This is a genomic window from Xanthobacter sp. AM11 (assembly GCF_047444035.1).
Classification (GTDB): Bacteria; Pseudomonadota; Alphaproteobacteria; order Rhizobiales; family Xanthobacteraceae; genus Xanthobacter.
Genome location: NZ_JBLAOA010000001.1, coordinates 2169817 through 2394607 on the forward strand (window position 1 = coordinate 2169817; position 224791 = coordinate 2394607).

General features: G+C 67.0%; 209 protein-coding genes, 1 tRNA gene, 1 other RNA gene, 5 pseudogenes and 1 riboswitch (2 of these 217 running past the window's edge). Of the genes and pseudogenes, 108 read left to right on the forward strand and 108 right to left on the reverse strand.

The genetic code is table 11. The features are described 5' to 3' along the window. Positions 1 to 333, forward strand: the 3' portion of a protein-coding gene (locus ACI7BZ_RS10005) for a peroxiredoxin (RefSeq protein WP_414117013.1). It extends 153 nt beyond the left edge of the window; only the last 333 of its 486 coding nucleotides appear in the window; its start codon lies off the left edge, out of view; its stop codon occupies positions 331 to 333. Between the two features lie 106 nt (positions 334 to 439). Here the strand turns inward: ACI7BZ_RS10005 and ACI7BZ_RS10010 are convergent, their stop codons facing one another. Beyond that, a complete protein-coding gene (locus ACI7BZ_RS10010) occupies positions 440 to 646 on the reverse strand; it encodes a YdcH family protein (protein ID WP_414117014.1) in 207 nt (68 codons plus the stop codon). 181 nt (positions 647 to 827) lie between these two features. Here ACI7BZ_RS10010 and ACI7BZ_RS10015 point away from each other — a divergent pair, with 181 nt between their 5' ends. The 8 genes and pseudogenes from ACI7BZ_RS10015 (at position 828) to ACI7BZ_RS10050 (ending at position 9308) form a co-directional block, all read left to right on the forward strand. Further along, a complete protein-coding gene (locus tag ACI7BZ_RS10015) occupies positions 828 to 1007 on the forward strand; it encodes a YdcH family protein (protein WP_414117015.1) in 180 nt (59 codons plus the stop codon). A 191-nt stretch (positions 1008 to 1198) separates the two neighbouring features. Further along, on the forward strand, positions 1199 to 3019 hold the full coding sequence (locus ACI7BZ_RS10020) for an ABC-F family ATP-binding cassette domain-containing protein (RefSeq protein WP_414117016.1): 1821 nt from the start codon (positions 1199 to 1201) through the stop codon (positions 3017 to 3019). A gap of 333 nt (positions 3020 to 3352) precedes the next feature. Next, positions 3353 to 4376: pseudogene (locus tag ACI7BZ_RS10025) on the forward strand (sulfate ABC transporter substrate-binding protein). A gap of 171 nt (positions 4377 to 4547) precedes the next feature. Further along, on the forward strand, positions 4548 to 4901 hold the full coding sequence (locus ACI7BZ_RS10030; RefSeq protein WP_414117017.1) for a (2Fe-2S) ferredoxin domain-containing protein: 354 nt from the start codon (positions 4548 to 4550) through the stop codon (positions 4899 to 4901). Between the two features lie 466 nt (positions 4902 to 5367). Further along, positions 5368 to 6768 (forward strand): glutamine synthetase family protein, encoded by a 1401-nt coding sequence (locus ACI7BZ_RS10035; RefSeq protein WP_414117018.1) that lies wholly within the window; start codon positions 5368 to 5370, stop codon positions 6766 to 6768. A 99-nt stretch (positions 6769 to 6867) separates the two neighbouring features. Then, positions 6868 to 7974, forward strand: a complete 1107-nt coding sequence (locus ACI7BZ_RS10040) for a polyamine ABC transporter substrate-binding protein (RefSeq protein WP_414117019.1) — start codon at positions 6868 to 6870, stop codon at positions 7972 to 7974. Positions 7975 to 8150: 176 nt separating this feature from the next. Further along, a complete protein-coding gene (locus tag ACI7BZ_RS10045; protein ID WP_414117020.1) occupies positions 8151 to 8717 on the forward strand; it encodes a PH domain-containing protein in 567 nt (188 codons plus the stop codon). Positions 8718 to 8741: 24 nt separating this feature from the next. Further along, positions 8742 to 9308, forward strand: coding sequence for a PH domain-containing protein (locus ACI7BZ_RS10050; RefSeq protein ID WP_414117021.1), 567 nt, complete (start codon positions 8742 to 8744; stop codon positions 9306 to 9308). 29 nt (positions 9309 to 9337) lie between these two features. On the opposite strand, the gene rnhA is transcribed toward ACI7BZ_RS10050, so the two are convergent. From rnhA to ispH, 3 genes are read right to left on the reverse strand one after another with little or no spacing between them, the layout of a single operon-like run. Further along, positions 9338 to 9799 (reverse strand): ribonuclease HI, encoded by a 462-nt coding sequence (gene rnhA, locus ACI7BZ_RS10055; protein WP_414117022.1) that lies wholly within the window; start codon positions 9797 to 9799, stop codon positions 9338 to 9340. Beyond that, the gene (thrB, locus tag ACI7BZ_RS10060; protein ID WP_414117023.1) at positions 9796 to 10761 is read right to left on the reverse strand and encodes a homoserine kinase; all 966 of its coding nucleotides are present in this window, start codon (positions 10759 to 10761) and stop codon (positions 9796 to 9798) included. Before thrB ends, rnhA begins: the two co-directional genes overlap by 4 nt. A 3-nt stretch (positions 10762 to 10764) precedes the next feature. Next, positions 10765 to 11730: a 4-hydroxy-3-methylbut-2-enyl diphosphate reductase gene (ispH, locus tag ACI7BZ_RS10065; protein WP_414119135.1), complete on the reverse strand. Its 966-nt coding sequence runs from the start codon at positions 11728 to 11730 to the stop codon at positions 10765 to 10767. Between the two features lie 252 nt (positions 11731 to 11982). Between ispH and ACI7BZ_RS10070 the strand changes: the two genes are divergently transcribed. Next, positions 11983 to 12687: a DUF1013 domain-containing protein gene (locus tag ACI7BZ_RS10070; protein WP_414117024.1), complete on the forward strand. Its 705-nt coding sequence runs from the start codon at positions 11983 to 11985 to the stop codon at positions 12685 to 12687. 254 nt (positions 12688 to 12941) lie between these two features. Here the strand turns inward: ACI7BZ_RS10070 and ACI7BZ_RS10075 are convergent, their stop codons facing one another. Then, positions 12942 to 13772, reverse strand: a complete 831-nt coding sequence (locus ACI7BZ_RS10075) for a universal stress protein (RefSeq protein ID WP_414117025.1) — start codon at positions 13770 to 13772, stop codon at positions 12942 to 12944. A gap of 500 nt (positions 13773 to 14272) precedes the next feature. Between ACI7BZ_RS10075 and ACI7BZ_RS10080 the strand changes: the two genes are divergently transcribed. Together ACI7BZ_RS10080 and ACI7BZ_RS10085 are read left to right on the forward strand one after the other, a co-directional pair. Then, on the forward strand, positions 14273 to 15313 hold the full coding sequence (locus ACI7BZ_RS10080; RefSeq protein WP_414117026.1) for a glycosyltransferase family 2 protein: 1041 nt from the start codon (positions 14273 to 14275) through the stop codon (positions 15311 to 15313). Then, positions 15310 to 16152: a ChbG/HpnK family deacetylase gene (locus ACI7BZ_RS10085; RefSeq protein ID WP_414117027.1), complete on the forward strand. Its 843-nt coding sequence runs from the start codon at positions 15310 to 15312 to the stop codon at positions 16150 to 16152. Before ACI7BZ_RS10080 ends, ACI7BZ_RS10085 begins: the two co-directional genes overlap by 4 nt. Before the next feature lie 69 nt (positions 16153 to 16221). Here ACI7BZ_RS10085 and ACI7BZ_RS10090 read toward each other — a convergent pair whose 3' ends face one another. From ACI7BZ_RS10090 to uvrC, 7 genes are all read right to left on the reverse strand, one after another. After that, entirely contained in the window at positions 16222 to 16866 is a 645-nt protein-coding gene (locus ACI7BZ_RS10090; protein ID WP_414117028.1) for a CoA transferase subunit B, read from the reverse strand. Next, the gene (locus ACI7BZ_RS10095) at positions 16866 to 17579 is read right to left on the reverse strand and encodes a CoA transferase subunit A (protein ID WP_414117029.1); all 714 of its coding nucleotides are present in this window, start codon (positions 17577 to 17579) and stop codon (positions 16866 to 16868) included. The genes ACI7BZ_RS10090 and ACI7BZ_RS10095 overlap by 1 nt, the downstream gene beginning before the upstream one ends. A gap of 201 nt (positions 17580 to 17780) precedes the next feature. After that, positions 17781 to 18548, reverse strand: coding sequence for an SDR family NAD(P)-dependent oxidoreductase (locus ACI7BZ_RS10100; RefSeq protein ID WP_414117030.1), 768 nt, complete (start codon positions 18546 to 18548; stop codon positions 17781 to 17783). A 153-nt stretch (positions 18549 to 18701) separates the two neighbouring features. Next, positions 18702 to 19166, reverse strand: coding sequence for a molybdenum cofactor biosynthesis protein MoaE (locus ACI7BZ_RS10105; protein WP_414117031.1), 465 nt, complete (start codon positions 19164 to 19166; stop codon positions 18702 to 18704). 4 nt (positions 19167 to 19170) lie between these two features. After that, positions 19171 to 19422, reverse strand: coding sequence for a molybdopterin converting factor subunit 1 (moaD, locus tag ACI7BZ_RS10110; protein ID WP_414117032.1), 252 nt, complete (start codon positions 19420 to 19422; stop codon positions 19171 to 19173). Next, positions 19419 to 20066 (reverse strand): CDP-diacylglycerol--glycerol-3-phosphate 3-phosphatidyltransferase, encoded by a 648-nt coding sequence (gene pgsA, locus ACI7BZ_RS10115; RefSeq protein ID WP_414117033.1) that lies wholly within the window; start codon positions 20064 to 20066, stop codon positions 19419 to 19421. Before pgsA ends, moaD begins: the two co-directional genes overlap by 4 nt. A gap of 100 nt (positions 20067 to 20166) precedes the next feature. Further along, positions 20167 to 22272, reverse strand: a complete 2106-nt coding sequence (gene uvrC, locus ACI7BZ_RS10120; protein ID WP_414117034.1) for an excinuclease ABC subunit UvrC — start codon at positions 22270 to 22272, stop codon at positions 20167 to 20169. Between the two features lie 273 nt (positions 22273 to 22545). On the opposite strand from uvrC, the gene ACI7BZ_RS10125 reads away from it, so the two are divergent. The 3 genes from ACI7BZ_RS10125 to ACI7BZ_RS10135 all read left to right on the forward strand — a co-directional run bounded on the left by ACI7BZ_RS10125 (position 22546) and on the right by ACI7BZ_RS10135 (position 24965). After that, the gene (locus ACI7BZ_RS10125) at positions 22546 to 23163 is read left to right on the forward strand and encodes an outer membrane protein (RefSeq protein WP_414117035.1); all 618 of its coding nucleotides are present in this window, start codon (positions 22546 to 22548) and stop codon (positions 23161 to 23163) included. A gap of 247 nt (positions 23164 to 23410) precedes the next feature. Beyond that, complete coding sequence (locus tag ACI7BZ_RS10130) at positions 23411 to 24106, forward strand: outer membrane protein (RefSeq protein WP_414117036.1); 696 nt, start codon at positions 23411 to 23413, stop codon at positions 24104 to 24106. 220 nt (positions 24107 to 24326) lie between these two features. After that, positions 24327 to 24965, forward strand: a complete 639-nt coding sequence (locus ACI7BZ_RS10135; RefSeq protein ID WP_414117037.1) for an outer membrane protein — start codon at positions 24327 to 24329, stop codon at positions 24963 to 24965. Here the strand turns inward: ACI7BZ_RS10135 and panD are convergent. Continuing rightward, a complete protein-coding gene (gene panD / locus ACI7BZ_RS10140; RefSeq protein WP_414117039.1) occupies positions 24949 to 25398 on the reverse strand; it encodes an aspartate 1-decarboxylase in 450 nt (149 codons plus the stop codon). The genes ACI7BZ_RS10135 and panD overlap by 17 nt on opposite strands. Positions 25399 to 25736: 338 nt before the next feature. Here panD and ACI7BZ_RS10145 point away from each other — a divergent pair, with 338 nt between their 5' ends. The 19 genes and pseudogenes from ACI7BZ_RS10145 (at position 25737) to ACI7BZ_RS10235 (ending at position 49882) form a co-directional block, all read left to right on the forward strand. Beyond that, complete coding sequence (locus ACI7BZ_RS10145) at positions 25737 to 26750, forward strand: Gfo/Idh/MocA family oxidoreductase (protein ID WP_414117040.1); 1014 nt, start codon at positions 25737 to 25739, stop codon at positions 26748 to 26750. 325 nt (positions 26751 to 27075) lie between these two features. Continuing rightward, entirely contained in the window at positions 27076 to 28230 is a 1155-nt protein-coding gene (locus ACI7BZ_RS10150; RefSeq protein ID WP_414117041.1) for a DegT/DnrJ/EryC1/StrS family aminotransferase, read from the forward strand. A 224-nt stretch (positions 28231 to 28454) separates the two neighbouring features. Further along, positions 28455 to 30005 (forward strand): murein biosynthesis integral membrane protein MurJ, encoded by a 1551-nt coding sequence (gene murJ / locus ACI7BZ_RS10155; protein WP_414117042.1) that lies wholly within the window; start codon positions 28455 to 28457, stop codon positions 30003 to 30005. Between the two features lie 169 nt (positions 30006 to 30174). Then, positions 30175 to 31383 carry an efflux RND transporter periplasmic adaptor subunit gene (locus tag ACI7BZ_RS10160; protein WP_414117043.1) on the forward strand — a complete coding sequence of 403 codons (1209 nt, stop codon included), beginning with the start codon at positions 30175 to 30177 and terminating at the stop codon, positions 31381 to 31383. A 10-nt stretch (positions 31384 to 31393) separates the two neighbouring features. Next, entirely contained in the window at positions 31394 to 34573 is a 3180-nt protein-coding gene (locus ACI7BZ_RS10165) for an efflux RND transporter permease subunit (protein WP_414117044.1), read from the forward strand. A gap of 516 nt (positions 34574 to 35089) precedes the next feature. Beyond that, the gene (locus ACI7BZ_RS10170) at positions 35090 to 35713 is read left to right on the forward strand and encodes a TetR/AcrR family transcriptional regulator (protein ID WP_414117045.1); all 624 of its coding nucleotides are present in this window, start codon (positions 35090 to 35092) and stop codon (positions 35711 to 35713) included. Further along, the gene (locus ACI7BZ_RS10175) at positions 35710 to 36657 is read left to right on the forward strand and encodes an HlyD family secretion protein (RefSeq protein WP_414117046.1); all 948 of its coding nucleotides are present in this window, start codon (positions 35710 to 35712) and stop codon (positions 36655 to 36657) included. The genes ACI7BZ_RS10170 and ACI7BZ_RS10175 overlap by 4 nt, the downstream gene beginning before the upstream one ends. After that, positions 36654 to 37640 carry an ABC transporter ATP-binding protein gene (locus ACI7BZ_RS10180; protein ID WP_414117047.1) on the forward strand — a complete coding sequence of 329 codons (987 nt, stop codon included), beginning with the start codon at positions 36654 to 36656 and terminating at the stop codon, positions 37638 to 37640. The genes ACI7BZ_RS10175 and ACI7BZ_RS10180 overlap by 4 nt, the downstream gene beginning before the upstream one ends. Next, positions 37637 to 38773: an ABC transporter permease gene (locus ACI7BZ_RS10185; RefSeq protein ID WP_414117048.1), complete on the forward strand. Its 1137-nt coding sequence runs from the start codon at positions 37637 to 37639 to the stop codon at positions 38771 to 38773. The genes ACI7BZ_RS10180 and ACI7BZ_RS10185 overlap by 4 nt, the downstream gene beginning before the upstream one ends. A gap of 313 nt (positions 38774 to 39086) precedes the next feature. Next, complete coding sequence (gene ccoN, locus ACI7BZ_RS10190; RefSeq protein WP_414117049.1) at positions 39087 to 40751, forward strand: cytochrome-c oxidase, cbb3-type subunit I; 1665 nt, start codon at positions 39087 to 39089, stop codon at positions 40749 to 40751. Between the two features lie 11 nt (positions 40752 to 40762). Further along, positions 40763 to 41509 (forward strand): cytochrome-c oxidase, cbb3-type subunit II, encoded by a 747-nt coding sequence (gene ccoO / locus ACI7BZ_RS10195; protein ID WP_414117050.1) that lies wholly within the window; start codon positions 40763 to 40765, stop codon positions 41507 to 41509. Between the two features lie 4 nt (positions 41510 to 41513). Further along, the gene (locus tag ACI7BZ_RS10200) at positions 41514 to 41675 is read left to right on the forward strand and encodes a cbb3-type cytochrome c oxidase subunit 3 (protein WP_414117051.1); all 162 of its coding nucleotides are present in this window, start codon (positions 41514 to 41516) and stop codon (positions 41673 to 41675) included. Positions 41676 to 41679: 4 nt separating this feature from the next. Further along, a pseudogene (gene ccoP, locus ACI7BZ_RS10205) lies at positions 41680 to 42565 on the forward strand (cytochrome-c oxidase, cbb3-type subunit III). Positions 42566 to 43181: 616 nt separating this feature from the next. Next, positions 43182 to 44651 (forward strand): cytochrome c oxidase accessory protein CcoG, encoded by a 1470-nt coding sequence (ccoG, locus tag ACI7BZ_RS10210; RefSeq protein ID WP_414117052.1) that lies wholly within the window; start codon positions 43182 to 43184, stop codon positions 44649 to 44651. Positions 44652 to 44685: 34 nt separating this feature from the next. Then, positions 44686 to 45189 carry a FixH family protein gene (locus ACI7BZ_RS10215; protein WP_414117053.1) on the forward strand — a complete coding sequence of 168 codons (504 nt, stop codon included), beginning with the start codon at positions 44686 to 44688 and terminating at the stop codon, positions 45187 to 45189. A 207-nt stretch (positions 45190 to 45396) separates the two neighbouring features. Further along, on the forward strand, positions 45397 to 47616 hold the full coding sequence (locus tag ACI7BZ_RS10220; RefSeq protein ID WP_414117054.1) for a heavy metal translocating P-type ATPase: 2220 nt from the start codon (positions 45397 to 45399) through the stop codon (positions 47614 to 47616). Beyond that, the gene (gene ccoS / locus ACI7BZ_RS10225) at positions 47613 to 47846 is read left to right on the forward strand and encodes a cbb3-type cytochrome oxidase assembly protein CcoS (protein ID WP_414117056.1); all 234 of its coding nucleotides are present in this window, start codon (positions 47613 to 47615) and stop codon (positions 47844 to 47846) included. Before ACI7BZ_RS10220 ends, ccoS begins: the two co-directional genes overlap by 4 nt. Next, on the forward strand, positions 47843 to 48967 hold the full coding sequence (locus tag ACI7BZ_RS10230) for an MFS transporter (protein WP_414117057.1): 1125 nt from the start codon (positions 47843 to 47845) through the stop codon (positions 48965 to 48967). The genes ccoS and ACI7BZ_RS10230 overlap by 4 nt, the downstream gene beginning before the upstream one ends. 159 nt (positions 48968 to 49126) lie before the next feature. After that, positions 49127 to 49882 (forward strand): SDR family oxidoreductase, encoded by a 756-nt coding sequence (locus ACI7BZ_RS10235; RefSeq protein WP_414117058.1) that lies wholly within the window; start codon positions 49127 to 49129, stop codon positions 49880 to 49882. A gap of 15 nt (positions 49883 to 49897) precedes the next feature. Here ACI7BZ_RS10235 and ACI7BZ_RS10240 read toward each other — a convergent pair whose 3' ends face one another. The 3 genes from ACI7BZ_RS10240 to ACI7BZ_RS10250 form a co-directional block, all read right to left on the reverse strand. Continuing rightward, entirely contained in the window at positions 49898 to 51394 is a 1497-nt protein-coding gene (locus ACI7BZ_RS10240) for a TrkH family potassium uptake protein (protein WP_414117060.1), read from the reverse strand. A gap of 31 nt (positions 51395 to 51425) precedes the next feature. Further along, positions 51426 to 51818: a Co2+/Mg2+ efflux facilitator ApaG/CorD gene (apaG, locus tag ACI7BZ_RS10245; RefSeq protein ID WP_414117061.1), complete on the reverse strand. Its 393-nt coding sequence runs from the start codon at positions 51816 to 51818 to the stop codon at positions 51426 to 51428. Positions 51819 to 51929: 111 nt separating this feature from the next. Further along, positions 51930 to 53150, reverse strand: coding sequence for an O-succinylhomoserine sulfhydrylase (locus ACI7BZ_RS10250; protein WP_414117062.1), 1221 nt, complete (start codon positions 53148 to 53150; stop codon positions 51930 to 51932). An 82-nt stretch (positions 53151 to 53232) separates the two neighbouring features. After that, positions 53233 to 53313, reverse strand: a riboswitch (SAM riboswitch). Positions 53314 to 53388: 75 nt separating this feature from the next. Between ACI7BZ_RS10250 and ACI7BZ_RS10255 the strand changes: the two genes are divergently transcribed. Then, the gene (locus tag ACI7BZ_RS10255; RefSeq protein ID WP_414117063.1) at positions 53389 to 54516 is read left to right on the forward strand and encodes a 2'-deoxycytidine 5'-triphosphate deaminase; all 1128 of its coding nucleotides are present in this window, start codon (positions 53389 to 53391) and stop codon (positions 54514 to 54516) included. A gap of 1 nt (position 54517) precedes the next feature. Here the strand turns inward: ACI7BZ_RS10255 and ACI7BZ_RS10260 are convergent, their stop codons facing one another. After that, positions 54518 to 56752 carry an FUSC family protein gene (locus tag ACI7BZ_RS10260; protein ID WP_414117064.1) on the reverse strand — a complete coding sequence of 745 codons (2235 nt, stop codon included), beginning with the start codon at positions 56750 to 56752 and terminating at the stop codon, positions 54518 to 54520. A gap of 247 nt (positions 56753 to 56999) precedes the next feature. Between ACI7BZ_RS10260 and zapE the strand changes: the two genes are divergently transcribed. After that, positions 57000 to 58187, forward strand: coding sequence for a cell division protein ZapE (zapE, locus tag ACI7BZ_RS10265; RefSeq protein WP_414117065.1), 1188 nt, complete (start codon positions 57000 to 57002; stop codon positions 58185 to 58187). An 83-nt stretch (positions 58188 to 58270) separates the two neighbouring features. On the opposite strand, the gene ACI7BZ_RS10270 is transcribed toward zapE, so the two are convergent. Together ACI7BZ_RS10270 and gltB are read right to left on the reverse strand one after the other, a co-directional pair. After that, positions 58271 to 59692, reverse strand: a complete 1422-nt coding sequence (locus ACI7BZ_RS10270; RefSeq protein WP_414117066.1) for a glutamate synthase subunit beta — start codon at positions 59690 to 59692, stop codon at positions 58271 to 58273. A 270-nt stretch (positions 59693 to 59962) separates the two neighbouring features. Continuing rightward, on the reverse strand, positions 59963 to 64666 hold the full coding sequence (gene gltB / locus ACI7BZ_RS10275; protein ID WP_414117067.1) for a glutamate synthase large subunit: 4704 nt from the start codon (positions 64664 to 64666) through the stop codon (positions 59963 to 59965). A gap of 514 nt (positions 64667 to 65180) precedes the next feature. Here gltB and ACI7BZ_RS10280 point away from each other — a divergent pair. Beyond that, positions 65181 to 66056: a hypothetical protein gene (locus ACI7BZ_RS10280; RefSeq protein ID WP_414117068.1), complete on the forward strand. Its 876-nt coding sequence runs from the start codon at positions 65181 to 65183 to the stop codon at positions 66054 to 66056. Between the two features lie 118 nt (positions 66057 to 66174). Here ACI7BZ_RS10280 and ACI7BZ_RS10285 read toward each other — a convergent pair whose 3' ends face one another. Then, positions 66175 to 66756: a YqaA family protein gene (locus ACI7BZ_RS10285; protein ID WP_414117069.1), complete on the reverse strand. Its 582-nt coding sequence runs from the start codon at positions 66754 to 66756 to the stop codon at positions 66175 to 66177. Positions 66757 to 67179: 423 nt separating this feature from the next. On the opposite strand from ACI7BZ_RS10285, the gene ACI7BZ_RS10290 reads away from it, so the two are divergent. Next, positions 67180 to 67302, forward strand: coding sequence for a hypothetical protein (locus ACI7BZ_RS10290; protein WP_414117070.1), 123 nt, complete (start codon positions 67180 to 67182; stop codon positions 67300 to 67302). 342 nt (positions 67303 to 67644) lie between these two features. On the opposite strand, the gene ACI7BZ_RS10295 is transcribed toward ACI7BZ_RS10290, so the two are convergent. Further along, positions 67645 to 68685 (reverse strand): 2-dehydropantoate 2-reductase, encoded by a 1041-nt coding sequence (locus ACI7BZ_RS10295; protein ID WP_414117071.1) that lies wholly within the window; start codon positions 68683 to 68685, stop codon positions 67645 to 67647. 200 nt (positions 68686 to 68885) lie between these two features. On the opposite strand from ACI7BZ_RS10295, the gene ACI7BZ_RS10300 reads away from it, so the two are divergent. From ACI7BZ_RS10300 to ACI7BZ_RS10360, 13 genes are all read left to right on the forward strand, one after another. Then, the gene (locus tag ACI7BZ_RS10300; protein WP_414117072.1) at positions 68886 to 69740 is read left to right on the forward strand and encodes an IclR family transcriptional regulator; all 855 of its coding nucleotides are present in this window, start codon (positions 68886 to 68888) and stop codon (positions 69738 to 69740) included. A 216-nt stretch (positions 69741 to 69956) separates the two neighbouring features. Next, complete coding sequence (locus ACI7BZ_RS10305) at positions 69957 to 70982, forward strand: Bug family tripartite tricarboxylate transporter substrate binding protein (protein WP_414117073.1); 1026 nt, start codon at positions 69957 to 69959, stop codon at positions 70980 to 70982. 81 nt (positions 70983 to 71063) lie between these two features. Further along, positions 71064 to 71576, forward strand: coding sequence for a tripartite tricarboxylate transporter TctB family protein (locus ACI7BZ_RS10310; protein WP_414117074.1), 513 nt, complete (start codon positions 71064 to 71066; stop codon positions 71574 to 71576). Between the two features lie 370 nt (positions 71577 to 71946). Further along, positions 71947 to 73413 carry a tripartite tricarboxylate transporter permease gene (locus ACI7BZ_RS10315; RefSeq protein ID WP_414119136.1) on the forward strand — a complete coding sequence of 489 codons (1467 nt, stop codon included), beginning with the start codon at positions 71947 to 71949 and terminating at the stop codon, positions 73411 to 73413. 232 nt (positions 73414 to 73645) lie between these two features. Next, the gene (locus ACI7BZ_RS10320; RefSeq protein WP_414119137.1) at positions 73646 to 74347 is read left to right on the forward strand and encodes a GntR family transcriptional regulator; all 702 of its coding nucleotides are present in this window, start codon (positions 73646 to 73648) and stop codon (positions 74345 to 74347) included. A gap of 46 nt (positions 74348 to 74393) precedes the next feature. After that, on the forward strand, positions 74394 to 76166 hold the full coding sequence (gene oxc, locus ACI7BZ_RS10325; RefSeq protein ID WP_414117075.1) for an oxalyl-CoA decarboxylase: 1773 nt from the start codon (positions 74394 to 74396) through the stop codon (positions 76164 to 76166). 98 nt (positions 76167 to 76264) lie between these two features. Beyond that, a complete protein-coding gene (gene frc, locus ACI7BZ_RS10330; RefSeq protein WP_414117076.1) occupies positions 76265 to 77542 on the forward strand; it encodes a formyl-CoA transferase in 1278 nt (425 codons plus the stop codon). 89 nt (positions 77543 to 77631) lie between these two features. Beyond that, positions 77632 to 78078: a PAS domain-containing protein gene (locus ACI7BZ_RS10335; protein WP_414117077.1), complete on the forward strand. Its 447-nt coding sequence runs from the start codon at positions 77632 to 77634 to the stop codon at positions 78076 to 78078. 130 nt (positions 78079 to 78208) lie between these two features. Then, the gene (frc, locus tag ACI7BZ_RS10340) at positions 78209 to 79459 is read left to right on the forward strand and encodes a formyl-CoA transferase (protein WP_414117079.1); all 1251 of its coding nucleotides are present in this window, start codon (positions 78209 to 78211) and stop codon (positions 79457 to 79459) included. Positions 79460 to 79837: 378 nt separating this feature from the next. Beyond that, positions 79838 to 81040, forward strand: a complete 1203-nt coding sequence (gene sucC / locus ACI7BZ_RS10345) for an ADP-forming succinate--CoA ligase subunit beta (RefSeq protein ID WP_414117080.1) — start codon at positions 79838 to 79840, stop codon at positions 81038 to 81040. Then, entirely contained in the window at positions 81040 to 81924 is an 885-nt protein-coding gene (gene sucD, locus ACI7BZ_RS10350) for a succinate--CoA ligase subunit alpha (RefSeq protein ID WP_414115508.1), read from the forward strand. Before sucC ends, sucD begins: the two co-directional genes overlap by 1 nt. Before the next feature lie 84 nt (positions 81925 to 82008). Then, positions 82009 to 82215, forward strand: a complete 207-nt coding sequence (locus ACI7BZ_RS10355) for a YqaE/Pmp3 family membrane protein (RefSeq protein ID WP_414117081.1) — start codon at positions 82009 to 82011, stop codon at positions 82213 to 82215. 43 nt (positions 82216 to 82258) lie between these two features. Further along, the gene (locus ACI7BZ_RS10360; protein WP_414117082.1) at positions 82259 to 83032 is read left to right on the forward strand and encodes a fumarylacetoacetate hydrolase family protein; all 774 of its coding nucleotides are present in this window, start codon (positions 82259 to 82261) and stop codon (positions 83030 to 83032) included. Between the two features lie 156 nt (positions 83033 to 83188). On the opposite strand, the gene ppdK is transcribed toward ACI7BZ_RS10360, so the two are convergent. After that, positions 83189 to 85846 (reverse strand): pyruvate, phosphate dikinase, encoded by a 2658-nt coding sequence (gene ppdK / locus ACI7BZ_RS10365; RefSeq protein WP_414117083.1) that lies wholly within the window; start codon positions 85844 to 85846, stop codon positions 83189 to 83191. Positions 85847 to 85963: 117 nt separating this feature from the next. Further along, entirely contained in the window at positions 85964 to 86104 is a 141-nt protein-coding gene (locus tag ACI7BZ_RS10370; protein ID WP_414117084.1) for a DUF3096 domain-containing protein, read from the reverse strand. Between the two features lie 214 nt (positions 86105 to 86318). Here ACI7BZ_RS10370 and ACI7BZ_RS10375 point away from each other — a divergent pair, with 214 nt between their 5' ends. After that, positions 86319 to 87167 carry an MBL fold metallo-hydrolase gene (locus tag ACI7BZ_RS10375; protein WP_414117085.1) on the forward strand — a complete coding sequence of 283 codons (849 nt, stop codon included), beginning with the start codon at positions 86319 to 86321 and terminating at the stop codon, positions 87165 to 87167. 13 nt (positions 87168 to 87180) lie between these two features. On the opposite strand, the gene ACI7BZ_RS10380 is transcribed toward ACI7BZ_RS10375, so the two are convergent. From ACI7BZ_RS10380 to ACI7BZ_RS10400, 5 genes are all read right to left on the reverse strand, one after another. Next, on the reverse strand, positions 87181 to 87684 hold the full coding sequence (locus ACI7BZ_RS10380) for a TIGR00645 family protein (protein ID WP_414117086.1): 504 nt from the start codon (positions 87682 to 87684) through the stop codon (positions 87181 to 87183). Between the two features lie 149 nt (positions 87685 to 87833). Beyond that, complete coding sequence (locus ACI7BZ_RS10385; RefSeq protein ID WP_414117087.1) at positions 87834 to 88721, reverse strand: carbohydrate ABC transporter permease; 888 nt, start codon at positions 88719 to 88721, stop codon at positions 87834 to 87836. Positions 88722 to 88906: 185 nt separating this feature from the next. Further along, positions 88907 to 89758, reverse strand: coding sequence for a carbohydrate ABC transporter permease (locus ACI7BZ_RS10390; protein ID WP_414119138.1), 852 nt, complete (start codon positions 89756 to 89758; stop codon positions 88907 to 88909). 346 nt (positions 89759 to 90104) lie between these two features. After that, positions 90105 to 91418, reverse strand: a complete 1314-nt coding sequence (locus ACI7BZ_RS10395; RefSeq protein WP_414117088.1) for an ABC transporter substrate-binding protein — start codon at positions 91416 to 91418, stop codon at positions 90105 to 90107. A gap of 77 nt (positions 91419 to 91495) precedes the next feature. Continuing rightward, a complete protein-coding gene (locus ACI7BZ_RS10400) occupies positions 91496 to 92569 on the reverse strand; it encodes an ABC transporter ATP-binding protein (RefSeq protein ID WP_414117089.1) in 1074 nt (357 codons plus the stop codon). Between the two features lie 335 nt (positions 92570 to 92904). On the opposite strand from ACI7BZ_RS10400, the gene ACI7BZ_RS10405 reads away from it, so the two are divergent. The 3 genes from ACI7BZ_RS10405 (at position 92905) to ACI7BZ_RS10415 (ending at position 95973) form a co-directional block, all read left to right on the forward strand. Then, the gene (locus tag ACI7BZ_RS10405; RefSeq protein ID WP_414117090.1) at positions 92905 to 93861 is read left to right on the forward strand and encodes a 2-hydroxyacid dehydrogenase; all 957 of its coding nucleotides are present in this window, start codon (positions 92905 to 92907) and stop codon (positions 93859 to 93861) included. A gap of 147 nt (positions 93862 to 94008) precedes the next feature. Beyond that, positions 94009 to 94770, forward strand: coding sequence for a protease inhibitor Inh/omp19 family protein (locus ACI7BZ_RS10410; RefSeq protein WP_414117091.1), 762 nt, complete (start codon positions 94009 to 94011; stop codon positions 94768 to 94770). Between the two features lie 300 nt (positions 94771 to 95070). After that, positions 95071 to 95973, forward strand: a complete 903-nt coding sequence (locus ACI7BZ_RS10415) for a TorF family putative porin (protein WP_414117092.1) — start codon at positions 95071 to 95073, stop codon at positions 95971 to 95973. Between the two features lie 167 nt (positions 95974 to 96140). Here ACI7BZ_RS10415 and ACI7BZ_RS10420 read toward each other — a convergent pair. Next, positions 96141 to 96311, reverse strand: a pseudogene (locus ACI7BZ_RS10420) (JAB domain-containing protein); the annotation flags it as partial. A gap of 98 nt (positions 96312 to 96409) precedes the next feature. Continuing rightward, the gene (locus ACI7BZ_RS10425) at positions 96410 to 96640 is read right to left on the reverse strand and encodes a helix-turn-helix transcriptional regulator (RefSeq protein WP_414117093.1); all 231 of its coding nucleotides are present in this window, start codon (positions 96638 to 96640) and stop codon (positions 96410 to 96412) included. 513 nt (positions 96641 to 97153) lie between these two features. Here ACI7BZ_RS10425 and ACI7BZ_RS10430 point away from each other — a divergent pair. Both ACI7BZ_RS10430 and ACI7BZ_RS10435 read left to right on the forward strand, forming a co-directional pair. Beyond that, positions 97154 to 97465 (forward strand): ArsR/SmtB family transcription factor, encoded by a 312-nt coding sequence (locus tag ACI7BZ_RS10430; RefSeq protein WP_414117094.1) that lies wholly within the window; start codon positions 97154 to 97156, stop codon positions 97463 to 97465. Then, on the forward strand, positions 97462 to 97860 hold the full coding sequence (locus ACI7BZ_RS10435) for an SRPBCC family protein (RefSeq protein ID WP_414117095.1): 399 nt from the start codon (positions 97462 to 97464) through the stop codon (positions 97858 to 97860). Before ACI7BZ_RS10430 ends, ACI7BZ_RS10435 begins: the two co-directional genes overlap by 4 nt. 142 nt (positions 97861 to 98002) lie before the next feature. On the opposite strand, the gene ACI7BZ_RS10440 is transcribed toward ACI7BZ_RS10435, so the two are convergent. The 3 genes from ACI7BZ_RS10440 to ACI7BZ_RS10450 all read right to left on the reverse strand — a co-directional run bounded on the left by ACI7BZ_RS10440 (position 98003) and on the right by ACI7BZ_RS10450 (position 100361). Next, positions 98003 to 98971, reverse strand: coding sequence for a hypothetical protein (locus ACI7BZ_RS10440; RefSeq protein ID WP_414117096.1), 969 nt, complete (start codon positions 98969 to 98971; stop codon positions 98003 to 98005). Positions 98972 to 99228: 257 nt separating this feature from the next. Further along, the gene (locus ACI7BZ_RS10445; protein WP_414117097.1) at positions 99229 to 99744 is read right to left on the reverse strand and encodes a GNAT family N-acetyltransferase; all 516 of its coding nucleotides are present in this window, start codon (positions 99742 to 99744) and stop codon (positions 99229 to 99231) included. A gap of 8 nt (positions 99745 to 99752) precedes the next feature. Continuing rightward, positions 99753 to 100361, reverse strand: coding sequence for a CGNR zinc finger domain-containing protein (locus tag ACI7BZ_RS10450; protein ID WP_414117098.1), 609 nt, complete (start codon positions 100359 to 100361; stop codon positions 99753 to 99755). Positions 100362 to 100710: 349 nt separating this feature from the next. Here ACI7BZ_RS10450 and ACI7BZ_RS10455 point away from each other — a divergent pair, with 349 nt between their 5' ends. Further along, entirely contained in the window at positions 100711 to 101016 is a 306-nt protein-coding gene (locus ACI7BZ_RS10455; RefSeq protein WP_414119139.1) for an arginase family protein, read from the forward strand. Here the strand turns inward: ACI7BZ_RS10455 and ACI7BZ_RS10460 are convergent, their stop codons facing one another. Together ACI7BZ_RS10460 and ACI7BZ_RS10465 are read right to left on the reverse strand one after the other, a co-directional pair. After that, entirely contained in the window at positions 101017 to 101601 is a 585-nt protein-coding gene (locus tag ACI7BZ_RS10460) for a class I SAM-dependent methyltransferase (RefSeq protein WP_414117099.1), read from the reverse strand. 243 nt (positions 101602 to 101844) lie between these two features. Then, positions 101845 to 102441, reverse strand: coding sequence for a hypothetical protein (locus tag ACI7BZ_RS10465; protein ID WP_414117100.1), 597 nt, complete (start codon positions 102439 to 102441; stop codon positions 101845 to 101847). Positions 102442 to 102715: 274 nt separating this feature from the next. On the opposite strand from ACI7BZ_RS10465, the gene ACI7BZ_RS10470 reads away from it, so the two are divergent. The 5 genes from ACI7BZ_RS10470 (at position 102716) to ACI7BZ_RS10490 (ending at position 105368) form a co-directional block, all read left to right on the forward strand. Next, entirely contained in the window at positions 102716 to 103633 is a 918-nt protein-coding gene (locus ACI7BZ_RS10470; RefSeq protein WP_414117101.1) for an arginase family protein, read from the forward strand. 87 nt (positions 103634 to 103720) lie between these two features. After that, positions 103721 to 104269 (forward strand): hypothetical protein, encoded by a 549-nt coding sequence (locus tag ACI7BZ_RS10475; protein WP_414117102.1) that lies wholly within the window; start codon positions 103721 to 103723, stop codon positions 104267 to 104269. Positions 104270 to 104377: 108 nt separating this feature from the next. Then, complete coding sequence (locus ACI7BZ_RS10480; protein ID WP_414117103.1) at positions 104378 to 104728, forward strand: transposase; 351 nt, start codon at positions 104378 to 104380, stop codon at positions 104726 to 104728. Then, positions 104728 to 104880, forward strand: coding sequence for a hypothetical protein (locus ACI7BZ_RS10485; protein ID WP_414117104.1), 153 nt, complete (start codon positions 104728 to 104730; stop codon positions 104878 to 104880). The genes ACI7BZ_RS10480 and ACI7BZ_RS10485 overlap by 1 nt, the downstream gene beginning before the upstream one ends. After that, the gene (locus ACI7BZ_RS10490; protein ID WP_414117105.1) at positions 104877 to 105368 is read left to right on the forward strand and encodes an IS3 family transposase; all 492 of its coding nucleotides are present in this window, start codon (positions 104877 to 104879) and stop codon (positions 105366 to 105368) included. Before ACI7BZ_RS10485 ends, ACI7BZ_RS10490 begins: the two co-directional genes overlap by 4 nt. A gap of 194 nt (positions 105369 to 105562) precedes the next feature. On the opposite strand, the gene ACI7BZ_RS10495 is transcribed toward ACI7BZ_RS10490, so the two are convergent. From ACI7BZ_RS10495 to ACI7BZ_RS10525, 7 genes are all read right to left on the reverse strand, one after another. Continuing rightward, positions 105563 to 105952, reverse strand: a complete 390-nt coding sequence (locus ACI7BZ_RS10495; RefSeq protein WP_414117106.1) for a YybH family protein — start codon at positions 105950 to 105952, stop codon at positions 105563 to 105565. Positions 105953 to 106015: 63 nt separating this feature from the next. Then, positions 106016 to 106945 (reverse strand): EamA family transporter, encoded by a 930-nt coding sequence (locus ACI7BZ_RS10500; RefSeq protein WP_414117107.1) that lies wholly within the window; start codon positions 106943 to 106945, stop codon positions 106016 to 106018. Further along, positions 106942 to 107577 (reverse strand): nitroreductase family protein, encoded by a 636-nt coding sequence (locus ACI7BZ_RS10505; protein WP_414117108.1) that lies wholly within the window; start codon positions 107575 to 107577, stop codon positions 106942 to 106944. Before ACI7BZ_RS10505 ends, ACI7BZ_RS10500 begins: the two co-directional genes overlap by 4 nt. Positions 107578 to 107645: 68 nt before the next feature. After that, the gene (locus ACI7BZ_RS10510) at positions 107646 to 107873 is read right to left on the reverse strand and encodes a SelT/SelW/SelH family protein (protein WP_414117109.1); all 228 of its coding nucleotides are present in this window, start codon (positions 107871 to 107873) and stop codon (positions 107646 to 107648) included. 75 nt (positions 107874 to 107948) lie between these two features. After that, a complete protein-coding gene (locus ACI7BZ_RS10515; protein ID WP_414117110.1) occupies positions 107949 to 108401 on the reverse strand; it encodes a GNAT family N-acetyltransferase in 453 nt (150 codons plus the stop codon). After that, on the reverse strand, positions 108376 to 109080 hold the full coding sequence (locus ACI7BZ_RS10520) for a glutathione S-transferase N-terminal domain-containing protein (RefSeq protein ID WP_414117111.1): 705 nt from the start codon (positions 109078 to 109080) through the stop codon (positions 108376 to 108378). The genes ACI7BZ_RS10515 and ACI7BZ_RS10520 overlap by 26 nt, the downstream gene beginning before the upstream one ends. A 124-nt stretch (positions 109081 to 109204) precedes the next feature. Then, positions 109205 to 110095: a haloalkane dehalogenase gene (locus ACI7BZ_RS10525; protein ID WP_414117112.1), complete on the reverse strand. Its 891-nt coding sequence runs from the start codon at positions 110093 to 110095 to the stop codon at positions 109205 to 109207. Between the two features lie 245 nt (positions 110096 to 110340). On the opposite strand from ACI7BZ_RS10525, the gene ACI7BZ_RS10530 reads away from it, so the two are divergent. Beyond that, complete coding sequence (locus ACI7BZ_RS10530) at positions 110341 to 111153, forward strand: hypothetical protein (RefSeq protein WP_414117113.1); 813 nt, start codon at positions 110341 to 110343, stop codon at positions 111151 to 111153. 67 nt (positions 111154 to 111220) lie between these two features. Here the strand turns inward: ACI7BZ_RS10530 and ACI7BZ_RS10535 are convergent. Next, positions 111221 to 111812 (reverse strand): annotated as a pseudogene (locus ACI7BZ_RS10535) (TetR/AcrR family transcriptional regulator). Between the two features lie 278 nt (positions 111813 to 112090). On the opposite strand from ACI7BZ_RS10535, the gene ACI7BZ_RS10540 reads away from it, so the two are divergent. Further along, positions 112091 to 113005, forward strand: coding sequence for a LysR family transcriptional regulator (locus tag ACI7BZ_RS10540; protein ID WP_414117114.1), 915 nt, complete (start codon positions 112091 to 112093; stop codon positions 113003 to 113005). A gap of 7 nt (positions 113006 to 113012) precedes the next feature. Here the strand turns inward: ACI7BZ_RS10540 and ACI7BZ_RS10545 are convergent, their stop codons facing one another. Genes ACI7BZ_RS10545 through trbB form a run of 11 tightly spaced genes read right to left on the reverse strand, consistent with a single transcriptional unit; the run spans position 113013 to position 122742 of the window. Beyond that, positions 113013 to 113249: a DUF2274 domain-containing protein gene (locus tag ACI7BZ_RS10545; RefSeq protein ID WP_414117115.1), complete on the reverse strand. Its 237-nt coding sequence runs from the start codon at positions 113247 to 113249 to the stop codon at positions 113013 to 113015. 1 nt (position 113250) lies between these two features. Then, entirely contained in the window at positions 113251 to 114465 is a 1215-nt protein-coding gene (locus tag ACI7BZ_RS10550; protein WP_414117116.1) for a TraB/TrbI/VirB10 family type IV secretion system protein, read from the reverse strand. Further along, positions 114462 to 115487, reverse strand: coding sequence for a P-type conjugative transfer protein TrbG (gene trbG, locus ACI7BZ_RS10555; RefSeq protein ID WP_414117117.1), 1026 nt, complete (start codon positions 115485 to 115487; stop codon positions 114462 to 114464). The genes ACI7BZ_RS10550 and trbG overlap by 4 nt, the downstream gene beginning before the upstream one ends. Beyond that, entirely contained in the window at positions 115484 to 116173 is a 690-nt protein-coding gene (gene trbF, locus ACI7BZ_RS10560; protein WP_414117118.1) for a conjugal transfer protein TrbF, read from the reverse strand. The genes trbG and trbF overlap by 4 nt, the downstream gene beginning before the upstream one ends. 2 nt (positions 116174 to 116175) lie before the next feature. Then, positions 116176 to 117522, reverse strand: coding sequence for a P-type conjugative transfer protein TrbL (gene trbL / locus ACI7BZ_RS10565; RefSeq protein ID WP_414117120.1), 1347 nt, complete (start codon positions 117520 to 117522; stop codon positions 116176 to 116178). Between the two features lies 1 nt (position 117523). Next, positions 117524 to 117922, reverse strand: coding sequence for a putative entry exclusion protein TrbK-alt (trbK-alt, locus tag ACI7BZ_RS10570; protein WP_414117121.1), 399 nt, complete (start codon positions 117920 to 117922; stop codon positions 117524 to 117526). 16 nt (positions 117923 to 117938) lie between these two features. Then, the gene (trbJ, locus tag ACI7BZ_RS10575; protein WP_414117122.1) at positions 117939 to 118697 is read right to left on the reverse strand and encodes a P-type conjugative transfer protein TrbJ; all 759 of its coding nucleotides are present in this window, start codon (positions 118695 to 118697) and stop codon (positions 117939 to 117941) included. A gap of 1 nt (position 118698) precedes the next feature. Then, positions 118699 to 121131 (reverse strand): conjugal transfer protein TrbE, encoded by a 2433-nt coding sequence (gene trbE / locus ACI7BZ_RS10580; protein ID WP_414117123.1) that lies wholly within the window; start codon positions 121129 to 121131, stop codon positions 118699 to 118701. 14 nt (positions 121132 to 121145) lie between these two features. Then, on the reverse strand, positions 121146 to 121427 hold the full coding sequence (locus tag ACI7BZ_RS10585) for a VirB3 family type IV secretion system protein (protein WP_414117124.1): 282 nt from the start codon (positions 121425 to 121427) through the stop codon (positions 121146 to 121148). Next, on the reverse strand, positions 121427 to 121759 hold the full coding sequence (locus ACI7BZ_RS10590; RefSeq protein ID WP_414117125.1) for a TrbC/VirB2 family type IV secretion system protein: 333 nt from the start codon (positions 121757 to 121759) through the stop codon (positions 121427 to 121429). Before ACI7BZ_RS10590 ends, ACI7BZ_RS10585 begins: the two co-directional genes overlap by 1 nt. After that, on the reverse strand, positions 121756 to 122742 hold the full coding sequence (gene trbB, locus ACI7BZ_RS10595) for a P-type conjugative transfer ATPase TrbB (RefSeq protein WP_414117126.1): 987 nt from the start codon (positions 122740 to 122742) through the stop codon (positions 121756 to 121758). The genes ACI7BZ_RS10590 and trbB overlap by 4 nt, the downstream gene beginning before the upstream one ends. Positions 122743 to 122944: 202 nt before the next feature. Between trbB and ACI7BZ_RS10600 the strand changes: the two genes are divergently transcribed. Next, positions 122945 to 124207, forward strand: coding sequence for a DUF6035 family protein (locus tag ACI7BZ_RS10600; RefSeq protein ID WP_414117127.1), 1263 nt, complete (start codon positions 122945 to 122947; stop codon positions 124205 to 124207). On the opposite strand, the gene ACI7BZ_RS10605 is transcribed toward ACI7BZ_RS10600, so the two are convergent. The 9 genes from ACI7BZ_RS10605 to parA form a co-directional block, all read right to left on the reverse strand. Continuing rightward, entirely contained in the window at positions 124204 to 124638 is a 435-nt protein-coding gene (locus ACI7BZ_RS10605) for a CopG family transcriptional regulator (RefSeq protein WP_414117128.1), read from the reverse strand. The genes ACI7BZ_RS10600 and ACI7BZ_RS10605 overlap by 4 nt on opposite strands. 7 nt (positions 124639 to 124645) lie before the next feature. Continuing rightward, a complete protein-coding gene (locus ACI7BZ_RS10610) occupies positions 124646 to 126634 on the reverse strand; it encodes a conjugal transfer protein TraG (protein ID WP_414117129.1) in 1989 nt (662 codons plus the stop codon). 24 nt (positions 126635 to 126658) lie between these two features. Continuing rightward, complete coding sequence (locus ACI7BZ_RS10615) at positions 126659 to 128398, reverse strand: relaxase/mobilization nuclease domain-containing protein (protein ID WP_414117130.1); 1740 nt, start codon at positions 128396 to 128398, stop codon at positions 126659 to 126661. A 244-nt stretch (positions 128399 to 128642) separates the two neighbouring features. Further along, positions 128643 to 129416 (reverse strand): lytic transglycosylase domain-containing protein, encoded by a 774-nt coding sequence (locus tag ACI7BZ_RS10620; protein WP_414117131.1) that lies wholly within the window; start codon positions 129414 to 129416, stop codon positions 128643 to 128645. Positions 129417 to 129419: 3 nt separating this feature from the next. After that, on the reverse strand, positions 129420 to 129767 hold the full coding sequence (locus ACI7BZ_RS10625; protein ID WP_414119140.1) for a DUF736 domain-containing protein: 348 nt from the start codon (positions 129765 to 129767) through the stop codon (positions 129420 to 129422). A 68-nt stretch (positions 129768 to 129835) separates the two neighbouring features. Then, on the reverse strand, positions 129836 to 130381 hold the full coding sequence (locus ACI7BZ_RS10630; protein ID WP_414117132.1) for a S26 family signal peptidase: 546 nt from the start codon (positions 130379 to 130381) through the stop codon (positions 129836 to 129838). Beyond that, positions 130378 to 130899, reverse strand: coding sequence for a DUF2840 domain-containing protein (locus ACI7BZ_RS10635; protein ID WP_414117133.1), 522 nt, complete (start codon positions 130897 to 130899; stop codon positions 130378 to 130380). Before ACI7BZ_RS10635 ends, ACI7BZ_RS10630 begins: the two co-directional genes overlap by 4 nt. Further along, a complete protein-coding gene (locus tag ACI7BZ_RS10640) occupies positions 130896 to 131150 on the reverse strand; it encodes a hypothetical protein (protein ID WP_414117134.1) in 255 nt (84 codons plus the stop codon). The genes ACI7BZ_RS10635 and ACI7BZ_RS10640 overlap by 4 nt, the downstream gene beginning before the upstream one ends. Then, positions 131147 to 131785 (reverse strand): ParA family partition ATPase, encoded by a 639-nt coding sequence (gene parA / locus ACI7BZ_RS10645; protein ID WP_414117135.1) that lies wholly within the window; start codon positions 131783 to 131785, stop codon positions 131147 to 131149. The genes ACI7BZ_RS10640 and parA overlap by 4 nt, the downstream gene beginning before the upstream one ends. Before the next feature lie 305 nt (positions 131786 to 132090). Between parA and ACI7BZ_RS10650 the strand changes: the two genes are divergently transcribed. After that, on the forward strand, positions 132091 to 133137 hold the full coding sequence (locus ACI7BZ_RS10650; RefSeq protein ID WP_414119107.1) for an IS110 family RNA-guided transposase: 1047 nt from the start codon (positions 132091 to 132093) through the stop codon (positions 133135 to 133137). A 247-nt stretch (positions 133138 to 133384) separates the two neighbouring features. On the opposite strand, the gene ACI7BZ_RS10655 is transcribed toward ACI7BZ_RS10650, so the two are convergent. From ACI7BZ_RS10655 to ACI7BZ_RS10695, 9 genes are all read right to left on the reverse strand, one after another. Then, positions 133385 to 134548: a replication initiator protein A gene (locus ACI7BZ_RS10655; RefSeq protein WP_414117136.1), complete on the reverse strand. Its 1164-nt coding sequence runs from the start codon at positions 134546 to 134548 to the stop codon at positions 133385 to 133387. 12 nt (positions 134549 to 134560) lie between these two features. Further along, complete coding sequence (locus tag ACI7BZ_RS10660; RefSeq protein WP_414117137.1) at positions 134561 to 134842, reverse strand: helix-turn-helix transcriptional regulator; 282 nt, start codon at positions 134840 to 134842, stop codon at positions 134561 to 134563. A gap of 140 nt (positions 134843 to 134982) precedes the next feature. Next, a complete protein-coding gene (locus ACI7BZ_RS10665; protein WP_414117138.1) occupies positions 134983 to 135525 on the reverse strand; it encodes a DUF2285 domain-containing protein in 543 nt (180 codons plus the stop codon). After that, positions 135449 to 135757, reverse strand: coding sequence for a transcriptional regulator domain-containing protein (locus ACI7BZ_RS10670; protein WP_414117139.1), 309 nt, complete (start codon positions 135755 to 135757; stop codon positions 135449 to 135451). The genes ACI7BZ_RS10665 and ACI7BZ_RS10670 overlap by 77 nt, the downstream gene beginning before the upstream one ends. A 111-nt stretch (positions 135758 to 135868) precedes the next feature. Then, positions 135869 to 136123, reverse strand: coding sequence for a DNA -binding domain-containing protein (locus ACI7BZ_RS10675; protein ID WP_414117140.1), 255 nt, complete (start codon positions 136121 to 136123; stop codon positions 135869 to 135871). 111 nt (positions 136124 to 136234) lie between these two features. Continuing rightward, positions 136235 to 136489, reverse strand: coding sequence for a helix-turn-helix domain-containing protein (locus tag ACI7BZ_RS10680; protein ID WP_414117141.1), 255 nt, complete (start codon positions 136487 to 136489; stop codon positions 136235 to 136237). 182 nt (positions 136490 to 136671) lie between these two features. Further along, a complete protein-coding gene (locus ACI7BZ_RS10685; protein WP_414117142.1) occupies positions 136672 to 136998 on the reverse strand; it encodes a DUF736 domain-containing protein in 327 nt (108 codons plus the stop codon). Positions 136999 to 137581: 583 nt separating this feature from the next. Next, positions 137582 to 138022 (reverse strand): hypothetical protein, encoded by a 441-nt coding sequence (locus ACI7BZ_RS10690; RefSeq protein ID WP_414117143.1) that lies wholly within the window; start codon positions 138020 to 138022, stop codon positions 137582 to 137584. A gap of 142 nt (positions 138023 to 138164) precedes the next feature. Then, positions 138165 to 138332: a hypothetical protein gene (locus ACI7BZ_RS10695; protein WP_414117144.1), complete on the reverse strand. Its 168-nt coding sequence runs from the start codon at positions 138330 to 138332 to the stop codon at positions 138165 to 138167. Between the two features lie 309 nt (positions 138333 to 138641). On the opposite strand from ACI7BZ_RS10695, the gene ACI7BZ_RS10700 reads away from it, so the two are divergent. Together ACI7BZ_RS10700 and ACI7BZ_RS10705 are read left to right on the forward strand one after the other, a co-directional pair. Beyond that, positions 138642 to 140000: a hypothetical protein gene (locus tag ACI7BZ_RS10700; protein WP_414117145.1), complete on the forward strand. Its 1359-nt coding sequence runs from the start codon at positions 138642 to 138644 to the stop codon at positions 139998 to 140000. A 44-nt stretch (positions 140001 to 140044) separates the two neighbouring features. Further along, the gene (locus ACI7BZ_RS10705; RefSeq protein ID WP_414117146.1) at positions 140045 to 140749 is read left to right on the forward strand and encodes a hypothetical protein; all 705 of its coding nucleotides are present in this window, start codon (positions 140045 to 140047) and stop codon (positions 140747 to 140749) included. Positions 140750 to 140794: 45 nt separating this feature from the next. On the opposite strand, the gene ACI7BZ_RS10710 is transcribed toward ACI7BZ_RS10705, so the two are convergent. From ACI7BZ_RS10710 to ACI7BZ_RS10755, 10 genes are all read right to left on the reverse strand, one after another. Further along, entirely contained in the window at positions 140795 to 141718 is a 924-nt protein-coding gene (locus ACI7BZ_RS10710) for a DUF2493 domain-containing protein (protein ID WP_414117147.1), read from the reverse strand. A gap of 309 nt (positions 141719 to 142027) precedes the next feature. Then, the gene (locus ACI7BZ_RS10715; RefSeq protein ID WP_414117148.1) at positions 142028 to 143068 is read right to left on the reverse strand and encodes a DUF7146 domain-containing protein; all 1041 of its coding nucleotides are present in this window, start codon (positions 143066 to 143068) and stop codon (positions 142028 to 142030) included. After that, positions 143068 to 147399: a strawberry notch-like NTP hydrolase domain-containing protein gene (locus tag ACI7BZ_RS10720; RefSeq protein ID WP_414117149.1), complete on the reverse strand. Its 4332-nt coding sequence runs from the start codon at positions 147397 to 147399 to the stop codon at positions 143068 to 143070. Before ACI7BZ_RS10720 ends, ACI7BZ_RS10715 begins: the two co-directional genes overlap by 1 nt. A 147-nt stretch (positions 147400 to 147546) precedes the next feature. Next, a complete protein-coding gene (locus ACI7BZ_RS10725; RefSeq protein ID WP_414117150.1) occupies positions 147547 to 147963 on the reverse strand; it encodes a hypothetical protein in 417 nt (138 codons plus the stop codon). Between the two features lie 69 nt (positions 147964 to 148032). Continuing rightward, positions 148033 to 148254, reverse strand: coding sequence for a hypothetical protein (locus ACI7BZ_RS10730; RefSeq protein WP_414117151.1), 222 nt, complete (start codon positions 148252 to 148254; stop codon positions 148033 to 148035). A gap of 56 nt (positions 148255 to 148310) precedes the next feature. Beyond that, the gene (locus tag ACI7BZ_RS10735; protein WP_414117152.1) at positions 148311 to 150458 is read right to left on the reverse strand and encodes a ParB/RepB/Spo0J family partition protein; all 2148 of its coding nucleotides are present in this window, start codon (positions 150456 to 150458) and stop codon (positions 148311 to 148313) included. Positions 150459 to 150631: 173 nt separating this feature from the next. Continuing rightward, positions 150632 to 151825, reverse strand: coding sequence for a DUF932 domain-containing protein (locus tag ACI7BZ_RS10740; RefSeq protein WP_414119141.1), 1194 nt, complete (start codon positions 151823 to 151825; stop codon positions 150632 to 150634). Positions 151826 to 152194: 369 nt separating this feature from the next. Then, positions 152195 to 155734 carry a DEAD/DEAH box helicase gene (locus ACI7BZ_RS10745; protein ID WP_414117153.1) on the reverse strand — a complete coding sequence of 1180 codons (3540 nt, stop codon included), beginning with the start codon at positions 155732 to 155734 and terminating at the stop codon, positions 152195 to 152197. Continuing rightward, positions 155718 to 156494 carry a Hachiman antiphage defense system protein HamA gene (locus ACI7BZ_RS10750; protein ID WP_414117154.1) on the reverse strand — a complete coding sequence of 259 codons (777 nt, stop codon included), beginning with the start codon at positions 156492 to 156494 and terminating at the stop codon, positions 155718 to 155720. Before ACI7BZ_RS10750 ends, ACI7BZ_RS10745 begins: the two co-directional genes overlap by 17 nt. An 18-nt stretch (positions 156495 to 156512) precedes the next feature. Continuing rightward, positions 156513 to 157067, reverse strand: a complete 555-nt coding sequence (locus tag ACI7BZ_RS10755; protein WP_414117155.1) for a hypothetical protein — start codon at positions 157065 to 157067, stop codon at positions 156513 to 156515. A 184-nt stretch (positions 157068 to 157251) separates the two neighbouring features. Here ACI7BZ_RS10755 and ACI7BZ_RS10760 point away from each other — a divergent pair, with 184 nt between their 5' ends. The 3 genes from ACI7BZ_RS10760 (at position 157252) to ACI7BZ_RS10770 (ending at position 160831) form a co-directional block, all read left to right on the forward strand. Then, positions 157252 to 158034 carry a helix-turn-helix domain-containing protein gene (locus ACI7BZ_RS10760; protein ID WP_414117156.1) on the forward strand — a complete coding sequence of 261 codons (783 nt, stop codon included), beginning with the start codon at positions 157252 to 157254 and terminating at the stop codon, positions 158032 to 158034. An 86-nt stretch (positions 158035 to 158120) separates the two neighbouring features. Then, positions 158121 to 158345 carry a hypothetical protein gene (locus ACI7BZ_RS10765; RefSeq protein ID WP_414117157.1) on the forward strand — a complete coding sequence of 75 codons (225 nt, stop codon included), beginning with the start codon at positions 158121 to 158123 and terminating at the stop codon, positions 158343 to 158345. Beyond that, on the forward strand, positions 158342 to 160831 hold the full coding sequence (locus tag ACI7BZ_RS10770; protein WP_414117158.1) for an AAA family ATPase: 2490 nt from the start codon (positions 158342 to 158344) through the stop codon (positions 160829 to 160831). Before ACI7BZ_RS10765 ends, ACI7BZ_RS10770 begins: the two co-directional genes overlap by 4 nt. Before the next feature lie 111 nt (positions 160832 to 160942). Here ACI7BZ_RS10770 and ACI7BZ_RS10775 read toward each other — a convergent pair whose 3' ends face one another. The 5 genes from ACI7BZ_RS10775 to map form a co-directional block, all read right to left on the reverse strand. Next, positions 160943 to 162139 carry a hypothetical protein gene (locus tag ACI7BZ_RS10775; protein ID WP_414117159.1) on the reverse strand — a complete coding sequence of 399 codons (1197 nt, stop codon included), beginning with the start codon at positions 162137 to 162139 and terminating at the stop codon, positions 160943 to 160945. A 55-nt stretch (positions 162140 to 162194) separates the two neighbouring features. Next, positions 162195 to 163595 (reverse strand): PDDEXK nuclease domain-containing protein, encoded by a 1401-nt coding sequence (locus ACI7BZ_RS10780; protein ID WP_414117160.1) that lies wholly within the window; start codon positions 163593 to 163595, stop codon positions 162195 to 162197. Beyond that, complete coding sequence (locus ACI7BZ_RS10785) at positions 163538 to 164779, reverse strand: tyrosine-type recombinase/integrase (RefSeq protein WP_414117161.1); 1242 nt, start codon at positions 164777 to 164779, stop codon at positions 163538 to 163540. The genes ACI7BZ_RS10780 and ACI7BZ_RS10785 overlap by 58 nt, the downstream gene beginning before the upstream one ends. A gap of 156 nt (positions 164780 to 164935) precedes the next feature. Beyond that, complete coding sequence (locus ACI7BZ_RS10790) at positions 164936 to 165538, reverse strand: JAB domain-containing protein (protein ID WP_414117162.1); 603 nt, start codon at positions 165536 to 165538, stop codon at positions 164936 to 164938. Positions 165539 to 165555: 17 nt separating this feature from the next. Then, complete coding sequence (gene map / locus ACI7BZ_RS10795) at positions 165556 to 166383, reverse strand: type I methionyl aminopeptidase (RefSeq protein WP_414117163.1); 828 nt, start codon at positions 166381 to 166383, stop codon at positions 165556 to 165558. 191 nt (positions 166384 to 166574) lie between these two features. Between map and mutL the strand changes: the two genes are divergently transcribed. Beyond that, entirely contained in the window at positions 166575 to 168419 is a 1845-nt protein-coding gene (gene mutL / locus ACI7BZ_RS10800; RefSeq protein WP_414117164.1) for a DNA mismatch repair endonuclease MutL, read from the forward strand. Positions 168420 to 168483: 64 nt separating this feature from the next. Here mutL and ACI7BZ_RS10805 read toward each other — a convergent pair whose 3' ends face one another. From ACI7BZ_RS10805 to tkt, 7 genes are all read right to left on the reverse strand, one after another. Next, entirely contained in the window at positions 168484 to 169272 is a 789-nt protein-coding gene (locus ACI7BZ_RS10805; RefSeq protein WP_414117165.1) for an inositol monophosphatase family protein, read from the reverse strand. A 152-nt stretch (positions 169273 to 169424) separates the two neighbouring features. Then, positions 169425 to 170657, reverse strand: coding sequence for a tetratricopeptide repeat protein (locus ACI7BZ_RS10810; protein ID WP_414117166.1), 1233 nt, complete (start codon positions 170655 to 170657; stop codon positions 169425 to 169427). Further along, the gene (locus ACI7BZ_RS10815) at positions 170654 to 171280 is read right to left on the reverse strand and encodes a thiamine phosphate synthase (protein ID WP_414117167.1); all 627 of its coding nucleotides are present in this window, start codon (positions 171278 to 171280) and stop codon (positions 170654 to 170656) included. The genes ACI7BZ_RS10810 and ACI7BZ_RS10815 overlap by 4 nt, the downstream gene beginning before the upstream one ends. 121 nt (positions 171281 to 171401) lie before the next feature. Beyond that, positions 171402 to 172421 (reverse strand): class I fructose-bisphosphate aldolase, encoded by a 1020-nt coding sequence (locus ACI7BZ_RS10820; protein WP_414117168.1) that lies wholly within the window; start codon positions 172419 to 172421, stop codon positions 171402 to 171404. A 190-nt stretch (positions 172422 to 172611) separates the two neighbouring features. After that, positions 172612 to 173802: a phosphoglycerate kinase gene (locus ACI7BZ_RS10825; RefSeq protein ID WP_414117169.1), complete on the reverse strand. Its 1191-nt coding sequence runs from the start codon at positions 173800 to 173802 to the stop codon at positions 172612 to 172614. Between the two features lie 20 nt (positions 173803 to 173822). Next, positions 173823 to 174830, reverse strand: coding sequence for a type I glyceraldehyde-3-phosphate dehydrogenase (gene gap / locus ACI7BZ_RS10830; RefSeq protein WP_414117170.1), 1008 nt, complete (start codon positions 174828 to 174830; stop codon positions 173823 to 173825). Positions 174831 to 174952: 122 nt separating this feature from the next. After that, positions 174953 to 176944, reverse strand: a complete 1992-nt coding sequence (tkt, locus tag ACI7BZ_RS10835; RefSeq protein ID WP_414117171.1) for a transketolase — start codon at positions 176942 to 176944, stop codon at positions 174953 to 174955. Positions 176945 to 177313: 369 nt separating this feature from the next. On the opposite strand from tkt, the gene ACI7BZ_RS10840 reads away from it, so the two are divergent. The 6 genes from ACI7BZ_RS10840 (at position 177314) to ACI7BZ_RS10865 (ending at position 180780) form a co-directional block, all read left to right on the forward strand. Further along, positions 177314 to 177619 carry a DUF4164 domain-containing protein gene (locus ACI7BZ_RS10840; protein WP_414117172.1) on the forward strand — a complete coding sequence of 102 codons (306 nt, stop codon included), beginning with the start codon at positions 177314 to 177316 and terminating at the stop codon, positions 177617 to 177619. A 4-nt stretch (positions 177620 to 177623) separates the two neighbouring features. Then, a complete protein-coding gene (locus tag ACI7BZ_RS10845; RefSeq protein ID WP_414117173.1) occupies positions 177624 to 178007 on the forward strand; it encodes a cell division protein ZapA in 384 nt (127 codons plus the stop codon). A gap of 130 nt (positions 178008 to 178137) precedes the next feature. After that, positions 178138 to 178291: non-coding RNA, 6S RNA (gene ssrS, locus ACI7BZ_RS10850), on the forward strand. Between the two features lie 101 nt (positions 178292 to 178392). After that, positions 178393 to 179001, forward strand: coding sequence for a 5-formyltetrahydrofolate cyclo-ligase (locus ACI7BZ_RS10855; protein WP_414117174.1), 609 nt, complete (start codon positions 178393 to 178395; stop codon positions 178999 to 179001). Positions 179002 to 179039: 38 nt separating this feature from the next. Further along, complete coding sequence (locus tag ACI7BZ_RS10860; protein ID WP_414117175.1) at positions 179040 to 179861, forward strand: TIGR00282 family metallophosphoesterase; 822 nt, start codon at positions 179040 to 179042, stop codon at positions 179859 to 179861. 172 nt (positions 179862 to 180033) lie between these two features. Beyond that, positions 180034 to 180780, forward strand: coding sequence for a YebC/PmpR family DNA-binding transcriptional regulator (locus tag ACI7BZ_RS10865; protein WP_414117176.1), 747 nt, complete (start codon positions 180034 to 180036; stop codon positions 180778 to 180780). A 67-nt stretch (positions 180781 to 180847) separates the two neighbouring features. Here ACI7BZ_RS10865 and ACI7BZ_RS10870 read toward each other — a convergent pair whose 3' ends face one another. Continuing rightward, positions 180848 to 181300, reverse strand: coding sequence for a MerR family transcriptional regulator (locus ACI7BZ_RS10870; protein ID WP_414117177.1), 453 nt, complete (start codon positions 181298 to 181300; stop codon positions 180848 to 180850). Positions 181301 to 181585: 285 nt separating this feature from the next. Between ACI7BZ_RS10870 and ACI7BZ_RS10875 the strand changes: the two genes are divergently transcribed. The 4 genes from ACI7BZ_RS10875 (at position 181586) to ruvA (ending at position 185834) form a co-directional block, all read left to right on the forward strand. Further along, positions 181586 to 184042 (forward strand): hypothetical protein, encoded by a 2457-nt coding sequence (locus ACI7BZ_RS10875; protein ID WP_414117179.1) that lies wholly within the window; start codon positions 181586 to 181588, stop codon positions 184040 to 184042. A gap of 58 nt (positions 184043 to 184100) precedes the next feature. Further along, complete coding sequence (ruvC, locus tag ACI7BZ_RS10880) at positions 184101 to 184622, forward strand: crossover junction endodeoxyribonuclease RuvC (protein ID WP_414117180.1); 522 nt, start codon at positions 184101 to 184103, stop codon at positions 184620 to 184622. A 146-nt stretch (positions 184623 to 184768) separates the two neighbouring features. Continuing rightward, positions 184769 to 185200, forward strand: coding sequence for an anthrone oxygenase family protein (locus ACI7BZ_RS10885; protein ID WP_414117181.1), 432 nt, complete (start codon positions 184769 to 184771; stop codon positions 185198 to 185200). Positions 185201 to 185219: 19 nt separating this feature from the next. Then, the gene (gene ruvA / locus ACI7BZ_RS10890) at positions 185220 to 185834 is read left to right on the forward strand and encodes a Holliday junction branch migration protein RuvA (RefSeq protein WP_414117182.1); all 615 of its coding nucleotides are present in this window, start codon (positions 185220 to 185222) and stop codon (positions 185832 to 185834) included. A gap of 5 nt (positions 185835 to 185839) precedes the next feature. Here the strand turns inward: ruvA and ACI7BZ_RS10895 are convergent, their stop codons facing one another. Continuing rightward, complete coding sequence (locus ACI7BZ_RS10895) at positions 185840 to 186370, reverse strand: flavin reductase family protein (protein ID WP_414117183.1); 531 nt, start codon at positions 186368 to 186370, stop codon at positions 185840 to 185842. A 195-nt stretch (positions 186371 to 186565) separates the two neighbouring features. Between ACI7BZ_RS10895 and ruvB the strand changes: the two genes are divergently transcribed. The 16 genes from ruvB (at position 186566) to ACI7BZ_RS10975 (ending at position 203026) form a co-directional block, all read left to right on the forward strand. Continuing rightward, the gene (gene ruvB, locus ACI7BZ_RS10900) at positions 186566 to 187597 is read left to right on the forward strand and encodes a Holliday junction branch migration DNA helicase RuvB (RefSeq protein WP_414117184.1); all 1032 of its coding nucleotides are present in this window, start codon (positions 186566 to 186568) and stop codon (positions 187595 to 187597) included. Between the two features lie 182 nt (positions 187598 to 187779). Next, a complete protein-coding gene (locus ACI7BZ_RS10905) occupies positions 187780 to 188415 on the forward strand; it encodes a TetR/AcrR family transcriptional regulator (protein WP_414117185.1) in 636 nt (211 codons plus the stop codon). Between the two features lie 77 nt (positions 188416 to 188492). Continuing rightward, positions 188493 to 188906 (forward strand): DUF2852 domain-containing protein, encoded by a 414-nt coding sequence (locus ACI7BZ_RS10910; RefSeq protein WP_414117186.1) that lies wholly within the window; start codon positions 188493 to 188495, stop codon positions 188904 to 188906. 212 nt (positions 188907 to 189118) lie between these two features. Continuing rightward, entirely contained in the window at positions 189119 to 189646 is a 528-nt protein-coding gene (ybgC, locus tag ACI7BZ_RS10915) for a tol-pal system-associated acyl-CoA thioesterase (protein ID WP_414117187.1), read from the forward strand. A 348-nt stretch (positions 189647 to 189994) separates the two neighbouring features. Next, a complete protein-coding gene (gene tolQ / locus ACI7BZ_RS10920; protein ID WP_414119142.1) occupies positions 189995 to 190732 on the forward strand; it encodes a protein TolQ in 738 nt (245 codons plus the stop codon). Positions 190733 to 190735: 3 nt separating this feature from the next. Then, positions 190736 to 191197 (forward strand): protein TolR, encoded by a 462-nt coding sequence (tolR, locus tag ACI7BZ_RS10925; RefSeq protein WP_414117188.1) that lies wholly within the window; start codon positions 190736 to 190738, stop codon positions 191195 to 191197. 8 nt (positions 191198 to 191205) lie between these two features. Beyond that, the gene (gene tolA / locus ACI7BZ_RS10930) at positions 191206 to 192159 is read left to right on the forward strand and encodes a cell envelope integrity protein TolA (protein ID WP_414117189.1); all 954 of its coding nucleotides are present in this window, start codon (positions 191206 to 191208) and stop codon (positions 192157 to 192159) included. 55 nt (positions 192160 to 192214) lie between these two features. Continuing rightward, entirely contained in the window at positions 192215 to 193540 is a 1326-nt protein-coding gene (gene tolB / locus ACI7BZ_RS10935) for a Tol-Pal system beta propeller repeat protein TolB (RefSeq protein ID WP_414117190.1), read from the forward strand. Between the two features lie 379 nt (positions 193541 to 193919). Further along, positions 193920 to 194411: a peptidoglycan-associated lipoprotein Pal gene (gene pal / locus ACI7BZ_RS10940; protein ID WP_414117191.1), complete on the forward strand. Its 492-nt coding sequence runs from the start codon at positions 193920 to 193922 to the stop codon at positions 194409 to 194411. A gap of 205 nt (positions 194412 to 194616) precedes the next feature. Beyond that, positions 194617 to 195516 (forward strand): tol-pal system protein YbgF, encoded by a 900-nt coding sequence (gene ybgF, locus ACI7BZ_RS10945; RefSeq protein ID WP_414117192.1) that lies wholly within the window; start codon positions 194617 to 194619, stop codon positions 195514 to 195516. Next, positions 195503 to 196594, forward strand: coding sequence for a tRNA lysidine(34) synthetase TilS (gene tilS, locus ACI7BZ_RS10950; protein ID WP_414117193.1), 1092 nt, complete (start codon positions 195503 to 195505; stop codon positions 196592 to 196594). The genes ybgF and tilS overlap by 14 nt, the downstream gene beginning before the upstream one ends. A gap of 114 nt (positions 196595 to 196708) precedes the next feature. Next, positions 196709 to 198631, forward strand: a complete 1923-nt coding sequence (ftsH, locus tag ACI7BZ_RS10955; protein ID WP_414117194.1) for an ATP-dependent zinc metalloprotease FtsH — start codon at positions 196709 to 196711, stop codon at positions 198629 to 198631. Positions 198632 to 198769: 138 nt separating this feature from the next. After that, a complete protein-coding gene (murJ, locus tag ACI7BZ_RS10960) occupies positions 198770 to 200305 on the forward strand; it encodes a murein biosynthesis integral membrane protein MurJ (protein WP_414117195.1) in 1536 nt (511 codons plus the stop codon). A 197-nt stretch (positions 200306 to 200502) separates the two neighbouring features. Next, on the forward strand, positions 200503 to 201540 hold the full coding sequence (trpS, locus tag ACI7BZ_RS10965; protein WP_414117196.1) for a tryptophan--tRNA ligase: 1038 nt from the start codon (positions 200503 to 200505) through the stop codon (positions 201538 to 201540). A 251-nt stretch (positions 201541 to 201791) separates the two neighbouring features. Continuing rightward, entirely contained in the window at positions 201792 to 202355 is a 564-nt protein-coding gene (locus ACI7BZ_RS10970) for a sigma-70 family RNA polymerase sigma factor (RefSeq protein WP_414117197.1), read from the forward strand. Beyond that, positions 202352 to 203026, forward strand: a complete 675-nt coding sequence (locus ACI7BZ_RS10975) for a ChrR family anti-sigma-E factor (protein WP_414117198.1) — start codon at positions 202352 to 202354, stop codon at positions 203024 to 203026. Before ACI7BZ_RS10970 ends, ACI7BZ_RS10975 begins: the two co-directional genes overlap by 4 nt. A gap of 173 nt (positions 203027 to 203199) precedes the next feature. Here ACI7BZ_RS10975 and ACI7BZ_RS10980 read toward each other — a convergent pair whose 3' ends face one another. Then, a complete protein-coding gene (locus ACI7BZ_RS10980; protein WP_414117199.1) occupies positions 203200 to 203739 on the reverse strand; it encodes a DUF2244 domain-containing protein in 540 nt (179 codons plus the stop codon). A 442-nt stretch (positions 203740 to 204181) separates the two neighbouring features. Between ACI7BZ_RS10980 and nth the strand changes: the two genes are divergently transcribed. After that, on the forward strand, positions 204182 to 204919 hold the full coding sequence (nth, locus tag ACI7BZ_RS10985) for an endonuclease III (RefSeq protein WP_510803974.1): 738 nt from the start codon (positions 204182 to 204184) through the stop codon (positions 204917 to 204919). Between the two features lie 96 nt (positions 204920 to 205015). Here the strand turns inward: nth and ACI7BZ_RS10990 are convergent, their stop codons facing one another. Then, complete coding sequence (locus ACI7BZ_RS10990) at positions 205016 to 205501, reverse strand: Lrp/AsnC family transcriptional regulator (RefSeq protein WP_414117201.1); 486 nt, start codon at positions 205499 to 205501, stop codon at positions 205016 to 205018. Positions 205502 to 205723: 222 nt separating this feature from the next. Between ACI7BZ_RS10990 and trxB the strand changes: the two genes are divergently transcribed. From trxB to ACI7BZ_RS11010, 4 genes are all read left to right on the forward strand, one after another. Beyond that, entirely contained in the window at positions 205724 to 206686 is a 963-nt protein-coding gene (gene trxB, locus ACI7BZ_RS10995) for a thioredoxin-disulfide reductase (RefSeq protein ID WP_414117202.1), read from the forward strand. 160 nt (positions 206687 to 206846) lie between these two features. Next, complete coding sequence (locus tag ACI7BZ_RS11000; protein WP_414117203.1) at positions 206847 to 207737, forward strand: LysR family transcriptional regulator; 891 nt, start codon at positions 206847 to 206849, stop codon at positions 207735 to 207737. 310 nt (positions 207738 to 208047) lie between these two features. Beyond that, positions 208048 to 208560, forward strand: a complete 513-nt coding sequence (locus ACI7BZ_RS11005; protein ID WP_414117204.1) for a peptidoglycan-binding domain-containing protein — start codon at positions 208048 to 208050, stop codon at positions 208558 to 208560. Between the two features lie 199 nt (positions 208561 to 208759). After that, positions 208760 to 209461, forward strand: coding sequence for a M15 family metallopeptidase (locus ACI7BZ_RS11010; protein ID WP_414117205.1), 702 nt, complete (start codon positions 208760 to 208762; stop codon positions 209459 to 209461). 70 nt (positions 209462 to 209531) lie between these two features. Here ACI7BZ_RS11010 and ACI7BZ_RS11015 read toward each other — a convergent pair whose 3' ends face one another. The 10 genes and pseudogenes from ACI7BZ_RS11015 to fdnG form a co-directional block, all read right to left on the reverse strand. Next, a complete protein-coding gene (locus tag ACI7BZ_RS11015; RefSeq protein ID WP_414117206.1) occupies positions 209532 to 209909 on the reverse strand; it encodes a hypothetical protein in 378 nt (125 codons plus the stop codon). 48 nt (positions 209910 to 209957) lie between these two features. After that, a complete protein-coding gene (locus ACI7BZ_RS11020) occupies positions 209958 to 210494 on the reverse strand; it encodes a hypothetical protein (RefSeq protein ID WP_414117207.1) in 537 nt (178 codons plus the stop codon). Positions 210495 to 210523: 29 nt separating this feature from the next. Next, positions 210524 to 210619 (reverse strand) — tRNA-Sec (locus ACI7BZ_RS11025). Positions 210620 to 210715: 96 nt separating this feature from the next. Then, positions 210716 to 212683, reverse strand: a pseudogene (gene selB, locus ACI7BZ_RS11030) (selenocysteine-specific translation elongation factor); the annotation flags it as partial. After that, positions 212610 to 213398 (reverse strand): tetratricopeptide repeat protein, encoded by a 789-nt coding sequence (locus ACI7BZ_RS11035; RefSeq protein WP_414119143.1) that lies wholly within the window; start codon positions 213396 to 213398, stop codon positions 212610 to 212612. The pseudogene selB and the gene ACI7BZ_RS11035, both read right to left, overlap by 74 nt. Positions 213399 to 213766: 368 nt before the next feature. Next, entirely contained in the window at positions 213767 to 215212 is a 1446-nt protein-coding gene (gene selA, locus ACI7BZ_RS11040) for an L-seryl-tRNA(Sec) selenium transferase (RefSeq protein WP_414117208.1), read from the reverse strand. A gap of 9 nt (positions 215213 to 215221) precedes the next feature. Beyond that, a complete protein-coding gene (gene fdhE, locus ACI7BZ_RS11045; RefSeq protein WP_414119144.1) occupies positions 215222 to 216163 on the reverse strand; it encodes a formate dehydrogenase accessory protein FdhE in 942 nt (313 codons plus the stop codon). An 82-nt stretch (positions 216164 to 216245) separates the two neighbouring features. Further along, on the reverse strand, positions 216246 to 216944 hold the full coding sequence (locus tag ACI7BZ_RS11050; RefSeq protein WP_414117209.1) for a formate dehydrogenase subunit gamma: 699 nt from the start codon (positions 216942 to 216944) through the stop codon (positions 216246 to 216248). Next, entirely contained in the window at positions 216941 to 217897 is a 957-nt protein-coding gene (gene fdxH / locus ACI7BZ_RS11055; protein WP_414117210.1) for a formate dehydrogenase subunit beta, read from the reverse strand. The genes ACI7BZ_RS11050 and fdxH overlap by 4 nt, the downstream gene beginning before the upstream one ends. Before the next feature lie 17 nt (positions 217898 to 217914). Beyond that, positions 217915 to 221001 (reverse strand): formate dehydrogenase-N subunit alpha, encoded by a 3087-nt coding sequence (gene fdnG / locus ACI7BZ_RS11060; RefSeq protein WP_414117211.1) that lies wholly within the window; start codon positions 220999 to 221001, stop codon positions 217915 to 217917. Between the two features lie 444 nt (positions 221002 to 221445). Between fdnG and ACI7BZ_RS11065 the strand changes: the two genes are divergently transcribed. The 4 genes from ACI7BZ_RS11065 to ACI7BZ_RS11080 form a co-directional block, all read left to right on the forward strand. Continuing rightward, positions 221446 to 222132, forward strand: a complete 687-nt coding sequence (locus ACI7BZ_RS11065) for a TlpA family protein disulfide reductase (protein ID WP_414117212.1) — start codon at positions 221446 to 221448, stop codon at positions 222130 to 222132. A gap of 1 nt (position 222133) precedes the next feature. Then, positions 222134 to 223246 carry a transglutaminase-like domain-containing protein gene (locus ACI7BZ_RS11070; protein ID WP_414117213.1) on the forward strand — a complete coding sequence of 371 codons (1113 nt, stop codon included), beginning with the start codon at positions 222134 to 222136 and terminating at the stop codon, positions 223244 to 223246. 56 nt (positions 223247 to 223302) lie between these two features. Further along, positions 223303 to 224352, forward strand: coding sequence for a selenide, water dikinase SelD (selD, locus tag ACI7BZ_RS11075; RefSeq protein ID WP_414117214.1), 1050 nt, complete (start codon positions 223303 to 223305; stop codon positions 224350 to 224352). A 233-nt stretch (positions 224353 to 224585) separates the two neighbouring features. Beyond that, positions 224586 to 224791: the 5' portion of a hypothetical protein gene (locus tag ACI7BZ_RS11080; protein ID WP_414117215.1), read on the forward strand. 193 nt of this gene lie beyond the right edge of the window; only the first 206 of its 399 coding nucleotides appear in the window; it begins with the start codon at positions 224586 to 224588; its stop codon lies beyond the right edge, outside the window.

A 224791-nucleotide genomic window follows, 5' to 3' on the forward strand; every position in this document is an offset into this window, starting at 1 on the left:
AACCATCTGCCCGGCTATGTGCACGAGGCCGGCGCCATCAAGGCGAAGGGCGTGGACACCATCGCCGTGGTGTCGGTGAACGACCCGTTCGTCATGGGCGCGTGGGAGAAGGCGTCCGGCGCGGACGGCAAGATCCTGTTCCTGGCGGACCCCGACGCGTCCTTCGCCGCGGCCCTCGACCTCACCTTCGACGGTTCGGCGGCCGGCCTCGGCGTGCGCTCCAAGCGCTTCTCCATGCTGGTGGAAGACGGCGTGGTGACGGCGCTGAACGTGGAGGACGTGCCCTCCAAGGCGGACGTGTCGAGCGCTGCGAGCATGCTCGCCCAGCTCTGAGCACTCGGCCCGGCAGGCAACCGCCCCTGCGGGGTGCTGTCCCTGGAACGGGCGGCTCCCGCCGGGCGCCGCCCCGATCATCGCCCGGGGGCCGGTGCGCCGGCCCTCAGGCTATGATGTCGGGAAACAGTTCGTCCTCGACCTGGCTGATGCGGTCCTTGAGCTGCAGCTTGCGCTTCTTCAGCCGCTGCACCTGCAGGATGTCGGACCCGGAGACCGCCGTCAGCGCCTCGATGGCGGCGTCCAGATCCCGGTGTTCCTGCTTCAGTCGCTCCAGAAGGACCCTGAGATCCCGTTCCTCGTCGCTCGTCATGCCCACATCCGTCACCGGCACGCGTGCGCCGGGCCGCCCGCCATTACCCGATGGATGTGACTATGGCATGGGCTTGCCGCGCTGCAAGATGGGAGGCGTGCGGAGAGGCCAGAAAGGCGATCGACTCTTTGTCGGCTCCATGACAGACTGACGTCGTGATGCAGACACGGAGTGGCTCAGAATGTCCATCCAGTCGCACCTTTTGGAGTTGAAGCGGCGTCATGCGGCCATCGAGCAGGAGCTCAGCCGCGAACTTGCCCACCCCGCTTCCGATCCTGTTCGCGTTGCCGAGCTGAAGCGCAAGAAGCTGGTTCTCAAGGACCAGATGACGCGGATCCACGGGCCTTCCACGGTACATTGACGTTCTGGTGCGGGCAGGGCCGCGGGCAGGAATGCCCAGGAGAAGGTCCGCATCGCGCCGGTTTCGGTGAACGCTGCTCCGGGCGTCCGCGCCCGGCGGCGCCGCCTGCCCATGTCCGGCAGGCGCGTGGGAAGAGCATGCCGGCCCACTGGCCCTTTGCGTTCCGGCGCGGGGGGCTTTAATCCGGCGGCATGGCTCCTCCCCTCGTTCTCCTCCAGGACATTCACCTGCGCTATGGCGCGACGCCCCTGCTCGACGGTGCGGAACTTTCCGTTTCCGCCGGCGAGCGGGTGTGCCTCGTCGGCCGCAACGGTTCCGGCAAGTCCACGCTGCTGAAGGTGGCGGCGGGCCTTGTGGCGCCGGATTCCGGCACGCGCTTCTTCCAGCCCGGCGCCACCGTGCGCTATCTGCCGCAGGAGCCCGACTTCTCCGGCCATGCCACCACCTTGTCCTATGTGGAGGCGGGGCTGGGGCCGGGGGACGAGGCCTATCGCGCCCAATATCTCTTGGAGGAGCTGGGCCTCACCGGCCAGGAGGACCCTGCCACCCTTTCCGGCGGCGAGGCGCGCAGGGCTGCGCTCGCCCGCGTCATCGCCCCGGAACCGGACGTGCTGCTGCTGGACGAGCCCACCAACCACCTCGACCTGCCGGTGATCGAGTGGCTGGAAAGCGAGCTGAAGGGCCTGCGCTCGGCCATGGTCCTCATCAGCCACGACCGGCGCTTCCTTGAAAACCTCTCGCGCGCCACCATCTGGCTCGACCGCGGCCAGACGCGCCGGCTGGACCAGGGCTTTGCCGCCTTCGAGGCCTGGCGCGACGACGTGCTGGAGCAGGAGGAGACGGAGCGCCACAAGCTCGACCGCAAGATCGTCGCCGAGCTGGACTGGCTGCGCTACGGCGTCACCGCCCGGCGCAAGCGCAACGTGCGCCGCCTCGGCCTGTTGCATTCCATGCGCAAGGACCGGCGCGAGGAACGCCGCGCCGTGGGCAATGTGAAGCTCACGGTGAGCGAGGCGGACGCCTCCGGCAAGCTGGTGATCGAGGCGAAGACCATCACCAAGGCCTATGGCGCGCGCACGGTGGTGAAGGATTTCTCCACCCGCATCCTGCGCGGCGACCGCATCGGCATCGTCGGCCCGAACGGGGCGGGCAAGACCACCCTCATCAAGCTGCTGACCGGCGAGCTGGCCCCCGATTCCGGCACGGTGAAGCTCGGCACCAACCTGGAGATCGCCAGCCTCGACCAGAAGCGCACGGCCCTCGACCCGGCCACCACCCTGAAGGCGGCGCTGACCGGCGGCGGCTCCGACACGGTGATGGTGGGCGGGCAGCCCAAGCATGTGATCGGCTATCTGAAGGACTTCCTCTTCACCCCGGAGCAGGCCAACGCCCCGCTCTGCGTGCTTTCCGGCGGCGAGCGCGGGCGGCTGATGCTGGCGCGGGCGCTGGCCACGGCCTCCAACATGCTGGTGCTGGACGAGCCCACCAACGACCTCGACCTCGAAACCCTGGATCTGCTGCAGGAGATGGTCGCCGACTATCCCGGCACCGTGATCCTGGTGAGCCACGACCGCGACTTCCTCGACCGCACGGTGTCCAGCATCATCATTGCCGAAGGCGACGGTGTGTTCCGTGAATATGCGGGCGGCTATGCCGACATGGTGGCCCAGCGCGGGCGCGGGGTGGATGCAAGGGAGAAGGCACCGCCCGCAGCGAAGGGCAAGGCCGCCCCGGCCGCATCCCGGCTTGCGGTCGCGGCGGCGCCCAAGGAGAAGCGCAAGCTGTCCTTCCAGGACCAGCACGCCCTGAAGACGCTGCCGAAAACCATGGAGCAGCAGCGCGCCAAGCTGGAAAAGCTGGCCGCCACGCTGGCCGACCCCACCCTCTATGCCCGCGACCCGGCCGCCTTCCAGAAGGCATCGGCCGCCGTGGCCGAGGCGCAGAAGGTGCTGGATGTCGCAGAGGAGGAATGGCTGCGGCTGGAAATCCTGCGCGAGGAGCTGGAAGGCTAGAGCGCGATCCGATCAAATTGAATCAATTCGATCGGTGAATCGCCCTCTAAACTCAAGATAGAGCGCCCGCCCGCCTGGGGAGCGGCGCGCCTTAACTGTAGACGGGGGCAGACCCCGCGGGTGTTCGCGCGCCGTGCGGAAGTGGTCCCGCGGCCTCTGCGCCCCTTTCATCATACGTTCGTGACCGGTGCAGGCGGCGCCCCGGCACCCTGGCGCGGCATTCGCCCGCGGGAGGGTGGCGGCGGTGGTTCACAGGCCGTATTTCACATGGTAATGACTACCAACGTGGAATTCGCATTTCACCAAATGTGAAATGTGTAATGGAGAGCCGCCATGATCACCCGCCGCGCCGTCCTTGCCACCCTCGCTGCCGTGCCGGTCTGGGCCGCGGCGCTTCTGGCCGCGCCGGCCGCGGCGCAGGGACCCAACACGCTGCTCAATGTGTCCTATGACATCGCCCGCGAACTGTTCGCGGCTGAGAATGCGCTCTTCATCCCCTTGTGGAAGCAGAAGACCGGCCAGGAGCTGCACCATCAACCAGAGCCACGCCGGCACGTCCCGCCAAGCCCGAGCCATCATCGAGGGGCTCGACGCGGACGTGGTGACCTTCAATCAGGTGATTGACGTGGAGGCCCTGGTGAAGGCCGGCCTCGTGACCAAGGACTGGCAGACCAAATTTCCCAACAACGCCTCGCCCTACTATTCCTTCCCCGCCTTCCTGGTGCGCGCGGGCAACCCCAAGAACATCAAGGACTGGTCGGACCTGGTGCGCGACGACGTGAAGGTGATCTTCCCCAATCCGAAGACCTCTGGGAATGCGCGCTACACCTATCTTGCCGCCTATGCCTTCGCGCTGGAGCAGAACAAGGGCGATACCGCCAAGGCCGACGCCTTCGCCAAGAAGCTCTTGGCCAACGTGCCGGTGTTCGACACCGGCGGACGCGCCGCCACCACCACCTTTGTGGAGCGCGACACGGGCGACGTGCTGGTGACCTTCGAGGCGGAGACCCGCACCATCGAGGGCCTCTACCCCGACCGCAAGCTGCAGACCGTGGTCCCCTCCATGAGCCTGCTGGCTGAATTCCCCGTGGCGGTGGTGGACAAGGTGGTGGACAAGCGCAGCTCCCGCCCCGCCGCCACCGCCTATCTTGAGTTCCTCTATTCGCCGGAGGGGCAGACCGTGGCCGCCAAGTCGTTCCACCGGGTGGTGGACCCCAAGGTGGTGGAGGCGTTCAAGGCCCAGTTCCCGCCGGTGCGGCTGGTGAAGGTGGAGGATGTGTTCGGTGGCTGGCAGAAGGTGCAGGCCGACCATTTCGCCTCCGGTGGCAAGCTCGACACATTGTTCGTGGGCCGCTGACGCCCCGTGTCGCATTCCCTTCGCCGCCCGGCCCGCCTGCCTGTCGCAGCCGGGCCGGGCCGGTCGGCGAGGGACGATATGGTTCGGTGATATATGGATAATTCACAAGGTGTGGCAGTGCGGCACGGATTTTGAATGGTTCCAGGCGAAGTCACCGAGCCGCGAGCTGTCATGTCTGAAGCTGCCGAAATCGAAGTCCTCGACATCCCGCAGGTCTATACGCACCACGTCTTCTGCTGCTTTACCCAGCGGCCGCCGCAGCATCCGCGCGGCTCGTGCGGGGCCAATGGCGCCCAGCCGCTCTGGGAGCGCCTGGCCAAGAAGCTGGAGGCTTCCGGCCGCCGCGACATCTGCATGACGTCTTCGGGCTGCCTCAGCTTCTGCCAGGCCGGGCCGATCATGGTCGTCTACCCGCAGGGCATCTGGTACACGCCCAAGACCCCCGAGGACATCGACGAGATCGTCACTTCCCACCTCATCGGCGGCAAGCCGGTGGAGCGCCTCATCATCGTTCCGCGCATCTGACCCGCGCGGCGCGGCACCTGGCCGTGCTCTATCAATAATTTAGAGACTGATTCACCGATCAGGTTGATTCAACCTGATCGGATCAAGCTCTAGCGGAAAGCTGAGCCGCACGCAGGTGGCGCGGGGGCGGGGATCAAGCCCGTGCTCGGCCTTGAGCTTGGACGCCATGGCGCGGACCATGCGGTTGCCGACCCCGCCCGCCCCCTGCGCCGGGGCGGCGCTTATGCCCACCCCGTCGTCGGCGACGATGAAGTCGATGCGCGCCCCCCCGCCGTTCCGGCGATCCGAGGGTATATCGCCGCCTCCCGCATCCGTGGGTCAGATCCTTTTCACAGGGCGGGTTTGCGCAGCGTCACTTTGGTGTACGCAACCCGGCCCTCCGGTGCACGAGCATCGTCATGCTTGAAGGTTCCATGGCTTCGCGCTTGGATGGGGGTCGCAGTCCGCTTTTTTGAAATGGAGTATCATGCCGGCCTCAGTCTCCGGTCGCCGCCCCGACGATGCTGCCACGGCGCAGGTCGAGGACGAGGTGGCGGCCCATATCGCAGCTTTCGGCGAACCCGAGGTGGTGGAGGTCCTGCTCCCCGACACATCCGCAGTGCTCAGGGGAAAATGGATTCCCGGCCATTCCATCCGCAAGATCTGGAAGGACGGTGTGCCCATCCCCTTGTCCATCTTCGGGCTGGACGTGTGGGGCTGCGAGGTGGAAGCCACCGAGATCCATCTGGAGACCGGCGACAAGGATGGCCTGTGCTGGCCGGTGCCCGGCACCCTGCGCCCGGTGCCCTGGGCGCCGCGCCCCACGGCGCAGGTGCTCATCACCATGCACGAGCCGGACGGCTCGGCCCGCGGCGCACCGTGGAAGCTTGATCCGCGCCAGCAGCTCGCCGCCATCGTGGACCGCTTCACCGCCCGCGGGCTCGCGCCCTGCGTGGCGTTCGAGCTGGAATTCTATCTGCTGAAGCCGGGCCAGGACCCCGGAGCGCCGCCGGAGCCGGTGTTTCCGGTCAGCGGGCAGGCACGGCAGAACATGTATTCCATGTCCGACCTCGACGCCTTCGCGCCGCTGCTGCACGACATGCGCGCCGCCTGCGCCCTGCAGGGGCTGCCCGCCGACACGGTGATATCCGAGGCGGCGCCGGGCCAGTTCGAGGTCAACCTCTACCATCGGGTGGATGCGCTGGGGGCGGCGGACGACGCCCTCCTGCTGCGCCGCCTCATCGACGGGGTGGCGCGGCGCCATGGGCTGCGGGCCAGCTTCATGGCGAAGCCGCTGGTGGATTTCGCCGGCAACGGCATGCATGTGCATGTCAGCCTGATGGAGGCCGGGGGTGGCAACCTGTTCACCCGGGCGGACGAGGTGGGCGAGCGCGCCTTGCGCCACGCCGCCGGGGGCCTGCTCGCCACCATGGCGGATGCCACCCTCATCTTCGTGCCGAGCTACAACGGCTACCGGCGCCTCGTGCCCGGCAGCTATGCGCCGGTTTCCATCAGCTGGGGCTACGACAACCGCTCGGTGGCGGTGCGGGTGCCGAACGGTCCGCCCGCCGCGCGGCGCCTGGAGCATCGCATCGCCGGGGCGGAGGCCCATCCCCACCTCGTGCTCGCCGCCATCCTGGCCGGAATGCTGGAGGGCCTGGAAGCGCAGATCGAGCCGCCGCCGCCGCTTTCGGGCAATGCCTACGAGCACGATGCGCCGCGCCTTTCCCCCTCCATGGCCGAGGCGGTGGCGCGCTTTGGCGCCTCGCCATTCATCGCCCGGGCGTTCGGCGAGGACTACCGGCGCATCTATGCGGTGATGAAGCGGGAGGAACTCGCCGCCTTCAGCCGGGTCATCCTGCCGCTGGAATACGAGACCTACCTGTAAATTCGGCGTTTCCTGTTGAGCGCGATGGCGCGACGCAATAGCGTTGGGACATGGGGGCAGGCAGCAGAACCAAGCCCCCGTGCAAGAGGAGAACGGCGGATGCGTCGTCATTTCGTTGCGGCACTTGTGTGTGCCACGTTCGGCCTGTCCGGGGCTGCCTTCGCCCAGGACAAGGTGGTGAACGTCTTCAACTGGTCGGACTATATCGACGAGGGTGTGCTGGAAGCCTTCACGAAGGAAACGGGCATCAAGGTCCGCTACGACGTCTTCGACAGCAACGAGGTGCTGGAAACCAAGCTGCTCGCCGGCCGCACCGGCTACGACGTGGTGGCGCCCACCGGCTCCTTCCTGCAGCGCCAGATCAAGGCCGGCATCTTCCAGGTTCTCGACAAGTCGAAGATCCCGAACCTGCAATATGCGTGGCCCGAGATCACCAAGCGCCTTGCCGTCTATGACCCGGACAACGCCCACGCGGTCAACTACATGTGGGGCACCACCGGCATCGGCTACAATGCCGACAAGGTGAAGGAGCGCCTTGGCGACGTTCCCATGAACACATGGGATATCGTCTTCAAGCCGGAGATCCTTTCCAAGCTGAAGGACTGCGGCGTCTACATGCTGGACGGACCGGAGGAGGTCATCCCCTCCGCCATGAAGTATCTTGGCCTTGATCCGGATTCCAAGAACCCGGAAGACATCGCCAAGGCTGGCGAGATGCTGATGAAGATCCGCCCCTTCATCAAGAAGTTTGACTCCTCCGGCTATATCAATGCCCTGGCGCGCGGCGACATCTGTCTCGCGGTGGGCTGGTCCGGCGACGTGTTCCAGGCCAAGACCCGCGCCGAGGAGGCCGCCAAGAAGACCAAGAAGAAGCCGGTGGTGGTTGAATACGTCATCCCCAAGGAAGGGGCGCTCATGTGGTTCGACAACTTCGCCATCCCCAAGGATGCGAAGAATATCGACAATGCGCTCACCTTCATCAACTACATGATGCGGCCCGAAGTTGCGGCGAAAAACACCAACTATATCTCCTACGCCAACGGCAACCTCGAATCGCAGAAGTTCATCGACAAGGCGATCCTGGAAAATCCGGCCATCTACCCGGACAAGGAAACCTTCTCCCGCCTGTTCATCGTCACCACCAACGAGCCGGCGGTCCAACGGGTGATCACCAAGACCTGGAACACCTTCAAGCGCGGCAAATGAGCCGCGCAAGGCCGTGAGCCTCGCGGGCTGCCGAGGGGTTCACCTGCTGAATGCACAAGGCGGCGGGGCCGGTGGAACGGCCCCGCCGCCTTCTTTTTTCAGCGGTGCTTGCGTATGGTGCGGCGGCGGGCTCGCGGCAGGAGCCTTCCGACGCGGGGCTGCACGTGGGATTAGAGATGGACCTCCGCCTTGCCGGGCGGCTGTTGCGGGGCGAGCGCGTGCTGTGGACCGGCCGTCCCCGGCCCGGCGGCATGGTGTTCATGCCCGAGGATTTCGTCCCGGTGCTTATTTCCATCTTCCTCGCCGCGGGGTTGGCCTTCGCCATCTTCGGCGGGCTCGCCGGCCGGCCCCGTCCCTTCGGGCGGAACTACGACCTGCTCGTCTTCGTCGGCATATGGACGCTGATTTATGGCAGCCGGTTCGTGCTCGACGCCTATCTGCGCCGCCATACTTGGTATGTCGTTACAGATCGGCGCATCCTCATCCTGCAGGAGGGCTGGCTGCCGCGCGTCCTGGCGATCGACCGGGCCCGGCTGGCCATGGTGGAGCTGGAGCAATGGCCCAACGCGGTCAACATCGTGTTCGAATACGTGCCGACCAACCCGCGCGATCCCAGGGCGCTGGTGCCGTCGCTGCACCCCAGCCCGCGCTTTCTCGCCCTTGCCGATGCACGGGCCGTGTTCGACCTCATCGAGCGCACGAAACCCGCCGTCGCGGCAGCCACACCGGCGCCGATGGCATGAGACCTGAGCGCGGGCAGCACCCGCATGGGAACGCAGGGGGGCACCATGCGGCTTGAGGCGGAACGCCGGCTTGCAGGCCGCCTGCTGCCGGGGGAGCGGGTGCTGTGGGCGGGGCAGCCGAAGCAGGGGCTGCTTCTGGTGGCCGAAAACGTGGTGCCGGTGCTGCTCACCCTGGCGGTCGGCCTCGTCTTCATCCTTGTCGCGCCGCTGGCGGGCATGGAGTGGAAGCCGTTCCACCTGCTGGCGTTGATGGTGCTGGGGCCGGCCTGGCTGCTGCTCTTCGCCGGCCAGTTCGTGCTCGATGCCGTCCTGCGCCGCCGCACCTGGTATGCGGTGACGGACCGGCGCATCCTCATCCGGCGCGATGGCCCGTGGGGCAGCTTCCACGCGCTGGACCTCGCACGGCTCCCCGCGGTGGAGCTGGAGGAGGGGCCGCGCTACGGCACCTTGCTGTTCGACCGGGTGCCGGACAATCCGCGGCGGTGGTCCCGCGGCATCCCCGCCCTTGATCCGGCGCCGCAATTCCTCGCCATCCGCGACGCGCGCGCCGTCTTCGATTTGATCCAGCAATCAACGGCGCGGGCGGCGTGAAGGCCCGGCTCCGGGGCCCCTTTTGAGCGTCAGGCGCCCTGCAGGCGCCCCTTCAGCTTGAAGGGCGCCATGCCTTCGCGCGCCAGTTCGTCGGCGCGTTCATTTTCCGGGTGGCCGGCGTGGCCCTTCACCCAGTGCCAGCGGATCTCATGGCGCTTCAGGGCCTCGTCGAGGCGCTCCCACAGGTCCTGGTTCTTCACCGGCTTCCTGTCGGCGGTGCGCCAGCCGTTGCGCTTCCAGCCGTGCATCCACTTGGTGACGCCGTTCTTCAGATATTCGCTGTCGGTGTTGAGGTCCACCACGCACGGTTCCTTCAGCGCCTCCAGCGCGCTGATGGCGCCCATCAGCTCCATGCGGTTGTTGGTGGTCAGCGCCTCGCCGCCGCTGAGCGCCTTCTCGTGCGCGCCGAAGCGCATCAGCGCACCCCAGCCGCCGGGGCCGGGATTGCCCGAGCAGGCGCCGTCGGTGAAGATCTCAACCTCTTTCTTCATGCTGCAAGGCCATAGTCCCGCGCCGTGTCCACCGCCTGGTGGAAGCGCAGCTTCTTGAGATATTCCAGGGGGTCCTTGGGCCGCACCAGCGCCCCTTCCGGCACGTTCAGCCAGTCCACCAGGCGGGTGAGCAGGAAGCGCAGGGCCGCGCCGCGGGCCAACTGCGGCAGCGCCGCCCGCTCCGCCGGCGCAAGGGGGCGCAGGGCCTCGTAGCCGGAAAGCAGGGCGCGCCCCTTGGTGATGTTGTAGGCGCCATCCGCCTCGAAGCACCAGGCGTTGAGGCACACGGCAAGGTCGTAGGCGAGGAAATCCGTGCAGGCGAAATAGAAGTCGATGATGCCGGAGAGGTGGTCGTCCAGGAAGAAGGCGTTGTCGGGGAAGAGGTCGGCGTGGATCACGCCCGACGGCAGCCCGACCGGCCAGGAGGCCTCATGGAAGGCCAGCTCGTCCGCAATGGTGGCGGAAAGGCCGACGGCCACGGTGTCCGCCGCGCCATGGGCCGCCGCGAACAGGGGGCGCCAGCCGGCCACGGACAGGGCATTGGCCCGCCGCATGGGAAAATCCGCGCCGGCGAGGTGGAGCTGGGCAAGGCCGTGGCCCAGTTGCGCGCAATGCTGCGCCGCGGGCCGCCGCACGGAGATGCCCGGCAGGAAGGTGACCATGGCTGCGGGCCGCCCGGCAATCTCCGCCAGCACCGCCCCCGAGCGCGCCACCACCGGCTGCGGGCAGGAGAGCCCGCGGGCCGCCAGATGCTGCATGAGGCCGATGAAGAAGGGCAGGTCCTCCCGCGCCACGCGCTTCTCATAGAGCGTGAGGATGTAGCTTCCGCTGGTGGTCTGCACCAGGAAGTTGGAATTTTCCACCCCCTCGGCAATGCCGTGGAAGGATGTGAGGGTGCCGATGTCGTAGCCGGAAAGGAAGGTTTCCAGCTCCGCGGGGGAAACGTCTGTATAGACTGCCACGCCTTACTCCGCCGCGTCGGGCCGCAGGGCGCGGGGCAGGGGGAAGAACACGTCTTCATGCGAGGAGGTCACGGTCTCCACCGTCACCGCATAGCGGACGGCGAAGGCGTCGATGATCTCTTCCACCAGCACCTCGGGGGCGGATGCGCCGGCGGTGATGCCGAGGCGAGAGATGTCGCCGAAGACGGTCCAGTCGAGGTCGGCGGCGCGCTGCACCAGCACCGCGCGGGCGCAGCCGGCGCGCTCCGCCGCCTCGCGCAGGCGCTGGGAATTGGAGGAATTGGGCGCGCCCACCACCACCATGGCATCCACCCGCGGGGCGACGGACTTCACCGCCTCCTGCCGGTTGGTGGTGGCGTAGCAGATGTCCTCCTTGTGCGGCTCGCTCATGGTGGGGAAGCGCGCGCGCAGGATGGCCACCATCTCGGCGGTGTCGTCCAAAGAGAGGGTGGTCTGGGTCACATAGGCAAGGTTGTCGGGCTCGCGCGGCATGAGGGTGCGCGCATCCTCGGCGCTCTCCACCAGGGTGATGGCGCCGTCCGGCAGCTGGCCCATGGTGCCCACCACCTCCGGGTGGCCGCGATGGCCGATGAGCAGGATGTGGCGGCCCCGCTTGTGGTGCACCTGCGCTTCGCGGTGCACCTTGGTGACCAGGGGGCAGGTGGCATCGATGGCGAAGAGGTTGCGCCCGGCCGCCGCGTCCGGCACGGATTTCGGCACGCCGTGGGCGGAGAAGATGACGGGGGCGGAGGTGTCCGGCACCTCGTCCAGTTCCTCCACGAAGACGGCGCCTTTGCGCTTCAGGGCATCCACCACATATTTGTTGTGCACGATCTCGTGGCGCACATAGACCGGCGCGCCATAAAGATTCAGCGCCTGCTCCACCGCATCTATGGCCCGCACCACGCCGGCGCAGAATCCGCGGGGGGCGCAAAGCAGGATTTCGAGCGGCGGCTTTTCGGCATCCATGACGAGGGTGTCCATCTCGGGCATGGCGCGAATTGGCGGTTTCGCGGCGGCCGTGTCAAGCGGCGCCCGCCCGCGCGGGCGATTTCCCATGCGCGGGATTTGCAAGTGCGGCCCGGCGCGCTTATGCTGGATCTTATCCCGGACATCGCGATTGGTTCCGCGGTCCGCCCCGATGGGAGGGGCGGCCTTGCGAACCCGCACATTCCCGACGCTCAACCGGCGTCCCAAACCAAAATGCCTCGTGAGGCCGCCATGTCGAACACGCCTTTGATGCCGAAAGCCACCGCCGTCTGGCTGGTGGACAACACGGCCCTCTCCTTCGAGCAGATCGGCGACTTCTGCAAGCTGCACCCCCTGGAAGTGAAGGGCATTGCCGACGGCGAGGTGGCGCAGGGAATCAAGGGGCTGGATCCCATCTCCACCGGCCAGCTGTCCCGCGACGAGATTTCGCTGGCCGAGCGCGACCCGAACCGCCGCCTGAAGCTGCAGGACCCCAAGGTGCGCCTGCCGGAGCAGAAGAAGCGCCGCGGCCCCCGCTACACCCCGGTCTCGCGCCGCCATGACCGGCCCAACGCCATCCTGTGGCTGCTGCGCAATCATCCCGAGCTGAAGGATGCGCAGATCATCCGCCTGGTGGGCACCACCAAGGCCACCATCCAGTCCATCAAGGACCGCACCCACTGGAATTCGCCCCAGCTTTCGCCCATGGACCCGGTGACGCTGGGCCTGTGCAGCCAGATCGACCTCGACCTTGAAGTGCAGCGCGCCGCCAAGGACCGGCCCGCCGGTGCCCCCCACGAGGATCGCGGCGCCACCTTGCTGCCGGCGGATGTCACCACCGGTGCCGAGGAGCACGAGGAGCCCGCGCGCAGCGGGCGCGAATCGCTCGACCTCGAAACTGTGTTCGCCAAGCTCGGCGGCGCCCGCAAGGGTGAAGAGGACGACGAGGAGGGGTGACGGCGGCGCCCGGAGCCCGGGCCCTGCGCGAAACCGGCGCCTGGCGGAAGCCTAGTGGATCAACCGAAACGGATGGTTCCCATCCGTTTCGAAAAGTTGATCCACCAGATCAAGGCGTTGTGGTTCGACCTGGTCGCGACGGATGGGTTCCATCTGTCGCGGTCGAACCACTGGCGGCCCCGCAAAACGAACCCGCGAAATGAAAAGACCCTCGCCCGGCCGGGCGAGGGTCTTTTCGTTTGGGGGCTGGACCCTCAGTGGGCCATCAGCACCGGCACGGTCATGGTGGCGAGGATTTCCCGTGTCACCCCGCCCAGTACCATTTCCCGCAGCCGGGAATGGCCATAGCCGCCCATCACCACCAGATCGGCGCCCTGGTCCGACACTTCGTTGAGGATGGCGGCGGCGATGGGCTCGCCCGAGCTCACCGGCAGCTTGCGCACGGTGGCGGCGAGGCCGTGGCGGGCGAGGTGGCGGGCCACTTCCGGGCCGGCCGTGTCCTCGTCTTCCATGTGGGTGACCACGCGGAAGATCTCCACCTGCTTGGTCCGGTGCAGGAGCGGCAGGGCCTCGGCCAGGGCCCGGGCCGCAGCGCGGCTGCCGTCCCACGCCACCACGGCGCGCTCGCCGGTGAAGGGCTTGGTCTGCACATAAGGCACGATGAGCACGGCGCGGCCGGAATCCATCAGCACCGTCTCGGCGATCACCTCCTCGGGGCCCGGCTGGTCCGGGTTGGGCTGGGCCACCACCGTGAGATCGAACAGGCGCGCCATTTCGGCGAAGCTGTTGGCGGCAACGCCGAGGGAGGCGGAGAAGCTGCGCACCTCGTGGGCCACGCCGGCCGCCGCCGCGCAGGCTGCGAAGCGCTCGGCCGCCTTCTGCGAGGCGGCCTGGTTTTCCAGCAACTGGGCGTCGATGAAATCGGTGGGCAGGGCGCCCATGTAGAATGGCGGAACGTCGATCTCGTAGGCCACCGCCAGACCCGTCAGGTGGGCGCCGAAGCTTGCGGCAAGGCTCGCTGCGAAATCGCAGGCGACATCCTTGTCGGTGCCTTGGGCGAGGTTGACCAAAATGTCGCGAATCATGTGCGAAGGCCCCCGTTCAGCCATTCGAGCGCATCAGTCCGGCCAGCCACCCCGCGGCGGCGCCACGAAGCTGGCCCTTTCCCGTGAACGATTTGAAGCGCGAAATGCCGGCCCCGGCGCAGGTGAACCTTCCCGGTGCCGCGGATCGCGCTCCAAAGCGTCGCAACCTTACCCTAAACTTGCCCAAAGTCTCGGGTCTTGATGTGCCGCAAACGCGCTGCCGCTGCGGGGCCAGGGTGGCCCGGCCGGAAATGCAGACGCGGCCGCCCTGGGGGAAGGCGGCCGCGCCATTGGCACGATCAAGTGGGGGGGATGATCGCGCTGCACAAAAAACGCAAGGACCGGGGCCGGGTTCCCCGCCGAGCGATTTTTTTTTCGCGCGGCGGGCGTCGCCGGGCGGAGGGGTTATTCACCGTGCGGATCGAAACAGTCCCTGTTTCCCTCGGCGCTCACCAAAGTCTAGACGATTTCGAACGGCACAGGGCCTCGGCGGCAGTATCATGACACCAGATCTCAGCATCGTCGTTCCGCTCTACAACGAGGCCGAGGGCCTCGGCAGCTTCCATGAGCGGCTGTGTGCGGCGGCCCGCGGCGAAGCGCGGGCGCGCTCCCTGCGCATCGAGCTCGTCTATGTGGATGACGGCAGCCGCGACGGCAGCGCCGCCCTTGCCGCCGGCCTGCCGGCCTTCGGGCTCGACGTGCAGGTGGTGGCGCTGTCGCGGAACTTCGGCAAGGAGGCGGCGCTGCTTGCCGGTCTCGACCATGCGCGCGGTGACGCCGTGCTATTCATGGACGGTGACGGCCAGCACCCGCCGGACATGATCCCCACCTTCATCCGCCTGTGGAAGGACGAGGGCTGGGATGTGGCCTATGCGGTGAAGGAGGATCGTTCCGACGAGGCGGCGAGCCGGCGCATGTTCGTGCGTGCCTTCTACCGGCTGTTGAATTTCGGCGCCGCCACCACCATTCCCGAGGATGCGGCGGATTTCCGCATCCTCTCGCCCCGCGCCGCCGCGGCCCTGCGGCGGATGCCGGAGCGCAACCGCTTCTTCAAGGGCCTTTCAAGCTGGATCGGCTTCCGGCAGGTGGCGGTGCCCTACCGCCCGGCGGCGCGCGTGCACGGGTCCACCTCCTTCAACTTCCTGCGGCTCCTCGGCCTGTCCATGGAGGCGCTCACCTCCTTCTCGCCGGCGCCCCTGCGGCTGGCGGCGCTGTTCGGCGCCTCGCTTGCAGGGCTGGCGCTGCTTTATGGCGGCTGGATCGTGGTGGAGCGCCTGCTGTGGGGCATCCCGCTGCCGGGCTACCCGTCCATGATCGTGGGCCTGATGGTGATCGGCGGCACGCAATTGCTGGTGATGGGGTTGATGGGCGAGTACATCGCCCGCATCCTCTCCGAGATCAAGGCGCGGCCGGTCTATTACGTGGCCGACCATGTGCTGAACCGCGCCGTCGCCGAAGCGGCGCACCCGGCCGGCGGCCACCCCATGGGCGGGCAGGTGGTGGCCTATCCGGCGACTCTGGCATCGAGGGCGGAACCGTGAAGTGCGTGGTGCTCTGCGCCGATGACTACGCCATCGCCCCGGGCGTGTCCGAGGCGATCCGCCAGCTCATTGCTGCCCGCCGCATCAACGCCACCTCGGTGATGACCGTGTTTCCCGGCCTGGAGGCGGAGGCCGAGGCCCTGGCCGCGGCGGCGGCGCAGACCGGGGCGAGCATCGGCCTGCATGTCACCCTCACCGGCACCTTCGCGCCGCTGACGGCCGGCATGGCCGGGCCCGCCGGCACCTTGCCCGCCCTGCCGCGGCTGGTTGTTTCCGCGCTGTCGCGCCGGCTGGACCGGGCGGCCGTGGCGGCCGAGGTGGAGGCCCAGTTCGCGGCTTTCGCCCGCGCCTTCGGCCGGCCACCGGACCATGTGGACGGCCACCAGCATGTCCATGTGCTGCCGGTGGTCCGGTCCGTGGTGCTGGATGCCACCCGGCGGCATGCGCCCGGGGCCTGGCTGCGGGACGTGAGCCCGGCGCCGGGCGCGCTGCGCGGGTTGGATGTGAAGGGCCGGCTCATCGGCGCCTTCGCCGCCGGCTTCGCCCGGGATGCGGCGGCGGCGGGGCTCGCCACCAATCGCGGCTTCGGTGGCGCCTACGATTTTTCCGCCGGCCATGATTTTGCGGGCCTGCTCGCGCATTTCCTCAAGGGCGTGCCGGAGGGCGGGCTGGTGATGGTCCATCCCGGCCGGGTGGATGATCCCCTGACCGCGCGCGATCCCCTCACCCACCAGCGCGAAGTGGAATATGAGGTGCTGCGCGGCCCGCAGCACCGCGACATCCTGGATGCGGCGGACGTGCGCCTGACCCTGCCGCAGGCCCTGCAACGGGCCGCCTGACCAAAGGAAAAGGGCTCCCCCGCCGCGCGGGAGAGCCCTGCTTTAACCTATTGCGGCCGGGATGGGGGCTCAGGCGAGCCCCACCTCGAACTTCGCCTCGGTCTTGGCCTTCACTTCGTCCAGGCTCACGCCCGGCGCCAGCTCCTTCAGCACCAGCGTGCCGCCGCGCTTGGTGAATTCGAACACCGCAAGGTCGGTGATGACGAAATCGGTCACGTGGGTGCCGGTGAGCGGCAAGGTGCAGCGGGTCACCAGCTTGGGCGCGCCGGACTTCTCCACATGCTCCATCAGCACGATCACTTCCTTGGCGCCGGCCACCAGGTCCATGGCGCCGCCCATGCCCTTCACCATCTTGCCGGGCACCATCCAGTTGGCGATGTCGCCATGCTCGGACACCTGCATGGAGCCGAGGATGGACAGGTCCATGTGCCCGCCGCGGATCATGGCAAACGAATCGGCGCTGGAGAAATAGGCGGTGTCCGGCACCTCCGTCACGGTCTGCTTGCCGGCATTGATGAGGTCGGGGTCCTCCTCGCCCTCATAGGGGAAGGGGCCGATGCCCAGCATGCCGTTCTCGCTCTGGAACGAGACGGTCATGCCCGGGGGCAGCGCGTTGGCCACCAGGGTGGGAATGCCGATGCCGAGGTTGACGTAGAAGCCGTCGCGGATCTGCTGGGCGGCGCGGGCCGCCATCTGGTCACGGGTCCAGGCCATCACTTCACCTCTTCGCGCTTGCGGGTGGTCACCTTCTCGATGCGCTTCTCGGCGCCCTGTTCCACCACGATGCGGTCCACATAGATGCCGGGGGTGTGGATGGTGTCGGGATCGAGCGCGCCGATCTCCACCAGTTCCTCCACCTCCACGACGGTGATCTTGCCGGCGGTGGCCATCATCGGATTGAAGTTGCGCGCCGTCTTGCGGTAGACGAGGTTGCCTTCCTTGTCCGCCTTCCAGGCCTTGATGATGGAGAGGTCGGCGACAAGGCCGGTCTCCAGCACATAATGCTGGCCGTTGAACTCGCGGGTGGGCTTGCCCTCGGCAATGATCGTGCCGTAGCCGGTCTTGGTGTAGAAGCCGGGAATGCCGGCGCCGCCGGCGCGGATGCGCTCGGCCAGGGTGCCCTGCGGGTTGAATTCCAGCTCCAGCTCGCCGGCGAGGTAGAGCTGCTCGAACAGCTTGTTCTCACCCACGTAGGACGAGATCATCTTCTTGATCTGGCCGTTGGCCAAAAGGATGCCGAGGCCGAAATCGTCCACGCCGCAATTGTTGGACACGACGGTGAGGTGCTTCGGGCCGAGGTCGCGAATGGCGGCGATGAGGTTCTCAGGGATTCCGCACAGGCCGAATCCGCCCGCCATGATCAGCATGTCGTCTGAGACGATGCCCTCCAGGGCACTTTTCGCGTCCGGATACACCTTGTGTCGCATCATGTCCTCCTCGGCGCTGGCGCCGCGATGAGCTTAGAGCGCCATCCGCTCAGAGGGAACTGCGATGCGGTTCCATTTGAGCGGTGGGGCGCCCCCTAACTGACTGAAGAGAGGCGGGTCAGCTGCCCTTCGTGAATCGCGTCCGCAATGCACCGGGGCAGGTCCGCCAGATAAAAGCGGTGTGGAACGACAACCGGCCGGTCACAGGGAGGAGACGAGGTGCCCGCCATCGGCCACCAGCGTCGTCCCGGTCACATAAGTGGAGGCGTCGGAACTGAGGAACAGGAGCGGGCCCTCCAGATCGGCCAGGGTGCCGAGCCGGCGGGTGGGAATGCGGCGGATGAGGGCCCGGCCCGCCTCGCTCTCGAAGAAATCGCGGTTGAGGTCGGTTTCCACATAGCCCGGGCACAGGGCGTTGGCGCGGATGGCGTGGCGCGCCCATTCCAGCGCCATGGACTTCGTGAGCTGCACCAGCGCCGCCTTGGAGGCCGCATAGGCCGCCACCTGTCCCGCCACCCGCAGGCCGAGGATGGAGGCCACATTGACGATGCTGCCACCCTGGCCGCCCTCGGCCATGGCGCTGGCCGCGGCCCGGCCCACGAGGAATGCGCCCTTCAGGTTGGTGTCGAGGATGCGGTCCCAGCTTTCCGCGGTCTCGTCCATCAGCGGGGTGGTGGCGGTGACGCCGGCGTTGTTCACAAGGATGTGGAGGCCACCGAAGGCCCTGCGTGTGTTCTCCACCGCCTGGCGCGCGGAGGCGTCGTCGGCCACGTCGAGGGCGAGGGCAATGGCCTGCCCGCCGCCGGCCCGGATGCGCGCGCACAGGGCCTCGCAGGCCTCCACCCGGCGGGCGGCGACGGCGACCCGGGCGCCGGACGCGGCGAGGCGCTCGGCGAAATAGGCGCCAAGGCCCCCAGACGCTCCCGTCACCAAGGCGGAGCGGCCTTCTAGGGACACGCGAAAATCCATGGGTCGTTTCTCTCACCAGCGGCTCGGCCAGCGTCCGGTTTTGGGTCCGGCTCTTATGAAGCGAGCGTACGTTTCATAGACGCGGGCGCGGTGAGCGCGCAAGAGGGGCGCTCGCGTGCGGCCGGCGCGGGCAGGGAGATGGACGGGCGCCGTTCAGGCCGGGTCCCAGCGCTCGGCCGCGATGTCGTCGGTGGCCTTGGCCTCCACCCAGTCGCCACCTCCGTCGCGCTCCTCCTTCTTCCAGAAGGGCGCGTTGGTCTTCAGCCAGTCCATGAGGAATTCGGCGGCGGCGAAGGCGGCGTCGCGATGGGACGCGGCGGTGGCCACGAACACGATGGGGTCGCCGGGAACGAGCCGCCCGTGGCGGTGCACCACGATGGCGCCGAGCAGCGGCCAGCGGCGCCGGGCCTCCTCCACATGGCGTTCGATCTCCTCTTCCGCCATGCCGGGATAATGCTCCAGCGTGAGGGCGCCCAGCGCCGCGCCGTCGCTGCCGGCATCGGCCCGGGCAAGGCCGGTGAAGGTGACGATGGCACCCACGTCGGTCCGGCCATCGGCAAGGCGGGCGCTTTCGGCCACGGCGTCGAACGGCTCCGTCTGGATGCGCACGGCGAACACGGGCTCAGCCTCCGGTCATGGGCGGGAAGAAGGCGATCTCCCGCGCCGCGCCGAGGTGCGCATCCGGCTTCACGTGGCGGCGGTCGAGGGCGGCGCGCACGATGGCGGGGTTCTCGAAGGCGTGGGCATGGGCCTCGTCCCGGCCGGCGAGCCAGCGGGCGAGATCGGCCACGGTCGTCACCTCAGGCGGCGGGGCCACGTCCTCCTCCGCCAGCCCCACCCGCTCGCGCAGCCATGCGAAATAAAGCACCTTCACTGGCCGTCCTCCACCAAGTGGCGCGCCCCGGCCCGGAAATAGTCATAGCCCGTATAAAGGGTGAGCACGGCGGACACCCACAGGAGGGTCAGCCCCACCAGGCTCACGCCCGGCAGCACCGCCTCGCCCGCCGGGCCGGCGATGAGCACGCCCACGGCGACGAGCTGCAGCGTGGTCTTCCATTTGGCGAGGCGCGAGACCGGCACCGAGACGCGCAGCTCGGCGAGGAACTCGCGCAGGCCGGACACCAGGATCTCCCGGCACAGGATGACGATGGCCGCCCACAGCGACCAGCCGCGGATGGTGCCGTCGGAGGCCATCATCAGGAGGCAGGTGGAGACCAGCAGCTTGTCGGCGATGGGGTCCAGCATCCGCCCGATGGCCGATTGCTGCGACCAGGCGCGGGCCAGATAGCCGTCGAAGAAATCGGTGACGGCCGCGGCGATGTAGATGGCGAGCGCCACCCAGCGCAGCCACATGCCACCCGCCAGGATGTCCGACCAGAACAGGCAGGCGGCCACCAGCGGCACCGCCACACAGCGCGCATAGGTGAGCAGGTTCGGCAGGGAGAAGGCATGCCCCCGCGCGCTCCGGGGCGGGGACGGGGCGGGGGAGGGGGGGGATCGGGTCGCAGCCTCGGCCATGCACGTCACTTCGCCGGTGCGGAACGGCGCCATGCCCTCCGCGGATGGGTCCTATTTAGGCCGCAGGGGCGGCGGGCGAAAGCCCGTCCGCGTCCCGGCATCAGCCGGGCGGCCGTTCATGGAAATAATCATACACGGCCTTCGCGGTCCCGGCATTGATGCCCGCCACCTGTTCGAGGTCGGAAAGCGAGGCCCGCTCGATGGCCTTCAGCGTGCCGAAATGGCGCAGCAGCGCGCGCTTTCTTGTGGGGCCGACGCCGGCAATGGCCTGGAGGCCGGCTTCCGTGATGTCCTTGCGGCGCCGCGCCCGGTGGGAGCCGATGGCGAAGCGGTGGGCCTCGTCGCGCAGGCGCTGGATGAAATAGAGTACGGGATCGCGCGGCTCCATGCGGAACGGGGTGCGGCCGGGCAGGAAGAACTGCTCGCGGCCGGCCTCGCGGTCGAGCCCCTTGGCGATGCCGACCAGGGGCACGCCGGTGATGCCCAGATCGTCCAGCACCTTGCGGGCGGCATTGAGCTGGCCGAGGCCGCCGTCGATGAGCACGAGATCGGGCCAGGGGGAATCGCCCGCCGCATCGGGGAGGGCCTCGTCCGGCTCCGCCTGCGCCGGGTCGGCGCCGTCCGCCAGCGGGGGCAGGGCGGGGGGGGGCGCACCTGCCGCGTCGTCCCGCGGCGCCTCCTTCAGCAGGCGGGCGAAGCGGCGGGTGAGAACCTCGCGCATCATGCCGAAATCATCGCCGGGCACGAGGTCGGCCGACTTGATGTTGAACTTGCGGTATTGGGATTTGCGGAAGCCTTCCGGCCCGGCCACGATCATGCCGCCCACCGCATTGGTGCCCATGATGTGGGAATTGTCGTAGACCTCGATGCGCCGCGGCGGCGCGCTCAGGCCGAAGGCGGCGGCGACCCCTTCCAGCAGCCGGGCCTGGGTGGCGCTTTCGGCCAGGGTGCGGGCCAGGGCCTCGCGGGCGTTCTGCAGGGCGTGCTCCACCAGGTCGCGCTTCTCGCCGCGCTGGGGCACGGCGATGTCGATGCGGTGCCCGGTCTTCTCGGACAGGGCCTCGGCGATGAGCGCCTGCTCCTCCACCTTGTGGGACAACAGCACCAGGCGGGGGCAGGGCTTGTCCTCGTAGAACTGGGACAGGAAGGGCCCCAGCACCTCGGCTTCCGAGAGCGCGCGGTCGGCGCGCGGATAATAGGCGCGGTTGCCCCAGTTCTGGCCGGTGCGGAAGAAGAACACCTCGATGCAGGTGGCGCCGCCCTGCTGGTGGCAGGCGAACACATCCGCCTCCTCCACCCCGCGCGGGTTGATGCCCTGGGAGCCCTGCACCGCGGACAGGGCCGCGAGGCGGTCGCGCAGCCGGGCCGCGCGCTCGAACTCCAGCGCCTCCGCCGCCCGCTCCATCTCGCCGGCCAGTTCCTCCTTGATGGCGCGGGAGCGGCCGGAGAGGAAGGCGCGGGCCTCGCGCACCAGCCCGGCATAGTCGGCGGTGGTCACCTCGCCGGTGCAGGGGCCGGCACAGCGCTTGATCTGGTAAAGGAGGCAGGGGCGCGAGCGGTTCTCGTAATAGCTGTCGGAGCACGAGCGCAGCAGGAAGGCGCGCTCCAGCGCGTTGATGGTGCGGTCCACCGCCCACACGCTGGCGAACGGGCCGTAATAATCGCCGGGCCGGTTGCGCGCGCCGCGGTGCTTGGTGATCTGCGGCGCCGCATGGTCGGCGGTGATGAGGATGTAGGGAAACGACTTGTCGTCGCGCAACAGCACGTTGAAACGCGGCTTCAGCTGCTTGATGAGGTTGGCCTCCAGCAGCAGCGCTTCCGGCTCGGTGCGGGTGGAGACGAATTCCATGCTCGCGGTGCCGGCGATCATGCGGGCGATGCGGTTGGTGTGGCCCACCGGCCGCGTGTAGCTCAGCACCCGCTTCTTGATGCTCTTGGCCTTGCCCACATAGAGCACGGCGCCATCGGCGGCGATCATGCGGTAGACCCCGGGGCCGGCGGGTGCGTGCCTGGCGGCGCGGACGATGGCATCCCGCCCGGTGGCAAGGCTCTCCAGCGCGGGCGGCGCGGCGTCCGGCTCGATCACCGGGAGAAGGTCGTCGTCCGCCTCCTCCGCCTGGGGGAGGGAGGGGTCGTCCTGCGGGGCGATATCCTCCTGCCGGGCAAGGGCGATCTCGGGCGGGTCGATGGGGCGTCTGCCGGTCATGGGCGCAACTTAATGCGCGCCGGCCCGATATCAATCGCGGCGGGGCCGTTAACCGCGCCTCAACCATCCCGCCAAGGCGCTGTGGCCGGGGCTGCGCGGCGCCGCCGCCACCGCGGGGATAGGCAAATAAAAACAATAAGTTGATGGATTCACAGAGCGTTAGGCATGTGCGCGACGGGTCCGGCCCTGGACAGAAATGGGCAAGGTTCCCCTGCGAGGGTGCGACACGAGCCGGGGCGCAGGGGTGCTGCCGGCCTTTGCGGAGGGAAATCCATGCGTTTCAGTCTGCTTGCTTCTGCCGCTGCGCTGGCGGGGCTCGGGCTCGCCGCCCCGGCCGTCGCAGCCGACATGTCCGGGCGCTACGGCGCGCCGGCGCCTTACGTGCAGCCGGTGGCCCCCTTCACCTGGACCGGCTTCTATGTGGGCGCCAATGCCGGCTACGGCTGGGGCTCCACCAGCTTCGACAGCCCCGGCGGCTTCATCGGCGGCCTGCAGGCCGGCTACAATTTCCAGTTCGGCAGCCCGTTCGTGCTCGGCATCGAGACCGATTTCGCCTTCACCGGCATGTCGGCCGGCTATTACGGCCTGGACTATCTCGGCACGGTGCGCGCGCGCCTCGGCTATTCGTTCGACCGCATCCTGGTCTACGGCACCGGCGGCTTCGCCTACGGGCAGGGCAGCGCCGACTTCTTCGGCCTGTCCTCCACCGCCAATCAGACCGGCTGGACCCTGGGTGCCGGAGCGGAAGTGGCCATCGACCGCAACTGGAGCATGCGTGCCGAGTATCTCTACGTAGACCTCGGCAGCACAACCTTTCCGACCCTTGTTGGTCCTGTTGCCACCGGGCTCGACGGAAATATTCTGCGAGCCGGCGTAAATTATCGTTTCTGAACGTGGAGGTGACGCAGCGTCATAAATTAAGGCGAAACATGGATGCGTTCTCAGCTTCGCCTTGTTTTACGCATGCTCGCGTCACAGCCGTAAAACAAGTTTACAAAACTGCCACATCTCTGCCCGGTTTGATTTTTTAGGTGTGGCGCGTTCGCTACAGACGTCTGCGGCGCTGGCCTGTAAGAAAGATGCATCCTCCGGGGAGGCGGTTCGCTCCGACCCGGATTTCACAACGAAGGTAATGATCATGTTGAAGCGTGCACTCCTTGGCGCAACCGCTCTCGCTCTTCTGGCCGGCTCGGCTTCTGCTGCCGATCTCGCCAACCGTTATCCTGTGAAGGCGGCCCCGATCCCGGTGCAGGTCTTCTCCTGGACCGGCTTCTACGTCGGCGGCAACGTGGGTTGGGGCTGGGTCAGCAACAGCTTCGACTACACCCCCTTCGCGCTGCCCACCTATTCCTACAATCTGGGCGACTCGAACGGCTTCTTCGGCGGCTTCCAGCTGGGCTACAACTACCAGTTCGCCAACAACGTGGTGCTCGGCGTCGAGGCCGACTTCGACTGGGCCGATCTCGGCACCAGCAACACCATCATCGGCGGCCCGGTGGGCGGCGCGCTGGTGTCTCAGAACGTGGACTATTTCGGCACCATCCGCGCCCGCGCCGGCTATGCCATGGACCGCTTCCTGCCCTACATCACCGGCGGCGCGGCCTGGGCCAAGACCAGCTATACCGACCCCTTCGCAGTGTCCTACGACAACACCAAGTGGGGCTGGACCGTGGGTGCGGGCCTGGAATACGCCATCACCAACAATTGGACGGTCAAGGCCGAGTATCTCTATCTCGGCTTCGACGACAGCAAGACCAATTATGTCAACGGCGACCAGCTCTCGGTCGGCACCGACATCCAGACCACCAAGATCGGCGTGAACTACAAGTTCTGATCCCGCGCCCTGTGCGTGAAGGGGCTCCCGGCCAGTGCCGGGAGCCCTTTTTCGTGCGCGCCCGCCGGTTGCCCCGCCCCGCGTTTGGGGCGCCGGGCGATGCACGCATTCGTGAAGCCGGACCGCGTGCCGCCATCTCTTCGCCGCCTGTGCGCCATGCGCACGCCGGGTCGGGCAGCCACAGTGCACCCGGGTGAAGGGGGTGTTTCGAGGTCTGGCCATGAAGCGGATTGTGGCGTGCGGAGCGGTTCTGGCGGCGATGGCGGCGACCCCCGTCCTGGCCGCGGACCTTGGTCGCGCCCCTGCGCCGGCCGTCAAGGCGCCGGCCGCGCCGGTCTTCTCCTGGACCGGCTTCTATATCGGCGGCAATGCCGGCTATGGCTGGGGTTCGGGCCAGGATGGGCTGGGCCAGACGGGCACCGGCGTCGATCCGTCCGGCTGGTTCGCCGGCGGACAGCTGGGCTACAACTACCAGTTCGCCAACAATGTGGTGGCGGGCATCGAGGCCGATCTTCAGGGCGGCGACATCACCGCCGGAACCGCCGGCCTCTCCAGCACCCTTGATGTTTTCGGCACGGTGCGCGGGCGCCTGGGCTATGCCGTCGGCCCGGTGCTGCCCTATGTCACCGGCGGCTTCGCCTGGGGCAATAATTCCATAGATTATCTCGGGCTTTCCCAGTCCAATACCCATACGGGCTGGACCGTGGGCGCGGGCATCGAATACGCGCTCACCAACCACTGGACCGTGAAGACCGAATATCTCTACACCGACCTCGGCGCCAAATCCTATGACAACATCGGCACCGATGCGGGCGTGAACGCCCATACGGCGAAGATCGGCGTCAATTACAAGTTCTGAGCGGAACGGGCTGCTCGGCCCCGCTCTCGTCATGCACGGCGAAGCGGTAGGCGCCGTCGGGTCCCCGCGTCACCTCATAGGTGAGGCGGCCGGTGATCCTGTTGTCCCGGTCGAAGGTGAGCACCCTGGGGCGCAGCCGGGTGATCTCGTCCTCCTGCACATAGATGGCGTTGCAGATGATCACCTGGTCCCCGGGCTGGCACGTGCGCGCCGCCGCCCCGTTGAGGATGCAGCAGCGCGAGCCGCGCTCGCCGAGAATCACATAGGTCTGGATGCGGGCGCCGGAATTGCGGTTCCAGATGTCCACGAATTCCAGGGGCAGGATGCCGGCCGCCTCGCAATGCTCGGGGTCGAGGGTGATGGACCCGTGGTAATTGAGGTCGGCCCCCGTCACGGTGATGCCGTGCAGCTTTCCGGCGACGATCCTGCGCATGGGTCAGCTTCCCTTCCGCGTTCAAAGTCCGCCGCTGATAAGGCTTTCGCTCCCCGGTGGGAAGGCCCGGCCCGCGCGGTTCAGCCGGGGTTGCGCCCGGCGGCTGCGGCGGCATGGCCGGCGGCACCGGTAACAACGGGATGCAATTGTTGAACGGGGCAAGCGGTGCCGGATTGACCCGGCGCCTCGCTTTTTCGGCTAATGTCGTGCTAGGAGCCCGCTTCGTTCACGTTAAGAAGAGGGCTCACATGGCTCATCCGGCAGCGTCCGCCGCGGAGCGCGCCCCAAATGGCCAGGCCGACGCCGGCAAGGCGAGCACCGCAACGGCGAGCAGCGCAATGGCGAGCACATTCACGGTAAACCAGGGTCAGTCGGACGGCCGGAAGGCGGCGACCCGCCCCGTCCGCATCGGTGTCACCGGCATCGGCATCATGGGCTCGAACCACGCCCGCGTCCTTTCCGCCCTTCCCGGCGCGGAACTGGTGGCGGTGGCGGACCCCGACCAGGCCCAGGCCCAGCGCGTGGCGAGCTTCCTCGGCTGCAAGGCGGTGGGCGACCATCGCGATCTGCTCGCCCTCGGCCTTGACGCCGTGGTGGTGGCGGCCCCCACCCATCTGCATCATCCCATCGCCCTCGACGTGATCGCCGCCGGCTGCTCGGTGCTGGTGGAAAAGCCCGTGGCCTCCACCGTGGAGGAGGGGCGCGAGATCGTCGCCGCCGCCCGGGCCAAGGGCGTGACCCTGATGGTGGGCCATGTGGAGCGCTTCAACCCGGCGGTGCGTGCGGTGAAGGAAGCGATCCGCGACGAGAACCTGCTTTCCATCGCCATCACCCGCGTGGGTCCCTTCCCGCCGCGCATGTCGAACGTGGGCGTGGTGATCGACCTCGCCGTGCACGACATCGACCTCATCCGCTGGTTCACCGGCTCGGACATTCTTGAGGTGCAGCCGCAGACCTCCGCGGCCATCGCCGAGCGCGAGGACATCGCGCTGCTGCAGTTCCGCACCGCCTCCGGCGTGCTCGCCCACATCAACACCAACTGGCTCACGCCCTTCAAGGCGCGCACCGTGCATGTGGCGACCTCCAAGAAATACGTCATCGGCGACCTTCTGACCCGCCAGGTGACGGAGCATTTCGACTATCGGCCGGACGGCTCCTATTCCACCCGGCACCTGCCGGTGGCCTATGCGGAGCCGCTGCGCGCGGAGCTTGAGGATTTCCTCGCCGCGGTGAGCACCGGCCGCAGCCCCGAGGTGACCGGCGAGGAGGGCGTGGAGAGCCTGGAGATCGCCATCTCCTGCCTGCCCGGCGCGCCGGCCGCCATGGCCACCAGGCGCCGCGTCGCCGGCTGAGTCCTTCCCCTGCGCCCCGCCGCATCGCCTGCGATGCGGCGGGGGCGGCCGTGCGCCAGATCAATGCTCTAGAGCGCGATCCGATCAAATTGGTTCAATTTGCTCGGTGAATCGCCCTCTCACTTAAGGGTGGAGAACGCGTTGTCCGACCAGCTTGCGTTGCAAACTGATCGGCGCGGGCTCTAGCGTTTTTCATCGGGTCTGAGTGAGGGTGAAACGCTCCAGGGTCCCACCTTGCGGCAGTCCCGCCGCATCCTGGGCCTTCGCCGCGGTCCGATCCGCCCGTTTCCTATCTGCCCGTACGGGCACCTGCCAGGGACCTGAGATGACCTCTCCCGCCACGGCCCAGACCGCCCCCATCCCTTTCATCGACCTTGCCGCCCAGCGCGCCCGCATCGGCCGTCGCATTGATGATGCGGTGCTGGCGGTGCTTGCCTCCTGCCGCTTCGTCAACGGGCCGGAAGTGGCCGCCTTCGAGGCGCAGCTGGCCGCCTTCGCCGGGGCGAAGCATGCCGTCTCCTGCTCCTCCGGCACCGATGCGCTGGCGCTGCTGCTGATGGCGTGGGGCGTGAAGGCGGGCGATGCGGTGTTCTGCCCCGCCTTCACCTTCTGCGCCACCGCCGAGGTGGTGCCGTGGGTGGGCGCGACCCCGGTGTTCGTGGATGTGAAGGAAGACACCTTCAACATGGACCCGGAAAGCCTGGAGCTGGCGATTGCGGTCGCCATCGAGCAGGGGCTGGAGCCGCGCGTGGTGATCCCGGTGGATCTGTTCGGCCAGCCGGCGGATTATGACGCGCTGCTGCCCATCGCCGAGAAATATGGGTTGAAGGTGCTGTGCGACACCGCCCAGGGCTTCGGCGGCACCTGGAACAACCGGCGCACCGGCTCCATCGGCGATGCCGCCGCCACCTCCTTCTTCCCGGCGAAGCCGCTGGGCTGCTATGGCGACGGTGGCGCCATCCTCACCGACGATGCGGAACTGGTGGCCGTGCTGAAGAGCCTGCGCGAGCACGGGCAGGGGGTGGACAAGTACCAGAATGTCCGCATCGGCATGACCGCGCGCCTCGACACCATCCAGGCGGCGGTGCTCATCGAGAAGCTGGCGGTGTTCGAGGCGGAGATTGCCGCGCGCGAGCGGGTGGCCCGGCGCTACAATGAACTACTGAAGGACGTGGCCACCGTGCCGGTGGTGGACCCGCGCGCCACCTCGGTGTGGGCGCAGTACACCCTGCGCCTCGCCCCCGGCGTGCGCGATGCCCTCGCCGAAAAGCTGAAGGCGGAGGGCATTCCCACCGCCGTCTATTACCGCCTGCCCATGCACCTGCAGCCGGCCTATCGGCACTATCCGTCCGCCGGCGCCATCCTGCCGGTGTGCGAGGCGCTGGCGGAGGAGGTCATCTCCCTGCCCATGCATGCCGACCTCGACGATGCGACGCAGGACCGCATCGTGGACGCCGTGAAGCGCGCCCTCGCGGCCTGAGCGGGGGCGGGGGCCCGGGGCGGGCGCGAGAGCCGCCCGGGCTTCATGTGCAGGACGGCGCGTGCTCTATCCTTAAGTGAGAGCGCGACAGATGGAACCCATCTGTCGCGGTCGAACCACAACTCCTTGATCTGGTGGATCAACTTTTCGAAACCGATGGGTACCATCCGTTTCGGTTGATCCACTAGGGTCCGCCGCAATCTTTCCGGGGGCCGGCGCAGTCCATGTTCCGCAACATCCTTTCCGTCGGTGGCCTCACCCTCCTGTCGCGCCTGGCAGGCTTCATCCGCGACGTGGTGATGGCGGCCGTGCTTGGCGCGGGGCCGGTGGCGGATGCCTTCCTGGTGGCCTTCCGCCTGCCGAACCATTTCCGCGCCATCTTCGCCGAGGGGGCCTTCAACGCGGCCTTCGTGCCCACCTATGCCCGGCTGCGGGAGCAGCAGGGCGTGGCCGGCGCGCGGGCCTTCGCCGACGAGATCCTCACCGCCATGATGCTGGTGCACGGCCTGCTGCTGGCGCTGGCGCTGGGCTTCACGCCGCAGTTCGTGGGGCTCCTGGCCCCCGGCCTTGCCGATGATCCGCAGCGCTTCGACCTGGCGGTGGCGCTGACGCGGATCACCTTCCCCTATCTGGCGCTGATTTCCGTGGTGACGCTGGTGTCCGGCGCCCTCAATGCCTCGGACCGCTTCGCCATGGCGGCGGCATCGCCCATCCTGCTCAATATCTGCATGGTGGGGATGCTCTCCTGCGCGGCCCTGTTTCCCACCGCCGGCCATGCGGCCGCCTGGGGGGTGCTGGTATCCGGCGTGGCCCAGCTGTTCGCGGTGGGGGTGGATGCGGAGCGCCACGGCATCGGGCTCCGGTTCAGCCGGCCGAAGCTCGATCCCGGCACCCGCCAGTTCCTGAAGGCCCTCGGCCCGGCGGTGATCGGCTCCGCCGGCGTGCAGATCGCCCTGTTCGCAGACACCATCATCGCCACCTTCCTGCCCACCGGCGCCCTTTCCGCCCTTTATTATGCGGACCGCATCAACCAGCTGCCCATCGGCGTGGTGGGCATCGCCGTGGGCACCGTGCTGCTGCCGGAGATGGCCCGCCGCCTCGCGGCCAAGGACGATGCGGGGGCGGCCCACGCCCAGGCCCGCGCGGTGGAACTGGCAAGCCTGCTGGCCATCCCCTTCGTCGCCGCCGCGCTGGTGGTGCCGGACCTGACCATGCGGGCCCTGTTCGCCCGCGGGGCGTTCACCGCCGCCGATGCTGCGGATGCCGCGGCGACGCTGCGGGCCTACGGGGTCGGGCTGCTGGCCTTTGTGGTGGTGCGGGCCTTCATTGCGCCGTTCCATGCGCGCGGCGACACCCGCACGCCCATGATCGCCTCGCTCAGCGCGGTGGGGCTGAACGTGGCGCTCAAGTTCGCGCTCATGGGGTCGCTGGCCCAGGTGGGGCTGGCGCTGGCCACCGCCGTGGGCGGCTGGATCAATGTGTCCCTTCTGCTGCTGTTCGCTCGGCGCCGGGGCTATCCCATCGGCGATCCGGTGCTCGGCGGGCACCTGGCGCGGCTGTGCGTGGTGCTGCTTCTGGTGGCTGCCAGCCTGTACGGCGCGCAGGCGGCGGCCCAGGGCGTGCTGCCGGCGGACATGCCAGCTCGCGAGGAAGTGATGCTCGCCCTCGTGGTGGTCGCGGGCGCCGCGGTTTACGCCGGAAGCGTCGTCGTGCTGCTCGGCCGGCGCTTCCTTGCCGGGGTCATGGGACGCACGGCACCACCGCGGCCGGTTTGACACACTGTCGCGGCAAAGCTGCTTTTTCGCGGCTCAACCGTTTTGCATGGCAGCGGGCTGTGCTATCCGGTCCGCCGATTTCCGGTTTCGGCTCATCGGTTGCGGGAGGTGCCGAACCTTCGCCTCGTTCATTCGCGGACCCACAGGGTCCGTGCAGGAGCCGGATCCGATGACGCCTGCCCCGCGCCTTTGCCTCCTCCTTGCCGTGCTCCTCCTGCCGCTCGCCGGTTGCGGCCAGCCGACCGCCCAGGGCCAGGCCGCGCCGCCGCCGCCGCAGGTCACGGTGGCGGTGCCCACCACCCGCACCGTCACCGACCGCGACGAATATGTGGGCCGCTTCGTCGCCGTGGACGTGGTGAACGTGAGCACCCGCGTTTCCGGCTTCCTGGACAAGATCCACTTCACCGACGGGCAGATGGTGAAGGAGGGCGACCTGCTCTTCACCATCGACCAGCGCCCGTTCAAGATCGCCGTGGATCAGGCCCAGGCCAACCTCACCCAGGCCCGGGCCAATCTCGACTTCACCAAGGCGGACCTGGAGCGCGCGCGCACCCTGCTGGAGGACCGCACCTCCAACGCCATCTCCAAGCAGACGTTTGACCAGCGCACCCAGGCCGAGCGCACGGCGGCGGCCATCGTGCTGTCGCAGGAAGCGCAGGTGCGCTCCGCCCAGCTCGACCTCGGCTTCACCGAGGTGAAGGCGCCGGTGACCGGTCAGATCGGCGACCGGCGGGTGTCGGTGGGCAATTATGTCACCGGTGGCGTCTCCGGCACGCCCACCTTGCTTGCGGTGATCGTCTCCACCGATCCCATCCGCTTCGAGTTCACCATCGACGAGGCCTCGCTGCTGCGCATGACGCGGCGCAAGGCGGGGGCCGACATCAAGGGCGATCCGGTCACCCTCAAGCTCATCGACGACAAGGATTTCGTGCACGAGGGCAAGCTCGACTTCCTGAACAACGTCATCGACCGGGAAACCGGCACCATCCGCGGCCGCGCCGTGTTCGACAACAAGAACGGCCTGTTCCGTCCGGGCATGTTCGCCCGCATCCGCCTGCTGGCGTCCGATCCCTACCAGGCGCTGGTGGTGCCGGATGCGGCCATCGGCACCGAGCAGGTGAAGAAGTTCGTCTATGTGGTGGGCCCCGACAACAAGGTGATGCAGCGCTTCGTCACCCTCGGCCCGCTGGTGGGCGACCAGCGGGTGATCCGCGACGGGCTGACGGCGGACGACAAGGTGGTGGTGAACGGCCTGATGCGGGTGCGCCCCGGCGTGACCGTGAATCCGCAGATGGCGGCCGCGCCCGCCGCGCCGGCCCAGGGGAGCGCATCGGCGGGCGCATCGGGGGCCGCCGCCTCGTCCGCCCCGGCGAAGTGAGGGCGGCGCCATGCGATTCTCCCACTTCTTCATCGACCGCCCCATCTTCGCCTCGGTGGTTTCGGCGGTGGTCGTCATCCTTGGCGCGGTGTCCTACCTGCGCCTGCCCGTGGCCCAGTATCCCGAGATCGCGCCGCCGGTCATCACCGTGACCGGCCAGTATCCCGGCGCATCGGCGGAGATCGTCGCCGAGACCGTGGTCGCGCCCATCGAGCAGCAGATCAATGGCGTGGAGCGCATGCTCTATCTGTCGTCGAACTCGACGGCGGACGGGCGCTTCTCCATCTCCGTCACGTTCGACATCGGCACCAACCTCGATATCGCCCAGGTGCAGGTGCAGAACCGCGTCGCCATCGCCCAGCCGCGCCTGCCCAGCGAGGTGCAGCAGGTGGGCGTGGTCACCGCCAAGTCCTCGCCCGACCTCATGATGGTGGTGTCGCTCTATTCCCCGGACGGCTCGCGGGACCCGCTCTTCATCTCGAATTTCGCCAATATCGAGATCCGGGACGTGCTCTCGCGCATCGACGGCGTGGGCTCCATCACCGTCTTCGGCTCGCGCGAATATGCGATGCAGGTCTGGCTTGATCCCGACCGCCTCTCCCAGCTCAACCTCACCACCAGCGACGTGGTGGCCGGTCTGCGGGCGCAGAACGTGCAGGTGGCGTCCGGCGTGCTGAACCAGCCGCCGGTGCCCAACCAGCGCGCCTTCCAGATCGCCGTGCGCACCCTCGGGCGCCTTGCGGACCCGCAGGCTTTCGCGGACATCGTGATCAAGCAGACCGACCAGGCGCTGGTGCGGCTGAAGGACGTGGGCCGGGTGGAAATCTCCGCCCAGGACTATGCCTCCACCTCGTTCCTGGACAAGGACATCTCCATTCAGCTGGGCGTGTTCCAGCGTCCGGGCTCGAATGCGCTCGCCACCGGCAATGCGGTGGTTGCCGAGATGAAGCGCATCGGCAACACCTTCCCGGAAGGGCTGAAGTACGCCATCTACTACAACCCCACCGAGTTCATCCAGCAGTCGGTGGATGCAGTGGTGCACACCATCGGCGAGGCCATCGTCCTGGTGGTGCTGGTGGTGATCCTGTTCCTGCAGACCTGGCGGGCGGCGATCATCCCCATCCTCGCCATCCCGATCTCGCTCATCGGCACCTTCTTCGTGATGACGCTGTTCGGCTTCTCGCTGAACAACCTGTCTTTGTTCGGCCTGGTGCTGGCCATCGGCATCGTGGTGGACGACGCCATCGTCGTGGTGGAGAACGTGGAGCGCAACATCGAGGCGGGCCTGTCCCCGCGCGATGCCGCCTACAAGACCATGGACGAGGTGGGCGGGGCGCTGGTGGCCATCTCGCTGGTGCTGTCCTCGGTGTTCGTGCCCACGGCCTTCATCACCGGCCTGTCGGGCGAGTTCTACCGCCAGTTCGCCCTCACCATCGCCGGCTCGACGCTGATCTCGCTGCTGGTGTCGCTGACGCTCTCGCCCGCCATGTGCGCGCTGCTGCTGAAGCCGCACCGGGCGGCCCATGAAAAGCCGGCCTGGTACGCCCGGCCGGTGGTGGGCTTCTTCGGCCTGTTCAACCGTGCCTTCGAGGGGCTGGGCAACGGCTATGCCTATCTGACGGCGCGGCTGGTGCGCGTGGTGGCGCTGGTGCTGATCGTCTATGTCGGCATCGTCGCCTTCGGCGGCTACCTGTTCACGGTGACGCCCCAGGGCTTCATTCCGCAGCAGGACCGCGGCTATCTCATCATCGCCGCCCAGCTTCCGCCGGGCGCCTCCATGCAGCGCACGGAAGCGGTGATGAAGCGCGCCGGCGATCTGGTGCTGGGCACGCCGGGGGTGGGGCACATCGTCAATATCGCCGGCTTCTCCGGCGCCACCTTCACCAACGCCCCCAATGCGGGCGCCATGTTCGTGATCCTCGAGCCGTTCGCCAACCGCATCGGCCACCCGGAGCAGACGGCGGCCGCCATCCAGGGGGTGCTGTTCGGCAAGATGGCGTCCATCCAGGAAGCGCAGATGATCGTGGTGCAGCCGCCGCCGGTGCAGGGCATCGGCAATGCGGGCGGCTTCCGCATGATGATCGAGGACCGCTCGGGCTCCGGCCTGCTGGCCCTGCGCAACGCCACTTATGCCATGATGGGCGCGGCGGCCCAGACGCCGGGGCTGATGCAGGTGTACTCCCTGTTCGAGACCTCGACGCCGCAGCTCTATCTCGATATCGACCGGCAGAAGGCACAGCTTTTGCGGGTGAACATCGCCGACGTATTCTCGGCGCTGCAGACCTATATCGGCTCGTCCTATGTCAACGACTTCAACATGTTCGGCCGCACCTTCCGGGTCCAGGCCCAGGCCGATGCGCCGTTCCGGCTCGATCCGAAGGACGTGCTGAGCATCCGCGTGCGTGCGGCGTCGGGGGAGACGGTGCCCCTCGGCTCCTTCACCACGGTGCAGGACGTCTCCGGCCCCTACCGGGTGCCGCGCTACAACCTCTATCCCACCGCCGAACTCGACGGCTCGCCGGCACCCGGCTACTCGCAGGGCCAGGCCATCCAGATCATGCAGGAGCTGGCGGCCAAGGTGCTGCCGCAGGGCTTCTCCTATGAATGGACCGCGCTCGCCTTCCAGCAGCAGCGGGCCGGCAACACCGCCATCTTCGCCTTCGCGCTGGGGGTGGTGTTCGTGTTCCTCGTGCTGGCGGCCCAGTATGAGAGCCTGACCCTGCCGCTGGCGGTCATCCTCATCGTGCCCATGTGCCTGGTGGCGGCGCTGGTCGGGGTGATCCTGAGGGGGCAGGACAACAACATCCTGACCCAAGTGGGCTTCATCGTGCTCATCGGCCTTGCGGCCAAGAACGCGATCCTCATCGTGGAGTTCGCCAAGCAGCTGGAAGACCAGGGCCACGGCCGGCGGGAGGCGGCGGTGGAGGCGGCGCGGCTGCGCCTGCGGCCCATCATCATGACCTCGCTGGCCTTCATCCTCGGCGTGGTGCCGCTGGTGTGGGCGGTGGGCGCCGGCGCCGAGCTGCGGCAGGCGCTGGGCACGGCGGTGTTTGCCGGCATGATCGGCGTCACCCTGTTCGGCCTCATCTTCACGCCCGTCTTCTATGTGTTCTGCCGCTGGCTCGCGGGCCTCGGCGCCAGCCGGACGCCGGCGGCCGCGCCGCCGCCCCAGTCCACTCCGGCGGAATAGGCGGCCGCCAGCCTCCCGCGCGGCCGGAATGCGGAGCCCTCCGCCTCCGGCCGCCCTGCGGCGGGGATGACCGGCGCCCGGCGGGCACGTGCCGCCCCGGCCGTTTTTGCCCTTTCGGCCGCTGCGACCCGGCCCTTGCGGTACCCGATCCGGTTTTGCCGCCCCCGGCTCCCTTGCCCTCGACCGGGGCGCGACGCCCCCTTCCCGTCGCCCCCTTCCCGCAGATCCCCGCCCGCGTGGCCCGCCCCGGACAACAGCCTGCCCCTGCGCGCCCGCAAGGCCTGCCGACAGGCTCCCCGCGCGCCCGATGCGACATGCCGGCCGTTGGCGCAATGGCCCGGTCGTGATAATGACTGACCCGTCAGTCAGTCTATAGGCCGAGCCGTCATCGTGAACCAAACCGCCAGACGCGCCCCGGGACCTTCCGCCCCTGCCCCGCAGGCTGTGCCGGCTTCCCAGGCCGGTGCTCCGCAGGGTGTCGCCCAGCGTGCGGCGCCGCCCGTACCGGCAGAGGCCGTGCGCCGCAAGCGCGCGGCGCCCAAGGACCGGGCACAGCGCCGGCGCGAGATCCTCGATGCCGCGCTCCACGTCTTCGCCCGGGATGGCTTCGCCGGCGCTCGCCTTGAAGACGTGGCCCGCCGCGCCGGCATCGCCAAGGGCACGCTCTATCTCCACTTCGCCGACAAGGACGCCTTGTTCCGTGCCCTGGTGGAGGAGAACATCACCCCCGTCCTTGCGGATGCGGACGAACTGGTCGGCCTGTTCGGGGGCACCACGCGCGAGCTTCTGGACCTTCTCCTGGAACTGCTGGCCGCCCGCATCCTCACCGCGCCGGCGCAGGCCCTGGTGCGGCTGATGATTGCCGAGGGGCCGCGCTTTCCCGATCTCGCCGCCTTCTATCACCGCACCGTGGTGTCGCGCGGGCTGGCTCTGGTCCGCCAGGTCATCCGCCGCGGCCTGGAGCGGGGAGAGATCGACAATGACGTGGCCGAGCGCTTTCCCCAGCTGGTGATCGCCCCGGCCATCGTCGCCGTCATCTGGAATGGCATGTTCTGCGCCATTGATCCGCTGGATGCCCGCCAGCTGCTCGCCGGCCACCGCGACCTCCTGTTGCGGGGCCTGGGATGGAGGAACACGTGACACGCGCGGCCGCACTGCTGCTTGCCCTGTTGCTTTCCGGCTGCGCGGCGCCCCCCGGTGACAGCTTCTCCGGCTATGTGGAGGGCGAATTGCTCTTTCTCGGCCCCACCGAGCCCGGCCGGGTGAGCGCATTGCTGGTGGATGAGGGAACCCCCGTGCAGCCGGGCCAGATCGTCGCCCGGGTGGAGGACGACCTGCAGCGCGCCGACCGCGCCGCCGCCGCCGCCCAATTGAAGGAGGCGCAGGCGCGCCTTGCCGATGCCCGCGCGCCGCTGCAGCGGCCGGAGGAACTTGCGGTGCTGGAAGCCTCCGAGCGCCGCGCCGTGACCGCCCGCGACCTCGCGCGCATCGAGCTTGACCGGCAGAAGACGCTGGTGCCGAAGGGGGCCTCCTCCCAGGCCAATCTGGACAGCGCCCAGCAGCGGTTCGACGAGAACGAGGCCGCCCTCGACGAGGCGCGCCGGCGCATCGGCGCCGCCCGCATCGCCGCCCGCAGCCACACGATCGAGGCGGCGGAGGAGGCGGTTGCCGCCGCGAAGGCCAATCTTGACGCCGCGCAGGTGCGCCTGGAGCGCCGCGCGGTGAGGGCCTCGGCCCAGGGCGCGGTGCAGACGGTGTATTTCCGCCCCGGCGAGGTGGTGCCGGAGGGTCGGCCGGTGGTGTCCATCCTGCCGCCCGGGCAGGTGAAGGTGCGCTTCTTCGTGCCCGAGGCCCGGCTGCCGGCGGTGACCCTCGGCGCGCCGGTGACGGTGACCTGCGACGGCTGCCCGCCCCTCACCGCCAAGGTGAGCTTCATTGCCGCTCAGGCCGAATATACCCCGCCCGTCATCTACAGCCGGGAGGAGCGCTCCAAGCTCGTCTATCTGGTGGAGGCGCGGCCGGACGATGCGGCGAAGGTGCGGCCGGGCCAGCCGGTGAATGTCGCGCTCGGGGCCGCGCCGTGACCGCGCCGCCGCTGGAGGAGGGCAGGCGGGCGGACGGGCCGGCCGTGGCCATCGAGGTGGAGGGCCTTTCCAAGAGCTTCGGCGGCCGGCGGGTGGTGGACAACCTGTCCATGCGCGTCATGCGCGGGCAGATCTACGGCTTCCTCGGTCCCAACGGCTCGGGAAAGACCACCACCATCCGCATGCTGTGCGGCCTGCTGACGCCCGATGCGGGGCGCGGCACCTGCCTTGGGCTGGACATCCTCACCCAGGCCCGGCGCATCCGCGCCCATGTGGGCTATATGACCCAGCGCTTTTCCCTCTACCAGGACCTTTCGGTGCGCGAGAACCTGGAGTTCGTCGCCCGCCTCTACGGGGTGCCGCAGCCGGAGCGGGCGGCCACGCAGGCGCTGCAGCGGCTGGGGCTGGAGGGGCGCGGCAGGCAACTGGCCGGCGAGCTTTCCGGCGGCTGGAAACAGCGGCTCGCCCTCGGCGCCTGCATCCTGCCCGGCCCCGACCTGCTGCTGCTGGACGAGCCCACGGCCGGCGTGGACCCCCAGGCCCGCCGCGAGTTCTGGGGCGAGATCCACGACCTCGCCGCCGAGGGGCTCACGGTGCTGGTGTCCACCCACTACATGGACGAGGCGGAGCGCTGCCACGAGATCGCCTACATCGCCTACGGCAAGCTCCTGGCCCAGGGCACGGTGGCGAACGTGATCGCCGCGGCGGGCCTCTCCACCGTGACGGTGGATGTGAAAGGCGTGGGCCACGAGGCGGGGCTGCTGGTGGCCCGGCTGGCGCGGGAGCTTTCCGGGCGGCCCGGCATCGACATGGTGGCGCCCTTCGGCACCTCCCTGCACGTCTCGGGGCGCGATCCGGCCGCGCTGGCGGCCGCCCTCGACCCCATCCGCGCCGATGGGCGCCTTGCCCTGCGCACCGATGCGCCCACGCTGGAGGATGTGTTCATCGACCTCATGCGCCGCTCCAAGGATGAGATGCGATGAGCGCGGCGACGGCCGTGGCCGGCTTCGCACGGCGCATCGGCGCCATGATCGTGAAGGAGTTCATCCAGCTGCGCCGCGACCGGGTGACGTTCGCCACCATGATCATGATCCCGCTGCTGCAGCTCATCTTGTTCGGCTACGCCATCAACACCACGCCGCGGCACCTGCCCACCGCCGTGTTCACCCACGAGAACAACGACGTGAGCCGCGCCATCCTGGCCGCGCTGCGCAATACCGCCTTCTTCTCCTTCGTGCGCGAGGCGGAGAGCGTGGAGGCGGCGGAGCACATGATCCGCGCCGGTGAGGTGCTGTTCTTCGTGGAGATTCCCGCCGGCTTCGAGCGCGCGCTCCGGCGGGGCGAGCGGCCGCAGCTTCTGGTGGCGGCGGACGCCACCGACCCGGTGGGCTCGGCCAATGCCCTCGGCGCCCTTGCCGGCGTGGTGAATTCCGCCTTGTCCCGCGTGCGCTTCGTGGACGAGGCCGGCGCCGGCGCGTTCGAGATCGTCCAGCACCGGCGGTACAATCCGGCGGGCACGAGCCAGCTCAACATCGTGCCCGGCCTCCTCGGCACCATCCTGACCATGACCATGCTGATCTTCACCGCCCTTTCGGTGACGCGGGAGATCGAGCGCGGCACCATGGAGAGCCTGCTCGCCATGCCCATCCACCCGGTGGAGATCATGCTGGGCAAGATCACGCCCTATGTGCTGGTGGGCATCCTGCAGGCGGTGCTGATTCTCGGCGCCGGCATGCTTTTGTTCGGCGTGCCGCTGGAAGGCTCGGCCGTGCTGCTGGCGGTGGCCACGCTGCTGTTCATCACCGTCAACCTGTCCATCGGCTACACCTTCTCCACCCTGGCGCAGAACCAGTTGCAGGCGGTGCAGATGTCGTTCATGTTCTTCCTGCCCTCCATCCTTCTGTCCGGCTTCATGTTTCCGTTTTCGGGCATGCCCCTGTGGGCGCAATGGCTGGGCGAGGGGCTGCCGCTCACCCATTATCTGCGCATGGTGCGCGGCATCCTGCTGAAGGGGTCGGGCTTCTCCGACCTCACCGTGGATGCGGCGGCGCTGGTGGGCCTCATGTTCGTCGCTATGGGCGTCGCGGTGGCAAGATTCCGGCAAACTCTGGATTAATTTGCGTGCGGCATGTGGCCGCGAAAATGCGCGCGGTGCCCGCATTTCGGACTGTGGAAAAGAGCCGTGGCCCGGTCTGCTTAGAGCTTGTCCAGCCAAGCCGATCCGGCGCTTGCGCCGAGCCGGCCGCGACCGAATATCCGACGCCGGATGCGGCGTGCGAACCGGCTTGCGACGGCCAGCCGCAGCGGTCAATCGGCAGTCCGCCGTCTGCATCTTTGATATGTGTCAAGGTGAAAAACGGTCCTAGGGTGATGTTCAGCCCTCAAGTTCCAGGGTGCAGTCTTTACGCTTCGGCGCGAAGGGTTTTCAGATGTCAACACTCCAAGATCCGATCCCGGCACCGGCGAAGTCCCTGCGGTTCGGCGAAGCCGGGCTGCTGGTGGTATTTGCCGCGTTCGCCTTCTTTGCCATCGTCGTCGCCGCCAAGGCGCATACGCCGGAATATGCATTCCATGCGTATGTGTTCGCGGCCGCGAGCATCGCCGCGGTGTTCGCCATCGGCAACCGCTACATGGCCCGGCCGGCGGGGCCCGTGCCGCAGTTCATCGACGGCAAGCCCAACTACAATTTCGACGTGGTGAAGTTCTGCACCATCGCGGCGGTGGTGTGGGGCATCGCCGGCTTCACGGTGGGCGTCATCGCCGCCCTCCAGCTGGCATTCCCGGTGGTGAACCTCGACCTGCCGTGGATCTCCTTCGGCCGCCTGCGCCCGCTGCACACGTCGGCGGTGATCTTCGCCTTCGGCGGCAACGTGCTCATCGGCACCTCGTTCTACGTGGTGCAGCGCACCTCGCGGGCGCGCCTCGCCGGTGATCTGGCGCCCTGGTTCGTGGTCCTGGGCTACAACCTCTTCATCGTCATCGCCGGCACGGGCTATCTGCTCGGCATCACCCAGGGCAAGGAATATGCGGAGCCGGAATGGTACTCCGACCTGTTCCTGACGGTGATATGGGTCACCTACCTGCTGGTCTTCCTCATCACCGTGCTGAAGCGGAACGAGCCCCACATCTATGTGGCGAACTGGTTCTATTTCGCCTTCATCATCACCATCGCGGTGCTGCACCTCGGCAACAACGCCACCATCCCGGTGTCGGTGTTCTCGTCGAAGTCCTACATCCTGTGGTCCGGCGTGCAGGACGCCATGTTCCAGTGGTGGTACGGGCACAATGCGGTGGGCTTCTTCCTCACCGCCGGCTTCCTCGCGCTGATGTATTACTTCATCCCGAAGCGCGCCGAGCGGCCGGTCTATTCCTACCGCCTGTCCATCGTGCACTTCTGGGCGCTGATCTTCATCTACATGTGGGCCGGTCCCCACCACCTGCACTACACCGCACTGCCGGACTGGGCGCAGACGCTGGGCATGACCTTCTCGGTGATCCTGTGGATGCCCTCCTGGGGCGGCATGATCAACGGCCTGATGACGCTCTCGGGCGCCTGGGACAAGCTGCGCACCGATCCGGTCATCCGCATGATGGTGGTGGCGGTCGCCTTCTACGGCATGTCCACCTTCGAAGGGCCGATGATGGCGGTGAAGGCGGTGAACTCGCTCAGCCACTACACCGAATGGACCGTCGGCCACGTGCATTCGGGCGCCCTCGGCTGGGTGGCCTACATCTCCTTCGGCGCCATCTACTGCCTCGTGCCGTGGCTCTGGCACAAGCGTGAGATGTATTCCATGAAGGCCGTGTCCTGGCACTTCTGGGTTTCGACCCTCGGCATCGTGCTCTACATCTCCTCCATGTGGGTTGCCGGCATCCTGCAGGGCCTCATGTGGCGGGCCTATACTCAGCTTGGCTTCCTCGAATACTCGTTCATCGAGACGGTGGAGGCGATGCACCCGCTCTATGTGATCCGGGCCCTCGGCGGCATCCTGTTCCTGTCGGGCGCGCTGATCATGGCCTGGAACATCTGGAAGACCATCACCATGCCGGAAGCTGCGGCCGAGCAGAAGCTCGCCCTTGCGCCCGCGGAATAAGGGAGGCACGCATGGCTGCACACGGCAATTCCATCTGGTCCAAGCACCAGATCTTCGAAAAGCACTCCTACTGGCTGATGCTGGGCATCCTCGTGATGATCTCCATCGGCGGCCTGGTGGAGATTGCGCCCCTCTTCTACCTGAAGAGCACCATCGAGAAGGTGGAGGGCATGCGCCCCTACAGCCCGCTCGAGCTCGCCGGACGGAGCATCTATCTGCGTGAGGGCTGCTACAATTGCCACTCGCAGATGATCCGCCCGCTGCGCGACGAGGTGGAGCGCTACGGCCATTATTCACTGGCGGCGGAAAGCATGTACGACCGCCCGTTCCAGTGGGGCTCCAAGCGCACGGGGCCTGACCTTGCGCGTGTCGGCGGCAAGTATTCGGACATCTGGCAGCTGGAGCACCTCAACAACCCGCGTGCGGTTGTGCCGGCCTCCATCATGCCGAGCTATCCGTGGCTGGCGAAGACCCGGCTCAATGCCAAGCATATCGCTGATGACATGAGGGTTCAGCAGATCCTTGGCGTGCCCTACACCGACGACATGATCGAAAAGGCGCAGGAGGACCTGAAGACCCAGGGCACCACCGATGCCGACGCCGACGGACTGCTCAAGCGCTACCCCAAGGCGCAGGTGCGCGACTTCGACGGCAACGTCGCGGAGATCACCGAGGCGGACGCGCTCATCGCCTATCTCCAGATGCTCGGTGCCCTTGTGGACTTCAAGCTCTACGACAACCAAGCGAATGTGAGGTGACTCCATGCAGGACACCTATCTCGGCCTTGCCGCTTTCGCGCAGACCTGGGGTCTCGTGATCTTCGTCGTCGCCTTCCTGCTCGTGGTTGCCTACGCCTTCTGGCCGTCCAAGAAACGCAAGAAGGACTTCGACGACGCCGCCAATATTCCGCTCAAAGAGGATTGATCCCGTGAGCACGACAAATGACACCCATCAGGTGAAGGTGGACCAGGCCACCGGCGTCTCCACCACCGGCCACGAATGGGACGGCATCTCCGAGCTGAACAACCCGCTGCCGCGCTGGTGGCTGTGGGTGTGGTATGCCACCATCTTCTGGTCCGTCATCTACTGGCTCCTGTTCCCGTCCTGGCCGCTCATCTCGTCGGCGACGCCGGGCCTTCTGGGCTGGAACTCGCGCACCGTGGTGGCCAGCCAGCTCAGCGACCTTCAGGCCCTGCGCGCCGAATCCACCGCCAAGCTCGCGAATGCTTCCCTGGAGCAGATCGAGCAGACCCCGGCGCTGCTCAGCCTCGCCCGGGCCCAGGGGCGGGTGGCCTTCGCCGACAATTGCGCGCCCTGTCACGGGGCGGGCGGCGGCGGCGCCACCGGCTTCCCGAACCTGAATGACGACGAATGGCTGTGGGGCGGCTCCCTGGAGCAGATCCAGCAGACCATCCAGTACGGCATCCGGTCCGGCGATCCCGACGCCCACCAGGGCAACATGCCCGCCTTCGGCCGCGACGGCATCCTGCAGCGGCCCGAGATTTCGGCGGTGGCGGACTATGTGCGCACCCTCTCCGGCCTCGCCAAGCCCGGCGCAGACTTCGCCAAGGGCAAGGAAGTGTTCGAGGCCAATTGCGCCGCCTGCCACGGCGAGGACGGCAAGGGCAACCAGGAAGCTCGGGGCGCCGAACCTCACCGACGGCATCTGGCTGTATGGCTCGGACAAGGCCACCATCGAATATGCCGTCGTCAATGGTCGCGGCAATGTGATGCCGGCCTGGCACACCCGGCTGGACCCGACCACCGTCAAGGCGCTCACCGTCTACGTGCACTCGCTCGGCGGCGGCCGCTGACATCCTGAGGCCCGCCCGGGGCGCATGCGCTCCGGGCGGGTCCGTTTTCCTGAAGACGATCACCGCCGCCGGGCCGATGTGGTCCGCAAGCTGGCGTGGGGTCCAGGTTGCAGGTCGATATTCATCCAGGGGCCCGGCAATGGGCCATGTGGTGGGTGAAGATGTTCCGCAGGCATGGCCCTCAAGCCGGGCGGAAGACCTGGCCCCGTTTCTTCACATTAGCTTGATGCCGCCTGGGTCTGTCGCACCGCGTGACTTTCGCTCAAGATCATGGGGCGCGTTTTTCTGAAGCCGGAATGCGGGCCGGCTTTACGCGTCAGGGCTCCAATCGCTACGGTCGGGCATCGTCTGCCGGCCGTGTCCTGAAGACGGGATGCGGTGAACATGCCCGATCGGGAGTGCGCGACAGCCGGGGGGCAAAGGGAGCCAAAAGGTCGCGCGACCAATCGTCGGCGCGACCTTTCGCCAGCGCCGGTTTCGCAACATTCTAAGGTATGAATGTGGTGGGACCGGCGGTCGAAGCAGCGGCTTTGAAATCGCGCCGGCCCCGTGGGGGCCAGCCCCAACTCCCTACCGCCGGCCGCATGCGGCCCGGTCAACGTCAAGCGAACGAAAAATGACTGCCCTGTCCACCAATTCCGAGCGCAAGGCTGCGGCGGAGACCGTTCCCGCGACAGCGGAAGACGATATCCCGCTCTACGAGGCGCGGCGGCAGATCTATCCGCAAAGTGTCCATGGCCGCTACCGCACCATCAAGTGGGTGGTGCTGGCGGTGACGCTGGGCATCTATTATCTCCTGCCGTTCGTGCGCTGGGACCGCGGTCCCGATGCGCCCGGCCAGGCGGTGCTGATCGACTTCCCGAACCGCCGCTTCTATTTCTTCTTCCTCGAAATCTGGCCGCAGGAATTCTATTACGTCGCCGGCCTGCTCATCCTCGCCGCGCTCATCTTGTTCCTCATGAATGCCGTGGCCGGCCGCGTGTGGTGCGGCTATCTGTGCCCGCAGACCGTGTGGACCGACCTGTTCATGGCGGTGGAGCGCCTGATCGAGGGCGACCGGCGCGAGCGCATGCGCGCCGATGCGGCGCCCTGGAGCCTGGACAAATTCGCCCACAAGGCGCTCACGCACTCGGTCTGGCTGCTGATCGCCTGGTGGACCGGCGGCGCCTGGGTGCTCTATTTCGCCGATGCCCCCACCCTGGTGGTGGAGCTGGCCACCTTCCAGGCGCCGGCGGTGGCCTACATGTCCATCGCCATCCTCACCTTCACCACCTATGCCCTCGCCGGCCACATGCGCGAGCAGGTGTGCACCTACATGTGCCCGTGGCCGCGCATCCAGGCCGCGCTGACCGACGAATACGCCCTCAATGTCACCTATCGCTATGATCGCGGCGAGCCGCGCGGCTCGGTGAAGAAGGCGGCCGCGCTGCGGGAGAAGGGCCAGCCGGCCGGCGACTGCATCGACTGCGACCAGTGCGTCGCCGTGTGCCCCACCGGCGTCGACATCCGCAAGGGCCTGCAGCTGCCGTGCATCCAGTGCGGCCTGTGCATCGACGCCTGCAACAATGTGATGGACAAGATCGACCGCCCGCGCAATCTCATCGCCTATGAGAGCGAGGCGAACCTTGAAGCGCGGATGGCGGGCAAGCCTTTCGTGCAGCGCATCGTGCGTCCGCGCACCATCCTTTACGCGGCGCTCATCGTGTTCGCCTGCGGGCTGATGCTGACCGCCCTCATCGGCCGTGCCACCGAGGGCGTCGCCGCCATCCACGATCGCAACCCGCTGTTCGTGAAGCTGTCGGACGGCTCCATCCGCAACGCCTACACCGTGCGCCTCACCAACAAGCTTTTGGAAAGCCGCACCTTCGCCCTCTCGGTTGAAGGGGTGCCGGACGCCAGCATGGAGGTGGTGGGCGACCAAGCGGACAGCCTTTCCATCGGCCCCGACCAGACCCGGGAAGTGCGCGTGCTGGTCACCACCCGTGATAAGCTGCCACCCTCCACCTCGCTGCCGGTGACCTTCCGCATCCGCGATACGTCCTCGGGCCTCACGGCGACGGTCCAGGATCATTTCATCGGCCCCTGACGGGCCGGTGCCGAAGGAAGAGACGCAAGATCACATGGGCAAGTCCACACCCTCGAAAGCCCCGCGCGTCCTCACCGGGCGCACGGTGCTCTTCATGCTCCTCGGCTTCTTCGGCGTGGTGATCGGGGTGAACGTCATCATGGCCCGCTATGCGGTTTCCACCTTCGCGGGCGTGGAGACGGAGAGCTCCTACAAGGCCGGCCTCGCCTTCAAGGCCGAGCACGCCGCCGCCGAGCAGCAGGCGGCGCGGCACTGGGGCGTGAGCGTCGATCTGAAGACGACGGAGGGGGACATCCGCACCGTCGCCGTCCGCGTCGTCGATGCGGCGGGCAAGCCGCTCTCGGATCTCGTGCCGGACGGCCGCCTCGCCCATCCCACCGATGCCCGGCGCGACGTGGTGCTGGAGCTTGCCCCCCTCGGCGACGGGCGCTATCGCGCATCGGCCCCCGCCGGGCCGGGGCAGTGGGATCTGGTGATTGATTTTTCGCAAGGCGCGCAGCGGATGTTCCGGTCCAGAAATCGGGTGCAGCTTCCGTAAGTCGCTTGGAACGGTCGCCGGGATAAACCGGCCTCCCGAGGCGACATCGAGACTGCCGGGCAGCACCCGTCCAGCGTTGCCCGAACCTTGAGTACGATCAGGCCGGCCACCCCAGTGCCGGCCGGCCTGTCGTACTCTTCTCTCTTTGCGCGGTGGTATATACCCGGTGCGCGGCGCGCCGGGGCCGGCAGGCCCCCGGATGGAACCATGACCGAGGCAATCGACTATTCCATTTTCGTGGCACGGGCCGAGGATGGCCTCGCGCAGATGAGCCTTGCCGTGGACGGCATCGACTGCGCCGCCTGCATCGCCGACATCGAGAATGGGGTGAAGGCGCTGCCCGGCGTGGTGCGGGCGCGCCTCAACTACTCCACCCATCGCCTCACGGTAGCCTGGGACGCGGAGGCGACGCCCGCCCTGGTGGTGGACCGCCTGGAACAGCTCGGCTACCGCGCCCACCCCTTTGCCGGGCGGGCGGAGGAGAGCGAGGCGCGCCACGCCCGCTGGCTGCTGCGCTGCCTCGGCGTGGCCGGTTTCGCCGCCATGAACATCATGCTGCTGTCGGTTTCCGTGTGGTCGGGCAACGTCACCGACATCACGCCGGAAACCCGCGACTTCTTCCACTGGATCTCCGCCCTCATCGCCCTGCCGGCCGCCGCCTATGCCGGCCAGCCCTTCTTCCAGAGCGCCCTGCGCGCCCTGCGCATGGGGGCGCTCAACATGGACGTGCCCATCACCATCGGCGTCACCCTGGCGCTGGGCATGAGCGTGCTGGAAACCGCCCTGAGCCAGCCCCACGCTTATTTCGACAGCGCCATCATGCTGCTGTTCTTCCTGCTGGCGGGCCGCTACCTGGACCATGAGGCGCGCCGGCGCACCCGCGCCACCGCCGGCAACATCGCCGCTTTGCGGGGCGAGATGGCCCACCGTCTCGGCGCCGACGGGGTGCCGGTGCTGGTGCCGGTGCAGGCTCTGCAGCCGGGCGACACCATCCTCGTGGCGCCGGGCGAGCGGGTGGCGGCTGATGGCGTGGTGGCCAGCGGCCAGTCTGCCATCGACGAGAGCCTGGTCACCGGCGAGACCCTGCCGCGCCCGCTGAAGGCCGGCGATGCGGTCTATGCAGGCAGCCTCAATGGCGATGGCGCGCTGCAGCTCACCGTCACCGCCGGCGGGGAAAACACCCTGGTGGACGATGTGCAGCGCCTGCTGGACGGCGCGCTGGCGCAGAAGGGGGCCTATGTGCGCCTCGCCGACCGGGTAGCCCGCCTCTATGCCCCCATGGTGCATCTCACGGCGCTGGTGGCGGCCCTGGGCTGGCTCGCCGTGGGCGCCTCGCTGCACGAGGCCGCCATGATCGCCGTGGCGGTGCTCATCATCACCTGCCCCTGCGCCCTGGCGCTGGCGGTGCCGGCGGTGCAGGTGACGGCCACCGGGCGGCTGTTCCGGGCCGGCCTGCTCATCAATGCCGGCGACATGCTGGAGCGCCTCGCCGCAGTGGATACCGTGGTGTTCGACAAGACCGGCACCCTGACCCTGCCGGAGCCGGCGCTCGCTTTGCCGAAGGGGGCCGACGCTGCGCTGGTGGGGCTGGCCGGGCGCCTCGCCCTGTCCAGCCGCCATCCCCTCGCGGCAGCGGTGGCGCGCCGCGCGGACGGACCGGCCCTCGATCATGTCACCGAGGTGCGTGGCGAGGGGGTGGAGGCGGTGGTGGAGGGGCGCGCGCTGCGCCTGGGCAGCCTCGCCTTCTGCAATGTGGCGGCCCCCGGCGACCTGCCGGCCGGCGCCTCCCTGATCGCGGTCCGCCATGGCGACGACACCCTCGTCATGGGGGTGGAGCAGGCCCTGCGGCCCGATGCCCGCGCCGTGGTGGACGCCCTGCGCGCCCGCAGGCTCGATGTGCGCATCCTGTCCGGCGACAGGCCGGCCGCCGTGGCGCCGGTGGCGGAAGCCCTCGGCATCGCCCATGCTGATGCCGGGCTGAAGCCCGCCGGCAAGATCGCCGCGCTCGACGCGCTGAAAGCCGAGGGGCGCCGCGTGCTGATGGTGGGCGACGGCCTCAACGATGCCCCCGCGCTGGCCGCCGCCGCGGTCTCCCTCTCCCCCGCCACCGGCGCCGCCGTCACCCAGGCCCATGCGGATGCGGTCTTCCTCGGCCGTCGCCTCGCCCCCGTGCTGGCGGCGGTGGACGGGGCGCGGGTGGCCGCCCGTCTCATGCGCCAGAACCTGGCGCTGGCGGTTCTCTACAATGTGATCGCCGTACCCCTGGCCATCGCCGGCCTGGTAACGCCGCTGGTGGCGGCGCTTGCCATGTCCGGCTCCTCCATCCTCGTGACGGTGAACGCCTTGCGCGCCGCCCGTCCCGCGGGCAAGGATGCGCCCGCCGGCCCCGGAGCCGATGCCCGCGCGCTGGAGGAGGCGATCGCGTGAACGTCCTCGTCTACCTGCTCCCCCTCGCGCTCCTGCTCGGCCTCAGCGGGCTTTTAGCCTTTCTCTGGAGCCTGAGGAGCGGCCAGTATGACGATCTGGATGGGGCGGCCGTGCGCGTCCTGTCCGACGACGACCTGCCGGGCGGCAGCGACGGGTCCGGGCGTGCGGAACCGGCGGGGCATCCCGGCCGCCGGCCGGTCGCCCCGGATCAGGGACGGCGCCAGCCATGAGGCGCGCCATTCCCGCCCCCGAGCCCCGCGCGGGCATGCTGGTCTGCGTCTGCGACCCGCAGCTCGACGCCCCCGCCAACGACAACGGGCCGCGGGCGGCTTCAACCCTCGCCCTCGCGGTGGGCTTCGCCTTCGCCGTGCTGGCGCAGACGGTGGCATCCGCCGCCCTGCCCCTGGCCGGCGCGCAGCTGGCGCCTCGCCCTGAGCTCGCCACCTGGCCGTTCGCCGCCATGCTGCTGGGGGCGGCGCTGGCCTCCTTTCCCGCCTCCTTTTTGCGCGACGCCTTCGGCCGGCGCACCGGCTTCGCCCTCGGCGCCTCCCTTGGCATTGCCGGCGGGGCGCTGCTGGTGGCGGCGCTGATGCAGCGCCAGTTCGCCTGGGCGTGCCTCGGCGCGCTCTGGCTGGGCATGGCGCAGGGCTTCTCCTTCTTCTACCGGCACGAGGCCGCGGCGGCGAGCGGCCGGCCCGCGGCGGCCACCGCCGGGGTGCTGGCGGGCGGCGTGCTGGCGGCGCTGGCGGGGCCGACCCTCGCCGGCATTGCCGAGGATTTCGCGGCGCCTTTCTTCCTCGTGGGGGCGGCGGGCCTCGCGGCTCTGGCCCACACCTGTTCCCTCGGCGTTGCCGTTTCGCTGGCGTCCGATCCGGTCACCCCGTTCCGGGTCAGGAATGCGGCGCCGCTTTCCGCCATCCTGTGGCCGACGCTGGTGGGCGGCCTCGCCTGGTTCGGCATGAATGCGGTCATGTCCGGGGCGCCGCTGGCGCTGGTGGGCTGCGGCATCGGCGGGGCGGCGGTGTTCGGCTTCATCGCCCTGCACGTGGCGGCCATGTATGCGCCGGCGGTGCCCTTGGCCTTCATCGGCGACCGGGTTCCGCCCGCGGCCATCGCGCTGACGGGTGCGCTGCTGGTGGGCGCCGGGGTGCCCCTGCAGGCCATGGGGACGCCGGAAAGCATCACCGCCGCGCTCATCTGCGTGGGGGCCGGCTGGTCGGTGGCCACCGTGGGCGCCACCGCCTGGATCTACCGGGCCGGGCCGCCCGGCCGCCTCGCGCTGGCCCTGCATGATGGCGGGCTGTTCTTCGGTGCCGTCCTCGGCGCCCTTATGGGCTACCTTCTGGCCTGATCCGGCCGGGGTGATGACGCTTGCGGCGTCCACCCCGGGCTTGGCGGCGGATGAGCCGTTCTGCTCCCCCGAAGCTGGCGGAAAACGCCCCGGCGCCAGAGCGGGGCCGGCCCAAACTCGGTAAGTTGGCCGGCGATTCCCCCGCGCCGGAGGCCGCCCGTGACCCAGCCCTTCTCCCTCGCCGGACAGACCGCCCTCGTCACCGGCTCAGCCGCCGGCCTCGGCTTCGAGATGGCGAGCGCCCTTGCCGGCGCCGGCGCGCATGTGCTGGTGAACGGCCGCGACCCGAAGCGCCTCGCCGCCGCGGCCACCGCCATCATCCGCAAGGGCGGCAAGGCGGAACCGTTCGTGCTCGATGTCTTCGACACGGCGGCGGTGACGGCGGCCATCGCCGCGGCCCCGCCCATCCACATCCTTGTCAACAATGCCGGCGCGCGCGACCGCCGCAGCTTCCTCGACATGCCGGATGCGGACTTCCGCCGCCTGGTGGAGCTGGACCTGTTCGCCCCCGCCCATCTCACGCGGGAGGTGGCGCGGGGCATGGTGGCGCGCGGCGCGGGCGGGCGCATCATCAACATCACCTCCATCGCCGGGCCGCTCTCGCGCGCGGGCGATGCCGCCTATACCACCGCGAAGGGCGCGCTGGAGGCCCTCACCCGGGCGCTGGCGGCCGATCTCGGGCCCCATGCCATCACCGTGAACGCCATCGCGCCCGGCTATTTCCTCACCGAGCCCAATGCGGAGCTGGCGCGTGACCAGGCGGTGGGGGAATGGCTCGCGCGGCGCACGTCGCTGGGGCGCTGGGGCCGGCCGGAGGAGGTGGCCGGGGCGGCGGTGTTCCTGGCTTCGCCGGCGGCCTCTTATGTCACCGGCCATGTGCTGGCGGTGGACGGCGGCTATCTGGCGCACTTCTGAGCCCGCGCGGGTGCTTCAGCGCACCCAGAAGCGCGGCAGGAACAGCACCAGCACGGTGAGGATCTCCAGCCGCCCCAGCATCATCGCCGCCGTCAGCAGCCACAGGGCCGGCTCCGGCAGGCCGCCGTAATTGCTTGCCGGCCCCACCATCGGCCCCAGGCCGGGGCCCACATTGGCAAGGCAGGCGATGGCGGCGGAGAAGGCGGAGCGCAGGTCGAGCCCCATCATGTTCAGGGCCACGCCCGTGAGCAGGAAGGTGAGGATGTAGAGGAAGACGAAGCCGAGCACCGAAGCCACCACATCGTCCGCCACCGGCGCGCCACCATAGCGCAGCGGAAACACTCCGGTGCGGAACGAGATGCGCTTGAGGTGCTGGCGGATGGCCTTGGCGGTGATGGCGATGCGCAGCGCCTTCAGTCCGCCCGAGGTGGAGCCGGTGCACCCGCCGAGAAACATCAGGATGAAGAACAGCGCGTCGGAAAAGGCGCCCCAATTGGTGTAGTCCGCAGCCATGAAGCCGGTGGTGGAGATGAGGGACGCCACCGTGAACAGCGCAAAGCGGAAGGCCGTCTCGCCCGAGGCCACCCCCTGCAGGGTTTGCTGGGCAAAGGACAGGGCGGTGAAGGCGGCGACGATGGCGAGGAACAGCCGCACCTCGGGATTGGTGAACAGCCGCCGCGGATCGCCCGCCAGCGCGCGCACGTAGAGCGGAAAGGGCAGGGCGGCCACCAGCATGAAGACGACGGCTACATAGTCCACCGCCGGATTGGCGAACACGGTGAGGGACTGGTCCGAATTGGCGAAGCCGCCGCTCGACAGGGTGGACATGGCGATGGTCACCGCATCGAAGGCGCGGAGGCCTGCGGCGAGGTAGGCGCCGGCGCACACGGCGGTGAGCAGCACGTAGGCGAACAGCAACCGCTTGGCGATGGCGCCGGCGCGCGGCAGCAGTTTTTCCGACTTGTCGGAGGATTCGGTCCGAAACAGCTGCATGCCGCCGATGGAGAGCACCGGCAGCACGGCAATGGCGATGGCGATGATGCCGATGCCGCCGAACCAGTGCAGCAGCGCCCGCCACAGGAGGATGCCGGGGGCCTGGGCATCGAGCCCCGACATGACGCTCGCGCCGGTGGTGGTGAGCCCGGACATGCTCTCGAACATGGCCGCGGTGAACGACAGCTGGGACTTGCCCCACATGAGCGGCAGGGCGGCGAACACCGACAGCACCAGCCATACCGAGGAGGTGAGCAGGAAGGCCTGGCGCAGGTCCAGCTTCGCCATGCCGGCGCCGCGCCCGGACATCCACAGCAGCACGCCGACGAAGATGGTGATGGCGGAAGCGCCCACGAATGCGCCCTGGCCGCCGGAGCGGGCGGCGAAATCCACCACCGCCGGCACCAGCATGGCGACGCCGAGGATGGAGAGGAGGATGCCCAGCGTCGCCGCCACCGGGCGCAGGCTCAGCACCGAAAGGGCCTGGGCCTCCACCGTGGGGATGCGTGCGGCGTGCATGGGTTTCCTCTTCTCCGCCCGGCAGGTTGCTTCAGTTGAGGATGCGGCGCGCGTCCGGCACGTCGAGGGAGAAGGCGGGAATTTCGATGGAGAAGGCCTCCCCGCCTTCGCTCAGCATCTCATAATGCCCGCGCATAATGCCCGTGCCGGTATTGAGCGGCACGCCGCTGGTGTATTCGAATCGGCCGCCCGGGGGCAGCAGCGGTTCCTCCCCCACCACACCGGCGCCGTGCACCTCCTCGGTATGGCCGTTGGCGTCGGTGATGATCCAGTGGCGCGCCTTGAGCTGCACGGTCTCCTGGCCCAAATTGGCCACCTCGATGGTATAGGCCCAAAAATGACGGCCCTGATCGGGCTCCGACCGCTCCGCCACATAACGCGGCGTCGCGGTCACCTGAATATTCCGAGTGATGGCGCGGTACATCCCCGCTCGAGCTCCCCTACCGCGGGAGAAAATGCTCCCGCGGCGCACAGTGAACCCGCGTTGGCGCCCGGGCGCAACACTTCCCGCCGTCGCGCCGGCACAAGCGTTGCCTCACAAGGCTTCGGCGGCCCCGGCTAGGTCGGCGAGAAGGTCGTCGGGATGCTCCAGGCCCACGGAAAGGCGCAGCAGCCCATCGCAAATACCCATCTGCGCCCGCGCCTCCGGCGTGAATCGCTGGTGCGTGGTGGTGGCCGGGTGGGTGATGAGGCTCTTGGCGTCGCCGAGATTGTTGGAGATGCGGATCAGCCGCAGGGCATTGGCGAAGCGGAAGGCGCCCTCCTTGCCGCCGGCCACCACGAAGGTCACCAGCGTGCCGCCGCCGGACATCTGGCGGCGGGCAAGGCCGGCCTGCGGATGATCGTCACGGAACGGGTAGAGCACCCTTTCCACCTTGGGCAGGCCGGCGAGGGCATCGGCGATGCGGGCGGCGCTGGCCTGCATGCGCTCCACCCGCAGGGCCAGGGTTTCCAGGCCCTTCAGCATCACCCAGGCATTGAAGGGCGAGATGGAGGGGCCGGTCTGCCGCAGGAAGGTCTGCAGGTGGTCGGTGAGGAATTGCCGGGAGCACAGGATGATGCCGCCGAGGCAGCGGCCCTGCCCATCCACATGCTTGGTGGTGGAATATACCACGATGTCCGCCCCCAGCGCGAACGGATGCTGCAGAAGCGGGGTGGCGAACACATTGTCCACCACGAGGCGGGCCCCCGCTTCATGGGCGATCTGCGCCACGGCGGCGATGTCGATCAGCTCCAGCGTGGGGTTGGTGGGGCTTTCAAGGAAGAACACCCGGGTGGTGGGACGCACCGCGGCGCGCCAGGCGGCCAGGTCGGTGCCGTCCACGAGGGTGGTCTCCACCCCGTAGCGGGGGAGAAACTCCTCCAGAATCCAGCGGCAGGAGCCGAACAGCGCCCGCGCCGCCACCACATGGTCGCCGGCGGAAAGCTGGCACAGCAGCGCAGCGTTCACCGCCGCCATGCCGGACGCGGTGGCCCGGGCCACCTCGGCCCCCTCCATGAGCGCCATGCGCTCCTCGAACATGGCGGTGGTGGGGTTGGAGTAGCGCGAATAAACGAAGCCGGGGTCCTCGCCCTTGAAGCGCGCCTCGCACGATTCCGCGTTGTCATAGACGAAGCCCTGAGTCAGGAAGAGGGCCTCGGAGGTTTCCCCGAACGGCGAGCGCGTGGTCCCGCCATGGACCAGGCGGGTTTCGGGATGGAGGGTAAGGGGGTCCTTCGGGACGAAGCGGGGGGCGGGCTTGGACGTCGCCGACATGACGGTCTCCGGGCGAGGCCGGATGAGACTTTGCAGGGACCCGTTTCGCCGCCATGGTGGCCCACGGCGCGAACGGCAATCCGCCCGCTCGTCCCCGGCCTTTTAGCAAGGTTCTTTAACGTGGCTGCAAGCCGGCCGGCTCAAATTCACCACAGGCACGCTTCAGTTAAATCCGGGCCTCCCCTTGGCGTCAAGGGTTTCGTCCGGTAAAGCGAACGAAAAGGACGGGAAATCGGATATGACGGTGCGTGCGACGGAGCATCTGAAGCCCGGCATCCTGGCCGCAGAGGCCATTTCGGAGCTGAAGGCGCGCGGCGCCGTCACCTGCAAGCGGGCGCTGGACGACGATCAGATCCAGCCTGCCAGCCTCGACCTGCGCCTGGGCCGCACCGCATGGCGCGTGCGCGCCAGCTTCCTGCCGGGGGCCGGGGTGTCGGTGAAGGAGCGCCTGGCCGACCTCGCGCTCCATCAGCTGGACCTTGCCGGCGGCGCGGTGCTGGAGACGGGCTGCGTCTATCTGGTGGAATTGTTCGAGCGGCTGAAGCTGCCGGCCGATCTGGCGGCGGCGGCCAATCCGAAAAGCTCCACCGGGCGGCTGGACGTGTTCGTGCGCGTCATCACCGACGGCGCGCGGGCGTTCGATACCATCCCCGCCGGCTATGCCGGCCCGCTCTACCTCGAAGTGTCGCCGCGCACCTTCCCGATCCTGGTGCGCACCGGCTCGCGCCTGTCGCAGGTCCGGTTCCGGCGCGGCGTCTCCCGCCTGTCCGATCTCGAACTCCTCAGCCTCCAGTCCGCCGAATGCCTGGTGGATGCGCCCCACCCGGACGTGGCGGCCGGCGGCATCGCCCTCGGGGTGGACCTCGCCGGCGATGTGCTGGGCGGCCTGCAGGGCTTCCGCGCCAAGAAGCACACCGGCGTCATCGACGTGGACGTGGCCGCAAGCCTCGACGTGGAGGATTTCTGGGAGCCCATCCGTGTGCGCGGCGGCCGCGCGCCCAGCCTGGTCCTGGACCCGGACGCCTTCTACATCCTCGCCTCGCGCGAGGCGGTGCACGTGCCGCCGGACTATGCGGCGGAGATGGTGCCCTTCGACCCGCTGGTGGGGGAATTCCGGGTGCATTATGCCGGCTTCTTCGATCCCGGCTTCGGCAATGCGGCAGCCGGCGGGCGCGGCGCGCGGGCGGTGCTGGAGGTGCGCTCCCACGAGGTGCCGTTCATCCTGGAGCATGGCCAGACGGTGGGCCGCCTCGTCTATGAACGCATGGCGGCGCGCCCCGGCATCCTCTACGGCACCGACATGCGCTCCCATTACCAGGGGCAGGGGCTGAAGCTGTCCAAGCACTTCAAGCCGGTGGTGGTTTAGCTCACGCCGGCCGGGAGGGGGAGGGCGTGGCGCCGGCGGCGATCACATCCTCCTTGCGCCACGGGGTCTGGTCCTGCATGGCCTGGCGCAATTCGCGCAGCGGCCGCAGCACGGCGTCCGAATAAGCCAGATAATCGGCCACCAGGGGCAGCATTTCCTTCACCGCCGGGTCATCGGCGAGGCCCAGCACGGTGGAGACGGCGGCATCCACCGCCGGGGTGGCGGCATCGGCGCTGCCGACGCCCGCCTCGCCCAGCACCACCTCGAAGCCGGTGAGGGTGCGCGAGCGGGCCGCCTCCACCACGGCCACCACCGCCTCCTGGGCGTGGGCCGCGGACAGGCGCAGCGCCACATCCTCCATGAGGGCAAGGTAGGTGATGAGCACGTCCAGGGTGGACACCACATTGGCCACGTCGCCGGCCGAGTGGCCGAAGACGGATTCCGCGCCCAGATTGGGCAGGCGCGCGCTCATGGCCCGCACATCGCGCACCAGCGGCGCCACGCTCATGCGCTCTGCGCCATGGGGCCACCAGGTGCCGAAGGCCTCGCGGCAGCGCCGCAAAAGGGCCCGCACCTCCGGGCGCACCTGATCGGTGAGATAGACCGGCAGCACCACATAGGAGACGAGCAAAGCGATGCCGGCGCCGATGGCGGTCTCGTAGATGCGCGCCAGCATCCCCTCGGTTCCCAGCCCGGAAATCAGGTGGAGCCCCAGCACCACCGAAAAGCCGACCGCGGCCGATGCCACGTCGTAGCGGTCCTTCTGGGTGACGAGGGCGATCATCTGCGCCGCCATGCAGAAGGCGGCCAGCAGCCAGATGTGCTCGCCCAGCAGAATGAAGAAGCCCATGCCGAGCAGCACGCCGATCAGCGTTCCCACCGTGCGGTAGCGTACCCGCAGGAAGGTTTCGCCCACGCTGTTGCCGATGACGAACATGACCGTCATGGTCGCCCAATAGGCATGGTCCAGCTGCACCACGAGATCGAGTGCCGTGGTGAGGGCGGTGGCGATCACCCCCTGGAACGCCACCTTCAGCGGCGCCGACAGCAGATGCGTGCCCCCGGGACCCGGCAGCAGCAGCGGGATGGCGCGGGGCGGCGGCGGGGCCTCCTCCCCCCCCTCCTCATGGGGCGGGGGAAAGGGCGCCATCTCGGTGGCGGCGATGCCGGTGACGACGAGGGAAAGGCGGTCAAACGCCGTCAGCGCCCGCATCAGGGTGAAGCGGGCGGTGGGCGGCAGCTCGGGCGCGAAGGCCACATGGCGCAATTGCGCCACCGCCCGCTCGAAGCGCTCTTCGGCATGCACGTCGGACACGTCCACCGCCTCCAGCCGGCGGGCGATGTGGTCGGCGGCGGCCGCGAACGGGCCGCGCCAGTCCGGCGTGTTCGGTGCGCCTTCCGGCACGCAGCCGGCGAGCAGCTGCACCGCCACCCGGAGACGGTAGAAGCGCACCCGCAGAAGCTCGAAGTCCCGGGCCGCCGCCGGGTCCTCGGCGGTGGCGTTGGCGAGGGCGCTCCACACCCGGCCGCGCAGGTTCTCCAGCGTTTCCGCCGCCTCCTCGGGAAACGGGCGGCCGTTGCGCACCGCTTCGGAAAGCTCGCGCAGGAAGCTTGCCACCGCATTCTGCAGGTCGAGGGTGGTCTGCACGAAGGCCTGCACCGCCGAGGGGCGCCAGGGCGAGAGCCGCACCGCGGCCGCCACCGCCGCGCCCTGGCAGAAGGCGGCGAGCAGGAGCGCGCCCTCGAACCGCGTCGGGCGGATGATGGTGCCCACGGTGGCCACCACGATGAGGGCGAGGCCGAGGCGCTGGCCGTCCATTCCGCCGCGCCGCAGGATGAGGGCGGTGAAGGACAGGGGGATGAGCAGCAGCTTCTGCACCACGTCGTTGGCGGGCGCCTCGCCCGGGCCGACCGCGGTGAGCACCCCGAGGAAGGCCGCCGAGACGAGGAACAGCCGCCCCATGGTGCGCGCCTCGGCCGCCACGCTCGCCGCCGGGTTGAAGCTGATCATCACCAGCGCCGCGGTGCCGGCCATGAGCGGGAAGGTGATGTCCATCCCCAGCCCGAACCCGCGCGAGACGGCGACGCCGGTGAAGATGACGATGAGGAACGACACCCCCAGGTGAAAGGCGCGGGTGGTGTCGATGCCGCCAGGATCATGATCGGCCAGCCACGCGCCGAGCCTGCGGGCGAGGGGCGCCGGTGGGCGGATCGTCCTTTGGGGGGGCGTCGTCATGGGCGGCTCGACGGTTCGGGCATGGCGGGAGCAAACATGCTTCGCCGCCTGTGTCCAGAGGGTGGCGGAGCGGCCGGCGCATTCAACTTTCCCCCCAACTGTTCTATAGCCGGCGCCTGGAGCCTGATGGATGAATCAGGCTTCGGATCATGGAGAGGGGGCGTGATCCGGCCAGATCGCGGGGCGATCGGGCCGGGGCGGGCGAAGCCGTGCCGGCAAGCCCCTTCGGGCGATCGGGGACGGGTGAATGACTGCGGAAACCGTGGCACGGGTGAGCGAACTCTATGCGGCCAGGCTCGCCGCCGGGGACATCTCGGAGGACGCGGCCCAGGCCGCGGTGGTGGCCGAGTTCGCGCGGCTCGAACTGGAACTGCGCCAGCGGGCGCTGGCCCACAAGTCCTCGGCGCTGGGCTGGCTGTTCCAGCGCCGCGCCCCCACCCTTCCCAAGGGCCTTTATGTCCATGGCAAGGTGGGCCGGGGCAAGACCATGCTCATGGACCTGTTCTTCGAGGCGCTGCCGGCACGGGGCAAGCGGCGCGCCCATTTCCACGAATTCATGGGCGACGTGCACGAGCGCATCTTCCGCGAGCGGCAGGCGCAGAAGGAAGGCGCGCGCAAGGCCGCCGACCCCATCGCCCCGGTGGCAGCCGCCCTCGCCGACGAGGCAAAGGTTCTGTGCTTCGATGAATTCCATGTGACCGACATCGCCGACGCCATGATTCTCGGCCGGCTGTTCGAGAAGCTGTTCGCCGACGGGGTGGTGGTGGCCGCCACCTCCAACGTGGCCCCCGAGGACCTCTATGCCGGTGGCCTCAACCGCGCGCTGTTTCTGCCGTTCATCGGCATGATCTCGGCCAACATGCGGGTGATGACGCTGGATTCACGCACCGACTACCGCATGGAGAAGCTGGAGGGCGTGAGCACCTGGCACACTCCTTTGGGGCCGGAGGCCGACCGGGCGGTGAACGAGGCGTGGCGCCGGCTGGCGGGGCCTGCCGGCGGCGTGCCGAGCGAGATCCTGCTGAAGGGGCGCCGGCTGATGATTCCGGCCATGGCCAACGGGGCGGCGCGCTTCTCCTTCGCCAACCTGTGCGAGGCGCCGCTTGGCCCGAACCCGGATTACCTGAGCCTTGCCCGCATGTTCCACACGGTGGTGGTGGAGCATATCCCGATCCTGGGGCCGGACCAGCGCAACGAGGCGAAGCGCTTCATCTCGCTCATCGACACCCTGTACGACGCCAATGTGAAGCTGGTGGCCTCGGCCGCGGCGGAGCCGGACGGGCTCTATCTGGGCACCGAGGGGGCGGAGGCGTTCGAGTTCGCCCGCACGGTCTCGCGCCTCCACGAGATGCGCTCCAGCGAATATCTGGCCAAGCCCCACGGCCGGCCGGACTCGGCGGCGTCGGGCGACACCACGGGCCTGGTGGAGACGTAAGGCGCTTTGCCTGCCGCCCATCATGGCCGGGTCACGCCCGGCCCTGCGCCGGGCATCACGGCGGTGAAGGCAACCGCGCCGCGTCAGCGCGGCAGCGTGGTTGCCCCCATGAGCGCCTTGTCGATGGCGTGGGCGGCCTGCCGGCCTTCGCGGATGGCCCACACCACCAGGGACTGGCCGCGCCGCATGTCGCCGGCGGCGTAGAGCTTGGGCACGGAAGTGGCGTAGCTGTCCTCGTCCGCGGCCACATTGCCGCGCCTGTCCAGCGCCGCGCCCGACTGCTCGATGAGCCCGGAATGCAGCGGGTGGGCAAAGCCGATGGCGAGGAAGACGAGGTCGGCCCGCAGCACGAATTCCGTTCCCGGAATGGGCTGGCGCTTCTCGTCCACCCGCGCGCACTTCACGCCGGTGGCGCGGCCGTTGCGGCCCTCGATGCCCAGGGTGGCGCAGGCGAACTCGCGCTCGGCCCCTTCCGCCTGGGACGAGGAGGTGCGGAACTTGGTGGGCCAGAAGGGCCACACCTTCAGCTTGTCCTCCTTCATGGGCGGCACCGGGCGGATGTCCAGCTGGGTCACCGAGAGGGCGCCCTGGCGGAAGGCGGTGCCCACGCAGTCGGAGGCGGTGTCGCCGCCGCCCACCACCACCACATGCTTGCCGCCGGCAAGGATGGGGATCTCGTTCACCGGCTCGTCGCCCTCGCGACGGTTCGACTGCACCAGATAGGGCATGGCGTAGTGCACGCCCTCGAACGCCTGGCCGGGCAGCGCGGGGTCGCGCGGGGCCTCGGAGCCGCCGGCCAGCAGCACCGCATCATGGCCGTCCAGCAATTCCTGGATCGGGCGGGTGACGCCGATGTTCTCACCGTAGTGGAACACCACGCCCTCGCCCTCCATCTGCTTCACGCGGCGGTCGATGTGGTGCTTCTCCATCTTGAAGTCGGGGATGCCGTAGCGCAGCAGGCCGCCGGCCTTGGGCTCGCGCTCATAGACATGCACCTCGTGGCCGGCGCGGGCGAGCTGCTGGGCGGCGGCAAGGCCCGCCGGGCCGGAGCCCACCACGGCCACCTTGCGGCCGGTCTTCACCGCGGCCGGCTCGGGCTTGATCCAGCCCATCTTCCACGCCTTGTCGGCGATGGCCTGTTCCACCGTCTTGATGGTGACCGGCATGTCCTCGAGATTCAGGGTGCAGGCCTCCTCGCACGGGGCGGGGCAGACGCGGCCGGTGAATTCGGGAAAATTGTTGGTGGAGTGGAGGTTGCGCGCGGCCTCCTCCCATTCCCCGCGATAGATCAGGTCGTTCCAGTCGGGGATCTGGTTGTGCACCGGGCAGCCGTTCGGCCCGTGGCAGAAGGGAATGCCGCAATCCATGCAGCGTGCCGCCTGGTTCACCACCTCCGCATCGGGCAAAGGCAAAGTGAACTCGCGGAAATGGCGAATGCGGTCGGAGGCGGGCTGATACTTCTGCTCCCGCCGGTCAATCTCCAGAAAACCCGTGACCTTGCCCATCAAAGACCTCGTCGAAGGAGCCGCTCCGCGCCGCGCGCCTGATGCTCCATTACAAGAATTGTTCCAGCTTGAGGACTCGGAATTGGCGCGCCATCAGGCGCCGGGCCACACCGCTGCCTCATGCTCCGGCGAAGCTCCCTCTCCCGCTTGCGGGCGAGGGTGGGGGAAGGCGGGCTGAGCCTTCCCGCTGGGCGCTACCGGGCGGGCACCCGCCGCCCAGCCCTCCCCCCGCGCGCGGGAAGAGGGCCTGGTTGCCGGCTCTGGCGGTGCCTATTCCGCCGCCGCGAGGCCGCGGCGCTTTTCCATGTCGCGCAGCGCGCGCCGGTATTCCACCGGCATCACCTTCACGAATTTGGAGCGGTAGTCCGCCCAATTGTCGAGAATGGCCTGCGCCCGCGCCGAGCCGGTGTGGTGCAGGTGCTTGGCGATGAGCTGGTGCAGGCGCTCCTCGTCGTGGCGGGACATGTCGCCCTGCACGTCGATGCGGCCCTTGAACTCCAGGTCGCCGCCGTGGTGGTGGAGGCGCTCCAAGAGGTCCTCCTCCTCTTCCACCGGCTCCAGGTCCACCATGGAGAGGTTGCAGCGCTTGGCGAAGGACTTGTCCTCGTCCAGCACATAGGCGACGCCGCCGGACATGCCGGCCGCGAAATTGCGGCCGGTGGGGCCGATGACCACCACGATGCCGCCGGTCATATACTCGCAGCCGTGGTCGCCGGTGCCTTCGACAACGGCGATTGCACCGGAATTGCGCACGGCGAAGCGCTCGCCGGCGACACCGCGGAAGAAGCACTCGCCCTCGGTGGCGCCATACATCACCGTATTGCCGACGATGATGGAGTGCTCCGGCACGATGGCGCTGTTCTCCGGCGGCCGCACGATGATGCGCCCGCCCGACAGGCCCTTGCCCACATAGTCGTTGGCCTCGCCGATGAGGTCGAAGGTGACGCCCGCCGCGAGGAAGGCGCCGAAGGCCTGGCCCGCGGTGCCCTTCAGGGTCACGTGGATGGTGTCGTCAGGCAGGCCGGCGCCGCCATAGGCCTTGGCCACCGCGCCCGACAGCATGGCGCCGGCAGAGCGGTCCACGGAGCGGATGGGGGTCTCGATCGTCACCTTCTCGCCGCGCGCGAGGGCCGGTTCCGCCTTGGCGATGAGGGTGCGGTCCAGCACCTTCTCGATGGGATGGTGCTGGCGCTCGGTGTGGCGGATGCCCACCTCCGCCGGCACCACCGGCTGGGCGAAGATGCGCGAGAAGTCCAGCCCCCTGGCCTTCCAGTGGTCGATGGCCGCCTTCTGGTCCAGCACGTCGGCCCGGCCCACCATCTCGTTCAGGGTGCGGAAGCCGAGGGAGGCCATGATCTCCCGCACCTCTTCCGCGACGAAGAAGAAATAGTTGATGACGTGCTCGGGCGTGCCCTTGAAGCGCTTGCGCAGCACCGGGTCCTGCGTCGCCACGCCCACCGGGCAGGTGTTCAGGTGGCACTTGCGCATCATGATGCAGCCCGCCGCGATGAGCGGGGCGGTGGAGAAGCCGAATTCGTCGGCGCCGAGCAGGGCGCCGATCACCACGTCGCGGCCGGTGCGCAGGCCGCCGTCCACCTGGAGGGCGACACGCGAGCGCAGGCGGTTGGCCACCAGCGTCTGCTGGGTCTCGGCAAGGCCCATCTCCCACGGCGAGCCGGCATGCTTGATGGAGGTGAGCGGGCTCGCGCCCGTGCCGCCCTCGAAGCCGGAGATGGTGATGTGGTCGGCGCGCGCCTTGGCGACGCCGGCCGCCACCGTGCCTACGCCCACCTCGGAGACGAGCTTCACCGACACGTCGGCGTCGGGATTCACGTTCTTGAGGTCGTAGATGAGCTGGGCCAGGTCCTCGATGGAATAGATGTCGTGGTGCGGCGGCGGGGAGATGAGGCCGACGCCGGGGGTGGAGTGGCGCACCTTGGCGATCACCGCATCCACCTTGTGGCCGGGCAATTGCCCGCCCTCGCCGGGCTTGGCGCCCTGCGCGACCTTGATCTGCATCACGTCCGAATTGACGAGATATTCCGCCGTCACGCCGAAGCGGCCGGAGGCCACCTGCTTGATGGCCGAGCGCATGCTGTCGCCATTGGGCAAAGGCTTGAAGCGCTCGGGCTCCTCGCCGCCCTCGCCGGTGTTGGACTTGCCGCCGATCCGGTTCATGGCGATGGCAAGGGTGGTGTGCGCCTCGCGCGAGATGGAGCCGAACGACATGGCGCCGGTGACGAAGCGCTTCACGATGTCGGCGGCGCTCTCCACCTCGGACAGGTCCACCGGGGCCTGGCCGATCTCGTCCGGGCCCTTGATGCGGAACAGGGAGCGCACCGTGAGCAGCCGCGCTTCATCGTCATTCACCATGGCGGCGAAGGCGCGGTACTTGTCCTTCGCATTGCCGCGCACGGCGTGCTGCAGCGTGGCCACCGAATCCGGCGACCAGGCGTGGTCCTCGCCGCGCATGCGGTAGGCATATTCGCCGCCCACATCCAGGGCCATGCGGAACACCGGCGCGTCGGAGAAGGCAAGCTGGTGCCGGCGCGCCGTCTCCTCGGCGATCTCGGAAAGGCCCACGCCCTCGATGGTGGTGGCGGTGCCGAAGAAATACTTGTTCACCAGCTCCGAGGAGAGGCCGACTGCATCGAAGATCTGCGCGCCGCAATAGGACTGGTAGGTGGAAATGCCCATCTTGGACATCACCTTCAGCAGCCCCTTGTCGATGGACTTGATGAAGCGCTTGACGATCTCCTTGTCGTCCACCTCCTCCGGGATCTCGTCCTTCATGGAGAGCAGCGTCTCGAAGGCGAGGTAGGGGTTGATGGCCTCGGCCCCGTAGCCGGCAAGGCAGGCGAAATGGTGCACCTCGCGGGCTTCGCCCGTTTCCACCACCAGGCCCACGGACGTGCGCAGGCCCTTGCGGATGAGGTGGTGATGCACGGCGGCGGTGGCCAGCAGCGCCGGGATCGGGATGCGGTCCGGCCCGATCATGCGGTCGGACAGGATGATGATGTTGTAGCCGCCGTGGACCGCCGCTTCGGCGCGCTCGCACAGCCGCTCGACGGCATCGTCCATGCCCGCCGCGCCCTTGTCGGACGGGTAGGTGATGTCCAGCGTGCGGGTGTCGAACCGCTCCTCCATGAAGCCGATGGAGCGGATCTTCTCCAGATCCTCGTTGGTGAGGATGGGCTGGCGCACCTCAAGCCGCTTGCGGCGGGCGTTGCCCTCCAGGTCGAAGATGTTCGGCCGCGGCCCGATGAAGGAGACGAGGCTCATCACCAGCTCCTCGCGGATCGGGTCGATGGGCGGGTTCGTCACCTGGGCGAAGTTCTGCTGGAAATAGGTGAAGAGCGACTTCGAGCGGTTCGACAGCACGGAGATGGGCGTGTCGGTGCCCATGGAGCCCACCGCCTCCTGGCCGGTAATGGCCATGGGCGCCATGAGGAGCTTCAGGTCTTCCTGCGTGTAGCCGAACGCCTGCTGGCGATCGAGCAGCGACACGTCGGTGCGCACCTCGCGCGCCTCCACGGGGCGCAGGTCCTCCAGCACCAGCTGGGTGTGCTTCAGCCACTCCTTGTAGGGGTTGGCGCGGGCCAGCGTGGTCTTGATCTCCTCGTCGGGGACGAGGCGGCCTTCCTCAAGGTCCACCAGCAGCATCTTGCCGGGCTGGAGGCGCCACTTGGTGACGATCTTCTCCTCGGGCAGGGTCAAGACGCCCATTTCCGAGGCAAGCACGATGGTGTCGTCGCTGGTCACCATGTAGCGGGCGGGGCGCAGGCCGTTGCGGTCGAGCGTCGCGACGATCTGGCGGCCGTCGGTGGCGACGATGGCGGCGGGGCCGTCCCACGGCTCCATGAGGGAGGCGTGATACTCGTAGAAGGCGCGGCGTTCCTCGTCCATGAGCGGGTTGCCGGCCCACGCCTCGGGCACCAGCATCATCGCGGCGTGGGGCAGCGCATAGCCGCCCTGCACCAGGAATTCGAGCGCATTGTCGAAGCAGGCGGTGTCCGACTGGCCCTCATAGCTGATGGGCCAGAGCTTGGAGATGTCGGCGCCGAACAGCTCGGAATCCACGCTGGCCTGCCGCGCCGCCATCCAGTTGACGTTGCCGCGCAGGGTGTTGATCTCGCCGTTGTGCGCCACCATCCGGTAGGGGTGGGCCAGCGGCCAGGCCGGGAAGGTGTTGGTGGAGAAGCGCTGGTGCACCAAGGCGAGCGCGCTCTCGAAGTCCGGGTCGTGCAGGTCGGGATAATAGGCGCCCAGCTGGTCCGCCAGGAACATGCCCTTGTAGACCAGCGTGCGGCAGGAGAGCGACACCGGATAATAGCCGGCGGTGCGCGGGTCCCGGGCACCGTAGACGGTGTTGGAGATCACCTTGCGCAGCACGAACAGGCGGCGCTCGAAGCCGTCCTCGTCGCCGGCGAACTCGCCGCGGCCGATGAACACCTGGGCATGCTTGGGCTCGGTGGGCAGCACGCTCCAGCCGAGGGAGGAATTGTCGGTGGGCACGTCGCGCCAGCCGAGAAGGGCAAGGCCTTCCTCCGCCACCACCCGCTCGTAGGCGGCGCGGACGATGGCCTCGCCCTCGGGATCGCGCGGCATGAAGATGTGGCCGACGGCATACTGACCGGGCTCAGGCAGCGTGAAGCCGAGGCGCGCCGCTTCCTTGGCGAAGAACTTGTGGGGAATCTGCACCAGCATGCCCGCACCGTCGCCGGCGCGCGGGTCCGCGCCCACCGCGCCGCGGTGCTCCAGGTTGAGCAGGATGTTGATGCCGTCCTGGACGATGCGGTGGCTCTTGCGTCCCTTGATGTCGGCGATGAAGCCGACGCCGCAGGCATCGCGCTCGTGAGCCGGGTCGAACAGGCCGAACGGGGCCGGGCGGCCGACGATCGCCGTGTCTTTCACGGTGGCGGTGGCCCGGGCCACACTTCCGTTCAAGCCATCCTTGCGATCCGTCGCTGCCATCGTCCCATTCCTTCTTGGCCGATGCGGTGCCGTCCTGCGAACGGCCCGCCTTGCCGGTTTTTGCCCCATGCCCCGCCCAAGCGGTGCCGTGGCCGGCGTTGCAACTTTTGCACCATCCCCGCGCTGCCGCGCAGAAAAGCACACGTTCCGGGGAACGTGCGCGGCGCACTCGACGTGAGAGCCGCTGGCTTCGTCATCGACACGGGAGATAGGGAAGTACAGCTTCCCTATCTCTGGAAACATGCCAGAAAAGAGGCAATCTCACAAGCGCCTCAATGGCGCGCCCGTGGTCAGGATGACGAAAAATTACGCTTCGGGCCGGCGGTGCGAAAGAACGGTACGGCGCAGCGGGGCGCCGCGCAACGCCATTGCAGGAATTCGCTGCGGGGCGGGCGGCTGGCGAGGTGCGGGCCCCGACGCCCTGCCGCCGCGGCACCGTCGCATCGGCGCCGTATTGGCCGGGTGTACTGGGGTCGAATCGTCCTTCTGTCCCTGTGCTGAGGAGAGGCGCGCCATGCCCAGAGCCCTCGCCCGAAAAATCCGTCGCGCCGCCGCCGCCACCCCCTTTGCCACCGCCGCCCTCGCCATCGGGGTCGCGCTGCTGCCTGCGGCGGCATCTGCCCAGGCGTTGATCTACGAACAGCCCTACGGCGCATATCGCACCTACCCCATGCCCGCCCCGCCTGCCGGCTATGCGCGGCTGGCGCCCGGCGAGGTGCGCGCCATCGTGCGCGGCATGGGCTATTGGGAGGTTTCGCGCCCGCAACTGCGGGGGCCGACCTATTTCCTGACCGCGATGGACGAGGAAGGCCTCGTGGTGCTCCGCGTCAACGCCTTCACCGGCCGGGTGGTGGCGGCAAGAACCGCTTATGGCGGGTCTCCGCTACCGCAAGTTCCGCCGACGGGCGCACCGCGGGCCACGCGGCGCGCGGCACCGGTTCCCGTGCCGGGGGAGGGGGAGGGGGCTTCTTCCGCCGCGCGCGTCGCGCCGCTGCCGCCGCCGCGTCCGCCGGAGGCCACCATGGCGGCCGTGACACCAGCGCCGGTGACCTCTGCTCCGGTGGCGCCCGCTCCGGCACCGTTGCCCCCGCCGTCTCCTGCTGCTGGCCCGGGGCCTGCTGCGAGTCCGGACGCTGCGGCAAAGCCGGTGGCCACGCCCGCGCCGGCCGCGGCGCAGGGGCCGCCGCCCGCTTCACCGCCGGCATCCGCGGCCGCCAATGCCACCCCGCCGGCCAATGCCATGCCGTCGGCCAGGGCCGGTGCGCCGCAATCGGCTTCGGCTGAACCGCCCGCATCCGCGCGCAAGACGCCGGGCGCCGGCACCGCCACCACCGGCAGCGCCGCCGCCGGCTCGGCCTCGGTGCTGTCGCGGCCGAAGGCGACGCCGTAGCGCGCGATCTGCCACTGCTCAAGAACCGGGGGGCACGCACCCAGCCGATTGAATCAATCGGCTGGGTTAACCGCACCTTGCCACGACGGCGGGCGCACGATCCGGCGGCAACGCCGGCTCAGAACAGGTAGACCGCCCCCACCAGGCCCAGCACCACCACCGCCAGCAGCCCCAGGGTGACGAGCCCGAGCCGCCGTTCGATGAACTCGCGGGCGCGGGGGCCGAAATGGTGCAGAAGCGCCGCCAGGATGAAGAAGCGGGCCCCGCGGGTGATGGCGGACAACACCACGAACCAGAACAGATTGTATTCGGCAAAGCCAGAAGTGATGGTCACCAGCTTGTAGGGGATGGGGGTGAGGCCCTTCAACAGGATCACCCAATGTCCGTAATGAGCATAAGCCTCACGGAACTGGTCCACCTTGGTGTTGTAGCCGTAAAGGTCGATGAGGAACTTGCCGACGCTTTCATAAAGCAGCGCGCCGATGGCATAGCCCACCAGACCGCCGAGCACGGAGGCGACGGTGGCGATGAGGGCGTAGCGCCACGCCTGGTCCGGCCGTGCCAGCGTCATCGGCACTTGCAGCACGTCGGGTGGGACCGGAAAGACGGAGCTTTCCGCAAACGACACCACCGCCAGCGCCCATGGCGCCGAGGGCTTGGCGGAATAGGCGATGACCCAGTCGTAGAGCTTGCGGAGCATGGGGCACTTTGTGCGTTGCGAAAGGTGACTTTCGCTTAGGCCGTGCTGCGGTGCGAGTAAAGCGCTCACGGTGGGCAAATGCCGCCATTGGCGGCAATGTGGGCGTCCTGGGCGGGGTGCCTTGCCTTATCGCCCGCCCATGTGTCCGGGGGGACACAGACAGGTGCCATGTTGCGCTGTAAGAGGGCGCAGCCAAAGCGCGAATCGTGGGGGAAAGCGCAGCGGCGGTATCGCCGTGGGCGGGTGCCGGTTTCCGGGCGCGGGACGCGATCCGGGGCGCCAGTCCGTTCAGCCTTTATGAACCGATGCTGACTAGAGCATTCAGTCTGGGTGCGGCCTCCGGAGGATAGAACCGGGCCGCTTCGGATCAATGCCGGGGCAGCCGGGTTCAACAGGCCGGGATGCAAGGTCAGGGGATTGAGGATGTTCAAGCGAATTGCGGTGTTTGCGGCTCTCGTGCTCGGATATGTGCTGACCGGAATGGCGCTGAACGCCAGCCAGTCGGATGCCGGTACCGTGCCTGTGGTTGCCTCGCCGCAAGAGTGATGCCGGCCGGCTGGTCGTTGTCAGGCCGGCCCGAGCGCGCATTGGGTGGGTGCCCGCAGGCGGGCGCACCCCGTAACCTCTCCCGAGCGGCTCACGGCCGCTTCCTATCCAGATAATACGATTCCCCCGGCAGACGCCCGCGCGGCTTTCGCGCCGTGGCGTTTCCTGCGCCCTCTCACTTAAGGATAGAGAACGCGTTATCCGACCCGCTTGCGGTGCAAGCGGATCGGCGCGGGCTCTAGAGGGCGCGTCGCCGCACCTTCCCGGCGCGCGGCGATGCCGGACGGGTTGGTGAGCCCGCCCGGGTCCGTTCCGTGCCCGCGCTTCGGCGCATCGCGCCTGTCAGTTCAGCGCCACCTTCTTGGGCCGCTCGATATCCTCGGCGGTCAGGGGCGGAACGGCGAGATGTCCGCCAAGGCCGGCGGTGGAGGCGCGCTGGCGCACCAGGGCGAGCACCACGTCCAGGGTCGGGGTCGGCAGCTCCAGCATGCGGCCCATCTCCTGCACCACGCTCACCAGCGGGTCGATCTCCATGGGGCGGTCGCGCTCCAGGTCCTGCAGCATGGAGGTCTTGTGCGCGCCCACGCTGCCGGCGCCGTTGATGCGGCGCTCCACGTCCACGCGGAACCGCACCCCCAGCTTCTCGGCAATGGCCTGGGCCTCCAGCATCATGGCGCGGGCCACGGCGCGGGTGCCCGGATCGGCTGCGATCACCTCCAGCGTGGCGTGGGTGAGGGCGCTGATGGGATTGAAGCAGAGGTTGCCCCACAGCTTCAGCCACAACTCGTCGCGGATGTTGGTCATCACCGGCGCGCGCAGCCCGGCCTTCTCCATCAGCGCGCTGAGGGCGGAGACGCGGGGGGTGATGTCGCCCGACGGCTCGCCGATGGGAAATTTGTCGCCATAGATGTGCTGGATGACGCCCGGTGCCACCACCTCGGTGGCCGGGTAGACGATGCAGCCGATGGCGCGCTCGGGGCGCAGCACCTCCCATTGCCGGCCGGCGGGATCGATGGTTTCCAGGGTGCGGTTTTCGAGCGCGCCGCCGTGCTTGTAGAAATACCAGTAGGGCACGCCGTTCACCGCGGTGACCACCGAGGTGTCGTTGCCCAGGAGCGGGCGCATCTTGTCCACCACGCCGGGCACCGAATGGGCCTTCAGGGCGATGAAGACGTAATCCTGCGGCCCGAGCTCGGCCGGATTGTCGGTGGCGCGCACGCGGGCGACGCGTTCCTCGCCATTAATGAGCAGCTTGACGCCATTGGTCTGCATGGCTTCGAGATGGCCGCCGCGGGCCACCAGGCTCACATCGGCCCCGGCACGGGCGAGTTCCACGCCGAGATAACCGCCGATGGCGCCGGCGCCATAGATGCAAACCTTCATGGCCGATCCTCCTGTGGGTCATTACGTATTTTGTATACCAGATAGCGGCTGACAACTCACCCGTCCAGACGTCTCGGCAACGATAGCAATGGAAATTAATTCCGTAACGTGGAAATTTGTCACAGGGTAGACGGACGCGATGAGCGGTCTAACTTGGCGGGGCGCGCCTGGTCTCGGGCGCCTCCCCCATGAGGAGCATCATGCCCGATACCGACGTCGCGCCGCGGCGCCGCGGACGACCCGCCTCCGGAACCGCTTCCGAGGGGGGTGCCGAGGTCCAGTCCCTTGATCGTGCCATCGCCCTGCTGCGCGTGGTGGCGGATGCCGACGGCATGGCGCTGGCGGAGATTTCCCGTCGCGCCGAGCTTCCGGTTTCCACCGTGCACCGGCTGCTGACCACCCTGGAGAAGCGCCAGCTGGTGACGCACGACCTGTCCACCGGCCTTTGGACCGTGGGCCTCGGCCTGTTCCGCATCGGCTCGGCCTATCTGCGCATCCGCAAGCTGCCGGACATCGGCCGTCCGGTGATTCGGCGCCTGCTGCACGAGACCGAGGAGACGGTGAACCTCGCCATGTTCGACGCCATGGAGCTGGTGGTGGTGGCGCAGGCGGAGGCGCATGCGCCGGTGCGGGCCTTCTTCCGCCTCGGCGCGCGGCTGCCGCTGCATGCCACGGCGGCGGGCAAGTGCGTGCTTGCGGCTGCCAGCCCCTCGTTCCGCGGGGCCTGCCTGGCCCAGGTGCGCTATGAGCCCTTCACCACCGCCACCCACCGCAGCGAGCGGTCGCTGATGGACGATGTGGCGGAGATTCCCGCCCGCGGCTTCGCCGTGGACATGGAGGAGCACGCGCCGGGCATGCGCGCGGTGGCGGCGGCCATCCTCAATGAGTGGCGCGAGCCCATCGGGGCGGTGTCCGTGTCGGCTCCGGCCGTTCGCATGAGCGAAGACCGGATCCAGCGTCTCGGCCGGCGCGTGGCCGCCGCCGCAGAGCAAATGACCCGTCTTTACTCGGGTGCCGACGAGATGCTGCCGCAGGACTACGCAGCCTACCGCTGACGGTGCATTGCATCATCATTCTGGCATACAATATCTCTGCATATGGAATACATAGTTCCAAATGCGGAATTGAAAATTCCAATTGACACCTTTGACATACAATATACTCTTTTTCAGCCGCCCTAACGTAAGCGGCAAAAACGCCAAATAAAGCAATACATTAGGTCACGATCCGCGCATCAAACAGAAAGCGGACGATCCGGGAGGAAAACGACCATGCATTTGGCAATCGCCAGAACAGTCCGCAGGAGCGCAGCAGCCGTCGCCGTGGCGGCCGCCATGTCGCCCGCATTGCTGCCGGCTGAAGCCCTCGCCTGGGAGCCGACCAAGAGCGTCGAATTCATCGTCCCCGCCGGCACCGGCGGCGGCGCCGACCAGATGGCGCGCATGATTCAGGGCATTGTTCAGAAGAACAACCTGATGAGCCAGCCGCTGGTCGTCATCAACAAGTCTGGTGGCGCGGGAGCGGAAGGCTTCCTCGATGTGAAGGGCTCGGCGAAGAACCCCCACAAGATCATCATTTCTCTTTCAAACCTCTTCACCACCCCGCTTGCCACCGGCGTCCCCTTCAAATGGGAGGACATGACCCCGGTGACCATGCTGGCCCTGGACGAATTCGTGCTGTGGGTGAACGCCAAGGCGCCCTATGACGACGTGAAGGGCTATCTCGCCGCGCTCAAGGCGGCCGCGCCCGATGCCCAGTTCAAGATGGGCGGCACGGGGTCCAAGCAGGAAGACCAGATCATCACCGCCGCCATCGAGCAGAAGACCGGCGCCAAGTTCATCTATGTGCCGTACAAGGGCGGCGGCGACGTGGCCGCGCAGCTCGTGGGCGGCCATGTGACCTCCTCGGTGAACAACCCCATCGAGGCGGTGTCGCAGTGGCGCGCGGGCGAGCTCAAGCCCCTGTGCGTGTTCGATGAAAAGCGCCTCCCCTACAAGGAGCCCGTCGCCTCCGGCAAGTCCTGGGGAGACATTCCCACCTGCAAGGAAGCCGGCCTCGACATCGAATACCTGATGCTGCGCGGCATCTTCATGCCGCCGAACGTCACCAAGGAGCAGGCCGAATACTTCGTCGATCTGTTCAAGCGGGTGCGCGCGACCCCTGAATGGCAGGAGTTCATGCAGAAGGGCGCGTTCAACACCACCGCCCTCACCGGCGCGGAATATGCCGCCTGGCTCGGCAAGGCCGCGGCCTCCCACAAGGAACTGATGGAGAAGGCGGGCTTCGTCGCCAAGTGACGCGTCGGGGCTCCGCGGCCGCCCGCCCGGAGCCCCGATCCGCCGCGACGGGCTTCCATCGCCGCAAGGGAGGAAACAGTCATGAGCAGTGAAACCGGCGCCAGCCAGAACGAGAAAACAGTCACCAACCGCACCATGGACGTGGCGGTGGCCCTCATCTTCATGGGCGTCTCGGCGCTCGTGATGTCCGACAGCTGGCGCATCGGCGCGAGCTGGGCCAGCGATGGGCCGGAAGCGGGATACTTCCCCTTCTATGTGGGCCTCATCATGTTCATCGCCAGTGCCGTCACGGTGGCGCAGAATTTCCTGACGCGTCACCCCGACCTCGGCAACTTCGTGGACCGGTCCCAGCTGGTCTCCGTCATGCAGGTACTGGTGCCGACGACGCTCTATGTGGGCCTGATCTTCATCCTGGGGATCTATCTCGCCTCCGCCGTCTTCATCGCCTTCTTCATGTGGTGGCTGGGCAAGTATTCGCCGCTGCGCATCATTCCGGTGGCCATCGGCGTGCCGCTGGCGCTCTTCATGATGTTCGAGGTCTGGTTCCTCGTGCCGCTGCCCAAGGGACCCATCGAACTGGCCCTCGGTTACTGAGCGCGCGCCCCACGGGGCGTCCGCACCACCTTCCGCCGGATCTTTCGAGAAGCGCGGAAGAAAGGGATCTTGAAAGCCAAGGCGCGCCAGCCTCCGGTGCCCCGTCTTCGGGGGCCGGCCGGAATGCCCGCCCACCCGTCCAGCACGCGCCCGCCTTTCTCTGGAAAAGGCCGGCGGGCCGGACGCCGCGACGAAGTCCGCCAGGGCGCGCAGGCTCAGCCGCGACGCATTGGGACGGCAAAACCATTGAAAACGAGCAACGCGCCCGCCAACGCAAGCCGCCGCGAGAGTCGGCACGCACGGCGCAACGGAGGACCCCGTGGAAGCGCTCACGTCACTCATCGGAGGGTTCGGCGTACTCGCTGACCCCATGAACATCGTCTACATGTTCGTCGGCATCACGCTCGGCGTTCTCATCGGGGTGTTGCCGGGGCTGGGCGGCGCGAACGGCGTCGCCATCCTGCTCCCGCTCACCTTCTCCATGACGCCGGTCTCCGCCATCATCATGCTCTCCTCCATCTATTGGGGAGCCCTGTTCGGCGGCGCCATCACCTCCATCCTGTTCAACATTCCAGGCGAGCCCTGGAGCGTGGCCACCACCTTCGACGGGCATCCCATGGCCCAGAAGGGCAAGGCCGGCGAAGCATTGACCGGAGCCTTCACCGGCTCCTTCATCGGCGCCTTCTTCGCAGTGCTGCTCATCACCTTCCTGGCTCCGGTGATCGCAAGGTTCGCGCTGCAGTTCGGCCCGGCCGAATTCTTCGCCGTCTATCTGCTCACCTTCTGCGCCTTCGTGGGCATGGGACGAGAACCGGCAGCGAAAGTCATTGCCGCCATGATGCTCGGGTTCGCCCTCGCGGCGGTGGGCATCGACACGGTGACCGGCCAGCTGCGCATGACCTTCGGATCGGTGGAGCTGCTGCGCGGCTTCGACTTCCTGGTGGCGGTCATCGGCCTGTTCGGGGTGGGTGAAATCCTGCTCACCATGGAGGAAGGACTTGCCTTCAAGGGCAAGAGCGCGGCCATCAACCCCAAGGTGGTGTGGGAGACCTGGAAGAAGCTGCCCACATACTGGGTGGGCTGCCTGCGCTCGGCCATTGTCGGCTGCTGGATGGGCGTCACCCCCGGCGGCGCCACGCCGGCCTCCTTCATGAGCTACGGCCTTGCCAAGAAGTTCTCCAAGAACGGGCGGAACTTCGGCAAGGGCGAGCTGGAGGGCGTGGTGATGCCGGAAGTGGCGGCCCATGCGGCCGGCACCTCGGCGCTGCTGCCCATGCTCACCCTGGGCATCCCCGGCTCGCCCACCGCGGCGGTGCTGCTGGGCGGCCTGCTGATCTGGGGTCTCCAGCCCGGCCCGCTGCTGTTCGTGGAGCAGAAGGACTTCGTGTGGGGCCTTATCGCCTCGATCTATCTCGGCAACATCGCCGGCCTGATCGTGGTGCTGACCACCGTCCCGATCTTCGCGGCCATCCTGCGCATCCCGTTCAGCGTCATCGCCCCGATCATCCTGGTGATCTGCGCGGTGGGTGCCTACACGGTGCACAATGCCGGCCTCGACATCGCGGTCATGCTGATCTTCGGCGTCATCGGCTACCTGTTCAAGAAGCTGCAGTATCCGCTGGCGCCGCTGGTGCTGGCCCTGGTGCTGGGCGACATGGCGGAGAAGCTTTTCCGCCAGGCCATGCTGGTCTCGCAGGGCCACCTGTCCATCTTCTGGTCCAACCCGCTGGTGGGCTCCATCGTCACCCTCGCTCTGGTGATGCTGGCCTGGCCGCTGATCTCCCTGGTTCTGGCCCGGTTCAAGTCGCAGGGCTCCAAGCCCGCCGCGGCCGAGTGACGGCGCGTCCGTGAAGCGTTCCGGGGCGGCGCCCGCCCCGGAACCGGCACCTGCCCGGCTCTGCCCGCCCGGCTTGCGCGTCCGTTATCGCTGCGGCGCGCAATGGATTTCCCGGCGGCCGGCATTGCGCAGGCGTAATGAATACAGTACACAGTATTTCACCGAAGCGGAGCGCCTCGTCAGAAGGCGCCCGTTCCAGGCAGAGGAAGCCAAGGTCGTGCATCAGACGCCAATGCATCAGGTCACCGACCCGCCGAAGCTCAATGTGGAGCCGCTGGAGGCGGCCTCCAGCCTGCGCATGCTGGCCTACGAAGCGCTGAAGCGCGCCATCACGCAGATGGACATCTATGGCAGCGCCGCCGAATTCCGCCTGGACGAGCGCCAGCTCTCCGAGACCCTGGGCGTGTCGCGCACCCCGATTCGCGAAGCCATGACGGTGCTGGAGCAGGAAGGCTTCGTGCGCTCCATGCCGCGCCGCGGCATCTTCGTGGTGCGCAAGACCAAGCGCGAGATCCTCGACCTCATCGTCGTGTGGGCCGCGCTGGAGAGCATGGCCGCACGGCTGGCGGCGGTGGGCGCCTCCGACGAGGACCTCACCGGCCTGCGCCGCCTGTTCAACGAATTCGGGGCGCAATCGCCCCAGGCGCAGCTGAACGAATATTCGGAGGCGAACATCGCCTTCCACCAGGCGATCATCCGCATGGGTGGCTGCCGGCTGATCATCGACATGACCGGCAACCTGTTCCTGCACATGCGCGCCATCCGCGCGGTGTCGGTGCGGCAGGAGAACCGGTTCGAAATCTCCATGCGGGAACACATGGCGATCATCGACGCGCTCGAGAAGCGGGACCCCGATCTCGCCGAGCGCCTGGTGCGGGAACACACCATGGGTCTTGCGGCCCATGTGGAACGGCACGGTGTCTTCCCCGAATAGGCAGCCCACAAGCCGAACCGGGACGACACAGGCAAGGAGACGCCTCATGGCAACGGCGGAAAAGACCAGGAACGACGACGCTCAGAAGGTGGTGCACCTCGACCCCGCGGCGGCGGGTGCGCCCGAGCCCGAGCTGACGGATGGCTTCCATCTCGTCATCGACGCGCTCAAGCTCAACGGCATCGAGACCATTTACGGCGTCCCGGGCATCCCGATCACCGATCTCGGCCGGATGTGCCAGGCGGAGGGCATCCGCGTCATCTCCTTCCGTCACGAGCAGAATGCGGGCAATGCGGCGGCCATCGCCGGCTTCCTCACCAAGAAGCCCGGCGTGTGCCTGACGGTTTCCGCCCCCGGCTTCCTCAACGGGCTGACCGCGCTCGCCAACGCCACCACCAACTGCTTCCCGATGATCCTCATCTCCGGCTCGTCCGAGCGCGAGATCGTGGACCTGCAGCAGGGCGACTATGAGGAGATGGACCAGCTCGCCATCGCCAAGCCCCTGTGCAAGGCGGCCTTCCGCGTGCTGCATGCGGCCGATATCGGCATCGGCGTGGCCCGCGCCATCCGCGCCGCGGTGTCCGGCCGCCCCGGCGGCGTCTATCTCGACCTGCCGGCCAAGCTGTTCGGCCAGGTGATGGACGCCGAGGCGGGCGCCCGCTCGCTGGTCCAGGTCATCGACCCGGCGCCGGCCCAGATTCCCTCGCCCGCGGCCGTGGACCGCGCCGTGGCGCTGCTGAAGAACGCCCGGCGCCCGCTCATCATCCTCGGCAAGGGCGCCGCCTATGCCCAGGCGGACGACGCCATCCGCGCCCTGGTAGAAAAGAGCGGCATTCCCTTCCTGCCCATGAGCATGGCCAAGGGCCTGCTGCCGGATACCCATCCCCAGTCCGCCGGCGCCGCCCGCTCCACCGCGCTGAAGGATGCCGACGTGGTGCTGCTCATCGGCGCCCGGCTCAACTGGCTGTTGTCCCACGGCAAGGGCAAGACCTGGGGCGATGCGCCCAAGAAATTCATCCAGGTGGACATCGAGCCCAAGGAGATGGATTCCAACGTGGAGATCGCCGCGCCGCTGGTGGGCGACATCGGTTCCGTGGTTTCGGCGCTGGTGGACCGCATCGACGGCAACTGGGCCGCGCCGCCGTCCGACTGGGTGGAGAGCATCCGCACCAAGAAGGAAGCCAACATCGCCAAGATGGCGCCGAAGCTTCTGAAGAATTCCTCCCCCATGGACTTCCACGGCGCCCTCGGCGCGCTGAAGAATGTCGTCCGGGAGCGGCCCGACGCCATCCTGGTCAATGAAGGCGCCAACACCCTCGACCTCGCCCGCGGCATCATCGACATGTACGAGCCGCGCAAGCGCCTCGATGTCGGCACCTGGGGCGTCATGGGCATCGGCATGGGCTTTGCGGTGGGCGCTGCGGTGGAGACCGGCAAGCCGGTGCTCGCGGTGGAAGGCGACAGTGCCTTCGGCTTCTCCGGCATGGAGGTGGAGACCATCTGCCGCTACGGCCTGCCGGTCACCATCGTCATCTTCAACAACAACGGCATCTATCGCGGCACCGACACCGACCCTACGGGCCGTGACCCGGGCACCACCGTGTTCGTGCCGGGCTCGCGCTACGACAAGATGATGGAGGCCTTCGGCGGCGTCGGCGTGCATGTGACGACCCCGGACGAGCTCTACCGCGCGGTGAGCGCCGCCATGGACAGCGGCAAGCCCACCCTCATCAATGCGGTGATCGACCCGGCCGCCGGCAGCGAAAGCGGCAATATCGGCAGCCTCAACCCGCAGAGCGTTGTGAAGAAGAAGAGCTGACGCTCCTGACGGGCGGGACACGTCCCGCCCGTCCAACCGGACGACCAAAAACAAAAGTAAAACCGGGAACAAGAAACAGAGTGGAATGTGAGGAAGACATGGGCAAGGCGCTAGAAGGAGTCCGTATCCTGGACTTCACCCACGTTCAGTCCGGGCCGAGCTGCACGCAGTTGCTTGCATGGTTCGGTGCGGACGTGATCAAGGTGGAACGGCCGGGCGAAGGCGATGTGACGCGCGGTCAATTGCGCGACGTGGCCGACGCGGACAGCCTTTACTTCACCATGCTCAATTCCAACAAGCGTTCCATCACCCTCGACACCAAGACGCCGGACGGCAAGACGGTGCTCGAAGACCTGGTGCGCAAATGCGATGTGCTGGTGGAGAATTTCGCCCCCGGCGCCCTCGATCGCATGGGCCTCACCTGGGAGCGCCTCTCGTCCCTCAATCCCCGCCTCATCCTCGCCTCGGTGAAGGGCTTCGGGCCCGGCCCGTTCGAGGATTGCAAGGTGTATGAGAATGTCGCCCAGTGCGCCGGCGGCGCCGCCTCCACCACCGGCTTCCGCGACGGACTGCCCATGGTGAGTGCCGCCCAGATCGGCGACTCGGGCACCGGCCTGCATCTGGCGCTGGGCATCGTCACCGCCCTGTTCCAGCGCGAGCACACCGGCCGCGGCCAGAAGGTGCTCTGCGCCATGCAGGATTCGGTGCTGAACCTGTGCCGCGTGAAGCTGCGCGACCAGCAGCGCCTGGGCCATGGCCCCCTCATGGAATACAGCCAGTATGGCGAGGGCGTGCCCTTCGGCGATACCGTGCCGCGCGCCGGCAACGATTCCGGCGGCGGGCAGCCCGGCCGCATCCTGCGCTGCAAGGGCTGGGAGCATGATCCCAACGCCTACATCTATTTCATCACGCAAGCGCCGGTCTGGGCGAAGATCTGCGACGTCATCCACGAGCCCGAGTGGAAGACCGATCCCGATTACGCGACCCCGGCCGCCCGCCTGCCGCACCTCAACGAGATCTTCACCCGCATCGAAGCGTGGACCATGGCCCACACCAAGTTCGAGGCCATGGAGATCCTCAACCGCTACGACATTCCCTGCGGCCCCATCCTCTCCATGAAGGAGATCGCCGAGGACCGCTCGCTCTATGCCACCGGCACCCTGGTGGAGGTGGAGCACCCGATCCGCGGCACCTACCTCACCGTCGGCAACCCCATCAAGCTGTCCGACAACGACGTGCCCGTGGAGCGCTCGCCGCTCTTGGGCGAGCACACCGAGGAGGTGCTGGGCGAGGTGCTCGGCTTCTCCGCCGACGACATCGCGACGCTGCGTCAGCGCGGGGCCCTGGGGGCACCGCTGCGGATGGCGGCGGAATAGCACCGGCCCGGCGGGCGGCACCCGAAGGGGCCGTCCGCATCTGCGGGGCAGATCCCGCACGGGAACGCTTCGAGAGGAAAGAGCTTTTCATGACCACGGCCCTAGACCCAGCTCAGCTTCTAGATGCCGTCGCGGATGCCCTGGTGGTCTGCGATGCAAAGGGTGACATCACCCTGTGGAACCCCGCGGCCGAGCGCATGTTCGGCTTTTCCCCGGCGGAGGCCATCGGCCAGCCGCTGGACATCATCATCCCGGAGCGGCTGCGCAAGCGGCACTGGGACGGCTATTTCGAAACCATGCGCACCGGCATCACCCGCTACGGGACCACGCTGCTGCGCGTTCCGGCCGTGCACAAGGACGGCCGCGCCCTCTCCATCGCCTTCACCGTCGCCCTTGTCGTCGCCGCCGACGGTACGGCGACCCACGTTGCATCGGTGATCCGAGACGAAACCGAGCGGTGGAAAGAAGAGCGAGCCCTTCAGAAGCGCATCGGAGAACTCGAAGCGAAGCTGAAGGCGACGTCACAAGCACAATAGCCGGGACAACCGGCAGAAGCGGCGCGGGGGCCGGTCCACGGCCCGACATCGCCGGGCACATCTTGCGGGAGATGGCCCCAAAAGGCCCCTCTCGTCCTGGCAAACTGGCAATTGACAAGGGAACGCGACAATGACGAAGCCATTGGAAGGCATCAAGATCATCGACTTCACGCACGTGCAGGCCGGCCCCGCCTGCACGCAGCTCCTCGCCTGGTTCGGCGCGGACGTGATCAAGGTGGAGCGTCCCGGTTCCGGCGACGTGACGCGCAACCAGCTGCGTGACATCTCCAACGCCGACGCGCTCTACTTCACAATGCTGAATTCCAACAAGCGCTCCCTGACCCTGGACACAAAGACTCCCGAGGGCAAGGAAGTGCTCACCAAGCTCATCAAGGAGAGCGACGTTCTGGTGGAGAATTTCGGCCCCGGCGCCCTCGACCGCATGGGCTTCTCCTGGGAGCACATCAACGAGCTCAACCCGGGCATGATCGTTGCGTCGGTGAAGGGCTTCTCCGACGGCCACCACTATGAAGACCTGAAGGTGTACGAGAACGTCGCCCAGTGCGCCGGCGGCGCGGCTTCCACCACCGGCTTCTGGGATGGACCGCCCACCGTCAGCGCGGCGGCGCTGGGCGACAGCAACACCGGCATGCACCTGGCCATCGGCATCCTCACCGCGCTGCACGCCCGCAACAAGACCGGCAAGGGCCAGAAGGTGGCCGTGTCCATGCAGGACGCGGTGATCAACCTCTGCCGCGTCAAGCTGCGCGACCAGCAGCGCCTGGACCGCGTGGGCTACCTGGAGGAATATCCCCAGTACCCCCACGGCACCTTCTCCGACGTGGTGCCGCGCGGCGGCAATGCGGGCGGCGGCGGCCAGCCGGGCTGGGTGCTGAAGTGCAAGGGCTGGGAGACCGATCCCAACGCCTACATCTACTTCACCGTGCAGGAGCAGGCCTGGGGCAAGGTGGCGGAAGCCATCGGCAAGCCGGAGTGGAAGGACGATCCGGCCTACAGCACCGCCCGTGCCCGCCAGGACAAGATCTTCGACATCTTCGCCGTGATCGAGGCGTGGCTGGCGGACAAGACCAAGTTCGAGGCGGTGGACATCCTGCGCAAGTTCGACATCCCCTGCGCTCCGGTGCTCACCATGAAGGAGATCGCCGAGGACGAGTCGCTGCGCAAGAGCGGCACCATCGTCGAGGTGGACCACAAGCAGCGCGGCAAGTACCTCACCGTCGGCAGCCCCATCAAGTTCTCCGACATGAGCGTGGAAGTCACCGGTTCCCCGCTGCTTGGCGAACACACGGACGAGGTGCTGTCCGAGCTCGGCTATTCGGCCGAGCAGATCAAGTCCATGCACGAGGGCCGCGTGGTCTGAGCGCACGGCGCTTCAGCCGGCCCGGAATGCGGAAACCTCCGCGTTCCGGGCATCCGGGCCGGCGGAACGGTGCCGGCTTTTCAACCGACGACCCGGCCGTTCCGCACGGACGGCCGGGAGGAGCCCGGCAGGGCGCCGGTGCGTGGACCTGCCGGCAGAGGCGCTGAGCGCCCGTCTCCCGGCCCTATCCGCCGCCCCTGAGGGGCCGGCATCTTCCATCCCATCCGCCGAGCGCGTCACGCCTGCGGCCCCATCGGCGTCGTGTCGCACTGGAGCGCGTGCCCGATTGCGTGCAGACTGCGACTTTCGTCGCAATGTGCAGCCTGGAAGCACGCCCGAGCCGCGGCAAACGCGGCCCTCGACGAGGGAGGACACCCTATGAACATTCACGAATACCAGGCGAAAGCCATCCTGAAGGACTTCGGCGTTCCGGTGTCCCGCGGCCTTGCCGCCTTCACGCCGCAGGAGGCGGAAGCCGCCGCCGCGAAGCTGGGCGGCATCGCCTTCGTGGTGAAGGCGCAGATCCACGCCGGCGGCCGCGGCAAGGGCCGCTTCAAGGAATTGCCGGACGGCGCCAAGGGCGGCGTGCGGGTGGTGAAGACCCCGGCCGAGGTGAAGGCAAACGCTGCGGAAATGCTGGGCCATACCCTGGTGACGGCGCAGACCGGCCCCGACGGCAAGGTGGTGGGCCGGCTCTATGTGGAGGAGGGCGCCTCCATCGAGAAGGAATTCTACCTTTCCATGCTGGTGGACCGCGCCACCTCCCGGGTGGCCTTCGTGGTTTCCACCGCGGGCGGCATGGACATTGAGGAGGTGGCGCATTCCACGCCGGAGAAGATCGTGACCTTCTCGGTGGACCCGGCCACCGGCATCCAGCCGCTGCACGGCCGCAAGGTGGCGCAGGCGCTGGGGCTTTCCGGCGACCTCGCCAGGCAGGCGGTGGCCCTGACGGAAGGCCTCTATGGCGCCTTCACCGGCAAGGACATGAGCCTTCTGGAGATCAACCCCCTGGTGGTGACCCGGGACGGCCGGCTGGTGTGCCTCGACGCCAAGGTGACCTTCGATTCCAACGCCTTGTTCCGTCATGGCGAGGTGGCCCAGCTGCGCGACGAGAGCGAGGAGGACCACAAGGAGATCGAGGCCTCCCGCCATGACCTCTCCTATATCGCCCTGGACGGCACCATCGGCTGCATGGTCAACGGCGCCGGCTTGGCCATGGCCACCATGGACATCATCAAGCTCTACGGCCTGGAGCCGGCCAATTTCCTCGATGTGGGGGGCGGCGCCACCAAGGAGAAGGTGACGGCGGCATTCAAGATCATCACCGCCGATCCGAACGTGGAGGGCATCCTGGTCAATATCTTCGGCGGCATCATGCGCTGCGACGTGATTGCGGAGGGGGTCATCGCCGCCGTGCGGCAGGTGGGGCTGAAGGTGCCCCTCGTGGTGCGCCTCGCCGGGACCAATGTGGAGCAGGGCAAGAAGATCATCCGTGAGTCCGGTCTGAACGTGATCCCGGCCGATGATCTGGATGACGCGGCGCAGAAGATCGTCGCCGCCGTGAAGAAGGAAGCTGCGTGATGTCCGTGCTCATCGATGCCAACACCCGTGTCATCACCCAGGGCTTCACCGGCAAGAACGGCACGTTCCATGCGGAACAGGCCATCATCTATGGCACCAAGATGGTCGGCGGCACCTCGCCGGGCAAGGGCGGCTCCACCCACCTCGGCCTGCCGGTGTTCGACACCGTGATCGAGGCCAAGGAGAAGACCGGGGCCGACGCCTCGGTCATCTATGTGCCGCCGCCCGGTGCGGCCGATGCCATCCTGGAGGCCATCGACGCGGAAATCCCGCTCATCGTCTGCATCACCGAAGGCATCCCGGTGCTGGACATGGTGAAGGTGAAGCGGGCGCTTTCGGGCTCGAAGTCGCGCCTCATCGGCCCCAATTGCCCCGGCATCGTCACCGCGGGGGAATCGAAGATCGGCATCATGCCGGCCAACATCTTCAAGAAGGGCTCGGTGGGCGTGGTGTCGCGCTCGGGCACGCTGACCTACGAGGCGGTGTTCCAGACCTCGCAGGAGGGGCTGGGCCAGACCTCGGCGGTGGGCATCGGCGGCGACCCGGTGAAGGGCACCGAGTTCATCGATGTGCTGGAGATGTTCTTAGGTGATCCGAAGACGCAATCGATCATCATGATCGGCGAGATCGGCGGCTCGGCGGAGGAAGAGGCGGCGCAGTTCATCGCCGACGAAGCCAAGAAGGGCCGCAAGAAGCCGATGGTGGGCTTCATCGCCGGCCGCACGGCGCCTCCCGGCCGCCGCATGGGCCATGCGGGCGCCATCATCTCCGGCGGCAAGGGCGGCGCCGAGGACAAGATCGCGGCCATGGAGGCGGCGGGCATCCGCGTGTCGCCCTCCCCGGCCCGCCTCGGCAAGACCCTGGTGGACGTGCTGAAGGGCTGATCGGCTGCATCTTAAAGATGTAAATTAACACTTAACACGCATTGGTGCATCGCGTATGAGGAGCCGTTCTCGTTGGAGGGGCTCATGATCGCGGTTGCAGTGCTTGTTCCATGGCTCGCGCTCTTCATGCGCGGGCGCGTCCTGCAGGGAATTATCTGCCTGATCCTGCAGATTTCCTTGATCGGATGGATTCCCGCGGCCGTGTGGGCGCTCATGGTGGTCAACAACGACAACCAGGAGCGTCGCCACCAGGAGCTGGTCGCTTCGTTGCGCAACAACAACTCCCGGTAGGGGCGGGTCATCTCCCGTTCCGACCGGAACGGGAGATGACATCATGGCAGTCTGGGTGCGGTTCACAGTCAAGGACAAGGTTCAGTTCGGCATCCTGGAGGGCGACGCCATCGCCGTCCACGAGGGCTGCATGTTCTCCCGCGCCACCCCCACCGGGGCGCGTCTCGCCCTTTCGGACGTCACGCTGGAAGCCCCCTGCGCGCCCACCAAGATCATCGCTTTGTGGAACAATTTCCATGAGCTGGCCGCCAAACTGAACGTGGCCGAGCCGGCCGAGCCGCTCTATCTTCTCAAGGCCACCACCACCGTCGCCGCCCCCGGCTCCGTGGTCCGCCGGCCCGCGTCCTATGCGGGCAAGACCGTGTATGAGGGCGAGCTGGGCATCGTCATCGGCAGGCGCGCCAGCGCCGTCTCAGAGGCCGAGGCGGCGGGCCATATCTTCGGCTACACGGTGGTGAACGACATCACCGCCGCCGACATCCTCAACCGCGATCCCACCTTTCCCCAGTGGGCCCGCGCCAAGGGCATCGACGGCTACGGCCCGTTCGGCCCGTGGATCGTCACCGATTTCGACCCGGCGGCGGCACGGGTGCGCACCATCCTCAACGGCGCCGAGCGACAGAACTATCCGCTCGCCGACATGATCTTCCCCCCGGCCCGGCTCGTCTCGCTGCTGTCGCAGGACATGACGCTGGAGCCCGGCGACCTCATCGCCTGCGGCACCTCGGTGGGGGTGGGCACCATGAAGGAACCGTCGAACACGATCGAGATCGAGATCGCCGGCATCGGCACCCTCGCCAACGTCTTCGTGCAGTGAGCCGGAAGGCGGGCGGTCAGCGTCTGACCGCCCGGGCCCAACGCAAGCGCGCGCAACAGAAAGCAGAAAGGCCGCCCGCAGGCGGCCTCTCGACAGGGGGCGATGCCGGTGGCGCGCCCAATGGCCCGTGGGGTTTTGTCCCCCGGGCCCCTGGCGTCACTTCTTCAGCGCCGCCTGCGCCGCCGCAAGGCGGGCGATCGGCACGCGGAAGGGCGAGCAGGACACATAGTTGAGCCCCACCTCGTGGCAGAAGGCCACCGAGGCGGGATCGCCACCATGCTCGCCGCAGATGCCGAGCTTGATGTCGGGGCGCGACTTGCGACCGCGTTCCACACCGATCTTCACCAGCTCGCCCACGCCGTCCACATCAATGGAGACGAAGGGGTCCACCTCCAGGATGCCCTTCTGCACATAGGGGCCGAGGAAGGTGCCGGCGTCGTCGCGGGAGACGCCGAAGCAGGTCTGGGTCAAATCGTTGGTGCCGAAGGAGAAGAATTCGGCACCCTTGGCGATCTCCTCGGCGCGCAAGGCGGCGCGGGGCAGCTCGATCATGGTTCCCACCTGGAAGGTGAGGGTGGCGCCGGTCTCCTTCTCCACCGCCGCGGCGGTGTCGCGGATCACCTTGTCCACGATGTCGAACTCGGCCTTGGTGGCGATCAGCGGCACCATCACTTCCGGCACCACCATTTCGCCGGTGGTCTTGGCGGCGATGACGGCCGCCTCGAAGATGGCTCTAGCCTGCATCTCCGCGATCTCGGGGAAGGCGATGGCGATGCGGCAGCCGCGGAACCCGAGCATCGGGTTCACCTCGTGCAGCTCCTTGTTGCGCCGCTCGATGCGCTCCACGTCCACGCCCAGGCTCTGCGCCACCTCGGCGGTTTCCTCCGCCGTGTGGGGCAGGAATTCGTGCAGCGGCGGGTCCAGCAGGCGGATGGTGACCGGCAGGCCCTTCATGATCTCGAACAGCTCGACGAAATCGGCGCGCTGCATGGGCAGGAGCTTGGCCAGGGCCGAGCGGCGCCCGGCCTCGTCGTCCGCCAGGATCATCTCGCGGACCGCGAGGATGCGGCCGGCATCGAAGAACATGTGCTCGGTGCGGGACAGGCCGATGCCCTCGGCGCCGAACGAGCGGGCCATGCGGGCGTCCGCCGGGGTCTCGGCATTGGCGCGCACCTTCAGCTTGCGCACCTTGTCGGCCCAACCCATCAGGGTGGCGAACTCGCCGGACAGCTCCGGCTGCAGCATGGGCACCTCGCCGGCCAGCACCTGGCCGGTGGAGCCGTCGATGGTGATGATGTCGCCCTTCTTGAAGGTCTGGCCGGCCACGGTCAGGGTCTGGGCGGCGGTGTCGATGCGCAGGGAGCCGGCGCCGGAGACGCAGGGCTTGCCCATGCCGCGGGCCACGACGGCGGCATGGGAGGTCATGCCGCCGCGGGCGGTGAGGATGCCCTGGGCGGCGTGCATGCCGTGGATGTCCTCCGGCGAGGTTTCCACCCGCACCAGGATGACCTTGAGGCCCTTCTCCTTCATGGTCTCGGCCTCGTCGGCGGAGAACACGATGGCGCCCGCCGCCGCGCCGGGCGAGGCCGGCAGGCCGGAGGCGATCACCTTGCGCTCGGCCTTGGGGTCGATGGCCGGGTGCAGCAGCTGGTCGAGGGCGGCGGGATCGACCCGGCCCACGGCCTCCTCCTCGGTGATGAGGCCGGCGGCGGCCAGCTCCACGGCGATCCGCAGGGCCGCCTTGGCGGTGCGCTTGCCGGAGCGCGTCTGGAGCATCCAGAGCTTGCCCTTCTCCACCGTGAACTCAAGGTCCTGCATGTCGCGATAATGGCCTTCAAGCGCCTGCGAGATGCGCTCGAACTCACGGAAGGCGTCGGGCAGGGCCACTTCCATGGAGGGCTTGTCGGAGCCGGCGGCCTTGCGGGCCTTCTCGGTGAGGTCCTGCGGGGTGCGGATGCCCGCCACCACGTCCTCGCCCTGGGCGTTCACCAGGAACTCGCCATAGAGCGCGTTCTCGCCGGTGGAGGGGTTGCGGGTGAAGGCGACGCCGGTGGCGGAGGTCTCGCCCATGTTGCCGAACACCATGGACTGCACGTTCACCGCCGTGCCCCAGCTCTCCGGGATGGAATGCAGACGACGGTAGGTGATGGCGCGGGCGTTCATCCAGGACGAGAACACGGCGCCGATGGCGCCCCACAGCTGTTCGTGCGGGTCCTGCGGGAAGGGCTTGCCCAGCTCGGCGAGCACCTTCTCCTTGTACTTCACCACCAGGGTCGCCCAATCGTCGGCGGAGAGGTCGGTGTCCAGGGTGTGGCCGTGCTGGAGCTTGTAATGCTCCAGGATCTCCTCGAAATGGTGGTGGTCCACGCCCAGCACCACGTCGGAATACATGGTGATGAAGCGCCGGTAGCTGTCAAAAGCGAAGCGCCGGTCGGCGAGCTTGGCCACCGCTTCCACGGTCTCGTCGTTCAGGCCGAGGTTCAGCACCGTGTCCATCATGCCGGGCATGGAGGCGCGGGCGCCCGAGCGCACCGAGACGAGCAGCGGGTTCGCGGCGTCGCCGAACGACTTGCCGGTGAGCTGCCCCACCTGGGCCAGCGCCATCTCCACATCGCCCTTCAGCTCCGCCGGGTAGGTCTGGCCGTGGGCGTAATAGTAGGTGCACACCTCGGTGGTGATGGTGAAGCCGGGAGGAACAGGCAGGCCGAGGTTCGACATCTCGGCGAGGTTCGCGCCCTTGCCGCCGAGGAGGTTCTTCATGTCGGCTTTGCCCTCGGCCTTGCCGTCGCCGAAGGTATAGACCCATTTCGTCATGTGGATGATCCATCTAGCTGGGCGCGGGGACATGGGGATGGAGCGATGCTTTAGCGTGCAGCGCACAAAGCATCAACAGCCGGCCGCCCGCGGCTTGTGACTGCTGCAAATTTTGGCTCAGTGCCCGATCAGCCCGGTCACGCCCACGAATATGAGGTAAAGCGCGACGAGCACGTTCAGAAGGCGGGGAAAGGCGAGAATAAGCAGCCCGGCGATGAGGGCCACCGCTGGCTGGATGATGACGAGATTGAAAGACATTGTGAACGCCCCCGGGTCGGCGCTCGGCGCGCCGGCGCGCACGATCCTCCATCCCGAACGAAAGTTCCATCCCCCCATGGGTGATGGCGCAGCGGAAACTCACGCCGGCGTGAGTGGCGGACACGGGCGGCCTGCCCCCACAATCGGCGTTCCTTGAACGGGCGCCCGGACCCGGCCTTCCCCGGCGGCGGGCTGCCAGACGCAGAGAGGGTTCATGCCCGCCCCGCTCCGCCCCCGGCTTGCCCTTCTGCCGGTGTTGCTGCTCGCCCTCGCCGCCTGGTGCGGGCCGTTCGCGCCGGCCGCGGCGGGGGCCGTTCCGCCGGAAAAGTGTCCCCGCATGGTGGCGCAGCGCCCGCCGGTGCGCCTCGCGGCCCTGGACCCGGGATGGGCCCGGCACGCCGAGGCCGCCGCCGACCGCATGGTGCGGCTGACGTTCGTAGGCCATGCGAGCTTTCTCATCGAGAGCCCGGAAGGCGTTACCATCGTCACCGACTACAATGACTACGTGCGCCCGAACCTGGTGCCGCAGGTGGCCACCATGAACCACGCCCACGACACCCATTATACGGACCATCCCGACCCGGAGGTGGAGCATGTGTTGCGGGGCTGGAATCCGGACGGCGGGCCGGCGCGGCATGAGCTGACCCTGCAGGATGTCTGGATTCGCAACGTGCCCACCAACATCCGGCGCGGGTCCGCAACGGAATATGGCGGTAATTCCATCTTCGTGTTCGAGGTCGCCGGCCTGTGCATCGCCCATCTGGGCCATCTCCACCACCTGCTCACCCCGGACCACCTGGAGGCGCTGGGGCGCATCGACGTGGTGCTGGCGCCGGTGGACGGCTCCTACACGCTGGATCTGGAGGGCATGGTGGAAACCCTGAAGGCGATCAACGCGCCGCTGGTCATCCCCATGCACTATTTCAGCGCCTGGGGGCTGGAGCGGTTCCTGCCCCGCCTGGGGAAGGAGTATGAGGTCCGGCGCTCCGACGGCCCCGTCGTGGTGCTGTCGCGGGAAACCCTGCCGAAGGCGCCGACCCTGCTGGTGCTGCCGGGGCGCTGAGGGGCGCCCCGGCTCAGTGCTTGTTGCTCGAAAGGCTGTCCGACCAGGCCAGCACCAGGCTCGATCCCACGAACACCACATGGATGATGACCAGCCACATGAGGGTGTTCTCGTTCATGGTCCCCTTGTCGAGGTTCATGAAGGCCTTGAGCAACTGGATGGCGGAGATGGCGACGATGGAGGCGAGCAGCTTCTGCTTCAGCCCGGTGAAGTCCACCCGCGTCATCCATTCCGGCCAGTCGGGATGGCCGGCCGGGTCGATCTTGGACACGAAATTCTCGTAGCCGGAGAAGATGACGATGACCACGAGGTTGCAGGTCAGCGTCAGGTCCACCAGGGCGAGGATGCCGAGGATGGTGTCGCTTTCCGTCGCCGACACCGAGTGCGTGACGAAGTGCATGAGTTCGTGGCCGAACTTGAACAGCAGCACCAGCATGGCGACGACGAGGCCGACATAGAACGGGGCCAGAATCCAACGGCTGCGGAACAGCACCGATTCGATCAACCGTTCCAGCATCGTCCCCCCCATCCCGCGAGGCGGCGCATGATGCACCGCAATCAGACCGGCCAAGGGGTGCCATGGCCGGGCGGCGAGGGCAAGCGGGCAAACCTTCGCAGGGGGAAGGTGGGCCCGGCGCCCGCCCGCCCGGTGGTGCTGGTGCGGGGCTACTCCTTCACCGCTCCGGTCATGGACGAGACGTAATAGTCCACGAAGAAGGAATAGAGAATCACCACCGGCAGGGAGCCGAGGAGCGCCCCGGCCATGAGCGAGCCCCATTCATACACGTCCGAGCGCACCAGCTCGGTGAGCACGCCCACCGGCACCGTCTTGTTCTCCGACGACTGGATGAAGGTGAGGGCGTAGATGAACTCGTTCCACGACAGGGTGAAGGAGAAGATGCCGGCCGAGATCAGCCCCGGCACCGAGAGCGGCAGCAGCACCTTGATGAGGATCTGCCAGCGCGAGGCGCCGTCCACCAGCGCGCATTCCTCCAGCTCGAACGGGATGGAGCGGAAATAGCCCATCAGCAGCCAGGTGGAGAAGGGCACGAGGAAGGTGGGGTAGGTGAGGATGAGCGCCAGCTTGGTGTCGTAGATGCCGAGCCCGAACACCATGATGGCCAAGGGGATGAACAGGATGGAGGGCGGCACCAGATAGGCCAGGAAGATGCCGAGCCCCACCCAGCGCGAGCCGTGGAAGCGCAGCCGCTCGATGGCGTAGGCGGCGAACACCGAGGTCACCAGCGAGATGACGGTTGCGGCCACGGAGATGTAGACCGTGTTCCACAGCCAGCTGGGATAGGAGGTTTCGAACAGGAGATACTTGATGTGCTCCAGCGTCGGCTCCACCACCCACAGGGGCGAGTAGTTGTTGTAGTCGGTGAGCTGGTAGTTCGGCTTTATGGCGGTGATCGCCATCCAGTAGAACGGAAACAGCAGCACGAACACGAAGATGATGAGCGGCAGGATGGTGGTGACAAGCCGCTTGGGCAGGCTGTCGAGATAGCTCATGCCCGAGGAGTTGTCGGTCATCTGGTCGGAAGCGTGGGTCATGGCTTAAGTCCTCGACGCATCGGCGCTCTTCTCCCTCTCCCGCTTGCGGGGGAGGGTCGGGGAGGGGGAAAGGGGCGATGGGGTCCTGAAGCAGCGCCCGGGGGCCGGGGACAGCCCCCACCCCAACCCTCCCCCGCAAGCGGGAGAGGGGGCCGGGCGCGCAAGGGACGGCAGATGCGTCCCCATCAGTCCGCCCCTCCCTGCTGCCACTTGCGGCGCTGCAGGCCGAAATAGCTGAACAGGATCGCCGCCAGCAGGAACGGGATCATGGCCACCGCGATGGCCGCACCCTCGCCCAGCGAGCCGCCGGGAATGGCGCGCTGGAAGGAGAGCGTCGCCATCAGGTGGGTGGAGTTCAGCGGCCCGCCGCGCGTCAGCACATAGATGAGCTGGAAGTCGGTGAAGGTGAACAGCACCGAGAAGGTCATCACCACCGCGATGATGGGCGAGAGCATGGGCAGGGTGATGTAGCGGAAGCGCTGCCAGGAGGATGCCCCATCCAGCGTCGCCGCCTCGTGCAGCGACGGCGAGATGGTCTGCAGCCCCGCCAGCAAAGAGATGGCGACGAAGGGAATGCCGCGCCACACATTGGCGGCGATCACCGAGGCGCGGGCGTTGGCCACGTCGCCCAGAAAGTTGATGGGCTGGGAGATGAGCCCCATCTTGATGAGCGCCCAGGAGATGATCGAATACTGGCTGTCGAAGATCCACCAGAAGGCGATGGCCGAGAGCACGGTGGGCACCACCCACGGCAGCAGCACCACCGCGCGGAAGAAGGACTTGAATGGAAGGTTCTGGTTGAGCAGCAGCGCCAGCCACAGGCCGAGGCCGAACTTCAGGATCGAGGCGGCGACCGTGTAGAGAATGGTATTGAACACCACCAGCCAGAACAGGCTGTCGCCCATGAGGGACTGGTAGTTCTCCAGGCCGATGAACACGCCCTCGCGGCCGATGCGGGTGTCGGTGAAACCGAGCCAGACGCCGAGGCCGAGGGGATAGGTGAGGAAGAACAGAAGGAAGATCGCGGCCGGCAGCATGAAGGCGATGCCGAGCACATGCCGGCCCTGGCCGATGCCGGCCCAGAAGGACCGGGAGGGGGACGGCTCAGCCGCTGCGACGTTGGCCATGGGACGTTTCTCCGGAAGATCTTGACGTCTGGCCGCCCCCTTCACGGGAGGGTGGGCGGCGGCGCGGCTTTCGGCCGGCGCCTTGGCGTTTGGGACGAAGCCCTCTCCCGCTTGCGGGGGAGGGGAGGGCGGGAGCGGGCGGGGCACGCGCTGCCACCGTGTTGCCGAGTGCCCTGCGTTCGGCGCCCCGCCTGGCCTCCCCCGCCGGCGGGGGAGGGAGGGGAGAGGGACGGCGGCGCGGGAGAAAGGCCTTGGCCTACTTGTAGATGCGCTCCGCCCGCTGCTGGGCGCGCTTGGCGGCATCTTCCGGGCTGCGCTGGCCGGTGGCGGCCTCCGCCACCATGTCCACCACGATCCAGTCCGCCATGGCGGCGGCCGACTTCGGGCCCAGCGGGCCGGCATAGCCGTTGGGGCGCAGGGTGTCGGACGCCTTGGCGTAAGCGGCGTGGATGGGCTTGGAGGTCCACACCGGATTGTTGGCGAAGGCCTTCAGCGTCTGGCAGCAATAGGCGCTCGCCCCGGTGAGCCACGCATTGTACTGCGGGGCATCGAACATGAAGGAGAGGTAGGCCTGCGCCGCCTTGGGATACTTGGTGTATTTGAAGATGCAGGCGGTGGTGGTCTGGTGCAGCTCCACCGACTTGCCCACCGGGCCGATGGGGAAATTGGTGGACCGCATGTCCGCCGCCATGTCGGCGAGCTTGGGGTCGTTGGCCGCGGCGTAATAGACCGAGACGCCGTTCGCGGTGACCGAGAGGTCGCCGGCGATGAAGGCGCGGTTGTTGTTCACGTCGAGCCAGCTCTCGGTGCCGGGGATGAAGGTCTTGTACAGCTCGGCCACATAGCGCAAGGCGGCGATGGTCTCGGGCGAGTTGATGACGACCTTGCCGGCCTCGTTCACCATCATGCCGCCGTGGCTCCACAGCACCCAGTGGCAGAAGTTGTTGCCGTCGCCCACGCCGTGGCCGAGGGTGAAGCCCATGGGGTGACCCTTGGCCTTCAGTGCCTTGCCCAGCTCAAGGAAGGCCTTGGTGTCCTTCGGGAATTCCGAGAAGCCCGCGTCCTTCACCCAGCTGTCGCGATACACCACCGCATTGCCGATGGTGGCCAGCGGCAGGCCGACGAAGCGGTCCTTCACCTTGGCGTAGACCTCGTTGCCGGGATAAAAGCCGCCATAGGTCTTGGCGAGGCCGTTGGCGAGGTCGGTCACGTCCAGCAGCTTGTCGGGATATTGCTGGGCGTCGTCGAACCACACCCACACCATGTCCGGGCCGGACCCCACATTGGCCGCCACGGCGGCCTTCGGGCGGATGTCCTCCCAGCTCTCCTTGTCGATGCGCACCTCGATGCCGGTGGCCTCGGTGAACTTCTTGGTGTTGGCGATCCAGGCGTCTTCCTCGCCCTTCACGAACGGCGCCCAGCGCAGCAGGCGCAGGGTGGCGCCGGGCTCCGGCTCGAACTTGGGCATGGACTGGGCGAAGGCGGGCATACCGCCCATGAACGGCAGGGCCATGCCGCCGGCGGCAAGGCCGGCGCCGCCCATCAGCAGGTCGCGTCTGGAAATGGTCATTTTTCTTCCTCCCGTGAAGCCTGTGCTTCGGCATGCCGCCCTGTTTTGCCCGGGCGGTCTTGCTCGCCATGATGTTCTCAGAGGCGCTTGCCCGTGGCCTCCTCGAAAAGATGTGTCAGCCCCGGCTGGGGCGCGATGTGGATGGTCTGGCCGGGAGCGAAGGACAGGCGCTCGCGGAACAGGCAGGTGACCTCCTGTCCCTGGGCTTCGGTGCCGAGGCGCGCCACCACAAGGATTTCCGAGCCGGTGGGCTCGGTGACGATCACCGTCGCCGGCACCCCGGCGGGATCAAGCCGGATATGCTCGGGGCGCAGCCCGTAGATTACCGGCATGCCGTCGCCGAGGCCGTCGGCCGCAGGCAGGGGCACGAAGATGCCGCTGTCGGTTTCCAGCTGCGGCGTCGCGCCGAGCCGCACCTTGCCCCTGACGAAATTCATGGAGGGCGAGCCGATGAAGCCCGCCACGAACTGGTTGGCCGGCCTGTCGTAGAGGTCGAGGGGGGCACCGATCTGCTCGACGATGCCGTCGTGCATCACCACGATCTTGTCGGCCATGGTCATGGCCTCGATCTGGTCGTGGGTGACATAGACGGTGGTGGTCTTCAGCCGCTGGTGCAGCTCCTTGATCTCGGTGCGCATCTGCACGCGCAGCTGGGCGTCGAGGTTGGACAGGGGCTCGTCGAACAGGAATACCTGCGGATCGCGCACGATGGCGCGGCCCATGGCCACCCGCTGGCGCTGGCCGCCGGAGAGCTGGCGGGGATAGCGGTCGAGCAGCTTGGACAGGTTGAGAATCTCCGCCGCCCGCTTCACCCGCGCGGCGATCTCCTCCTTCGGCGCCTTGCGCAGCTTGAGGGAGAATCCCATGTTGTCGGCCACGCTCATGTGCGGGTAGAGCGCGTAATTCTGGAACACCATGGCGATGTCCCGTTCCTTCGGCGGCATGTCGTTGATGACGCGGTTGCCGATGAGGATCTCGCCGCCGGTAATGTTCTCAAGGCCGGCGATCATGCGTAGCAGGGTGGACTTGCCGCAGCCCGAGGGGCCGACCAGGACCACGAACTCGCCGTCGCGAATGCTCACATCCACCCCGTGGATGACCTGCGTCGCACCATAAGCCTTCTTCACACCGCGAATGTCCACGGTCGCCATGAAGCGTCCTCTCCCCTCGTGTTTCGCCGACGCGCCGGAGGAGTTCTAGCCCCGTTCCGTGTCGCGCCTTTTTCTTCGGCCTTGTTTCTTGGGCCCGCTCGCGCGGCCGCGCGCCCCTCTTCGGACGCGGCGCGATCATGGTGCGAGGCGGCGCCCGGATCAAGGGGGAATTTAAAACGATTGAACTTTCATTGAAGAAGCGCCGGGGATCGGGCTACACATGGGGGCGCACATGGGGTGCACACACGGGGCGGCGGAGGCGCGCGGCGCGTTCCGGCCCCGATCTTCCCGACCCGGCGCCGGCTGGCGGCCCCGGGCACACAGCGAGCCTTGCGATGACGGATGATGCCCGCCCCGCCCTTCTTCTGACCGGCCCCGTGATGGAGGACGTGGTGGAGCGACAGCTCGCGCCGCGCTTCACCCTCCTGTCCCTCGACACCTTCTCAGATGCGGATGCAGGCGCCGTGCGCGCCATCGCCACCCGCGGCAAGGTGCGGGTGGACGAGGCGCTGATGGCGCGCCTGCCGGCGCTGGAGATCGTCGCCAATTTCGGCGTGGGCTACGACACGGTGGACGCCGCCGCCGCCGCCCGGCGGGGCGTGATGGTGACCAACACGCCGGACGTGCTGAACGAGGAGGTGGCGGACCTCACCCTCGGCCTGCTGCTGGCCACCGTGCGGCAGATTCCCCAGGCCGACCGGTTCGTGCGCGAGGGCAGCTGGGTGAAGGGCGCCTTTCCGCTGGGTCCCACCCTGCGCGATCGCACCGTCGGCATCATCGGCATGGGGCGGATCGGCAAGGCCATTGCCCGGCGGCTGGATGCCTTCGGGGTGCCGGTGGTCTACCACACCCGCCGGCCGCAGCCGGACGTGGCGCTGCGCCACTACCAGCGGCTGGAGGAAATGGCGCACGACGTGGACGTGCTGGTGGTCATCGTTCCCGGCGGGCCGGCGACCCGCCACCTGGTGAATGCGCCGGTGCTGGCGGCACTGGGGCCGGACGGCATTCTCATCAATGTGGCGCGCGGCACGGTGGTGGACGAACTGGCCCTGCTCGCGGCCCTCAAGGCGCGCACCATCCTTGCCGCCGGGCTGGACGTGTTCGAGGACGAGCCCAACGTCCCCGAGGCCTTCTTCGCCCTCGACAATGCGGTGCTGCTGCCGCACGTGGGCTCGGCCACCCACTATACCCGCGCGGCCATGGGCCAGCTGGTGGTGGACAACATCCTCTCCTGGTTCGACGGCAAGGGGCCGGTGACTCCCGTGGTCGAGACGCCCTGGCCGCAGGGCTGACGCGCCGCTCCGGGCGGGCGCGGCACCGCCGCCCGTCCCGGGATGCCCGCCGGGGCGAGACCTGCTACGCTGGGGGCCTTGTTCGGCCGCGAGGGCGCGATGGCTCGTCGTCACCTGCTTTTTCATCGTGCGGCTTCCGGCCGGGGAATGGCGCTTGGCTTGGTGCTGGTGCTGGGGGCGCCCGGGCTGCATGCGGCGCCACCTGCCGCCCCGCTGGAGGGCGCCCGACCGCCGGCCGCCGCCGCCCAGAAGCCGCCGGCCGCGCCGCCCCGCCTGGACCCTGCCGTTCGCGAGGCGGCGGGCCGGCTGGCCGGCCCCTTCCGGCTCACCAGCGCGGACGGCACGCGCGCGTGCCCGTTCATCCTGAAGCCCGATGCCGGCGGGGCGGGGCTTGCGGTGGAGTTCGACCGGGAGCTGTGCGCCGTCATCGCCTTCTCCGCCCAGGTCGCCGGTTGGCTGCCGGACCCTTCCGGCGCCATCCGCCTGCTCAACGGGCAGGGGCGCACGGTGGCGGAGTTCACCGAAGCCACGGGCGGCAGCTATGAGGCGCTGCGCGAAGGCGACGGGGTCTATTTCCTGGCCAGCCCCAACGCCGCCGACGCCCCCGAGCTGCGGATGGAGGAAGTGGTGGGCGCGTGGGATCTTGCCCGCACGGCCGGCACGCCGGTGTGCCGCATCACGCTTCTTGACGAGCGCCTGCCCTCCGGCGCGGGCTTCCGGCTCGCATTGGGAGCCGGCTGCGATGCCGCGCTGCTGCGCTTCGGACCGGTGGCCTGGGACGTCGAGGGCGGCAACATCCTGGTGCGGGGGGAGGGCGGCAGCGCCCTGATCCGCTTCGCCCGGCAGGAGGACGGCGGCTGGGCCCGCACGCCCGAGCGCGGGCGCCCGCTGCTGCTGACCCGGCCCTGAGCCGGGCCTTTGGCCGGCGCGGGGGGCGAATCTCCCCTCCATGTGACGCCGAAATGCCTCACCAGGAGGCGCGCACCTTCTGTGCAGCACCCGGAAACCGCCCTTGGTCGGCACAGGAGTTTCCTCTCAAGAAGTCCGGGTTCGGCCGTTTCGGCGGGGTGCGTTGCATTGCTGCAACATCAAAATCCAACATTCATGCGGGTTTGCCTAAACTGGGGGCATCTGCTGCCTCAATTTTCCCATTGGACTTGGAGAGCAGAACTGATTTTTATCTCTCTAGATCTCTGCGGGGGTAACCTTATGAAAAAGATTGCAGTCGTCGCCGCTTCCCTGTTCCTCGCTGGTGCAGCCTCGGCGGCCGATCTGAGCGTGCCGGTGAAGGCTCCGGCCCCCGAGCCGGCGGCCCCGCTGTGGGACGTGGCCTTCGGTGCCAAGCTCGCCACCGACTACGTGTTCCGCGGCATCAGCCAGACCGATGGCAACCCCGCCATCCAGGGCTATGCCGAGCTGCGCCTGTTCGACTGGATCTATGGCGGCGTGTGGATGTCCAACGTGGACTTCCCCACCAGCGCCGGCCTTACCGACGCCGCGGCGGAAGTGGATCTCTACGGCGGCCTGCGCCACACCTGGGGTGGCCTGACCCTCGACGTCGGCTATGTCTACTACTACTACCCGGGCGAGATTGCCCCGAACTCCCTGGCTCTGGGCGTTCCGGCCGCGAACCTCGACTACTGGGAAATCTACTTCAAGCCCACCTACGTCATCAACGACGTGTTCACCGTGGGTGGCAACCTCTACTACACCGACAGCTATGCGGGCTCGGGCTCCGACGGCACCTACCTGTCCGGCACCCTCAAGGTGGACTTCTCCAAGTGGAGCGTCGTGAAGGACGTGGGCGTGTATGTGTCGGGTGAGGTCGGCTACCAGTGGCTGGGCGAGACCGACTTCGGCAACATCTTCGCCGCCAATTACGAGCTGCCCTCCTACGCCACCTGGAACGTGGGCCTCGCCTTCACCTACAAGGCGGCCACCCTCGACCTGCGCTATTACGGCAGCGAGCTGTCCGGCACCCCGGCGTTCGTCCCCGGCCTCGGCGTCAATGCCACCGGCACCTGCGGCGCCATCTCCGGCCTGTCCAATGCCTGCGGCGATCGCTTCGTGGCGAGCCTCTCCTTCGACACCAGCCTGAATGCGCTGAAGTGATCTGATCCCACGTCTGTGACGTGAACGGGCGCCACGCTCCAGCGTGGCGCCCTTTTTCGTGCGTGGAGGCCGCCGCAGGCGCGGCCGCCGTGCCCGACCGCAGGCCGTCCCACGACCTGCCGCCGGGCCTTCCGGCCCGGGGGACCCGCGAGCGCAGCTTGCCGCCGTCAGATCAGCTTCAGCCCCTTCAGGCTGGCGTGGCCGTCCTTGCCGACGATGATGTGGTCATGCACCTCGATGCCCAGCGGCTTGGCCACGTCGATGATCTTGCGCGTCATGTCGATGTCGGCGCGCGACGGGGTGGGGTCGCCGGAGGGGTGGTTGTGGCTGAGTTCGAGCAAATTTCATAACTTCTTGAAATTGCGTTATTTCATCAAGTTTTTTTGGTGAGTGGTGCCGGGGAGTGGGGTATGTCCACAATGCTCGACCATGATTATCACGCCTGATCACCGACACGTGTATCGAGCCGCTTTGAAGCGCCACACTGCACTCTATTCCTTTCGTCCCACGCTTCAAGCTCCTGGATCGGATAGAGAACAGCCTTTCCGATCTTCACGAACGACGGTCCAATTTTCATGGCGCGCCAGTTTCGGAGAGTGCCTACGGAGACGCCTCCACGGTAGCGCTCGGTCACTTCTTCCGGAGTGAGGAATTTGGATTCTGACATATTGCCTCCTGCCATCGGTGCGCTTCGGCATCGCGCTGCCTATCATCGGGCGTGAGGTTCTTCCCTGAGTGAAGCCTTCACCAGTGTCACTGCTAGGCTTGCCGGTTTCCGGTTGCTCACGCTGCTGCATGGAAATGGATGCATACGGCCGCGATGATAAGGAAGCGCTATTCAATGAGCGTAGAAAGATCGGCTGGTAGAGGACAAAAATCGGCGGGTATCGCCGGCGAAGATTTCGCCATCTATTGGCGACAGTGCTTCGGTGTTGTCCCTCCGATCTGAATGATACCGGGCGGCGTCGTGGGTCCTCTGAGCGAGCAGATCACTTGGAGCCACGTCCTGTGCACTATTTCTCGAAGCCTTTACTACCGCCCGGAAATGGATGCTCCACAATCACACGGAGAGATATCCTCGTCGTCACCTTCATCATCGTACTGGGGCGCCACAGAAAGCGTCGCGGAATATGTCGGAGAATGTTGACATGTCGGAAAATTCCGACATATTGGAGTGATGATGAACGAAACCATCTTCTCCGCCCTTGCTAACCCTGTCCGTCGGCAGGTCGTGATGCTCTTGCTTTCAAAAGAAAGGAGCGCCGGATCCATAGCAGACGCTTTCGACATCAGCCGTTCGGCCGTGTCCGAGCATCTGGGCATCCTGCGCCAGGCCCAGCTTGTTCGAGAAACCAAGACCGGGCGGGAACGTATCTATTCACTCAATGCCGAACCGCTGGTCGCACTTCGCGATTGGCTTGCACCTTATGAAGATTATTGGAAAACGCGCCTTGCGGAATTGGCGAGGGATCTCGAGGAGACGAACGAATGACACGACAAACCGTGACCGTGGAACAGGTCATCAAGGCATCGCCGGCCCGTGTATGGGAACGGATTTCAACTCCGGACGGCATCGCGCGCTGGTGGCGGCCCGGAAACATGGCCCCAATCGTAGGGCATGAGTTCACTATGGACATGGAGAAATGGGGGATAATCCCGTGCCGTGTCATCGCTGTCGAGGAGGAGCGCAGATTGGCCTACACCTTCGGCGATTTCGAACTGCACTGGGAGATCGTTCCTCAGGGCGATGCTACGATCCTCAGGCTTGAGCATCGCGGTTTCGATCTTGAGAATCCCCGGCACCGTTTTGCATTCGAGAATATGGGGCCGGGTTGGCGCGACGTCGTGCTGCCGAGGCTTGCCGAAGGGCTGCTCGAAGCTGCCTGACCCAACTTTACGCGGGAGCGGGGTGGAATACTGCGCCCTGCTTCCGGATAGGGGTCTCTGTTCGCCAGATCGGACCCGGCACTTACAATGGCGACATAATCGTGATCGACTCGACCTGTGTCCGCGTTCACCAACATCGGACCTAATCCGCGTGCAAAAGAAACTGGTCACTCGCCACTCCTTCTATCGCGTCGGAAATCCGGTAGCCCGCGGCGCTGACCAGTGACTCGAGGTTGCGAAGACCGCGCGCCTTCAGCGGGAAAGGGCTTCGAGCGGCCATTGCCTGCCCGGTGGCATCGTCCCGAATAACGCTGCCGGCAATTGGGATCGCGCCAGCCTCGCGCAAAAGCGAGAGATTAGCGATTACCGCTCTGTCAGAACCGTATTCGAACAGGGCGCCTTCGGATGAGGCCAGGACATATTCTCCTCCGATCATCCGGTCGTGCAGCGCGGATGCCAAGGAAGAAGGCTGGTCCCATGAATAGGGAACGAACGTCATAGTCGCGGCAATTCCGGCGAGAGGCCCTTTCGTTTCGCATAATGCGGCGAGAACCGCTTTGCCGAGGGGTATCCCTGTATCCTCGATATCCAGCATGTCGACTGCGACATCAGAAATCGTGTTGCCGGAGTCGCCCTTGAGAATGATCAACGCATTCAACGCTTCGATTGCCGTGCCGCCTCCGATTGCAAGGAGACGTAGCGGCGCGGAAGGTGGAGCATTTCTTAGCGCTCTTGCCATGAGACGGGATAGCTGCTGCAAGCGAATCCGAAGCGCCACAGCATTCGGGGAGGAAGCTAGGCGGCGTTCGATTTCGGTATCGAACTGCGCGGGGAGATTGTCTGCGCCGATTTTGAGGAGGTAGGTCGCCAACCCGTCCAGATATTGCGCCTGCGGGGCGAACATCCGCTGCAGAAGGTCGGGCATTGGCCCGGGCGTGGCCGCACGCTCGGCAGCGGGCCGATTGACCGAAGACACAATTGACGCGCGCAGCCTATCGAGGCTAGTTGGGCTTTCGTCGATCCGGAATACGGGGTTTGTCACATCCACCACGGGCAGAGTCATTCCATCGTGTAATCGCGCTTGGATGATAGGTCCGGCATCGTTCGTCATATCGGTTCCCATTTGTTTCGTTCGGATTGGGCTGTCAGGAAGCGCGCACCCATGGCGATCCGGCACGTGTTATTGCGACCGAGAAACGTCTGACTGCTACGGCTGAGGTTGCCCGAATGCGCGCCAACGCTACTCTTGTCTGCGGCCGACATGGATCAGAACGGCAGTCTCAAGCTCGCGCTTTATGCGCGCTGTCATTCCGGTTTCTCCTGCTATCGGGCAGCAAAAGCGGGATCACCTCAATCCAGAGCGATCTCTCACCAGGAATCTTTGTGGCGTGGAACGACGTGCCGGTAGACGCCGTAGCACCTGCCGTTTATGTCGGTGTAGCGCTCGACCGAGCCTCCAAGTTTCCTCGCGACCGCCCGAGAGGCGAGGTTCTCGTCAGCGATCAGGCTAATCGCCGTCGTCCAGCCAAGTTGGCTGAATGCAAAGCCGAGGACGGCGTTCATCGCTTCGGTCGCATAGCCCCGTCCCTGGAAACCGGGGAAAACGCCCCAGCCCAATTCAGGTTCCAGCTTGTCCACCGGACGCTGCGCCCCGCAGTAGCCCGCCATTTCCCCGGTCGCACTGTCCACGACAACGAAGAAGCCGAATCCGCGCAACTGCCAATGACCGATGAAATACAACATTCTGCGCCATGCATCCTCTCGCAGGATGGGCCCACCAACGAAGGCCATGTTGCCGGCATCGGCCCAGAACTGAGCGAAGGCCTCAAAGTCCTCCTCTCGCCACTGACGCAACATCAGCCGCTCCGTTTGGAGCGTTTTCACAATAATCCTCATTCAAGATGCTTTTTATGGCGGGCATATTTTGCCGCGTTGCCGCATGTGGCCATGTCGCACCAGCGGCGACGGCCAGGCTTTGACCTGTCCAAAAAGAACCAGCCGCAATTGGCGCCGGCACAGCGCTTGAGGCGGGGCGAGGTGAAATCTTCGCCGAGACGGATAAAGGCATCGGCCAACGTCATGGAAATGACGTCGAGTCCGGTATCACCCGCTCGAATGTGGATTCCTGTTAGCGGGTCGATCGCCAATTCGCAGCGGCTGTTAAAGCTTCGCCACATCCGCTCGACCACAGCAAGGTCGTTCGCCTGAGGGGCTGTACCCTCGACCCGCGTCGTCAGGAGCCCGTGCATGGCCAGACGTAATTCCTTGGCATTCGTCAGGGCGGTCGCCGCTGCGCGCGGTGACGCCTTTGCGAGTTCCTGAAGGTGATCTGCATCTGCCTGAGCGATGATGCCGCTGATCCGGGCCCAGTCCACCAGCGCGGCGTAGTCCGGGATCCAGTCCCTCGGTCGCGCATCCCATCCAGTCACCGTGTTGACAAAATCAATGGCCGGATGATCACCGACGAAGTCGCTTTCGCGGAATTGGTGCTGTTCGATCATTGGCTGTTTTCCGGTCATGCAGATTTCGCCCCATTCGTGGTGTGAACTCCCCGCCACGAATCTGCCGGAAGGCACCCACATAATCAACCGGTAAAATTCATATTACTGGCTGACAATGCGGTGTCACCAGTTAAGTTCAAAATACCGGTTGATAGGGCGGCATTACTGGTCACGTGTAGGCGGCATATCGTGGGATTCCTCGCTGCTGCAGCGTTCCAGCGAGGAGCCATTCTGAAATGATGGGAAGGAAGGTCATCATCTGCGCCCCGAGCAATCTTGGCCTGCCCCCCGAGGACGATGGCAAGGAGCCGCGGGTGTGGGAAGCGCCGCTCGTTTTGCTGGCAAAAGGGTGCAGACCGCGATTGGGGCGACAGGCGCCGAGTGGCTGCCTTGCCCCGAGTATCGGCTCGATGCAGAGGAAAATACGCGCATCCTCAATGGTCATGCGATCCGCAACCTCAGTCTTGACCCGGCGTGTCTCGTCGGTTCGCGACTCTTCGGCGGTGAATTCCCGGTCGTCGTCGGCGGAGACTGGACCATCCTGCTCGGTCGCCTCGCTGGTGCCAGCGCTTCTGGTCGTGTCGGTCTGCTCCATATCGATGGCCATAGCGACTTCTTTCATTCTGGAGACTACGATGCAGGAAGCCCGAGATGACTACGGTCGGTCTGGTTTCCCCGCCACAACGCAAAACCCATTCTGGGCCGTCACCATGCGCACATTCTTAAAGCCGGTGGCCTCGACCTTGTCCGTCAGTCCTTCGCGCGATTGGCCGGAATGGACAGAAAAGCCGAGGGCAATGTTCCCACCCGGCTTTAAGATTCTCCATATTTCCCGCAACCCTGCTGCGGTATCCGGCCAGACCTGCATCGAGTTGACCGCCAGCGCCTTGTCGAAGCTGGCGTCGGTGAAAGGCAAGTTCTCCACGGAACCCTGTCGCAGGTCGACACGACCCCTTCGGATAGCCGTGGCGCTTCTAGCGCGTGCTTGTTTGAGCATTTCCCTCGAGACGTCGATGCCCGCGATGTGGCCTTCCGCTGCAAGCGCCGACAATCGCTGAATAACAACGCCAGGTCCGAATCCCACTTCGAGAATGGCATCGGTTGGGCCAACATCGAGGAGGCTGCTGACCCAAGCGCCGAAATTCTCGTTTGTACGCGCCATGATGGCACCGCCCAATCGCCCGAGAATTCCTTGGGGGCGGCCAAACGCGCGCATCAAGAGCGCTTGCAGGACAGTCATCTCGGCGTCTCCTTTCGCTGAGACAAGAGACGATATTGTAAGATATCGCCCAGCGGACCGGCGTCGATGGCCCAGTAGCGGCCGCCGACGCGCGGGCGCTAGATTATGGAGCTTGCGCTTGCGTCTTTCCGGAACACAACATTCGGCTCCAGCTCCTTCAATCGGTAGCACTGCAGCGGCTAAACTGTTTCTTCGGACTCGCCGTCGATGCCTCGCCTGTCGTGCTCATCAACGTATTCACGCTCAATAAGGCGGACGAGCAGAGTTTCCTCCAAGCCTGGAAGGAATGGGCTGAAGAACCGAGGTGTCAACGATCTGATCGCCGTGGTCGGCGGGCTGAAGATGAGCGCCTGACAAATGCTTGATCGCAGCGGCAAGCTGCGATGTCGATAGGGTGTCGCTGCCGCCCGTCAGGCTGTTCCAGTCTCGCTCGATCACAGCCTTGGGGGAAAATTCTCCCCGTTCGGGTTTCGTTATCCCGAGTAATTGTTCGACGCTGGACAAATTGAGTTCGCCGCCTGATCCGGCCAAATCCATTATCTGCTGTGCAGCATCAGTAGCGTCGACCTCTTCTAGTTGGAGCGGGACCTGATCGCTTGAGACCGTTACGCTCGTTCCTCCAGGTTGTTGATTCTCCGGCTGAGCATTCATCAGGGCAAGCAACATCGACACACTAAATTGAACCGGAGTTGATTTCGCCGCGAAAGTCACCTGTTCGGCAGCTATCGCCGGGCTGCTCGGAACGTTTTGCCCAGTTGCATCAGGCTGAAACGATCGCTCTGGCTGTCGTGTGTTCGCCTTTGTGAGATTATGGCTGTACATGGGTGCAGTAATATTCATGGCAAGTCCCGTATTTCGTTTGACATCGTCTCCGGCAACGTGACGAAAACGAGCTATCTCGATGCCTGTCGGTTGCCGGTGTGAATTCCCCGGCACGAATCTGCCGGAAGGCACTCACAAAATCAACCGATAAAATCCATATTACTGGTTGACAGCGCGGTGTCGCCAGTTAAGTTCAAAATACCGGTTAAGGGGCGGCATTAATGGTCACGCGCAGGCAGCACATCGTAGGATTCCTCGCTGCTAAGGCGTTCCAGCGAGGAGCCATTCTGAAATGATGGGAAGCAAGATTATCATCTGCGCTCCGAGCAACCTTGGCCTGCGCCCCGAGGAAGGCGGCAGGGAGCCCGGAGCCTGGGAAGCGCCGCTCGTCCTGCTGTCGGAGGGGTTGCAGACCGTTATTCAAGCAACAGATGTCGAATGGCTGCCTCGTCCCGCGTATCGGTCCGATGCAGAGGAGAATACGCGCATCCGCAATGGTCATGCGATCCGCAGTTACAGCCTTGACCTAGCGCATCTCGTCCAGGCGCGCCTATCCGACGGCAAATTCCCGGTCGTTATCGGCGGAGACTGCAGCATCCTGCTCGGCTGTCTTGCGGGCGCTAGGGTCCTGGACCGCGTCGGACTGCTTCATATCGATGGCCATAGCGACTATTTCCATCCTGGGAATTACGATGTGCAGAGCCGCCTCGGTACCGTGGCGGGAATGGACCTCGCGCTCGCAACAGGGCGCGGGGAGAGACTGCTCACCGAATGGCCAGGGATCGACGGACCTCTCGTTCAGGACGAGGACGTGACGCAGATGGGTGAGCGTGAGGCTCTCAGCCCAGACTACGCCCAGCACTACGGGGACATTCGCGAAACAGCGATCAATCGGATCATTGTTCAGGATATGCTTCGAGAGGGAATGCTGGCGACCGCCAAAAGGGTCGCGGCATGGGCATCCCGTGGTGACCTTTCGCGCTATTGGCTGCATCTCGACGTGGACGTCCTTGCGGAAGCCGTCATGCCCGCGGTGGATTCGCCTGGGGAGCCGGGGCTGGATTTCGAACAGGTGGCCCGGCTCGTCTCCCTCCTGATACGCCATGTTCCGGTCATCGGCGTCGACGTCACGATATACGACCCCGACAAGGATCCTGACCGGCGTTATGCCGGGGCGATCGTGGAGTGCCTCGGCAAGGCATTGGGTTGACCGGGCCGTCTGCCCGAAAATGGCTGTGCCTTCCGGCGAAGGCGGACGATCACGTGAGATCAATTTGCACAGGAAAGTGGTGAGCCAATGGACACAGCGATCAACTCAAACCCCCGCAGCTTTCTCGAAGGTCTTGCGGCCGGCGGACCTGCCGCCGAATACGCTGACCAACTTATGCTTTACGGACAGTTCGTCGGCGACTGGTTGGCGGAAACAGTTGAATTCGCAGCGGACGGCGCTGTAACCCATTCCCAATGGGATATCCGGTTCGACTGGGTGCTCGAAGGGCGTGCGATTCAGGACCTTTGGATCACACCGGTCAGGAACGATACTGAGGTCCGCTGGTCCGAACCCGGGAACCGTTATTCGACGACCCTACGGGTCTACGATCCGAAAATCGACGCCTGGCACATCATCTGGATCAACCCTCCGGGCGGATACATCACTCGGCAGCTTGCTCGCAAGGTCGGTGACGAGATCATACAGTTGGCCGATGTCGATGCCTCCGGGTCGCTGACCCGGTGGGTTTACCGAGACATAACGCCAAACAGCTTTCGCTGGTGCAATGAACGTTCTGTCGACCAAGGCAAGAGCTGGCGGCTGGTGCAGGAGATGCGGGCGAAGCGGCAACGGTGACGAGCGGCATGACGCCGTGCTGACTCTCATCTGGAGCGCGCCGCTTGAGGCGGACAGCGTGAAGACGAGAAATTGACCGGAGACCCGGGCTTTCGAAGGATGGAAGGCATGGCCCGACACTGCACCCACAGTACCGATTTCAAGCGCCAGGTGGCGCAGGACTACATGGCTGGCGAGACGCTTCACAACCTTGCCCGCCGACACGACCTGTCGCGGAATCTGATCCGGATCTGGGTTCAGAAACATGAGGCTGGCGCCTTCGACGACGCGGCCGTCGCAGCCGATACGATCGAGGCCTACGAGGCGCGGATCGCGGCCCTGGAGCGACTGGTCGGCAAGCAAGCGCTGGAGATCGAGTACCTAAAGGAGGCTCTGAAGCACGAACACCGGCCGAGAAGCGCGACTACATTCGTCGTCACCGGCCCCGCTGCAACTCCGTCGCAGAATGATGCCGGCTGATGGGGATCGCGCGTTCGACCTACTACGACAAACCGGCCATCAACATCGACGACATTGGGCTCGTCGAGACGATGGTCTCCATCTCCGACAGCTTCGAGGTGTACGGCTACCGGCGCATGCGTGCGGCTTGCACCACCGCGGGCTTGTCGTGAATCACAAGAAGATCCGGCACCTGATGCGGGACCATGATCTGCCGATCTTCCCGAATCTGGCGAAGGACATGTCCCAGGACGGGCCGAACCAGCTCTGGGTGGCCGACATCACCTATGTCGCCATCGCCACCAGCTTCGTCTACGTCGCGCTGATCCTCGACGCATGGTCGCGCAGGGTCGTCGGCTACGCCAACAGCCGCTCGATCGAAGTCCGGCTAACGCTGGCCGCCCTGCGCACAGCCATTGAAAAGCAGGGACCGCCGCCCTGCTGTATCCACCACGCGGACCGTGGCTCGCAATACGCGGCTGGACGCTACCGGCAGGCCCTCGCTGAACATGGTCTCGTCGAATCGATGGGGCGCCGCGGCAATCCCTATGATAACGCCGAAGCCGAGAGCTTCATGAAAACCCTCAAGATCGAGGCCGTCTATCTCCGATGGCCTACGAGACGTTCGACGACGTCGCTACCGACCTTCCCCGCTTCATAGATCAGGTCTACAACGCAAGCCGCCTGCACTCCGCGCTCGGCTATCTCAGCTGGCAGCAGTTCGAGGATCAACACGCCCGGCTCACGGTCAAAACTGCAGCCTGATCCTGTCTACCAGCAGGGGCGCACTCTAATCAGTGAGCGCGAAGTGCCTCAATTTGATCCCCGGCTTCCAACCATTCTGGGGCATTCGTCTTAGCTTTTCAGCGTCAAAAGGTTGGCGTCACGCGCAACTCGCCAGCGGCCATCCCCTTCCTTGCGGAACAGCGTCAGGGTGTAGCCCGCACGCTGCACCGGCTCGCCGGCCGCGGGAGTGATGCTCAAGTTGATCCGGTTGCGCGTAAACGCCCAATCTCCCTGGATCTGAAGCTCTACGACGTCATTGATTCCGTCGATCTGCAGCCCCGCTGCACCGAGCTGGCTGGCGGTCGCTTCGAAAACCTCTCGCCCGAACGGATCCTGGCCGGGGACCATGAAGACCACGTCATTAGTCATAAGCGTGAGGACCGTGGCGATATCACCGGACTGGCTTGCCCGCATCCAAGTGGCAATGACTTGCCGGATCGCCTGTTCGTCTTCCTTCATTTCTTTCTCCATCCAAGCCACAGCCCCGGATTCAACAGCAACTTCGTGACAAGGTGAGCCCACTCAGCGCAGCCGAACTTCAAATTGAGACACGACCTTCTTCTGCGAACGCTGGCCGAACCAGATACCGCCGATTATCAGTATCATTCCTGAGCACTGGGCGGGCGAGAGGGTCTGGTCGAGAAAGACCCAGCCCAGCATGACCGCCGTCAACGGGCTCAGAAAGAGCAGGAAGGACACCACGGCCGGCTCCAATCGAGCAATCCCCCGCAGCCACAAGAAATAGGTTGCTGCCGCGCCGATTAGGCCGAGCCAGGTGAAGCCAAGTGCGTTGGCCGTAGTCAGGTCGGACGGAAACGGTTCCAGAGACAGCGCCACGGGCAACAGCAGCAGCCCACCGGCTGTCAGCTGCCAGGCGGTAAAGGTGAGCGCGGATACCGGTGGCTGCCACTTCCTGCTCAGAACCGTTCCGCAGGCCATAGACAGAGCGCCGCCAAGGCCGGCCGCGATCCCGATCGGATCGAGTCTCGCCGCCGGCGTCAGAACCAGAAGCGCCACGCCCGCAATTCCAACGAGAGCCGACGCTATAGCCGCCGGTCGCACCGGGTTGCCGAGGGCGAGACGCGCAAAGCCGATCACAATGAGCGGCTGGATGGCGCCAACCGTGGCGGCGACGCCGCCCGGCAACCGGTAGGCCGAGACGAACAATAGCCACCAGAAGACCGAAAAGTTGAATGCGCCGAGCAGAATACTGCGCCACAACCAGACCCCGCGCGGCAACGTCCGAACGATCACAAGCAGCGCAATGCCTGCCGGCAGCGCTCTCAGCATGGCGACGGTGAGTGGGATACCTGTGGGCAGCAACTCGGTGGTCACGACATATGTGCTGCCCCAGATGGCCGGCGCGATTGCCGTGGACAGAATATCGAATCCACGTATCGACGGCGCCTGCGGCACTACGGGATCAGCGACAGGGGCGGGATTGCTTTTCATGCGAACTCCAGGACTTCCTGTAGCGGCCGCCGCGGCTTCTGCGGCCAGTTGCCGGGCAAGGCTTTGCCGACCGTCATGAGCAGTACAGGAACCTCGTTCAGGCCTAGGCCGAACTCCTGCACGACCTTGTCGGGATCGAAGCCGACCATCGCGCCCGTTGCGAGGTTGTGGGCCGCCGCGGCGAACATCAAGGTCGCAGCCCCGAAGGTGGCTGATCGGACGGCCTCGTCGCGTTGCATACGGGCATTGCCTGTGTAAAGCGCATCCGCCCCCTTTACCCAAAGCGCCGACGTCGCTTCCGGCATGAACCCCGCTTCGACGGAATGGCAGAGCCTTTCCGCCAGCACGGAATGATCGGGCAACTGGCCGCAAATGATGAAAGTTGCCGACGCTTCGAGGACCTTTGGCTGACGGCCAGCGGCCTCCCACAATTTTTTCTTGGCATCAGGCGTCCGGACCGCGATGAAGCGCCAGTTCTGGAAATTGAATGCGGTCGGTGCAAGCGTAGCGAGCCGAATGATTTCGGACAGATCGCTATCTGGTAATACATGAGACGAATCGAAATAATTCGCCGAAATGCGCTTTTCGATCGTGTCAACAAGCAAGCGATGGCGGTTGTTTTCAGGTTCCATGAGAATATCCGCTTATGTGTTCTCGAAATAGACCGGACCTTACAGGTCACTTTTCCTCGGCTGCCTGGCTATTTCAGCGCCGTCGAGACGGCTCCGACGATTTCGGCGGCATCCGGAAAGTGCCCCTTGATGCGCTTGGCCACGACCTCACCATCGACGCGCACCTCGAAGATGCCGCCCTTTCCGGCCACAAGATTCGCGGTGACTGACAGGTGGCGGTGAAGCGCATCAGCCGCTTCGGCTGCTCGCTTTCCATATCCGCACGGATTGCAGTAGGTGATCGTGACGTCGTTCATTGTTTCCGTCCCTTTCTTCGATGTCGGACTGAGCTACAGGGGTGAGGCGTCGCATCAGAAGCGGCACCGCATGTGCTATTCGATGATTCCGTTCTCCCGATTGCGCACGGCCGGAACAACGAAGGAGCACAACATCGCGGACCGCATCCGGTTGAACCCGCGTTTGAGATAGAACTCTTCCTTGCCATGCCGGGCGTAGGGGATGATCCGCTTGTGATGCCGCACCCCTTGCTTCAGCGCTTCGAGGATGCGGGAGCCGAGACCGTTGCCCTGGAAATCGGGATGAACCGCCATGTCGCAGATGACGGCGCAGTCGACTTCGTCGCCAAAGGCGCGTCCGACGCCGACGAGCCTGTTGTGGTACAGCGCAAAGATGCGGTACTGGCTGTTGCGGAAAGCCTCGACGACGGCGGAGGCAGGCCGATCTCCAAGCCGCGCGGCGGCGTAAAGTCCGGCGAGTTGAGCCCCGTCGTGGAAGGATGAGACGAGTGCCACGTCGGTTTCAGCGCCGCTCATGATCTTGCTCATCCGCGTTCGCGCCACAAACATGCCTCTGCGGGACTTGCAGCGGCCGGCCTGTGTAGACGTCCTTGCTGTCGCCATAAGCTCTCACAACCGCGGCACGTGCGAGGATTGCCTCGAACCAGCGAAAGAGGTTTGGATAGTCCTGCAGGCGCTGACCATGTGCAGTGTGAGGAACGATCCACGGAAAACAGGCCATGTCAGCGATGGAATAGTCGCCGACAATGTAGGGTCGCTCAGCCAGGCGTCTGTCCAATACGCCGTAGAGCCGAGCGGTCTCGCTCCTGTAGCGCTCAATCGCATAGGGTACCTTCTCGTTCGCAAAGACGTTAAAATGACCGATCTGACCGGCCATCGGCCCCAAGCCCGCCATTTGCCAGAAGAGCCACTGAAGGACCTCGAAGCGGGCGTCCGGCTCGGCGGGCAGGAACATCCCGGTTTTCTCGGCGAGGTAGAGGAGGATTGCGCCTGACTCGAACACCGACACGGACCGATTACGTCCCGCCGGAGCGTGGTCGACAATGGCGGGGATGCGCCCGTTTGGAGATATCGCGAGGAACTCTGGCCGGCGCTGCTCTCCCTTGGAGAGGTTCACCGGCACGATTCGATAGGCGAGGCCCGCCTCCTCGAGGAAGAGGCGAACCTTGTGTCCGTTTGGCGTTGCCGTGTAGTGGAGGTCGATCATGCCAGGTCCCTTGTTCGTGTCGCGCTCCCGATTGGCGGAACGCCGCAGGCGCGGGCCCCATGGACCCGCGCGTCAACTCATCGGCGCACTCTGGCGACAGTCCGCTTGAATGCGGGCAGACGCCCTAGGCCGCGTCGCGCGTCTCGTTCGCTGCAATCCACTCGGCGACAGAACGGCCGATGGTTTCCGAGTGGTCTTCCTGCAGGTAGTGCGCCCCGGGCCCGAGCTGGATGAGCTGACAATCGTGGAGCTTTGCGGCAAACGCTTCGGCGAAGGCTGGGGAAACCAGAGCGCCCGGGTTCCCGGCGAAGAGCAGCTTGGGATAGCGCGAGCTCGCGAGGGCGAGATGTGCTTGCTCCAGCATTTCATTCACGTCCGCAGGCTCGCCGGCGATGGGCAGTTCGTTCGGAAGGCGCCAGGTAGGCTTTCGTGATTCCGGCGTGGCGAACGGAGCGCGATAGACCGCCATTTCCTCCTCGCCGAGCTTCCTGACGACCGAGCCCGGAAGGATGCGTTCGACAAACGCATTTCCCTCAATGATCATCCGCTCGCCTTCGCCCGGCGTGCGGAACTTGCGGAACGTCTCACGCGCCGCCTCTACCTGATGGAAATCATCCCAGCTCGGCATCGGCCGGATGAACTCCATGAAGGCGAGGCCGCGAACAAAATCAGGCCTGCGAGCCGCCAGATGAAAGGCGAGCGCCGTTCCCCAATCCTGTGCGACGAGATATGCGGAACCGATTCCCTGGGCTTCGATGAACACATCGAGATAGCGGGCGTGATCCGCAAAGCGGTAGTCGATGTCCGGTTTGCCCGATTGGCCGAAACCGATGAGGTCGGGAGCTATGCACCGGGCTACTGACGCCACGTGCGGCAGGATGTTCCGCCAGATGTAAGACGATGTCGGGTTGCCGTGCAGGAAGAGTACAACAGGTCCCTCCTGCGAACCTGCCTCCCGATAGGCCATGTGGGAATCGAGCACTGCGCGATGAGGAAGAGAGACGTCGAATTGCATGCGTTTGACCTTTGTTGACCTGTTTCGATTGCCAAGGCGAAGCTCAAGCGTTCAGCCTTGATCATCGTTATCTCGATATAATACGACCGTACGTATTGAGTCAAGAACCTGATTGCGTTCTGGATGGGCGATCAGGATGGTCGGGCGTTTCCGGGATTGGCGAACTCGTCGCCTCTTCGTGAGTATCGAATGACCGGCGTGCGTGGACAAAATAGGCGGCTTTTTCGACCTGGATCGGGAAACAAATGGAATCGGCCGTCGACCTTTCAGCGCGGAGATGCACCGTAGGTCAGAGAATCATGATGCCACACCCGCAATGCCCGACGGAAAAGGGTGGAACGGCAATCATCCCCAAAACCGGACCGTTCGCTGGAATCGCGGTTTGTGATGACCGCCGCGCAAATGGGGTCGTGTCCAATCCCGCATTGGTACGGGTTGCCGATTCCCCATCTGCGTGGCGCTGGCTTTTCGCCCTGCGTCGTCGACTTGGCCCGCTGCCGGTGATCCCACTCGGTGGGGTTGGCTCCGGCAGACGAAATCCAACCGGCAACAAGCCCAACGATTTCATCACGCTGCTCAAGAGGATTAGCGATACGAAGGATGCCGCGATCTGGCGCAGCCCACTCGATCTTGCCCGTCGGATCGATGAAAGCGAAATCCGCACTGTCTTGGATTTTCGCACCACGGTGGAAAATCAGATCCAGCCGGTCACCGGGATTGAACCGCATTGTGACGCGGTCCTGACCTTCCCAACAATAGCTCGGGGCGTTCCACTTGACTTATTCGGTGACCGCCGGAAACGCTTCGAGGATTGTCTGGCGCAATGCCCGGATCACCCCAATACGCTTGTGCGAAAGCTGTTCAGAAATTCATCGACAGTTCTTGTTTTCGTCATGCCAATTGCCCGTCTGCAGCATTATCCTGAATGCCGAATCCGGGCGAGATTCTCGTTGAGGAAGGCCTGTCTAGCTCCTGCCGAAAACGCGTGCTGGATGACTGTTGTGCTGAAAAGACGGCGCCCACAACAGATCATTCCATCAGCAGGGCCGCTGAGCTGATCAGAAACGCCATATCCTCAAGTCCGTCAAGAAAATCCCGCTATCGACAACAGCTTCGCGACATCGTTTACCTGCATTCCTTAAAGACTGTGGCAAAAACGATCTTCTTGAACCGCTCCAGCGCCGCCTCATTGCGCTCGACCTTCATGCGCATTATCGCACCTTCCCATGAAGACAGGAGGAAATCGGCGAGGTCTTCCGGAGTAAAGGTGGAATCAATTTCACCCGTCGACTGCGCTTCCCCGATACATTCCGCAAAACGGTCGCGCCATTCCAGGAATATCTCCGACAGACGTAACCGAAGCATCTCACTGAGCGGCGCGGCCTCGAGACTGAAGTCCCCGATCAAACATCCCCGTTCGAAATCATCCGCCTCCAGGCGGCCGGTGATGATGTCGAGATATCTTTTCAGCCGCTTGCGGGGTGTCAGAACTCTCATCGTCAAGTGCCAAGGAAACTAATCCTCGCACATGCTCGAAATAGCGGTCCAAGACTTCGCCGCTAAAGGCTTCCTTCGACCGGAAATGGTTGGTGAACGAGCCCTGAGGTACGCCTGCCTCGGCTACCACATCGCGTACGCTGGAGGCCGCGTAACCCTTGCGCAACATGACGCGAAGTCCGGCATCCAAGATATCTTCTTTAAGTGACTTTCTTGCCATTCCATGATAATGCGTTCGTCCGTATTGCTTGTCAATGGAGAACAAAGCTTGGAACTCGCAGACGGGCCGACGGGACAGTTCCCTGCGCCGGTTTGGCCCGAGTTGCGGCGATCTGTTTCGGAGTCCCAGCCACTGAAAACGCCAATCGAACTCGCTATTTGCGCTCCCGTCCGTGCTGCTGTCGTACAGCAGGACGCGTGCGCCGGCAGGGAAGACCTAAAGTATAGAGCACCATTGCGTCCTCGCACCTACCTACACTTCGCGGGAGCTCCTACAGAATGAGGTGGGTATCCGGTTCAATTCCGCCCGTGGCATTCCGGCACCTTCGCTACTTTGTCACTGCGGCCGAACACGGTAGTTTCCGCAAGGCTGCCGCGGCCCTGGGAATTCAAGAGTCAGCGGTCAGCCGAAGAATTCGTGATCTGGAAGATCATCTCGGAGCATCGCTCTTTCAGCGTCATAATAGTGGCGTGCTGCTGACCGTTGCAGGACAGCAGTTCCTGCGCTACGCGCGCAAGGCGCTTCAACAGCTCGGTCGGGGAACAATGGATGTGGCCGCAATTGGCAGGTGCGAGAACGGCAGCATTAAGATCGGCATCTTTTCCTCGCTCGCCTCGGGATTCCTTTGGGCGTTGCTGCGGGCATACGACAAGAAACATCCAAGGGTGCAGATTGAATTCATCGACGGCGATCCAGCGGATCATGTCTCCGCCGTTCGCCAGCTTCGGCTCGACGTAGCATTCATCACGGGCACGTCCGGCTGGACGGACTGCGAGACCGACCAGCTCTGGTCCGAACGGGTCTTTACGGTACTGCCCGAAGATCACCCGCTTTGCAGCCGGGAAGAGCTGGATTGGCATGATCTCGCCGGTGAACGGTTCATTGTCAGCGAGGCGGCGCCCGGTCCGGAGATCTATGATTATCTTGTCCAGCGCCTGGCTGGTCTCGGGCGCCATCCTGAAATCCACGCGCAGTATGTTGGGCGGGATAATCTTCTGTCGCTCGTAGCGATCGGGCGAGGGCTGACGCTGACGAGCGAAGCAACCACGGTTGCTCAATTTCCGGGCGTGTCTTACCGGCCAGTCGTCAACGAGGTTCTGCCGTTCTGCGCAGTATGGTCGCGGCGGAACGACAATCCCGCCTGCCGTAGCCTACTGAGCCTGGCACGGTCGATGGCGCAGGGGATGTGCTGAACCGGGATCAGGCTCGTGGCTTTGCGTCTCCCATAGTGTGCCTGGCCTTCGCAAAGCCCCGATCCGTCGCGATGAACTTCACCAGCATGGGGACGATCAGGCGGACGGGATCGGCCGATCGGCCGGACTCCCGCCCCAGAATCTCCGCATAGGCTGCCAGGTCACGATGCAGGCTTGCCGGCAGCTCGATCGTCACCTTCACCGGCTTGTCGTCTGCGATCGGACCAAGTTTCAGCTTTGGCACGTCAGCCTCCGTAGGGTTCGAGGACGAGATCGCGCGTGACGATGACGCGGACTGAGAAGCCCGGCCGGATCGTCAGCGTCGGCGCGATGTTGAGTTGGCGCTGCACGATCTGCTGGCCGGTTTGGTTGATACTGTCGGATGCACCGTTGCGAAGAGCGCGTATGATGTCGCTCTCATCGCCCGAAGATCCGGTCTGCGCACCGATGCTGAGCAATGTCGACAGGGCAGCCGCCTTGAACAGCTCGCCCCAGTGATAGTCGACGCCATCCTCGAGGCCGGCATAACCTTGTGCATCCGCGCCGGGTTGGCGTTCCAGCACGATCGAGCGGCCGTTCGGGAAGATCAGCCTGTTCCAGACCAGCAGGACGCGACGCTGCCCGACGCCGACGCCGTTGTCGTACTGACCGATGATGCGCGTGCCCTGCGGAACGAGCAGGATCTTGCCGGTCGGGCTGTCATATATGTTCTCCGTTACCTGGGCCGTGATCTGGCCAGGAAGGTCGGAGCGAATGCCGGTGATAAGCGCCGCCGCGATCACCGCGCCGGCTTGCAGGACATTTGCCGACGCCGGCACGGCCACACGATCGGGAGAGACCGTGCGCTTGTCGGGCGTCTGGTTGAGGAACGCGAGCTGGCGATCCTGGGCGGTCGGCGTCGCCGGTTGCGGCGCCAGGCCGAGGTTCGTCAAATCGGGCGTGGGGGTCGCGGCGGTCGCGGCAGGCCGCGACGAGGCGCTGCGCGTCTCGGTCGACGCGAACAGACGTGCCGTCCGCGCCGATTCCAGTTCCTGCAGCCGACGCTGCTCCTCGGCGCTGATGCCAGGATTGGGCGTCGCGATCGATGGCGGCGGCACGGCGTTTTGCGCATTGAGGATCGGCCGGCCGAGATCGCCCGGCAGCGGAGGGCCGAGCACCGGCCCGGTGTAGTCGCGCGGCAGGCTGTTCAGGCCATCCGGGGTTGCCCGGTTGTCGGTCGCGTAAAGCTCCTCGTTGCCCTTGCGCCCACCCTGAATTTGCAGGGCGTAGATCAACGCGCCGCCGATCCCGACGCTGGCGACCAGGCCGAGACCGGCCAGAACCTTGCGCGAAAGCCTCGTCACGCGCGGCGGCTCGGGGCGAAGGCGCATCGGCGCGGCTGGCTCGCCGGTCAGCGGCAGGGCGCCGTCCTCTCCGGGCGGCTCCAGTCCTTTTTCCTTTTCGGCTTCGATCTCGCTCATGACGCCGGCCTTCCGTCGGTGCGCGAGATCCGCACACGCTTCTGGTGGCGATCGGCGCCGAAGCGCAGCTCGGCGGCGGCGAACAAGCGGTCCACGATCATGTAGTTGCCGCGCACCCGATAGTTCACCAGTTCCGAGATGTCGCCCTCTGGGCCGACGACGAAGAGCGGCGGCATTTCGCCCTGGCCGATGCCGTGCGGGAATTCGATGAAGACCTGCTTGCCGTCGTCGAATGCGCGCAGCGGCCGCCAGGGCGCACGGTCGCCCGTCACCTCGTAGCGAAAGTTGACCCGCGAGAGATCGATGCCGGTCGAGATCGGCTGCGTGGCCTCTGCCTGCGCGTTCTGGCGACGCAGCGCGATAAGTTGGTCCTGCGGATACTGCCAGGAGACCGACGCCATGTAGGTCGAGGACGTCGAACGCAGCTCCATATAATAGGTGCGCAGGTTGGTGTTGATGACGAGGTTCGTCATCAGATCGGGCCGCGTCGGTTTGACAAGGATATGAACCTGCTTGGTCGCACCCGTGCCGCTTTCGGTATCGCCGATGATCCAGCGCACAGTGTCTCCGGCAGCGACCGGACCGGCACCGACGAGCTGTTCGCCGGGCTGGAGCGCGATGTCCGTGATCTGCCCGACGGCGGTATAGACCTGATAGAGCGCCCCTTGGGTGAAGGGGTAAACCTGCATGGAGTTGATGAAGCCGTTGCGCACCGGCTGCACGCGCGCCTGTGCATTGGCCTGATTGACGCGGGTGGCGGGATCGGCGGCCTCGGCCGGCTGGCGCGCTCCGTCCACTGGCTTCATCTGGCCAGCGAGCGGCAAGGGCCTTGGCAGCTCGACGATCCGAACCGGCGATGGCGGATCGACCGTCCGCACTGCCGGCGCGGCGTTGTCGTAGCTGATCTCGGGCGGTGGCGTGTTGGTCGCGCAGCCGGCCAGCGCGGACGTGCCGAGCAGCAAAAGCGCAAATGAGGATTTACGGAGAGCCGGCTTTCCGGCTGTGCGGAAGGCAGGCGTCATTGTCCAAGCTCCTTCGACCAGTTGATGGCGTTGACGTAGATTCCGAGCGGATTGGCTCGAAGCTTTTCTGCGTCGCGCGGCGTCTGCACGACGATGGTGAGGATGGCAGACCAGCGCTCGGTCGCGGCGAGCGAGCCATCCTGATAGCGGCGCTCGATCCATGCCACGCGGAAGGAATCCGGCGAGGCGCGGATGACGCTCGACACCTCGACGGCGACCTGCTGCTTCCCGACCTTGGTGAACGGGTCATTCGCCCGAGCATAGTCGTTGAGGGCGAGTGCGCCGCCTTGCGTGGTGAACTCGTAGGCGCGCAACCAGTTTTGCCGCACAATGATCGCATCAGCCGGGATCGAGCGGACCTGCTCGGTGAAGCGGGCGAGATGGAACGCAATCTGCGGATCGGACGGCCGATAGTCGGCAACGGCGGGGGCGACGGCCTGCGCCTGACCGAGCTTGTCGACCTGCACCACCCAGGGAACGATGGTGCCGCTGGCCGATTGCCAGACGAGGCTGCCCGACAGGCCGGCCGAAAGGGCCAGGCAGCCGAAGGCCATGTAGCGCCAGTTGCGGGCTTGCACGCGGGCGGAGCCGATACGGTCATCCCAGACCTGTGTGGCGCGTTGATAGGGCGTTTCGGGCTGTGGGGCTTTCCCGTAGTGGGTCGATGGTCGTTTGAAGAAGTTCATAGTCAGTCGCTTTCGGAGAGATTGACGGAGGAGCCGCCGCCGTGGCTGTCGCCGGATTTGACGGCATGGGCGGCGGCCTGGACGCCGTGGGCGAGTTGCTGCGAGCGTTTCATGCGCTTGGCCCAGGCAGGCGGGCCGTCGACGGCAGGAGCCAAGACGGCTGCCGGCGCGGATTCAGTCCCTCCGCCGTCGCTGCCGCCGCCGGAGATCTCGGTCGCCGCGCGGGAGCCGGCATCGAAGCTGGATTTGAGGCTGTCGGATGCGCGGGTCATGGCGCGCTTCAGCGGCGAGGCAGCGGCTTTCGTTCCGGTGCTCGCGACATTGCCGAGACCGGACGCGACACCCGACGCGCCGGACTGACCGGCAGCCCCGAGGCTGTAGGCGGTGGAAGCGCCGCCGGCGAACGCCGCGCTGCCGCGAGCTGCGGCGGCGGCGCCACTGGCGAGGGCCGCCCCGCCGGAGGCAACGGCGCCGACAGTCGCAGCGCCGGCCGCGACCATGCCGCCGGCTGCGACGCCTGTACCAACCGCGGCGCCAGCACCGAGCTGCGGACCACCGGATACAAGGCCGTTGGCAATGCCGGGGCCGAAGATGCCGAGCCCGAGAAGCGAAAGCGCAGCGAGCACGATCGCCATGGCGTCGTCGATGGTCGGCGTCTGGCCGCCGAAGCCTTGCGTGAACTGTGAGAACAAGGTGGAGCCGATGCCGATGATGACGGCGAGCACCAACACCTTGATGCCGGAGGAGATGACGTTGCCCAGCACGCGCTCGGCCATGAATGCCGACTTTCCGAACAGGCCGAAGGGGATCAGCACGAAGCCGGCGAGTGTCGTTAGCTTGAACTCGATCAAGGTGACGAAGAGCTGGACCGCCAGGATGAAGAACGCGAGCAGGATCAGCACCCATGCGAACAGCAGGCACGCGATCTGGATGAAGTTCTCAAAGAACGCGACCCAGCCCATGAGGTTGGAGATGGATTCGAGAAGCGGCCGCCCGGCGTCGAGGCCGGTCTGCGCGACCTTTCCAGGGCGAAGGAGGTCGGTGACAGAGAAGCCCGTTCCCGAGGCTTTCAGGCCGAGACCGGCGAAGCTCTCGAAGACAATCCGGGCAAGATTGTTCCAGTTGGAGATCAGATAGGCGAAGACGCCGACGAACAGCGTCTTCTTCACGAGGCGAGCGATGATGTCGTCATCGGCGCCCCAGCTCCAGAACAGGGCGGCTAGCGTCACATCGATGACGATGAGCGTGGTGGCGATGAAGGCGACTTCCCCGCCGAGCAGGCCGAAGCCTGAATCGATGTAACGGGTGAAGACGCCCAGAAAATTGTCGATGACGCCGGTGCCGCCCATGTCAGTGCGACCCCGGACGCGCGGGCTCCGCCTGCATGACCGGAGCGGTTTCCTTGACGATTGCGTCCGGCGCCGGCGCAGGCGCGATTGTCGCGGTTGGGGTCGGCGCGGCCGGTGCGGTCGGTGCGGCCGTCTGTGGCGCCTCCGGGTTCTGCCCCAGGAAGCGGTCACGATTGGCGGCCCAGAGCTTGAGGCAGGCAGGGTCGCGGATCGCGGCCTCGCCCATATCCCTGCATCCGCGGAGCTGGCGCTGCAGGGCAGTGGCATCGATGCCCGGCCGGAGAACCAGCGTGCGGACCTCCGGCTCCTCCTCTTTCGGGGTCATCTCAATGACGGTGGCGGTGATGGCGACGCCGACAAAGACGACGGCGCCGAGCCGGGCGAACATTTTGCCGTCCATGGCGATCGCCCCCCGCTTAGTTTCGGTTGTTGAACATCTGGGCGTTGCCGGGCTGGTAGCCCGCGCCCGGCGTCAGGAAGCGACGACGCTGCTCACGCCCCTGTTCGGCGGCGGCGGTGCGCTCGGCCTCGGTCAGCATTTGGGCCCGGCCGTTCGCCGCGACGACGGCGGTCAGATCGGCGAGCTGCTGGGCCTGTAGCGCGAGGAGTTGGTTGCCCGCCTGGGCGGCCTGCAGCGCGCCGGTCGCGCCCTGGCTCTGGCCGACGAGCGCCGACATCTGCGCGCGATTGGTGTCGATGTTGCCCACGACACCGGCCTGAACCCGCATCGCGTCCTGCAAGCCGCCGACCGTGTTCTGCCAGCGCGAACGCGCGTCGGAAACGAGTTGCTGATCACTCGCCGACATCGAGACGTTCCCGTATTTCAGCTGGAACATCTGGTCGATCTTCTGGACGTCGTAGGCGATGTTCTGCGCCTGGCTGAGGAGCTGCTGCGTCTTCTGGACGGATTGCTGCAACTGCTGGAGCGCGGAGAACGGCAGGCTGGTCAGATTGCGCGCCTGGTTGATCAGCATCTGCGCTTCGTTCTGGAGCGAGGTGATCTGATTGGTGATCTGCTCCAGCGCGCGAGCGGCCTGAAGAACGTTCTGTGCGTAGTTCGTAGGGTCGTAGACGATGATCGCGTGCGCGGGCGTTGCCAGCATGGGCGCGAGCGCGATCGGGGCAGTCAGCAACGCGGCAGCAAAACGCGCTGCGCGGGAATGGCGCAGTTTCATGTCAGTTCTCCTTGGTGGTGAGGGTGGGAACGAGATCCGCCGCCCAGCCGACGTCGCGGTGGTGCAGCCAGGCGGTGAGGAAGCCGTCGCGGCCATGCTCGGCGACGATGCGGGCGATGGCCGTCTGATCCGTCTTGGCGGATGCGGCGCAGAGCGCGAGCGCAACAGCGGACAGGCCGAGTTCGAAGAGGCGATTGCCGCGCCGCGACTGGCAGTAGTAATCGCGCTTGGGCATCGCGCGAGCGATGATCTCGATCTGGCGATCGTTGAGACCGAAACGGCGATAGATCGCGGTGATCTGCGGCTCGATCGCGCGCTCATTCGGCAGCAGGAGGCGGGTCTGGCAGCTTTCGATGATGGCCGGCGCGATCGCCGAGCCGTCGATGTCAGACAGCGATTGCGTGGCGAAGATGACGCTGGCGTTCTTTTTTCTGAGCGTCTTCAGCCACTCCCTGAGCTGGCCGGCGAATCCCCCGTCGTCGAGTGCAAGCCAGCCCTCGTCGATGATGATCAGCGTCGGCGAGCCATCGAGCCGGTCATCGATGCGATGGAAGAGATACGCGAGGACCGCGGGCGCAGCGCCGGTGCCGATCAGCCCTTCGGTCTCGAACGCCTGGACGGAGGCCGAGCCGAGAAATTCATGCTCGGCGTCGAGCAGCCGACCATAGGGGCCACCGACGCAATAGGGCCGGAGCGCCTGTTTCAAGTCGTTCGACTGGAGAAGCACGGCCAGGCCCGTAAGGGTACGCTCTTCGACCGGCGCGCTGGCGAGTGAGGTCAGCGCTGTCCAGAGGTGTTCCTTCACTTCCGGCGTGATGGTCACACCTTCGCGAATGAGGATTGCGACAAGCCAGTCGGCGGCCCAGGCACGCTCCGGCACATCATGGATGCGCGAGAGTGGCTGAAGGCTGACGCTGTCGGACGAGCCGTCGCTAAGATCGCCGCCGAGATCGTGCCAATCGCCGCCCATCGCCAGCGCGGCCGCGCGGATAGAGCCGCCGAAGTCGAACGCGACGACCTGCGAGCGTGCGTAGCGGCGAAACTGAAGCGCCATCAAGGCTAGCAGCACGGACTTGCCCGCGCCGGTCGGGCCGACGATCAGCGTGTGGCCGACATCGCCAACATGAATGGAAAGCCGGAACGGGGTCGAGCCTTCGGTCTTGCCGAAGAGCAGTGGGGGCGCTGCAAAATGCTCGTCCCGTTCCGGTCCCGCCCATACCGCCGAAAGCGGGATCATGTGGGCGAGATTGAGCGTGGAGATCGGCGGCTGCCGAACATTGGCGTAGACATGGCCCGGCAGAGAGCCGAGCCAGGCGTCAACCGCGTTGACAGTCTCCACCATGGCGGTGAAGTCGCGACCCTGGATGACCTTCTCGACCAGCCGCAACCTCTCGTCGGCGGCGCGGGGATCGGCGTCCCATACCGTCACCGTCGCGGTGACATAGGCCATGCCGGCATAGTCGGCGCCGAGTTCCTGCAGCGCCATGTCCGCGTCGGCGGCCTTGTTCGCGGCGTCGGTGTCAACGAGGACGGACGCCTCGTTGGTCATCACCTCCTTGAGGATCGCGGCGATCGACTTGCGCTTGGCGAACCATTGCCGCCGGATCTTGGTCAAGAGCTTGGTCGCGTCGGTCTTGTCGAGCAGGATCGCGCGCGTCGACCAGCGATAGGGAAACGCGAGGCGATTCAGTTCGTCGAGCAGACCGGGCGTCGTCGCGGTCGGAAACCCGGTGATAGTGAGGACGCGAACATGCTGTTCGCCAAGTCGTGGTTCGAGCCCGCCGGCGAGCGGCTGATCGGCGAGCAGCGCATCGAGATAAATAGGTGTCTCGGGAACGCGGACGCGATGGCGCTTGGTCGAAACGCAGCCGTGTAGATATGTCAGGGTCGCGGCGTCATCGAGCCAGCGGCACTCCGGCATGAAGGCTTCGACCAGGCGCAGGATGCGGTCGGTGCGATCGGCAAAGCCGGTCAGCGCCTCGCGCGGGTCGATACCCGACTTCTCGCGGCCCTCGTAGAGCCAGGTTTCCGCGCGCGCGGCGTCTTCGGCCGGAGGCAGCCAGGCGAAGGTCAGGAAGTAGCTGGATTCGAAGTGCGCGCCTGCTTCCTCGAAGTCGGCCTTTCGCTCGGCATCGACAAGGGCGGAGGCAACGTCGGGAAACTTGCTGTCGGGATAGCGGTTCGAGGGGTGGCGCTGGGCCTCGACGAAGATCGCCCAGCCGGAGCCGAGCCGGCGGAAGGCGTTGTTGAGGCGACCGATGACAGCAACCAGCTCGGCGGGTACAGCCGAATCCAGATCGGGTCCGCGGAATTGTGCGGTGCGCTGAAAGCTGCCGTCCTTGTTGAGGACTATGCCAGCGCCCACTAAGGCGACCCAAGGCAGGAAGTCAGCGAGCCGGCTGTTGCGATTGCGATATTCGGCGAGGTTCATCACGGCGACGCTCTCCCTCAGACCGCGAGATGGGCGGGGGTGCGCAGGTGGCGACGCACGACGTCGACGAAGAGCGGGTCGCGCTTCGCCGCCCAGACGGCCGCAACATGGCCGATCGCCCAAATCGCGATGCCGACGAGCCAAAGGCGCAGGCCGAGGCCGACGGCGCCCGCGAGCGTGCCGTTCATGATCGCGATGGCACGCGGGGCGCCGCCGAGCAGGATCGGCTCGGTCAGCGCCCGGTGGACCGCGACCGTGAAGCCCGGCACTTCGCCGGTCTGATCCACGACACCCGCCATCAGACGAGCGCTCCGCCGCCGAACGAGAAGAACGACAGGAAGAAGCTCGACGCGGCGAACGCGATCGAGAGGCCGAAGACGATCTGGATGAGCCGGCGGAAACCGCCCGAGGTATCGCCGAAGGCCAGCGTCAGACCGGTGACGATGATGATGATCACCGCGATGATCTTCGCGACCGGACCTTCGATCGACTGGAGAATCTGCTGGAGCGGCTGTTCCCACGGCATGGAGGAGCCGGAAGCGTGGGCGGCGGGAGCCATCGCGACGCTGAGGACCATCGCCGACGCTGTCATCATAAGGCGGCGAGGCAATATGCGGGCATGCGAGATCATGCGGATTCTCCTTCGTTTGGGGTCGTGGTGATTGGGGTGACGCGGTAGTCGCCGTCAGAGCCGAGACCCTCGACACGGGCGAGTTCGGCGAGGCGGCGCGCGGAGCCGCGGCCGGACAGGACGGCGACGAGATCGATCGTCTCGGCGATCAGCGCGCGGGGGACAGTGACGACAGCTTCCTGGATGAGCTGTTCGAGGCGACGCAGCGCGCCGATGGCGCTGCCGGCGTGGATGGTGCCGACACCGCCGGGATGGCCGGTGCCCCAGGCCTTCAGCAGGTCGAGCGCTTCCGCGCCGCGCACTTCGCCGACCGGAATGCGGTCGGGGCGAAGGCGCAACGACGAGCGCACGAGATCGGAGAGTGACGCGACGCCATCCTTCGTCCGCAGGGCGACGAGGTTCGGCGCGGCGCATTGCAGCTCGCGCGTGTCCTCGATGATCACGACGCGATCGGCTGTCTTCGCGACCTCGGCGAGCAGCGCGTTTGTGAGTGTGGTCTTGCCGGTCGATGTTCCGCCGGCGACGAGGATGTTGGTCCGCGAGGCGACGCCCTGGCGGAGCGCGACGGCCTGCTCGGCCGACATGATGCCGGCCGCGACATAGTCGTCGAGCGTGAACACTGCGACGGCGGGTTTGCGAATCGCGAAGGCGGGTGCGGCGACGACGGGCGGCAACAACCCCTCGAACCGCTCTCCCGTTTCAGGCAGCTCGGCCGAGACGCGCGGTGCGCCAGCATGGACCTCGGCGCCGACGTGATGGGCGACCAGGCGAACGATGCGCTCGCCGTCCGCCGCCGACAGTCGCTCTCCCGTATCGGACAGGCCTTCGGAGAGGCGGTCGATCCAGAGCCGGCCATCGGGATTCAGCATCACCTCGACGATGCTGGCGTCGTCGAGATAACGCGCGATGGCGGGTCCAAGCGCGGTGCGCAGCATCCGCGCGCCGCGCGCGAAACCTTCCGAATTTTGGTGAGACGCCGCCATGAAACCCCGATTCAAACGGGGTTGAGACAGACCTTCCCCGGACGGGGATGATTAAAAGGACCTGATTTTGGGCCGATTCAACAAAGATTCATTGGCGTAGTATCGTAGCGTGCAAATACAGGAGATAGCGTAGATCGCGACGTTGTTATGATGTGAGCGCACCCGAAGGAGACACACCGATTCGCTGTTACCGGAGCGCTAAATGACAGCACGATTGCAACGAACATTGAAGCGCGCCGTTCGCCTCCAAGACATGAGTGTGATTTCGAGCGATGACCTGATTCGGGTCGATGCAGACGGCTACCAAGAGATCAGGCGTTCCGCCACACGAGCGCGAAATGAAGGACAGCCCGCTTTCGTCTGTGACCATTGCGGCTTTGCCGTTTATGCCCCGCGGGAGCCCAAGACGCGGTTGCCTTTCTGGCGACACCACAAGGGTGCGCCCCGCAGTTGTCCGTGGTGGACAGGCGAACCAGGCTCGACGGATGACGTGAGCGCTTCGCAGTTTCAGGGGGCGCAAGAAAGTCCTCTGCATCTGCGCGTCAAACATCTGGTTGCCGAGCTGCTGGCTGCCGATCCTCGCACGGAACCGGGATCCGTCGTGGTCGACGAATATGTCATGTGCGGAGAAAGCCGACGCCGTCCCGATGTGCGCGCGATCTACGACGGAAAGCCGATCGCCATCGAAATCCAGCTCGCAACGACACAGATACCGATCATTGTCGCGCGCGAAGATTTCTATCAGCGCGAAGAGCGGCATCTTATTTGGCTGACTTGGAACTTCGTGCCTGTTGAGCGCGCGCACCTACTGACAGCCTTCGAGGATATCTTCTACTCTCACAACAAGAATCTGTTCTCGCTTGACGACGAAGTGGTTTCAGAAAGCCGGGAAAGAGGAGCCTTTCTCGTTCGGGCATTCTGGGAACACGGCTCTGGTTGGAACTCAAAAATCACGACGCTCGCAGACCTTGAATGGCCTTCGTCCGGTTTGCCCTATGCGGTCGCTCCTCCTCCGCCATGGCATCGTGAGTTTCGCGCGCGCTGGCTGGCAGCAACGACGGCGCAAGGGACGCCGTGGCCGGCTCGAAAAGAACTGTTTTCCGAACTGGCTAAAAAGCTCGACGATGATTCGATTGATGCATCGACGCTTGAGGAAAGCGACATCGCAGCGCTTCTCAATGCAATATTGTCGTTCGTTGAAGGCAACCCTGTCGGTTCGGCGCAAAGAAATCTGACTGAGGTGATCAACACATTCTTGGCGAGCGAACGACGCTTTAGGTTTGCCCGCATCATGCGAAAAGTCATCGCGGTGACGGGGGTGCCGGAAATTCTCGACAAGCCCAGCGTCGTGGCGAAATTCTCTCGGGCGACGGAAGATGCTCAGTCCGGGCCGGACAGCCACGCCGGTAGAGTGGCTCTGCTGCTCTTTCCCGAATTGTTCGAGAAGCGCCAGTTAACCCGCTAGCGCTCGTCTTCTTGAGGACTGACATCCTCAACGATCTCCTGTCTCAGCTTTGGCCCCTTCGCGAGCCGCCGGCCGAGCGCGGTGACGAAGGCCTCGTAGCGCTCGCCGGTCTTGGCGCGCGCTGCCTGCGCGGCGGGCTCGGGCAACGCCGGCGTCGTCGCCAACCAGAACCGGATGAACACAGCCAGCGACTCGACCGCGATGCCGAGGTCGCGTTCGAGCCGGGCCATGTGGCGATCGAGCTGATCGAGCCGCCTGGTGATGGCCGCTTCCTGCCGTTCGGCCGCATCGGGCGAGAGGAAGGATTCAATCGCCGCCTCCGCGACCAGAGATCGCGAATGATCACGTCGCGCGGCATGTTCGGCGAGTCGACCCATCACACCCGGATCGAGGTAGACGGAGAGACGTTGCTTCCTGGGTGATTTCGACATCGGCGCCTCACAGTTCCATGCCGTCGTTCGGGTCGAGCGACACCTGGCGCGCCACGCCCTGCATCATCCGGATCATGCGCCTGTTGCGCGCGGCAACGTCGTCATCTTCGTCACGCTCGACATCGATTTCGAACTCGTTCTCGACAGGCGGCTTCTTTTCGACCGGCTTCACGCGGTTGAGCTCGGGCTGGTGCCGGCGTTCCGACTCGGTCGGATCTTCGTCGGCGGCTTCGCGCGCGGACCCGGATTCGAGCGGTTCGGGTCGAGCAGGACGTGGCAGGCTCGTCCAGTCGTCGGATCGACCTTTTTCTGGTGCCACAAGCGCTGGCGGCGGCAGGAGGCGTTCCTTGAAGCGCGCATCTTCGTAATAGCGAGCCTTCTTCGCGCGGATCGGTGGTGTGCCCGCCACCATGACGATCTCGTCCGCCGGCGGAAGCTGCATGATCTCCCCGGGCGTGAGCAGCGGCCTCGCCGTTTCCGAGCGCGACACCATCAGATGGCCGAGCCATGGTGAAAGCCGGTGGCCGGCATAGTTCTTCATGGCCTTCATCTCGGTGGCGGTGCCGAGCGCATCCGACACGCGTTTGGCGGTGCGCTCGTCGTTGGTGGCGAAGCTCACACGCACATGACAGTTGTCGAGGATCGAATTGTTCGCGCCGTAGGCCTTCTCGATCTGATTGAGCGACTGCGCGATGAGGAAGCTCTTCAGCCCGTAACCCGCCATGAAGGCCAGCGCGGACTCGAAGAAGTCCAGCCGCCCCAGCGCCGGAAACTCGTCGAGCATCAGCAACAGCCGGTGGCGTCCGGCCTTCGCCTGCAGATCCTCTGTCAGGCGTCGGCCGACCTGATTGAGGATCAGGCGGATGAGCGGCTTGGTGCGATTGATGTCGGAGGGCGGCACGACGAGGTAGAGCGTCGTCGGTCGCTTGTCGCCCACGATGTCGGTGATCCGCCAATCGCAGCGCCGCGTCACCTCGGCGACGACCGGGTCGCGATAAAGTCCGAGGAACGACATGGCGGTAGAGAGCACGCCCGAGCGCTCATTGTCGGATTTGTTGAGCAACTCGCGCGCCGCACTGGCAATGACCGGATGCGGACCGGCTTCGCCGAGATGGGCCGTCTTCATCATGGCGGCCAGCGTCGACTCGATCGGGCGTTTCGGATCGGAGAGGAACGCCGCGACGCCGGCGAGCGTCTTGTCGTCCTCGGCATAGAGGACGTGGAGGATGGCGCCGACCAGCAGAGCATGGCTGGTTTTTTCCCAATGGTTCCGCTTCTCCAGCGAGCCCTCGGGGTCGACCAGGATGTCGGCGATGTTCTGGACGTCGCGGACTTCCCACTCGCCGCGACGCACCTCAAGCAAGGGATTGTAGGCTGACGACTTCGCGTTGGTCGGATCGAACAGCAGCACGCGGCCGTGCCTGGCGCGGAAGCCGGCGGTGAGCTGCCAGTTCTCTCCCTTGATATCGTGGACGATGGCTGAGCCCGGCCAGGTCAAGAGCGAGGGCACGACCAGGCCGACGCCCTTACCGGAGCGGGTCGGCGCGAAGCACAGAACATGCTCCGGCCCATCGTGGCGCAGATAGGCATGATCGTAGCGCCCCAGCACAACGCCATCGGGACCGAGAAGGCCGGCGGCCTCCACCTCCTTCTTATCGGCCCAGCGCGCCGAACCATAGGTCTCGACCTTCTTGGCTTCGCGCGCCCTCCAGACCGACATACCGATCGCGACCGCGATCGAGATGAACCCGCCGGACGCGGCGATGAAGGCGCCCTCGACGAAGATCGCCGGCGCATAAGCGTCGTAGAAATACCACCACCAGTAAAAGGCGGGCGGGTAGTAAAACGGCCATCCGAGAACCGTGAACCAGGCCGGGCCGAGCTGCGCCTGAAACCCGAGCTTCCACACGACATATTCGGTGGCGCCCCAGGTGGTGGCGAGCACGATCAGGAAGACGGTGAGAATCTGGCCCCAGAGGATTTTTGTTGCCGACATGACGGCGGTCCTTTCCGAGAGAGGTTAGAGGCCGAGCCCGCGCTTGCGGCCGAAACTCCAGTCGACGCCGCCGTCGTCGCGGGCGACGCCGGAGACGTGTTTGCCGAGCTGCTTTTCGAGGGAGGGCGACCAGGGCACGAGCTGAAAGCCGAAGCCATCGTCCAGCATGGCGAAGCGGCCGGAGGCGAGCGTGAGACGCTGGCGGTACGTGCCGGCGACATATTCGCCGCTTCCCGCGCGATTAAAGGGCTGTCCGGTCTCGGCCGCGAGCTTCTCGCCAACCGACTCCAACTCGCGGCGACGCAGCGTGTCGATCAGCCCGCGATTGAAGGTGACGCGCTGCCCGCGCCGCTCGCCCAAGCCCTGTCCGACCAGATGATCGGCGCGCCGATCCATCGCCTCCCGAACCGCGGCGCCGAAGCCGCCCTCGGACAGCGCCGCCGGTTCGCGCGCGATATTCTGCCGGTCGAGCCAGGTCGCGCCCGTCGCCGTGATCTGCCGATCGATGTCGAGATCGGAGCGGACGGCGATGGCCACACGTCGCTGGCCCTGCGCGTCGTCGAATTTGCGCAGCTCGACGATCGAGCCCGCCGCGCTATCGCCGGCCGCGTCGAGGTCGGGCAGCTTGATGTGGTGTGTTCGGCCATCGACCCCGTCGACCACGGCGTAGGCGGTGCCCTTCAGTTCATCGTCGAGACCGCGGTCAACGAGACGGCCGATGATCGGCGTTTCGAGGCTTTCTGCGGCGAGGACATAGCTGGCTGAGCCGCGTTCGATGTCGCGCTCGGTCAACGCCCGGTGCATCCGCTTGATGATGTCGCCGCGCTCGCCGAGTTCGCGCAGCGTCGCCTCGGCTTTGTCGTCGATCATCCACTGGCCCGGGCCGACCTGTTCGGCGAGGCCGAGGGTTTCGAGTTTGCGCAGCCGCCCGACCTTCAGCGCGTGATATTCGTCGGGCGGTGACTTCGGATCGACCGCCATGTCGATGACGCCGGTGTCGCGACCGTCGCGAACAAGCTGGCGATCGAGCTGCGTCCAGCGTTCCGCTTCGACCTGACGTTCCAGATTGCGATGGATGTCGAGATCGGTGCGCGGGCCAAGCTCCTGCGTGACGAGATCGGCCGCGCGGGCGCGCATACCCTCCTTGATGTAGTCGCGCGCGATGACGAGGTCCTGGCCGTCATCGGTCCTTCCGCGCACGAGGATATGGACGTGCGGATTGTCGGTGTTCCAGTGATCGACGCCAGCCCAGTCGAGCTTCGTGTCGAGATCCTTCTCCAACTGCCCCATGAGATCGCGGGCGAAGGATTTGAGGTCCGCCATGTCGACGGCGTCCTCCGGCGAGACGATGAAGCGGAAGTGATGCCGATCGTCCTGGCACCGCTCGGCGAAGGCGCGGCCATCCACCTCGTCGATATCCGGTCCGAACAGCCGCGCCTTTTCCCCGTCGCGGGTCACGCCCTCGCGGCGCAGATAGGTGAGATGGGCGGCGACCGGCGCGGAGCGCGCGGTGTGACGGACGACCCGCGTCTTGATGACGACGATGCGCGAGCGCCCGGTCAGGAGGCGGTTGGCGCGAACGCTCGCCGTGCGTCCGCGCCCGAAGGTCGAGCGATTGCCGGGGCTGATCCGGCCGGAGCGGGAAACACGGGCGCCGGCCTTCTGCGCGGCCGCAAGCGCCTGTGCGATGAAGGGACGCGCCGCCTGTGCCCGCGTCGAGCGGATGCGGCCTGGCCGGACGCGGAATTCGCTGTCGCCGGTCATGGCCGATGCTTCGCACATCGCGCCAAGCGCAGGAAATTCCTGGGAAAACGGGTTTGCCGCGAGGTGCGCGAAATTCCCGCACCTCGCGAAATCGCCTCATAACCCCTTGAAAAACCACAACCGACCGGCGCCGCACCTCGCGGCTTTTTATCTCGCCATCCTCCGGTCGTGTTGCCTGCCTCCCACCTCTGCGTCCTCTCCGATACGCTGGGCTGCGATCCTTTGCGAATGCTGCCGTGCCCCGTCATCGCGGCTCTCCGACGGCAGTCCGCGCCACGAACAGTCCGTTCGACTGCGGCACGATGGCGGAAACATCGCGCACGGCGGTCGCGGCCGGGGCTTCATCCGCAGGTCGTTCGGCCGGCACGGAAGCGGCGGTCGAGGTGCGGACGGCCTGCACGATGAACAACGGCGCCCGTGTCCAGGCCGCTCGGTCGATCGCGGCGACAGCGATCGGATTCGTGCTGGCGGAACCGTCGATGAAGGGCGCGAGCAAGGCGACATAGGCGCGCGTCTCCGCCGGCAGCGGGCGGCCGGAAAGCGATTCCTCATAGCGTCCGGGTCCGGCGTTGTAGGCCGCGAGAAATCCCGGCGAGCCGTAGCGATTGTGCAGCTCGCGAAGATAGGCCGTGCCCGCGAGGATGTTGTCGCGCGGGTCGTAGGGATCGCGGCCGAGGCCGTGCCGCGCGCGCAAATCGGTCCAGGTCGCGGGCATGATCTGCATCAGGCCCATCGCACCGGCTGAGGACAGCGCGCGCGGCTCTCCGGCGCTTTCGGCGCGCATCACGGCCCTGATCCACGCGATCGGAACGCCGAAGCGCCGCGAGGCCTCCGCGATATGATCGGCATAGCGCTCGCGCGGCGACGGTCGCGCGATGGGCATGTCCTGCGCCATCGTGACCGCCGGCATGACGCTCGCGAGGGAAAGGCCGGAAAGGAGAAGGAGAGCCATGCGCCGGGCAGCGCGATACAGCCCGGACGCACGCGGTTGGCTCATGGGGCGATGACGCGCCGCCATCGCTCAGTCCTTCTCGCCGCGATCGCGGGGACGCGACCAGTGCAGCGACCAGGCGCTGCCGGCGTCATCGTCGCGGAAGAGATTGGCGCGGATCGGATGCGGGAATGTCGGATCGTCGATCAGCAGCGCGATATAGTCACCGGCTTTCTCGCCGGTGCGTTTCCATCCGGCGCCGATCTCAGCGGCGGCTTCGTTGTTCATGCCGTCGAAGACGTGGACGCGATACTGGGGAGCGTTCTCGGCATCGGACGGTTCGGCCACGATGACGATGACGTCCTGGCTCAGCAGCAGCGTCGTCAGATGTCCGATGAAGCCGCTTTCGTCGTGAGTGAATGTGCCGATCTGTGGCATGGTGATTTCCTTGGCGGTGGCGTTGAGAAAGCCATCGGCGGGCACCGCTCCCGCCGATGGCGAAGCGGTCAGCGCGTCGGCGCGCCCCATTCGAAGCGGCTGTTTCCGTCCTCATCGGTCCACAGCGGGACCGCGCGGCCGATGATCTGGTCGGTGGAGGTCAGGCCGAAGTAGCGGCCGTCGAGGCTGTCACGGACCTGCCAGTTCATCAGAAAGACTTCGCCGGTGTGGATGCGGCGACAGCCCTGCCAGACCGGCAGCTCGCGCCCGGCGCGGTCGCGCTCCAGCGCCGCACCCACCTCGAAGCCATCGACGGTGATGGTGAGATTCGAGCGGCAAACGGTCTGTCCGGAAACACCAAGGATGCGCTTCAGCAGCGGCACACCCTTCGGCAGATAGCCGCGCTCCGCGAGGTAGGTCGCGAGCGGCTCGGGCGCGTCGACCGCGACAAGATCGGTGACTTCGAACGTGCCGTCGAAGTCGATGGAATAGAAGCCGATCGGCGCGCTGGCCGACGCATTCCAGATGAGCTTGGTCGGCATCGGCGTGAGCGCCGGATAGCCGACGCCCATCGCGGCGAGCGTCGTCGCGATGAGAAGTCCGGCGCGGCTCACGGCTCCGCCCTCCGACGCAGCAGAAAGGCGCGGTGATGGTCGAGCGTGTAGCAGCGGGGCTCATGCCCTGCGGTCAATCGGTTGTGGACGTGACGCCAATGAACGGGCGAGACAGCCTCGGGGTCGATGCCGAGACGTTCGATCGCATCGATCGCCTGCAGCACGCGCTCGACCCTGGGCCAGCTCTCGACCTTCAGCAGGATGTCGCCGCCGGGCCGCACGAAAGGCAGCGTCTGGTAGGCCTCGCCGCGCGACACGGCGCGCACGATGTCGATGCGCGAGATGATCGTGCCGAAGTCGTTCGACGCCCAGCGCACGAAGGCGAAGACCGTGCCGGGACGGAACGACAGGACGCGCCGACGCCGGTCGAGGATCTGTTCGTGCGCGTGCGTGCCGAAGCGTATCCAGTTCTCGATCTTCTTCTCGACCCAGGTCAGTTCGACGTGGGTGAGGTTGTCGTGCGGGAGCGCGGCCGGCGTCGGGCCGCCGCGCATGCGGGAGGCCGCGATGCCGGTCATGGTGTGTCTCCAGGGGTTGACGGAAATTCGCGTGCGAACAGCTCGCGCAGCATGTCGGCGACGGTGACGCCGCGCTGGAACGCGATGATCTTGATGCGTCCGCGCAGGTCCGGCGTGATGTCGATCGTGAGCCGCGCGGTGAAGGCGGACGTGTCAGCCATCCGCGCTGGCTCGGCGCCAGCGGCCCTGATCCAGGCATCGGGATTGGTTGGGCGCGCCGCGAAACCGCGACGAGAGGATCGCTCGCTCATGGCGCGATCCTCTCGATCTCGCTGACGAGCGCCGCGATCTCGCGCGCGGCGGGACCGTCATCATCGATCTCGAACGCGAGCCGGCCGGACTGCGCAGCGTCGGCATAGATCACGCGCTGGCCGATCGCGGTGCGCAGCGCCTGCGGATCGTGGTCGGCGAGCGTCTCGGCCGTTTCGCGGGCGATGACGGTGCGCGAGCCGCAGCGATTGAGCACGAACCGCGCGCGCAGCTCCGGCCGGTAGATGCGCGCCTCCGAGAGCAGCGCCAGCATCGCGGCCGATGCCCAGCCATCGAGTGGCGACGGCTGCACGGGGATCAGCACGAGGTCGGCGGCGAGCAGCGCCGAGCGCATCAGCCCGGCGACACGCGGCGGCCCGTCGATCACGACATGATCGACGTCGCACGCCAGCTCGGGCGCCTCACGGTGCAGCGTATCGCGCGCGAGGCCGACGACGTTGAACAGCCGCGGAAGGGCGCCGCGGCTGCGCTGCTGCGACCAGTCGAGAGCCGAGCCCTGCGGGTCCGCGTCGAGCAGCGTAATCCGCTTACCCCTGCCGGCCCATTCGCCGGCGAGATGCAGCGCCAGCGTCGTCTTGCCGACGCCACCCTTCTGATTGAGGAGCGCAATGATCATCGCGCACCTCCCGACCGCGGCGGAAGCGGAAGCTCGGGTGCGGATTCTCGGGCGAGGCGCTCCGGCGCCGCGGCAGGCGCGGCGGCGGGTCCGATGCTCTTCCTGGCGGCTGTGCCGAGGCTGCGCGCGGTGGCGCGGATGAGCTTTTGCACATCGCGCGCGCGCTCTTCAAAGTTAGATTCTTGGTTAGCCGGGGTACTGACCAGTGCCCCTTCGCCGGCGATCTGGCGGTGGCGATGATGCCCTCCTGCGATCCAGGACTGCGGGGCGTGGTGCTCCGTCCGGATTGGCGACGGAGGCGAACCATGGACGTCTATGCGGGACTGGATGTGTCGCTGGAATCGACCAGCGTGTGCGTGGTGAATGCCGAGGGCAAGGTCATCCGGGAGGGGAAATTGCCCTCCGATCCGGATGCCATCGAGCTGTTCCTGGCCGAATGGGGTGTCCACCTGAAACGCGTCGGGCTGGAAGCCTTCTCGTTCAGCGCCTGGCTGTTCTCCGCCCTCGACGACAAGGGTCTGCCGGTGTTCTGCATCGAGACCCGCCACACCAAGGCGGCGCTGAACGCCATGCTCAACAAGACCGACAAGAACGATGCGCGCGGCATCGCCCAACTGATGCGCACCGGCTGGTTCCGGGCGGTCCACGTCAAGTCGCGCGAGGCGCAGGCGTTGCGCGTCCTGCTTGCCGGCCGCAAGGCGCTGCTCGGCAAGGTGATCGACATGGAGAACATGATCCGCGGCGTGATCCGCCCGTTCGGACTGAAGGTCGGCGAAGTGTCGACGGGCAAGTTCGAGGCGCGGGTGCGCGAACTGGTCGCCGGCCTCGGCGAGCTCGAACAGATCATCGCGCCGCTGCTCGCGGCCCGTTCGGCGATGCGGTTCGAGTTCGCCCGCATGCATCGCATGGCGCTGGCGGCGGCCCGCAACGACAAGGCGGTGCGGCGGATGATGACGGTGCCCGGCGTCGGCGCCATCGTGGCGCTGACCTTCCGCGCCACCGTCGATGATCCCACGCGGTTCAAGAAATCCACGACCGTCGGCGCCCACTTCGGGCTGACGCCACGCCGCTACCAGTCGGGCGAGACCGATTGGTCGGGCCGCATCTCCAAATGCGGCGACGAGGCGACGCGGGCGATGCTTTACGAGGCGGCGATCGCCATCCTCACGCGCATCCCCAAGAGCTTCAAGCTGCGGCTCTGGGGGCTCCGGCTGATGAAGAAGAAGGGGCTGAAGAAGGCGGCGACCGCGGTGGCGCGGGCGCTCAGCGTTCTCCTGCACAAGATCTGGGTCGACGGCTCGACCTTCCGATACGGCGCCGGCCTGAAGGGCGGCCGGCTCGCTCGCGCATGATGAGAGGCTGAGCGATCCGGCCGCCCCCACCAGCGGCGTCACCAGGTTCCGCCACGGCGGAGCGGCGTCTCCCGGGGAGACGGGGATTTGGGCGAGATCGAAACTTGACGTGCCGGCGTCCGCCTTCGGGCGAAACCGTACGGCGCTTGTTAGCCTGACCGCCTGGTCTCCAGATCCCGGAATGTGGCGGACACCATGCCGACCACGGACGTTAGCGAGTGCTCCTCGGAGAGACATGCGCCGCACCTCAGCGTGACGAAGTTGGACGGGACCGGCCGCAGCGCGGGCAGACGGCGGCGCCCGCGCGCTCCGGCGCGCGGCTGCGTGCGTCATCGCAAGTAAAAGCGGCTTTACGGATCAGTCTGTCAGTGGCAGACTGAAATGGAGAGGCATCGTCTCCACAGCTTGTTGCTGAACAACAACAAGTTAGAGTCAGTACGTTAGACTCTAAGTTAAGGGCCGGATTCCCCGTTTGGATTCCGTTGGTTAAGCCCGGTTTGGGTTCCTGATAGCACGAGCCTCGGGTTCCCGATGGCACGATAGTCCGGGTTCCCGATAGCACGAGGCTATCCACAGTCTGTCCACAGGCTGGGGCAGGCTCGAAGGCGAGCAGGACGCGACCGCCGATCTCGGTCTCGATAGAGAGCACGTAGCCGGGAAGCGGCTGGCGGCGGATGATGTCGCGCAGCTCGAACGCGAAGCGTTTGAACGGCGACAGGCTGCCGGACTTCTGATGAAGGTGGCGGAAGTCGAAGCGCCACCCGTCGCGCTGGCGACCGCCGTGCTTGCGGACCAGCCGGTAGAGCCAGCGATCGAGCCCGCCGGTGAGATCGAAATAGGCGCGATCGATTGTCAGCACGAGCGCGTCGTCGAGGACGGCGCGATAGAACCAGTCCGGCACGATCAGTTCGATCCCGGCCGGCTTGCCGTTGCGATCCGTCCGCTCCTGCCATTCATTGATCCAGGAGAAGCGATGTCGCCGGCCTTCGGCTGGCTGACGGATCGACGTGGAGACGGTGGTCGATTGGAGGCGGTCCAGGGCAGCCTTCAGGCGCTGATAGTCGCGCAAGGACGTGCCGCGCCCGACGAACATGAGGATTTCGTATGGCGTTGCCGCTATCAGCCGCGAGGTGCGAAGGCCGGCGTCACGGGCCTCTACGATCTGGCTGGCGGCCCAGATCAGGAAGTCGGCATCCCAGATGGTCGCCATGCCGTGATCGGGCACAGCCTCGACGCGGATCGACACATTGCCGGCGGCAAAATCGATCGGGGCGACGCGATGAGATTTGGAGAGGGAGAAAAACGGATAGGCCATGAGATCCTGCGCGTCTCGTGGCGCGAAGCCGCCGGGGAGCGCCCGGAACAGATCGAGCTGTCCGCGCTCTGAAAGTGGCCGTGGTCGCGCCGCCATTCGGAAATCCGGTCAGCGTGCGTAGCGGCCGGCATGGGCCGGCGGCGCGGACGTCTGGCGCTTGGCCGGAAGCACGTTGCCGCGCGGATCGGAGGTCGAGGTGACGGCACCGCGCTCGGCCCAGGCCTGGAGGTCGTCGACGGCATAGACGACGCGGCCGCCGAGTTTCCGGTAGGCCGGGCCGGTGCCGTAGGTCCGATGCTTCTCGAGCGTTCGCGCCGAAAGGCTGAGGAACTCGGCGGCTTCCTTGGTGCGCAGGTAGCGCGGCGGCAAAACGGCGAGTTCGGGTCGCATGGATAGGGCCTCCGTGGGTTCGTTGGGGCCGCTGCGGATCAGCGGATGACGAAGGCCACGATGGCGAAGCAGAACCGGCGAGATGCAGGGCGAATTTGGGGGGTATCGAATTCGCCCACCGGGCCGGGAGCGTTAGTCGGCTAGCTTGGCCTGCGATGACGAAGCAGCATGCGATAGCCGCCCGCGATCATGGCGTGGGCATCCCTGAGCAGGGATTTGATCGCGTGGCGGGCGGAGGACGCCTGCCAGTCGTCACGATCGAATGCGCCGGCACGAAGCACGACCTGCGCGATCTCCTGCTGGGTCGCGCCATCGCGATAGCCGTCGAAGCTTTGCAGCATCCGACGCAATCGCGCGCGCTGCTGCGGCGTCAGTCGCGTGTCCGGTGGAATGGCCCGTGCGTGAAGGGAGGAGAGAAGGCGGCGGATCGATTCAAGCCGGTCGAACCCCTCGATGCCGAGTGGCACGAATGCGCCGAGCGTGGCGCCGGCGGGAGCGACACCGGGGCGAACGACCTGGACACGCTGTCCGTTGCCGAGGTCATAGAGGAGAAAGGCACCACCTTCGACGTCGGTCGAGAAGGCCGTTTCGATGGTCGGATAGTCTTCAGCGCTTGCGGAAAAAACGGCTGGCGCTTCTGCAAGGACGATGGCGCTTGTATCTTCCTGCGTGAGCCAGACCACATGCGCTCGCGGAGGGGCGTCCAATGGGTTCACCGGGAAATCGCAACCCCCACCGCTGGCCGATCTTGTCGGTCAGCGGGCGCGGATCTTCCTTGGTCGCGGTCAACGCCTGGAAGTCCTTGTCGTAGGACTCGTTGCGACGCAGCCATTCCCACGCGAGGTCCGACGCGGTCATGCCATCGACATGATCGTAGCCCTTGGGCGAACGCCAGCCGGACGCATCAGGTGTCATCGCGATCCTCCCTAGTCCTTGAACTTGTGGGAGAGTCAGGATTCCCGGCTGAGTTGTTCTGTGGAAGCCAAGCGGTTGGCAAAGGGCGGTGCCGAAACGGCATCGCCGCGATCACTGCGCCGTGCGGATGAACTCGCGATAGCCGTGTTCGGTCATCCACTGCGCGCGTGCGAGATGCGTGTCATGGACCTGACGGCAACGCTGCGGCTCGCGCGTCGGGTCGAGACCGAAGAGAATCTGGACGGCTTCCTGCCAGTCGGCGCCATCGCGCGCCGAATCGAGGAGACGCAGGTAGAGCGCCATATGCTCGCGATCGTAGGTCGTGAGGGTTTGACTGATCGGTGGCTCGTCCAGAAATTGCGGCATCGCATGTCCCATCAGGCGACTATATTCGCTCGACCAGTGTTCGTTAACACGCCCAACGGTCGGCAGTATGACAAAGGGGACAGGCAGTATTCGCAGTCCGATCGAAGGAGTTCAGCGGCGCCCCGGACGATCAAGCCGATCATGGAGCAGCAGCACCCCTTCGCCCTTGTCGGTGGAAAGCAGGACGATACCGGCCGCTTCGAACGCCCTGCGAACCTGATCGCGCGTCGACTCATACACCTCTAATCCACTCTCGGATTCAAGGCGCTTGAGCGCGGTCAGCGATGTTCGGGCCTTGTCAGCGAGCGTCTCCTGTGTCCACCCCAGCAGCGCACGTGCGGCCCGTGATTGGCGGGCAGTGATCATGCATGATCACCTCCCACCGACGCGAACGCACTTGCCAGAACTACGACTATAATAGTCGTTCTATGATGCTCTGGCGAGGAGATTCGACAGTATTTCCTTGGCGCAAGCCTCGCGCGGGCGGAACTGATTCGGTCCCGCGCGGGAAAGGCCCCGGCCGAACCGGCCGGGGCCTTCCGTGGGGCTCAGTCGCCGCGCCGGCCGTTCGGGCGGGACCAGATGAGCGAGAAGGTGTCGCCTTCCTCGTCGTCGAAGAGATTGGCGTAGATCGGAGCGCTGAAGCTCGGATCGTCGAGCTTGAGGCCCAAATAGTCGCGGCCCTCGTTGGAGCGTTTGGACCAGGCGGCGCCGATCTCGGCTCGGCCGACCAGGACGCGGTGGCTGGGGGCGTTTTCGCCGGTGGCGCGCTGGTCGGGGACGATGCGCACGCCCTTGGCCTGGACGCTGAGGGTGACGATTTCGCCGGTGAACTCGTTGTTGCCGGTCTTCTTGAAGGTGCCGATGGTCGCCATGGTATTTCTCCGTTTTTGTTCCCGAGACCGCACCATGCGGCCTCGATGGCGATCGGTGGGCCGGAGGCGACCGACGCCGCATCGCTTGCGACCGAAGCAAAGCGGAGGACGGCGCGGACACGGCTTTCTTGTCTCGCGAGGAATGGCGGCGCAGCCGGCAGGGGAAGAAAGTCGAGACGCGCTGTTGCGGCATAGGCGGTCGAGGCGTCAGCCGTCCTTCGGCCAGATCAGCCCATTGAAGAGGCCGTTTGGAGCGCTCGCTGAACGGATTGGCAGCGGAGAAGCTGGAGACGAGCCACGCCTGAAAAAGCCGCAACGTGTCGGTGGCCGATCGTCCTCATTCCGGGTCTGCTTGCGCTAGTTCCGACGAACCCCGCACGTCGAATGCTCCGGACCCCACCATCACCGATGGTAGGTCGCCGTGTCGCCGTGTTCGCCGCTTGGAGCTAGAGAGTGACCGGCCGCCCGGACTTGGGCCGCTGCTCGCAGACTCAGTATCGCGCCCGGTCAGCACTGTGTCTTTCTCGATGACGAGATGGCGCTTGCGGTTCGCCTGGCCCGCCGTTCGGCGTGTCGCGCACATTCAAGCCTGCGCATGGTCCGGGCCGGATTGGTCGGAGGACGCCATCCCTGCAATCCGAACGAACGACACGATCCCAACCGCGATGGCGCCAACGATGGAGAACGCGATCTGCCACCCCTCTGACGGCATGAACTGTTTCGCGATGCCGTGGGTCGCGTGATAGCCGGCAACGGCTGCTGGCGCGACGAAGACGAGGGCGATCGCGAATTTTCCCCAGAGCGGGCGGACGGTTCCGAGCAGAAGTTGGCCGATGCCGAACGTCAGTCCCGCAGCGGCTGCGCCGACGAGGATGGCGCCGAGCCAGCCGGCGCCAGAGTTGAATGCCCACATACCGGTCGTCACGCCGACGAAGAACGGCAGCGCGAACACAGCGAGCGTGAAGAGCAACCAGCAGAGGAAGCCGATTGCGACCATGCAAAGGAGGATGCCGAGAATGATCATGGTGGTGTCTCCGAAAGGATAGCTCTGACGGATGCGCCTTCCACCACCACCGCGGCGCGATGCCGAGCATAGCAAATGAGGAACGTCTGCGGGAGCGAAAACCGTGCAGGTCTTCGCTCCCGCAGGCAGGATCTTCGCCTCGTCATGAGGCGAAGGGATCGATTTCGCCGACGATGGCGGCGTCGTCACCGTCGTATTCGTTCGCTGGCACGACCGAGAGCGTGCCGTCGCCGGCGCGGAAGATGACGATGGCGACCATCAGCGTGGTGGCGAGGCTGAAGGCGAAGGCGTGTGCGTCGGGGAAGGACATCGATCCGGCTCCTGCTGGGGCGGAGGACCATCCCCCGCTGACAGGCGCCCGATGTGTTCGGCCGATGGCCGCAATCACCGCGCTGGCAACGCCGGCGCGGCGGCACGCTATGCGTAGTCCGACCCCTTGCGGGTTGATGGCGTCAGGCCATCGGCTGGACCAAGGATCAGCGACGAAAAGCGGGGGTGGTCTATCGAGTCAGGTACCGGCGTGTCTTACGGCGGAGTAGAATTTCGCGTGGGAGACCGTAGATTTCGCGTGTCGCATACTACTCGGGGCTAGCGTCGTGAGATCTAGATCCACAGAATAGTGACGACAACGATTCGAGGTAGGAAATTGCCGTCAGTTCAAGAATTAGAGCCGTTGGTATCGGAACCTCGCGAGGATCTCGGTGCTGAATACAAAGATTGGTTGGATCTAACGAGAAATGAACATCGAGCCACATTGGCAAAGGCGGCAATCGCATTGATCAATCATGGCGGTGGCTTCATCACGCTCGGCTTTGAAGAAAGCGTGTCGGGCCTTCAGTCTCACGACAGGCCTGTGGATGTCCCCGAAATAACGCAGGATGCGGTCAATGCAGCTATCCGGCGATATGCGTCTCCCGAATTTCACTGCGAACTTTACACGATCCAACATCCGACAACAGGAGTGACTCATCCAGTCGTGGTCGTGCCTGGCACAATGACCGAACCGGTGATGAGCAAACGAGACTGCGTAGGCGTTATCTCTCAAAACAAGAGCTACATCCGAAAGCCTGGTCCGAGGAGCGAAGAGCCGCAGACGGGCGAAGAATGGCGAACCTTACTCAACCGCTGCGTTCGCGCTGGGCGTGAGGACATGTTGGAGGCAATCCGCTCGATTGTCTCAGGGCGGGTTGAGCCGGCGACAGTGGCCCCGAACGCAATTGCCGACCTTCGGTCATTCAGCGAAGCGGGCCGTGCCCGGTGGCAGGAATTGATCGCCAATGAGCCCTCGGATGCGCCGCCGCGTTTTCCGAATGGCTGTTACGAGATGGCATTTTCTCTGGTTGGCGCGATTCCCGCAAATGGCCTGGCGACCTTACAGGAGCGGCTTCGGCAAGCCAGACGGATCAAGCTTACGGGCTGGACGCCTTTTTTGGAGATGGGTACGCCCGAATGGGCGCCATATCCGCATGAGAACTTTGTCGAAGCATGGGTCGGACGCACTGCTACTGATAGGTCGCCGCGAACTGCGTCACACAGCGATTATTGGCGGGCATCACCCGTTGGCAAGCTCTATACGATCCGCGGCTATAGCGAGGACGATCTCGACAGCCGACCTCCGGGAAAAGTGTTCGACGTGACCTTGCCGGTCTGGCGAACTGGAGAAGGAATGCTTTTCGCGTCGAGATTGGCGGAGACATTTCAAGACGTCGAGGCGATAGCGATCTTGTGTCGTTATACTGGGCTGAAAGGCCGCCGATTGGTCAGCGTTACAGGGGATCGCGCCGTGTTCGGTGACGATATCAGCCAGACTGAGGAGATCACTCTGGAGCTGCAAGCCACATCTAGTCAGTTGCGAGACAATCTTGCTGAGGCGCTTCATCAACTGTTGATTCCGCTTTACGAACGCTTTTCTTTTTTCCAACTCCCAATAACCCTGGTCGAAAGCGAACTTGCCAAGATGGCAAAGGGACGATTCTGATGAACAGCTTACGGCGCCGATACGTCGTCTAGGGGAGATGCAGCATGGGAGAGCTTTATATCCCGCGTGATCAACAGAATGCGCTCGCAGCGATCGATACCAGCGAATTGGAAAGGCTCCTCGACCAAGCGATTCAGGAGGAGCGATCAAGTGCTTTGCACCGATTAGCTCTCGCGAGCTGTGGCCCCTATGTTGCCGGCAAATACCAGTCCTTCTACGAGGCGTTGGCGAAACATCGCGACGCCAAATCATCTCGGAAGCGGGAGCAAACGGGGGACACGCTTCGACGCGCCGCTCGTGATGTGTCCTTCGCCGTCCGAAGTATGAAGCAACGGATTGAAACGGAACAGAAGGAATCGGAACTCTTCGTTATCGACGACCACATCATGCAGCCTTTTCACTTCAGCAAACATATGAGTGTCAGGGTGAGCTATCGGTGGCGACGGACTGTCGATGACGACTGGAACCACGGCAGCATCACGTTTGTCCATGATGTCGACCTGCGTCCCGACTATACGACCCCGGCTCCCAAGCGAAAGCCGAGCGCGGCCAAGCGGGAGGAGGAGCTACAGTACAGGCTGTATCAAACCTGGGAGCATCTCATGAGAGGAGCGCTCTATTCGGTCAGGGATTATTTCAGGGACGGTGGTGACGGCGAGAAGGTCCCGGAGACCTTCAAGGTGACGGTCGATTCTTATTCGCGCGGCCTGAACAACTACAGCACGCAGTTCTGGCGTGAGCAGCCTTGAGCTCCTTCTTCGTTCGGGATGGTTGAAGGATGACGATCGCGGCGCCTACGCGCCGCCGAACTTCCAGACCAGGATGCCGAGCTTCTTGGCCTTGTCGGCTAGGTTGTCGTTGATGCCCGTGCCGGGGAAGTGCATCACGCCCGTCGGCACGATATTGAGCATTTCATCGTTGCGCTTGAAGGGCGCGGCGCGGCCGTGCTTCGTCCAGTCGGGCGCAAAGCCGATTTGTGGCACGTTGCGGTTCGTCGCCCAGAGCGACGCGATCTTCTCGGTGCCCTTCGGTGACTTGCCGTGAACCAGCACCATGTCGGGGTGCTTCTCATGCACCTGATCGAGCTTGGCCCAGATCAGCCGGTGATCATTGAAGTCGAGCCCGCCGGTGACGACGATCTTCGGACCCGGCGGTAGGAGCACTTGCTGCTCTGCCCGCTTCTTCGCCATGAGGAAGTCGCGGCTGTCGATCATTGCCGAGGTCAGGTTGCGGTGGTTGACCTTTGAGCCTGTGCGGGGGAGCCACGGCTTGCCGATCTGGCGTTCGTAGTGTTCGGCGGCCTGGTCGCGCATCAGCTCGAAGGCGTTCTGCCGTTCGATGAGCGTCTTGCCCTCGGCGATCTGGCGCTCGAGTTCGACCGACTTCACCTCGCTACCGTCCTGCTGCCGCTGCGAGCGCCTCTGCGCCTGCTCATTGTCGTCGAGTTCGCGGCCGATCCGCTCAGTGGCGCGGTGGAAGACATTGACGGTCGACCAGAGAAGATCGTCGAGGTCGGGTTCGAGGCGGGTGTCCTCCAAAGTCGAGATCAGGGCGTCGAAGATGTCCGCGAGCGCGCCTGCGACCTGATTGCCGTCGGGCAGGAGACGCTGGTCGGGCTCGTCGGCGAAGGGACGGTAGCCGTGAAGCTGCAATTCGTTGAGGACGTGGTCGGTGGGCGAGGATTCGTGGTGGGGCTCGTAGTCGTCGTGCTCGCGCATGGGATGCTCCTTTGGCTGGACCGCGACCGTCGCGGCCTTCATGGCGACGGAGCCCACTGGCGGAGCGGACCTGCACCCGGCGTGCGCGCCGGGCCGGAGCGAATGCGGAGGATGCCGGAGGCCGGCTATTTTGGCTCGCGATGGAAAGGCCCGTAGGGCCGCCGGAAAATAGTCGGCCGCAGGCATTGCCTGTCCGAGCCGCCTGTGGGCCGATCGCCCTCTCGAAGGCCGAGGCGTGGTCCTCTCCGAAGGGTCGTGCATCCGTGCGAGCATGACGGCGGCGACATGCCGCCAACGTCAGTCCCCGATCTATGCCGCCAGCGACATGAAGCGGGCGACGTCCTGCGGTGCGAGCTGAACCCGGATATGCGCCATCACCGCGTCCCGGCCGAATGTGCGGAGATCCTCGTTGAAATCCCCGAGCATGGGGGACAGGGCAATTGCCTCGATCCCGACCGCGTTCGCCCGTTCGATCAGCGTGTTTCGCGCACCATCCCCGGCGCGATCGTTGTCGCTGATGACATAGAGTCGGCGTAGCGCGTCGTGGAACTGGATGGCCATGAGATGAGCCGCGGAGAGTGCCGCCGCTGCCGACATGCCGGGCATGACTTCACGGGCGGAGAGCACGCTTTCGATGCCTTCGCCGGCCGCCATCACCTCGCCAGAGAGCCCGAAGCGGACCGCGTGCCCGAGAAGCTCACCCATCGCTTTCCGCTGGATGTCGATCGGCGCCTTGCCGGAGCCATCCGGGGCGAGCCAGGTCCGATGCGCGCCGGTGATCCTGTCGGAGAGGTCGGTGACGATGCCGATCATTGCCGGCCAGGTCTCGGTTGGGCTGTGCTCGTCCGGTCGATAGTAGCAACGCGGGTGGAAACGCAGGTTTCCGGTTCCATGCAAAGCCGTAATCCCGCGACCGCGCAAATACGCTTCTACGAGCGTGCCGCCGATTGGCTGACACATGGCGACCAGCCGCCGTGCGGCCTCGGCCGATCCCGATGGTGCGGGCGTGGGCGCGTGCTGTTTCGGCTGCGGCTCGGGATCGGGAGGTGGCAGGCTGAGGAATAGACGTGCCTCCTCGGCGACGTCGGCGAAGTCGATGAGACCCAGCGATTCACGGATCACGTCGAGCAGATCACCATGCTCGCCCGTCGCGGCGTCAGTCCATTTGCCAGCGGGGCCTTTGACGGTGTCCTTGAGGCGCACGAACATGGATCGGCCTGGCGTGTTGCGGACATCGCCGACCTGCCAATAGTTGCCCTGTCGGCGGCCCGCGCTGAGATAATGCCGACACACCGCCTCGGCCTGTCTGCCGAGACGGGATGCGAGATCGGAGGCATCGCGACGAGCCATTATGCTGCCTCCCGTTCGCCGATACGCGCGACCGGATAGGTGTCGAGCAGTTTGCCGATGACGGATGGTCCGGAGGCATCGACCGGCACGAAGAAGCGCAGCTTCCAGGTGATGATCTCCGCGAACAGGCCATAGGCCCGCAAGCGATCCCGCATGGCCTCGGTGAAGCCGGAGAGTTCGATGCGGTTGGCGCCCATCACGCGGACGCGACGGAGCTGGAGCCCTTCGGCCAGATCGAGGATCGTCCGCCCATCGATCAGTGCGGCATAGGCAGCATCGGCTGAAAGGCTTGCTGCACCTGTGGACGCCGCGTTCGCGGCCCAGGCCGGCGAAACGCGGCGACCGATGATGCGCTCGCCGTCATCGGTCTGGAGGCGATAGACCCGCGTCGACTCGTTCGGCAGGCGCTTCCAGACCGGCAGGAGAAGTCCGGCGACGATGTGGATGGTGCTTTCCGAGTAGGTGGGCACCTCGGCGATTTCGCGATTCCACGCGGCGACGAAGGTGGCGCGGTCGACGTTGTCCCAATGGCTGTCGGCCATCATCTTCAGCGAAGCATGATGATGCTCCATGGGGCGGATCAGCCGCACGCGGCGTTCGATCTCGCCATCGTCGAGCATCAGCGACGGAGCGGGAACCTGTATGGCGGCGCGGCCGGACTTGCCGTTGACGAGCAGCCTGCCGCCATCCCCTTCGGCATAGCCGAGCGCATCGTTCAGCGTCGTTGGCCGGTTGCGCCGCTGCTCCGCGATCGTGAGCAGGCGCGTCTGCGCGCCGGTCGCGGGATGGGTGTAGATGGAGGTGCGGTCGGTGACGACGAAGCTTTCCGCCGTCAGCGTCTCCAGCCCGATGTCGTAGACCCCGCTGGCGATGGCGCCCGTTACCTTCGCATCAAGCAACTGCTCGAAGGCCGTGAACAGAATGCCCTGCAACTCGATGGTGAGCGCGAGCAGCCGGTTCAGGAACGTGGTGATCGGCGGCAGTTCATCCTTGATGCCGTTGTCGTCCATCAGCTTCAGACCGGTGGCCGACTCGAAGCGGTCGAGCGAGCAGCCCTCGATCTTGCCGCGCACGATCAGTAGGTAGAGCTGTCGCAGCGCATCGCGGGCGTAGCAGGATTCCAGATTGTCCTCCGGCCGGAACAGGCCCTGGCCGCCGGTCTGGCGCTGCCCTCGCGTGATCGCGCCGAGCGTATCGAGCCGCCGCGCGATCGTGCTGAGGAAACGCTTTTCCGCCTTCACATCGGTCGCGATCGGGCGGAAGAGCGGCGGTTGCGCCTGGTTGGTCCGGTTGGTGCGGCCGAGCCCCTGAATGGCGGCGTCGGCCTTCCAGCCCGGCTCGAGCAGATAGTGGACACGCAACCGCTGATTTTTAGCGGACAGCTCGGCATGGTAGCTGCGGCCGGTTCCACCGGCATCGCTGAAGACGAGCACGCGCTTCAGGTCGTCCATGAAGGCGGCGGTCTCGGCGAGGTTCGCCGAAGGCGCGCGGTTCTCGACGGCCAGGCGGTCGCCCTTGCGAACGATGCGCCGCGAGCGGCCCGTGACCTCTGCCACCATGTCGGTGCTGAAGCGCTGCACGATCTGGTCGAGCGCGCCCGGCACGGGCGGAAGCGACGCGAGGCGTTCGATCAGTTCGTCGCGTCGGGCGACGGCTTCGCGGCTCTCGACGGGCTGGCCATCGCGATAGACCGGACGTGACGACAGATTGCCCTCGCCATCGGTGAACGGCTCGTAGAGCTGCACCGGGAAGGAGTGGGCAAGATAATCGAGCACATATTCGCGCGGCGTGATGTCGACGCGAACGTCGTTCCATTCCTCGGTCGGGATCTCGGCCAGGCGACGTTCCATGAGTGCTTCGCCTGTCGATACGATCTGCACCACGGCGGCATGCCCGGCCTCCAGATCGCGCTCGATCGAGCGGATCAAGGTCGGCGTCTTCATCGAGGTCAGCAGATGACAGAAGAAGCGCTGCTTCGCGGATTCGAATGCCGAGCGGGCAGCCGACTTAGCCTGCCGGTTCAACGTCCCCGTCGAGCCGGTGATGTTGGCGGCCTGCATCGCCGCGTCGAGATGATTGTGGATGATGGCGAACGCGCCGGCATAGGCATCATAGATGCAGCGCTGCTCATCGGTCAGCGCGTGCTCGACCAGCTCATATTCGACACCATCGTAGGAGAGCGACCGGGCGGTGTAGAGGCCAAGTGCACGCAGATCGCGGGCGAGCACTTCCATCGCCGTGACGCCGCCGTCCTCGATGGCTTCGACGAACTCGGCCCGCGTGGCGAACGGGAAATCCTCGCCACCCCAGAGGCCGAGCCGCTGGGTATAGGCAAGATTGTGGACGGTGGTCGCGCCGGTGGCGGAGACGTAGACGACGCGGGCGTTCGGCAGGGCATGCTGAAGCCGCAAGCCCGCGCGGCTCTGCTGCGATGGAGCGACATCGCCCCGTTCTCCCTTGCCGCCGCCGGCGTTCTGCATCGCGTGGCTCTCGTCGAAAATGATCACTCCGTCGAAGTCGGAGCCCAACCATTCGACGATCTGCCGCACGCGCGAAACCTTCTCGCCGCGGTCGTCGGAGCGCAGCGTGGCGTAGGTTGCAAATAGGACGCCTTCCGACAGGGTGATAGGCTTGCCCTGCGGGAAGCGTGAGAGCGGCGTGACCAGCAGGCGCTCCATGCCGAGCGCTGACCAGTCGCGCTGCGCGTCCTCGATCAGCTTGTCGGATTTGGAGATCCACACCGCCTTGCGGCGACCGCGCAGCCAGTTGTCGAGGATGATCGCGGCCGACTGGCGGCCTTTGCCGGCACCGGTGCCGTCGCCGAGCATGAAGCCGCGCCGGAAGCGGACGGCGTTTGTGGCGTCAGCCGGCGCGGCCTGAACAAGGTCATAAGTCGCGTCGACCGTCCATGATCCGGCGAGATATTCGCCATGGGCTTCACCGGCATAGATGACGGTTTCGAGCTGGGCGTCGGACAGAAGCTCGTGGATGTTCGCCGGCAGGATCGGGGGATAGCTCGGCTTGGGCGGCGCGACGCTCGCCATGGCGGCGGACTGCACCAGCTTGGTCGGATGGGGCTGAGCGCCGGGAATGCGGATCGACTGCAATCCGAATTCCTCATAGATCGCGTCGGTCAGGCGCGTGCCGTCGGGCGGCGTCCAGTCGACGGTCTCATAGGCAAGCTCGATCCCCTCGGGATCTGCCGCCACCGCAGCGGGCTGCGAGGTGGCCGCGCGCGCGAGATAGCCGCGCACCGTCCTCGGCGCCGCGACGGGGAGCGGAGCGGCGATCGCCGCCGGCAGTTCAACCGGCAGGCGCGGAGGGACATGGGCCTCGATCCAGGTGAGCAGCGTGGCGACGTCTGGCGCCATGCCGGGTGAAGCTGGGAACATCGCGGGGTCGTCGGCGGGTCGCTTATCGATGACGGTGAGCCGCGTCGGGAAACTCGTGCCGTGCCTGGCATACACGGCCCCGGCGATGGCGGCGGAGAAGACGATCGTGCCGCGCTCCTGCAGGCGGACGAAGGCGTCGCGCCAGTCCGCCAGGTCCGGCCCGACATTGGCGCCGGTGATCGCCACCATGCGGCCGCCCGGTGAGAGCCGGTTCAGCGCGGAGGCGATATGGCGAAACCCGGCGTCGGCGACGCGGCCGGCGACATGCGCCATCGCCGAGAATGGCGGGTTCATCAGCGCGACGGACGGGATCGCGGCGCGATCGAGATGATCATCGATCTGGGCGGCGTCCAAGCGGGTGATGGGAAGTGCCGGAAAGAGTGAGGCGAGCAGATCGGCGCGGGTCTCGGCCAGCTCGTTGAGGATGAGCGAACCGCCGGCCGTCTGGGCGAGGATCGCGAGAAGGCCGGTGCCGGCCGATGGTTCCAGCACGCGATCGGTCGGCGAGATGGCGGCGGCCGTCAGCGCGGCCAAGCCGAGCGGCAGCGGCGTCGAGAATTGCTGGAGCGCTTGCGATTCCTCTGACCGGCGCGTGTGCGTCGGCAGCAGGTCGGCGATCTTGGTCAGGACGGAAAGACGCGCAGCCGGAGAAGCGGCTTTGCGGAACAGCGCCTTTCCGTATTTGCGCAGGAACAGGACGGTCGCGACCTCGCACGCTTCATAGGCGGTTTTCCAGGTCCAGAGACCGGAGGCATCGGATGCGCCGAAGGCATTCTCCATGGCGCCGCGCAGAACCGTGGCGTCAATTCGGGCGCCGCGCTCGAAATGCGGGAGAAGGAGATTGGCGGCCGACAGGATGGCCGCGGCGGGATTGGTGGACGCCGAGGCGTGCGGCAGCGGCGCGGCCGGCGAACCGGACACGGAAGACAGGATGTTCATGGCGGGAAACCTCGAAGAGAGCGGGAACGGATGGGCCCGGGGGCGCTCTCTCTCGAACCGCCCGGACTCACCTCGTCCCGGCGGACCTCTGACTCTCAGGCATCGGACATGAAAAAAGCGCCCGACCGCGAGGTGGGCGCTTTTTCGTCAGGTATCGGGATCGCCCTCCGACAACACCGTGTCGAGCCAACCATCGGTGTAGGTCCATGCGATCGTCTCGCCGGTCGCGAGATCGAGCACATGCGCGCCGCCGCCAAAACCGTCGAGGCGTGGCCGTGAGCAGGTGTTGGCGTATTGGAATCCCCAGCGGCCGGTGAGGCCGAACGTGGCGGCGCAGCGCTTCACGAACTGGATCAGTCGCTCGGGATCGCCGGTGACATCATCGCGCATCCAGAGTTTGGTGCCGCCGTGCTCGGGCTGGATCGAGAGGAGGAATCCTTCAGAAGGCGGCTCTTCCGATGCGCCTTCCCTGGAGAGGGCATTGTAGAGATCGAGCGCGCGGGCGGCGTTTTCGGGTGTGCCGACATCGAGCGGGCACGAGAAATGGGTGAAATAGTCAGCCATCGCAGGCTCCTGAAAACGAAAAGCCCGGCGCGAGGCCGGGCTTTTGGGGAATGGGATGAAGCGGTCGGGTCAGTAGCCGAACCGCCAGGACGGCCAGGGCTGGCCGTTGTCGGCTGCGGCGACGGCCGCGGCGAGATAGTACGTATCGCCCTCGACGACGGTCGGATCGTGCACGGGCGTTTCGTCGATGACGGTGACGCAGGTCACGTGATCATCTTCGATCTCGACATGAACGGGAACGAGGAACTGGATGACGACGCGCCGACCGACGGCCTGATGATGGATGGGCATGATGATCTCCGTGGGAAGGTGCGGAGAGCGGCCGAAACCGCCCCCCGCAATGCACGTCATTCGGCGGCAGCGAGAACTTCCTCATCCTCGGCATCGGCGTCGTCGTCTTCGTCACCATCCGCGGTGAGGAAGTCCGGCAAGGCCGCGTCTTCTCCCGCAACGCCGTGTTCGGCCGCGACCTGCTGCTCGCCATCGAGCGGCGCGAGCCGCAGCGGCTCCGGCAACCAGCCTGTGTCGGCCAGGAGGCGTTCGGCTTCCTTGGCCATATCGCCCTTCTTCAGGTGGTCGATGAGCTGCGCTGCCCGCTCGCCGGCGCCTTCGCGGACGGCTTCCAGGATGCGGGGCTTGGTGACGTGGCCGAGATAGTTGCCGACCGTCGGCTTCCAGCCAGCCGCCACCATGTCGAGCCCTGTCGCGCGTGCGAGCCGATCGGCCTGCGCCAGGCGCACGTCGAGGCCATGCTGGCTGACGCCCGAGCCGGAATACGGGTTCGGACGCTCGAAGAGCGCGTTTACGCCATAGCTGATGCAGAGAGCCAGCAGGTCCATGCGCGTACCGTCATCGAGATGGGTCAGCCAGTCCCACAGCGCCTGATCGTCGGCGGGGACGTGATCCCCCCAGCGCTCATGGCGTTCGTTGACTGCCCGCGCCGAGGGGCTGTCCTTCAACTCCCCGGATTGGGCCGAGAAGAAAATATGGCGGACATTGGCCTCGAGGCAGCCGGTCGGCGCGGTATGACGGAAGGTGTCGCTGACGAGCTTGTGCAGCAACATCGTCATCGCGACTTGGGGATTTTCCGCCAACGCATTGCGCAGCGCGAGTGTGCGTTGGGCGGTCAGTTCGATGACGAGGCGTTCGGGCAGCGGCTTCCAGCCGTCATCCTCGTCCTCCTCTTCGGTCCGGACCGGCTGGCCGCCGATCGTGATGACCGCGCGCTGGATGGTCGGCGTGCGGATTTCGCCGGTATCAGGATCGACCTCTTCGTCCTGCGTGTCGCCATCCACGATCTGGGTCGGCTGCTCGTCTTCGGGGCGGACGTAGCCACGATCGATGGAAAGCGAACCGTCGGCATCGATGCTGACGAACACGCCGGCGATGGCGACCTCGTCCGGGTCGTAGCGAACGGGACGATCGTCGAGGGCTTCGATGGCCGCTTCGATCTCGCTCAGTCGGGCATCGACTTCGTCCGGAAGCTCATCCGCGTCCTCATATTCGGCGACCAGGCGGTCGAGTTCCTCCTGCAGCGCGTCGCGCGTGGTCTGCTCCTCCCCGGTGATGTCGATCGGAACGCCTTCGATCTCGCGGAGACCATGGGTGACGCCGTAGGGAATGCTGACGGCGGCTTCGACCCATTTCCAGCCGTGGCTCGCGACCTCGTCGGCGATCGCCGTCAGTTTTTCGGAGACGAGGCGGTCCAGCAGGCCGATGTCCTGAAGCCAGCCGCCATCGTCGGACTCGAACAGGTCGCGCAGAACCGTCCCGCCCGCCGCCTCATAAGCATCGACGCCGACGAAGACCGCGCGCTTGTCAGAGGCGCGGACCGTGGTTTCGGTCAGCATGCGCCGGATATGAAACGGCTCCTTCTGCCAGCTATTGCAGACGGTCTCCCAGACCTGCGCCTGACGAGCATGGTCGTGCGACACGCTGAAGGCCATGAGCTGTTCGAGCGTCATGCCGTCATCGGCATAGACGTCCAGCAGGGTCGGCGAGACCGACACGAGGCGCAAGCGCTGCTTCACCACGTTGACTCCGACGAAGAAGGCCGCGGCGATGGCCTCTTCGGTCATGCCCTTGTCGCGCATGGTCTGGAAGGCGCGGAATTGATCGAGCGGATGAAGCGGTGCGCGTTCGATGTTCTCGGCGAGCGACACCTCGTCGATGAGAATGCCGGCGTTCGCGGCCGACACGACGCAGGGGACCGGCGTGGTCTTATTGAGCCGCTTCTGTTTGGCGAGCATTTCCAGCGCGCGATAGCGGCGGCCGCCGGCGGGCACCTCGAACATGCCGGTTTCCTGACCGTCACCGTCGAGGAGCGGACGCACATGAAGGCTCTGGATCAGGCCGCGACGGGCGATCGATTCGGCCAGCTCGTCGATCGAGACGCCGGCCTTCACCCGGCGGACGTTCGACTGGCTGAGTACCAGCTTGTTGAAGGGAATGTCGCGCGAGGACGACAGGGTGATTTTCTGAACGGCAGTTGCCATGTTCCTTACTCCGCGACGGGCGCCGAGAGCCTCTCTCTCGAACCCAAACCCGTCACGAAGCGAAGCGCCGCCCTCTCACTCTTGGAGGGCGGCGCAACGGGAACCGAAGAACGGAAAGGCACGAAAGCGCAGAGCCGGAGACACGGAAAACCACATTTCCGGCTTCACGGAGATCAGGCGGCGCGGTCGAGCAACTTCTTGGCCTTGCCCTCCAGTTCGAGCCGCGCGTCCTGGTTGGTCTTTTCGCGGGCAACGGCGGTGATGCCTGCGACGAAGTCGAAGATCGACTCCGGCGGGCGGCCTTCCTCGGCCAGGACTGTCTCGATGATCTTGCCGGTCTCGGCTTTCGAGAAGCCGCGTTTGCGCAGGAATTCCGTGCGGTCCTCGTCGGACTTGGCCACGATCCGCTCGCGCGCCGCCTTGATGCCGTTGACGAAGGGCATGGGCGAGGAATTCGCGAAGTTCAGCAGCGCCGGAGCCGCTTCGTGGGCGAAGCGGGACGCCGCGTATTTGCTATGGCGGATGGTGATTTCCTCGAAATCTTCCACGCCCCACAAATTGCGATTCTGGCAGACCGCGCGGAGATAGAAGCTCGCCATGCCGAGCGTCTTCGCGCCGACTTCGGAATTCCAGCAGTAGAAGCCGCGGAAATAGAGGTCGGGCGAACCGTCGGGGAGCCGGCCGGCCTCGATGGGGTTGAGATCGTCGACGAGGAAGAGGAATACGTCGCGGTCGGACGCATAGAGCGTCGTCGTGTCCTTCGTGATGTCGACGTGGGGATTGTAGACGCCGGTCGACCAATCGAGCACGCCAGGCACCTTCCACCGCGTATCACCCGCGCCGTTGCCGGCGATGCGCTGCACGGCTTCGACCAGCTCGTGGTCGTAGATCCGGCCATAGTCGGGGCCGGTCACGGCGCGCAACTCGATGCGGCCGTTGTCGGTTTCGAGCGTTTTGATCTGCTCGGCCCGATGCGAGGTCAGACCGTATTGCAGGTTGATGCCCGCGAGCGTTGCGGGAAGCTGGCGCAGATAGGCGGCGGGAGCGCCGACCTGGCTGGCGAGTTGACCGAAGCTCCAGTGTGTCGGCACGACGGGGGTGTCCGAGCCCGGCAGGATGAGAGACAGCCGCTCCGGATCAGTCCGGCTCGCCTCGACACGGATGAGCGCGGTGTCCACCACGCGCGTCCGGCTCCGCTCCGACCGGCTCCGCACCGATTCCGCCAGATCCGAGAGGGAGAGATAGCGCTCGTCATCGGGGCGCGAGAACCACTCGGAGGAGACGCGGCCAATCCGCTCGCCGCGGCTGACGTCCACCTTGTAGCCGCCACTCAGGTCGCGGCGGGCGTCGAGAACTCGCATGTTCATGGGATCAAACTCCATGACGGGCGCCGAAAGCCTCTCTCTCGGCACTCAACCCGTCACGGAAATCCCGTCCGCGCTCTCACTCTCTGGGGGCGTTGCGGGGTCTCCCCGCAGAAGGGGTCGGCCGAGACCTTGGCTCGGCCGCAGGGGAAGGCGTTCCCCTTCCTCCATTCACACCGTCCCTAAAGCGTTAGCAGATAAGCTCTCATCCCGAGAAACATCACGGCCACCGGTCCGCCCAACATAAGGGCAATGCAGCCCAGGAGGCGCAATTTGAGCGGATTGCTAATCTGGAGGTTGCGCTTGCGTACCTCGATATTTCTTCGCGACCCCGATCTTGATCGGGGAGCATCCGCCTCGTCATACGCCCTCCTACACATTCCAAAGGTCGTCCGGGCCGAGATAGACGAGGTCGAGTTGTCCACCTTGTGCTGCGACTGTGGCCCGTAGAAGCCCGCGGCGACCTGCGTTCAATGCGTAGGGGAGGATGCCATGCGACAATCCTTCGGGTGACAGGACGAGAGGCTGGCCATTCCAGTGATACAGGGAAACCGGTGATCCTGGAGGCGGCGGCAAAGTGACCCAGTTTACATTCGCCAAATAGGTGCGCTCCGACCAAGTCTGGTTGGCGCCTGGTGCGAACTCCTGCGCGAAATCGAGCCACAGGCTTCGTGTTTCGGGCGTTGGCCAGTCCGGCTGGTCGGCAAAAGCAGCCAATTCAGGCGAGCGGAGCCAAATTCTCAAGTCGTGCCCGGTCTCGAATGTCGCCCCTGTGTCATTTACGGCTTTGATAGCGGCGAGGCGCGAGTTGAATCCAGCTTGCATCAGGATCGAGGCTGACCGGTTCATGGTGCCGGTTTCGACTGCCGACAGTGCTAGACCAAGCTCATGATCTTCTAACGCGGCAACCGCGCCGAGACCGCCAACGACATCGCCATTTGCAGCCGCTCGAACGCGTAGCGCCTCCATGGCCCATGGCAGTCGGTAGACAAGGCCATCTTCGATGAACCGCAAGCCATCACCATCGCCATTGGCGAACAAGGCCGCCAGAGGCTCTCCGCGAAGCCAAAAGCGCAGAATGTCGCGCCAGTTGCCGGGTAGCGGATCCGGCGAGAAGGGATGGAAGGGGAATACACGCTCGGCAATGCCGGTGATCGCCGCGATCGCCGCATCGCTGTCGCCAATAAGCAGAGCGCCGTTCGCCTGGACAAGCAACTGATTGGCCTCTGGTGCGACGGCATCCAGAGCTTGGCCTGCTGCCAAGCCAAGGCCCGCGAGGAAGTAGCCCTTGCGCTTTGCCGGGGTGGAGTTGGCCCAGATATGCCGACTTCGGGTCAGCAGCGTCGACTTAAAAGCGATGCGAGCTTCGTTCGAAGTTCGCAGAAGCCGTCGCTGCCATAAAGACGATTGTAGGATCGCGTCGAGCGTCGCCTCGATGTCGGCATCCGGCACGTCTTCTTCGCCAATGAGGCTGAGGATCGCGGTGTCGAGCGTCGCGAGGTGCGTTTCCCATCGCTTCCGTGCGTCATCCCGGTCTTTAGGCTTTTCGCCCGGCACCTCTGGAAAGTTCCAGGCAGCCGCGTTGTTGACGACATATTCCGTCAGATGATTGAGATCGCCGCCGACGATTTTGTGCATGCGCAGCAGAAGGGCCGTGAGCAATTGGATCAGGCCGCTTTCCATCTCGCGGGCGCCTGGGTCTCCAATCAGCTGGACCCATTCGTTGTGCTTTTTGCTCCGTCGATCCTCGAAGATCGGGAAAAGGACAAGGCCTTCGACGTCGATATAGGCTCGGCCGGCGCGCCCAATAACATTCTTGAACTCCGAGACCTTGATCATCTCACCGTTGCGATAAAGCGAGTGCATGACGACGGCGGTGGCCGACAGGTTCAGGCCCTGGGCAAGGGTCGGCGACGAGATCGTGACTTTGAGGACGCCGTCGCGAAGGAGACGTTCGACTTCCTTCCGGTAGGCCGTAGGTAAAGCACCGTGATGGAGCGCAACGCCGAGCCGGAGGCACTTCAGAATATCGCTATTCGGGCCCAGCCATTCTTCCCCCAAAGCGATGGCGGTCTGGAGCGCTGCAGGATCCACTGCCAGGAGCGACGGGAGCGCGCCGCGTTCGTGCAAATCAACGATGACCCCGGCGTATGGCTCCACGCTCCGGCGTTGCGGGCAATAGATGAGAACCGTTTGCCCTTCTTCGACCAGGCGCCAAGCCGTGGCGAGGCAAAGCTCTCGTTGGTCACAGGGGAATATCTTCGTCCGCTTCCTTTTTGGTTTGACGAAAAGCTGCGGAATGAAGCCGGCAAAGAACCGGGGCACGAACGGACGTTCGTCATCGACACGGAGGTTCAGGCGTGCATTCGGGCTGTTCCAGCCGACTTCTCCGAACCGGAGGCGGGTTGGGCGCCAATCGTTTTTGACAGGCCCGCCAGCCTGATCGCGGCGTAGCCATGCGGAGAAATCCTCCAGCTGATCTCCATCAGGGAGGATTGCAGAGAGGCACACGATCCGGCGCTGATCGGCGTCCGGTCGGCGAAGCAAGCGCTGAATCTGGACTTCGTAACGAACTTCACGTTCGCCTGGGCCAATCATATGGCCTTCATCAAAAATCAGCAGACCGACATCGTCGAGCAGTGAAGGATCATTGCGAAGCGCGAAATCGATCTTCTCCGGTGTAGCGACGACGATGTCGCGTTCTCGAATAGCGTCTTCATCGAACCCGGAGACGCCGATGCTCCCATAAAGAGCTGAAATCGTCTTTCCGAGTGGCCCAAAGGTACGTTGGAGGTTCGCTTCCGTCTGGGCTGAGAGAGCCCTTAGCGGTGTCACGAACATGACCCTCCGGCCGCCTGCAAGGCACCGGAGAATGCATAGCTCCGCAACACGGGTTTTGCCGGCGCTGGTCGGCAGTGAGACGACGAGATTATCGGACTGATCGACGGCGCGAGCCGCCGCCTCGATCTGCGACGGCCACAGATCTATTTCCGCCCTTGAGCGGCAGGCGAGCGATGCAATCAAGATCGATCGCAAACTTAGCCAGTCAGCTGCCGCACCGCCCGTGGGAGCAAGAGGGACCCTCTCATGAAAAGTGTTGGACCAGAGGTCGGACAGAAGATGAATAGCGACTCGGTGCGCCCACCATTGCGGGAGGAGGTTGAGCTCGGCACAGATGGAAAGGCTGTTCCGCAGTCGTGCGATTGCTTGCTCGACTAAGGCACGCTCACCGCGGTCGAGTGCTAAGAGGAAAATGGAGATGGCGCCGAAAAAGTTGTCGGTGAGCGCAATGTCCAGCCCTTCCCAGAGGAAGTCATGGCCGTCGCGGTCGGGAGCTGCTTCGTCAGCTGGTTGAATGGGTTCGAGCGCGAGCCGCTCTTGAAATAGGCCTGAGATTCGCGCGTCAGAGCCTTCTCCATCGAGGCGATAATTATGGACCCGTGCGCGGAGACCATTGATATCCCGGCGCATCAGCTGCGCCAAAGCGCGCTCAAGTGGCGAGAAGTTTTCTTCGTTTATAACGATCGCGAGAAGCGAATAGGCTCGGGCGGAAAGCTGCGCGAGGTGATAGCTGGCGGCCGCCATGACGAAATGGAAGTCCCGATCCGCTTCGCCGCGATCACCCTTGGCCATCACCGATTCAAGGGCGGTCGCAGCCTGCACGAAGGCGACCCGAGCCTGATCGGCATCACCAGCCATCTCAAGCATGCGAAGGCCAAGACCCAGGAGACCGTAGGCGTAGCTATGAAGATCGAAGCTGAGCTGCGGCGAGAACTGTGGCGCGTCGGGTGGTAGAACGCCGTCTCGCCATATCATGGCACGGGCCTGCCCTTGCGCGATGAGTCTACCCCGAAAGCCGGCTGCCGCTGCTTCGGTGATCGCGGCCGAGATCGTGTCAGGGTTGGTTGGCATTGGCGATCACACGATCATAGATGGCGCCGACAAAGGCTGCATGGCCATCGACGTGGAGAGCGACGCCCCACTGATGGATTTGCCCCGGGTAAGCTTGAAGTGACTGCGTCAACAATGCTTGCGGCGCGTTGCCCGAGAACGTGAACAACAGATGCTGCACACTGGCCAACGGGATACCATGACGCACTAGCGCATCGTCGATTGCGTCTGCCAGCGGTTCGTTCGCAAGTTCGAGAAGGCGCGCGGATATGAACGACAGCGCGTGCGATGAAGGGCGTCCATTGTGCTTATCAAGGCCAGCACGCGCCTCCGTGAGAGTCTGCGCGCGAAGAGAGGCCCGACTCTTTGCCTCGGTCTTGAGGAAGCGAAGTCGTTGTGTGGCTTGGTCGAGGACCATGCCGATCACGTCGTCACCGCGCATTGCCATGTTGCGATGATCTTTCCATCGCAGACGCTTGATCGGAGCGCGATAGCCGCTGTGCGCATCGATCCATTCGGTCGCGTAGATCTCCCCGAGATCCCCGGACCGGATTTGCTTTGTCTGAGGCAACAACCCTGTGACCAGATCGGCAGCCCCTGGTTTGCCGAGGCGACGCAATGCGCGTGCGACTCGCTCTTCCGCCGCATAGTGCCCAGGCACGGCCGCGGCGGACAGCTGGACGCCCGTCGGGCGGTCGGCGGCGCGAACGGTCTTGATGTGGAGGTGGTGGTTGCCGAGTGGAGTGTCGGCTCCGTCACACCAGTCGTTGAATTGCACCATGCGCTCATACCCTCTCGATTAAGCGCGGCGCAGCATTCGCGGGATGTGGACACGGTGAAAACCGTGCGTCTGCACTTGTCGGCGAAGCTTGGGTGTATCGTTGACGCCGAACGCGACGGCCGCCTTCAAGGGGCTGGCAAAGGTCGCGTAGAAGGTCCAGCGAGCGTCCTTCGGCAGAGGCGCGTTCTGCCGACGGTCGGTGATGACGACATCGCGGGGGTCTTTCGTATTGCGAAAGGCATGGAAGGTGATCCAGTCGGGCCGCCTGTAGCGTGCCGCCTTGGTGAAGGGCACCGACTGAACCTTCACGTCGCTTTGGTCGAGAACCCAATCGCGCTGTTCGAGTATCTGCCTGACCATGTGGCCGACCATCTGCTTGACGCGGTCAATCAGGACGTCTTCGCGGAACTCCTCGAGAAGCTGTTCTTCGATGCCTTCGACGGCGGGCTTTCCAAGCTCTGAGGCCGTCTCCAGGCGAGCGATAGTGGCAGGCCGCGTAAGAAACGTCCAAATGCGCTTGCCGACGTCGGACTCTGACAGCGAAGCGAATTTTTCCGGATTATAGCGAAGCATGATAAGGCCTCCTTGACCGGTCATAAATGGCCGGTCATAAATGCCTAGTCAAGGGCACCGCACGTTGAATCGCTTAGTCTGCCGGTTTGCCGCTCGTGTGCCGCTCCGATTCCGGTCGGCTGCCTCACGCTGGGTCGCTTCTCCATGTAGGCTTGGATCATCGAAAACGCGGAATGAGGTTGAGATGAAGAAGGTCGTGCCGAACGGTAAGGTCGTGAAAGCTTTGAGGGAACAGCTCGAGAGACTGTCGACCCAAAAGGAAATGGCGAATGAAATCGGCGTCAGCATTCGGATGCTTCGCATGATCGAGAATGAGAATGCGCCAATTGCAGTGTCAACGGCCGATCGGCTGGCAAAAGCGCTGCAAGTTCATCGCGAGCGCATCATCCTCGTTTCGGAAACTTTGGAGATGGCGCCGACGGGAAGCGCGCCGGATGTCTTTTCCGCGCTGATGGAGGATGACGACCGGCTCATACCCCGCAACGATTATGACATCGCCAGTGCGACGACGGATGAAGGCGCGCTTTATACGGAGGCGGCCCGCTCACACGACGTGGCCTGCATTATCGAGACGACGCTTGATGAGGAAACGGGTGCCTACGCGCAGGAGCTGTTCGATATCCTCGTCGGATTGTCCTGGTCGCAGCGAGATATTCTCGTAGACATTCCCCCTGCAACGGAGATCGCGGTTCGCCGGCGCCTGCGACAGCTCATCGTTCGTCTCAAGGGCAACGACATCTGGATCTATCACACCTCGGTCCTGAGGCGATTGCCGGAGCGCTACACGGTCGCGCCGCCGGACGAGCCTTGCTCGTATCAAAGCCGGCAGGTCGTGGCGCTTGGCCCGCCGGGTGAATATGGCGAGACTACCATGCGCGTGCCGATCGATCATGGCCAGCCGTTCATCCTTCCGGCATGGCGCAAGCTTCGCAAGAGCGACAATGAGGAGGCAGCGACAGCTTCATGATGAGACGCAATCGTTTGATCGTCGCTACATTGGGCGCACGCGCTGAAATCGAATAGAATCGCATTGGGCGGAAGTCGGGGGGGCGTATGAAGTTTAAGCTGGAAAATACTTTCGAGGACAATCTCGCCTTGTTTCAGGCTGAGGCCGAGCAGATCGATCCTGAATGCGCGAAGATCCTCTTTGACAATTTGCACCTCCTGGATTCAGGAGGTGACACCGCGCCAAGCCGGGCAACGATCGGCGAGTTTCACAAGGCGGTGCTGGCTGCACTTGATGGTCTGTCCAACCCTGCGGGCGAGGACAAGGCATGACGCGGTATTTCCTGGGCAGCCTGTCGATCGAGGGTTTTCGTGGGATCAACAATGACGGCGACCCACTCGTCCTCAAGTTCAAATCCGACGCCGTCAACTCGGTCCATGCGCCGAACGGCGTCGGTAAAAGTTCTATATTCGAAGCTGTTTGCTTCGCGATCCACGGCATCGTCCCGCGCCTGAAGGCGCTCCAAGAAGCCGAGCAGGGCGACAGCTATATCGTCAATCGCTTCCATCCCGGGCAGCAGGCGACGGTCGACCTGATATTCGCAAGCGATGACGGCTCGCCGGATGTGGCGATCAAGGTGGTGCGGGCTGCCAACGGTGCGCGCCTGGTGACTTCCCCGAGCGGTCATGCCGATCCGCAGCAGTTCCTGGCGAGTCTGCAGGAGGACTTCGTCCTCGTCGATTATAACCGGTTCGCGAAGCTCATCGACATCTCCGCCTTGGAGCGGGGGCGTTCTTTCGCATCGCTCGTGGGACTGAGCCGATACTCCCGCCTGCGTCAGGCTCTCGACGGCGCCAAGCGAACGCAAAACGTCAACAGTGATCTAGGCCTCTCTGCGCTCGATGCTGAGGTGACCACGGGCGCGCGTGCATTGAGTGCGATTGAGCGGCGGGTCATTGCCGCCCACGACGAGGTCGCCGGGGCGGGAGGCGCCGCTGTTGATAAGCTTGCCGATCTGAAGGCAGCGGTGACGGCTGCCTTGTCCGCCATCGCCTTGCTCAAGCCATTGGTCGGCGAGGGCTCGGTCATGGATTTAGATTTTGACGCCGCGGAACTCGCGATCGAGAAGGAGGAAGGCGGGGAAGCGCGAAAGAAGCTGGATGCGCTGACCAGCTCGGTCACGTCGCTGTCGGGGCTAGAGGTCACGGCGGACGAACTTGCCGATCTCGATCGGCTGCTCGAGCTGGCCGGAAGGAGAGACGACGCGGTGCGCAGCGTCGGCGCGGAATCATTGCATGCCCTTTTGCGCGATGCGCTGGCCGTGGTGTCCGGCGCCGATTGGCACGATCCGAATCAATGCCCGGTTTGCGAGGCGAAAAGTGGCGACCCGCTAAAGCCGCGGCTGGAGAGCAAGATCGCCAAATACGATGCCGCCGCCCAGCTGGGTGCCGAACTCGTCAAGGATGTCGCCACGGCACCCGGGGTCGCAAAGCTCCGTCAGCTTGAAGAGGCGGCGGCGATGGCGATCGCGACGGGCGATCGATTGCATGTCGCGTTCGACTTGGCGGCCAAGAAGGGGGATGTGACGACGTCCGACCTAGAGAGTATCAAGGCGCGTCTCGGGGTCCTCGAAACGCAGCGCGGCGAGACTCTTTCCCGGGTGCAGGGCGAGGCTGGCGCGTTGCAGGCGCGGTTGCCGCCGTCATTGGTGCAGGTGACCCGTATCCTCAGCTTTGCAAAGCAGTTCCGTGATGCCGTCCTAGAATACGAGACTGGAGCGCCGGCGCTCAAGGCGAAACAGGACAAGCTCAATCTGCTGAACCGGTGGAAGACGTTCATCACGCGCGCCGGCCAGAGCTTCGCCGATGCCGAGGCGGCGCTGGCTAACGAGCGGATTGCCGAGATTCAGACCGCCTGCCAGGATCTGTTCGCTCGCTTCGTGCGCGGCGGGCCTGATGTGAAGCCGACCCTCAGCCGGGCTCAAAACAGCGAGAACGTTGATCTGAAGCTCGCGGACTTTTTCGGCCTTCAGGATCTCAGTGCCCGGGCTCTCCTATCGGAAAGCTATCGCAACGCTGTTGCGGCCGCGATTTTCCTGGCGGCTGCGACCAAGCATAGTGGCGTTCCGCGGTTCATGGTGCTTGATGACGTGACGTCCAGCTTCGACGCTGGTCACCAGTTCGCGCTGATGGATGCTGTGCGGACGTTGCTGCGCTATGGCGCTGTGCCGGACGGGCTTCAGTTCATTTTTCTGAGCCATGACACCAGTCTGGAGAAATACTTCGACAAGCTGAACGGTACCGCGGATTGGCATCATCAGAAGTTACAAGGCATGCCGCCGAAGGGGCGGCTGATGGTATCGGCCCAGGAGGCGGATCGCCTCAAGGCGCAGGCGTTGCAGCACCTGAATGCCGGCCAGATCGATATAGGCGCACCGTTTCTGCGGCAGTATCTCGAGTACAAGCTGGGGCAGATTATCGCCAAGTTGGAGGTCCCGGTCCCACCGGACTACGCCACCCGAGGCGACAAGCGGACGCTCTCGACCTACATTGACGCGATCGGCGAGGCAGTAAAGCTGTATCACGCCGCCAATCGGTGTGTGCTTACGCCTCAGCAGATCACGGATCTCCAAAACCATCACGTACCGTCGATCGTTGGCAATTTCGTCAGTCACTACGAGACCGGGGCGGGGACGCCTTTCAACGCTTATGCCTTGTTGGGCGTGCTGCAGAGCATCGATAATCTCGCGGACTGCTTCACCTATGTCGATCCGAACAACAACCAGAAGCGTTTTTACCGCCGGTTAGACCGGCGCTAGGCCGAGTGTCGGGAAGGGCGGGATCGACGAGTCCGATCCTGCCCCTGCGAGCACAAGATCGCTGGCGAGGCTGAGGGTCTCGGTTTCGCGCTTGGTGATCCGCAAGCAGCGTCAATCGAAGTCCGGATCTGGATAGCGCTGCTCGATGACATAGCGCATGATGTTCCACCAGACGTTCTCGATCGTGTAGTCCATTGGGTTCATCTTGCGCGGGGCCCACTCGCTAAGAGTTCCTGCTATACGAACATGCCCGGGAACCTTCATCTCTGACTCTCTCTCGGGCGGCTTGCCCGATTTGACGGACAGATTGGCGACGCTGAGCGTGGTCGGTTCGTACGTGAGAGTTGCCTGCAGGAAATCGCCTTTGTCAGTAAGCGGATGAGCCGTCGTATGCGAGATGAGGGCCTTCTGCAGTTTGTCTCCCATGGCGATGTACGGTTCTAGGAGGCCGTCTGCCTGCAGGCCCAGGCGCCAACGATCGTGCGTGTCGAGTGCGCTCGGAAGGTCGCCCCAGTGGAAGTCCGCTCTCCCGCCGAAGGTGATTTTCCCGTCGCCATCAACATGCTGGCGTAGGTCATCCATCAACTCGAGGGCGCGACGCGGGTCTTTCTCGGTCAGGACGGCGTCGATGGCTCCCAATACTTCCTCCATATCGAAGACAATCTTTCTCAGCTCCTCCTTTTGGTCCACAAACATCTTCGGGATTTCGCCGACGGGGTTCGGGAGCGGAAGTGTCCAGGGAAATTCAATGTCGTCTTCACTGAAGCGTCGATATGGGATGTTGAGCTGATCCAAGAAGGCGGCCGATTGGTAGTAGGTCTGGCTCTTCAAGCTGTGCTCGATCTGATCGAGAGCGAATTTGCGCGCCTTGACGCGGAAGGTTTCCTGAAGCGCCGTGGCGCCGACAACATAGCTTTCGGGTGAATGGCTGCTGCTTATCGATAACGTATCGACTATCTGCCGTGCGGACAGCAGATACATTTCGCCGTCGTCTTCTTTCCCGACATGGAGAAGTGCGAAAAATCCTTCAAGCGGAGTTCCGCCAGCGTCAATGACGTAGCTTTTGGGGATGTGGTGCGTCGTGCGCCGGTCTTGGAAGTATTTGGCTTGGATCACGCCGACGCGGGGCGGAACTTTGTCCGTGAATCGTTGGGTCGTGGTGCGACGTTGTATGAGGAAATCGGCGCCGTCGGCGTCGACGCTCCGCTCAAGCACCCAAAATCGGTCGATTAGGAAGGAACGCGTGCGCGCTTCTCCGACAGCGCCGTTCTCCATAACCTTGAGCCACGTCGGCCAACTATCATCCACGAGGTATGTCCTGTCCTTCTAGGGTGTCGCGAAAGATGGTTTCCGCGTTAGCATTTCAGCCGTCAGTGTTTAGTGCCTTGAGTTCAGCAAGGAACACCGTCCCGATTTCCACGGCCTGTTTCGCCGTTTCAGAGTCGACGTCCACGCCGTGCGAGGCCGCGTTCATGGTTTGCAGCGCACCGAGCATCCGCTCGGTGCTGGCCGGCACTGCCCCTTGGCGGCGAAGGTCGCGCAGCATGTTCATGATGCTGGTGGGCCGATCGAAGAGGACGCCCTTCCTTTCGGCGAGCTCGCGCACCGCGCGCTCAATTTCGATGCGTAGCTTGACTACAGACATCAAAGGGAACTCTCGGGCTAACTCTGCTACCGTCGGGAGATCCTCCTCAAGCTGGGGCGGCAGCGCGGCGGAGAGCTGATACTGGGCGACGCCCATTGGCTTGCTGGAATCGCGCAGGGCGTATTCAACGATCACCTCGTTGCGCCCCTTGCACAGGATGATGCCAATGGTCGGCTTGTCGTCAGCATGGCGCAATTGCTCGTCCACGGCCGACAGGTAAAAATTCATCTTGCCGGCGAATTCGGGTTTGAAATCCTCGATCTTCAGTTCGATCACCACGAAGCAGCGAAGGCGCAGATGATAAAATAGGAGGTCGAGGTAATAATCCTGCCCGCCGACTTCGAGATGATATTGGCTGCCGACGAAGGCGAAGCCCTTGCCGAGTTCGAGGATGAGCGAGCGTAGATGCTCAATCAGGCCGCGTTCGAGATCGCGCTCCAGCATCTCGGGGCCAAGCGAGAGGAAGTCGAACGTGTAGGGATCCTTGAGGATCTGCTGGGCAAGTTCGGATTGCTCAGCGGGCAAGGTTCGCGAAAAGTTGGTGAGGGCGCTGCCTTGCCGGGCGAGAAGGTTGCTATCGATCTGGTGGACGAGAACGTTCCGGCTCCAGCCATGCTCAATCGCTTGCCGAGCGTACCAGGTGCGTTCCTCCCGTGTCTTGAGGGCGTCGAGGAGGCGGACGTTATGGCCCCAGGGCAATAGTGCAACAACCTGTTGCACGAATTCATCGTCGGGCCAGGCCTCGGCGAATGCGCGCATATATTTCAGGTTTCGAGCTGAGAGTCCCGTCATCTCCGGGAAAGCCCGGCCCAGGTCACCGGCTAGGCGGTCGATGACCTTGGCGCCCCAACCTTCACGCTCCTGCCGGCCCAGAATGTCGCGACCAATGGTCCAATAGAGGACCACCAGCTCGCGATTGATCGACAAGCCAGCCCGGTGGCGGGCGGCCGCGATCTTCTGCTTCAGGTCTCCGACGAAGGTGGCGTAGGTCAGTGCGTCGATTTCGGTAGCGGGATCGGATGTCCTTGCGCGGCGAGGGACGGGTTTCGGCGGCCGGGAAGTCATGCGGCCGCCTTCAAGCGCTTCTTCGCCAGCATGGCGCGGACGAACTTGTCCCATTTCGCCATACCGGCCCGCTTCTCCGCCATGTAGTTCCAGCGGTCGTAGTGCTTCGAGCTGACGTCCTGCAAGGCATGGTTTTGCAGGCGATCGCGGATGTCCTTCGGAACGCCAGCCTTGCCGGTCAGCGTCTTGAAGGTTCGGCGCAGGTCGCGGTTCGTCACGTAGGGGATCACGCCGCGGTCCCGCTGGCGCCACATGAACGAATAGAGTGTGCCGTGGCTGACGGGCTTCGACGGGTCCTTGGCCGAAGGGAAGAACCAGCCGTATTCGTTAACGTTGATGGATGAGATGAGCTCTGCCGCCAGCGCGGGCACCGGAACGGCATGGGGCTGCTCGTTCTTGGTTTTGGACCAGTCGATAATTTTCTCCTTGGCGTCCCATTGGTCGATGTGGAGATTCGCGATCTCCTCGACGCGCTGGCCGGTCAACATGAGGATGCGGACCGCACGGGTATACGGCGGATGGACAGGCGTGTCGGGACACTCCAGCCAGCGGTAGAGCTGAACGAATTCGTCCTCGTCGAGCCAGCGCGTGCCCTGGACCTTCGGTTCGGTCGGAATGCCTGTCGCCGGATTGAAAGGGATACGGAAGCGCCGAGCAGATTGCTGCCTGTAGTCGTTGTCGGACTTCATGCCCCAGCTAAAGGCGGCGTGGATGTAGGATCGCACATGATCCGCCATCGACTTGGCGCCGCGATCATAGATCGGGCGGATCAGTTCAATGATTTCCTCGGACTCGATCTCGCGGGCGAGGCGGTTGCGTCCGAGGGTGTCGGCAATTTTGTTCAGGCCCTTTTCGGTTTCCTTCCACGAGGGTTTGTTGGCGGCCTTGAGCGATGCTACATAGCCCTCGAAAAGATCGGCGACGGTGCCGGGGCGCGTATCGGTGGCGATCTTGATGCTTCGACCCTTCTGAATCACATCTGCATAGTCGCGCTTGAAAATCTCGCGGGCCTGGCCGAGCGTCATTGACGGGTAGGCGCCGAGCTTCTTCTTGGTTCGCTTCCCATCGCGCCACTGTTGCGCCATCCAGTCAGCTGTCACGCGCTTGGGCATGGGCTTCAGGACGAGGACGAGACGGCCTGTGCCACGCCCTTCGCCGTCGGCGAGGTTTTCTTGCTTCTGGCTCACCTCGACCCGCTTCAGCGCATGTCGGATGGCGGTGTCGGTCAGGCTTGGCATAGCGTTTCCTCCTCTTCCGCAACTGGGATCGGTCGAGGAGAAACGGGGATCGTTTGCTGGGAGCGGAAAGCCGTATTCTACCCCTTCAACCGCCCCCAATTTGCCATAACCGCCCCCTGTACGCAATCCGCAAAAATCGCGGAAACTGTTGATGTTTCAGTGGTATCGAGCGTGATCCAGCGTGATCGAAATTGGAGTAGTGGGGTGGTTATGGAACAAGATGAGGGCGGAGGCGGAAACCTCCAGCGCCCGTTTCACCACCTCCCGGGGATAGACCGGCGCATGGTCCACCGTGCCGGTCTGCAGCACCTCGTCGGCAATCAGCTGGTTGCGCTTGTCCAGGAACAGCACGCGCACCTGCTCGCGCTCGGCATAGGCCATGGCGGTGCGGCAATAGTCGATCACCGCGCTCCAGGAGGACAGGGCCGGCCGCCGTTTCACCTGGCCCTTGGCGAGGCGCTGGGCGGCCGCTTCCACCACCTTCAGCTCGGTGATGATGGCGTCGCGCATGCCCGGCACCTCGGCCAGCAGGGGCGGCGGCGCCGCCACCACCTCGGCGAACGAGCCGAAGCGGTCCACCAGCGCCTTGGCGAGGGGCTTCACGTCGCGCCGCGGAACGGCGCGGAACAGCACCAGCTCCAGCAGCTCGTAATCGGCCAGCGCCTGCGCCCCGGCCTCCCGGAACCGCGCCCGCAACCGGTCGCGATGCCCATGGAAATGGGGCGCCTCGCTCAAGCCGTCTTCCGGCGCCTCGGCCATGCGTTGCCCCGGATTTCTCAGGCGGTGAGGTAGGGCGGCTTGTGGTAGCCCTTGGGGCTGAGGGTGAAGATCTCCACCCCCGTCTCGGTCACGCCCACGGCGTGCTCGAACTGGGCGGAGAGGGAGCGGTCGCGGGTCACCGCGGTCCAGCCATCGGACAGCACCTTCACGTGCGGGCGGCCCAGGTTGATCATGGGTTCCACGGTGAAGATCATGCCCGGCATCAGCTTGGGTCCCTCGCCGCGGCGGCCCACATGCACGATGTTGGGCTCGTCGTGGAACACCTGGCCGACGCCGTGGCCACAGAAATCGCGCACCACGCTCATGTGCTGCGGCTCCACGAAATCCTGGATGGCGGCACCGATGTCGCCCACATGGCCGCCGGGGCGGATGGCGGCGATGCCGCGCATCATGGCCTCGTAGGTCACCTCCAGCAGCCGTTCCGCCCGCCGCGCCACCGGCCCCACGGGATACATGCGGCTCGAATCGCCATACCAGCCGTCCAGCACCAGGGTGATGTCCACGTTCACGATGTCGCCGTCGCGCAGCGGCCGGGCATTGGGCATGCCGTGGCACACCACGTGGTTCAGCGAGGTGCACACGGAATAGCGGTAGCCGCGATACATCAGCGTCGCGGGATAGGCGCCGTGGTCCATGGCGAAGTCGAACACCAGCTTGTCGATTTCGGCGGTGGTGACGCCGGGCTTCACCATTTCGGCCACCGCATCCAGGCAACTGGCGGTCAGGGCGCCGGCCCGGCGCATGCCCGCGAAGCCCTCGGGCCCGTAGAGCTTGATGTGGCCGGTCTTGCGCAGCGGCGCACTCGCCGCCTCAACATAGGTCATGGCACTGCTTTCAGAGGCGGGCCGGACAGGCGGGCCGCGCGCGGGATATCTCCATGAAGGAGATTTATGCGAAGCCGGCGGCAAAGCAAGCGCTGCGGGCAAAAGCGCCGGGGCGGGGCCGGTTGCGGGGGCAATTCCAACCCATGGCCGCGCGCCGTAAGATCGCCCACCCGAATCCGTCGCGAGTCGCCATGTCCATCCGCCGCCTGCCGCCCGTGCTTGTCGATCGCATCGCCGCCGGCGAGGTGGTGGAGCGGCCGGCTGCCGTGGTGAAGGAACTGGTGGAAAATGCCCTCGACGCCGGGGCCCGGGCGGTCGAAGTGGTGATCGACGGCGGCGGCCGGCGGCTGGTGCGCGTCACCGACGACGGCAGCGGCATGGGGCCGGACGACCTCGCCCTGTGCGTGGAGCGCCACGCCACCTCCAAGCTGCCGGGGGAGGACCTGCTGGCCATCGCCACCCTCGGCTTCCGGGGCGAGGCGCTGCCCTCCATCGGCGCCGTGGCGCACCTGTCCATCGCCAGCCGGCCGGCCGGCGCGGCGCATGCCTTCGAGATCCGGGTGGACGGCGGGGTGGTGACGCCGCCGCGCCCGGCCGCCCTTGTCGGCGGCACGCGGGTGGAGGTGCGCGACCTGTTCTTCGCCACGCCGGCCCGCCTCAAATTCCTGAAATCCGACCGTGCCGAGGGCGCCGCGGCGTCGGATGTGGTGCGCCGGCTGGCACTGGCGCGGCCGGATGTGGCCTTCACCCTGGTGATGGACGAGCGCGCGCCCGTCGTCTTCCCCGCCTGCCCACCCGATGCGCAGGGGCGGGCGCGACGCCTGGCCGATGTGCTGGGGGCGGAAGCGGAACGCAATGTGGTGGCCGTGCGCGGCGAACGCGGCGGCGTGGTGCTGGAGGGGCTCGCCGGGCTGCCCACCTTCTCCCGGGCCAATTCGCTCGGCCAGTTCCTGTTCGTGAACGGCCGCCCGGTGCGCGACAAGCTGCTCATGGGCGCGGTGCGCGCCGCTTATGCGGATTTGCTGCCCTCCGATCGCTTCCCGGTGCTGGCGCTGTTCTTCAGCCTCGATCCGCGGGAGGTGGATGTGAACGTGCACCCGGCCAAGACCGAGGTGCGCTTCCGCGACGGCGGCAATGTGCGGGCGCTCATCGTGCGCACCCTCACCGATGCTTTGGGGCAGCGGGCGCCTTCCACCGCCGCCACCATGGCCGATCGCCTCGCCGGTCTGGCCCGGGTGGCGGAGCTGCCCGGGCCGCGGCCGGGTGGCCTGCCGCCGGGGCGCTGGTCGCAGCCGGTTGAGGATCACGACTGGCGCAACTCCTCCTCCCGCCCGCTGGAGGGCTTCGCCGAGGAGGCGCAGGCCGCCTTTCTCACGGCGCCCTTCATGGCGCCCTTCATGGCGCCGGCGGCGGATGCGCGCGCGGACGCGGCGCCGCCCTCCGCCGCCGACCTCGACCGCCCGCTGGGCGCCGCGCGGGCGCAACTGCACGAGACCTATATCGTCGCCCAGACCCGGGACGGGCTGGTCCTCGTGGACCAGCACGCGGCCCACGAGCGCCTTGTCTACGAGAAGCTGAAGGCGGCGCTGGCGCGCGACGGGGTGGCGCGCCAGGGCCTGCTCATTCCCGCCGTGGTGGATCTCGACCCGGCCGACGCGGACCGGCTCGCCGAGCGTGCCGGCGACCTCGTCGCCCTAGGCCTGGTGCTGGAGCCGTTCGGCCCCGGGGCGGTGCTGGTGCGCGAGGTGCCGGCCATGCTGAAGGATGCGGACATATCGCGCCTCATCTGCGATCTCGCCGAGCATGCGGCCGAATGGGACGATGCCCTGCCCCTGGAGCGGCGCCTGCTGCACGTCGCGGCCACCATGGCCTGCCACGGCTCCGTGCGCGCCGGGCGTCGCCTGCGGGTGGAGGAGATGAACGCCCTGCTGCGGGAGATGGAGGAGACGCCCAATGCCGGGGAGTGCAACCACGGCCGCCCCACCTTCGTCACCCTGTCGCTGAAGGACGTGGAAAAGCTCTTCGCCCGGCGCTGAGGGGCGCTGCGCTCAGGGATGGGGCAGAGCTGGCGCGCGGCCTTCCCGCAGCCCGCGCCGCGCTTCAGGCCGCCTTCAGCAGCTTCTGCAGGTCGCGCTGGATCATCTCGTTGCCGGCCAGCACGTGGCCCTTCTCCAGCATCTTGTCGCCATTATCCATGTCGGAGACGAAGCCGCCGGCCTCGCGCACCAGGATGATGCCCGCCGCCATGTCCCAGGGCGAGAGGTTGCGCTCCCAGAAGGCGTCGAAGCGGCCGGCGGCCACCCAGGCCAGATCAATGGCGGCGGAACCCGTGCGGCGCAGGCCGGCCACCTGGGGCTGCACCTTCTCCAGCTCGCGGTTGAACTGGCCATGGTCGCCCCGGCCCATGTGCGGCAGGCCGCAGGACACCACGCTATCGGCGAGCTTCTTGCGGGCGGCGACGCGCAGGCGCCGGTCGTTGAGATAGGCCCCCTGGCCGCTCTCGGCCACATAGAGCTCGTCCATGACCGGATTGAAGATGACCCCCGCCACCGGCATGCCGTTGCGCACCAGCGCCAGCGAGATGGAGAAAATGGGGATGCCGTGCAGGAAGTTGGTGGTGCCGTCCAGCGGGTCCACCACCCAGGTATTGGCGGGGTCCGTGCCCTCCACCGCGCCACGCTCCTCCATGAGGAAGCCGTAGGCGGGGCGCGCCCGGGAGAGTTCGGCGAAAAGCGTATCCTCGGCCTTCCGGTCGGCGGCGGAGACGAAATCCGCCGGCCCCTTCATGGAAACCTGCAGCTGCTCCACCTCTCCGAAATCGCGGGCGAGCGCGCGGCCCGCCTTGCGGACGGCCTGGACCATGACGGTGATGAGCGGAGAGCGGATCATCAGGAAACCTGGGGTTGGGGCGAAGTCGCCGGGCGGGCAAGCGAGCGGTCGAAGTGGACGGATGGAAACGGGCGGCGCCCGCCGGGCAGGGACGTGTGCCCGCCTTGGCGGGAGCCGTCAAGGCGCGTTCGGCCGCAACCGGCGCCCTGCGGTCAGGCGCGGCCGCGCTCCCATCGCTCGGCCTGGGCCTCCGCTTTCTTCCGGTCGGCTTCCGGCAGCTTCGCCATCACGTCGTCCAGCATGGGATCGCCCAGCCCACGCTTCTTGGCCAGAAGGTGCCATGCCACCGCCATCGCCTTGTCCTGCGGGACCCCGCGACCGACGGCGAGCAGCCGGGCATAGCGGTTCTGGGCAATGACGTTGCCGCCGAGCGCGGCCTTGCGGAACATGACGGCGGCCGCCGCCTCGTCCTTCGGCACGCCGGTGCCGTTGAACTGCATGATGGCGAATTCCACCTGCGCGGTGATGTGGCCGAGGCGCGCGGCGGTGCCCATCAGGCGGCCCGCGGCGGCCACGTCGCGCTCCACGCCGTTGCCCTCCTTCAGCAGCACGGCCAGGGCATATTGCGCATCCTCGACGTCCTGCGCCGCGGCGATCTCGAACCAGCGCGCCGCCTCGGACGGCTCCTTGGGGATCTTGCGGCCCTGCAGGTAGAGGAGGCCCAGATTGTAGGCGGCGGCGCCATGCCCCTTTTCCGCCGCTTCACGGAACCGCTTGGCGGCGGCGACCTCATCCGCCTTCACCCCCTGACCGGCCAGGGACATGAGCCCGAGGGCGAACACCGCGGAGGTAGAGCCGGCCGCTGCGGCCTTTTGATACCATTCCAGCGCCTTGGCGCGGTCGAGGGGCACGCCGTAGCCGCTGAAATAGAGTTCGCCCAGAAGCGTCATGGCGGCCGGGTCGCTGGTTGCCCGCGCGCGCTTCAGCGCCTCGTTGAAGGCCGTAAGGTAATAGCCGCGCTGGTAGGCGCCATAGGCGGTGTCGCCGGCCTCGGCGGGATTGGCGGTGGGCGCCGCCGGGGCCGGCTTCGCGCCGGGCTTTGTCGCGGGCGCCTTGGCGTCGCCCTTGGTGTCGTCCTTGGGGTTCGGCTTGGCTGCAGGCTTGGCAGCGGGCTTGGCCTCAGGCTTGGCCTCAGGCTTCGGCTGGGGTTTCGGGTCCGGCTTGGCCACCGGCTTGGGCGCGGCAGGGGACGGCGCGGGGGTGGCGGGGGGCGGGGTCTGGGCCTGCGCGGCGGGAATGCTGCCGGCCAGAAGCGCGCCGGCCAGCAGCAGCCGGGCGGGAAGCGTGCCCGCCGGGAGCCGGCCAATCGTGACCCACCCGGCACGGCGCCCGGTCATGGCTGCCGGCGTTTGCGGTCCCTGCGCCGGCGGACGGGGGCGAATCATCTGTCGCTGCCTGCCACGGCGAGCCGGGCCTGGGCCTGCGCCACCGCGCCGGCGCCACCGGCGGCCACCAGCGCCTCGTCCAGCGCCACGAAATCGGCGCCGGCGCGGGCGAGGGCTTCCGCCTCTTCGAGGGTGGAGGCGACGCCCACGCAGGGCACCTCGAACAGTTCCGCCCACCACTGGACGAAATCGAGGGTCCGGGGAAAGGCGCCGGCAGCCGGGGAGAGGGCGCCGAACAGCACATAGTCGGCTCCGCTTTCCCCTGCGACCATGGCGTCGTGTCGGCTTTCCAGCCCTCCGGCGCCGACGATGGCGCGGGGCTTCAAGGCGCGCAGGGTCGGTTCCAGCCGCTCCGGCAGGTCCACATGCACCCCGTCGAGGCCGGCCGTGGCCACCAGGCCCTCCGGCCCCTCGACGAGGGCGGCGGCCTCATGGCGCTGGACAGCCTCCACCACGGCGGCGAGCCGGTCGGCGGCGGGGGCGCCCTGCTGGGGCACCCGCAGCACCACCGCCGCCACGTCGCCTGCGCGCACGGCTGCGTCCACCGCCTCCGGCCGGAGGTCCGCGGACAGGGTGAGGACGAGCATCAATCGGGCGGTCGGCGTGGGCTGGGGTGCGGGCATGGATGATCGGTCGGACAAGAAACCGGCAAATTGGGGGCACGCCCCTTCAGGAGGGCGGGGCGGATACGAAAAAGGGCCGGCGTGGGCCGGCCCTCTTCCCTGGGTTGCGGACGCGCGCGCCTCAGGCGGCCTTGCGCTCGACTTCCGTCGTCCACTGGCCGAGGGCGGCCAGCGAGTTCATGTGGGCGCGGTGGTCGAACGCGGCCTGGGCCGCGGCGACGTTCTCGGCCTTGCCGGACCACGCCTTCTGCGGCGCGGCCTGGAGCGCGCGGCCGTAGGAATAGGTGAGCTTCCACGGCAGGCCGCCGTGCTTCACCATGGCGTCGAGATGGGCGGTGGCCTCCTCGTCCGACTGGCCGCCGGAGAGGAAGGCGATGCCGGGAACGGCGGACGGCACGCAGGTCTTCAGCAGGCGCACGGTCTTTTCGGCGACCTCGGCCACGGAGGCCTGCTTGGGGCACTTCTTGCCGGGCACCACCATGTTGGGCTTCAGCACCATGCCTTCGTGGCGGATGCGCTGGTAGTACAGCTCTTCAAAGGTGGTCTTCAGCACCCACTCGGTCACCCGGTAGCAGGTGTCGATGTCGTGGTCGCCGTCCATCAGGACCTCGGGCTCCACGATGGGGACGATGTTGGCTTCCTGGCACAGGGCCGCATAGCGGGCCAGCGCATGGGCATTGGCGCGCACCGCCGGATAGGAGGGGATGCCGGCGCCGATGTCGATGACCGCGCGCCATTTCGCGAAGCGGGCGCCGAGGTCGTAATATTCCTTCAGGCGGCCGGCGAGGCCGTCGAGGCCCTCGGTGATGGTCTCGCCCGGGCACAGGGGCATGGGCTTGGCGCCCGCATCCACCTTGATGCCGGGAATGGCGCCGGCCTGCTGGATCAGCGCCACCAGCGGGGTGCCGTCCTTGGCCTTCTGGCGGATGGTCTCGTCGAAGAGGATGACGCCGGAGATGTACTTCTGCATGGCCTGCGAGCGGAACAGCAGCTCGCGATAGTCGCGGCGGTTGTCCTCGGTGGATTCGACACCGATGGCGTCGAACCTCTTCTTTATGGTGCTGGTGCTCTCGTCTGCCGCCAGGATGCCCTTGCCGTCGGCCACCATCTTCTGTGCGATCGCGTCGAGCTCAGCCGTCATGTGTCTTCACCCTGCCTTTGCCGCCCCTCAGGCGGGATTGGGAACTGGAGCGCGCGCCCCGGTCCGGAAATCCACCCGTTCGGCGCCGCAACGGGCCGGGCCGGGTGGCGTGCGGATTACCATAACATTGCATTGCAGCAAAAGGAGGCCCCGGGCAGGCGCTTTTCTACGCCCGCCCGGGGAAACCGCATCAGCGCCGCAGCGCCTCCACACCCGGAAGGGCCTTGCCCTCCAGCCATTCCAGGAAGGCGCCGCCGGCGGTGGAGACATAGGAGAAGTCACCCGCCGCGCCGGCATGGTTGAGCGCTGCCACCGTGTCGCCGCCGCCGGCCACCGAGAGCACCAGCCCCTTGCGGGTGAGCGTGCCCACATGGCGGGCCACCGCCACGGTGGCGGCATCGAACGGCACCATCTCGAACGCACCGAACGGGCCGTTCCAGACCACCGTCTTTGCCGCCGCCAGCTTCTGCTCCACCACGGCCACCGTCTGCGGGCCGGCATCGAGGATCATCTCGCCCTCGCCCACATCGTCCACGCCGACGGTGCGGTGGGGGGCGTTGGCCCGGAACTCGGTGGCCACCACCGCATCCACGGGCAGGACGATCTCGCAGCCGGCCGCCTTGGCCTTTTCCAGGATGTCCAGCGCCACCGGCGCAAGGTCATGCTCGCACAGCGACTTGCCTACCTTCATGCCGAGGGCGGCGAGGAAGGTGTTGGCCATGCCGCCGGCGATGACCAGGATGTCCACCTTCTTCACAAGGTTGCCCAGCAGCTCGAGCTTGGAGGACACCTTGGAGCCGCCCACGACGGCGAGCACCGGCCGTTCGGGGGCTTCCAGCGCCTTGGTGAGGGCGCTGATCTCGCTTTCCATGGAGCGGCCGGCATAGGCCGGCAGCTTGTGGGCGAGCCCTTCGGTGGAGGCATGGGCGCGGTGGGCGGTGGAGAAGGCGTCGTTCACATAGATGTCGCCGAGGCACGCGAGCGCCGCCACGAAATCCGGGGCGTTCTTCTCCTCGCCGGCATGGAAGCGCGTGTTCTCCAGGACGATGACCTCGCCGGCGGCGAGGCGGGAGACGGCATCCTGCGCCGCATCCCCGACGCAGTCGTCGGCGAACGACACCTTGTGCCCGAGCTGGGCCTCCAGCGCCTTGGCGACGGGGGCGAGGGACTGGCTCTCGTCACGGCCCTTGGGCCGCCCGAAATGCGCCAGCAGCACCGCCTTGCCACCCTTCTGCGTGATGGCGCGGATGGTGGGCAGGATGGCTTTCAGGCGCGTGTCGTCGGTCACGCGCCCGGCTTCCATGGGAACATTGAGATCGACGCGGACGAGCACCCGCTTGTCGGCGAGGTCGGCGTCGTCGAGGGTCCGGAAGGCGTTCATGTCAAAGCCCCCCTTCCGGCTCAGCCGAGCCTGCCCATGGCCACCGCGGTGTCGGCCATGCGGTTGGAGAAGCCCCATTCGTTATCGTACCAGGACAGCACGCGCACCAGCGTTCCTTCCAGGACCTTGGTCTGGTCCAGGTGGAGGGTGGAGGAGTGCGGGTCGTGGTTGAAGTCGATGGAGACGTTGGGCTGGTCGGTGGTGCCGAGGATGCCCTTCAGCGGGCCGGCCGCAGCCGCGAGTACCGCGGCGTTGATCTCGTCCTTGCTGGTGGCGCGCTTGGCGATGAACTTGAAATCCACCACCGAGACGTTGGGGGTCGGCACGCGGATGGAGGTGCCGTCCAGCTTGCCGTTCAGCTCGGGGAGCACGAGGCCCACCGCCTTGGCGGCGCCGGTGGAGGTGGGGATCATGGACATGGCCGCCGCGCGGGCGCGGTAAAGGTCCTTGTGCATGGTGTCCAGGGTCGGCTGGTCGCCCGTATAGGAATGGATGGTGGTCATGAAGCCCTTCTCGATGCCGACGGCATCGTGGAGAACCTTGGCCACCGGGGCGAGGCAGTTGGTGGTGCAGGAGGCGTTGGACACCACCAGGTGATCGGCCGAGAGCTTGTCGTGGTTCACGCCGAAGACCACGGTGAGGTCGGCGCCGTCGGCCGGGGCCGACACCAGCACGCGCTTCGCGCCGGCCGCCAGATGCGCCGCCGCCTTGTCGCGGGCGGTGAAGATGCCGGTGCACTCCAGCGCGATGTCCACGCCCAGCTCCTTGTGGGGCAGCTGGGAGGGATCGCGGACGGCAGTGACCTTGATGGGGCCGCGGCCCACGTCGATGGTATCGCCGGCGACCTTGACCTCGCCGGGGAAGCGGCCGTGCACGCTGTCGAAGCGGAAGAGGTGGGCGTTCGTCTCCACCGGGCCGAGGTCGTTGATCGCCACCACCTCGATGTCGGTGCGGCCCGATTCGATGATGGCGCGCAGAACGTTACGCCCGATACGACCGAAACCGTTGATGGCCACCTTGACGCTCATAATGGGTCCTCCATGAGCCGGCTTGAAGCTCGGCCGCTGTGAAATGCGATCCGCTGCCGCAGGCTTGCCCCGCAGCGCGGCCCTCTCGCGCCCGCCGTGCGCCTGTGATTACCTCCCGGTGATCACGCCTGCCGGAGACGGTCGAGCGCGCTGGCCGCGACCGTGTCCGGTGTAATGCCGAAATGGGCGTAGAGATCCTTTGCTGGGGCGCTGGCGCCGAACGAGGTCATTCCCACGAAGGCGGCATCCGAACCGACGATGGCGTCCCACCCCATGCGGATGGCGGCTTCCACCGCCACCTTGGCCGGAGCGTCCCCGATCACCTTGGCCCGCTCTGCGGCAGGCCTTGCGAGGAAAAGTTCGAACGAGGGGATGGAGACGACGCGGGTGGGCACACCCTGCGCCTCCAGAATCTTTGCGGCCTCAACGGCCGTGGAGACTTCCGAGCCGGTGCCGAACAGGCTCACCTGGGCCGGGCCCGAAGCGGCGCGGATCTCGTAGGCGCCGCCGGCCGAGCGGTTCTGCGCCGTGGCATCCGTGCGCAGCAGCGGCAGGTTCTGGCGCGAGAGGATGAGGGCGGAGGGCCGGTCCATCGCCTGAAGGGCGATCTGCCAGCATTCGGCCGTCTCCACCGTGTCGCAGGGGCGCAGCACCAGAAGGCCGGGAATGGCGCGCAGGGCCGCCAGGTGCTCCACCGGCTGGTGGGTGGGGCCGTCCTCGCCGAGGCCGATGGAATCGTGGGTGAGCACATGGATCACCCGCTCGCCCATCAGCGCCGCGAGGCGGATGGCGGGGCGGCAATAATCGGAGAACACCAGGAAGCCGCCGGAGAAGGGCACCAGGCCCTTGTGCAGGGCCATGCCGTTCATGGCCGCGGCCATGCCGTGCTCGCGCACGCCATAATGCACGAAGGAGCCGGAAAAGTCGTCCGGCGTGATGGACTTCGCACCCTTGGCCTTGGTGTTGTTGGAGCCGGTGAGGTCGGCCGAGCCGCCGATCATCTCCGGCACCGCCGGGGTGATGATATCCAGCACCATCTCGGACGACTTGCGGGTGGCGACCGCCCCGCCGTCCTTCACGGCCTTCTCCTTGGCGACGACGATGGCGCCTTCCAGCGCCTCGGGAAGGGTGCCGAGAATGCGGCGCTCGAACTCGGTCCGGGTCTCGGCCGGCAGGGCTTCGAGCCGGGCTTCCCAGGCGGCGCGGAGGGCGGCGCCGGCGGCACCGGCCGCGCGCCAGCCGGCGAGGACGTCGGCGGGAATCTCGAACGGGGCGGCTTCCCAGCCCAGGGCGGCGCGGGTGGCGGCGATCTCCTCGGCGCCCAGCGGCGAGCCGTGGGCCTTTTCCGAGCCCGCCTTCTTCGGCGCGCCGAAGCCGATGGTGGTGCGGCAGGCGATGAGGGTCGGCCGGTCCGACGCCTTGGCGGCCTCCAGCGCGGCGAGGATGGCCTGCGGGTCGTGGCCGTCGATGCGGGTGGTGGCCCAGCCGGAGGCGGCAAAGCGCGCCAGCTGGTCGGTGGAGCCGGAGATGGAGGTGGGGCCGTCGATGGAGATGTGGTTGTCGTCCCACATCACGATCAGCTTGTTGAGCTTCAGGTGGCCGGCAAGGTCTGCTGCCTCCTGGCTGATTCCTTCCATGAGGTCGCCGTCGGAGGCGAGCACATAGGTGCGGTGGTCCACCACGTCGGCGCCGAAGCGGGCGCAGAGCGCCCGTTCCGCCATGGCCATGCCCACGGCGGTGGCAATGCCCTGGCCCAGGGGCCCGGTGGTGGTCTCGATGCCTTCGGTGACGAAATTCTCGGGGTGGCCGGGGGTCAGCGAGCCGAGCCGGCGGAAGCGCCGGATCTCGTCCATGGTGACCTTCTCGTAGCCGGCGAGGTGGAGCACCGAATAGAGCAGCATGGAGCCGTGGCCGGCGGAGAGCACGAAGCGGTCGCGGTCCGGCCAGGCGGGGCAGGCCGGATCATACTTCAGCACCCGGGTGAACAGCACCGTGGCAAGGTCGGCGGCGCCCATGGGCAGGCCGGGATGGCCGCTGTTGGCGGCTTCCACCGCATCCATCGCGAGGAACCGGATGGCGTTGGCCATTCGGTCGTGACGCGTGCCGTTCAGCATCAATTCGGTTCTCCCGCGCGGGTCCCGTTCGCGCTGCCCGGCTGGAGGTAACTCCGTCGGCGGCAGGTCGGGCCCTTGATGGCCGCCTTGATAGCAAGGCCCATGGGGCTGTCAAACCTGCCCCGTCCTCCAAGGTCAAGCGGATGGCGGCCGGCTCGCCCGCGCCGCATCGTCGCGGCCGGGGCAAAGCCCTGTGCGGCGCAGCATCCGCGTGCCCCGGGGGCATTTCCCAGCATCGCCGGGGGGCGTCCGCCGCCGCGGGACCCCACGGCGGCCGCCCTGCATTTTCCGGTGGCGCGCCGGGCGCAATCATGTTGACAATGCTGGAAAGAGTGGCGCTGCGCCGCTCGGTTCGGCTAAACTTTCACAATGTATGCGCTGAAGCACCGCCCGCCGCTGCAGGACGCCCCCATCGAGGCGGCGACGAAGCGGCTTCATGCGGCCCTCGATGCCCTGACCGACGCCATCGACCGCCGTCGGGAGGCCGACCGCCACCAGGAGGCGCTGCTCGCGCAGCTCCACGCCCTTGGCAACGACCGGGCGCGGCTGGCCGCCGAGCTTGACGTGTCGCAGTCCCAGGCCGGGGCGGTGGAGGAGGTGGGCCGCGAGGTGATCCGCCGCCTCGACGTGGCCATGGGCACCATCCGCGACGTGCTCGCGACCCACGGCGGCTGAACGGATGCCCCATGTCTCCGTCACCATCGCCGGGCGCCAGTACAGGATGGCCTGCGACGAGGGGCAGGAGGAGCATCTCATCCGCCTGGCGCACGACATCGACGGGCGCATCTCCCAGCTGCGCGTCGCCTTCGGCGAGATCGGCGACCAGCGGCTGGTGGTGATGGCCGCCATCACCATCGCCGACGAACTGGCCGAAGCCCGCGTGCGCATCCGCGCGCTGGAAAGCGACATCGAGAGCCAGCGCGACGCCCGCGCCTCCGCCATCGCGCGCATCGAGGCGGGCGAGGAGGAGGTGGCCCGCACCATCGACGCCGTGGCCGAGCGCATCGAGCGCCTGGTGGCCGAGCTGGCCCCCAAGGAGCGTGGCACGGTGGGCATGGGGTGACCCGCTCCGCCGCCGGCCCGCGACGAAGAATTCGCACCGGCGGGAGATTTGCACAGGTACGACTTGGCGCATGATGGGCTGGCACATGATGGGGCTGGCGCCGGGCCGTCATCATCCCTACATTGGTCAGGCGGGGCTGCGGGGTGCGTTAGGAGCATTTTCCCCGGGGCCTTATCGATCCTTAAGGGAGCTGTCCCTGACCTCGCCCCTGGGCTTGGACACACGGCGCCCACCTACGTTGTAGGTTCCCGGGATCGACCTCCGACGGCCACTGTGGCTCCGCACGTCTTCTTTTCCCGCCCGCGGGCCTGCCCCGCTGCGGGATTTCGTTTGCCGGGGCACTTGCGGCGCCCGGCCCGCCTTGGCCAGCAGGTGCTTCGGCTGCATGTCGCCCGCCACCTTCCCCGCAGATCCCGCCGCCGAGAAGAAGCGCTTGCGTTCGCTTGCGCTCGGGCGCCGCGCTGCCATGGGCGAGGGTGCGCGCGCCGCCGCGAGCCGGCAGGCGGCAGGCCATGCGCTGGCCGCCATCGGCCCGGCCGCCGGCCGCACCATCGCCCTGTTCGCCCCGTTCCGCGACGAGATCGACACCGCGCCCCTCGCCGCGGCGCTGCGGGTGGCGGGGGCGGACCTGTGCCTGCCGGTGATCGAGGCCCGTGATGCGCCGCTGCTGTTCCGCCGGTGGGCGGCGGGGGCGCCGCTGGTCGCCGCCGGCGCCTTCCGCATCCCCGAGCCGCCGGCGGACGCTCCGCTCGTGTCGCCCGCGCTCCTGCTGGTGCCCCTCGCGGCCTTCGATCGCCACGGCTACCGCATCGGCTACGGCGCCGGCTTCTACGACCGCACCCTTGCCGGGCTGCGCGCGCACGGCCCCGTCTCCGCCCTCGGCTTCGCCTTCGCCTGCCAGGAAGTGGAGGGGGTGCCGCACGAGGCCCATGACGAGCCGGTGGACATGATGGTAACGGAACTTCGGGCGGCGTCCTGCGTGGCGCCGCGCTGATCACGACACAGCCGCGTGCGGCTTCACAGGTTCTGCTAATGCGTATTCTCTTCCTCGGCGACGTGGTGGGCCGCTCCGGCCGCGAATGCGTCGTCTCGCGCCTGCCGGCTCTGGTCTCGCGCTGGGCCCTCGATCTCGTGGTGGTGAACGGGGAGAATGCCGCGGGCGGGTTCGGCATCACCGAGGCCATCTATGACGAACTGCGCGCGGCCGGTGCCGACGCCATCACCCTTGGCAACCATGCCTTCGACCAGCGCGACGCCCTCGTCTTCATCGAGCGTGCGGAAGGCCTGGTGCGGCCCATGAACTATCCGGCCGGCACGCCGGGGCGCGGCGCCGCCCTCATCGAGGCGAAGAACGGCGCCCGGGTGCTGGTGGCCAACGTGATGGGCCGGGTGTTCATGGACCCGCTGGACGATCCCTTCGCCGCCCTCGACCGGACGCTGGAGGGCGCCGCCCTCGGCCGCGTGGCGGATGCGGTGGTGGTGGACGTGCATGCGGAAACCACCAGCGAGAAGCAGGCCATCGGCCATTATTGCGATGGGCGCGCCACCCTCGTGGTGGGCACCCACACCCATGTGCCCACCGCCGACGAGCGCATCCTCGCCCACGGCACCGCCTATATGACCGATGCCGGCATGTGCGGCTGCTATGATGGCGTCATCGGCATGGACAAGGAGGAGCCGCTGCGGCGCTTCACCCGCAAGCTGGCCTCCGGCCGGTTCGAGCCGGCGTCCGGCCCGGCGGCGCTGTGCGGCGTGGCGGTGGAGACGGACGACCGCACCGGCCTTGCCACCCGTGTCTCGGCGGTGCGCATGGGCGGCGGGCTTTCGGAAGTGCGGCCGGCTTTCTGGGAGTGAGCCGGGCGGAACCCGACGGCCGGGACATGCGGGCATGACATCGTGCTGCACCCGCTTCCTTGCTCTTTTCCCCGGCTCCGACCTATAAGGCCGCTCCAGTCAACGGCATTCGGCCCGGGCGGCCCCGCAGGACGCGGGGCGCGGGGCGGGATCTTCAACGGACGGTGACGGCATGGCCGGGCATTCACAATTCAAGAACATCATGCACCGCAAGGGGCGGCAGGATGCCATGCGCTCCAAGCTGTTCTCCAAGCTGGCGCGCGAGATCACGGTCTCGGCCAAGATGGGCCTGCCCGACCCGAACATGAACGCGCGCCTGCGGGCCGCCATTCTCGCCGCCCGCGCCGAGAACATGCCGAAGGACAATATCGAGCGCGCCATCAAGAAGGCGTCCGGCGCCGACGGCGAGAATTACGATGAGATCCGCTATGAGGGCTACGGTCCCGGCGGCGTTGCGGTGATCGTCGAGGCGCTGACCGACAACCGCAACCGCACCGCCTCGGAAGTGCGCTCCTATTTCACCAAGTCCGGCGGAAACCTCGGCGAGACGGGCTCCGTGTCCTTCATGTTCGACCGGGTGGGGGTGATCGAGTTCGACGCCGCCAAGGCCGATGCCGACGCCATGATGGAAGCCGCCATCGAGGCCGGCGCGGACGATGCGTCCTCGTCGCCGGATGGTCATGAAGTGGTGTGCGCCGCGGAAAATCTCTCGGAAGTGCAGCGCGCGCTGGAGGCCAGGTTCGGCGATCCGCGCAAGGCCGCCCTGGTGTGGCGACCGCAAAATACCATCGCGGTGGACGATGAGACCGGCGAGAAGCTGCTCCGCCTGGTCGAGACCCTTGAAGACAATGACGACGTGCAGAACGTGACCGCCAATTTCGAGCTGTCCGATGCGCTCATCGCCAAGATGAGCGGCTGAGGCGGCGGACGGCGGGACGGTTCATGGCAAAGGCGGCCGCGCGGGCCGCCTTTTTCGTGCGTGGCCTTCAGGCGGCGAGGGTGGATGCCATCGCCTTCAGCTCGGCAATGGCGTCGTCGATCTCGGTGCGCTGGCGCTCCAGCTGGGCCAGCTGGGCCAGGCAGCGCTCGCGGCTGAGGGAAAGGCCGGCCTCGGCGCCGTCGGCCTTGTCATGGGCCGCCACCAGGGCGCGGATCTCGGTGAGGGTGAAGCCCAGGTGCTTGCCCTTGAGAATCACCGCCAGCCGGCGCCGGTCGGCGTCCGAATAAAGGCGGGTCATGCCGTCGCGCCGGGGCGAGATGAGGCCCTTGTCCTCATAGAAGCGCAGGGCCCGCAGCGTGATGCCGAATTCCCGCGAGAGATCGCCGATGGTGAGCACGGCGCCCGCCACGCTGGGCATCTCGGCCGCGCCCTCAAGATAGGCAGGCTGACCCGGGGCAGGCACGCTGCCCATATCCTGCTCGAACGTCTTCGCGTCCATTCCCGTCTTCCCTTCGCCATCCACCGGCGCCGTTGCGGCAGGCGGAGCAGTGATTCGTCTGGCGCAGAAAATGTCTCTGCTGGTCCCTATGCCTACCGAAGGCGGCGGGGCGGGGGGAGGGCGGACGGGCTACCGTAGGGGAAAGTAACAGTTACGCGGCCTCTGGAATCAGGACTTTAACGCTGTGTTTACCAAGTTCCGAAACTCTCTGTTCAGATGAATCACCATGCGCGGCTATGGTACCTTGGCACCATATGGTAGCCTGATAGCCGCAGGGAGGCCGGAATGGAGCGGATGGAGCGCACGGCCCGGGCAGGCGCCGCGATACGTTCGTCCACGGTGCGGGCCCGTACCACAGACGAGTTTCGTGATGTTCCGGCGTGGGACGTCATCGACGTTCCCGCGTCCACCATCGACGCGCTGCGGGAAGAGGTGAGCGCCCTGCGCGAGCGCCTCGCCCAGGCGGCGCCGCGGCGCGTGATGGTGGAGATGGACAAGGCCATCTCCCTGCTGAACCGGCGGGTGGAAGATATCCGCGAGGCCGGGGCCGCCGAGAGCGACGGCCGCGAGCGCAGCTTCATCCGCGAGCTGGGGGAGCTGAAAGCGGCTCTCCAGGCGCTGAAGAACCCGGAGCGCTTCCGCGCGATGGAAGCCGGCCTGGATGCCCTCGGCCACCGCATCGATCTGCTGGGCGCACGGGCGGTGGACCCGGTGGAGGTGGCCCGGCTCCAGGGCCAGCTTGCCGAATTGAAGGATCTTGTCTCCCGCGCCGTGGCCGGGACGCAGGCGCACGGCGGCCTGCCGAAGATCGCCGAGCGCCTCGCCGCCTGTGCCGAGGACGTGTCCCGCGCCGGCGAGGATGCCGCGCGGCGCGTGGCCGATGCCACCGTGGCGTTCGAGCGCAATGCGGTGGCCCTCTTGACCCGGGTGGAGCAGATGCAGGCCCGCGCCCAGGCGGGCGATGCCTCGGTGGCCGACGATCTGCGGCGTTCGCTGCTGGCGGCGCTGGAAGGCGTGCACCGGCGCCTGGATGAGGTTTCCAGCCAGGTCAGCCAGCAGGTGGCGGCCCTTTCACCGGCCATCGGCGCGGAGCTGACGCAAAGGCTCGGCAGCCTGCATGCCCGAATCACGGCGGCGGAGGAGGCGGGCCGCTCCTCGGTTGCGCCGCTGGCCGATGTGGTGGAGCGCCACCTGCTCACCCTGACCGAGCAGTTCCGAGACACCCATGTCCGGCTCAGCCGGCTGGACGACATGGAAAGCTCCCTCAACCGCATGGTCGAGGAGATGCGTCAGGTGCGCGAGAGCACCCATACCGCGACCGCCGACGCGGTGCGCGCCGTTGCCGCCAAGGTCTCGGAAGATGCCGGCGGCCCGGCGGTGGTGGGGCTGAAGCGCGGCCTTGCCGCCCTGGAGGCGCGCCAGGACGAGATCGAGCGCCGCACCAGCGAGCTGCTGGCCGACCCGTACGACGCCGAATTCGATGATGTGGCCGTGCCCCTCGGGCGCGAGACCACCGACACCTGGGCCCCCCAGGCCCCGTCGCCCCGGGAGCCCGAGCCGGCGCCGGACATCGCCGACGTCAAGGAACCGGCCTTTGCCGATTTCGAGCCCGCTGATGCTCCCCGCGTCCACGCCGCCGGGCTGCGGGAGGAGCGGCCGCAGGCGCCGCTCGCCGATGCGCCGGCCCCGCAGGCGCAGGAATCCGCCTCGCCCCTCGCCGGCGACCTGCCGTGGCCGCGCGCCCGCAGCGCCGATCGCAGCCAGGGCGCGCCCACGGTGGATGCGGATCAGCGCCCGCGCGTCGGCAAGCGCCGCCCGCTGGGCAAGGCGGAACCAAGGGGCGAGCGCAAGCCGAAGCCGAATGCCTTCGCCCGCCGGCGCCATGTGGCCATGGTGGCCCTCATCGCCGGTGCCACGACGATTTTTGCCGGAACCGCGGTAGGCCTCGCCTGGCGCAACGGGCCCGACCTCCTCTCCAGCGTCACCTCCGCCGTCCGCCGGCTCGCCGAGCCCATGGCCGCGGTGGCGGCGCCGGCCGACCTGCCGGCGGCCATCGGCACGCCGGCCTTGCAGGCCGCCGCCCGTTCGGGTGATCCACAGGCCGCCTATGTGGTGGCGCGCCGCTATGCGGAAGGCGGCGATATCGACGCCGCCATCAAGTGGCTGGGCTTTTCCACCGCGCAGGGCTATGCCCCCGCCGCCCACCGGCTCGGCGCCATCTACGAAACCGAGAAGCGGGACCTCGGCGAGGCGCGCCGCTTCTATGAATGGGCGGCGTCGCAAGGCAATGTGCGGTCCATGCACGCCCTTGCCATGCTGCTGTCGGAAGGCCTCGGCGCCGACGCCAAGCCGGACTGGGACCAGGCGGTCCGCTGGTTCCGCACTGCCGCCGAGCTGGGGCACCGCGACAGCCAGTACAATCTGGGGGTGGTGTATGCGCGCGGCCTCGGCGTGGCCGCGGACATCGGCGCCGCCTGGAAATGGCTGAGCCTCGCTGCGGCCCAGGGTGACGAGGACAGCGCCCGCAAGCGCGACATCCTCGCCCGCGAGATCGACCCCTCCACCCTGGTGCGCGCCGTGCAGCAGGCGAGCGACTTCGTGCCCGGCACCCAGAACGCCGCAGCGAACCTCATTCCGCAGCGCCCGGACTGGGAGAGCGCACCCGGCGGCGACGGCGTGGCCAGCGCCCCCGCCGGCGGCGCCACGCAGATGGCGAGCCGCAGCACGACTGCCGGAAAGTAGCCGGTGGGGGGCGGCGGCGCCCCTTCCGTCACGGCGCAGGGAGGCGCAGGTTGCCCCCATGGATCAGAATGCGATTCGCATCCTCGGCCTCGACCCCGGCCTGAGGCGCACCGGCTGGGGCATCATCGAGGCCGCGGGCTCGCGCCTCGCCTTCGTTGCCTGCGGCACCATCCTGCCGCCGGAGAGTGCCCCCATGGGCGAGCGCCTCGCCAATCTCCACCGCCAGCTGCTGGGCGTGCTGGAACAGTTTTCTCCCCACGAGGCGGCGGTGGAGGAGACTTTCGTCAACATGAATCCCGCCTCCACCCTGAAGCTGGGGCAGGCCCGCGGCGTGGTGATGCTGGCGCCGGCCCAGATGGGGCTGAGCGTCGCGGAATATGCGCCGCTCCTGGTCAAGAAGAGCGTGGTGGGCGCCGGCCGCGCCGAGAAGGCGCAGGTGCGGATGATGATCGGCATCCTGCTGCCCCGGGCGGCGCCGCAGACCGACGACGCCGCCGACGCGCTGGCGGTTGCCGTCACCCACGCCCACCATCGCGGGGCGGCCGCGCGTGCCCGCGCCGTCCATGAGGGCCGGATCTGACCGAGCGGACCGAGAGCCGTTCCCCGGGACCGGATCGCGCTTCTAGTGGATCAAGGCGTTGTGGTTCGACCTGGTCGCGACAGATGGGTTCCATCTGTCGCGGTCGAACCACTAGGATCGTCCATCTCGACCCGCGGGGGGAGCGCATGATCGTCGGGCATCTGGCACTGGTGGCGGCGGCGCTGTTCACCGGAGCCGCCTTCTATATCAATTTCGCCGAGCAGCCGGCGCGGCTCGGCCTGCCGGATGCTGCAGCGCTGGCGCAGTGGAAGCCGGCCTACAAGCGCGGCTTCGCCATGCAGGCCTCCCTGGCGCTGGTGGGGGCGGGGCTTGCGGCTGCCGCCTTCATCCAGGATTCCGATTGGCACTGGCTGGCCGGGGGCGTGCTGATGCTGGCCAACTGGCCCTATACCCTCATCGGCATCATGCCCACGAACCGGCGCCTGCTTGCCACCAGGGAGGACGCGGCGGACGCGCAGACGCGCCGCCTCATTGCCAATTGGGGGCAGCTTCACATGGTGCGCACCGGCCTCGGCGCGCTCGCCACGGTCGTCTTCTTCTGGGCGGCGACAGCGTGACAGGAGCGCGGACAGGGCCATGATCGGAAAGCTGAAGGGTCTGGTGGACGAGGTGCACGAGGATCACGTGATCCTCGATGTGGGCGGCGTCGGCTATCTCGTCTCCTGCTCGGCCCGCACCCTTGCGGCGCTGCCGCGGGCGGGCGAACGGGCGGCTTTGTTCATCGAAACCTATGTGCGCGAGGACCAGATCCGCCTGTTCGGCTTCTCCTCCGAGGCTGAGCGGGACTGGTTCCGGCTGCTCCAGGGGGTGCAGGGCATCGGCACCAAGACCGCGCTGGCCCTGCTCTCCACCCTCACCGCGCCGGAGCTGGCCCAGGCCATCGCGCTGGGAGACAAGGCCATGGTGGCCCGTGCGCCGGGGGTCGGGCCGCGGGTGGCGACGCGCATCATCACCGAGCTGAAGGACAAGCTGCCGGGGTTCACGGCCAACGATCTCGCGCTGCCGGCGGTCGGGGCCGCCGCGGCGCCGGAGCGCGGCGGGCCGGCGGCCGATGCGGTTTCGGCCCTGGTCAATCTCGGCTATGGCGCCCCCCAGGCCCATGCCGCCATCGCCGCCGCCCTGCGCGGGGCGGGGGAGGGGGCCACCACGGAGGCGCTGATCCGGCTGGGACTGCGGGAGCTGGCGAAATAGCCGCCTCACGGCATCTTCGAGGCGATCTTCAGCATCTCCCCGTCCACCGCGAAGCGGCCGAAGCCGTGGTGATGGATGGTGCGCGGATTCTTCTGCGCCGGGTCGCGCCACGCCTTCACCACTTCCAGCACGAACAGGTTGAAGCGATTGACGAGGCGGGTGTCCACCACCCGGCATTCGAGATTGGCGAAGCACTCGGCCACCAGCGGCGGCCGCACCAGGCTTGCCGGCAGCGCCGTGAGGCCCACGGCCGCGAACTTGTCGCCCTCGCGCCCCGAGCAATTGCCCGCCGCCACCACCTTTTCCGCCAGTTCCACGGCGGGAATGGCGATCACGCATTCGCGGGTGGCGCGCAGCGCCGTGAAGCTGAAGTCGGCGCCGGAGACGATGCAGGCGATCAGCGGCGGGGTGAATTCCACCATCATGTGCCACGACATGGCCATGACATTGGCGCGGCCCGCCTGGGCGGTGGTCAGGAGCACCACCGGCCCCGGCTCGATGAGCTGATAGACTTCAGCCAGCGGCAGATCCTTCATGGGGCACATCCTTCATAGAGCGGCAGGATCATAACGCGGGCAGGGCGCGGCGCGTTGCGGCAGGTCTCACGCGGCAGGTCACGAAGCCGGGGGCGCGGCCCCGGCTGCGTGCGGCGCCGTCTATTTCCCTTCCGCGCCGGGGGATGGCGCTCTAGATTCGCGCGAGTCGCAGGCGCGGCGGCATGCAGGTCTTTCATGAACACCCGTCTCCTCTCGGGGGAAAAGCGCGGCGAGGACGCCGCAGACGCCACGCTGAGGCCCCAGCTCCTGTCGGAGTTCGTGGGCCAGGCGCAGGCGCGCGCCAATCTCGAAGTGTTCATCAAGGCCGCCCGGGCGCGCGGCGAGGCGCTGGACCATGTGCTGTTCGTCGGTCCGCCCGGCCTCGGCAAGACCACCCTGGCCCAGATCATGTCGCGGGAGATGGGGGTGGGCTTCCGCTCCACCTCGGGCCCGGTGATCGCCAAGGCGGGCGACCTTGCCGCCATCCTCACCAATCTGGAAGAGCGCGACGTTCTCTTCATCGACGAGATCCACCGCCTGTCCCCGGCGGTGGAGGAGATTCTCTATCCGGCCATGGAGGATTACGAGCTGGATCTGGTGATCGGCGAGGGGCCGGCGGCGCGCTCGGTGAAGATTTCGCTGCCCAAGTTCACCCTGGTGGGCGCCACCACGCGATCCGGCCTTCTCACCACGCCGCTGCGCGACCGCTTCGGCATTCCCGTGCGGCTGCAGTTCTACACCGTGGAGGAGCTGGAGAAGATCGTCGTGCGCGGGGCGCGGGTGCTGGGCATCGCCATTGCCCCCGACGGCGCCACGGAAATCGCCCGCCGGGCCCGGGGCACGCCGCGCATCGCCGGGCGGCTCCTGCGCCGGGTGCGCGACTTCGCTTTGGTGGCGGAGGTGGAACGCATCGACCGCCGTATCGCCGACCGGGCCCTGCTGGCGCTGGAGGTGGACGCCATGGGGCTCGATGCCATGGATCGGCGCTACCTCACCGTCATTGCCGAATTCTACAATGGCGGGCCGGTGGGGGTGGATACGCTCGCCGCAGCCCTGTCGGAGCCGCGCGACGCCATCGAGGAGATCGTGGAGCCCTTCCTGGTGCAGCAGGGTTTCATCCAGCGCACGCCGCGCGGGCGGCTGCTCACCGCCGCCGCCTTCCGCCACCTGGGCCTGCCCGAGCCGGCGGCGGCGCGGCCCATGCCCCTGTTCGACGACGGGACCTAGTGGTTCGACCGCGACAGATGGAACCCATCTGTCGCGACCAGGTCGAACCACAACGCCTTGATCTGGTGGATCAACTTTTCGAAACGGATGGGTACCATCCGTTTCGGTTGATCCACTAGGCGTGGACGGCCCGGCGCCCCGCCCATCGACGCCGCCCCGCCACCCATGTAAAGCACATTCACATGAGCTGGACCCGAAACGGCGAGACGCGCTCCTACCATCACGGCAACCTGCGTGAGGCCCTGATGCAGGCGACGCTCGCCCTCATCGCTGAAAAAGGCATTGCCGGCGTCACCTTCGCCGAGGCGGCACGGCGTGCCGGCGTGAGCGCGGCGGCGCCCTACCGGCATTTCCGCGACCGCGACGAGCTTTTGGCGGCTGTGGCAGCCGCGGGCTTCGACCGGCTGGCGGATGCGCTCACGGCCGCCTGGCAGTCGGGCAAGCCGTCCCCGGCGCGGGCTTACGAGCGGGTGGGGCGCGCCTATCTGGACTTTGCCCGGCGCCACGCCGCGGAATATGCCGCCATGTTCGAATCCGGCCTGCCCACCGAGGGGCACGAGGCGCTGCAGCAGGCCGGCAACCGGGCGTTCGGCGCCCTGCGCGAAGCAGCGGAAGTTCTGGTTTCTCACATTCCCGGTCCCGGCCGGCCGCCGGCGCTGATGGTGGCGCTGCACACCTGGTCGCTGGCCCATGGGGTCGCCTCCCTGTTCGGCCGCACCGACGGCGCCCGGCGCAAGCTGCCCATGGCGCCGGAAGAGCTGCTGGAGGCCGCCTTCCTCGTTTATCTGAAGGGCCTGGGGGCGCCTTCGGCCCCCTGACGCGGGAGCGCCATTGACACCGCGCGCGCTCGTGCCTATCTATGTAAATGTAATTAACATTAACCGGGACAGCTGCCATGGAGCTCGCCTACAAGCTCGACAGTTACGGCAAACCGGCCTGGATCGCGCTGGCGGTCTTGGGCTTTCTGGCGTGGTGGCCGCTCGGCCTCGCCCTTCTCGCCTTCATCATCGGCAGCGGTCGCCTGGGCTGCGGTGCCAAGCGTGGATTGGCGCGATGGCAGGAAGAGGGCGGCGACGCCATGCGTGGCGCCTTCCACCGCTGGGGGCGGCCCATGCCGTCCAGCGGCAACCGCGCCTTCGATGAGTATCGCGAGGAGACCCTGCGCCGCCTTGAGGATGAGCAGAAGGATTTCCGCGAGTTCCTCGATCGCCTGCGCCAGGCCAAGGACAAGGCCGAGTTCGACCAGTTCATGGCCGAGCGCCGCCGCCCCGTACCCCCGCCGCCGGCGGACGCGCCTTCGGGCAACTGACCGGCACGGGTGCCGGCCGGCGCTCCCCCGCCCCCTGGGAGCGCCGGCCGCATTTGCGCCGGATGGACCGTGGCGGCGCGGTGTCGCCACCGGGTCTGGCGCGGGCGGCAAGCCGCGCCGTTCCGCTCCGCTTGCCTTTGCGCAGCGAGGAAGGGTAGGTGTCGGTCCCGCAGCGGCAGCCCGCCGGTTGGGCGGCCGAGCGGGAAGACGGCATGAAGACGGACATTACCGGCGAGCGCGCGACCGCCCCCGGCGAACTGGAGCGACACCCCCACCTCGCCGGCCGGCTCATTCCCGGCGGGCATGCGCTGGTGCTTCGGGTCTATTACGAGGACACCGACTTCTCCGGCATCGTCTACCATGCCAATTACCTGCGCTTCATGGAACGCGGCCGCTCGGACTACATGCGCCTGCTCGGCGTGGTGCAGGGCGACCTGTTCGCGCAGGCGGCGGAGGAGGCGCCGGGCTTCCATTTCGTCGTCCGCTCCATGCAGCTCGATTTCCTCAAGCCCGCCCGCATCGACGACGTGCTGGAGGTGGTGACCCTCTCGCGCGATGTGGCCGGCGCTTCCATCACCTTGCTGCAGCAGGTGAAGCGCGGCGACGAGGTGCTGGTTTCCGCCACCGTCCGCGTCGCCTTCGTCTCGCAGGGGCGTGCCAAGCGCATTCCCGACTCGCTGCGCCAGGCGACGATGGAGGATGCGCGCGCCGCCGATGCCCTCCCGGACATGAAGCGCTGAGCGCCTTGCGCGCCCCGCGCTAACCGGCCGTTAAGCCTGTTCGTGCACAGGTTCTCCCCGTGCTGCGGCGATATCGCACCGCAGCGGGGAACCGCGCTCCCGTCAAAGTTTGGACAGACTCGCCCGCTCAAAGAGCACGCGAGCCTTGAACCTGGACTTGGCGCACGTTCCCCGTGCGGCGCGCGGCCGCGCCGGGAGCCGGATGCTTTTCGGGGAGCCGCGCCGCGGCTTCGCGACGGGCCATTGTGCGCCTCCCGCCACCGGGAGGCAGCGGAGCCGAGAATGAATGACCTGACGCGCCGATCCGGCATCGTGTCGCCCCTGACGCTGGCGCTTGCCGCCGCCGCGATGCTCGGCCTGTCCACCGCCGGGCTGGCCCAGGACATCGCCGCCGCGCCGGCCGCGGCGCCGGCCGCCGATTTCTCCTTCCTGTCGCTGTTCCTCCAGGCTCACCTGGTGGTGAAGCTGGTGATGATCGGCCTCATCGCCGCCTCGGTGTGGGTGTGGGCCGTCGTCATCGACAAATGGCTGCTGTTCGCCCGCAACAAGCGGGAGATGGACCGGTTCGAGCAGGTGTTCTGGTCCGGCCAGAGCCTGGAAGACCTCTACCGCACCCTCGCCGGGCGCTCCAACCACGGCATGGCCGAGATCTTCGTGGCCGCCATGCGGGAGTGGAAGCGCACTTACGAGGGCGGCGGGCGCTCCCTCGCCGGGCTCAACCAAAGGCTCGACAAGGTGATGAACGTGACCATCACCCGCGAGGTGGATCGGCTGGAGAAGGGCCTCATCGTGCTGGCCACCGTGGGCTCGGCGGGTCCGTTCGTGGGCCTGTTCGGCACGGTCTGGGGCATCATGACCAGCTTCCAGTCCATCGCCGCCTCGAAGAACACGTCCCTCGCCGTGGTGGCGCCGGGCATCGCCGAGGCGCTTCTTGCGACTGCGATAGGCCTCATTGCCGCCATTCCGGCGACCATTTTCTACAACAAGTTCATTTCCCAGACCGGGCGGCAGGCTCAGCGGCTGGAGGGGTTCGCGGACGAGTTCTCCGCCATCCTCTCGCGCCAGATCGACGAACAGCGGGGCTGAGCCATGGGCATGTCCGGCGGGGGAGGCGCGGGAGGGTGGCAGAGCCGGCGCTCGCGCCGCAAGATCGCGCCCGCAATGGCCGAGATCAACGTGACGCCCATGGTGGATGTCATGCTGGTGCTGCTCATCATCTTCATGGTGGCGGCGCCGCTGCTCACCGTGGGGGTGCCCATCGACCTGCCGCAGACGCAGGCGAATGCGGTGAATCAGGACAACAAGGAGCCCATCACCCTCTCGGTGAACGGCAAGGGACTGATCTTCGTCGGCGACAGCGAGATCAAGTATGAGGATCTGGTCCCGAAGTTGCAGGCGATCACCCAGGCGCGCGGCGGCTTCGACGAGCGCATCTTCGTGCGGGGTGACAAGAAAGTGGAATACGGCGCAGTCATGCGCGTGCTCGGGCGCCTCAATGGGGCGGGTTTCAGGAAGGTGGCCCTCGTCACCGAATTGGATCAGGGAGGCTGACGGGACAGATGCGCGGCGGCCTTGTGGCATCGACGGCCCTTCATGCGGGCGTCATCGTCCTCACCCTGGTGTCGTTCTCCGGGGCGAAGCCGTTCGAGCCCATGCCGGAATCCCTGCCGGTGGACGTGGTGTCGTTTTCCGAATTCACCAAGATCACCAAGGGCACCAAGAGCGCGCCCAAGGCCGATGTGCCCAAGCAGGTGGCGGAGAAGGTGGACCCCGTTCCCACCCCGCCGGACGATCCCAAGGTGAAGGTAAGCGAAAAGCCGCCGGTGGAAGCCACCGCGCCGCCGCCGCCCCCGCCGCCGCCGCCGCCCAAGGTGGATCAGCCGGCCCCGCCCAAGGCCGCCGATGCACCGCCGCCCAAGGAGCAGGCGGAAGTGGCACTGAAGAGCGAGCCGAAGAAGGAAGATCCGCCCAAGCAGGAGCCGAAGCAGGAGGCCGCCGCCATGCCGGTGCCGCCGCGCAAGCCCTCCATCCCGCGCGAGCCGGCCAAGCCGTCCGACGCGCCGGACCGTCCCAATCCGCTGGACGAGGCGGCCAAGCTCCTCGACAAGCGCACCCCGCAGCGCCAGGCGGCGGGTGGGCCGCAGGTTTCCGACACCGGCTCGCTCGGCACCCAGAGCGGCACTTCGGCGACGCTGAGCGCGAGCGTGATCGACGCGCTGAAGCGCAAGATCGATTCGTGCTGGAGCCCGCCGGCCATTCCCTTCGACCAGAACGTGAGGGTGAAGGTGAATTTCGAGCTGCGGCGCGACGGCACGCTGGTGGCGACGCCGCGCCTCATCGCCACCGATCCCGCCGGATCGGCCTATGGCCAGGCCTATGCCGAGAGCGGCATCCGGGCCATCGGTATGTGCGGCCCCTATTCCTTCCTGCCGCAGGCCCAGTACGACCTGTGGAAGAACATCAACTTCACCTTCAATTCGGATGATGCCCGCCAGTTGTCGGTTCACAGATGACACGGCGAGGCCGCCCCGGGCGGCCGTGTGCACGCGCCAACTCCAGAGAGGAAAAATGATCCCGCCCGCGATGCCCTTCAGCCCCGAGCGCCGCCGCTTCCTCGCCTCGGGCGCCGCAGTCTGCCTCGCCGGCCTCGCCTCGCCCGCCCGTGCGGCGCTGGACCTGGATCTGCGCGCCGGCGCGCCGAAGCCGATCCCCATCGCCATCACCGACCTCGTCGGCGAGACGGACATGGGGCGCAACATCTCCGGCGTCATCACGGCGGACCTCAGGCGCTCCGGCCTGTTCGCCCCCATCGACCCGAAGGCGTTCGTGGAGCAGATCTCCAACCCGGACACGCCCCGCTTCCAGGACTGGCGCGTCATCAACGCCCAGGGCCTCGTCACCGGCCGCGTCACCCGCCAGTCGGACGGGCGCTTCCAGGTGGTGTTCCGCCTGTGGGACGTGGTGGCGGGCCAGCAGCTGGCCGGCCAGCAGTTCGTGGCCCAGCCGGAGAACTGGCGGCGCATTGCCCACATCATCGCCGATGCCATCTATGAGCGGCTCACCGGCGAGAAGGGCTATTTCGACACCCGCATCGTGTTCGTGGACGAGAGCGGCGCGAAGGAGCGCCGCATCAAGCGCCTCGCCATCATGGACCAGGACGGCGCCAATGTGAGCTACCTCACCCGCGGCGATTCGCTGGTGCTGACCCCGCGCTTCTCGCCCACCAGCCAGGAAATCACCTACATGTCCTACGGGCAGGCGGACCCGAAGGTGTTCCTGCTCAATATCGAGACCGGCCAGCGCGAGGTGGTGGGCAATTTCCCCGGCATGAGCTTCTCGCCGCGCTTCGCCCCGGACGGGCAGCGGGTGATCATGAGCCTGCAGCAGGGCGGCAATTCCAACATCTTCGTCATGGACCTGCGCTCGCGCGCCATCTCGCGGCTCACCGACACCGCGGCCATCGACACCGCCCCGTGCTATTCGCCCGACGGGCGGCAGATCTGCTTCGAGAGCGACCGCGGCGGCACCTCGCAGATCTATGTGATGAATGCGGACGGCTCCGGCGCCAAGCGCATCTCCTTCGGCAACGCCCGCTATTCGACGCCGGTGTGGTCGCCGCGGGGCGACTGGATCGCCTTTACCCGTCAGGCGGAAGGCCGCTTCGCCATCGGCATCATGCGCACCGACGGTTCGGGCGAGCGGGTGCTCACCGAGGGCTATCACAACGAGGGGCCGACCTTCGCCCCCAACGGCCGCGTCATCATGTTCTTCCGCGATCCCGGCGGCGCCGCCGGCCCGTCGCTCTATACGGTGGACGTGACCGGCTACAACGAGCAGCGCCTGCCCACCCCCAGCTACGCCTCCGATCCCGCCTGGTCGCCGCTGCGCTCGTGAGGGGAGGGCGCCCGGCGGCTGTTGCCCGATTGCAACGGTTCGTTCGCCTCTCGTTCTGCCTTCCGGCTTCCATCCCCTCGCCATGATGACGCCACGGAGCGGCATCAGTGAAGACGGCACCGGATGGCGCGGCGCGCCCGCGCCTGCGGCCCCCATGAATGGCAAGGACGCTCCCGCCCTCCGGTTCGGGATTGCGGCGGCGTGCGCCAGGACGGGGCATCGGGAATAACGGCTCGGAAACCATGGCACGCGGGAGTTGGTCCGCGCCGCCGGTTTTCGGCCCTCCACCGGGGCCTGCGGCCTGTCACGGAACGTTCGCTTAACCGGACGGCTGCTAGACGAAAGCCTCCGGTCCAGCGTTGAGAAGGGAGATACCGGAATGCGTTTCCTCAAGGTTGCTCGCGGCTTCCGGTTCGCGGCGCTGTTCGGTTTCGCGCTCGCGCTCGCCGCCTGCGCCAACAACCCCAACCAGAATGCCGGTGTCGGCGGCGCGGGTGGTCCTCCCGGCTCGCCGCAGGAATTCGTGGTGGCGGTCGGCGACCGGGTGTTCTTCGAAAGCGACCAGACCGACCTCACCCCCCAGGCCCGCGCGACCCTCGATCGCCAGGCCCAGTGGCTGCAGCAGTACAACCGCTATACCTTCACCATCGAAGGCCATGCGGACGAGCGCGGCACCCGCGAATACAATATCGCCCTCGGTGCCCGCCGCGCCCAGTCGGTGCGCGACTACCTGACCGCCCGCGGCATCGACCCGGCCCGCATGCGCACCATCTCCTACGGCAAGGAGCGCCCGGTGGCGGTGTGCAACGACATCTCCTGCTGGTCGCAGAACCGGCGCGCGGTCACCGTCCTGAACGCCGGCGGCGCCTGACTGCCGCCTGCCCCGAGCTTGCGACGAAAAGGGCCGGTGCCGCCTGCGGCCACCGGCCCTTTCGCGTGAACGGGCCTTGGGCAGGCCGCGAGGTGCGCCGGCAAACCCTTGCCGAGTCACACTTTGGACGCGATCCGTGCCTTATGTTCCTCGCACCGCGCACTATGGCGCACGTCCCCCAATCTTCGAGCGGCAAGTCCAGACCATGATGATCCGTCTGCCTCTGGTGGGTTTCCTCGCCCTTGCATTGTGCGCCGCCAGCGTGCCGGCGGCCGCCCAGGCGGACGGAGGGCTGTTCGGCAACATCTTCAAGCCGCCGGCGCCGGCCCAGCAGGAGCCCGGCCGCGACGATGCGGAGATCGTGGCGCGCATGGAGCGGCTGGAATCCACCCTGCGCCAGCTCACCGGCCAGGTGGAGCAGCTGCAGTTCCGCAATCAGCAGCTTGAAGCCCAGGTGCGGCGGCTGGAGGAAGCTGGCGGCGGCGTGCGCACGCCGGCGGCTGCTCCCGGCCCGGCGCCCGGCGCCACCGTGCCGCCCGCCGGCCGGACGCCGGCGGCGCCCGCCACGCCGGGCAAGCGTTCCGATGCCTTCGACCCCAACATGGACCCCACGGCGCCGGGTGCGCCGCAAATCCTCGGCACCGCCCCGGTCGGCACCGGCGCCGTGCCGCCGCGGGCCGGCGCCGCGGGCCCGCAGGTGGCCGCGCTGCCGGGGCCGGGCGCGTCGGTGCGCGACCTTTACGACGCCGGCCAGGCGCAGATCCAGCGCCAGGACTATGCAGGCGCGGAGCAGACCTTCCGCCAGATCATCCAGGCCCATGCCGGCGACCGCATCATCCCCGACGCCACCTTCATGCTGGGCGAGAGCCTGTTCCTGCGGCAGGCCTATTCGGACGCCGCCGCCTCCTTCCTGGAGGTGTCCACCAAATATCCCAATTCCACCCGCGCCCCGGAGGCGCTGCTGCGCCTCGGCCAGTCGCTGGCCGGCATCGGCGAGCGCGAGACCGCCTGCGCCACCTTCCTCGAGGTGGACCGCAAGTATCCGCGCGCCTCCTCCTCCATCCGGCAGGCGGTGGAGCGGGAGCAGAAGCGTGTCGGCTGCTGACGGGACAGAACCCATCGCCGAAGGCGAGCTGGCCGGGCTGTTCGCCGGTTTCCTCCACCATCCGTGCATCCTGATCGCCGTGTCCGGCGGGCCTGATTCCACCGCGCTGCTGCATCTCGCCGCGCGCTGGCGCGCCCTGCGGGCCGACGGTCCGGCCCTGTTCGCCGCCACCGTGGACCATGGCCTGCGGGCCGCCTCCACCGGCGAGGCCGAGGCGGTGGGCCATGCCGCGAGCCGGCTGCGCATTCCCCACCATACCCTCGCCTGGAGCGGCGCGAAGCCGGAGCGCGGCATCCAGGAAGCGGCGCGCGACGCCCGCTATGGCCTGCTTGCCGCGGCGGCGCGGGAGACCGGCGCCACCGCCCTTGCCCTGGCGCACACCCTGGACGACCAGGCGGAGACGGTGCTGTTCCGCCTCGCCCGCGGCTCGGGCCTGTCGGGGCTTGCCGGCATGCAGGGCGCGAGCGTGCGCGACGGGCTGGTGTTGCTGCGGCCGTTCCTGGCGGTGCCGAAGGCGCGGCTGGTCGCGACGCTGCAGCGGGACGGCATCACCTTCGTGCAGGACCCCAGCAACCAGGATGCGCGCTTCGCCCGCCCCCGGCTGCGGGCGCTGGCCCCGGCGCTTGCGGTCGAGGGGCTCGACGCCGGCCGCCTGGCCCGCCTTGCCCGCCGCATGGCGCGGGCCGACGCGGCGCTGGAGGCGGCCACCGACACGGCCGCGGCACGCCTTGGCCGCGCGCCGGAGGCTTCGGGGAAGCCCGTTACGCTGGACCTTGAGGGCTTTGGCGCGCTGCCGGAGGAGATCGCCCTGCGGCTCCTGGGCCGCGCAGTTGCCGCCGTCGGCTCCGAAGGGCCGGTGGAACTGGCCAAGCTGGAAGCGCTGCTGGAGGCCCTGAAGGGCGCGGCAGGGCGTGCCCCTGCTCCATTTCGTCGCACCCTCGCGGGGGCGCTCGTGACGGTCCGAAACGGGATGCTCACCGTAGAGACTGCACCACCGCGGCGTGAAACGCGTGCATTTGCGGTAAATTCAGGCGGTCCGCAGGCCGGTGTCCTTGGCAAGGAGCGGCCTCGCTCCTAGATTAGGGGCTGGACGGTGCGGGAGTTCCTGTCGACGACAGCCGAGGGCGGAGCTATTCCTTCCCTTTGGGAAGCGTGTCGTGACGGCGTTCCGGTCTGTCCCCAAGAGGGTTCAATGAACACCAATCTACGCAATTTCGCCCTTTGGGTGATCATCGTCCTGCTGCTGCTGGCGCTGTTCTCGCTGTTCAACAGCCCGGGCCAGCGCACGAACGCCAACGAGATCTCCTTCTCGCAGCTTCTCAACGATGTGGACGCCGGCAAGGTGCGCGAGGTCGTGATCGAGGGGCCGAACATAACCGGCACCTATTCGGATCGCCCCGGCAACTTCCAGACCTATGCGCCCAACGACCCGTCGCTGGTGCAGCGGCTCTATGGCAAGAACGTGCAGATCACCGCGCGCCCGCCTTCGGACACCGTTCCGTGGTTCGTGAGCCTGCTGGTTTCCTGGCTCCCGTTCATCGCCATGATTGGCATCTATCTCTTCGTCTCACGCCAGATGCAGGGCGCCGGCGGCAAGGCCATGGGCTTCGGCAAGAGCCGCGCCAAGCTGCTCACCGAGGCGCACGGGCGCGTCACCTTCGACGACGTGGCCGGCATCGACGAGGCTAAGAGCGATCTCACCGAGATCGTGGAATTCCTGCGCGATCCGCAGAAGTTCCAGCGCCTCGGCGGGCGCATTCCCCGCGGCGTGCTGCTGGTGGGCCCGCCCGGCACCGGCAAGACGCTGCTGGCCCGCGCCATCGCCGGCGAGGCCAACGTGCCGTTCTTCACCATCTCCGGCTCCGACTTCGTGGAGATGTTCGTGGGCGTCGGCGCGAGCCGCGTGCGCGACATGTTCGAGCAGGCGAAGAAGAACGCGCCTTGCATCATCTTCATCGACGAGATCGACGCGGTGGGCCGCCACCGCGGCGCCGGCCTCGGCGGCGGCAATGACGAGCGCGAGCAGACCCTCAACCAGCTGCTGGTGGAGATGGACGGCTTCGAGGCGAACGAGGGCATCATCCTCATCGCCGCCACCAACCGTCCCGACGTGCTCGACCCAGCGCTGCTGCGTCCCGGCCGCTTCGACCGCCAGGTGGTCGTGCCCAACCCGGACGTGGTGGGCCGCGAGCAGATCCTGAAGGTGCACGCCCGCAAGATCCCGGTCGCCCCCGACGTGAACCTGAAGGTGATCGCCCGCGGCACCCCCGGCTTCTCCGGCGCGGACCTCGCCAACCTCTGCAACGAGGCGGCGCTGATGGCCGCCCGGCGCAACAAGCGCATGGTCACCATGTCCGAGTTCGAGGAAGCCAAGGACAAGGTGATGATGGGCGCCGAGCGCCGCTCGATGGTGATGACGGAGGAAGAGAAGATGCTCACCGCCTATCATGAGGCGGGACACGCGATTGTCGCACTGAGCGTACCCGGTACCGATCCTGTGCATAAAGCGACGATCATTCCGCGTGGGCGTGCGTTGGGATTGGTCATGCAGCTTCCGGTAGGGGACCGGATTTCCGTTCCTCTGGAGTGGATGACCGCCCGCCTTGCGATCGTCATGGCTGGACGAATTGCCGAAGAGTTGGTGTTTGGACCCAACAAGGTGACGTCTGGGGCTGCCTCGGACATCCAGCAGGCGACCAAGCTTGCCCGCGCAATGGTTACGCAGCTCGGGTTCTCGCCGGAGCTGGGCACCGTGGCCTATGGTGACAACCAAGACGAGGTGTTTCTTGGAATGTCCATGCAGCGGCACCAGAACGTGTCTGAAGCCACTGCGCAGACCATCGACAACGAGGTGCGCCGGCTGGTGAATGAGGGATGCGAGGAAGCGCGGCGCATCCTGACCGAAAAGCAGGATCAGCTCGAGACACTTGCCCGCGGGTTGCTCGAATATGAGACCCTCTCGGGCGACGAGATCATCGACCTGCTCGACGGAAAGGAACCGAACCGGGAGAGCGTGCTTGAGCCTGCCAACCCGCGCGGCTCTGCCATCCCCACCACCAAGCGCCCCCGCCCCGGCGGCGCGGGCGGTTCCATCGAGCCCCAGCCCCAGGCCTGAGGGGCGCGGCAAGGCAGATGAGGAAACGCCCGCGCAAGCGGGCGTTTTCTTTTTGCGCCGGCCTTCGCGCCCGCTCCCGTGGCGGGTGACGCAGCGCGGCGTATCGACAGCCGCGCCGCGCCGGGGCATAGGCAGCCCATGTCCCTTCTCGCCCGCACCTCCATCGTCTCGGCGGCAACCCTCGCCTCCCGCGTGCTCGGCTTCGTGCGCGATGCCGCCACGGCCGCGGTGCTCGGCGCCGGGCCGGTGGCGGATGCCCTGGTGGCGGCGCTCGCTTTGCCGCTGCTGGCCCGGCGGCTGCTGGCGGAGGGGGCCTTCAACCTCGCCTTCATTCCCGCCCTGGCGCGGGCGGAAGCTGCGGCGGCCGGCGCCCCTCGCCGCCTCGCCGGCGCGACCCTCCTGCTCCTGTCCGGTGCGCTCCTGTCGTTTTCGCTCGCCGGCGCGGTCTTCATGCCGCAGGTCATCGGCCTTTTGGCGCCGGGCTTCGCGCCGGACGGCCAGCGCGCGGAAGTGGCCATATGGTGCGGGCGCGTGGCCATCCTCTATCTGCCCCTCGCCGGGCTTGCCGCCATCTTCGGCGGCATCGCCAACGGGGCCCACCGGGTGCTGCTCCCGGCCCTTGCCCCGGTGGTGGCCAACATCACGGTGCTTGCGGTCATTGCCGTGCTGCTGGCACGCGGCCTGGTGGCGAGCGATGCGGCCGCCTTCGCCATCGCCGCCGCCACGGTGGCAGCTGGTGTGGCGCAGCTCGCCCTGATGATGCTTGCCGCCCGCCGGTGTGGCGCGGTGCCCCGCTTCGAGCGCGCCGGCCTGCCCTGGCGCGCGGCGGCGGGGGTGATGCGCGCGGCCGCGCCGGCGCTGCTGTTCGCCGGGCTCAGCCAGTTCCGCCTCCTCATGGTCGCCGCCGTGGTGTCGGTGAGCCCGGGCGCCGTGGCGGCGCTCAATTATGCCCAGCGGCTCATGGACCTGCCCCTGGGCCTTGTGGGGGCAAGCGCCGGTGCGATTCTGGTGCCTGCCCTGCTGAAGCGGAGCCGCGCCGGGGATGCGCCGGAGGCGGCGGGCCGCGCCGTCCTCGCGGCCCTGGCCTTCGCCTTGCCGGCGGCGGTGGGGCTGGCGGTGCTGGCGCAGCCCATTGTCGTCACCCTGTTCCAGCGCGGCAGTTTCGATGAACAGGACGCGCGGCTCACCAGCGCGCTGCTGGCCGTGCTGGCCTTGTCCCTGCCGGCGCAAGGGCTGGAACGCATCCTCTCCGCCACCGCCGCGGCGGCCGGAGAGGTGAAGGCGGCGGAGCGCATCGCATTGGCCTCGCTGGCGCTCTGCCTCGCCGCCGCGCTGCTGCTCGCCCGCACCGGCGGCGCGGCGCCGGCGGCGGTGGCGGTGGCGCTCTCCGCCATGGGCTCCATCCTCGGCCTCGGCGCGCTGCTGGCGCGGCGCGGGGCGCTGCGGCTCTCGGGCCCGGTCCTCGGCTCCGCGGCGGGGCTCCTGGTGGCCAGCCTGATGATGGGCGCGGCGGTGGCGGGGCTTTCCGCCCTGTGGCCGGTGCCGCAGGGCATGGCGGCTGCTGCGGTGCGCCTTTGCGCGCTCGTCGGGGCCGGCGTTCTCGTCTATGGCGGGGCCGCCCTGGCGCTCAAGGCGCTGCTGCCGCGGCTGGCGGGGGCGGGGGCGGGCGGCTGAGGCGGGGGCGGAGGGGCGGAGGGGCGGAGGGGCGCACTTGCGCCGCCCGGCGGGGGGTGGCAATACGCGGCCCATCGCCTTGCGCCCCGTTGGCGTGCGCTTCCTGTCCGCCTGGGTTCGATGCTGCGGCGGCACGGCGCGCCGGGGGCGGGCGGTTCATGTCTGTCGGGCGCACAGCCGCCCTTGAGGAGGTCGCCATGGCGGCGGTCGCGGAACGCGTTTTCTCCGGCGTGCAGCCCACGGGCAACCTGCACCTCGGCAATTATCTGGGCGCCATCAAGCGCTTCGTGGAGCTGCAGAACAGCCACGACTGCCTGTATTGCGTGGTGGACCTGCATGCCATCACCGTATGGCAGGACCCGGAGGAGCTGCGCCGGCACACCCGCGAGGTCACCGCCGCCTTCATCGCCTGCGGCATCGACCCCAAGGCGCACATCGTATTCAACCAGAGCCAGGTCTCCGGCCATGCGGAGCTGGCCTGGATCTTCAATTGCGTGGCCCGCATGGGCTGGCTTAACCGTATGACGCAGTTCAAGGAAAAGGCGGGGAAGGATCGCGAGAACGTCTCGGTCGGCCTGTTCGCCTATCCCAATCTCATGGCCGCCGACATCCTGCTCTACCGCGCCACCCATGTTCCGGTGGGGGAGGACCAGAAGCAGCATCTGGAGCTGACCCGGGATATCGCGCAGAAATTCAACACGGATTTCGCCCCCTCCATCGCCGCCAACGGGCATGGGGAGGGCTATTTCCCGCTCACCGAGCCGCTCATCGCCGGCCCCGCCACCCGCGTCATGAGCCTGCGCGACGGGGCGAAGAAGATGTCGAAGTCCGACGCCTCCGACTTCTCTCGCATCAACCTCACCGACGATGCGGACGCCATCGCCTCCAAGGTGCGCAAGGCCAAGACCGACCCCGAGCCGCTGCCGGGCGAGGAGGAGGGGCTGAAGCTTCGCCCCGAAGCCGACAACCTCGTGGGAATCTTCGCCGCCTTGTCGGACCGGACCAAGGCCGACGTGCTGCGCGAGTATGGCGGCGCCCAGTTTTCCGCCTTCAAGGGGGCGCTGGTGGACCTGGCGGTGGACAAGCTCGGCCCCATCGGCGGGGAGATGCAGCGGCTCATGGCCGACCCTGCCGCCATCGACGCCATCCTCATCGACGGCGCCGGGCGGGCGCGGGCCATTGCGGACGAGACCATCCGGCAGGTGAAGGATATCGTGGGCATGGTGCGGGGCTGAGCTTTCCGCTTCGCTCGGCGCGAGGCGGGGCGTGCCCCAAGGTCACGGTGACGTTTGTGGAGCCCCGCTTCGCCCTCCGCTAAGGTTGCCGGGCGCGGGGCGGCGGGGTCGATCGGCATCAGGCCGGGAAACGTCGTCATCCGGCCGCGCTCGCGTATCGTATCGAGTGCATGGATGTCGCCGAGCCCCTTGTCCTGCCCCCTTCGCCCGAAATGCCGCCCCGCCCACGTGCGCGGACGGAAAGGGGCCGCATGAGCGCGCCTGCGCCCCAAAGCGAGGACATGAGCGCCCTCATCGTCGCCATTGCCCGGCACGCGGACAGGCAGGCCTTCGCCCGCCTGTTCCGCCATTTCGCGCCGCGGGTGAAGTCCTTCCTCATCCGCGGCGGGCTGCCGGCCAATGCGGCGGAGGAGCTGGCGCAGGAAACCCTGTTCGCCGTGTGGCGCAAGGCGGCCTATTTCGATCCGTCGCGGGCGGCCGCCTCCACCTGGATCTTCACCATCGCCCGCAACCTCTCCATCGACCTCAAACGGCGCGAGCGCTATGGCGATACCGCCAGCGCCGCGGCGCAGGAGGAAGAGGTGGACGAGACTTCCGGCGAAACCATTCTCATCACTGCGGAGCGTGATGCGCGGGTGCGGGCCGCGCTCGCCAAGCTCTCGCAGGAACAGGCGATGATCGTCCGCCTCTCCTTCTTCCAGGAGAAGCCCCATTCCCAGATCGCGCAGGAGCTGGGCATTCCCCTGGGTACCGCCAAGTCGCGGGTGCGCCTGGCGCTCAGCCGGCTGCGCACGCTGCTGGAAGACCTGAAATGAACCCGGCCTTGCACCCCAGCGCCCAGACGCTGCTGCGCCATGCGGCCGGCCTGCTGCCGCCGGGGCCGAAGCTGGTGGTGGATATCCACCTTGGCGACTGCCCCCACTGCCGGGCGCTGCTGCGGCAGTTCGAGGCCGTGGGCGGGGCGCTGCTGGAGGACATGGCGCCGGCGCAGATGGACCCCGGCGCCCTGGAACAGGCGCTGGCGCGCATCGACGGATCACCCCTTCCGGCGGCGCAGGAGCCACGGCACGGACTGGCGCCGGCGCACGCCTGGCCGCCGGGCCTCGTTCTGCCCGCCGGCATCGCCCTGCCGCCGCGGCTTGCCGCCTGCCGCATCGATCCGCTGCGGCCGGTGGCGCCGGGGGTGCGGCTGGGCCGGGTGCATGTGCCCGATGACCCGCAGGCGAATGTTCTGCTGCTGCGCCTCGGCCCCGGCCGCACCATTCCCGATCACACCCACGATGGCATCGAATATACCCAGGTGATCAGCGGCGCCTTCAGCGATGCCGCCGGCCGCTACGGGCCGGGCGATCTTTCCGAGGCGGACGGGGCGGTGGAGCACGCGCCGGTGGTGGAGGCGGACGCCGAATGCGTCTGCATCGCCGCCTTCGAGGGCCGGCTGCGGTTTCGCGGCCTTCTGGGCATCGCCCTGCGGCCGTTCATCTGAGGTCAGGCGGGCAGCGGCGTTCCGCGGGGGCGCGGGCGGGGGGAGCCGGAGCGCGATCCGATCAACTGGACTCAATTTGATCGGTGAATCGCCCTCTCACTTAAGGATAGAGAACGCGTTATCCGATCAGCTTGCGGTGCAAGCTGATCGGCGCGTGCTCTAGCGTTCTCCCTTCAGAACGTCGTCCGCGTCACGCCCTTCTTCACCGCGGCCAGGGCGCGGGTGAGGTCGCTGGCCAGCACGGCCTTTTCGGCGGGGCCGAGGAAGCGGCCCACCGGCACCGTGCGCGCGCCGCTCACCAGCGCCACGTCCAGGGTGCCCAGCTCGTCGTCGTCCTCGCGCCACAGGCGGGTCCAGAACGGGTTGAGGCGGGCGGTGGAGGCCCGGCCGCGGGCCGGCTCGCGCCGCACCTCCACCAGGCTCGGGGTGACGAGAATGTGTTCGCGCGCCCGCGCCGCCCGGAAATTGGCGCGGAAGGCGATGTAGACCAGCAGCACGTCCAGCCCGAAGAAGCCGAAGATGGGCCAGGCCCCCATGGCGAGGAAGACGGCGCCGGTCACGAAGCTCACCGCGCCGATGCCCGCCATCACCAGGAAGAAGCCCCGCCGCGACAGGGAGCGGTGCGGCGCGAGCGTCACCGCATAGACGACCGGCTCCTCGGGGAAGCCGCCATCGTCTTCGGGCAGGGTGTCCGGTGCGCTGGAACGGGGCATGAGGAATAAGTATACCGGAAAAATGACGCGCCGGACCCCTCCCCCAGACACCACCCGAGCCAGCAGGACCTCCGCGGCGAAACGGGCGGCTGCGCCTGCCCCGCCCGCCGCCACCGGGCCCGAAGGCGCAGCCGGCGGCAAGGGGGGCGCCAAAGTGCCCGCCGGATCTGCCTCACCGCCGCCCCCGGCGTCCGCCGGCCTGCCGGCCGGAACCGTGGGCAAGCCGCCGGTTAAGGAGCCGCCGGTCCAGGCGCAGGCCGCACAGGCGCGACGGGCAAAGGTGGAGCCGCAGGTCGCTCCACCCCCGGCGCCCGCGCCCAAGCCCCGGGGACGCAAGGCCGGCGCCACGCCCTCGGCCGCGCCCGTCTCCGCCCCGCCCGCCGCTGCGACCAGGCCCGCCGCGCGCCAGCCGCAGGGGCCGAAAACGCCCGCCGGGCGGACGCTGCCGGAGGCCACCCCGCCGGCGGTGTCGCCGGCCCGCCGCAACAAGGCCGTGGCGAACGCCGCCGCCGCCGCCCATGGCCGCACGCTCGCCGCCGCGGCCCTGTGGAGCGCGGCGGAGATCGCCGACGCCTTCGCCCGATTCGAGGCGCAGGACCCCGAGCCCAAGGGCGAGCTGAACCACACCGATGCCTTCACCTTGCTGGTGGCGGTGGTGCTCTCCGCCCAGGCCACCGACACCGGGGTGAACAAGGCCACCAAGGGCCTGTTTGCTGCCGCCGCCACCCCCGCCGCCATGGTGGCGCTGGGCGAGGCGGGCGTGGCGCACCACATCCGCACGCTGGGGCTCTACCGGGGCAAGGCGAAGAATGTGGTGGAGCTGTCCCGCCTGCTGCTGGAGCGCCACGCCGGGGTGGTGCCGCAGGATCGCGCGGCGCTGGAGGCCCTGCCCGGGGTGGGCCGCAAGACCGCCAATGTGGTGCTGAACATTGCCTTCGGCGTGCCCACCATTGCCGTGGACACCCACCTGTTCCGCGTCGCCAACCGCACCGGCCTTGCCCCCGGGGCGACGCCGCTGGCGGTGGAACTGGGGCTGGAGGCGCGCATTCCCGACCGCTTCAAGCTGCACGCCCACCACTGGCTGATCCTGCACGGCCGCTACATCTGCAAGGCGCAGCGCCCGGAATGCGGCCGCTGCATCATCGCAGACCTGTGCCGCTGGCCGCAGAAGCAGTTCTAACGCGCGATCCGATCAAATTGAATCAATCTGCTCCGTGAGCCGCCCTCTAACAGATTGAGTGAGACGGATTGGCGATGCCCCTGGAGCGGCCCGCGGCTAGATGCCCTTGGGCAGTCCCGCTTCCAGCGGCACCACGGGGGCATCCTTGGCCTGCTTCAGGGTGAGCGCGGTCTTCACGTTGCGCACGTTGGGCGCGGCGGTGATTTCCAGCACGAATGCCTGGAACGTGCGCAGGTCTGGCGCGACGCACAGCATCAGGAAATCCACGTCGCCGGAGAGCATCCACGCGCTGCGCACCAGCGGCCAGTGGGCGATGCGCTCCTGGAAGGCGCCGAGGTCGGCTTCCGCCTGGCTGATGAGATGCACCATGGCGAAGGCCATGAGATCGTAGCCGAGCCGCTTCTCGTCCAGAAGGGCGCGATAGCCCTCGATGATGCCATCCTCCTCCAGCGCCCGCACGCGGCGCAGGCAGGGCGGCGCGGAGATGCCGACGCGGCGCGACAGCTCCACATTGGTGATACGCCCATCCCGCTGCAGCTCGTCGAGGATCTTCCAATCGACAGCATCGAGGCGAACGGTCAAGGCGGGCTCCTTCGGGCAGGCAAAGCGGCACCTTAGTGAGCGGATGCGGCAACGCAACGAAATAATCTTTCGCAGCTCTGCGGCTTGCGGCCATCTGCGGCGCCCGCCGGGGGCGGGGCGCCTTGTGGCGGTGCGGGGGAGCCCCTACATTTGGGCATAGCTCGCGCTACGGCGTGGCCCGCTGCGCAGTCCTGCGCCCGGCGTTGGTTTCTTGAGGACAGCATGACCGCCCAGAACGTCAAGGTCGTCATCGTCGGCTCCGGGCCGGCGGGCTACACCGCAGCCATCTATGCCGCCCGCGCCATGCTGGAGCCGATCCTGTTCGAGGGCATCCAGCCCGGCGGCCAGCTCACCATCACCACCGACGTGGAGAACTACCCCGGCTTTGCCGACCCCATCCAGGGGCCCTGGCTCATGGAGCAGATGCGCGCCCAGGCCGAGCATGTGGGCACGAAGATCATCGCCGACCATGTGGCGAGCCTGGACCTGTCCAGCCGCCCGTTCCGCGTCACCACCGAATCGAGCGCGGCCTATCTGGCGGAGGTGGTGATCCTCGCCACCGGCGCGCAGGCGCGCTGGCTGGGGCTGGAATCGGAGGCCGCCTATCGCGGCTTCGGCGTTTCCGCCTGTGCCACCTGCGACGGCTTCTTCTATCGCGGCAAGGAGGTAGTGGTGGTGGGCGGCGGCAACACCGCGGTGGAAGAGGCGCTGTTCCTCACCAATTTCGCGTCCAAGGTCACCGTTGTGCATCGTCGCGAGGGGTTCCGGGCGGAAAAGATCCTGCAGGAGCGCCTGTTCGCCAATCCCAAGGTGAATGTGGTGTGGCATGCGCAGGTGGCCGAGATCCGCGGCACCGACGATCCCGTCACCAAGGTCACCTGCGCGGTGCTGCGCGACGTGCGCACCGGCGCGACCTCCGAGCTACCCGCTGACGGCATATTTATCGCCATCGGCCATGCGCCTGCCACAGAGCTGGTGAAAGACCAGTTGAAGCTCAAAGAGAGCGGCTATGTGTGGACGGCCCCGGATTCGACGGCGACGTCGGTTCCGGGTGTCTTTGCGGCAGGCGACGTGGCGGACGATGTGTATCGTCAGGCGGTCACGGCGGCGGGTCGCGGATGCATGGCCGCCCTTGAGGCGGAGCGCTTCCTGGCCCACCACCACGTGGCACGGGCCGCGGAATAGACCTGCCTTTCGCCCGCGGCGTGCGGGCGGTTTCAGCGCCAGTCGTTAGGGCCGGCCCCGGCAGGAATGCGCCTGCCGCGGCATCGGAGGTCTAACCGGTTGAACGGTGCCGCAGGCTCGGCCAGTCACTGGCCGGTGCCGCTTGAGGGGCTCGGGCCTGATGGATTGGGACAAGCTTAAGGTTTTCCACGTCGCCGCCGAAGCCGGCTCCTTCACCCATGCAGGTGAAACCCTCGGCCTGTCGCAATCGGCGGTGAGCCGGCAGGTCTCGGCGCTCGAGGCCGAGCTGAAGGTTCCCCTGTTCCACCGCCATGCGCGCGGCCTCATCCTCACCGAGCAGGGCGAGCTGCTCTACCGCACCGCCCACGAGGTGTTCCTGAAACTCGAATCGGCCCGCGCCCAGCTGACCGACAGCCGGGAAAAGCCGAACGGCGACCTGCGGGTGACCACCACCATGGGCCTCGGCACCCACTGGCTCACCGCCCGGGTGGGGGAGTTCGTGGACCTGTTCCCCGACATCCGCATCCAGCTCATCCTCACCGACGAGGAGCTGGACCTGGCCATGCGCGAGGCGGACGTGGCCATCCGCATGCGCCAGCCGGTGCAGCCGGACCTGGTGCAGCGCAAGCTGTTCACCGTGCATTTCCATGCCTATGCCTCGGCCGACTATCTCAAGCGCCACGGCCACCCGCGCACCCTGGACGAGCTGGACAAGCACCGCATCCTGCTTTTGGGCGGGCCGATCCCGTCCTATTTCCAGGGCCTCAACTGGCTGGAGCATGCGGGGCGCGACGGCTCCACCCCGCGCATTCCCGCCTTCGAGGTGAACAACGTGCTGGGGCTGAAGCGGGCGGTGGAGCGGGGCGTGGGCATCGGCACGCTGCCCGATTATCTCTCCGACGATTCCACCTCCCTGGTGCAGCTGTTCACCGATCGGGAAACGCCCAAGCTGGAGGCCTATTTCACCTATGCCCAGGAAATGCGCTCGGTGGCGCGCATCCAGGTCTTCCGCGACTTCCTCATTTCCAAGGCGCAGCGCTGGAACTACTGATTTATGACCGCTTGAGGTATTCCAATCCGCATTTCGGGGCCCAGCCCGGCGCTGGGCACATGCCTGATATGCGGTCAGCCTGCGTTGCAAAATGCCTAAGCGAAGGGCATTTTGGTCATGCGCTGATTGCATCTTGTGCGGTGCATCAGCTGTTCCCCTCTGGAAGGTTCGCCGCTCTGCGGCGATACTTGCCGGGTCCCGCAACGGACCCGGCATTTTTCTTTTTGGGGGCCTGCTTCCCCTATCCATGTGTCATGGGTCCGGCCTATGACTCGGCCGTCAACTCCGACTCTGAACTGAGGGGGATGCAATGGCCATTCTGAAGCGTGGGCTCGCGGGCGAGCCGGTGAAGATCCTGCAGGCCAAGCTCGGTGTCGCCGCCGACGGCCAGTTCGGCCCGGCGACCGAGGAGGCGCTGAAGGCCTACCAGAAGGACCACGGCCTCGCGGTGGACGGCATCGCCGGCCCGGACACCTTCATGGCGCTCGGCCTGCCGGAACTCATCCTGCTCACCGTGGGCACCAAGGGCGAGGCGGTGAAGAAGCTGCAGACCGCCCTCGGCATCGCCGCCGACGGCCAGTTCGGCGCCGGCACCGCCAAGGCCGTCACCGCCTTCCAGGAGAAGAACGGGCTTGAGGCCGACGGCATGGCCGGCCCCGTCACCTTGTCCAAGATCGAGGTGTTCGCCGGCGTGTTCTCGCCCGAAGCCATCGCCACCTCGCAGTCCGGCACCGTCAGCGCCGATGCCAAGCCCGCCGAGGCCGGCGCCGCTGCCGCGCCGAAGAAGAGCATCTGGCAGACCATCACCGGCCTGTTTTCCTGACGCCGCGGGCAGCGCCGGCCCCGGCGTGAGGGCCGGCGCCGCCCGGCTGCGTGCGGAACAGCCACGGATGGCGGGCGTTCCCGAAGAAGGGAATGCCTGCACAGGCCGGCCCGCGCCGCCGGCAGCCCCCTGCATCGGCGGCAGTGCGGCGCTCGCCCGCCGGACCGGCGGGGAAGCGGGCCGGGGTGGGGACATTGCCATGCGCCGCTTTCTCATGGACACGCTCGTGAAGCCTGCCGCCCTTGCCCTCAGCCTTGCCGGCCTGCCCCTGGCGGCCGATGCCCGCACCGATCGTCCCGCTGTGTTCGTGGACGTGGCGCCCCTGGTGCCGGACGCAGTGCTGGACGTGCGATATTTCGGCACTGACAATTTCGTCGGCGCCCGGGTGGACGGCTATGGCGCGCCGCGCTGCATCCTCACCCGCCCCGCCGCCGAGGCGCTGGCCGCCGTGGCGGCCGATGCGCGCGCCCGCGGGCTGGGCCTGCGCCTGTTCGATTGCTATCGCCCGGCCCGGGCGGTGGCGCATTTTGCGCGCTGGGCCGCTGATCTTGCCGATACGCGCACCAAGGCCGCCTTCTATCCCGACATGGACAAGAAGGACCTGTTTGCGGAAGGCTATATCGCCGCCCGCTCGGGCCACTCGCGCGGCTCCACCCTGGACCTCACCCTGTTCAGCCGCGCCAGCGGCGCCGATCTGGATATGGGCACGCCCTTCGATCTGTTCAGCTCCCGCTCCTGGCCGGGCTCGAACCAGGTGACGGCGGCGCAGAAGGCCAACCGCCAGTTCCTCGCCGACCTCATGACCCGTCACGGCTTCGTGCCGTTCGAAAAGGAATGGTGGCACTTCACCCTGAAGAACGAGCCGTTCCCCGACACCTATTTCGATTTCCCCATCGAATAGCCCCGGCGCGTGCTCCAGCCTCAAGTTGGAGCGCTGCGGGACGCGCAGCCAATGGCGGGCGCTCGCCCGGTCAGTTCGGGGAAATCTCCTCCACCTTCAGGCGGCGGCCGCGGGCGTCGAAGAAGTCACCGGAATTGATCACCAGCCGGTCGGCGGCGATGCGCTGCTCCAGTGCGCGCAGCCGGGCGCGGGCCTCGCCATTGTCCAGCGGCCCGTCGTCATCCAGCTGGGCGAAGAAGGCGGCGCCGTCCCACGGGCGGCCGGAGCCGGAGAGCAGCGCCACCATATCGGGCCAGCCCACCTCGTCGCCCACCACGGTGAGGAAGGTGGAGGCAAGGGGCGTCAGGGCCGGCTCGGCAATGCGCACCAGCACCACCAGGGTGGTGAAGTCGCCATGGGCGCGGAAGGTGCCGGCGAGCCAGAGGTCGAAATCGGTGGACGCGGCCATGGCCTCGATGTCCTGCGCTTTCAGAAGTCCAATTTCAGAAGTCCAAGATCAGAAGTCCACAAGGGGCGTGTCGGGCATGTAATGCTCGAAGAGATACCAGAAGGCGCCGGGGCGGGTCTGTGCATACCAGGCCTCGAACGCGGCCAGCGCGCCGGCAGGGTCGGCGCACGGGTCGGCCGGCTGCGCGCCCTCGGGCACGGGAACCTGCGCCGCCTCGTGCAGGGCCACGGCCACCGGGGCGAAGCGGGCCAGCACCTCGGTGCGGGCCGGGCTGTCCTCGTCCCAGCCCAGGCGGGCCCGCAGCAGCACCTGCGCCGCCGCCACCGCCATCTCGGGGCTGCCGGCGTCGCGCAGGACGGCGACGAGGGCGGCCATCAGGTCGGCCCGGCGAAAGGCGTGGGCACGTGCGCCCGCCAGCTTTTCCGCCTGCGCCGCCGCCTCCTGCCGGAAGCGCGTCTCGGCCACGGCCGCTGCGTGCTTCGCCGCATCGAGGCCCGCGAGATAGGCGGCGAGCGTATCGCCAGCAGCCGTCGCGTCGGGCAGGGGCTCTGGCAGGGTCCCGGGCGGGGTCTCTGGCGGGTTCATGGCTGGGCTCACGGGCGCTTTCCATAGCGTGGCGGAAGAGAGTGGGAGTCGAACCCACCAAGGACCGGCTCGCGGCCCCTCCCGGATTTGAAGTCCGGACGCCCCACCAGGGACGCTTCTCTTCCCCGCGGCGGCGTTGCCGCCGCCTGGTCCGTCGTCGCCGCATCATTCCCTGCGCCGGCGAACAAATCCAGCCGGAACGGGTTGACGCGGCGCAGGTCTCCCCGGCGCAGCGTCACGCCGTGCCGGTCGAAGAATTCAAGGATCTGGATGGCCACCTTGCGGCCGTTCTGCACCTCGTCGCGGAACTGGGCGGCGGAGAATTCGTCCTTCATCCGCTCGCCGCCCAGCCGGCGCACGATCTCCACCATCTCTGCCACGGTGGCGCGCAGGAAGAAATGGTCGTGGGCCACCTCGTCCACACGCCCGAGGCGGCCGAGGAGCTTCAGCAGGCGCCGCACGTCCGCTTCCGCCAGGCCCATGAGGTCGGCGATGTCGCGCACCCGCGGCGGGCGGAAGCGCTCGGTGCCGCCCAGCAGGGGCGCGATGCGCGCCCAGGCCGCTTCGTCCTCGGCGGTCAGGCGCACCTCGAAGCCGGCGCGCCGCACCCAGGCCCCTTCCAGCTTCACCAGGCCGTCGGGCAGGCCCTGCAGCGCGGCGAGGAAGGCGGGGGCGGGCAGGCGCGGCACCAGCGCCAGGCGCAGCCGTTCCCGGCTCATGCCGGGCAAATCGGGGCTGTCGGCGTGGAAGGCGTCGAGGGTGGCGAGCATTTGCGCGGTGAAATCGGTGAAGCGGTCCCGCGCCACCACCAAAGGCCGGAGGCCAGCCTGGATGCGCACCAGGTCGAGCCGGCGCGCCATCTCCTCCATGTCCGCCGCAGCCAGTGCGCGGTCGCGGGCGAAGGCCGCAAGGTCGGCGAAATGGGGGGCCAGCTGCAGCAGCCGCGCCAAAGCGAGCTGCGCATCGGGCTCGGCCAGGGCCTCCAGCTGGGCGAGCCGCTCGGGGGTGCGGCGCTTGCGCTGGGGGCCGCGCAGATCGAGGAAGCGGCCGCCGCCCACCGTGCGCCGGGCCGAGGTGTCGCGGATGACGAAGCGGTCCCCCGCCGCCGCGGCGATGGGCTGCTCCAGCACCAGCTGCACCTTGCCGGTGGCGCCGGGGGCGATGGGATCACCCAACAGCACCACCCGGGCGCCCACCTCCCGCGCGGCATGGTGCAGGCGCACGGGAAACCACTGGCCCACCGGGCGCGGCTCGCCGGACAGCACCTTCAGTTCGGCGTCGATATGGTCGGCCGGGGCATGGAGCGCGGGGTCCAGCACCACGTCGCCGCGGGCGATGGTGGATTTGCTGATGCCTTCGCCGGCCAGGTTGAGGCCGCAGCGGTCGCCGGCCACGCCGTGCTCCGCCGGCCGGTCCTGGGCGCGGATGGAGCGCACCCGGGCGGCAAGGCCACAGGGGCTCACCAGCACCCGGTCGCCCACCTCCACCCGCCCCGACAGCACCGTGCCCGTCACCACCGTTCCCGCGCCCGAGAGGGTGAAGCTGCGGTCCACCGCCAGGCGGAAGCGGCCGGCGGCGCCGCGCCGGGCGAACTGCCGCGCCGCCTGTGCCAGGGCATCGGCCATCTGCGCCACCCCCGCCCCGCCGGTGGCGCAGACACGGCGGATGGGCGAGCCGGCCAAGGTGGTGCCGGCGAGGGCGGCGGCGATCTGCGCCTCCACCGCCTCCAGCCGCGCCGCATCGGCAAGATCGGCCTTGGTGAGGGCCACCATGCCGTGGGAGATGCCGAGGAGATCGAGGATGGCGAGATGCTCGCGGGTCTGCGGCATCACCCCGTCGTCGGCGGCCACCACGAGAAGGGCGAAGTCGATGCCGCTGGCCCCGGACAGCATGGTGTGCACGAATTTTTCGTGCCCCGGCACGTCCACGAAGCCCAGCACCTGCGGGTCCTCGCCCTCGCCCGGCCCGGCGCCGAGCGGCAGGTAGGCGAAGCCGAGGTCGATGGAGATGCCGCGGGCCTTCTCCTCCTTCAGCCGGTCGGTATCGACACCGGTGAGGGCACGCACCAGCGTGGTCTTCCCATGGTCGATATGTCCGGCCGTCCCGACGATCACGTCACGGAATCTCCCCCAGCGGGATCGCCGCGCGGCGGCGGGCGGCCGCTTCCTCGTCCGGGGACAGGCTGGCACGCACCGCCTCGAAGAAGCGGTCGGCGAGGGCGCTGTTGCCGGCGCGGGCGCGCAGCAGCCAGGCGAAGGCGGCCACGCGGTCGCGCGGCACGCCGGCACCCATGTGATGGGCGGCGCCCAGCATGGCCTGCCCGTCCGCATCCCCGGCCTCCGCCCCCCGGCGCCACCAGCGGGCGGCTTCGGCGGCGTCGCGCTCCATGCCCAGCGCATTGTGGGCGATCATGCCGAGCCGGGTCATGGCGGAGGCGATGCCCTGGTCGGCCGCGGCGCGGGCCCAGCGGCGCGCCTCCACGGGATCGGTGGGCATCACCTCGCCCTCCAGCAGCATCCAGCTCAGCATGTCCTGGGCGGGGCCGTCGCCGTCTTCGGCGGCGCGGCGGTAGAGCTGCGCGGCGCGGGCATAGTCCTGGGGCACGCCCTCGCCCTTGAAATAAAGGGTGGCGAGGTTGCGGCAGCCCACCGGGTCGCCGCCCTCGGCGGCGAGGTCGAGCCAGCGCCTGGCGAGGTCCAGGTCGCGCTCCACGCCCAGCCCGTCCACGAAGCAGGCGCCGATATTGTTCTGCGCCCGGGCGTTGCCGGCGCGGGCGAGGGGCTCCCAGATGGCGAGGGCCGCCTCATATTCGCCGGCCGTGGCGGCGGCGAGGGCGTCGGCCATGAGCGCGTCCGGCGCGCGCAGGTCCGCCGTCTCGGGCTCAGGCTCCGTCTCCGGCGGCATCTGCGGTGCGGGGGGAGCCGCCATGGAGCGCGGGGCGGGGCGGGGCGGGGCCGGTTCCGCCGCGCCCGCGTCGCGCACGGCGGGCGCCATGGGCGCCTCCCCGGGCTCGGTGCGGGGCGCCATCTCCTGTCCCGCGCGCCCCACGAGATCCTCCAGGCGCGGCCGGCGCGCGGCCGGTGCCGAGGGCGCCTTTTCCGGCTCGGCCTCGCCGCCGAGGCCGGTGACGATATCCTTCAGCAAGGCGTCGAAATCGTCGTCCGCCATGCGCTCGCGCGGCCGGGCGGGCCGCTCCGGGCCGGGACGGGCGGGGCGCTCCGCGGCCTCGGGCGGGGCGTCGCCCCCTTTGCCCTTCAGTCTGTCAAGCCAGCTCATGCGGCCCCTCCCATTTGGTCTGTCCCCTCCAGTGCGCCGATGGAGAAAAGGAATGCCGCTTCATCCTCAAGGCACCTGAGGTCCAGTAGCAGGGCCTGGTCCTCGATCCGGCCGATGACCGGCACCGGCAGGCGGCGCAGGGCGTCGGCGAGGCGCGCCGGGGCGCCGCCGCTGCCATCCCGGGCCCTGAGGGCGAGGGCGATGCCCGGCAGGGTTTCCAGCGGCAGGGCGCCGGACCCGATCTGGCTCCGGCACGGCGCCACGGACACGGTGAAGCCGGGCAGAAGGTGCGCCAGCACCGGCGCGAGGCGCTCGGCCTGGGCGGCCATGTCGTCCGGCCGCCGGGTGAGGAAGCGCAGCGTGGGCAATTGCTCCGGCAGGCGGTCGGGATCGCGGTAGAGCCGCAGCGTCGCCTCGATGGCGGCGAGGCGCACCTTGTCCACCCTGAGCGCCCGCTTCATGGGGTTCTTGTTGAGCCGGGCGATGAGGTCGCGCCGGCCGACGATGAAGCCGGCCTGCGGCCCGCCCAGAAGCTTGTCGCCGGAGAAGGTCACCAGGTCCGCCCCCTCGGCCACCGCCTCGCGCACCGTGGGTTCGTGCACCAGCCCGTAGCGGGCGAGGTCGGCCAGCGTGCCGGAGCCGAGATCGTTCACCAGCGGTACGCCATGGGCATGGGCGATGTCCGCCAGTTCGCGCGGCGGCACCTGCGCGGTGAAGCCCTCCACCCGGTAATTGGAGGTGTGCACCTTCAGGATCACGCCGGTTTCGGGGCGGATGGCCTCGCGATAATCGCGGGCGTGGGTGCGGTTGGTGGTGCCCACTTCCTCCAGCTCGGCCCCGGCGCGGCGCATGATCTCGGGCATGCGGAACGCGCCGCCGATCTCGATCAGCTCGCCGCGGGACACCACGGCGGGCCGGCCCTGGGCCAGGGTGTTCAGCACCAGCAGCACGGCGGCGGCATTGTTGTTGACGAGGGTGGCGTCCTCGGCCCCCGTCAGCTCGCAGATGAGGTCGCGGATATGGTCGTCGCGCTCGCCGCGCCGGCCGCCGCCGAGGTCGTATTCCAGCGCCACGGCGCTGCGCATGGCCTGCGTGGCGGCTTCCACCGCCGCCTCGGCGAAGACGGCGCGGCCCAGATTGGTATGCAGCACCGTGCCGGTGAGGTTGAACACCGGCCGCAGGCTGGGCACGGCGGCGGCATCGAGGCGGGCGAGGGCGGCGGCGGCGATCTCCTCCGCCGCGGGCACGGCGCCGGCCCCGGCCCTGAGGGCGGCGCGGCGCTCGTCCAAAGCGGCGCGCACGGCGGCGGTGGCCGCCTGCCGGCCGTGGCGGGCCAGGGCGGCGCGTCCGGCCTCGGCCTTCAGCGCCGCATCCACCGATGGCAGGCCGCGCAGGGGCGCCGCGGGCGCGGCGGGGGTCGGGGACAGGACCGCGGGCGCCATCACGTCGCCCTAATAGCCGAGGAGGAAGGGGTTGAAGGCCGCCCGGCGATAGGGGCCGGCCTTCATGAGCAGGTCGAGGCCAAGGCTCGCCACGTCGTCCGCCACCGGCTCGATGTCCGGGTCGCGGGCGAGGTAGAGCACCTTCACATAGGAATGGCAGGTGTCGCAGGTCTCGGCCTTCACCGCCCCGCTGCCGCCGTCCACCTCCTGGTAGCCGATGCCGGCGGTGGAGCCGCAGGCGGTGCAGCGCACCCGCACGAAGTTCCACAAGGTGCCGCACAAGGTGCAGGCGCAATAGCGCGCGCCATGGGCGGAGGGCCAGTTCACCACCAGGCTGGCCACCGGCGGGCCGCCGCAGGTGGGGCACACGCCGTCGCCCACCGGCACCAGGGCCCCGGCATCCAGCCGGGCGGCGAGGCGGGCGAAATGCACCTGCAGGGCGGCGGCCACGTAAAGATGCTCGCCCAGGCTCTCCACCGGGATGGAATCGGCCAGCACGTTGCGCACCATCTCGCCGCGCGCCACCTCGGAGGCGGTGCGCACCCGCTCCAGCGCCGCCTGGGCGGCCACCGGCTTGTCGATGGGCGCGGCCTGCGCGAGCAGGCGCTCGAACACGCTGTCGAAGGCCGCGTCGGCGGTGAAGCGGCCGCGGTCGAGGGGCGGCATGGCATGGGTGCGAGCCCGCGCCAGGGCCTCGGCGTCCGGCGGCTCCGGCGCGGGGGCGGCGGACTGGGCCAGGTGCAGGGCCGCGTGCTGCGCCTCGGCGATCTGGCCGAGGAAGGACAAATAGGTGCCGAGCTGGTGGCCGGCGGCCAGCTTGCTGAAGCGCTGCGCACGGCGGGCGAACAGGTTCGCCGGGTCCGGCAGGTGGGCGAAGGCGGGCGCGCTCACCCCTTCGAGCACCGACGGGTCGGGAATGACGGCCCCGGGCTGGCCGAACGAAGACGACATCACCACCTCACGAACCTCACGGGTCACGTGTACACCACCCGGCCGCGGGAGGGCGCGGCCGGGTGGCATTATACGCCAAGGGTTACTCCGCGGGAGTCCCCCGCGTCGGTGATTTGCGCGAGGAGACAAGTTCGCGCAGCCACTTGCGGTGATGCCGCCAGGCCCAGCCGCCGGTGACCTGCCCGCGCGTCATGGCCCCGATGGTGCCCTTCACCCAGATGGCTGCATAGACGTGGATGATCCATACGCAGATGATCGCCACCGCCGCCACCGCATGCACCAGCAAAGCGATGCGCTGCTGCTCGATGGAGGTGTAGGTGGAGAAATAGGCGTTCCAGATCACCACCCCCGAGCCGATCAGCACCACGATGAGGAAGCTCATGCCCCAGAAGACCAGCTTCTGCCCGGCATTGTACTTGCCGAGCTCGGGCAGCCTTTCCTCGTGCCCGGCGATCACATCGCGGATGCGGCGCATCCAGGTGCCGTCCTCGCTCTTCCACAGATTGGCCTTCCAGAAGCGGAAGAACATGCCGGAGAAGGAGAAGAACAGCACCACGCCGATCCAGGGATGGATGGTGCGGGTCATCTGCCCGCCGCCGAACAGGGCGGTGAGGAAGAAGAGGCTGGGGTGGAACAGGGCGAGGCCCGAAATCGCCAGCAGGATCAGGCTGATGGCCGTGACCCAGTGGTTGATCCGGGCGCCCACCGTGTAGCGGTCCAACTTGACGGGATGGCCGGGATGGACCGCATCGCCGGATTCCAGGTCATAAGGTGCGCTCATGAACGGCCTCCATTCGGCATGTTCTGAGCCGTCAGCTTTTCGGCGTTGGCTTCATCTTCGGGCGACACCTTGTTGGCGCCGTTGACGAGATAGTGCAGGGCGCCGGCGAGGGCGGCAAAGCCCATCACGCCGAGACCCACATATTTGGTGACGCCCTTCCAGGCCTCCACGATGGGGCTGATGCGCGGATTGTCCGGCAGGCCCGCATAGATGGACGGCTTGTCGGCGTGCTGCAGCACGTACATGACGTGCGTGCCGCCCACGCCGGGCGGATCATAAAGCCCCGCATTCTTGTAGCCGCGGGACTTCAGGTCCTTGATGCGGCCCTCGGCCCAGTCCTTCATCTGCGTCTTGGTGCCGAACACGATGGCCTGGGTGGGGCACGCCTTCTGGCAGGCGGGACCCTGGCCCACGGCCACGCGATCGGAACACAAGGTGCATTTGTAGGCCTTGTGGTCGGTCTGCGAGATGCGGGGAATGTTGAAGGGGCAGCCCTTCACGCAATAGCCGCAGCCGATGCACCTGGCGTGGTCGAAGTCCACGATGCCGTTGGAATACTGCACGATGGCGCCGGGCGCCGGGCAGGCCTTCAGGCAGCCCGGATCAGCGCAATGCATGCAGCCGTCCTTGCGGATGAGCCATTCGAGATTGTCGGTCTCGGGGTTCACCCACTCGGTGAAGCGCATGAGCGTGAGCGACGCCGGGGTGAGGTCCGGCGGGTTGGTGTAGGTGCCGTTGAAGGTGCCGATCTCCTCATGGAGCTCGTTCCATTCCAGGCACGCGGCCTGGCAGGCCTTGCAGCCGATGCATTTGGAGACATCGATCAGCTTGGCCACCGGCTCCTTGAACTCGACCTTGGAGGGCGAGCCGGAGGCCGAGCGGCGCACCAGATCGGCATCGCCGAACTTCGGTGCGACCGGGGCGGTGGTGGGGTTCGGGATCGGAGGAAACATGGCTGCGCTCCTTCTCCTTACGCCACCGGCCCGGTGGAGGGCTCGATGTTGACCAGGAACGCCTTGAACTCGGGCGTCTCGATGTTGGCGTCACCCACGAACGGGGTGAGCACATTGGCCGGGAAGCCCTTTCTGGCCGCGCCGATGAACCCCCAGTGGATGGGAATTCCGACGATGTGCACCGGCTTGCCGTCCACCATGAGGGGACGGATGCGCTTGGTCACATAGGCCTTGGCGAAGACCGAGCCGCGCTTCGACCACACCCGCACCCAGCCGGCATTCGCAATGGACTTCTCCTTGGCCAGCTCCTCGGAGATTTCCACGAAGAATTCGGGCTGGAGCACCGCGTTCACGTGGTTGTTCTTGGTCCAGTAATGGAAATGCTCGGTCAGGCGGTAGGAGGTCGCCGCATAGGGAAACTCCTTGGATGCCGTCTCGGCGAACTGGGCGAAGTCGTCCTTGAACACGCGCGCCACCGGATTGCCCCGCACCTTGGGGGCGATGAGGTTGGCGACCGGGCTTTCGAACGGCTCGTAATGCACCGGGAACGGCCCGTCCCGCATCATGCCCCGCGTGAACAGGCGGGAGACGCCTTCCGGGTTCATGATGAAGGGGCCCACATCGCGCGGCTTGGCGGTGGGGGCGATGTCGGGCACGTCGTAGCCGGTCCACTTGGCCCCGTCCCACCAGATCAGCTTGCGGGTGTCGTCCCACGGCTGGCCGTCGATGTTGCAGGAGGCGCGATTGTAGATGATGCGCCGGTTGGCCGGCCAGGCGAACGCCCACTTGAGGTAGGCGCCGGTGTCGCCGGGATCGGAATTGTCCCGGCGGGCCATCATGTTGCCGGCCTCGGTGTAGCAGCCGGAATAGATCCAGCAGCCGGCCGCGGTGGAGCCGTCGTCGCGCAGGACGGCGAAGCCCGGAACCTGCTTGCCCGCCTCCAGCACCTTCTTGGTGGGGTCGTTGGGGTCGAGCACGTCGGAGACGACATAGCCGTTCATCTCCTTGGCCAGCTCTTCCGGCGCCGGCTCGTGCGCGTCCTTGTAGGGCCAGTGGAGGTTGACGATGGGGTCCGGGAAGGCCCCGCCCTCCTTCTGGTACAGGGCCTTCAGGCGCAGGAAGATCCCCGCCATGATGCCGATGTCGGTCTTGGCCTCGCCGGGAGGCGAGCCGCCCGGCCAGTGCCATTGCAGCCAGCGCCCGGAATTGACCAGGGAGCCCGCATCCTCGGCGAAGCAGGTGGTGGGAAGCTGGATCACCTCGGTCTTGATCTCGGCGGGCTTGGCCGGGTTGTAGACGCCGTGGTCCTCCCAGAAGCGCGCGGTCTCGGTCTCAAGCGGGTCCATGACCACGAGCAGCTTCAGCTTGGCCAGCGCCTCCGCCAGCTTGGCCTTGTTGGGGAAGGCCTGCAGCGGGTTGAAGCCCTGGCAGAAGTAGACGTTCATCTTCCCCTGCTTCATCAGCTCGAACGCACGCAGCACGTCATAGGCCGGCACGTCGAGCTTCGGCAGGTAGTCGAACGCGAAGTTGTTCTCCGCCGTCGCCGCCGCGCCCCACATGGACTTCTGGAAGCTGACGAAGAATTTCTTGTAGTTCTGCCAGTAACTCATCTGGCCCGGACGCAACGGCTTGAAGCCGCGGGTGGACATGTAGGCGTTGAAGTCCGGTTCCCTCTCCGTGGGCAGGGTGAGATAGCCCGGGATCAGGTTGGACATCAGGCCGATGTCGGTGAGGCCTTGGATGTTGGAATGCCCGCGCAGGGCGTTCATGCCGCCGCCGCGCACGCCGATATTGCCCAGGATGAGCTGGAGCATCGCCATGCAGCGGATGTTCTGGGAGCCCTTGGAATGCTGGGTCCAGCCGAGCGCGTACATGGAGGTCATCGTCTTGGTGGGCGACGCGCACTCCGCGATCATGGACGCCACCTTCAGGAACTTGTCCTTGGGGGTGCCGGTGATGCGCTCGACCATCTCGGGGGTGTAGACCGAGACGTGTTCCTTCATCAGGTTCCAGACGCAGCGGGGGTCCTGCAGCGTCTCGTCCACCATGGCGTAGCCGTCGGCGCCCACCTGGTAGTCCCAGCTGGAGCGGTTGTAGTCCCGCTTTGCCTCGTCATAGCCGGTGAACAGCCCGTCCTGGTAGGCGAAGCCGTCCTTCACCAGGAAGGCTGCGTTGGTGAAGGCCTTCACATAGTCCCACTGCACTTTGTCGTTCTTGATGCAGTAATTGATGACGCCCAGCAGGAAGGCGATGTCGGTGCCCTGCCGGATCGGCGCGTAATAGTCCGCCACCGCGGCCGAGCGCGTGAAGCGCGGGTCCACGACGACGAGCTTGGCGCCACGGTTGGCCTTCGCCTCGGTCACCCACTTGAAGCCGCACGGATGCGCTTCGGCGGCATTGCCGCCCATGATGACGACGAGATCGGTATTCTTGATGTCCGTCCAGGAGTTGGTCATTGCTCCACGGCCAAAAGTTGGGGCGAGACTCGCCACCGTCGGGCCGTGTCAGACGCGTGCCTGATTATCGAACACCAGCATGCCGGCGCTGCGCACCACCTTGTAGGTGCAGAACGCGGTTTCGTTCGTGGTTGCGGAGGCGGCGAGGAAGCCCGTGGTCACCCACCGGTTCACCGTCACGCCGTCCTTGTTCTTGGCGATGAAGTTCGCGTCGCGGTCGTCCTTCATGGCGCGGGCGATCTTGTCGAGCGCCTCGCTCCAGGAAATCGTCTCGAACGTGCTCGACCCCGCGCGCCGGATCATCGGATGCTTCAGGCGCGTCTCGGATTTCACGATGTCGAGAAGGGCCGCGCCCTTCGGGCACAAGGTGCCGCGATTGGTCGGGTGGTCGGTGTCACCCTCGATATGGGTGATCTCCGCCTTTTCCCCCTTGGCCAGGTTGCCCTTGGCGAAAATGAGGATGCCGCAGGCCACCGAACAATAAGTGCAGGTGTTGCGCACTTCCGTGGTGTTCACGAGGCGGAAGGGCTTGATCGTGGAGGCCATCGCCTCCTCGACCGGACCGAAGCCGAGGGCTCCCAGTGTCGTCCCCGCCACACCCGCGCCCGCCGTTCGCAAGAACTGGCGACGCGTGAGTTCCATGTTCATCGAAGGAAACCTCCGACCATATTCGCCCCTGACCGGGGACCATTGCAGGCGCTGTGTTGCCGCCCGATACCGGATTTCCGGCTCCCGTGACGGTATTTTGGAACTGGAACGATGTCAATTTGCAACAGCACAAATGCTTGTGTCTGCATTGTCATTTCGCACGCTCGGCACATTGCACTGCAGTGTAGGGCGCGCTTCCGGCAACTTTTGGCCGGCCTTGATTTTCACCTCGCACGTCAATTCATATTGTGCACTGCAAAATCGGCGGGGCTCACAGTTTTGAGCGTTGACGGGCCGGGACGCGCGCAGCAGATTGCTTGCGTGCATCTCAGCAAGGCTCCCGAGGCTCGGGGCGAAGCGCGCAATTTTTCTTCGTCGCGGAAGGATTTCCGCCACCCGGCGCGGCCATGGCCGCCGCTGCGCGTCCATCTGCGTGCGCGGCCGATGGGGGCCGGCCTTCTGGCGCTCGTGCTCGTGCTCGGCGCGGCGGCAGGACCCGCCCGCGCGGCGCCGGACCGGGCGGGGGAGGGGGCGGGCCTTGCGGCCATCACCGCTCCTGCCGCCACGGCCGCCGCGCCGGAAGCCCCGCCGCCGGCTGCGCCCCGCCTGCTGGAGGCGCCCGCCGTCCTCCCTGCCGATGCGCCCCTTGCCGATGCGCCCCTTGCCGATGCGCCCCTTGCGGCTCCGTCCCTTGCGGCCCCGCCCCTCGTTCTCGACCGCCTCGACGGCGGCACCGCCGATCTGGCCGCGGCGGGCGGCACCGCCGTCATCCATTTCTTCGCCACCTGGTGCGCGCCGTGCCGCACCGAGCTGCCGGCGCTGGCGCGCTTTGCCGCCCGCCATCCCCACCTGCCGGTGCTGCTGGTGAACGTGGCCGAGCCCGACGCCCGCGTGCGGCGCTTCTTTTCGCACGGCGGCGCGCCGGGCGCCGTGCTGCTGGACCGCGACCGGGCGGCGGCGCAGGCGTGGGGCGTCAGCCTGCTGCCGGCCACCTTCGTGGTGATGGACGGCCGCATCCGCCTCGTCGCCGAAGGGGAAGTGGCGTGGGACGCGCCGCAGAACGACAGCCGGATCGGGCGGTGGCGGGCGGCAGCCCAGCCGGATCACCGCATCATCGGGGAGGAGCAGTGACATGACCACGAGAAGAGAGCTTCTGAAAGCCGGTGCCCTTGCCTCGGCGGCGGCGTTCCTGCCGCGCGCGGCCTTTGCCGATGCCGCGCCGTCCACCGTCTTCGCCCCTGGCGTGGGCCGCTGGCGCAGCTTCCAGATCGTGACCACGGTGGAGATCCTGAAGCCGGAAGGCCGGGTCGAGGCCTGGCTGCCGGTGGCGTCCTTCAGCAATCCCGACTGGTTCAAGCCGGGCGACAACAGCTGGACCACCAATGCGACGTCCGCAAAGCTGGTGCGCGATCCCCGCTCGGGCGCCGACATGCTGCACCTGGTGTTCGCCGAGGGGGAGAAGGCGCCCCGCGTGGAGCTGACGAGCCGCGCCACCACCCGCGACTGGTCGGTGGACCTCGCCGCCCCCGGCAAGCCCGCGCCGCTGTCGTCCGACGAGCGCATGCGCAACATCGCCGCCACCGACCTCATCCCCACCGACGGCATCGTGAAGGCCACCTCCGACAAGATCACCGCCGGCAAGGCGGGCGAGGTGGAGAAGGTGCGCGCCATCTTCGAATGGATCGTCGAGACCACCTATCGCAACGCCGCCACCCGCGGCTGCGGCATCGGCGATATCGCCGCCTTGCTGAAGAGCGGCGACCTGGGCGGCAAATGCGCCGATCTCAACGCGCTGTTCGTGGGCCTGGTGCGCGCGGCCGGCATTCCCGCCCGCGATGTCTACGGCCTGCGCGTGGTGCCCTCGCGCTTCGGCTACAAGAGCCTCGGCGCCAATTCGGAGATCGTGACCAAGGCCCAGCACTGCCGGGCCGAGGTGTTCCTCTCTGATTTCGGCTGGGTGCCCATGGACCCCGCCGACGTGCGCAAGGTGATGCTGGAGGAGCCCCCGGGAAAGCTGGCGATCGACGATCCGAAGGTGGCGGCGGCGCGCAAGGCCCTGTTCGGGGCCTGGGAAGGCAACTGGTTTGCCTATAACACCGCCCACGACGTGGCCCTGCCCGGCTTCGACGGCCCGCGCCTCGGCTTCCTGATGTATCCGCAGGCGGTGAGCGCCGGCGGCCTGCTGGATTGCCTTGACCCGGACACTTTCAAATACGTCATCCGCGCGTCCGAAATCGCGGTCTGATCGCCATTGCCGGCCGGGTGCTGCGCCCGGCCGGCCCGCTTCCTGCGAGGGTTTCCATGCTTGATGTTCCGTCCGTCCGCCTCACCAGCCTGGCCCACGGGGGCGGGTGCGGCTGCAAGCTCGCGCCCGCGGTGCTGCAGGAGCTGCTCGCCGGGCAGCCGCAGGCGGGGCCGTTCGAAAAGCTGCTGGTGGGCACCGAGACCGGCGACGACGCGGCGGCATGGAACCTGGACGGCGAAACCGCCATCATCGCCACCACGGATTTCTTCATGCCCATGGTGGACGACCCGGACCATTTCGGCCGCATCGCCGCCGCCAATGCCATTTCCGACGTCTATGCCATGGGCGGCACGCCGCTGATGGCGCTGGCCATCCTCGGCATGCCGTTGGGCAAGGTGGACACCGCCACGGTGCGCGCCATCCTCGCCGGCGGCGCGGCCATCTGCGCAGAGGCGGGCATTCCGGTGGCCGGCGGCCATTCCATCGACTGCCCCGAGCCGGTCTACGGCCTTGCCGTCATCGGCTCGGCGCCGCGCGCACGCCTGCGCCGCAATTCCACCGCCCGGCCGGGGGACGCCCTCATCCTCACCAAGGGGCTGGGGGTGGGGGTCTATTCCGCCGCCTTCAAGAAGGATGCGCTGCCCGCCGCCGCCTATGAGGAGATGATCGCCTCGGTGACCAAGCTCAACCGCGTCGGCGCCGAGCTGGCCAAGGACGAGGACGTGCACGCCATGACCGACGTCACCGGCTTCGGCATCCTCGGCCATGGGCTGGAAATGGCGCGCGGCTCCGGCGCGACGCTGCGGGTGTCCCTTGCCGCCCTGCCGCTGCTCTCGCAGGCGCAGGCGCTGGTGCAGCAGGGCTTCGTCACCGGCGCCTCGCACCGCAACTGGGCGAGCTATGGCGCCGAGGTGGACCTGCCGGAGGGCGCGCCCGACTGGCAGCGCCATTTGCTCACCGATCCGCAGACCTCCGGCGGCCTGCTTGTTTCCTGCGCGGCGGATGCGGCGGACCGGCTGCTCGCGCAGGTCCTCGCCGCCGGCTATCCCGCCGCCGCCCGCATCGGCACGGTGGAAGCGGGGCCGGGTCGGGTGGTGGTGGCTTGACACCTGCCCGCCTGCGGGGGCCGGAACCGCAGGCGGTTTCAGGCCGTTCTCTGAGAGCGCGATCCGATCACATTGAATCAATTTGATCGGCGCATGCTCTAGAGCACGCGCCGACCAGCTTGCACCGCAAGCTGGTCGGATAACGCGTTCTCTATCAATAATTTAGAGACTGATTCACCGATCAGGTTGATTCAACCTGATCGGATCAGGCTCTAAGTGAAAGGAGAACGGCCATGCCCTCGAAGGCAGATCGCAAGGCGCCCCGGCGCGCGGCCCCCGTCATCCTTCCGGCCCCGGCCGCCGTCCGCATCCTCGCCACCGGCCTCGTGGGCGCGGTGATGGTCGTGCTCGCGTCCGCAGTGCCCGCGCCGGCCGCGGCGCAGGCGGACCCGCCCGCCGCAGACAAGGGGGCCTGCGAGCAGCCGCCCCACGCCGCCGC

Coding starts and splice junctions, on each gene's coding strand:
- uvrC (WP_414117034.1), bottom strand. CDS start 22,272: ATGACCGGCAGACGCCCCATCGACCCGCCCGAGATCGCCCTTGCCCGG.
- ACI7BZ_RS10770 (WP_414117158.1), top strand. CDS start 158,342: ATGACGCGGTATTTCCTGGGCAGCCTGTCGATCGAGGGTTTTCGTGGG.
- ACI7BZ_RS10725 (WP_414117150.1), bottom strand. CDS start 147,963: ATGGCTGACTATTTCACCCATTTCTCGTGCCCGCTCGATGTCGGCACA.
- ACI7BZ_RS10460 (WP_414117099.1), bottom strand. CDS start 101,601: ATGACTGTCCTGCAAGCGCTCTTGATGCGCGCGTTTGGCCGCCCCCAA.
- ACI7BZ_RS10750 (WP_414117154.1), bottom strand. CDS start 156,494: ATGGTGCAATTCAACGACTGGTGTGACGGAGCCGACACTCCACTCGGC.
- ACI7BZ_RS10040 (WP_414117019.1), top strand. CDS start 6,868: ATGCGTCGTCATTTCGTTGCGGCACTTGTGTGTGCCACGTTCGGCCTG.
- selD (WP_414117214.1), top strand. CDS start 223,303: ATGCTTGATGTTCCGTCCGTCCGCCTCACCAGCCTGGCCCACGGGGGC.
- ACI7BZ_RS10230 (WP_414117057.1), top strand. CDS start 47,843: ATGAGGCGCGCCATTCCCGCCCCCGAGCCCCGCGCGGGCATGCTGGTC.
- ACI7BZ_RS10370 (WP_414117084.1), bottom strand. CDS start 86,104: ATGTCTTTCAATCTCGTCATCATCCAGCCAGCGGTGGCCCTCATCGCC.
- ACI7BZ_RS10425 (WP_414117093.1), bottom strand. CDS start 96,640: ATGTCAGAATCCAAATTCCTCACTCCGGAAGAAGTGACCGAGCGCTAC.
- ACI7BZ_RS10705 (WP_414117146.1), top strand. CDS start 140,045: ATGGGAGAGCTTTATATCCCGCGTGATCAACAGAATGCGCTCGCAGCG.
- ACI7BZ_RS10540 (WP_414117114.1), top strand. CDS start 112,091: ATGAGGTGGGTATCCGGTTCAATTCCGCCCGTGGCATTCCGGCACCTT.
- ACI7BZ_RS10215 (WP_414117053.1), top strand. CDS start 44,686: ATGGGCAAGTCCACACCCTCGAAAGCCCCGCGCGTCCTCACCGGGCGC.
- ACI7BZ_RS10970 (WP_414117197.1), top strand. CDS start 201,792: ATGAGCGCGCCTGCGCCCCAAAGCGAGGACATGAGCGCCCTCATCGTC.
- ACI7BZ_RS10260 (WP_414117064.1), bottom strand. CDS start 56,752: ATGACGACGCCCCCCCAAAGGACGATCCGCCCACCGGCGCCCCTCGCC.
- ACI7BZ_RS10640 (WP_414117134.1), bottom strand. CDS start 131,150: ATGAGCGAGCGATCCTCTCGTCGCGGTTTCGCGGCGCGCCCAACCAAT.
- ACI7BZ_RS10755 (WP_414117155.1), bottom strand. CDS start 157,067: ATGCTTCGCTATAATCCGGAAAAATTCGCTTCGCTGTCAGAGTCCGAC.
- ACI7BZ_RS10165 (WP_414117044.1), top strand. CDS start 31,394: ATGCGATTCTCCCACTTCTTCATCGACCGCCCCATCTTCGCCTCGGTG.
- ACI7BZ_RS10620 (WP_414117131.1), bottom strand. CDS start 129,416: ATGGCGGCGCGTCATCGCCCCATGAGCCAACCGCGTGCGTCCGGGCTG.
- ACI7BZ_RS11000 (WP_414117203.1), top strand. CDS start 206,847: ATGGATTGGGACAAGCTTAAGGTTTTCCACGTCGCCGCCGAAGCCGGC.
- trbK-alt (WP_414117121.1), bottom strand. CDS start 117,922: ATGGACGGCAAAATGTTCGCCCGGCTCGGCGCCGTCGTCTTTGTCGGC.
- ACI7BZ_RS10785 (WP_414117161.1), bottom strand. CDS start 164,779: ATGCCAAGCCTGACCGACACCGCCATCCGACATGCGCTGAAGCGGGTC.
- ACI7BZ_RS10010 (WP_414117014.1), bottom strand. CDS start 646: ATGACGAGCGACGAGGAACGGGATCTCAGGGTCCTTCTGGAGCGACTG.
- ACI7BZ_RS10090 (WP_414117028.1), bottom strand. CDS start 16,866: ATGGCCTGGACCCGTGACCAGATGGCGGCCCGCGCCGCCCAGCAGATC.
- ACI7BZ_RS10475 (WP_414117102.1), top strand. CDS start 103,721: ATGGACACAGCGATCAACTCAAACCCCCGCAGCTTTCTCGAAGGTCTT.
- ACI7BZ_RS10720 (WP_414117149.1), bottom strand. CDS start 147,399: ATGAACATCCTGTCTTCCGTGTCCGGTTCGCCGGCCGCGCCGCTGCCG.
- ACI7BZ_RS10875 (WP_414117179.1), top strand. CDS start 181,586: ATGGAGCGGATGGAGCGCACGGCCCGGGCAGGCGCCGCGATACGTTCG.
- ACI7BZ_RS10095 (WP_414117029.1), bottom strand. CDS start 17,579: ATGCGACACAAGGTGTATCCGGACGCGAAAAGTGCCCTGGAGGGCATC.
- ACI7BZ_RS10810 (WP_414117166.1), bottom strand. CDS start 170,657: ATGATTCGCCCCCGTCCGCCGGCGCAGGGACCGCAAACGCCGGCAGCC.
- gltB (WP_414117067.1), bottom strand. CDS start 64,666: ATGGCAGCGACGGATCGCAAGGATGGCTTGAACGGAAGTGTGGCCCGG.
- trbF (WP_414117118.1), bottom strand. CDS start 116,173: ATGAACTTCTTCAAACGACCATCGACCCACTACGGGAAAGCCCCACAG.
- ACI7BZ_RS10310 (WP_414117074.1), top strand. CDS start 71,064: ATGAGCAGTGAAACCGGCGCCAGCCAGAACGAGAAAACAGTCACCAAC.
- ACI7BZ_RS10280 (WP_414117068.1), top strand. CDS start 65,181: ATGCCCAGAGCCCTCGCCCGAAAAATCCGTCGCGCCGCCGCCGCCACC.
- ACI7BZ_RS10300 (WP_414117072.1), top strand. CDS start 68,886: ATGCCCGATACCGACGTCGCGCCGCGGCGCCGCGGACGACCCGCCTCC.
- ftsH (WP_414117194.1), top strand. CDS start 196,709: ATGAACACCAATCTACGCAATTTCGCCCTTTGGGTGATCATCGTCCTG.
- ACI7BZ_RS10660 (WP_414117137.1), bottom strand. CDS start 134,842: ATGCGACCCGAACTCGCCGTTTTGCCGCCGCGCTACCTGCGCACCAAG.
- ACI7BZ_RS10615 (WP_414117130.1), bottom strand. CDS start 128,398: ATGACCGGCGACAGCGAATTCCGCGTCCGGCCAGGCCGCATCCGCTCG.
- ACI7BZ_RS11015 (WP_414117206.1), bottom strand. CDS start 209,909: ATGGCCGCGTCCACCGATTTCGACCTCTGGCTCGCCGGCACCTTCCGC.
- ACI7BZ_RS10380 (WP_414117086.1), bottom strand. CDS start 87,684: ATGCTGGAACGGTTGATCGAATCGGTGCTGTTCCGCAGCCGTTGGATT.
- ACI7BZ_RS10670 (WP_414117139.1), bottom strand. CDS start 135,757: ATGACACCTGATGCGTCCGGCTGGCGTTCGCCCAAGGGCTACGATCAT.
- trbJ (WP_414117122.1), bottom strand. CDS start 118,697: ATGAAACTGCGCCATTCCCGCGCAGCGCGTTTTGCTGCCGCGTTGCTG.
- ACI7BZ_RS10790 (WP_414117162.1), bottom strand. CDS start 165,538: ATGGCCGAGGCGCCGGAAGACGGCTTGAGCGAGGCGCCCCATTTCCAT.
- ACI7BZ_RS10980 (WP_414117199.1), bottom strand. CDS start 203,739: ATGCCCCGTTCCAGCGCACCGGACACCCTGCCCGAAGACGATGGCGGC.
- frc (WP_414117076.1), top strand. CDS start 76,265: ATGGGCAAGGCGCTAGAAGGAGTCCGTATCCTGGACTTCACCCACGTT.
- gap (WP_414117170.1), bottom strand. CDS start 174,830: ATGAGCGTCAAGGTGGCCATCAACGGTTTCGGTCGTATCGGGCGTAAC.
- ACI7BZ_RS10765 (WP_414117157.1), top strand. CDS start 158,121: ATGAAGTTTAAGCTGGAAAATACTTTCGAGGACAATCTCGCCTTGTTT.
- ACI7BZ_RS10355 (WP_414117081.1), top strand. CDS start 82,009: ATGATCGCGGTTGCAGTGCTTGTTCCATGGCTCGCGCTCTTCATGCGC.
- parA (WP_414117135.1), bottom strand. CDS start 131,785: ATGATCATTGCGCTCCTCAATCAGAAGGGTGGCGTCGGCAAGACGACG.
- ACI7BZ_RS10685 (WP_414117142.1), bottom strand. CDS start 136,998: ATGGCGACCATCGGCACCTTCAAGAAGACCGGCAACAACGAGTTCACC.
- ACI7BZ_RS10605 (WP_414117128.1), bottom strand. CDS start 124,638: ATGTCGAAATCACCCAGGAAGCAACGTCTCTCCGTCTACCTCGATCCG.
- ACI7BZ_RS11035 (WP_414119143.1), bottom strand. CDS start 213,398: ATGCCGCCGGAGACGGAGCCTGAGCCCGAGACGGCGGACCTGCGCGCG.
- tolA (WP_414117189.1), top strand. CDS start 191,206: ATGCGCGGCGGCCTTGTGGCATCGACGGCCCTTCATGCGGGCGTCATC.
- ACI7BZ_RS10250 (WP_414117062.1), bottom strand. CDS start 53,150: ATGTCGGCGACGTCCAAGCCCGCCCCCCGCTTCGTCCCGAAGGACCCC.
- ACI7BZ_RS10335 (WP_414117077.1), top strand. CDS start 77,632: ATGACCACGGCCCTAGACCCAGCTCAGCTTCTAGATGCCGTCGCGGAT.
- tkt (WP_414117171.1), bottom strand. CDS start 176,944: ATGCTGAACGGCACGCGTCACGACCGAATGGCCAACGCCATCCGGTTC.
- ACI7BZ_RS10080 (WP_414117026.1), top strand. CDS start 14,273: ATGACACCAGATCTCAGCATCGTCGTTCCGCTCTACAACGAGGCCGAG.
- ybgC (WP_414117187.1), top strand. CDS start 189,119: ATGAAGACGGACATTACCGGCGAGCGCGCGACCGCCCCCGGCGAACTG.
- ACI7BZ_RS10675 (WP_414117140.1), bottom strand. CDS start 136,123: ATGCCGCAATTTCTGGACGAGCCACCGATCAGTCAAACCCTCACGACC.
- ACI7BZ_RS10070 (WP_414117024.1), top strand. CDS start 11,983: ATGTCGAACACGCCTTTGATGCCGAAAGCCACCGCCGTCTGGCTGGTG.
- ACI7BZ_RS10745 (WP_414117153.1), bottom strand. CDS start 155,734: ATGCCAACCAACCCTGACACGATCTCGGCCGCGATCACCGAAGCAGCG.
- ACI7BZ_RS10015 (WP_414117015.1), top strand. CDS start 828: ATGTCCATCCAGTCGCACCTTTTGGAGTTGAAGCGGCGTCATGCGGCC.
- ACI7BZ_RS10655 (WP_414117136.1), bottom strand. CDS start 134,548: ATGGCGGCGCGACCACGGCCACTTTCAGAGCGCGGACAGCTCGATCTG.
- ACI7BZ_RS10715 (WP_414117148.1), bottom strand. CDS start 143,068: ATGGCTCGTCGCGATGCCTCCGATCTCGCATCCCGTCTCGGCAGACAG.
- ppdK (WP_414117083.1), bottom strand. CDS start 85,846: ATGACGAAATGGGTCTATACCTTCGGCGACGGCAAGGCCGAGGGCAAA.
- apaG (WP_414117061.1), bottom strand. CDS start 51,818: ATGTACCGCGCCATCACTCGGAATATTCAGGTGACCGCGACGCCGCGT.
- tolB (WP_414117190.1), top strand. CDS start 192,215: ATGATCCCGCCCGCGATGCCCTTCAGCCCCGAGCGCCGCCGCTTCCTC.
- ACI7BZ_RS10855 (WP_414117174.1), top strand. CDS start 178,393: ATGTCGCCCGCCACCTTCCCCGCAGATCCCGCCGCCGAGAAGAAGCGC.
- ACI7BZ_RS10520 (WP_414117111.1), bottom strand. CDS start 109,080: ATGATCGACCTCCACTACACGGCAACGCCAAACGGACACAAGGTTCGC.
- ACI7BZ_RS10035 (WP_414117018.1), top strand. CDS start 5,368: ATGCCGGCCTCAGTCTCCGGTCGCCGCCCCGACGATGCTGCCACGGCG.
- ACI7BZ_RS10125 (WP_414117035.1), top strand. CDS start 22,546: ATGCGTTTCAGTCTGCTTGCTTCTGCCGCTGCGCTGGCGGGGCTCGGG.
- trxB (WP_414117202.1), top strand. CDS start 205,724: ATGACCGCCCAGAACGTCAAGGTCGTCATCGTCGGCTCCGGGCCGGCG.
- ACI7BZ_RS11010 (WP_414117205.1), top strand. CDS start 208,760: ATGCGCCGCTTTCTCATGGACACGCTCGTGAAGCCTGCCGCCCTTGCC.
- map (WP_414117163.1), bottom strand. CDS start 166,383: ATGACCTATGTTGAGGCGGCGAGTGCGCCGCTGCGCAAGACCGGCCAC.
- ACI7BZ_RS10825 (WP_414117169.1), bottom strand. CDS start 173,802: ATGAACGCCTTCCGGACCCTCGACGACGCCGACCTCGCCGACAAGCGG.
- ACI7BZ_RS10075 (WP_414117025.1), bottom strand. CDS start 13,772: ATGATTCGCGACATTTTGGTCAACCTCGCCCAAGGCACCGACAAGGAT.
- ACI7BZ_RS11070 (WP_414117213.1), top strand. CDS start 222,134: ATGACCACGAGAAGAGAGCTTCTGAAAGCCGGTGCCCTTGCCTCGGCG.
- ACI7BZ_RS10610 (WP_414117129.1), bottom strand. CDS start 126,634: ATGTCGGCAACAAAAATCCTCTGGGGCCAGATTCTCACCGTCTTCCTG.
- ACI7BZ_RS10625 (WP_414119140.1), bottom strand. CDS start 129,767: ATGCCACAGATCGGCACATTCACTCACGACGAAAGCGGCTTCATCGGA.
- ACI7BZ_RS10515 (WP_414117110.1), bottom strand. CDS start 108,401: ATGAGCAAGATCATGAGCGGCGCTGAAACCGACGTGGCACTCGTCTCA.
- ruvA (WP_414117182.1), top strand. CDS start 185,220: ATGATCGGAAAGCTGAAGGGTCTGGTGGACGAGGTGCACGAGGATCAC.
- ACI7BZ_RS10415 (WP_414117092.1), top strand. CDS start 95,071: ATGAAAAAGATTGCAGTCGTCGCCGCTTCCCTGTTCCTCGCTGGTGCA.
- ACI7BZ_RS10860 (WP_414117175.1), top strand. CDS start 179,040: ATGCGTATTCTCTTCCTCGGCGACGTGGTGGGCCGCTCCGGCCGCGAA.
- ispH (WP_414119135.1), bottom strand. CDS start 11,730: ATGGATGCCGAAAAGCCGCCGCTCGAAATCCTGCTTTGCGCCCCCCGC.
- ACI7BZ_RS10845 (WP_414117173.1), top strand. CDS start 177,624: ATGCCCCATGTCTCCGTCACCATCGCCGGGCGCCAGTACAGGATGGCC.
- ACI7BZ_RS10305 (WP_414117073.1), top strand. CDS start 69,957: ATGCATTTGGCAATCGCCAGAACAGTCCGCAGGAGCGCAGCAGCCGTC.
- sucC (WP_414117080.1), top strand. CDS start 79,838: ATGAACATTCACGAATACCAGGCGAAAGCCATCCTGAAGGACTTCGGC.
- mutL (WP_414117164.1), top strand. CDS start 166,575: ATGTCCATCCGCCGCCTGCCGCCCGTGCTTGTCGATCGCATCGCCGCC.
- ACI7BZ_RS10465 (WP_414117100.1), bottom strand. CDS start 102,441: ATGAATATTACTGCACCCATGTACAGCCATAATCTCACAAAGGCGAAC.
- ACI7BZ_RS10590 (WP_414117125.1), bottom strand. CDS start 121,759: ATGATCTCGCATGCCCGCATATTGCCTCGCCGCCTTATGATGACAGCG.
- ACI7BZ_RS10815 (WP_414117167.1), bottom strand. CDS start 171,280: ATGCCCGCACCCCAGCCCACGCCGACCGCCCGATTGATGCTCGTCCTC.
- ACI7BZ_RS10045 (WP_414117020.1), top strand. CDS start 8,151: ATGGACCTCCGCCTTGCCGGGCGGCTGTTGCGGGGCGAGCGCGTGCTG.
- ACI7BZ_RS10435 (WP_414117095.1), top strand. CDS start 97,462: ATGACACGACAAACCGTGACCGTGGAACAGGTCATCAAGGCATCGCCG.
- ACI7BZ_RS10360 (WP_414117082.1), top strand. CDS start 82,259: ATGGCAGTCTGGGTGCGGTTCACAGTCAAGGACAAGGTTCAGTTCGGC.
- ACI7BZ_RS10710 (WP_414117147.1), bottom strand. CDS start 141,718: ATGCGCGAGCACGACGACTACGAGCCCCACCACGAATCCTCGCCCACC.
- ACI7BZ_RS10150 (WP_414117041.1), top strand. CDS start 27,076: ATGACCTCTCCCGCCACGGCCCAGACCGCCCCCATCCCTTTCATCGAC.
- ACI7BZ_RS10650 (WP_414119107.1), top strand. CDS start 132,091: ATGGACGTCTATGCGGGACTGGATGTGTCGCTGGAATCGACCAGCGTG.
- ACI7BZ_RS10200 (WP_414117051.1), top strand. CDS start 41,514: ATGCAGGACACCTATCTCGGCCTTGCCGCTTTCGCGCAGACCTGGGGT.
- ACI7BZ_RS11050 (WP_414117209.1), bottom strand. CDS start 216,944: ATGAGCGCACCTTATGACCTGGAATCCGGCGATGCGGTCCATCCCGGC.
- sucD (WP_414115508.1), top strand. CDS start 81,040: ATGTCCGTGCTCATCGATGCCAACACCCGTGTCATCACCCAGGGCTTC.
- ACI7BZ_RS10840 (WP_414117172.1), top strand. CDS start 177,314: ATGTATGCGCTGAAGCACCGCCCGCCGCTGCAGGACGCCCCCATCGAG.
- ACI7BZ_RS10390 (WP_414119138.1), bottom strand. CDS start 89,758: ATGCTGCCGGCCGCGATCTTCCTTCTGTTCTTCCTCACCTATCCCCTC.
- ACI7BZ_RS10510 (WP_414117109.1), bottom strand. CDS start 107,873: ATGAACGACGTCACGATCACCTACTGCAATCCGTGCGGATATGGAAAG.
- ruvB (WP_414117184.1), top strand. CDS start 186,566: ATGAACACCCGTCTCCTCTCGGGGGAAAAGCGCGGCGAGGACGCCGCA.
- ACI7BZ_RS10865 (WP_414117176.1), top strand. CDS start 180,034: ATGGCCGGGCATTCACAATTCAAGAACATCATGCACCGCAAGGGGCGG.
- ACI7BZ_RS10185 (WP_414117048.1), top strand. CDS start 37,637: ATGAGCGCGGCGACGGCCGTGGCCGGCTTCGCACGGCGCATCGGCGCC.
- ACI7BZ_RS10485 (WP_414117104.1), top strand. CDS start 104,728: ATGGGGATCGCGCGTTCGACCTACTACGACAAACCGGCCATCAACATC.
- ACI7BZ_RS10030 (WP_414117017.1), top strand. CDS start 4,548: ATGTCTGAAGCTGCCGAAATCGAAGTCCTCGACATCCCGCAGGTCTAT.
- ACI7BZ_RS10135 (WP_414117037.1), top strand. CDS start 24,327: ATGAAGCGGATTGTGGCGTGCGGAGCGGTTCTGGCGGCGATGGCGGCG.
- ACI7BZ_RS10760 (WP_414117156.1), top strand. CDS start 157,252: ATGAAGAAGGTCGTGCCGAACGGTAAGGTCGTGAAAGCTTTGAGGGAA.
- ACI7BZ_RS10735 (WP_414117152.1), bottom strand. CDS start 150,458: ATGGCAACTGCCGTTCAGAAAATCACCCTGTCGTCCTCGCGCGACATT.
- oxc (WP_414117075.1), top strand. CDS start 74,394: ATGGCAACGGCGGAAAAGACCAGGAACGACGACGCTCAGAAGGTGGTG.
- fdhE (WP_414119144.1), bottom strand. CDS start 216,163: ATGTCGTCTTCGTTCGGCCAGCCCGGGGCCGTCATTCCCGACCCGTCG.
- ACI7BZ_RS10050 (WP_414117021.1), top strand. CDS start 8,742: ATGGGAACGCAGGGGGGCACCATGCGGCTTGAGGCGGAACGCCGGCTT.
- ACI7BZ_RS10385 (WP_414117087.1), bottom strand. CDS start 88,721: ATGACCCACGCTTCCGACCAGATGACCGACAACTCCTCGGGCATGAGC.
- ACI7BZ_RS10240 (WP_414117060.1), bottom strand. CDS start 51,394: ATGCACGCCGCACGCATCCCCACGGTGGAGGCCCAGGCCCTTTCGGTG.
- ACI7BZ_RS10870 (WP_414117177.1), bottom strand. CDS start 181,300: ATGGACGCGAAGACGTTCGAGCAGGATATGGGCAGCGTGCCTGCCCCG.
- ACI7BZ_RS10400 (WP_414117089.1), bottom strand. CDS start 92,569: ATGGCGACCGTGGACATTCGCGGTGTGAAGAAGGCTTATGGTGCGACG.
- ACI7BZ_RS10470 (WP_414117101.1), top strand. CDS start 102,716: ATGATGGGAAGCAAGATTATCATCTGCGCTCCGAGCAACCTTGGCCTG.
- ACI7BZ_RS11005 (WP_414117204.1), top strand. CDS start 208,048: ATGGCCATTCTGAAGCGTGGGCTCGCGGGCGAGCCGGTGAAGATCCTG.
- ACI7BZ_RS10145 (WP_414117040.1), top strand. CDS start 25,737: ATGGCGAGCACATTCACGGTAAACCAGGGTCAGTCGGACGGCCGGAAG.
- ACI7BZ_RS10905 (WP_414117185.1), top strand. CDS start 187,780: ATGAGCTGGACCCGAAACGGCGAGACGCGCTCCTACCATCACGGCAAC.
- ACI7BZ_RS10820 (WP_414117168.1), bottom strand. CDS start 172,421: ATGACGGCTGAGCTCGACGCGATCGCACAGAAGATGGTGGCCGACGGC.
- ACI7BZ_RS10375 (WP_414117085.1), top strand. CDS start 86,319: ATGCCCGCCCCGCTCCGCCCCCGGCTTGCCCTTCTGCCGGTGTTGCTG.
- ACI7BZ_RS10410 (WP_414117091.1), top strand. CDS start 94,009: ATGGCGCTTGGCTTGGTGCTGGTGCTGGGGGCGCCCGGGCTGCATGCG.
- ACI7BZ_RS10320 (WP_414119137.1), top strand. CDS start 73,646: ATGCATCAGGTCACCGACCCGCCGAAGCTCAATGTGGAGCCGCTGGAG.
- trpS (WP_414117196.1), top strand. CDS start 200,503: ATGGCGGCGGTCGCGGAACGCGTTTTCTCCGGCGTGCAGCCCACGGGC.
- ACI7BZ_RS10695 (WP_414117144.1), bottom strand. CDS start 138,332: ATGTCCTTCCCCGACGCACACGCCTTCGCCTTCAGCCTCGCCACCACG.
- ccoN (WP_414117049.1), top strand. CDS start 39,087: ATGTCAACACTCCAAGATCCGATCCCGGCACCGGCGAAGTCCCTGCGG.
- ccoG (WP_414117052.1), top strand. CDS start 43,182: ATGACTGCCCTGTCCACCAATTCCGAGCGCAAGGCTGCGGCGGAGACC.
- ACI7BZ_RS10500 (WP_414117107.1), bottom strand. CDS start 106,945: ATGAAAAGCAATCCCGCCCCTGTCGCTGATCCCGTAGTGCCGCAGGCG.
- ACI7BZ_RS10505 (WP_414117108.1), bottom strand. CDS start 107,577: ATGGAACCTGAAAACAACCGCCATCGCTTGCTTGTTGACACGATCGAA.
- ACI7BZ_RS10805 (WP_414117165.1), bottom strand. CDS start 169,272: ATGATCCGCTCTCCGCTCATCACCGTCATGGTCCAGGCCGTCCGCAAG.
- ACI7BZ_RS10395 (WP_414117088.1), bottom strand. CDS start 91,418: ATGACCATTTCCAGACGCGACCTGCTGATGGGCGGCGCCGGCCTTGCC.
- ccoO (WP_414117050.1), top strand. CDS start 40,763: ATGGCTGCACACGGCAATTCCATCTGGTCCAAGCACCAGATCTTCGAA.
- ACI7BZ_RS10740 (WP_414119141.1), bottom strand. CDS start 151,825: ATGAACATGCGAGTTCTCGACGCCCGCCGCGACCTGAGTGGCGGCTAC.
- ACI7BZ_RS10600 (WP_414117127.1), top strand. CDS start 122,945: ATGACAGCACGATTGCAACGAACATTGAAGCGCGCCGTTCGCCTCCAA.
- ACI7BZ_RS10680 (WP_414117141.1), bottom strand. CDS start 136,489: ATGATCACTGCCCGCCAATCACGGGCCGCACGTGCGCTGCTGGGGTGG.
- rnhA (WP_414117022.1), bottom strand. CDS start 9,799: ATGAAGAAAGAGGTTGAGATCTTCACCGACGGCGCCTGCTCGGGCAAT.
- trbL (WP_414117120.1), bottom strand. CDS start 117,522: ATGGGCGGCACCGGCGTCATCGACAATTTTCTGGGCGTCTTCACCCGT.
- ACI7BZ_RS10130 (WP_414117036.1), top strand. CDS start 23,411: ATGTTGAAGCGTGCACTCCTTGGCGCAACCGCTCTCGCTCTTCTGGCC.
- ACI7BZ_RS10405 (WP_414117090.1), top strand. CDS start 92,905: ATGACGGATGATGCCCGCCCCGCCCTTCTTCTGACCGGCCCCGTGATG.
- selA (WP_414117208.1), bottom strand. CDS start 215,212: ATGGCGCCCGCGGTCCTGTCCCCGACCCCCGCCGCGCCCGCGGCGCCC.
- ACI7BZ_RS10270 (WP_414117066.1), bottom strand. CDS start 59,692: ATGGGCAAGGTCACGGGTTTTCTGGAGATTGACCGGCGGGAGCAGAAG.
- fdxH (WP_414117210.1), bottom strand. CDS start 217,897: ATGTTTCCTCCGATCCCGAACCCCACCACCGCCCCGGTCGCACCGAAG.
- ACI7BZ_RS10730 (WP_414117151.1), bottom strand. CDS start 148,254: ATGCCCATCCATCATCAGGCCGTCGGTCGGCGCGTCGTCATCCAGTTC.
- ACI7BZ_RS10100 (WP_414117030.1), bottom strand. CDS start 18,548: ATGGATTTTCGCGTGTCCCTAGAAGGCCGCTCCGCCTTGGTGACGGGA.
- ACI7BZ_RS10315 (WP_414119136.1), top strand. CDS start 71,947: ATGAACATCGTCTACATGTTCGTCGGCATCACGCTCGGCGTTCTCATC.
- ACI7BZ_RS10585 (WP_414117124.1), bottom strand. CDS start 121,427: ATGGCGGGTGTCGTGGATCAGACCGGCGAAGTGCCGGGCTTCACGGTC.
- ACI7BZ_RS11065 (WP_414117212.1), top strand. CDS start 221,446: ATGGGGGCCGGCCTTCTGGCGCTCGTGCTCGTGCTCGGCGCGGCGGCA.
- ACI7BZ_RS10440 (WP_414117096.1), bottom strand. CDS start 98,971: ATGACGAACGATGCCGGACCTATCATCCAAGCGCGATTACACGATGGA.
- ACI7BZ_RS11020 (WP_414117207.1), bottom strand. CDS start 210,494: ATGAACCCGCCAGAGACCCCGCCCGGGACCCTGCCAGAGCCCCTGCCC.
- trbG (WP_414117117.1), bottom strand. CDS start 115,487: ATGACGCCTGCCTTCCGCACAGCCGGAAAGCCGGCTCTCCGTAAATCC.
- ACI7BZ_RS10885 (WP_414117181.1), top strand. CDS start 184,769: ATGATCGTCGGGCATCTGGCACTGGTGGCGGCGGCGCTGTTCACCGGA.
- ACI7BZ_RS10285 (WP_414117069.1), bottom strand. CDS start 66,756: ATGCTCCGCAAGCTCTACGACTGGGTCATCGCCTATTCCGCCAAGCCC.
- ACI7BZ_RS10910 (WP_414117186.1), top strand. CDS start 188,493: ATGGAGCTCGCCTACAAGCTCGACAGTTACGGCAAACCGGCCTGGATC.
- frc (WP_414117079.1), top strand. CDS start 78,209: ATGACGAAGCCATTGGAAGGCATCAAGATCATCGACTTCACGCACGTG.
- panD (WP_414117039.1), bottom strand. CDS start 25,398: ATGCGCAGGATCGTCGCCGGAAAGCTGCACGGCATCACCGTGACGGGG.
- ACI7BZ_RS10635 (WP_414117133.1), bottom strand. CDS start 130,899: ATGACCGGCATCGCGGCCTCCCGCATGCGCGGCGGCCCGACGCCGGCC.
- ybgF (WP_414117192.1), top strand. CDS start 194,617: ATGATGATCCGTCTGCCTCTGGTGGGTTTCCTCGCCCTTGCATTGTGC.
- murJ (WP_414117042.1), top strand. CDS start 28,455: ATGTTCCGCAACATCCTTTCCGTCGGTGGCCTCACCCTCCTGTCGCGC.
- ACI7BZ_RS10550 (WP_414117116.1), bottom strand. CDS start 114,465: ATGAGCGAGATCGAAGCCGAAAAGGAAAAAGGACTGGAGCCGCCCGGA.
- trbB (WP_414117126.1), bottom strand. CDS start 122,742: ATGGCGGCGTCTCACCAAAATTCGGAAGGTTTCGCGCGCGGCGCGCGG.
- ACI7BZ_RS10290 (WP_414117070.1), top strand. CDS start 67,180: ATGTTCAAGCGAATTGCGGTGTTTGCGGCTCTCGTGCTCGGATATGTG.
- ACI7BZ_RS10220 (WP_414117054.1), top strand. CDS start 45,397: ATGACCGAGGCAATCGACTATTCCATTTTCGTGGCACGGGCCGAGGAT.
- pal (WP_414117191.1), top strand. CDS start 193,920: ATGCGTTTCCTCAAGGTTGCTCGCGGCTTCCGGTTCGCGGCGCTGTTC.
- tolR (WP_414117188.1), top strand. CDS start 190,736: ATGGGCATGTCCGGCGGGGGAGGCGCGGGAGGGTGGCAGAGCCGGCGC.
- murJ (WP_414117195.1), top strand. CDS start 198,770: ATGTCCCTTCTCGCCCGCACCTCCATCGTCTCGGCGGCAACCCTCGCC.
- ACI7BZ_RS10975 (WP_414117198.1), top strand. CDS start 202,352: ATGAACCCGGCCTTGCACCCCAGCGCCCAGACGCTGCTGCGCCATGCG.
- ruvC (WP_414117180.1), top strand. CDS start 184,101: ATGGATCAGAATGCGATTCGCATCCTCGGCCTCGACCCCGGCCTGAGG.
- ACI7BZ_RS10160 (WP_414117043.1), top strand. CDS start 30,175: ATGACGCCTGCCCCGCGCCTTTGCCTCCTCCTTGCCGTGCTCCTCCTG.
- ACI7BZ_RS10430 (WP_414117094.1), top strand. CDS start 97,154: ATGAACGAAACCATCTTCTCCGCCCTTGCTAACCCTGTCCGTCGGCAG.
- ACI7BZ_RS10525 (WP_414117112.1), bottom strand. CDS start 110,095: ATGCAATTCGACGTCTCTCTTCCTCATCGCGCAGTGCTCGATTCCCAC.
- tolQ (WP_414119142.1), top strand. CDS start 189,995: ATGCTCGGCCTGTCCACCGCCGGGCTGGCCCAGGACATCGCCGCCGCG.
- ACI7BZ_RS10450 (WP_414117098.1), bottom strand. CDS start 100,361: ATGATCGAACAGCACCAATTCCGCGAAAGCGACTTCGTCGGTGATCAT.
- ACI7BZ_RS10480 (WP_414117103.1), top strand. CDS start 104,378: ATGGCCCGACACTGCACCCACAGTACCGATTTCAAGCGCCAGGTGGCG.
- ACI7BZ_RS10895 (WP_414117183.1), bottom strand. CDS start 186,370: ATGAAGGATCTGCCGCTGGCTGAAGTCTATCAGCTCATCGAGCCGGGG.
- ACI7BZ_RS10295 (WP_414117071.1), bottom strand. CDS start 68,685: ATGAAGGTTTGCATCTATGGCGCCGGCGCCATCGGCGGTTATCTCGGC.
- ACI7BZ_RS10690 (WP_414117143.1), bottom strand. CDS start 138,022: ATGATCATTCTCGGCATCCTCCTTTGCATGGTCGCAATCGGCTTCCTC.
- ACI7BZ_RS10255 (WP_414117063.1), top strand. CDS start 53,389: ATGACGGTGCGTGCGACGGAGCATCTGAAGCCCGGCATCCTGGCCGCA.
- zapE (WP_414117065.1), top strand. CDS start 57,000: ATGACTGCGGAAACCGTGGCACGGGTGAGCGAACTCTATGCGGCCAGG.
- ACI7BZ_RS10495 (WP_414117106.1), bottom strand. CDS start 105,952: ATGAAGGAAGACGAACAGGCGATCCGGCAAGTCATTGCCACTTGGATG.
- ACI7BZ_RS10530 (WP_414117113.1), top strand. CDS start 110,341: ATGGAATCGGCCGTCGACCTTTCAGCGCGGAGATGCACCGTAGGTCAG.
- ACI7BZ_RS10020 (WP_414117016.1), top strand. CDS start 1,199: ATGGCTCCTCCCCTCGTTCTCCTCCAGGACATTCACCTGCGCTATGGC.
- pgsA (WP_414117033.1), bottom strand. CDS start 20,066: ATGGCCGAGGCTGCGACCCGATCCCCCCCCTCCCCCGCCCCGTCCCCG.
- ACI7BZ_RS10780 (WP_414117160.1), bottom strand. CDS start 163,595: ATGGGACAAGTTCGTCCGCGCCATGCTGGCGAAGAAGCGCTTGAAGGC.